Raw genomic sequence first — 228,719 nt, 5'->3', positions numbered from 1 at the left:
CAAGGCGGACGAAGGCTATGTCGGCTTCAACAGCCGCGCGCGCGAGGGGATGGTCGCCGCGCCGCTGTACGGCAGCGTGCTGCACGACCCCACCGCGCGTGACCCGCGCGCCTATGTGCTGGTGCCCGAGCAGCAGCGCGACCTGCCGACCACCATCACCTTCCTCAACACGCTGCTGAAGAACGGCGTCGACGTCGAGCGCGCGGCGCAGCCCTTCACCGCGGGGGGCAAAAGCTACCCCGCCGGCGCCTATGTGGTGCGCACCGCGCAGGCGTACCGGCCGCACGTGCTCGACATGTTCGAGCCGCAGGACCATCCGCACGATGCGGAATATCCCGGCGGGCCGCCCAAGGCGCCGTACGACATTACCGGCTATACCCTGGCCTATCAGATGGGGGTCGGCTTCGACCGCGTGCTGGACGGGGTGCCCGGCGCGCTCACGCGCGTCACCGCGGAGCAGCTCGCGCCGCCGCCCGGGCGCGTGATCGGCAGCGGCGCGGCCGGCTGGCTGATCGGGCATGAGAGCAACAACGGCTTCATCCTGACCAACCGCCTGCTCAAGGCGGGGGTGGCGGTGCGCTGGCTCGCCGGCGAGCAGCGCGTCGCCGGCCGGACGCTGGCCGCGGGCGCGCTGTTCGTCCCGGCCTCGCCGCAGGCGCGCGCGATCATCACCGCGGCCGCGCCGCTGGGTGTCGACGCCTATGCCATCGGCAAGGCACCGGCGGGCACAGGCGTGCAGCTTCGGCCGGTGCGCGTCGGGCTGGTCGATCGCTACGGCGGGATCATGCCGGCGGGTTGGACTCGCTGGCTGCTCGAGCAATATGAGTTCCCGTTCGAGGTGGTGTACCCGGGCCAGCTCGACGCCGGCGACCTGAAGCAGCGCTTCGACGTGCTGCTGTTCGCCGACGGCACCGTTCCGGTATCGCGCGGCGGCGCCTATCCCGGTGGCTATCGCTTCGATCTGCCCAAGCCCGAGGCGATCCCGGAGGCCTATCGCGGCCGGCTCGGCGAGGTCTCGCGCGCGAAGACGCTGCCTGCCGTCGCCGCCTTCGCGCGCGCGGGCGGCACCGTCATCACCGTCGGCAGCGCCAACGCGCTGGCGACGATGCTGAGCCCTGCGATCCAGCCGGCGCTGGTCACCCGCAAGCCGGACGGCAGCGCCGCGGCGCTCGACAAGAAGGACTTCTACATTCCCGGTGCCTTGGTGCGCGCCAGCGTCGATCCGCGCCAGCCGCTCGCTTTCGGCATGACGCCGCAGGTCGACATGTTCTTCGACGAGAGCCAGCCCTTCATCCCGGCGGCGGGCGCCACCCGGGTCGCCTGGTTCGATGCGGCGCGGCCGCTGCGCAGCGGCTGGGCGGTGGGGCAGGAGCGGCTGCGCGGCACCGTGGCGGTCGCCGATGTCGACCTCGGGCGCGGCAAGCTGTTCGCGATGGGTCCGGAGGTGACCCAGCGCGCGCAGCCCTATGCCACCTTCAAGCTGCTGTTCAACGGCATCCTCTACGGCCCCGCCATCGCGGCGAGCCGTTGAGGCGCTCCGCAGTTTGATTGCGTCCGTAAACGATAGACGAGGAACTTTTTTGCGTCGCAGCGTGAGGTAGGGAAACAACGCTGCGTCTTTCCCGATGAAGCCGCTCAACGAGGCGGCGCGCATCAGGGAAAGACAGAGCATGACACAGCGCCATCTCCGCCGCACTCTCCTGGCCAGCGGCGTGTGCCCCTGGGCGCTGGTCGCCGCCGCGGCGAGCGCCCAGGTCGCGGTGCCGACCGCGGAGAACCCGCCTGCCGCGGCGGCCGAGGCGATCGCCGCGGCGCAGGACCCGACCGAGCCCCCGCCGCCGTCCGACGAGGTGATCGTCACCGGCTCGCGTATCGCGCGCCCCGACTATGTCGCCAATTCGCCGATCGTCTCGCTCTCCACCGACACGATCGAGAACAGCGGCCGCGTCACGGTGGAGAGCGCCCTGACGCAGATGCCGCAGTTCAGCGGCGCGTTTGGGCAGGGCAACGGCGGCAGCACCTCGACCGGGCTCAACGGCGGCCAGGCCTATGCGTCGCTGCGCGGGCTCGGCTCGAAGCGCACGCTGCTGCTGCTCGACGGGCGCCGCATCCAGCCGTCCAACCCCGACGGTTCGGTCGACCTCAACATCATTCCAGAGGCGCTGATCGAGAACATCGAGGTGATCACGGGCGGCGCCTCGACCACCTATGGCTCCGACGCGACCGCTGGCGTCGTCAACTTCCGCCTGCGCCGCAACTTCAAGGGGCTGGAGCTGAGCGGCCAGACCGGGGTGAGCGATTATGGCGACGGCAACACCTATCGCCTGACCGGTACGCTCGGCTCCAAGTTCGCCGACGACCGCGGCTCGGCGGTGCTGTCGGTCGACTACACCAAGCGCAAGGCGGCGATCCAGTCGAAGCGCGACTATTACGTCTTCCGCCAGTCGACGCCGGGACTGGCGACGATCCCGCAGGGCAATACCGTGTTCGGCGCCAACACGCCGACGCTGGCCGCGGTCAACGCCGTGTTCGGCGGCTATGGCACGCCCGCGCTGACCAGCAGCAACGCGCGCTACAACGGGCAGATCGGATTCAACACCGACGGCTCGTTGTTCTCGACCCAGGGCGTGCCGGTCTACAACTTCCGCGACCCACAGACCGACGAGGCCTATATCGTCGACAGCGGCCCGGGCGCGCAGCAGATCAACTTCGGCTACAACGGCGGCACGCTCCAGCCCGATCTCGATCGTTGGTCGATCTTCGGCAAGGTGGACTATGCGCTGAGCGACAGCGTCCGCGCCTTCGTCCAGGCGACCTACACCACCTATACGTCGCTGGGCATCAGCAACCCGACATTGGCCTCGAACGTGTACGGGCTCAGCGTGCCGGTGACGAACCCGTTCATTACGCCCGCCTTCGCCTCGATCCTGGCGTCGCGCGCCAACCCTAATGCGCCGTTCACCTTCTACAAGGCGCTCAGTGTGCTCGGTCCGCGCTACCAGAGCTATTCCTACGACGTGTGGCAGGTCACCGCCGGCCTGTCGGGCAAGCTGGGCGTCGGCAACTGGACCTGGGACGTCTACGGCTCGACCAGCGAGGCCAAGTTCCAGAACGAGCAGACCGGCGGCGCCAGCGCGAGCGCGCTCAACCGCCTGCTCACCTCGCCGACCGGCGGCACCGAGCTGTGCGAGGGCGGGTTCAACCCGTTCGGCAACCAGATCCCGTCGCAAGCCTGCGTCGACTATATCTCGCGCCGCACGCTCAACACCAACTCGCTGCGCCAGCGCACGGTCGAGGGCAACATGCAGGGCAGCCTGTTCACGCTGCCCGCCGGCGACGTGCGGCTCGCGGTCGGCGCCGACTATCGTTACAACGGCTACGGCTTCCTGCCCGACTCTGCGCTGGCGCAGCCCGACGGCACCAGCGACATCCTCGGCTACAGCGTGCTGCGCCCCGCGAGCGGGACGGTGGAGACCGGCGAGGCCTATGCCGAGCTGCTGGTGCCGCTGCTGCACGACCTACCGCTGATCCGCGAGCTCGAGCTCGACCTCGGCTATCGCTACTCCAACTACAGCTCGGTCGGCGGGGTCCACGCCTACAAGGCGGACGTGACGTGGAAGGTGTTCGAGCCGCTGCGGCTGCGCGGCGGCTACAACCGCGCGATCCGCGCGCCCAGCGTGGGCGAGCTGTTCGCGCCGGTGTCGACCGGCTCGGTCGGGATCGGCACCGCCACCGCCAGCACCACCAACGGCGACCCGTGTGACACCCGCTCGTCCTACCGGCGCGGCAGCGATGCCGCAGCGGTGCGGTCGCTGTGCCTCGCGCAGGGCGTGCCGACGTCGATCATCGACACCTATCAGCTCGGCACCGCGCAGGTGTTCGCGCTGACCGGCGGCAACCCCGACCTGGAGGAGGAGACCGCGGACACCTATTCCGCCGGCGCGGTGCTCCAGTCGCCTTTCTCGGGTGCGTTCAGCAACCTGTCGCTGTCGGTCGACTTCTACAAGATCAAGATCAAGGACGCGGTGGGGCCGCTGTCGATCTCGCAGGCGTTCCAATTCTGCTTCAACTCGGGCGGCAACAATCCCGGCTTCGATCCGAGCAACTATTATTGCTCGCTGATCACGCGCAACACCGCGTCGGGCGTGCCGCTCAACCCGACCCAGCCGCTGCTCAACCTCGGCACGTTCAACGTCCAGGGCGTCGACGTGCAGTTCGACTGGCGTATCCCGCTCGACCAGCTCGGCCTGGGTGACTCGGGCAGCATCGCGCTCAACAGCGCGGTGAGCTATCTCGACAAGTTCACCATCCAGGCGCTGCCCGGCGCGCCGACCTACGATTATGCCGGCTCGACCGGGGTCGGCGTGGAGACCACCGCGGGGCTGGCGCACCCGCGCTGGAAGGCGATCACCTCGCTGACCTACTCGCTGCAGCAGGCGAGCATCGGCCTGCGCTGGCGCTACATCGACGGCATGATCAACTCGGCGAAGGTGGTGAACCCGACCAGCACGACGCGCGGCGTCGCCAGCTACAACGTGTTCGACCTCAACGCCCGCTTCGAGGCGGGCGAGCGCGCCGAGTTCCGGCTCGGTGTCACCAACCTGCTCAACCGCAAGCCGCCGCAGGTAGGCGACACCGAGGGCAATTACGACGCCCAGAACTACGACGTGATCGGCCGCTACTTCTTCATCGGCGCGACGACCAGATTCTGATCAGGGGAGCAGCATCCATGACCATCAAGACCTTCACGCTCGCACTCGCGCTGTCGGCCGGCGCCGCGGCACCCGCCGACGCGCAGCAGCTCGCCGCCGCCGATACCGGGCAGATCCTCGCCACGGTCACACGCGACGCGCCGGCACTGTCCGAGACCGCGCTACAGATCTGGAAATATGCCGAGGTCGGCTACCAGGAGGCGCAGAGCTCCGCGCTGCTGCAGCAGCGACTTACCGCGGCGGGCTTCACGGTGACGCCGGGGGTCGCCGGCGAGCCGACCGCCTTCGTCGCCTCGTTCAAGAACGGCGCCGGCCCGGTGATCGGGGTGCTGGCGGAATATGACGCGCTGCCCGGGCTGTCGCAGGCCGCGTCGCCGACGCGTGCCTCGCTCGGCGGCGAGGCGGGGCACGGCTGCGGGCACAATCTGTTCGGTGCCGCCTCCAGCTATGCCGCGATCGCGGTGAAGGAGTGGATGGTCAGGAACAAGATTGCGGGCGAGCTGCGCGTCTACGGGACGCCGGCGGAGGAGGGAGGATCGGGCAAGGTCTACATGGTGCGCGATGGCCTGTTCCGCGACGTCGACACGGTGCTGCACTGGCACCCCGGCAACACCAACTCGGCGGCGCAGGGCCCGTCGATGGCGAATATCTCGGGCAAGTTCCGCTTCCACGGCCGCTCGGCGCACGCCGCGGGCAACCCAGACAAGGGCCGTTCCGCGCTCGACGGCGTCGAGGCGATGGACGCGATGGTCAACCTCATGCGCGAGCACATCCCCGATCGCACGCGCATCCACTATGTCATCACCAAGGGCGGCAAGGCCCCCAACGTGGTGCCCGACGAGGCCGAGGTCTATTATTACGTCCGCCACGTCGATCCCGCAGTGGTGAAGGCGGTCTGGGCATGGGTCAGGCAGGCCGCCGACGGCGCCGCGATGGGCACGCAGACCAAGGTCGACGTCGAGGTGACCGGCGGCGTCTACTCGCTCCTGCCCAACGCCGCGCTGATGGCGGTGATGAACCGCTCGCTCCACGCCGCCGGGGCGATCAGCTGGACGCCGGAGGAGACCGCCTTCGCGCAACAAATCCAGACGACGCTGGCGCCGGGCGCGCCGCCGCTAGCGAGCGTCGGCCAGATCCAGCCAGCGACGATCGTCGACGACGCACTCGGCGGCTCGACCGACGTGTCCGACGTGAGCTGGGTGACGCCGACGGTGGGCCTGTCCACCGCCACCTTCGTCCCCGGCTCGGCGGGGCACAGCTGGCAGAACGCCGCCGCGGCGGGCAGCAGCATCGGCGTCAAAGGGGCGGTGCTGGCAGCCAAGACGCTCGCACTCGCCGCCGCCGACCTCTACCGCAACCCCGCCACGATCGCGGCGGCGAAGAAGGAGTTCGCCGGGCGGCGCGGCGCCGGGTTCGAGTACAAAGCGATGCTGGGCGATCGCAAACCGCCGCTCGACTATCGCAAGACCGCGGAGGAGTGAGCGCCGCTCCCCGCCCCGCGCCTGGGGCGGGGACGCCACCCGATCAGCGCGGCGCGAGCTCGATCCAGTCAGCGTCGCGCGCGCTCACCCGCGCCACGCCATAGGCCTCGAGCGCGGCGACCAGCGCCGGCGCGCCGTCGCGCGTGCGGAGGGAGCCGCTGAACGGGTGCGCCGCCAGCGCAGGGTCGCGGATGACGATCCGCCGCGCGTCGTAGCGCGCGAGCTGCGCCGCCACCGCGGCAAGTGGGACGGCGGAGAAGGTGAGCCTGCCGCGCTGCCAATCGGTCGCCGCGGCCGCGCCGTTCGCGGCGAGAGCGATCACCGCGCCGCGTGCCCTCAGCACCTGGCCCGGCGCGAGCACCCGCGCGCCCGCCGGAGTCTGCACCCGCACCGATCCCTCGGTGAGCGCCACCACCATCTCGTCGGCGCGATGCTCCACCGCGAAATGGGTGCCGAGCGCGGTCACACTGCTCGCGCCGCTGGCGACGACGAAGGGATGCGCCGGGTCCCGAGCCACCGCGAACAGCGCGCGCCCCGCGACAAGATCGACGCGCCGCGTCGTGCCACGCGGGTAGACCAGAGCGACAGAGGCGGCGTCGAGCGTCACCCGAGTGCCGTCGGCCAGCCGTACCGTCCTGAGCTCGCCGATGCCGGTGGCGAGACGCGTCGCGGGTGCGGCCGCGCCGGGGTGTGGGGCTGGACGCGGCGCGATCAGCAGCGCGGTCGCACCCAGGCCGATCGTCCCCGCGATCGCGGCAGCAGCGGCGAACGGCATCCAGCGCCGCGCGGGCGACGGCGGCCGGCGCAGTGCCGCGTCGCGCAGCGCGGCAAACGCGGGATTATCGCGCAGCGCGTCGATCGCGGCATCGGCGCGCTCGATCTTGCGCCATGCCGACGCATGCGCCGGGTCCGCGTCACGCCATCCGCGCAGCGTAGCGCGTGCGGCGTCGTCCGCGTCGTCGGCTCGCAGACGCGCGTAGCGCGCGGCCGCCTCGTCCGCGGGGTCGTTGCCGGCGCCGCGCGCCATCAGTCTATCGCCGCGGCCAGGGCGCGGATCGCCTTCATGATGTGCTTCTCCACCGCGCTCACCGATATTCCCATGTGTCGGGCGATGGCCGCGTAGCTCATCTCCTCGAAGCGGTGAAGCACGAAAGCCTGCCGGGTCCGTTCCGGCAGCTCGCCTACCGCCGCGATCAGCCGGGACCAGCGTTCCTTGCCGAGTAGGACGCGCTCGGGCGAGCGTCCCTCAACCGGATGGTCATTTTCCTCGAGCGTGACATGTTGTCCGCGCTGGCGCACCTTGTCGCGGCGCGCGCGGTCGGTCAGCACGCTCTGCGCCACCTGGAAGACATAGCCTTCCATGTTGGCGATCTCTCGATCTCCCTCGCGGACGTGCATTCGTATCGCCACGTCCTGCATCAGGTCGTCGACGTCCTCGGGTCGCGCGCGCTTCATCAGAAAGCGGCGCACCGCCGGCAGCAGCGGCGCGACCAGCTCGTCGACCGCGGCGGTCCTTGCCCGTTTGGCATAAACGCCCAGCACCGATCCTCGCCCCCTGACGATCGTGACCCAAGCCTGTCGTGCATCCCCTGTTGTGATGCGGAGACGACCATGTTGTAACCTGTTCGTCAAGAACGCAGATGCCGCGCGAAGCGGCACGCCGGTCGGCAGGTGAACGGGAGGTGTAACGGGCGCCGCGGGCGCGGAGGGAAGCAATGGGGGCGACGCGTAGCGCGACAGACGGCACGGTCGCGGTAGTGCTCGCTATCGCGCTGGGCGCCGTGTGCGCGTCGCCGGCGCGCGGCGAAGGGCCGGCACGTGCGCCGGCGATCCCCGCTGGCAGCACCGAACGGGCGCTCGCCGCGCTCGCGGCGCAAGGCGACGAGCAGATTCTGTTCGATCCTAGACTGGTGCAAGGACGGCGATCGCCGGCGGTGCCGCCCGGCATGCCGCTGCCGCTCGCGCTCGAGCGCGCGCTCGCCGGAACCGGACTGAGCCTGCGTCGCGTCGGACCCGGCGTGCTCGTGGTCGTGCCGGACGCGGCGCCGGCGCCCGTCGCGGCGACCGGCCCAGACGTGGTGGTCACCGCGCTGCGTCGCCCTACGCTGCTGAGCGGCACCAACGCGAGCCTCGTGCTGGTGTCCGCCGAGACGATCGCGGCGCGCCGGCTCACCGACCAGCAGGCGCTCGCCAGAGTGCTGCCCGAGCTGGCGGTTACCCCAACCGGGCCGCTCCAGCGCCGCCTCGCGATCCGCGGGGTGAGCGGCACCGGTGAGGGGACCGTCGGCGTCTACATCGGCGAGACGCCGGTGAGCGCGCCCGGCGGCACCGGCGCGGACCCGGCGGCGATGGCGCCCGACATCGACCTCGTCGACGTCGAGCGGGTCGAGCTGCTGAAGGGGCCGCAGGGAACGCTGTACGGGGCCTCGTCGATGGGCGGGACGCTGCGCACGCTGTTCCGGCGCCCCGAGGCGGACTCGGTCACCGCAGAGGTCGCGGTCGAGGGTGGGATCACCGCGCGCGGCGCCCCCACCAGCGCCGCGAGCGCGATCCTCAATGTCCCGCTGGTGCAGGATCGGCTCGCCGCCCGCGGCGTCATCGCACGGCGGCGCAGCGGCGGCGTGATCGACAACCCACGGCTCGGCTATGTCGACGGCGACGCGGTGACTCGAGAGAGCGAGCGCTTGACGCTCACCTGGACCCCCGCGCATGACATCCGCCTCGACCTGATCGCGCTCGCCCAGCGTCAGCGCATCGACGACGCTGGGGCTTGGCGGGCGGCGGACGGCCGCGACCGCGCCGCTGTCGCGACCCGGCCGCGCAGCCGCTCGGCGCTGTCGCTCGTTTCGGGTACGCTGCAATGGTCGCCGCGCAGCCTGCGCGTGACCGCCACTGTCTCGCGTTATCGCTGGACGATCGTGCGCGAGCTCGACTTCAGCGAGGTCATCGAGCGGCAGCGCTATGATCCCGCCGCCTGCGCCCGGGTCACGGCGGCGGGGGACGGTATCGGGTGCGACCCGGTGGTGCTCGCCGCCTATGTTGACGCGCGCTCGCCCGCGTTGCTGCACCAGCCAATGACGGTGCGCAGCACCAGCGGCGAGTTGCGCGTGTCGGACGGCGGGGCAGGGTCTTGGCGCTGGACGCTCGGCGTCTTTGCGGAGCATCGCAGGGAGAGCGTCGACAGCTTTACCCTACGCGCCAACGCTGCGACGGGGGGCGTGCTGCGGCCGTTCGACGTCACCGGCCTGCGCTCGCTCGAGTCCAGCCTCGATCAGCAAGCGGTCTTCGCCGAGGTCGAGCGTGACCTCACTGACGCGCTCACCCTGGTCTCTGGCGCGCGGCTGTTCCGCTACGTGCGAGCGGGCGACGGCGCGGTGCCTGTGGCCAACCTGCTGACCGGAACGGGCGGGATCGCGTCGGGAGCGCGCTATCGCAGCGCCGCCGGCGGCAGCAACCTCAAGGCCGCGCTCAACTGGCGGATCGGCTCGGACACGCTGGCGCGGCTCGTGGTGTCGGAGGGCTTCCGGCCCGGCGGCGTCAACATCACGCCCGAACTGAGCGCGGACGAGCGCGTGTACCAGGCCGACCACCTTTGGAACTACGAGCTCGGAGTGCGCTCGCAGCGTCTCGGCACCGAGCTGGCCGCCTTTCATATCGACTGGGACGACACGATCGTCGCCGCCAACAGCGTCAACGGCGCCTTCCTCTACAACACCAATCTGGTGAGCGTCGACATAAACGGCATCGAGGCGCTGGCGAGCCGCTCCGCGGGGCCGGCGCGGTTCACGGCGGCGCTCGCCTGGGTCGACGCGCGGCTCGCCGCCGATACGTTGCTGGGTACCAGCGAGGGCATTGGACATCGCGGCGACCGGATGCCGAACATGCCCGCGATGACGATCATGCTGAGCGGTGAGACGCGTCTGTCACGCATATCGCCGACGCTCGCGATCGGCGCTGCCGTCGCCGCCGCGAGTTCGTCGCGATCAACCTTCAACGCGACGAGCCCCTATCACGAGCGCACGCCTTCGCGCGTCACCGTGGACCTGTTCGCGCGATGGTCGTCATGTGCTTGGTCGCTGCGGGTTGGAATTGACAACGCGTTTGACGCAGACGCCATTACCCGCATCAAGTCGAGCGCCTTCGGCGAGCGGCAGGTCTATACCAGTCGGCCTCGTACGGCATCGTTGACTATCGCACGCTCCCTTTGAACGACCATCACGCGACGATCGGCGCGGGCGGTGCGGGCCGGCCTCTCGCGGCAGAATATAAGCGATCCTCTGACGCTCGGATGTGGGCTGGCGCTCCTGAGTGACCGGTAAAGGGTCCTCGAAACGACGAAGAAGAGGCTGCAAGCGCCTAACATCGGGCATTTCCTGCCGATTGGCAGGGGCACTGTGGACGCCAAGCCTTTGAAGAAATATCCTATTGGGCTTCGTCAGTGTCGTCGTCACAACCGGACTACTTGGTTCTAAGCTCGCCCGAGCGAGGCAAAGTTGGTAGACCAACGCTCCATCGACTGGTTCGGGGCGGATCCCGAACGGGCATCCGCAAACCCGTCGATAGGTCGTTCGGCCAAGTGCGCGGGAGCCCCGCCTTGTTGAACGCCGAGATGAACGGATAATCAGAGTTGATTGGTCGGCAGGTGACCCTAAGTAATCGGTGATGGGTCCTCGGCACGAGAGGGCAGGGGGCCGCAAGCGCCCAATGTCATACGCTCAAGGTAGCTCCGACCGGGAGCGTTGGCGACTCGCCGCGAGACGGGTTAGCTGTCACGCCGACGCAGCGTCTTATCTACGAGCCAGAAGTGAAGGCGCTGAACCACGAGGAAAAGAAGCCCGGTGCCGATGAGCCCCGGCAGCACCATACCCTCCTGGCCCGGCCGGGGCTGCAGGTTCATCGCTGGCGCAGCATTGATCGCCAGAACGCCGATCGCCAACGCCGGAATGAATGCGAGAGCCAGCACCCGAGGACTCGCGATGGCGATGTTCAGCAGGTAACCTGGGCCAGCCATGGGATCGGCTTCAGCATCATCGCGGCGAGCGCGACGGAGGAACTCCAGCCGATCGCCGCAGGCATACGAGTCCAAGCTGCGGCGATCTAATGGCAGTTCCGGAACACGTATGAACGAACGTATGGCCCGCCCCGTTTGCAAGCTGGATTTCTGGATGATCTGATCAGTCTGCGTCAACGTTTGGGGTCTCATGGGCGAGCCCACGGCCAAGATGGACATCCGCACGCTCAGAGCCCAAAATTGACCTAGGCATCAGGGCGGCTTGAACGGTTGACGGTTTCGATCAGGCCTCCGTTCGCGCCTCGCCAACCGTCGCGGTCGTTGTCCCGCCTTCACTTCATCGGGATGCTTTACCGACCGACTTAGACTGACCAGCCGTCAGATATGTCACAGGTACATCCATGCGGTATCAATGCGACAAGCCACTGGGCGCCATAGCTGAACGCTGGAGAGGCGGCGACGCGGCGGATGAAAAAGCGTCAGCTATATGCCAGCTATATGGTCTTTCCCGGAATCGATCTCGCATTGCTACGATCGGTGCGCCTAATCGGCGATCCTTGAAGGTACCGTCACGTGATGGTGCCCCTTCAAGGGGTGACAAGAATGAAGTTCGTCTTCGCGGCCTCGCTCGCTGCCGTGCTCGGCATGCCGCTCGCCGCGCATGCGCAGTCGACGGTCGAGGACAAGACCGAGCCGACCGAAACTGCAGCGCCTGCGTCACCGATCACGGTCAGCGGTTCTGCCTCGATCGCGTCCGACTACCGCTTCCGCGGCGTGTCGCAGTCCGATCAGGAGATGGCGGTGCAGGGCGGCATCACCGTGTCGCACGAGAGCGGGCTGTATGTCGGTACCTGGGCGTCGAACCTGGCGGGCTGGGGCACGTTCGGCGGCGCCAACATGGAGCTCGACCTGATCGGCGGCTACAAGGCGAAGCTCGCCGACAACGCCACGCTCGACCTCGGGCTGACCTGGTACATGTACCCGGGCGGCGCGGACAAGACCGACTTCGCCGAGCCCTTTGTCAAGCTGAGCGGCACCGCCGGCGCGGCGACGCTGACCGCGGGCGCGGCCTATGCGCCGAAGCAGCAGGCGATCGGGCGCTGGTACCGCACCGGCGCCGACGCCGCGGCGGGCGTCTATACGGACCCCGGCGCCAAGGACGACAACCTCTACCTGTGGGGCGACGGCGCGCTGGCGCTCGCGGGCACGCCGCTCACGGCCAAGGCACACATCGGCCATAGCTGGGGGCAGGACGGTCTCGGCCCCAACGCCACCGCGGTGGCGCCGACCGGGGCGTACTGGGACTGGTCGCTCGGGGCGGACGCCACGTACAAGAACCTGACCTTCAACGTGAGCTACATCGATACCGACATCTCGGATCGTGAGGCGAGCTACCTGCGGCCGAGCTTCAGCAAGGGCCAGGACGGCACCGGCACCATCGCCGGCAGCACCGTCGTGGTCTCGCTGACCGCCGCCTTCTGATCGGGAGAATCCGATGGGCCTGCTCTGGATCGCGATCATCGTCGGCCTGTTCGCGCTGACGCTCGCCTATGTCCGCCTGTGTGACCATGCGTGAGGGGATGACGCGATGACGCTCGACCTCTGGCTGGCGGCGCTGACCGCGCTCGGCCTCCTCGTCTACCTCGTGGCGGTGCTGATCCGCCCCGAACGCTTCTGAAGGAGGCGGTTCCATGACACTCCAGGGCTGGTTCCTGATCCTCCTGTTCGTCGGCATCCTGCTGGCGCTCACCAAGCCGATCGGGCTGTGGCTCCACGCGCTGTACGAGGGGCGGCGCACGCCGCTCCACGTCGTGCTCGGCCCGGTCGAGCGCGGCTTCTACCGGCTTGCCGGGGTCGACCCGACGGCCGAGCAGGGGTGGCGCCGCTATGCGCTGCACATGCTGCTGTTCAACGTCGCGCTGCTGGTCTTCACCTACGCGGTTCTCAGGCTGCAAGGCGTGCTGCCGGGCAACCCGCAGGGCCTCGCCGGCCTCTCGCCCGATCTCGCCTTCAACACCGCGGTGAGTTTCACCACCAACACCAATTGGCAGAGCTACGGCGGCGAGGCGACGATGTCGAACCTCAGCCAGATGCTGGGGCTGACGATCCACAACTTCCTGTCGGCCGCGACCGGCATCGCGCTCGCCTTCGCGCTGTTCCGCGGCTTCGCGCGGCGCGAGGCGAAGGCCATCGGCAACTTCTGGGCCGACGTGACCCGAGTCACGCTCTACCTGCTGCTGCCGATCTGTGTTCTCTACACCCTCTTCCTGATCGCCAGCGGCGTGCCGCAGACGCTCGCCGGCGTCGTCGACGTCCAGACGCTCGAGGGCGCTCGCCAGTCGATCCTGCTCGGTCCGGTGGCCTCGCAGGAGGCGATCAAGATGCTCGGCACCAACGGGGGCGGCTTCTTCAACGCCAACTCGGCACACCCGTTCGAGAACCCGACCGCGTTGACCAACCTGGTCGAGATGCTGTCGATCTTCCTGATCGGCTTCGGGCTGACCTGGACCTTCGGCAAGGCGGTGGGCAACACGCGCCAGGGCTGGGCGATCCTGGCGGCGATGGTGATCCTGTTCCTCGCCGGCGTGACGGTGACCTACTGGCAGGAGGCCGCGGGCAACCCGGTGCTCCATCAGCTCGGCGTCGCGGGCGGCAACATGGAGGGCAAGGAGGTGCGCTTCGGCATCGCCGCCTCCGCGCTCTTCTCGGTCGTCACCACCGCGGCGTCGTGCGGCGCGGTCAACAGCATGCACGACAGCTTCACCGCGCTGGGCGGGATGATCCCGCTGTTCAACATCCAGCTCGGCGAGGTGGTGATCGGCGGCGTCGGCGCTGGCATCTACGGCTTCCTGCTGTTCGCGATCCTCGCGGTGTTCGTCGCCGGGCTGATGGTGGGGCGCACGCCCGAATATGTCGGCAAGAAGATCGAGAGCCGCGAGGTGAAGCTCGCGGTGCTGGCGATCGCGGTGCTGCCGCTCGTGATCCTCGGCTTCTCCTCGCTGTCGGCGGTGCTGCAGCAAGGGTTGGCGGGCCCGCTCAACAAGGGGCCGCACGGCTTCTCGGAGATCCTCTACGCCTTCACCAGCGCGGTCGGGAACAACGGCTCGGCCTTCGCGGGTCTCACCGCCAACACGCCCTATTACAACGGGCTGCTCGGTGTCGCGATGTGGGTCGGCCGCTTCTTCATCATCGTGCCGATGCTCGCCATCGCGGGCAGCCTCGCCGCCAAGAAGTACACGCCGGAGAGCGCGGGCTCGTTCCCGACCACCGGCGGCCTGTGGGTCGGCCTGCTCGTCGGGATCGTGCTGATCCTGGGCGGCCTCACCTTCCTGCCGAGCCTCGCGCTCGGTCCGATCGCCGATCATCTCGCGATGATCCGCGGCCAGCTGTTCTAACGGGGGCCATCATGGCGAAGACCCAGACCAAGAGCCTGTTCACGGCCGACCTCGTCGTGCCCGCGATCAAGGCAAGCTTCCTCAAGCTCAATCCCAGGGAGCTGGTCCGCAATCCGGTCATGTTCGTGACCGCGTGCGTGGCGACGCTGCTGACGATCACGATCAACATGGGTGGGGACGGGCTGACGCTCGCCTTCAAGGCGCAGCTGGTGGTGTGGCTGTGGCTGACGGTGCTGTTCGGCACCTTCGCCGAGGCGCTGGCGGAGGGGCGCGGCAAGGCGCAAGCGGCGAGCCTGCGCGCCACCAAGGCCGAGCTCACCGCCAAGCGGCTCAAGGGTGACGGCCGCCAGTATGAGAGCGTCGCTGCCAGCCAGCTCAAGGTCGGCGACGTGGTGCTGGTCGAGACGGGCGACCTGATCCCCTCGGACGGTGACGTCGTCTCCGGCGTCGCCTCGGTCAACGAGGCCGCGATCACGGGCGAGAGCGCGCCGGTGATCCGCGAGGCCGGCGGCGACCGCTCGGCGGTGACCGCGGGTACGCGCGTCATCTCCGACGAGATCCGCGTGAAGGTCACGGTGGAGCCAGGCAAGGGCTTCCTCGACCGCATGATCGCGCTGGTCGAGGGTGCCGAGCGGCAGAAGACGCCGAACGAGGTGGCGCTGACCGTGCTGCTCGTCGGGCTGACGATCATCTTCCTGATCGCGGTCGCGACCATCCCGGGCTTCGCCGCCTACACCGGCGGCAGCATCCCGGTGGCGATCCTCGCCGCGCTGCTGATCACGCTGATCCCGACGACGATCGCGGCGCTGCTCTCGGCGATCGGCATCGCGGGCATGGACCGGCTGGTGCGCTTCAACGTGCTCGCCAAGTCGGGTCGCGCGGTCGAGGCGGCGGGCGACGTCGACGTGCTGCTGCTCGACAAGACCGGCACGATCACGATCGGCGACCGCCAGGCGAGCGAGTTCCGCTCGGTCGGCGGCGTGAGTGATGCCGAGCTCGCCGAGGCGGCGCTGCTCGCCAGCCTCGCCGACGAGACCCCGGAGGGCCGCTCGATCGTGGTGCTCGCGCGCGACAAGTTCGACTTGCAGCGGCCGATGCCGCAGGGCGCCGAGATCATCCCCTTCACCGCCCAGACGCGCGTCTCTGGCATCAAGACCGGCGACACGCTGATCCAGAAGGGCGCGGTCGACTCGATCCTCAAGGCGAATGCCGGAGCAGGCGAGACCGCCGCCGCGACCGAGCTGCGCCGCATCACCGACGAGATCGCGCGTGCGGGTGGTACACCGCTCGCGGTCGCGAAGAACGGGCGCCTGCTCGGCGCGATCTTCCTCAAGGACGTGGTCAAGGCCGGGATCCGCGAGCGCTTCGGCGAGCTGCGCACCATGGGCATCCGCACCGTGATGATCACCGGCGACAACCCGCTCACCGCCGCGGCGATCGCGGCCGAGGCCGGCGTCGACGACTTCCTCGCGCAGGCGACGCCCGAGGACAAATTGGCGCTGATCCGCCAGGAGCAGACCGGCGGCAAGCTCGTGGCGATGTGCGGTGACGGCACCAACGACGCGCCCGCGCTGGCGCAGGCCGACGTCGGCGTGGCGATGAACACCGGCACGCAGGCGGCGCGCGAGGCGGGCAACATGGTCGATCTCGACAGCGACCCGACCAAGCTGATCGAGGTGGTCGGGCTCGGCAAGCAGCTGCTGATGACGCGCGGCGCGCTCACCACCTTCTCGGTGGCGAACGACGTGGCGAAATATTTCGCAATCATCCCGGCGATGTTCGTCGCGCTCTATCCCGGCCTCGGCGTGCTCAACGTGATGGGGCTGGCGACGCCGCAGTCGGCGATCCTCAGCGCGATCATCTTCAACGCGCTCATCATCCCGCTGCTGGTGCCGCTGGCACTCAAGGGCGTGGCCTATCGGCCGATGGCGGCGGGGCCGCTGCTGGCGCGCAACCTGGCGGTCTACGGCCTCGGCGGCCTGCTCGCCCCGTTCGTCGGCATCAAGCTGATCGACCTCGTCGTCGGTGGCCTCGGCCTCGCCTAAGGAGATAGAAGATGGGCAAGGATTTCTCTTCCGCACTGCGTCCGGCGATCGTCATGACCGTCCTGTTCGCAGCCCTCCTTGGTATCGCTTACCCGCTCGCCATGACGGGCTTGGGACAAGCGATCTTCCCGAGCCAGGCTAACGGCAGCCTGGTGCGCGACGCGCAAGGGAAGGTGGTCGGCTCGACCGTCGTGGGCCAGGCGTTCACGGGCGACCGCTATTTCCAGACCCGTCCCTCGGCCGCCGGCAAGGGCTATGACGGCCTGTCCTCCTCGGGCTCCAACCTCGGCCCCGCGAGCCAGGCGCTCGTCGACCGGGTAAAGGCTGATGTCGCGAAGCGGCGCGGCGAGGGCATCTCGGGCCCGCTCCCGGCCGATCTGGTGACCGCGAGCGGCTCCGGCCTCGACCCCGATCTGTCACCCGCGAGCGCGCTGGCGCAGGCGCCGCGGATCGCGCGGGTGCGCGGCGTCGCGGTCGAGCAGGTGCGCAATCTCGTCGCCAAGCTGTCCGAGGGCTCCGTTCTCGGTGAGGAGCATGTCAACGTGCTCGCGCTCAATCAGGCACTCGGCGCGCTGCCGCGCACCGCGGCAGCGGACACGCCGACGCGCTGATGCCAGCCGGAACGGGCGAGCGACCGGATCCCGAGGCCTCCTGCGCCAGGTAGCGCAGGAGGGCAGGTGACGGCTCACGACTATCCGCGGCGCCGCGCACCGCGTCACCGGCCCGGGAGCAAGAAAAGCACGGATTGCTGCTGCCCTGAGCAGGCCAGCGCGCCTTCCGGTCGGAAGGTGCTGCTGAAGCGAGCGACGCGTATGATGCCGTTTGCGGCTTCGTCGAAGATGAAGGGCGGGTAGGCGATCACGGCCCGCGGCGCGATCGTCCGTCCGTCCGGAGTGATGTCGAACGAGGTGCGTACCCAGCCCTCGAAGCCAAGCCGCTGTGCCTCCTGGGGAAAGTCACTGGCGCTGCCACTCATGCGCTGTACCGCAGGCTGAAGGCCAACGGTCGCACATTGCTCGGCAGTGAGCCCGGTACGATCGAATACGGCACGGGCGCCAGCGACATCGCCCTTCGCGGCAAGGACATTAGCCTCCTCGAGCAGTGCCGCGATCTTCAATGGATGGCGTGGTGGCAACGCCGGGTCGCCGCTCACCGCTGCCACGAGAACGGCCGCGTCTGCAGGCGGCCCTTTGCGGTACGCGGGTTGGGCGATCAGCAATCGCAGCGTTGCCGCCGACAGCGGATCGCCAGATACGTCAGGCCGCGCCAGAATGGTCCGCATCCGCGTCCGCCACGACTCGCTATCTTCGTCGACCTTCTCGGGCGCCACCATCTCGACATAGGTGCGCACCGCGACCGGTGGCGAGAGCGATGCCACAGCCGTTCGCACGATGGCGTGGAGGGCGGGTCGCTCTTGTTTGTCCAGCACGGGATTGTCGCTCAGCGCCAGCGCGGCCTGCGCCTGGGCTACGGCATCGTTCCTGGTGTGAGCCGCGGCGAGCGCCGCGCGTTGCGTGGCGAGCGCCAACGCGGCGGGCTGCTCGGCCCATGGTGGGGTCGGCGCACCTTTCTCGATCAGCCATGCCTCGAACGCATCCTTGAGGGGGCGTGTCACGCCAGGCGCACCATCCGCCTTGACGCAGCGCAACTCGACCCGCGTGGTGTAGCGGAACAGCGCGGGGATCTTCGCCACGTCCTCCGCACGCCACGACCAGTCCGTTACCGCGCGAGCGAATGCCAGGGCCTTTGCGCGATTACCGTTGGTGTAGACTGGGGCGACGCCGGCGACGTGCCCGTCGCGCTCCAGCGAGAATTCGACGATCGCTTCGTCCTCCGGGACCAGCCCACCTTCGCCGCACGCCGGCGGATCCATCGAGGCGGCTCTGGTGAACGGTGTGTCCCGCATCCGCCCAGCGCCGGTATAGGCGAGGTATAGTCGCGCATTGTCACGGTCGTTGTTCTTCAGCGCCGCGATCGCCAGGTCCGAGCGTGTCGCAATATCGTCGGCGCTGACACGGCCGGTCAGCCCGCCCTGCTTGCTCAGGCTGTTCTTGAGCTCGGTATAAGCCTCCTTCGCGCGTCCCTCGTTCAACAGGACGCGTGCGTGCACGGTCTGCACCGCCGCCAGATCCTTCTTGCTGAGAGCCGGCTCAGCGAGCACCAGTGTGCGCGCCTCTTCGGCCGCGGCCAGCGCGCGGCCGTCGTGATCGAACATCGTCACCAATGCCAGGCGCAACAGTGCCGGGACTCGCGCTCCCCCCTTCAGCGGATCGGCCGCGGCGCGGTATTCCTTCGCTGCCTCATCATAGTCGAAGGTGCGCTCGGCCAAGCGTGCGAGCGTCATGTGCGCCTCATAGACGTCACCGGAAAACTCGATGCCCTTCTCAGCAAGCACAGGCAGCCCCCGCGCGATCGCTGCCTTGCCTTCCTCCACCTGCCCGAGATCAACCAGGCAGCGCCCGTTGCGCACGTCGATCGTGGCAGCGAGTAGAGGGTTGCGGCTTCTCGCCATCGTAGCGAACATCTTGGCGGCCTCTGCGCAGCGGCCCTCCGCCACAGCCTGGCTCGCTGCATCGAAGCGCGCCTGTGCGCTCTGGGGAGCAGGTGCGGGCGCTTGCGCGGCTGCTGCCGCTTGACCCGCCAACACCAGCGCGAGCAATGATACGGGCATGACCCCTCCCTTAGTTGCGGCAGAGACATCACGGCGCGACGGCGCTGTCGAGGGAAGAAGCGCATGTTGGCGTGCGATGAGGCGCAGAGTCATCACCGTTCTGACATGCTTTGGCGTGCCGGCAGCCGCCGCCGAACAGCCCGTCCGCTACCCGGCGGGCAGCGTGCTCTTGCTCGTCGCTCCCTGGTGCGCCCCTTGTCACGCTGAGATCTCGCGGCTCGATGCGATCGCGCAGGCGGCCAAACCTCGGGCGGTGCGTGTGTTCATGGTAGAGGACGGACCACGTGCCCGGGCGATGTGGCGCGATGTTCCGGCGGTCTACCGCTGGACGCCGCCAGCCGGTGAAGAACGTCGCTACCGTAGCGATGCGATGTCACGCGCGGCGGGCCTGCCGTTCGGGTTTGTGACTGATGCAAGTGGCCGGGTGTGTGCTGCGAGAGGCGGCGGCATGGATGCTGAGCGGGTCGCCCTTCTCATCGCCGATTGTGGGAAGTCCTAGCCTCGCTTGACCGGGCGGAGCTGCGCTTCGGGTGTATCTCCCGTTCTAATAGGGAAGGCGCCCTAAGCACCTGGGCTTGCGGTCGCGCGTGCTCTCACACGACACGGGCGGTGGAAGCTGAAATGGATGTCCCGCTTCCCGATTGGCGGGTGCTCGCCGACCTTCTTCCTGTGCACCGTTCAAGATCGGGCTGCATCTAACCCGCTCGTTATTTCAATTCGTCGCCCCCGGTGATTTCGGCGGTAGAGCCACCGTCTGCCCGGTCGCGGCGGAGCGGCGCGCGGCATCCAGGATCCGCGCCACGACCAGCGCGTTGTCGAGCGAGGACGGGTCCGTCTCGGTCACGTCGGTGCGCCCGCGGACGACCGCGGCCAGGAAGGCGAACGGGTCGGCGAACGCGGGCGCGGGCGTCGCGAGCGTCCGATCGGCCGACTCGCCGCGGCGCCGCAGCAACAGCGTCTTTCCGTCGGGCGTCGACAGCACGCCCGTCTCGCCGAACAGCTCGATGTCCTTGCGGTGGTCTGGCCAGTTCCACGACGCCTGCAGGACGGCGGTGGCGTTCGGATAGGTCAGCACGATCGTCGCCTCGTCGTCGACCCGCGCGTAGACCGGGTCGCGCTTGAGCCGCTGGGTCACCGCGGTGACGCGGGTCGGCGCCTTGCCCTGCATCAGCCAGGTCATCAGGTTGGCGCCATAGCAGCCGAAATCAACGATCGCGCCGCCGCCGTTGGCGTTCGGATCGACCAACCAGGAGAGGAACTCGGGCTGTACGCCGATCTCCTTCGGGCCGAAATGACCGTCGCGGAACACCACCTTGCGGATCGCTCCGACGTTGCCTGCCACGAGCGCGCGACCCAGCGCTGTTCGGCTCGGATACCAACTGGTCTCGTAATTGGTGAGCAGCTGGATATGGTGTCGCCGCGCCAGGGCCGCCATGGCGGCGGCTTCCGCCGCGTCGAAGCTCAGCGGCTTCTCGACCATGACGTGGATCCGCCGCGGCGCCGCCGCCTCGACCACGGCGCGGTGCTCCGCGACCGCCCCGAAGGCCAGCACCGCCTCGGGTCGTACCTGGTCCAGCATCGGCGCGAGCCGGTCGTGCACGAGCGCGGGGTCGAGGTGATAATCGCGGACGTAGCGCGCGGCGACGGCGCGATCGGGCTCGTAGATGCCGACGATCTCGACATCGCCGATCGCGCGCCGACCGAGAAGTCCGCCGACATGGCCGTGGGTCAGGCGCGCGATCGCGACGCGGACCGGTCGATCCGTCCGCTGCGGCGCGGTCGCGGCCGTCGCGGCGAACATGATCATCAGAAGAGCGATCAGCCGGTACATCTCACCTCCAGCGGACCGTGCTTTCCGGCCCGTCCACCTCTGGTCCGACGTGCGACCGGGGCGAGGCGCAGGGTCAGACCACCACCTTGCCGCATCCGAGCCGCTGCCGCGCCCCTCTTATCGCGCCGCGCCAACGAGCGCGACGCGGGATCGACGCCATCAAGGATCGAGCGATGCCAGATAGGCCGCGAGGTTCACGATGTCCGCGTCGGAGAGCCGCGCGACCACCGGCTTCATCGCCACCGCGTTCTTGCCGTCGCGCGTGCCGCTTTTGAAATCATACAGCTGGCGGGCCATAGCGGTCGGCGATCGGCCGGCGATGCCGGGGAATTCGGCGCCCGAACCCCTCATGCCGTCACCATGGCACGAGGCGCAGGGCAAGGTCCTGCCCCCTCCGCCGCTCGTCGCGAGTGCCTTGCCTTTCTTGATGCTGCCCGCTGGTACATAGGCGATGAAGCCGGACGACGGATCGCGCAACGAGGTGCGCTCAAAATCCTGCGGCACCTCGATGATCCGGGTTCCGATCGGCTCGGTGGCGCCGCTCGGGTCAACCTTCTGTATCGCGTGCGCCGCCGGGCGGGTGACGGGCACGACGTCGCCCTCGATCAGGCGGAGCCTCTTCACAGGCTTGATCGAGTGGAAATATTCGGAGGCTTGTCGCGCATCGTCGAGCGGCAGTGCCTTCGCGATCTCGATCATCTTGGCGAGCGGCGCACCGTTGATCGACGCGTGCCGATGGTCGTCCCTCATGTCGGCGAGCTGTTGCAGCATGTAGTCGACGGGCAGACCGCGCAGATCGCTCGTGTCCGGCTTACCGCCGCCATCGATGAGATGACATTGTCCGCAGGCGTTGTAGGCACCCGCTCTCCCGCTGATCACGGGCGGTGGCGGGGTCGGATGACGCTCCGGAAACCAGTCGATCGTGGCGCGCTGCCCGTTGATCTGAGTGAAGGTGAAGGCCTGCTTGCTCCCGGGGACGTGGAACAACTTGCCCTCTTCCTTCTCGTCGTCCGGGATGCCGCGCGGATACGGCCATGCGGGGAAGTCCGTTCGTGCCAGCGCCGGCGGGGGATCGAACGTCGCTTTCTCGGCCGCGAACGCCTGGTAAGCGCGGCACGCGACGAAGCCGGAGGCGAGAACCGCCACGACCGCACCGTTCAGCAGAGCGGATCTGAACGAGAACATGGTGTTTCGCCTTCGCTGTGTGAGCGCCCGTCGAGCGCTGGAGCCGTGGGATCGCGACCCGATGCCGCAGACTAGCGCCCTCGTCCGAGCGCGCCTAGCCGCCGCGTCCGCGTCCTCATCTACGCTGCGTTTCTCAGTCGGCGATCAACGATCGCGACTGTTCAGCGGGGTTCAATCGTCGATCCTGGTGTCAGAGGGCCGTGAGAGCGTCCGCTCACCGCGGGGCTGGACGATACGCCGCGGATCATGGGCGGCACCCGGCGCGTCCATGTCCGCGCGCGCGCCGGCGCCGCGTCCGCGCCGTTCACGCTAGTGCCGAGCTACCCCGACCTGCCGATGGGAAAGGTCTATACCGCGACGCGCCAGACCGACACGCCGATGGTCTTCGCCCGCCGCATCGGCAGAGGGCGGGTGATCCATTTCCCTCTGTTGTTGGACGTCTATCACCTGCAGATCTCGGAGGTAGACGTGACGCGCTCGATCGAGCGGTTGCTGCCGCGGATCGGCCGCATCCAGATCGCCGGCAACCCGGGCCGACACGAGCCCGGCACGGGCGAGACCGACTATGCCGGGCTGCTGCCGCCCATCGGCTCGCTCGGTTACGCCGGCTGGATTGGCTGCGAATATGTTCCCGCGGCGGGCACGCTCGCCGGTCTGGGCTGGGCGCAGCCCTATCTCGACTCGGCGGCGGCGCAGGGGGGATGACGCGGGGCTGCTGCTGGTCGAGGCTGCGCACGGGTTGATGGCATAGCGTCGCGGATCCGCCTACGCTGAGTGCACGGTGACGCGTCGCCGAGAAGGGCCGACTAGGGGAGCGACGATGCGGGCGGGCAGGCGAGGGAAAGCGGCAGTCGTGCTCGCGGGCGCGCTGTTTCTGGGAAGCGCGGCGACGCCGCGGCGCGACGATGCACGGCCGCCGGCCGCGGCGGACTGGCCCTATTACCACGGCGATCCCGCCGCGACGCATTATTCCGCGCTGGACCAGATCACCGTGCGCAACGTCGCTCGCCTGACGAAGGCGTGGGAATATGACAGCGGCGACGCGTTCGGCGAGGGCGGGTCGCAATCCGACATGCAGGCCAACCCGCTCGTCGTCGACGGCCGCATGTACATCGTCACGCCCAAGGGGCGGCTGGTGGCGCTGAATGCCGCGACCGGGCGCGAGCTCTGGGCCTATGACCCGGCGCCCGCGCCGGTCGCGACACGCCAGCGCCTGCGCGGCGTCTCGTTTTGGCGGGACCGAGACCAGCGCCGCATCCTGTTCACCTTCGGGCACGCGTTGATCTCGGTCGACGCACGGACCGGCCGCCCCGACGCGCGCTTCGGCCACGGCGGTCGCGTTGATCTCCGCGAGGGGTTCGGCCGGCCGCTCGCGCAACTGACCGTCAACAACGTCACGCCCGGGGCGGTGTTCGAGGACCTGATCATCATGGGCTCGACCGGCCATACGCCGGGTGACGTCCGCGCCTTCGACGTGCGCACCGGCGCGATCCGCTGGACCTTCCACACCATCCCGCACAGCGGCGAGCCCGGCGCCGAGACCTGGCCGCATGACGCCTGGAAGACCGAGATCGGCGCCAACGTCTGGGCCGGGCTAACCGTCGACGTCGCGCGCGGCCTGGTGTTCCTGCCCGTCGCCTCGAGCGGGATGGGCGACCGCGACTTCTACGGCCCGACGCGCGCGGGCGCCAATCTCTACGCCAACAGCCTGGTCGCCCTGGACGCGCGCACGGGTCGACGGCGCTGGCACTTCCAGAGCGTCCACCACGACCTGTGGGATCGCGACTTTCCGGCGCAGCCAACGCTGGTGACGGTGCACGGCGTGCCCGCGATCGCGCAGACCACCAAGTCCGGGCTGGTCTATGTCTTCGACCGACGCGACGGCCGCCCGCTCTATCCGATCGAGGAGCGACCGGTGCCCGCCAGCGACATGCCCGGCGAGCAGGCGTGGCCGACCCAGCCGATGCCGACCGGGATCGCGCCGTTCGCGCGTCAGCGGCTCACACCCGACATCGTGACGCGGCGGACGCCGGCCGCGCATGCCGCGGTGACGGCCCAACTCGCCAGGTTGCGCAACCGTGGCCCGTTCGATCCGCCCAGCCTTCAGGGCACGGTGCTGCTGCCCGGCATGGACGGCGGCGCCGAGTGGGGCGGGGCGGCCTATGATCCCGACAGCGGCCTGCTCTACGTCAACGCCAACGAGATGGCCTGGACGCTGCGGCTGAAGCCGCGTCCGGTACGCACGGCGGGCAGCTCGGGCGCGGCACTGTACGCCAACCGTTGCGCGGCCTGTCACGGCGCCGACCGCGCGGGCGATCCGCCGCAGGTGCCCGGCTTGCGCGACGTCGGCGCGCGGCTGAGCGCGGCGCAGCTCGGGCGCCAGATCACGCAGGGCGGGGGGCGCATGCCCGGCTTCGCGGGCACGCTGTCGCCGGCGCAGGTGGCGACGCTGGTGCGCGACCTGCGCGGTGACCGGGAGAGTGCCGCGCCGCGCGGCAACGAGAGCGACGCCACGCCCGCGGCGGCGCCGGTCTTCGACGAGCCCTATGTGTTCGACGGCTATCATCGCCTGCTCGACCCCGACGGTTATCCCGCGCTGACGCCGCCCTGGGGCACCTTGTCCGCCCTCGACGTCAACACCGGCCGATGGGTGTGGCGCGTGCCTCTCGGCCGCTATCCCGAGCTCGGCCCGGCAGAGACGGGGAGCGAGAACTATGGAGGCGCAGTCGTCACCCGCGGCGGGGTGCTGTTCATCGCCGCTACCGTCTACGATCGTCGCTTCCGCGCCTATGACAAGCGCAGCGGCCGGTTGTTGTGGTCGACCGAGCTTCCCGCCGCAGGGCTCGCGACGCCCGCCACCTATGCGGTCGACGGCCGGCAATATGTCGCGATCGCGGCGGGCGGCGGCAAGGATCGCGGTCGGCGCCCGGGCGGCTCGGTGATCGCCTTCGCGCTGCCGCGGTAACAGTGACGCGAGCCTCGCCGCGGATTCACGGGAGCGGGCCGACCGCCGTCACGCCAGAGATTCCCATGTCAGTGCCGCGCCGACCACGATCATCAGCACGTAGATGGCCGTGAAGAAGCGCTCCGGTGCGATGCGGCGAACCAATGCCACGCCGGCGACCGTGGCAGCGAGCGCCACGGGAAGGAGCAGGAAGGACGTCAAGAGGTTTGCCCGCGTGAACTGGCCAAGCGCGAGGTACGCCGGCACCTTGATCCAGTTGACTGCGGCGAAGAAGATCGCGGTCGTGCCCACCAGGCGCTCGCGCGGCAGATCACGGGGAAGCACCCAGAGTTGGAAGGGCGGCTGGCCCGCGTGCGCGATCTGGCTGGTGAAGCCCGCGGCCACGCCGAAGAGCGTGCCGAGCCACTCGGGCCAACGCGCGATCTGGCGGGGACGCGGGCGCCGCGCCATCCAGAGCCGGTAGAGGCCGAAGAGGATCGAGATCACGCCGACCGCGGCCATCACCGCCTTCGGCGACACGCTCGCGGCGAAGCCATATCCCAGCGCGATGCCGACCATCGCGCCGGGCAGCATCCAGCCGATGAGGCGCCAATCGACGCTGCGCCGAAACGCCCACACGCCGACGACGTCCTGCGCGATAAGAAGCGGCAGCGTGATCGCCGCGGCCCGAACCGGATCGATCACCAGCGCGAGCAGCGGGAGCGATAGAGCCCCCATGCCCGCGAAACCGCCCTTGGCGAGTCCGAGCAGGATGATGGCGGGTATGGCCAGGGCATAGAAGTGCCAGTCGGTGATCATGCCGTGCCGTTATCCGGTTCGGCTGGTCTCGCCCACAGGCAAGCTCGATGAGGTGAGCGCTGCCGAGCCGCTTGCTCGGTGAACCGCCGCGCCCGATGCTCGCTTTCGATGCAGCCGCGCGCCCGGCCCGCCTCATCCTCCTGTCGCGCCATCGGGTTGTCCGCGCTGTCCCGCTCTGTTGCGAGAACCCTGGGTGGCATCTTCCTTGATGCGCGAGAGCTTCATCGGCGGCGCACCCTCGATCATGGTGCAGCTCTGGAAATCACGGTCGAACTCGACCGTGACACCGAGTGACTCCGAGCGGAAGCGTGACGGCGAGACGGCGATCAGCCGCTCCGCCCGCGCGCCGCCGACGAGGCGCGCGAACAAGCCTTCCGGTCGAGCCTCCAGAACGACCTTCAGGTCGCCGCCTTCGAAACGACTGGCGACCCGGGAGAGCTCGGCCGGCGACAACGTCTTCTCCTCGGCCTCGGGGGCGGCGATCTCCGGCCAGCCATAGTCGGTGGCGACCGCGCGGACGATCTCGCCGATCAAGCAACGCCCGTCACCACCGTTGGTCAGAACGACGATGTCGTCGCCGCTTTCCCGATAGGCGAAGGTTGGGTCACATAGGTGGAGCGGCCTCGGCCCTCTCAGACAAACTTTGTCACTCCTGAGCTAATCGTGAGCCGTACGCCGAATGTAGATGTTCGATCGCGTCATAATCGGGTGCGCGCTGAGGAAGGCAAGCTGATGACGGTACGAGGACTCTCTGTGTGGGTCGCGGTGGCGGGCGGTCTCCTGGCTACCCTCGTCGCGGTCGAACGACCGCATTGGTTCGGGCTTGAGGCGGCGGCGTCGGGCATCGACGGTCGCGCACCGCGGGTAGCGACCGAAGAGACCGGCAGGACGGCGCCGTGGAAAATTGACCGGCAGCGTTCGCTCACGCATTGAAGCGCGCATCGTGCGCAAGGTGTGAGCGACGCATGTCGACGCCGTCGCGCGCCACCTGTGCTCGGGCCGCTCGTCCTGTCTCAGCAGCCAGCCTGATCCGCTTCCGTCGATCTCTGTCAGTAAGGTTCGTGTAAGCGCGCCGCGTCAGGAGGGTCCTGACCACCGCGCCGGCCCCGCCGAGCCCCGGACCCGACCGCCGAGAGCGGCACGTCGGCACGCGGCGTGAGACGCCGAGACAGAGTTCACGTGATTCGTCCCCTTATCGTGGCGGCCCTGACGGTCGCGGTGCTGGCCGTCGCCGGCCTGGCACTGCGCGAGATCCTCGCGGGCATCGACTGGGACGAGGTACGGGCGGTGCTGCACGCGATGCCCGCGCCGGCGCTCGCCGCGGCACTGGCGTTGAGCGCAGCCAGCTATATCGTGCTGACCGGCTATGACGTGCTGTCGCTGCGCCTGCTCGGCCGACGCGTCCCCTATCCGATCGCCGCCATTGCTTCGTTCACCAGCTACATTTTTAGCCACAATCTCGGCTTCGCAGTGCTGACCGGCGGGAGTGCGCGGTACCGCATCTATCGACGGCACGGGCTGTCCGCCGCCGAGGTCGGGCAGATCATGGTCACCGCGGGCGTCACCTTCTGGCTCGGCGCGCTCCTGCTGCTCGGTGTCATGCTGCTGATCGTGCCGACGGTCCCGGCGGTCGCCGGCTGGGTTCCGTCTTCCGCGGTACAGCGCCTGGCGGCGGTGCTGATCCTCGCGCTGCTCGGCGGCTATGTCCTGCTGCTCGCGCGGCGCGGCGCCCCGCTGCGGGTGTTCGGCTGGCAGCTCCCGCTACCCGGCTGGCGCGTGGCGCTGCTCCAGCTCGCGCTCGGCGTGACGGACCTGCTGATCGCGTCGGGCGCGCTGTTCGTGCTGCTGCCCACCTCGGGCATGGAGCTCTATCCGTCGGTACTGGTGAGTTATCTGATCGCGATCATCGCGAGCCTGGTCGTCCACGCTCCCGGCGGGCTCGGCGTGTTCGAGGCGATCATGTTGGTGGCGCTGCCGCAGGTCGATCGCGCCGCGCTGCTCGCCGCGCTGCTGATCTTCCGCCTCGTCTATTATCTCATCCCGCTCGCGATCGGCTTGCTGCTGTTCCTCAGCCTGGAGGCCGCGGCGCTGCGCCGCCCGCGCGCGCGTCGGCCCGAGAATCCGGAAAGGACAGATTTCACATGATCACCGCCGACGGCGCGCGTTGGTTGGAGGCCGCCTTTCTCGGCCTGGTGCAAGGACTGACCGAGTTCCTGCCGGTCTCGTCCAGCGCGCACGTGCGCATCGCCGGCGCGCTGCTACCTTCGGGCAATGACCCCGGCGCGGCTTTCACCGCGATCACGCAGATCGGTACCGAAGCCGCCGTGCTGCTCTATTTTCGCCGGGACATCGGGCGGATCGCGGCGGCGTGGTGCGGCGCGCTGGCACGACCGCGTACGTCCTTGTCGCCCGACGCGCGGCTCGGCTGGCTGATCCTGCTCGGCACGCTGCCGATCGCGCTGCTCGGGCTCGCGCTCAAGCATCAGATCGAGGGCAACCTGCGCGACCTGTACGTGACCGCGACCATGCTCATCGGCTTCGGGCTGGTGCTCGGACTGGCCGACCGCCTGGGCGCGCGCCGCCGGTCGCTCGAGCGGCTCGGCTGGCGCCACGGCCTGTTGCTCGGGCTCGCCCAGGCGCTCGCCCTGGTGCCCGGGGTGTCGCGCTCGGGCGGCACCATCAGCGCGGCGCTGCTGCTGGGCTACACGCGCGAAGCGGCGGCGCGCTATTCGTTCCTGCTCGCGATCCCGGCGGTGCTCGCCTCGGGCGTGTTCGAGCTGGCCGATAGCTGGGGTAAGGCGAACCCGATCGGCGCCGAGCCGACGCTGCTCGCCACCGTCATCGCGTTCATCGTCGGCTATGGCGTGATCGTCGCGTTCCTCCGCCTGATCCGTACCCGCAGCTTCCTGCCCTTCGTCATGTACCGGCTCGCCGCTGGGGCGACCGTGCTGGCGCTGCTGACGAGCGGCATTATCGCGGCGCGCTGAGGCGGCAGAGCGCCCCGGTCGTCAGCGAGCGCGATCTAGGTTAAAGCGCCGGGATGACAGCCCGCCACATCAATCCCCGCGTCTTCTGGGGCGCGTCCGCGATCATCGTCGCGCTGCTCCTCACCACCATCGCGGTGCCGGGCAGTGCCGATCACGCCTTCAAGGCCGCGCAGGCCTGAGCGATCGACACGTTCGGCTGGTTTTACATCGCCGCGGTGGCGTTCTTCCTCGTCGTCGTCCTCCTGCTCGGTTTCGGTCCCGCGGGCAGGCTGAAGCTCGGCCCCGACGATGCCGAGCCCGACTTCCCCTATGTGTCCTGGCTGGCGATGCTGTTTGCCGCGGGCATGGGGATCGGCCTGATGTATTTCGCGGTCGCCGAGCCGATCCAGCATTACATCTCGCCGCCCGAGGCCGAGAGCGGGACGATCGGCGCCGCGCGCGAGGCGATGGCGATCACCTTCCACCATTACGGCGTCCACGCCTGGGCGATCTACGCGCTGGTTGGTCTCAGCCTGGCCTATTTCTCCTATCGCAAGGACCTGCCGCTGACGCTCCGGTCAGGGCTGTCGCCGCTGCTGGGCAGGCGTATCGACGGGCCGCTCGGCGATGCGATCGACATCTTCGCGGTGTGCGGCACGGTGTTCGGCGTCGCTACCTCGCTCGGCTTCGGCGTCTCGCAGATGACCGCCGGGCTGGCCTACAATTACGGCGTGCCCGACGGGACGACCACCAAGCTCGCGGTGATCGTGCTGGTCATGGGCGCGGCGACGCTGTCGGTGCTGAGCGGTGCGGACCGCGGCATCCGCCGCTTGTCCGAGCTGAACCTCACCGTCGCCGTGCTGCTGATGCTGTTCGTGCTGGCGCTCGGGCCGACGCTGTTCCTGCTACGCGCGCTGGTGCAGAACTTCGGGCTCTACCTCGACCATCTCGTGATACGTACCTTCACGCTCTACGCCTATGAGCCGCGCGCGTGGATGGCTGACTGGACGCTGTTCTACTGGGCGTGGTGGATCGCCTGGTCTCCGTTCGTCGGCATGTTCATCGCGCGCATCTCGCGGGGGCGCACGATCCGCGAGTTCGTCATCGGCGTGCTGTTCGTGCCGACCGCCTTCACCTTCCTGTGGATGACGGTCTTCGGCAACACCGCGATCGCGCTCGACCTCGGCGTCGCGCACGGCGGGATCGCGCAAGCGGTCCAGGCCGATCTCTCGACCGCGTTGTTCAAGTTCCTGGAGTATCTGCCCGCGGCGGGGGTCACCTCGACGCTGGCGATCGCGCTGGTGGCGGTCTGCTTCGTCACCTCGGCGGACTCGGGCGCGCTGGTGATCGACACGCTCGCCTCGGGCGGGGCGGAGGACACGCCGCGCTGGCAGCGGATCTACTGGTGCGTGCTGCTGGGCGTGACCGCGGCGCTGCTGCTGCTCGCCGGCGGCCTCGGCGCGCTCCAGGCGGCGACGCTGCTCGCGGCGCTGCCGTTCTGCTTCATCATGCTGATGCTGGCGGTCGGGCTGATCCGGCAGACCAACGCCGATCTCGCCGGCATCACGCTCTCCGACGAGGCGCCGGCGGTCGGCGAGCGGCTCAAGCGGCTGCTGGTGCCGGCCCGCCGCGATGACATCCTGCGGCAGCTGCGCGACACCGGCGAACCCGCGCTCCGATCGGTGTACGAGGCGCTGCGGGAGGAAGGCTGGAGCGACAGCGAGCTCGTGCTGACGGACGACGCGATCGCCTTGTCGGTCGGTGCCGACACCCAACGCGCGTTCAGCTATCGCCTGACGCCCCGGTCACGGCCGCTCGCCGCCTACACCGCGCTGGAGGCGTCGGAGGCGCGCCGCAGCGTGGCGTGGTTCCTCGCCGCGCAGAGCAGCGTGGGCACGCGTGCGCGCGACCTCACCGACCCCACCGTCGAGCAGGTCAAGGCGGACGTGGTCGCTCAGCTCGAGCGATGGCGGCTCGGCTAGCCGGCTCCTCGGCGCGTGCGCGGATCCCGCACGTCACAGCGAGCGGACGAGGCGGATGCCCGCGCGCGGGTGCCAAGTATCGCCCGTCTCGCGCCGCGCCCCCAGCCCGGCCTGCACCTCGAGCCGCGGCGATAGCGCCTGGTGCAGCTGCGGCATCACCAGCGTCGACCGCTCGCGACCCGCGCGCACGTTGACCTCGACCCCGATCGTGGTGTCGTCCCCCGCGGCATAGAAGCTGGTGTGGTTGACCAGCAATGCCCGCTCGGCCGCGCCCGCGGCGCTGACGTCGCCGATGCCGACCATGCTGAGCGTGCTCACGCGCGCGCCGAAGCGATAGCCGATGACGTAGAGCAGCGAGCTCTCCCAGCGGCGGTGCGCGCGGTTCCACAGGCCGAGATACTGGACGCCGTGGATGCCGCGGCCGCCGTCGAGCAGGCTGAAGGTGCCCTGCAGGCCCAGCTTCAGGTCGGTGAGGCGGCGGTTCTCGAACGGCAGCTCCAGCTCCACCGCGAACCCGTCGGCGACCGCTAGCTCCACCTCCGGCGCCCATTCCACGACCGGCGACGGACCGGACAGGTCGCGCTGCGCCAGCGTGTTGACCTCGAGCTCGCCGCGTTTGGCGCCGAGCGGACGGACGAGATCGAACACCATCGGCTCGGCGATATCGGGTGCCTCCTGCGCCGCCGCCGGAGCGCAGGCGAGCAGGGGCGCGGTGAGCGCGACGGCGCGCCTCATCGGCCAGACCCGTGATCGGCGAGCAGCTCGTGATAGGCGTCCCACACCATCGCACTGGCGCGCTCCCAGCTCCAGCCGGCGCTCGCGGCGCGAACGCGGCGGCCGAGCAGGCGCCGCCGATCGGGGAACATCGTCAGCCGCGCCAACGCCTCGGTCGCGCCGGCGAGATCGCCGCGGCGATAGTAGAGGCCGTTGTCGCCGAGCAGCGCGCGCGCGCTCGCCACGTCGACGCTGACGGTCGGCAGCCCGGCCGCCATCGCCTCCAGCGTGACGTTGCCGAACGCCTCGGTGACGCTGGGGTTGAAGAAGATGTCGGCGCTCGCCACCGCGCGGCCGAGTTCGGCGCCCGCGAGGTGACCGGTCATCACCGCCTGCGGCAGCCGGCGGCGCAGGGCAGCCAGCTCGGGTCCGTCGCCGACCACGAGCGGCTGCACCGCGACTCCGGCAGTCGCCAGCGCCTCGATCACGTCGGCGTAATCGGCCACGCCCTTCTCGCGCACCAGCCGCCCGAAGAAGAGGATCGCGCAGGTATCGTCGGCGATGCCGCGCGCGCGGCGCCAGCCGAGATCGCGCCGCGCCGGATCGAACTGCGCGCGATCGACGCCGCGGCTCCACAACCGCGCGCGCTCGCCCGCGCCCGCGGCAACGAACTCCGCCAGGATCGGCAGCGTGGGCACCAGCACCCGGTCGCAGCGCGCGTAGAAGCGCTCAAGATGACGCTCCAGCAGCGGCCGGATCAGACCGGCGCCGTAGAAAGCGGCATAGCTCTCGAAGCGCGTGTGCAGGCTGGCAATTAGCGGCAGGCGCTCGGCCCGCGCGAAGCGCTGCGCGGCGGCGCCGGTCCAGTCGGGGGCGGAGACGTGGATCAGGTCGGGCGCGAAGCGGCGCAGGTCGGCGCGGACGCCGCGCGGCAGGCCGAGCCCGAGCCGATACTCGCCGCGTCCCGGCAGGCTCACAGAAGGCACCGAGACGAGCGTCCCGGCGGGCGCGAAGGCGGGTTCGCGCGCGGTCGGGGAATAGACCCGCACGCGCGCGCCGCGGTGCTCCAGGTCACCGACCAGGCGGTTGAGCGCGCGGTTGGCACCGTCGCGAACATAATTGTAATTGCCCGAGAACAGCGCGATCCGTGGCGGACGCGTCGGAGCAGGCGCGGGGACAGGAGCGGGGGCGCGGTCGCGCACCCGGGTGACGATGGTGGCCATGATTGATCTCTTCGGTTGCGGCGCGGATGCTGCGTCGCTCCGGCGCGGGCTAGGCCGGACGGCTTACGCCAGCCTTACGGCGGGTCGCCGGGGCCGTGCATGCGGCTGCTGATCGTCGAGGATCATGACGAGCTGGTCGCGCTGCTGCGCCGGCTGCTGGCGGAGGCGGGGTTCGCGAGCGACCATGCCGGCAGCGCCGAGGACGCGCTGCTGATGCTGGAACTCGGCAGCTATGCCGCGGTGGTGCTCGACGTCGGCCTGCCCGACGGTGACGGCCGCGAGGTGGCGCGGCAGCTGCGCGCGCGCGGCGACACAACACCCGTGATCCTGCTCACCGCGCGCGGCAGCGTCGAGGATCGCGTCGCCGGGCTGGCGGCGGGGGGCGACGACTACCTGGTCAAGCCGTTCGCGCCCGAGGAGCTGGTCGCGCGCGTCCAGGCGCTGCTGCGGCGCAGTGGGCTGGTGGCCGATCGTCCGATCGCGTGCGGCAATCTGCGCTTCGATCCCGCCACCCGGGAGGTGCGCGTCGCCGGTCGGCCGGCGGTCCTGTTCGCGCGCGAGCTCGCCCTGTTCGAGCTGCTGATCCAGCGGCGTGAGCGCGTCGTCGCCAAGGCGCAGATCGAGGCGCAGCTGTTCGGCATGGAGGAGACGCTCGGCTCCAACGCGCTGGAGGTGTGCGTCCATCGGCTGCGCCGCCGCCTCGCCGAGGCGGGCGCCAGCGCGCAGATCGTGACCGTGCGCGGCGTCGGCTACATGCTGGCCGAGACGGGGGGGTGAGACGTCCACGGCCCTCGCTGTTAGCGCGCATCCTGTGGTGGCACGCCGCGGCGGTGCTGCTCACCGCACTGGCGGCATCGGCGAGCGTGTACCTGTTCCTCAACGCCACCGCCGACCGCTTCGAGCGGCAGACGTTGCGGTCGGAGGCGCTGGCGGTGCGCGACCAGCTCGCGGCACGCGCGGGAGGCGCGCCGGCGCCGGCGAGCCCGGGCGACCGTGCGCGACTGGAAGCGGCGGGTCTGGGCTATGCGGTGCTCGACGCACGCGGCACGGTGGTGTTGGACCGGCTGCCCGCGGCGCTGCGCCCCGCGCTCCGGATCGCGCGCGGGGACGGCGAACGCTATCTGACGCGGCGCTCGCGGCGCGCCTTCTACGCCGCGCTGAGCGTGCCCGTGACGCTCGGCGGAGAGCGGCACTGGATCGTCGCGGTGCAGAACCTCGACCATCCCGCCAACGTCGTCGACGACGTGATCCAGCAGTTCCTCGCCCATGCCGCGCTGGTGGTGCTGCCGCTGCTGGTGCTGCTGCTCGGCGTGGACGCACTGATCGTCCGAAGCGCGCTGCGCCCGGTCCGTCGCGCCTCGGCACTGGTGCGCACGGTCGGGCCGGCGCGGCCCGACGTGCGGCTCGCCGCGGCCGATCTGCCCGCCGAGGTGCGTCCGCTCGCCGAAGCGATCAATGACGCGCTCGATCGCCTGACGGAGAGCCTGGACACGCAGCGCGCGTTCACCGCGGACGCCGCGCACGAGCTGCGCACGCCGATCACGCTCGCGCGGATCCGCGCCGAGCAGGTGAGCGATCCCGCGCTCGGCGCCGCGCTCAAGCGCGACCTCGACGCTCTGGGACAGATCGTCGCGCAGCTCTTGGAGATCGCGGAGCTCGACTCGCTCGCCCTGGTGCCACACGCACCGGTCGACCTCGCCGCCCTGGCCGAGCAGACGGTCGCGGCGATCGCGCCGCTGGCGTACCGGCGCGGTTACGCGATCGCGCTCGACCGGCCGGCAGCTCCCGTCATGGTCGCCGGGCATGCCGGCTTCCTCGCGCGCGCGCTGGGTGCGCTCGTGGAGAATGCGGTTCAGCACACGCCGTCGGGCACGAGCGTCACGGTTGAGGTGACCTCGGCGGGTGACGTCAGCGTCACCGATGACGGACCCGGGATCGCGTCTCATCAGCAGGATGCCGTCTTCCAGCGCTTCTGGCGGCGCGAGCGCGGGGCGGGTGGTGGCGCCGGCCTCGGCCTCGCCATCGTGGCGCGGGTCGCGAGTATCCATTGCGGCCACGTCGAGCTGGTGTCCCGCCCCGGGCGCACGCGCTTCCGCTTCGCGATGCCCCGCATGACCGAAGAGGGGCCGGGTCGCTTCGTCCCGCCGAGGGACATTCGATAGAAGCAGCGGGACGGGTGAGGCAGAACGAGGGCGCCGCCCGCTGCACATCGAGCCGACGGACGTCGCCGCGTAAGGTTCAGGTAAGCTGGTCTTCGTAGACCGCATCGCGGCAAGCGCCCTGTCGCGCCAGCCTGGTCGCTCGCCGACGGTTCGATCCAGTAGCGGGAGTGAGCCACCGCGGGGAACGGATCGCTACTGTCTCGCGGGCCACCGGGGAGCGGTGAAGCGGGATGCGCGCCGGAAGAAGAGACGGCGCAATCGGGGGAATGATCGATGCCGAGTTACAGACTGGAGCACAGGGTCAACGATCGCGTCATGGCCTCGGTCCGGTTCGCGCGGGCGAGTGATGACGGCGCACGTCTCGCTGTGATCCTTGCGGCCAGCCGCATCGGTCTGTTCACGGATCAGGCAACCGATCAGGTACTGACCTTGTCAAGCGAAGGCGGTGCGGAGGTGTTCGCCATGACCAACGAGTCGATGACGCCGGCCCTGCTGCAACTTCACGGATGAGGGCCGGCACTCGCATGGTCCGCTATCGCGTCTCCGGGACCCGACGGCAAGGCGTAGCGCCGAGATGAGGAGGCGACACGGGCGCCCGCCCGGTGCGGCGCCGCGGCTGGTCCCACGGGACAGGACCAGCCGCGTCGTCAGTCACGCCAGCGTGCGAACGCTGGGCTCCCGATCCCAGTAGCGCTTCTTCGCCGCCTCGACGAAGCCGGCCAGGTCGGTGACACCGTCGTCAGGCTCGACACCTGCCTTGTCGAGCAGCGGCTTGGCGGCGGCGTTGTAGCCGATCGCTTTCAGGTGACCGAACGCGTCCATCACCCATTGTACCGCCGCGCCTTCCTTGAGCAGCTTGGTGCAGGCAGCCTCCGCCAGGATCACCGCGCACGCGTCCACCGTCACGGAGGGCTGGCCGAACAGTTGCGCGTCCGCGGTGATGGCGGAGCCGTCGGCGAGCGGCACCTTGCCGACCTTGGGCGCGATCGTCATGGGCGTGCCGCCGGCTTGCTTCACCGCAGTCTTCACCGCGTCGAGCTCGCCCGCGTCCGTGCCGTCGGCGATCAGGATGCCGACGGTGCGACCCTCCAGCGTGTGCTTCTCGAGTGGGCCGCGGATGATGCGAAGCGCCGGTGAAGGATCCATGTCGAGCACCGGCGCGGCCGTCTTCGACGCCGGCGGCAGGTCCATCGCGAGACCGTCGGCGACGCGGCTGGCCAGACTCTCGTCGACATTGCGGAGATTGGCCATCACCGCCACGCGGATATGCTCGAGGCTGACCTTGCTCAGCTCGAACACCAGTGCCGAGGCGATATGCGCCTGCTCGGCCGGATCCATCGAGCGGAAGAACAAGCGCGCCTGGCTGTAATGGTCGGCGAAGCTCTCCGGGCGGACGCGCAGCTTCGGGCCTTCTTCCTGCGACGGGAAGGTGATGTACCCGCCGGTCGGATCCTCGCGCGCGCCGGCTTCCTCTCCCGCGCGGGCGAGGCTGTTGGGCTCGTAGTTGGCGCGGCCTTTCGGCACCGCCATCTGCATGTGGCCATCGCGCTGCTGGTTCATGAAAGGGCAGCCCGCCGCGGCCGCGCGGCCCTTGGCAGCGTTGATCGGCAGCTGGTGGAAGTTGACCGAACCGAGACGCGACAGCTGCGTGTCGGTGTAGCTGAAGAGCCTTCCCTGCAGCAGCGGATCGTTGGAAAAGCCGATGCCGGGAACGACATGGCTCGGGACGAACGCGGCCTGCTCGGTCTCGGCGAAGAAATTGTCCGGATAGCGGTCGAGTACCATCCTGCCGACGATCGTGACGGGCAGGACCTCTTCCGGGATGATCTTGGTCGCGTCGAGCACGTCGTACGGCTGGCTGTTGGCGAACTCCTCGTCGAACAGCTGCACGCCCAGCTCCCAGGTCGGAAAGTCGCCGCGATCGATGCTCTCGAAGAGGTTGCGGCGCTGGAAGTCGGGATCGGCGCCGGCGATCTTCACCGTCTCGTCCCAGATGGTCGAGGCGAGGCCCGCCTTGGGCTTCCAGTGGAACTTGACGAAGGTGCTTTTCCCTTCCTTGTTGATGAAGCGGAAGGTGTGAACGCCGAACCCCTCCATGTTGGCGAAGGTACGCGGCAGCGTTCTGTCGGACATCGCCCACATGATCATGTGGGTCGACTCAGGCATCAGGCTGATGAAGTCCCAGAAGGTGTCATGCGCGGTCGCCGCCTGCGGGTAGCCGCGATCGGCTTCCATCTTCGCAGCATGGATCAGGTCGGGGAACTTGATCGCGTCCTGGATGAAGAAGACGGGGATATTGTTGCCGACGAGATCCCAGTTGCCCTGGCGCGTGTAGAACTTCACCGCGAAGCCTCGGACGTCCCGCGGCGTATCGACCGATCCGGCGCCGCCCGCGACCGTGGAGAAGCGCGTGAACACCTCGGTGCGCTGCCCCTCCTTCTGGAACAGGTCGGCGACGGTGATGTCGGCCAGGCTCTTCGTGCACTCGAAATAGCCGTGCGCGGCAGAACCGCGCGCGTGGACGATGCGCTCGGGGATGCGCTCGTGATCGAAATGATTGATCTTCTCGCGATAGATCTCGTCTTCCAGCAGCACCGGTCCGCGCGGGCCGGCCTTCAGCTGGTTCTGGTTGTCGGCGATCGGCGTCCCGTGATTGGTGGTGAGGACGGGATGCGCATCGTCGGCGACCTGATGCGTTTCACCGCCCGCGCCGGTGTTGCGTGAGAATGTCTCGGCCATTGTTAGCTCCTTGGGACTCAAGCGAGCGAACGGATCAGCGCGAACGTCGGGTACATGTATAATCTAAATCAACACGATCTCTGGCGGAAGCACCTTCCCGGCGAGATGCCAGGCGGCCGGCGCGTGGTCGGCCCCTGCGTCGTGGTTCAGATGGCGATCTCTCCCTCGTCGCCGCCGTCCCAGTAGCGGATCCGGTCCGCTCGGACGACGATCATGACGACGCCCGGGGTATCGATGCCCTCCGCAAAATAGCGGTCGACGTCCTTGGTCCAATGCGCCTCAAACTGCGCCTTGTCCTCGATCAGCGTGGCCTGTCCCTCGACGGCGACGAACAGCGGCGGACCGCCGAGCATTCCGGCAGCGCCGGTGTAGCTCAGCGTCACCGCGGGGTGAGCGCGGATGTCGGAGACCTTTCGCGAGTCGTCGTAGGCGAAGAAGTAGCTGTCGCCCTGGTACTCCACGTCGCCGTTATTGCTCATCGGCCGCGCGGTGAGCGCGCCCGCGGCGGACCGCGTGGCCAGCATGGCGAAATCCAGCTTCGCCATCTTTCGTGACAGCTCATCTAACGTCAGTTCGGCCATGTGCCCCCCGCGATCGGCGATGCACGTCGGCGACCGCCGCCAACTCACTTATCCGCCTCGACCGTCTCAACAAAGCGCGGGCTCGCTGGTTCATCGATCCCGGCTATTCGGCTGACCATGCGACCGCTTCTCAACGGTGGACGTGTCGGCGCCTGTCCCAGTCCGGGACCGCGGCGCCACTATCATTGCCGGGGTGGTGAGCTAAGCGGGGAATGTGTCTGAACATGTCCGTTATCTCGCCGCGCGTCGGCCGTCCGTGGACGGCGAGGAGCAATGGGGTCTCTATCTGCCCAGCGAGGAACGCTGGATCGATATCGTCTTCCGTTCCAAGCGCGAGGCGGAGCGGCTCATCGACGAGATGCGCCAGTAAGGGAGCTCATCTGGCTTGCCGTCGTCGCGGCCAGCCAAGGCGTTGGAACGACGCGAGCCACGCGCCGTTCGGCGGAGATGACGATAACCCACATCAGGCGCCGCGATTGAGCGGCGTGATCCCGTCGCACCGCCGAGGCGTGCTCAGCGCCGCCCGCGATACCAAGATGGCCCGATCCGCCCACGCCTATGTCCGCGGCAACACCGAGCGCTTCTACGAGTGGCTGGCGGCCGCACCGATCCGCCTTCCCGAGGGGCCGCCGGTGTGGATCTGCGGCGATTGCCATCTCGGCAACCTCGGTGCGGTCTCCGACGGCGGTGAGGGATTGGACGTCCATATCCGTGATCTGGATCAGGCGGTCATCGGTAATCCGACGCATGACCTGATCCGCCTCGGCCTGTCGCTCGCCACCGCCGCGCGCGGTTCTGACCTGCCCGGTCTGGCGACGATGCAGATCCTCGACGCGATGCTGGCCGGCTATGTCGCCGGGGTCGTCGATCCGGTCGCGGGCCAAGCCGGGGTGGAGCCCGATGCGGTGAAGAGCGTGCGGCGACGCGCCGCGCGCCGGCGCTGGAAGCATCTCGCGCGCGAACGCCTGGAAGGCGGCGAGCCGCGCCTGCCGCGCGGGGACAAGTTCTGGCCGCTCACCGACCGCGAGCGCGCGGCGCTCGACGAGCTCGTCTCCCGCCCCGACGTGTGCGACATGGTGCTCTCGCTCGACCCGGGCAATCGCCGACGCCGCGTCCGGCTCGTCGATGCCGCTTATTGGATGAAGGGGTGCAGTTCGCTGGGGCTGAGGCGCTATGCGGTGCTCGTCGCGCTCGATCGTACGCGGCGGCGCTCGCGCTACGCCTTGGTCGACATCAAGGAAGCGGTGACGTCGGTCGCGCCGACCATGCACGCCGCCGCGATGCCCGCCGATCCGGCCGAACGCGTGCGTCGCGCCGCCTGCGCCTTGTCTCCCCTCCTGGGCTCGCGCATGCTGCCGGTGACCATGATCGACGGCTCCTTCTTCATCCGCGAGCTCGCGCCGCAGGACCTGAAGATCGAGGTGGATCAGTTCTCCCGCGGGGAGGCGGTGCGAGCGGCGCGCTATCTCGCCTGCGTCGTCGGCGTGGCGCACAGCCGGCAGATGGACGCGAGCAGTCGCGCGATGTGGGGTGAGCGGCTGCTCGCCGACACGACCGGCACCAACGGCACGCCGACGTGGCTGTGGCGCAGCGTCGTGGCGCTCGCCGGTCAGCATGAGAGCGGCTATCTCGAACATTGCCGTACGGTCGCGCTGCGTCGGACGGCAGCGTAGGATGACCGTCGAGGTGGAACGCCGCGTGGTGATCAGGTCTCGCGAGGGACGATGCGTGTCCCGCGGAAGGTCGGCGGGGCGCGCGTCGCGTCGGCAGCTTTCGATTGGATGCGCCGAACCGCTTGGCTACAGGCTGGCGACCCGGTGCAGGTAGATCGAGCGATGGCCAGACGTTCCAAACATGATCCCTACGATCATCTTCCGCGGGAGGATGAGGGCGCGTCCGCGCCGGTGCCGTGCTGGCTCTGTGGACGGCCGACCGGCAAGACGATCGTGTGGCATCATCCCGTGCCGAAGAGCCGCGGCGGCCGCGACGTCGTGCCGATGCATCCGATCTGCCAGCAGACCCTGATCACGAACTTCACGAATTCCGAACTGCAGCGGCACGGCATGGACGTGAGCGGTCTGCTCGATCATCCGAACGTGCGCAAATTCGTCGACTGGGTGGCGAAGAAGGAACCGGATTTCACCGCGACCATCACGAAGAAGCAGCGCTGACAGTCGGCCCGTGATCGGCGGGTGCTGCTTGTCCTGGCACTCGCCCGCCGCGGTGACGCCCGAGCGCTTCCGGCCTGTCGACGATGTCGACGGGCGCGCGGGTCAGCTGGTGTTGCGCAGCAGGCGTATGAGGGCCGCGGCTATAACGGCATGTCCCGCCGCGGTCGGGTGCCACGACGCTCCCGTGTCAGAGTGCCCGACGGCATAGGGCTCGGCCGAGCAGGAATCGTGGCCGCGCGAGAGCGCGCCGGCGCGCAGCAGCGTCGCGCGCTCGCGCCGCGCGACCGCCGCGGTGACGCGCGCGAGATGGCGGACGGTCGCGCGCGCCCGCGCCAGCCCCGCCGCGTCATAGGGGATGGAGGCGCAGGGCCGCGCCGGCAGCATGTCGAGATAGTCGACGAACACGAGCCGGGCGCGCGGTGCGCGGCGGCGCACCTGGCGCGCGATCTCGGCGAGGTTGCGCCCCAGTCGCGTCCATTCCGCCGCGGTCGGGGCGGGCGGCGGGCCGCAATGCGAGGCCGCACCGTCGCGCGCTGGCGTGCACTCGGCGCGGGCGAGGTCGCTGACGAGATGCACATCATTGCCCCCGATCGTCACCGTCACCAGCCGGGTCGCGGCGGTGAGATGGTCGATCTGCGCCGGCAGTTCGTCCCAGGCGCGGAGCAGATGCTCGGTGGTGGCGCCGCCGCAGCTCGCGTCGACGAGGTCGAGGTGAAGCCGCGCCGCGACCAGCCGCGGGTAATTGTTGACCGTCTGGCCGCAGCGCATCGGCGCGGCGGGCGCCGGTGCACCGATCCGCGCGCCCGCCGCATAGGAGCTGCCGAGCGCCACGTAGGTCGAGCCGGATGGCAGCGCCGCAGGGGACGCCGGCGCCGCGGCGAGCGCGAGCAGCGCGACGGCGCCGCGCATCAGTACAGCATCGCCCAGTCGGCCGGGCGCCACGCCGACACGGCCTCCACCTGCACCAGCGCGGCGGTGTCGATCAGCTCGGCCCGGCGGCTCGCGAACTGGACGAGCCCGGCGGCGTTGCGCCGGCGCCGCCACATGCGATCGGCGTAGCCGCGCATCGCGTCGAGGTCTCGGCGGTCGCGGGTCGCGTCGGCGAGCAGCAGCAGATTCTTGAAATAGATCGCGTTGAAGGGCGGGGGCTGGTCATCGACCTGGCCGGTCGCGACGAGCTGCGCGCGGCTCGCCGCGGCGATGCGGCGCGCCTCGGCGAGATAGCGCGCCTCGCCGGTGGCGCGCCACAGCAGCACGTTGACCCCGACCGGCACGCCCTGATTGTAGCTCCACACGCGTGGCTCGATCGTGCCGTCGCGCTTGATATGGTCGGCGTAGAGGCCGTCGCGGCGCTGCAAGGTCGCGTTGGTCCAGCGATAATAGCGCAGCGCGTCGTCGAGATAGGAGCGATCGCGCGTGATCATGTACAACCGAACGCCGAGCTCGGCCGCGGGCATGTTCGACACGGTATTGCGGTCGCCGTTGTCGCTTTTCTGCGTCCACATCACCCCGCCGGGCGAGGGCAGTCCCTTCTCCTCGGACCAGCCCGAGCGGATCAGCGCGAAGATCGCGCGCGCGCGGCGCAGCGACTCGGCGTCGCGGCGGAAGAGATGGTGCTGCACCTCGGCGAGCCCGACCCACATGTTGTCGTCGTAATAGAGGTCGTCGCCGTGGCCCAGTGGGGCGACCACCTTGGCGAGATGGCCCGCGACGCCGGTGGTCGAGACCGTCGACCAGTAACGCTGCTGCGCCGCGCGCACCTGGGCGAGCGCGGGCGCGAAGCGGCGCCCCGCGGCACCCGGCATCATCGCTAGGTCGAGCAGCGCGACATGCGCCTGCGAGAAGGGCCATTCGGTCGAGTAACGCTCGTCGCCCGCGCGCGGCGGGTGGTACTCGCGGTAGAGCCCAGTGCCGTCGCCCACCGCGAATGCCTTCTCGAGCGCCGCGTGCCAGGCGAGCGCGCGCGCGGCGGGGTCGGGCGCGGTCGCCGCCGTCCCCCGCGCGCCGGCGAGCGCCAGCGCACCGCCGACGAAGGCGCGGCGCGTCGGAAGCGCCGCCATCAGAAGCGGAACCGCGCGCCGAGCGCGAAGACGCGGCTCTCGTAGCGGACGTCGCGCGGGTAGCTCGCGTTGGCCAGCCCCGGCACCGCGCGCAGCGCGCGATAGGGCGAGCCGGTGATGTTGCTGACGTCGAAGGTCAGCGTCACCGCCTCGATCGCGGCGACCGAGAGCGAGAAGTCGAGCCGCTCGATCGGCCGGTTGAACTCGGCGCCGATCAGCTGCCCGGCAGGGTCGGTGGCGAAGAAGTTGGTCACGCGCGAGCGCCAGTTATAGGCCAATCGCGCCGACACCGGCCCCTTCTCGTAGATGCCCACCGCGTTGTAGCTCCACTTCGACACGCCGGGAATGTCGCTGTCCTGTCCGGCCTCGCCCAGCGACACGGGCAGCGCCTGCGACGCGTCGATATAGGTGGCGTTGAGCTGGGTGCCGAAGCCGCTCAGCACGCCCGGCAGGAAGTCGAAGAAGGTCTGGAACGCCACCTCGGCGCCCTGCAACCGGCCCTTGCCGCCGTTCTCGGGGCGGTTGACCGTCACGAGCGTGGGATAGCCGAGGTCGACCTGGCTGTTGAGGTTGGTGATGAAGCCCTGCACGTCGCGGCGGAAGATCGCGCCGGTCAGCGAGCCGGTCTTGGAGAAATACCATTCCAGCGAGGCGTCATAGTTGGTCGACAAGATCGGTTGCAGGTTGATGTTGCCGCTGTTGCCGGTGATCGGCGTCACGCCGGGGCTGCCGATCGTCACCGCCGGATTGAGCTGGTTGTATTCGGGCCGGGTGCGGGTCTCGGTCGCGGAGAGGCGGAGCTGGAGCTGATCGGTGAACTTGGCGCGGAACGAGGCGCTGGGTAGCACGTCAACGTAGTTCTGCCGCGAGGTGGTGGTCCGAAGCTCCCCGTCGACCAGCGCGTTGCCGGTCAGCTGCGCCTTGGTGTTGACGATCCGGGCACCGACCACGCCGTCCACCGGTACGCCGCCGACGTCGAAGCCGTAGTGGAACTGCCCGTAGAAGGCGTAGGATTTCTCCAGCGCGTCGAGCCGCTCGTTCTGGACGTAAGCGGGGATGTCGGAGTTCCACAGCGCGCGCTCGGCTTGCGCGTTGGCGGTGCCGATCTGGTCGAGGCCATTACGAGCGAGGTCGCGCAGCGCCTCGATATTGTCGACGATCCCCGAACGGGTCGGCGCATACCACTGGCTGAGCCCGGGTGCCTGGCCGCCACGGAAGCCGCGGTCGATCGGCGTGCCGGTGTCCCCGCCGGGGATGTCGGAAAGGCGCAGGCCGAGCGGGCGCAGCGTGGCATAGCGGCCGCCGCTCTGCAGCCGCGCGTCGCGGTCGGTCAGGCGGAAGCCGACGTCGAGCTGGGTGATCACGGGCAGCTCGGTGTCGAGCTTGAGGTCGACGCGCCACTGGATGCCCTTGCCGGTCGCCAGCGAGCGGCGGTCGTAGATGCCGCGTAGAATATAGCTGTTGGGGTCGTTGGCGGCGAAGCCGGGCAGGCCAAACTGGGCGCCACCGTCCTGCCCGCCGATATCGAAGACGAGGTTGGCGGACTGCGCGGTCGCGGGCGCGAAGTCGACGTTATAGTCGGTATATTCGGCCTTGGAGTCGGTATAGGCGAAGTCGGTCGTCAGCGTCGCGCGGCCGGTCTTCCACGAACCGCCGATCGCGCCCTGATAGGCGTTGGTGCGTCCCGCGCGCGTGCTGCGCGAGAAGTCGATGCCGCGGTCGTTGGCGAAATCGGGCGTGACGGTGACGCTCTCGAGCGTGCCGGGCTCTGCGGCGTTGCGCACGATGTTGGTCAGCGCCGGGTTGTTGTTGACGAGGTCGAAGCCGGCGAAATCGTTGGCGACGTCGGTCCGCGCGCCCTGGAACAGCCCGTCGACGTAGAATTCGAGGTTGGGGGCGGGGCGCCACTGGATCGTGCCGTTGACCGACGGCCGCCAGCGCTTGCCGCGGTCGTAATAGACGCCGGCGCTCTCGGGCAGCACGAAGTCGCGCGGGCCGTCGACCGGCTGGTTCGCGCCCGGGCTGACGATGTTGCCGTTGATGTAGCGCGACGAGGTCAGGTAGTGGAGCTGGGTGTAGGACACGTTGACCAGCGCGCCCAGCTCGCCGATCGACGTGTCCCAGCGGTCGGTCACGAGCACGTTGAAATTTGGGTCGTACTTGCGTGCCTGGTCGCCGTAGGTGCCGCGCACCGCGCCCGCGATCTGGAAGCCGTCGAAGTCGAACGGACGGCGCGAGCGCACGTTGATCAGGCCGGCGATGCCGCCCTCGATCAGGTCGGCGCTGGTGGTCTTGTACACCTCCAGCCCGGCGAGCGCGCCGGCGGGGAAGTCCTGCAGCGCGACGTTGCGCAGCTCGGCGGTGAACATCTCGCGGCCGTTGTAGGTGGTGGTCAGGTTGGGCAGGCCGCGGACCTGGACGCCGCCGGCCTCGTCGCTGCTGCGATTGACCTGCACGCCGGTGATCCGCGCCAGCGCCTCGGAGGCGTTGTTGTCGGGCAGCTTGCCGATGTCCTCGGCGACCACCGCGTCGACGATCTGGTCGGAGTCGCGCTTGAGCGCCTGCGCGGTCTGGAGGCTGCGGCGCAGCCCGGTGACGACGATGTCGCCCGAGCCCGGCGCCGCGGCGACCGCGCCGTCCGCCGCGGCCGGCGGTCCGGCCTCGGCGGGCGCCTGACCCTGTGGCGCGGCGGGCGGCGCGTCCTGCGCGACGGCCGCGGCGGGCCATAGCGAGGCGGCGGCGAGCGCGAGCGCGGACGTCCGCGCGAGCTGGTTCAACTGGATCATGGTCACTCTCCCCTGCGTTCTTGTCGTCGCTGTCGTCCTACTGGTCGGTCGGGCGCACCCAGGCGCGCATCACCGCGGAGGCCCCGCCCGGCGGCCCGAGCGAGCGCAGCCGGTAGCGGCCGAGCGCCGCCGGGATGACGAAGGTCTCGGCATAATGGACCTCGAAGGGCGCGAAGGCGCCGTCGGGGCTCTCCACCATCGCCGCCGTGCCGGCGACGAGGTTGAGGACATTGAGCGTGCCCGCGGTGTCGAGCTCGACGCTCGTCTCGAACCAGGCGCGCTCGGTCTCGATGAACTCGAGCGGGTGCAGACCGGTGCGCTCGCGGCGCCAGTCGCTCCCGCTGGCGACGGGCGTGACCTGGTTGACCAGCTCGGTGCGCGTCACCGTCTCGCGGCGGGTCCAGTCGATGTTGGCGAGGCCGTGCTCGAGGTGGATCGGGCGCGGGCGGCCGTCGAGCCCGAGACGGTCCCAGTCCCACATTTTGAAGGTGAAGATGTACGGCGTGGCGCTGATCTCGAGCACCATCGCGTCGCGTCCGGAACAGTGGATCGTGCCGGCGGGGATCAGGAAATGGTCGTGCGCGCGCGCGGGCAGGCGGTTGACCAGCGCGTCGACGTCGGGCGCTGGCCCGCCCGCCTGTGCCGCGCTCAGCGCTTCGCCGAGGGCGGCGGGCTCGGCCGCATCGGTGAGCCCGAGATAGACGCACGCGTCGGCGCCGGCGTCGAGCAGATAATAGCTCTCGTCCTGGGTGTAGGGCAGGCCGAAGGCGGCGCGCGCGTAGTCGGCGCGCGGGTGGACCTGGAGCGAGAGGTTGCCCCCCTCCATCGTGTCGAGCAGGTCGAAGCGGATCGGGAACTCGGCCCCGAAGCGCGCGACGATGTCGCCGCCGAGCAGCGCGTCGGGACGGAGCCGCACGAGGTCGAGCGCGGGGAGCTCGAATGCCTCCTCACCGAAGCCGAGCAGCAGGCTGTTCTCCTCGGGCACGCAGTCGAAGCACCAGGCGTAGTTGGGCGGGCCGTCGGGCAGGTCGAAGGTGCGCCGCATCCACTGCCCGCCCCACGGCCCGGCGTCGAAGAAGGGGACGACGCGGAACGGGCGCGCGGCGACCGCGTCGAGCGCGCGATGGTAGGTGTCGCCAGCGATCATCCGCGGCACCGGCCCGTTCGCCTCCACCACGAAGTCGGCCTTGGGCAACAGCGCGTACTTGATGGCGTCGCCGACGCGCCAGTCGACGAAGAAGGCGCGGCGGTAGAGCGCCGCCGCGCGCGCGGGGCGGTCGCTTCCCCCGAGGTTGGCGATCTCGCCGCGGCGCTGGCGCTGCTGGAGCTCCCAACGTGCCATGGCGACATAGACCAGCCGGTCGCGCGCGCGCAGCACGGTCGCGGCGCCCGGGCCGACGACGATCGTGCGACGGCCCGGCACACGTCCCGCACGCCACGCCGCGACCTTGGCCGCGTCGAGGAAGTCGGCGATGCCGATCGCGGGGAAGCGCGCGAAGACCGGGTCGTCGCCGAGCAACGCGTCGATCTCGCCGTCGAGCACCGCGGGATCGCGGAACAGCGCGGCGGTGTCGACCACCTCCGCCTCGGGCCACGCCTCGCGTAGCGCCGCGACGATCGCCGGCACCGGCGCGCCGGGATAGCATTCGACGCAGAGGTCGCGTGCCGCGGCGAGCTGCGGCAGGATCGCGTCCCACCCGACCAAACAGGCATCCGCCGCGTCGTCGACACGGACGACGGGCCGCTTGTCATAGTTGGTCACGATGGCTCTCCCACAGCGGCGTGGCGCCGAGCAGCGCGGCGTCGGCGCCGAGCGCGCCGCGCAGCACCAGCGGCGGCTCGCCCAGGCACCAGGCGTGGCGCCGCACATGCGCCTGGATGAAGGGCACCACCTCCGCCGCCGCGGCGACCCCGCCGGTGACCAGCACGCGCGTCGCGTCATAGGCGTGGACCAGGTTGAGCGCGGCGGCCGACCAGGCGGCGAGGCAGGCGGTGCGCACCGTAGTCGCGCCGTCGTCGCCGGCGCGCGCGAGGTCGAACACCGCCTTGAGGTCGGGCGCGGCGAGGTCGTGGAGCGCGCCGCGCCGCGGCAGCGCCGCGATCAGCCGCGGCAGCGCCCAGCTCGACGCCAGCGCCTCAGCGCAGCCGATGTTGCCGCACAGGCACGCCGGCCCGTCGATCGCGACGGTGAGATGGCCGCCGAGCACCGAGGCATGCCCGCTGCGCCCGCGCACCACCGTGCCCCGCATCAGCGCGGCCGAGCCGATCCCGGTGCCGAGGCTGAGCAGCACCGCGTCATCGGCGTCGCGCAGCGCGCCGAACCGATGCTCGCCGAGCAGCGCCATGCGCCCGTCGACCTCGAGCAGCAGCGGAAGGCCGAGCCGCACGCGTGCCCAGCCGGCGAAGTCGAAGCCGACCGCGTCCTCGAACTTACCCGCGGGAGTCGACACGACGCGGCCCGAACGCGGGTCGACCAGGCCGGGGAAGGCGACCGACACGCCGCCGGCGGGTTCACCCCGGTGCAGCGCCGTCAGATGTGCCTCGAGCACCGGCAGCACCGCTGCCAGCGAGGTCGGCGCGGCCAATTTCATCTCGCGCCGCCCCTCTACCGTGCCGCCGCGCACGCGCGCGCAGGCGATGTGCGAGCCGCCGACGTCGACCGCGAGATAGGCGGTCACCGTGCCGACTCCACCGTGCCGCGCATCTGCCGCTCGATCTGCTCGAGCGACGCGCCGCGGGTCTCGGGGAACCAGCGGAACACCAGCACGCACTGCGCCGCCATGCACGCGGCGAAGAACAGGAACGGCGCGGCCGGCGACGCGGCGGCGGCGACGGGGAAGATCGCCGCGACCAGCGCGTCGAACAGCCAGATCGTGCCCGCGCCCAGCGCCTGGCCCGCGGCGCGCGCGTGCGCCGGGAAGATCTCGCTGAGATAGACCCAGATCACCGCGCCCTGCGAGGTGGCGAAGGCGGCGATGAAGCCGACGAGCACCGCCAGCATCAGCGCGCGCGGCAGGAGGCCGAGCATGATCGCGGTCGCGGCGAGAAGCAGCACCGCCATCGCGGCGCCACCGGCGAGGAGGAGCGGGCGGCGGCCGAGCCGGTCGATCAGCGCCATGCCGACGAGCGTGAAGATAAGGTTGGCCGCGCCCACCGCGATCGCCTGCAGGTCCGCTGAGACCTGGCGGAACCCGGCCGCCGCGAAGATGTCGTTGAGGTAATAGAGGATGGCGTTGATGCCGGTGAGCTGGTTGAGCGCGCCCAGCACGATCGCGAGGATCATCGGCCGCGGCGCCTCGCGCCACAGCGACGCCAACGACGCCGCGCGCGCCGGCGGGGCAGGGGGCATGTCGACCGTGACGTCACCGTGGAGCAGCAGCGCCGCCGCCGCGGCCTCGTCGCGTCGGCCGCGGAGCATCAGCCAGCGCGGGCTGTCGGGCACCGCGACGAGCAGCAACTGGAACAGCGCGGCGGGCAGCGCGGTCAGGCCGAGCTTCCACCGCCACGTCGCTGCGGCGTCCGCGAGTAGCGCACCGACCGCGGCGTTGCTGGCGTAGGCGAGCAGGATGCCGGTGACGATGCTGACCTGGAAGCTGCCGACGATCGCCCCGCGGCGCGCGGGCGGCGCCACCTCGGCGAGATAGACTGGGGCGAGCACCGACGAGGCGCCGATCGCGACCCCGGCCATGACGCGGAACAGGAGCAGCGCGCCCCAGTCCCACGCCAGCGCGCAGCCGAAGCCGGAGACGAGGTAGAGCGCCGCGGCGAGCCGCAGACCCGCGCGCGCGCCGCGGCGGTCACCGTACACGCCGGCCAGTGCGGCGCCGACCATCGTGCCCAGCAGCGCGGACGACACTGTCGCACCCAGCGCGGCGGGCGAGAGGCCGAACTGCGCGCGCAAGGCGCCGGTCACGCCGGCGATCACCGCGGTGTCGAAACCGAAGAGCAGCCCGGAGAGCGAGACCGCGAAGGCGGTGAACAACAGGCGCGTGCGCGACGCTGCACTGCCCATGGCACGCTCCTCCCGACCGGAGGCGACACGAGGCCATCGCGCCACCCTCTCCCTCCTGCCTCGCCGTGTCGCGCTTTGTGTCACGCCCGCGATAGGCGCGCCGCGATCGGGGCAGTTGTCCTCCTTTCCCGCGAACCAGCGCGAACGTCAATTAAAAAAGAAAGTAGGTGTAAGTTTGGAGCAGTGCAGCAGTTGTGCGTGATGCTTGCGGCGTTTACCTGTGAAAGACCGCTACCCTCGCACCCGCTCGGAGACCCTTGTTGCCCCTGCCACCTCATGCGACGGGAGCGAGCGGGACGGCTCAGCGGACGCTGCACGGCACCAACCCGGCGCGCGCGGGCGAGCGCAACGAGCGGCTCGTGCTCGAGGCAATTCTGCGCGCGGGGGAGTCGACGCGCCTCCAGCTCGCGGAGCAGACCGGCCTGTCGCCAGCGGCGATCGCGAACATCACCCAGCGGCTGACTGACCGCGGCTTCGTGTTCGAAAAGGGCCGGCGCACCGGCGTGCGCGGCATGCCCGCGATCCGCTTCGCGGTGAACCCCGACGGCTGCTTCAGCTACGGCGTCAACATCGACCGCGATCATGTCACGCTCGTCGCGCTCGATCTCACCGGCGCGGTGCGCGCGCGCTACACGCAGGAGATCGACTTCGCCGCGCCGCGCGCGGTCGCCGCTTTCATCGGCGACGCCATCGCCACCTTACTGGCCGAGGGCCTGATCGAGCGCGACCGCGTGCTCGGCATGGGTGTCGCACTACCGGGGGGGCTGGGACACGTCGACCTGCCCGGTCTGCCGCGCGCCTATGCCGAGTGGGACAGCGTCGACCTGCCCGCGCTGCTCGGGCCGCTCGGGACGTGGCCCGTGGTCACGGAGAATGACGCGGCCGCGGCGGCGATCGGCGAGGCGCGTTTCGGCAGCGGGCTGGCGCACCGCAGCTTCTTCTACGTCCTGCTCTCCGCAGGACTAGGCGGCGGGCTGGTCGTCGCCGGCAACTATCACCATGGCGCCACCGGGCGCGCCGGGCGCATCGGCTTCCTGACCGATCGCGCCGGCGCGCCGCTCCAGTCGATCGTCTCGCTCTCGGCGCTCAAGACCGATCTCGCCGCGCACGGCCTCGCGCCGATCGCGCCCGCCGAGCTGGCGAGCGCCGATGCCGCCGCGAGCGCGGTGATCCGCGGCTGGATCGAGCGCGCCGCCGCGGCGCTGGCGGGGCCGATCGCGACGATCAGCTGCCTGATCGATCCCGGCGCCATCGTGATCGGCGGACGGCTGCCGGTGCCGCTGATCGATGAACTCACCGCCGCGATCGGGCGGCACCGCGACGCGGTGGACGATCCGGTGGTGCCCGCCGCGCCCGTGCTGACCGCACAGCTCGCCGCCGACGCGCCCGCGATCGGCGCGGCGATCCTGCCCTTCAACGACCTCGTCTTCCTGTCGGCGGACGACTGAGCCGCGTGCGCCTCAGAACCGCTCCGCGAGCAGACGCGGGTAGCGCGCGGCGACCGCCCCGATCATCTGGCCGAACATGCCGTTCACCCAAGCAAACCAGGCGCGGGTGAAGCGCGCCGGATCGTCCTTGTGGAAGGACTCGTGCATGAAGCCGGTACCGGCGTGGGTTGCCTTGAGCGTGCGCAAGCAGTCGCGCACCACTCCCTCGTCGCGCGTCACCATCGCGCGCGCGATGATCGCCATCGGCCACACCTTGTCGAGCCCCATGTGCGGGCTGCCGATGCCGCTCGCGGCGCTGCCCTGCACGAAGAACGGATTGCGCGGACTCCACGCCAGTTCGGCGGTGCGCTGGTAGAGCGGGTCGTCGACCGACGCCGCCTCGATCAGCGGCAGGCCGTACAGGCTGGGAATGCCCGCGTCGTCGGCGAACAGCCAGTTGCCGAACCCGTCCACCTCATAGGCCCAGACCTGCCCGCCGCGCCCGTCGGGCACGATCGCGTGCTTGCGAAGCGCCGCCTCGACCTCGTTCGCCAGCGCCTCTGCCTCGCGCGCGGCGTCGGCGTCGTCGCGCGCCTCGCGGTGGACGCGCGCGACCTGGCGCAGGCTCGACACCGCGAACAAATTGGCGGGGACGAGGAAGGGGTAGACACAGGCGTCGTCGGAGGGGCGGAAGGCCGAGTGGATCAGGCCGACCTTGTTCGAGGGCGGGCCATAGCCGTCGAGCATCAGGCTGTCGGTCGGGATCTTGGTGAGCCGCTGGTAGCGGTACGGGCCCGGCGCCTCCTTGCGCTGCTGCACCCGCAGCGTCTCGACGATCAACGCGGCCGAGCGGCGCCACAGGTCGTCGAACGGCGTCCGGTCACGCGTCGTCGCCCAGAAATCGTGCGCGAGCCGCATCGGGTAGCAGAGCGAGTCGATCTCCCATTTGCGCTGTGCCACGCCGGGCCGCATCTCGGTGTCGTCGAGCGTGGCCGAGTCGAGGTTTGAGCGCGCGCCAGGGTCGCGGACGAAGGCGTTGGCATAAGGGTCGATCAGGATGCAGCGTGCCTGGCGCTGGATCAGCCCGTGCAGCATCTCGCGCAGGGGCCGGTCGTCCCGGGCGAGAGGTAGATAGGGTTCGACCTGCACCGCGCTGTCGCGCAGCCACATCGCGTCGATGTCGCCGGTGATCACGAAGGTGTCGGACTTTCCGTCGATCGTGCCGGTGAAGACGGTGGTGTCGAGCGTGTTGGGATAGCAATTCTCGAACATCCAGGCGAGTTCGGGGTCGGCGATCCGCGCCTTGAGGCGGCTGAGCTCGCGTTCCACCGCGGCGCTCACGAAGCGCCGCTTCGCCAGCGGTGGGCGCTGGCTGACGAAACTGGCCGGGGCCGCGGCCGCGGGTGCGCCGATCGTCAGCGCGGCGGCGGCGCCCATCACGGCGCGTCGCGTCGGGTGCATGTCTCTCTCCTGGTCTGCCCCGGTGCTGCCGGTAATCAAGGACGATGTGACACGCGGACGGAGGTGCAGCAATCAAAAAGAAAGTAGGTGGAAGATTGAGCTGCGACTATGCTAGCCAGGCGGATGAGAGGCGCGCGCCGAAGTAGTGCGGGCCGGCAGGCGAGGAGGATCGAGTATGGAAGGTCGACACGGCGCCGGAACGGGCGCGACGCTGGGCCTCGACCGACGCACTCTGCTGGCCGCGCCGGCCGCGCTCGCCGCCGCCCGCCCCGCCTGGGCCGCGACGCCGGCGCGACCGTCGAAGCGACCGCCGCTATCCGAGCGTCGGTTCCACAGCGCCGCGGTGGAGCATGAGATCGTGCGCGTGAAGCGGCGGATCGCCGACCCGAAGCTCGCTTGGATGTTCGAGAATTGCTACCCGAACACGCTCGACACGACGGTGTTGTCAGTCACCGACGACGACGCCTTCGTCATCACCGGCGATATCCCGTGCCTGTGGCTGCGCGACTCCTCGGCACAGCTGCGCCCCTATCTCCACCTCGCCGCCGGCGACCCGGCGCTGACCAGGCTGTTCCGCGGGTTGATTGCGCGGCAGGCGCGCTGCGTGCTGATCGATCCTTATGCCAACGCTTTCCTGCAGGATCCGAGCGGGCGCACCGACCTGGACTCGTCGCAGCACGACCAGACGGAGATGAAGCCGGGCGTGGCGGAGCGGAAGTGGGAGGTGGACTCGCTCTGCTACGTCCTGCGGCTCGCCTCGAGCTATTGGCGCGCGACCAGGGACCGCGCGCCCTTCACCGCGGAATGGGCGCAGTCGGCGCGCGCGATCGTCCGCACCTTCCGCGAGCAGCAGCGCCGCGACGGGGCCGGCCCGTACCGCTTCCAGCGCAGCAGCGTGCAGCCGACCGAAACGCAGCTGTGGAGCGTCGGCAATCCCACGCGGAAGGTCGGCCTGATCCACTCGAGCTTCCGTCCGTCCGACGACGCGACGATCCTGCCGTTCCTCATCCCGGCCAACATCTTCGCCGCGCGCACGCTGCGTGAGCTCGCGGTGGTCGCGACCGAGGCGCGCGGCGACGCCGCGCTCGCCACCGACGCCGCCGCGCTGGCGGCGGAGATCGAGGCCGCGCTTGCCGAGCACGGCCGCATGCGACTGGCGGACGGGAGTGAGGTGTGGGCGTTCGAGGTCGACGGCTTCGGCAACGCGCTGTTCATGGACGATTGCTGCGAACTCTCACTCTCCGGCCTGGCGTTTCTCGGCTGCGCCGCGCCCGACGATCCGCTGTGGCGCCGCACCGAGGCGGCGGCGTGGAGCGAGCGCAACCCCTGGTTCGTTCGCGGTCGCGCCGGGGAGGGGCTGGGCGGGCCGCACGCCGGCTTCGACCTGATCTGGCCGATGGCGACGCTGGTGCGCGCCGCCTCGAGCCGCGACGACGCGCTGGTCCGCGCCTGCCTCAGGTCGGTGCGCGACACCGATGCCGACACCGGCTTCGTCCACGAGACCTTCCACAAGGACGATCCCGCGCGCTTCACTCGGCCGTGGTTCGCCTGGGCTAACGGGCTGCTGGGCGAACTGATCGTGACCCTGGCACGCGACAGGCCGCAGACGCTGCGCCAGCGACTCTGAGGTGATGGCCGGATCACGCCGACCATCGGCAGCACGGCCGCTCCGCTTGCCAGATTAGCGTGAGTAGCGGGGCGAGCCAGGCTCGCGTCAGACGATCGCTGACGTGATCAGCATGACCAACGGCCCGCTAGCACGCGGGTCGTCTCTGGCCGAGTCTCACTGCTTCAACCAATCCGCTGTGATGTCGCCCCGATGCCCTTCCGGCGCCAGTGCGGCGCGAAGCGCTTCCAGCAGGGGCGGCAACGCCTGCGTGAAGGCATAGGGCGGATTGATGATGAACAGGCCGGCGCCGTTGTAGATGCCGGGTGCATCGGCATCGTACAACCAATGCTCGATCGACAGGAACTTCGCGATGTCGAGCCGCCGCAAGGCGTCCTTCCATCGCTGATGCGTCACGCGATCCTTCAGAGGATACCAGATCACCGTCACGCCATGCGCCCATTTGCGGTGCGCCGCGGCCAGGGTGGTAGTGATGCGGGCGCGTTCGTCGGTCTGCTCATACGGTGGATCGACCACTACCACCCCGCGACCGGTGCGGGTCGGCAGCAGCGCCAGCCACAGCTCGTAGGCGTCGCGCTCATGCACGGCAGCGGGCGTGCCGCGCATCGCGGCGCGCAGGGCGCGCGCGTCCTCGGGATGCTTCTCGTTGACGATCAGCACGTCCTGCGGGCGCAGCAACTGCGCGAGGACCTGCGGTGAGCCGGGATAGAGACGCGGCTCCGCCCCGGCATTCACTGCCCGTACGGCAGCGCGGTAGCTGTCCAACAAAGGATTGGCGTCGGCGAGGGCCCGCAGCACGCCGTGCGCGGCCTCGCCCGTGCGCTGGGCCTGTGCGCCGCCGAGATCGTAGAGCCCGCAGCCGGCGTGCGTGTCGATCAGGGTCAGCGCGCCGTCTTTCTGCTGCAAGGCTCGAACCAGCGCGATCAGCAGGCTGTGCTTCACGACATCGGCGCTGTTGCCGGCATGGAAGGAGTGGCGATAATTCATCTTCGATCTGAGCCTTGCTGACCTGCCCTTGCACGAGCCGCCGCTCTCGTGACGCGCTTTGCCCTCATGCAGACCGGCCGCTGCCGGGCGCGCTCGGTTCTGCCAGCGCCTCGTATGCGCCCGGCGCGATCCCGACGAGCGACCAGTCGCCGATCGACCAGCGGACCAGCCTCAGCGTGGGCAGCCCGACCGCGGCGGTCATGCGGCGTACCTGCCGGTTGCGCCCTTCGCGGATGGTGAGCCTCAGCCAGCTGTCGGGGATCAGCGCGCGGCGGCGGATCGGCGGATCGCGCGGCCACAGGTCCGGTGCATCGATGCGATCGACCTCGGCGGGAAGTGTCATGCCATCCTTGAGTCTGACGCCCTGCCGCAGGCGCGCCAGCGCCGGTTCCTGCGGATCGCCTTCGACCTGGACAAGATAGGTCTTGGGCATCTTGAAGCGTGGATCGGCGATGCGTGCCTGTAGCCGGCCGTCATCGCAGAGCAACAGCAGGCCCTCACTGTCGCGATCGAGCCTCCCGGCGGGATAGACCCCTTTCACGTCGATGAAGTCCGATAGCGTCGCGCGAGCCGTCGGCGATCCGCGGTCGGTGAACTGGGAGAGGACCCCGAACGGTTTGTTGAACAGCAGCAGCCGGCTCATCCGGCGGCCTTATCGCTCGGCCGGGGCGATGTCTCCTGGCGCGTGCACGGGCGCGGCGAGCGCGACAGACCAGGCAAGCCGCCACGGCCGACCCTTATTCGTCCTGATGCGCCCCCGCCTGTCGTGTCACGCGATCACAACCGTCCGCGCACCCCGAAGAAGAAGGCGCGGCCCGAATATTCGTAGAAGTTGGGGACATTGCGCAGGTCGTTGAAGCGCTTCACCGCCTGGCCGAGCAGGTTCGAGCCCTGCGCATAGACGGTGAGGTGGCTGCTCAGGTCATAGGACAGAGTCGCCGAGACCTCGTGGTATGGATCCTCCTTCACCGGCAGATAGGCGAGATTGCCCGACTGCGCGTAGGTGAAGCGCGACTGGAAGCTGTACGACACCTGCGCGCCGATCCCGTGGTTCTCGTAAAACAATTTGCCGTTGGCGGAGAAGGGGATGGCGCCGGGCAGGTCGGTGGTGACGTCGCCCGACGTGGCGCGCGAGCGGTTGTAGGTGAGGTTCGCCTGCACGCCGAAGCCGTTGTCGAGGAAATACTGGCCGCCGACCTCCACGCCGTAGACGTCGGCGCTGTCGCCGTTGCGCACCTGGTATTCGACGAAGTCGAAATTTTGCTGCTGGTTGGCGGGCTGCGCGGTCGGCGTGACCACCACGTCGACCGGCACGGTCGAGACGAAATTGGTGATATGCTTGTAGAAGGCCGCCGCGGTCAGGGCGAGGCGGTTGGACGGATAATATTCGAGCGACAGGTCGAGCTGGTTGGCCTCGGTCGGCTTCAGGTTCGGATTGCCCGCGTCATAGATGATATAGGTGCCCGACTGCGCCGAAGTGGCGTCCTTGGCGGGGGACAGCTCGGCGAAGGTCGGGCGCGAGATCGCCTGCGACGCCGCGAGCCGCACGCGCAGCCCGTCCGCGAGATCATAGGCGAAGTTCGCCGCGGGCAGCAGCCGCAGATAGTCGCCGCCGCCCGTGATCGGCTCGACCTCGTTGAAGGCGACCGCATTGTCCTGCGTGCCGGCGCGCGGGATGATCGTCGCGATCGAGGCGCCGTAGCCCACCGACGACACCTTGGTGGCGACCAGTCGCCCGCCGATGTCGGCGCGCCAGCGCTCGCCGGCGAGGTTGAACTGGACGTAGCCCGCCCAGGTGCGCTCGCGGATGCGGTAGGAGGCGGGCAGGTCGTCCTGGATGATCTGGGTCGAATAGCCGGCGGGATAGGGCGACAGCGCGCAGCCGTCGACCGTCGCGCCGCTCGCATCGAGGCAGCTGTTGGGGTTGAGCACCGCCGGGTTGTTGTCTGCGCGGGGCAAGGCCGCCAGATAGGTGTCGATGTCGAAATTGGGGAAGTTGCGCGGGAAGTTGCCCGGCAGCTTGCTCAAGATGTTGCCCTGTCCCGGGCGCACCACGTCGGCGCCGATCTGCCCGAAGGTGAAGGGGTAGCCGCAATAGTTGCACGAGGTGGTGTACTGATTGTCGACCGTGGTGACGTTCTTGCGACGATCGGTCCAGGCGGCGCCGAAGCTGATCGCCTTGAACGCGCCATTGTCGACGCGATACTCGCCGTCCATCTTGCCGCTCTTGATTTCGTCCGAGATGTCCTGGCCCTGGATGCCGATATAGTGCGCGCGATAGTCGTCGTTGGTGGCTTGGTCGATCGTGCGCCCGCCCGGTAGCGTGATCGCGAGATCGGGCAGGCCGTTGTCACGCGTTGCGAAGGTCGCCGAGGCACCGGGGACGCCCGCGACGACGAAGCGGTTGCGCCCGCCGGTATTGTTGGTCGCCTTGCCGTAATAGCCGTCGAAGGCGAGCTTGAGCTGGTCGACCGGACGCCAGTCGATGTGGCCGCCGATCTGATAGGTCTGGCTCTGCCGCGGCTCGTCGGTGGTCAGCACCTCGGAGACGAGGTCGTTGATCGCGAAGCCGGTGACCACGTTGTTGCGATCGACCGAGATCGACGCCGGGTCCCAGCGCGGCGCGCCGTCGTCGCCGAGCGGGTTGAGATAGTTGGACGAGCGGTAATTGTGTTGGGTGACGTCGAAATGGCTGTAAACGCCGTCGATGGTCAGCTCGAAGCGGCTCGACGGCTTCCACTGGAACGCGCCCGCCGCGCCGATCCGCTCGCGCTCGCCGGTGACATAGCCGACGCTGTAGTAATCCGGCCAGATATAGGCCGGGCCGGCGGTGTTCGGGTCGACCTTGCCGTCGCGGTTGAAGTCGATGCCATAGCCCGCCTCCGTTCCGTCGGTGATCGAATATTCGCCGAGGTTGTCGGTGCGGAACTTGTACTTGTTGTAGCTGGCGCCGACCAGAAGCCCCATCGTGTCGTCGGCGAAGGTGGTGCTGACGACGCCGCTGGCCTTGTAGCCGCCCTTGTCGACCAGGTCGTTATACTGGCCCTCGAGCGCGGCGGAGGCGTGGAAGCCGGGGCGGTCGAGCGGTCGCGCGGTACGCAGGTCGACGTTGCCGCCGATGCTGCCCTCCAGCTCGGACGCACGTACCGCCTTCTTCACCTCGGCGCCCGAGATGATCTCGGACGGCAGCACGTCGAACTGGAACGAGCGGTCGGTGCCGTCGGTCGGCAGGATGCGGCCGTTGAGCGTGGTGATGGCGAAATTGGAGCCGAGCCCGCGCACGGTGATGTCGCGTCCCTCGCCGCGGCCGTCGCGTCCGACCGTCACGCCCGGGATGTTGGCGAGCGCCTCGGCGACGTTGCGATTGGGAAACTTGCCGAGCTCCTCGGAGGAGATGGCGTCGACGATCGTGTCGGCGTTGCGCTTGGCCTGGATCGAGCGGAGCAGGCTGCCGCGGACGCCGCGCACGACGATGTCGCCGCCGGTCGTCACCGGGCCGTCGGGCTGGCCAGTCTCGCCGGGCTGCTGCGACGGGTCGGACAGCACCGCCTGCGGGTCGGGCGAGGCGGTGGAGGACTGCTGCGTGCCGTCGACCGGGGCGGTGGCGTCCTGCGCCGCAGCCTGGCTGGCGATGAGCAGGGCGGCCAGGCTCGCGCCGGCCAGGATCTTGCCACGCCCGTGCTGCAGCTGCGTCATCGCCACTCTCCCTCTTCGCCGCACCCGATGCGAAACGTTGCGACTTGCTATCGTGAGCGTAGCAATACTGTCAAATAGAAAAGAAACGAAACCTAGCGGGAGCATTGTAGCCGCCGGTCACGGCTGGTAAGCCGGTGCGCGAACGGGAGGATGCGATGTCCACGGTACGGGACACCAGCGGCAGACGGCAGCAGATCAGCGCGATGGTGCGCGAGCGCGGCAGCGTGCAGGTGGCGCCGCTCGCCGAGCGCTTCGGCGTGTCGATGCAGACGATCCGCAAGGACCTGCACTTCCTCGCGAAACGCGGTGTGGCCGAGCGTTCCTACGGCGGCGCGATCGTCGCCGACGCGGTCAACGTGATCGCCGAACCCGCGGTGGAAGCGAAACGCGCGGCGCACGTCGACGAGAAAGCGCGGATCGGCGCGATGGCGGCGGCGATGGTGCGGCCGGGCGAGTCGGTGGTGCTCGACTCGGGCACGACGACGCTCCAGATCGCGCACCATCTGCCCGACGATGAGGAGATCACCGTCCTCACCAACGACCTCGACATCCTCTGCGCGCTGGCGCGCAAGGAGCGGATCCGCGTCGTGATGCTGGGCGGCGCGCTGCGCCGGCGCAATCGCGCCTTCTACGGCGCGCAGACCGAGGCCGCGCTGGACGACCTGCACGTCGACAAGCTCTTCCTCGGCGTCGACGGCTTCGACCTCGAGCGCGGCATTACCACGCACTACGAGCCCGAGGCGATGCTCAACCGCAAGATGGTGCGGGCGGCACAGCAGGTGATCGCGGTGACCGACCAGTCCAAGTTCGGCCGCGTCTGTCTCCACCGCATCCTCAACGTCGCCGAGATCGACGACCTCGTCACCGACGCCAGCGCCCCCGAGGGATTGCAGGCCGCGGCCGAGCGGCTGGGGTTCCGCCTGCACGTGGCGTGAAGGGGGGCGTCTCCGCGGACGCGGAGATAGCGGTGGTGAGCGCGCCCGTGTTCCTGCACACGCAGGAACCAGGGGGCAGGTGCGGTGTCGCGCGTGACTCTGGGCTCCTGCGTGCGCAGGAGCACGGGGATTTCGAGCGAGCCGCTCCCTTTCCCTTTCCTCCGTCATCCCGGACTTGTTCCGGGATCCACGGTGCCGCGTGTTCCATGCCCCGTTGCTCTCGCGGACGGCTGGATCCCGGACCAAGTCCGGGATGACGGGTTGTGCGTGTGGGGGGAGTGGCGGGGGGCACAAGCCTCAGCCGCGCCACCTTACCCACCACCTCACCTCGCCAGATGGAAGAACCGTCGCGCATTGCCCCAGTAGATCTTGTCGATCACAGCGCGGGGCAGGTTGAGCCCCTTGGCGTCGGCGCCGATGGCGTCGACGCGCTGCGGCAGCGGCGTCGCGAGATAGCGCCAGTCGGCGCGCCAGACGCGGTCGGCCTCCTTCGGGAAGTCGCTGGTGGCGGGCGGGTTCTGCGCGCGCGCGGCGGGATCGGGTGGGCTGTCGGTGAGGTCGGTGCCGTAGAGGATGCGGTCCTGGTACTTGATGAAGAAGGCGCGCACCTTCGCGAGATCGGCGTTCGACTGGACCTGCAGGTTGGACAGGCGCGCGGCGAGGTCGACCACGGTGTTGGGGTAGCGGTCGAAGAAGCGCGCCAGCTCGTCGACGCTCCACTCCAGGCTGGCCATGTGCGCGCCGTCGAACGCCAGCTTCGGGTGGCGCGCGACGAAGCGGTCGCGCGCTGCCATCAGTGCCTCGTAGCTCGGCTCCTCCGGGTGGAGGTACATGTAATATTCGGGGTGCGCCTTGAAATATTCGCGGTCGTTGTCGGTCGTCATCTGGTCGAGCGGCAGCCAGCAGTTCTTGGGCTCGGCCTGGTGCGCGATCAGCGGGATGCCGCGCTGCTCGAGATGCGCCATCACGCCGTCGAGCCGCGGATCGTCGAGGAAGACGCGTTTGCCGCTCGCGTCCTTGGCGACCATCCCGATGTTCTTCCACACCTTCACCGCGATCGCGCCGCGCGCGAAGGCCTGATCGAGCTGCGCGATCGTGCGCTCGGTCCAGCCCGGCGTACCGAAGCCCGCCATCGAGAAGGTGGTGGCGTAGCGGAAATGCGCCGGGTCGGCGGCGCGCATCGTGCGCGCGATCGCGGCCTGGCGCGCGAGCGGGGGAAAGTCGGGATAGTCGACGTTGATCGACAGCACATCGAAGCGGTCGCGCTTGGCGAGGGCGAGGAAGCTCGAATCCTCGACATTGGCATGAAAATGCGAGTCGAACTTGGCGACGCGCGCGAAGTCGGCCTCGGTGTAATGCGCCACGGGCGTCGCCGCGCTCGCCATCAGCAGGACCGCGATCAGGCTCATCGTCTCTCTCCCACTCGCGCGTAACGAAAGAAAACGCGCCTTGATGTTGCGGTTTTTGTTTGCGCGTCCGTCCGCGTTGGTGCAAGCTCTTTCTCACCGGCCATCGAGCCGCACAGGAGAGAGTCAGCGATGCCGTTCACCTCCGTCACGCGTCGATCCATGCTCGGTCGCCTGCTCGTCGGGGGCGCGGCGGTGGCGCTGCCCGATCTCGGCAGCGCGGTCTGGGCGGCCGCGCCCGCGGGGGTGCGGCTGAGCGACGGCACGCTGACGATCGACTATGATCGCGCCATGCGCGCCACGGTCGCGCATCGCGGCCAGGTGATCACGCCGCGCGCGCAGCCCGAGGCGCTGTTCCTCGCCGGCGCCGCGCCGCTCGGCAGTTTCCTGCTGCTCGACCATCGCGAGGAGGCTGCGGCGGGGCCGCACGGCAGGGGGCGGCGCCACGTGCTGCGCGCCACCGCGGGCGGGCAGGTCGAGCAGACCGTGGCGGTGACCTTCCTCGACGCTTTTCCCGGCCTCGCGCTCTACGAGGTGAGCTACCGCAACACCGGCGTGGCGCCGCTGGCGATCGCCGGCTGGCGCGTCGCGACGCACGACCTCACCGCGCACGCCGACGGTGCCTGGACCTTCGCGGGGGCCTCCTATCCCGACCGGCGCGACTGGGTGCAGAAGGTCGCGCCGGGGTTCGAGCAGCGCAACTTCATGGGGATGAACGCCTCCGACTATGGCGGCGGAACGCCCGTGGCGGTGGTGTGGCGCCGCGACGTCGGGCTGGCGGTCGGCCATCTCGAGACCAGCCCGCGCCAGGTCGCGCTGCCGGTCGCCGCGCAGCCCGGCGCGACTCGATTGGGACTGAGCGGCGATCAGCCCGCGCTGCTCGCGCCGGGCGCGACGCTGACGCTGCCGACCGCTTTCCTGATGGCGCACGCCGGCGATCATTTTCGCCCGCTCGACGCCTATCGCCGGCTGATGGCCGAGCGCGGGGTCGAGGCGCCCCCGATCCCCGAGTCGAGCTACGGGCCGATCTGGTGCGCCTGGGGCTATGAGCGCGACTTCACGCTCGACCAGGTCTATGGCACTTTGCCAAAAGCCAAGGCACTCGGCTTCGAATGGGCGGTGCTCGACGACGGCTGGCAGACCGCGGAGGGCGACTGGAAGCTCAACCCCGCCAAATTCCCGCGCGGCGACGCCGACATGCGCGCCTTCACCGATCGCATCAAGGCGGACGGCATGCGCCCGCGGCTGTGGCTCGCGCCGCTCGCGGTCGACCCCGGCACCGACCTGCTGCGCGACCATCCCGACATGCTGCTGCTCGACCGTGACGGCTCGGCGCAGAACGTCAGCTTCTGGAACGCCTTCACGCTCTGCCCGGCGTATCAGCCGACGGTCGATTATTTCCGCGCGCTGGTGCGCCGCATCGTCACCGACTGGGGCTATGACGGGCTCAAGCTCGACGGCCAGCATCTCAACGGCGTCGCGCCCTGCTACAATCCCGCGCACCGCCACGCGCATCCCGAAGAGTCGAGCGAGAAGCTGCAGGACTTCTGGAAGGCGATCCACGACGAGGCGGTCGCCGCTAATCCTGAGGCGGTGCTCGAGTTGTGCCCGTGCGGCGATAGCTTCGCCTTCCACAATCTGCCCGCGACCAACAACACGCCCGCCTCGGACCCGCTGTCGTCCTGGCAGATCCGGCTGAAGGGCAAGACCTTCAAGGCGCTGATGGGTCCGTCCGCGCCTTACTCAGGCGACCATGTCGAGCTGAGCGACGGCGGCGACGACTTCGCCTCCGCCTATGGCATCGGCGCGATCCCCTCGACCAAGTTCACCTGGCCGCGCGACACGCCCAAGCCGATGGAGAAGCTGCCCCCGGGCGGGTTCGTCCTCACGCCCGAGAAGGAAGCGCTTTGGGGCAAGTGGGTCGCGCTGTACCGCGAGCACATGCTGCCCAAGGGGGAGTATCTCGGCGGGCTGTATGACATCGGCTTCGACAAGCCCGAGGCGCACGCGATCGCGAAGGACGGTGCGCTCCACTACGCCTTCTACGCTGATCGCTGGTCCGGACCGATCGCTCTGCGCGGGCTGGGTGAGGGCAGCTACGCGCTGGTGGACGGCTTCAGCGGCCGCTCGCTCGGCACCGCCTCGCGCGCCAAGCCGACGCTCGACGCGACGTTCGAGCGCGCGCTGCTGGTGCGCGCCACCCCGATCGCGCGGGGCGCGGCATGAGCGGGGCGGCGCCGGCGGGGCGCGGCTGGCTCGTCAACGCGCTCGTCACGGTGGTGCTATGGGGCGTGTGGGGGGCCTTCTCGGGCCTGTCGCCGCAGCGCGGCTTTCCCGAGACATTGGTCTATGTCGTCTGGGCGCTGACGATGGTGCCGCCCGCGCTGGTGGTGCTGAGGCAGGCGGGGTGGCGGCTCGACCGCTCGCCGCGCGCGATCGGCTATGGGCTGGCTGTGGGGCTGCTCGGCGCGGGCGGGCAGATGCTGCTGTTCTACGCGGTGGCGCGCGGGCCGGCCTATCTGATCTTCCCGATCATCTCGCTGTCGCCGGTGGTGACGATCGCGATGTCCTTCCTGCTGATGGGCGAGCGCACCGGCAGACTGGGGGCGCTGGGCATCCTGCTCGCGCTGCTGGCGCTGCCCACCTTCGACTTCGCGCCCGGCACGGGCGGGACGGGGGCCTCGGCGGCGTGGCTGCTGCCCGCGGTGGCGGTGATGCTGTGCTGGGGCGTGCAGGCCTATTTCATGAAGGCGGCCAATCACGTCACCTCGGCGGAGAGCATCTTCGTCTACATGACGCTGTCAGGGCTCGCGCTCGCCCCGGTGGCCTGGGCGATGACCGATACCGGCCGCGCGATCAATTGGGGGCTCGACGGGCCCGGGCTGGCCGCGGCGATCCAGCTGCTCAACGCGATCGGTGCGCTGACGCTGGTGTTCGCCTTTCGCTACGGCAAGGCGATCATCGTCGCGCCGCTCGCCAACGCAGGGGCGCCGCTCGCCACCGCGCTGATCTCGCTCGCGGTGCTCCATGTCGTGCCGGGGCCGCTCAAGACGCTGGGGATCGTGCTCGCGCTCACCGCCTCGCTGCTGCTCGCGATCGAGCCCGATGCGGCCGATCCGGAGGGCGAACCCGCAGCCGCGACTATTTAGTTTCGCTAAGTTTCGCTTTCTTGTGTTCTGCTGCGTCCGGCGTTATGTCGGCCGCGTAAAGGGAGACGCACGTGCACTTACTTCTCGACCTGGTGAACCGGCATAAGGCGGGGGAGCGCATCGGCGTGACCTCGGTCTGCTCGGCGCACCCGCTGGTGATCGAGGCGGCGCTGCGCCACGCGCTGGCGAACGGCGCGCCGTTCGCGCTGGTGGAGGCGACCTCCAACCAGGTGAACCAGGACGGCGGCTATACCGGCATGGTCCCCGCCGACTTCCGCGCCTTCGTCGAGCGCATCGCGGCGCGAGTCGCCTATCCGCTCGAGCGGCTGGTGCTCGGCGGCGACCATCTCGGACCGAACGCCTGGACGGCGCTGCCTGAGGCCGAGGCGATGGCCAAGGCCGAGACGATGGTCGCCGACTATGTCCGCGCCGGCTTCGCCAAGATCCACCTCGACTGTTCGATGAGCTGCGCCGACGATCCCGTGCCGCTGCCCGAGCGGACGATCGCCGAGCGCGCTGCGCGCCTGTGCCGCGCCGCCGAGGACGCCTTTTCCGGCGATCCCGCGGCGGCCCCGGTCTATGTCATCGGTACCGAGGTGCCCGTGCCCGGCGGCGCCGCCGAGGACCTCGACGAGCTGGCGGTGACCGATCCCGAAGCGGCGATCGCCACCGTCGACATGCATCGCGAGCTGTTCCGTGCTTCCGGACTCGCCGAAGCCTGGGAGCGCGTCATCGCCACCGTGGTGCAGCCCGGCGTCGAGTTCGACCATGACAAGGTGGTCGACTATCGCCCCGAGCGCGCGGTCGCGTTGAGCCGCGCGATCGAGCCGGTGCGGCATCTGGTCTACGAGGCGCACTCGACCGACTATCAGACGCCGCAGGCACTCGCCGCGCTGGTGCGCGACCATTTCGCGATCCTCAAGGTGGGCCCCGGCGTTACCTTCGCGTTGCGCGAGGCGCTCTGGGCGCTCGACGCGATCGACCGCGAGACGGTCGCCGAGGGCGCGCGCGCGAACCTGCGCGCCGTCACGCTCGAGCGGCTGCGCGCCGAGCCGAAGAACTGGGCGAAATACTACCACGCCACCGGCCCCGCGCTCGACCTGCAGCTGCAGTACAGCCTGTCGGACCGAATCCGCTATTACTGGCCCGACGCGACGATCGCGGCGGCGCAGGAGCGGCTGTTCGCCAACCTGCGCGAGACCCCGCCGCCGCTGCCGCTGCTCAGCCAATATCTGCCCGCGGCCTATGCCGCGGTGCGCGCCGGCCGCGCCGGTCTCGACCCCGCCGAGCTCGTGATGGCGCAGGTCGGCGCCACGCTCGACGCCTATCACGGAGCCTGTTTTCCCCATGACTGACACGCTGATCGCCGCCCCCGCCGCGGAGCCCGGCGACTCCTCCTGGACGCGCCGCGAGATCGCGCAACAGCCCGCGACGCTGCGCGCCACCCAGAAGCTGCTGAGCGAGGCGCGCGGCGAGATCGAGGCGTTCCTCGCGCCGCTGCTCGCGCGTCCAGAGCTGCGTATTGTGCTGACCGGCGCGGGCACTTCGGCCTTCATCGGCGAGTGCCTCGCGCCGTGGTTGTCGCGCGCGCTCGGTCGCGCGGTCGAGGCGATCGCCACCACCGACATCGTCGGCGCGCCCGAGCTGTACCTGCGCGGCGATGTGCCGACGCTGCTGGTCTCGTTCGGCCGCTCCGGCAGCAGCCCCGAGAGCGTCGCCGCGGTCGAGCTGGTCGACCGCCGCGTCGCCGAGGCGCACCACCTGATCGTGACCTGCAATGCCGAGGGCGAACTGGCGCGCCGCGGCGGCGCGCGCGCGCACGTCATCGTGCTGCCCGAGGCAACGCACGACCGCAGCTTCGCCATGACGTCGAGCTTTACCGCGATGACGCTCGCGGCGCTGTCCGCGCTCGGCGGCATCGCCGCGATGGACGCGCGGATCGGTGCCATCGCTGCGGGCGTGCAGGACATGCTGGCGCGCGCCGAGCCGGTCGCCGCGGCGCTCGCCGCGCGCGGGTTCGACCGCGTCGTCTATCTCGGCAGCGGCGTGTTCACCGGGCTGGCGCGCGAGGCCGCGCTCAAGCTGATGGAGCTGAGCGACGGCGCGGTCGTCACCGCCTTCGACAGCGCGCTGGGCTTCCGCCACGGCCCCAAGACGATCATCACCGACCGCACGCTGGCGGTGGTATTCGTCGCCAACGACCCGCTGACGCGTCGCTACGACCTCGACATCGTCGCCGAGCTGCGCGGCGACGCGCGCGCGGGCGAGGTCGCGGTCATCTCGGCGCGGGCGGACGAGGGCGCCACGATCGCGCTCGCCGGGATGGACGACGCGCCGGACGCCGACCTGCTCTTCCCCTATATCGTGCCGGCGCAATTGTTCGCGCTCCACGTCTCGCTCGCGCTCGGGCTCACGCCCGACCAGCCCAACGCGAGTGGCACCGTCAACCGCGTGGTGCAGGGCGTGCGGATCCACGCCGACGAGGCATGAGCGGGCGCCTCTACCTCGGCGTCGACGGCGGCGGGACCAAGACCGAGTTCGTCTGCATCGACACCGCGGGCACGGTGATCGCGAGCGCGGTGACGGGCACGACCTACCATCTCGAGGTCGGCGAGGCGGAAGCGGTGCGGCGCATCGCCGAGGGGGTGAGCGCGATCTGCACCCAGATCGGCGCCGCGCCCGCGCACCTCGACCACGTCTTCCTCGGGCTGCCCGCCTATGGCGAGGACAGCGCGGTCGACCCGCGGCTCGACGCCGGGGTGCGCGAGCTGCTCGGCCACGCGCGCTTCCGCTGCGACAACGACATGGTGTGCGGCTGGGCGGGATCGCTGGCGTGCGCGGACGGGATTAACGTCGTCGCGGGCACCGGCTCGATCGCCTATGGCGAGCGCGGCGGCCGCGGCGCGCGCGCGGGCGGCTGGGGCGAGCTGTTCGGCGACGAGGGTTCGGCCTATTGGATCGCGCGCACCGGACTCACCGCTTTCTCCCGGATGAGTGACGGTCGCTTGCCCATCGGGCCGCTGCACGCGCTGCTGCGCGAGGCGCTCGTGCTCGACGATGACCTGGCGCTGTGCGAGCGCGTGATGGGCGCGCGCGGCATGGCCCGCGGCGAGATCGCGGCGCTGGCGACGCTCGTGTCGCGCGCCGCCGACGCAGGCGACGCCGTGGCGCGCGCGATCCTGGGGGAGGCCGCGGCCGAGCTGGTGCTGCTCGCGACCGCGCTGCGCGCGCGGCTCGGCTTCGATCCGGGCGAGCGCGTGCCGGTGTCCTGGTCGGGCGGCGTGCTCGCCAACGTGCCCGCGGTGCGCGACGCGTTCACAAGGGGACTGGAGGCGGCGGGCTGCGCGCCGGTCGAGCCGCTCCACGCGCCCGGCTATGGTGCGGCGCTCTACGCCCGCCACCTTGCCGCGTCGAGGTAAGCGATTGGGTTCCTCGTCTGATCCGCTGCTGTGCTCCTGCGCGTGCGGGAGCCTGGTGCCACTGGCGCCGCCGGCCATGACGCTGGGCTCCGGCGTCCGCCGGAGCACGGCGAAGCGGGTGGTTCGTCGTCTCCGGCCCTTTCCCGTGCAGCGGCGAGATCTATGATGTGGCGAACAGCGAGGTCCCGTCCGATGCGCCTGCCTACCTTGTCCCTCGCCACGCTCGCGCTCGTGCTCGCCGGCCCCGCCGCGGCGGCGCCCGACCCGCTCGCGCCGACCGGTCGCTGGTCGGCGCCCGAGCATGCCGCGGCGCGCACCCCACCGATGGGGTGGAGCTCGTGGAACGCCTTTCGCACCGAGGTGGACGAGGAGAAAGTGCTCGGCGCCGCGCAGAAGCTGGTCGACAGCGGGCTGGCCAAGCTCGGCTATCGCTACGTCAACGTCGACGACGGCTGGTGGCTCAAGCGCCGCACCGCCGACGGGCGGCTGATGATCCGCACGCGCATCTTCCCCTCCGCCGCGGTCGCCGGCGGCAACAGCAGCTTCCGTCCCTTCACCGACCGGCTTCACGCGATGGGGCTCAAGGCGGGGCTGTACAGCGACATCGGGCGCAATGCCTGCTCGCAGGCCTATGACCTCCACTCGCCCAATCTGCCCGAGGGCACGACGGCGGAGCGCGAGGTCGGGCTCTACGGCCACGTCGACCAGGACGTGGCACTCTACTTCCGCGACTGGGGCTTCGACTATCTCAAGGTCGACGCCTGCGGGATCAACGTCTACGCACCCGGCGCGCCGGTGGTGGTGCAGAACGGCTATCGCGCCTTCCCGCCGCTGATCGACCAGGCCTCGATCAACCGCACCGACGTGGCGCAGGTCCGCTCGCTCTATGCCGCGGTCGCGGCCGCGATCGCGCGCTACCGCCCCGACGGCGACTCGATCCTCGCCTTGTGCACCTGGGGCAGCGCCGACGTGCGCCGCTGGGGCAAGGAGGTGGGCCAGATGTGGCGCACCAGCCAGGACATCACGCCGCACTGGACGCGCATGCTCCACTCGTTCGACAGCGCGTCGACCCGCGCGCTCTACGCCAAGCCCGGCGCGTGGAACGATCCCGACATGCTGTTCATCGGGCAGGGCGACTTCGACGCGCAGCACCTCACCGAGGCGCGCACGCACTTCGCGCTCTGGGCGATCATCAACGCGCCCTTGTTCATCGGCTATGACCTGCGCCAGGCGCCCGACAGCCTCATGAGGATCTGGGGCAATGCCGACATCGTGCGCGTCAACCAGGACCCGGGCGGCCACCAGGGCGTGATCGCCTACGCCTCGGACGACGTGCAGACGATCGTGAAGACATTGAGCAACGGCCACAAGGCGGTCGTGCTGCTCAACCGCGGGCTGGCGCCGGCCGAGATGAACCTCACCGCGGCGCAGCTCAAGCTCGCGCCCGACGCGCCGATAACGCTGCACGACCTATGGAGCGGTCGAACGCTGGCGCCCTTCACCGGCGAGACCACGTTCACGCTGGCGCCGCGCGAGAGCCGCGTCTTCGAGGTGAGCGGCACGCGACGGCTGCGAGACGGCATGTACCTGTCGGAGGTGCCCGGTGACGTGAACGTCGCGGTCGACGGCGTGGTCGCGCCCGAGCCCGACCCCATGGTGCATCGCATGATGGGGCAGTGGAGCGGCACGCGCGACACCGGCGAGCGCCCGACCTACGCCGGCTGGGGCGGCGCGCAGGCCGACGCCACGCCCTATGACCAGACGCTCCAGGTCGCGGGGCGCAGCTACGACACCGGCATCGGCGTGCTGGCGCAATCGCGGCTCGAGGTGCGCACGCGCGGCGCCGCGCGGTTCGAGGCGCTCGTCGGCGTCGACGATTCCACCCGCGACACGCGCGACGCCGCGGAGTTCCTCGTCTACGGCGACGGCCGGCTGCTCGCGCGCTCGGGCGCGATGCGCTTCGGCGAGGCCGCGCGCCCGCTGCGCGCCGAGCTGCGCGGCGTTCGGGTGATCGAATTGGTCACGCGCAAGGTCGGGGACGCGACCGATCTGCCGCTCGTCACGACATGGGCGGAGGCCGCGTTGCGCGGCGGCGGGGAAGGGCTTGCGTCGCGTCGCTAGAGAAGCCGCTGCGGGGCCGCCGCGGGCCGCCGCCTTGCCGTGGACAGGGCCGATCGAGAAACCGAGCGCCGCACGTTTGTTGCGCGGACGCACCCGTCGTCGCCGCCTTTCATCTATATTCGGGTGGTTTCGCTTCTTTTCTAATTGACTGTGATGTTGCGCTCGCGATAGCACAGCGAAAGAAAGCGCGCTGACCTTTACGTGCGATCGGCTGAACGAGGCGGAGGACCCAACGTCCTGAGCCGGGAATGTCCGATGAGTGTCTGAGTAGGCGAGGCGACTCTCGCGCGATCGAGTGATGCCAGCGACGGTCGCGGGCGCAGCGAGCAGCGGCGTCGGCATGACGACAACGATGCGAAACGAAACAGGGGGCTAACATGAAGAGCTGTGCGTACCGCCGACTGCGTCGAACCCTCCTGATCGGCAGCGCGATCGTCTCGGCCGGCACAAGCGCGCAGGCGCAGACGATCGGCGCCAACGCCCCCACCGATGGTGCCGAGATCGCGCCATCGGACGCGGAAGGTGCCGACGTCGTCGTCACCGGTCTGCGCGCCGGCATCGAGCGTTCGCTCGCCGACAAGCGCCGCTCGATCTCGGTCGTCGACGTGATCTCGGCGCAGGACATCGGCAAGTTCCCCGACAACAACCTGGCGGAATCGCTCCAGCGCGTGCCCGGCATCACGATCGACCGTTCGGTCAACGGCGAGGGGCAGACGATCAACCTGCGCGGCCTCGGTCCGCAGTTCACGCGCAGCGAGATCAACGGCGGCACCGCGCTCAACGGCTTCGACTTCAGCGTCCTCGCGCCCGAGTTGTTCGCCAAGGTGACGGTCGAGAAGTCGCCGACCGCCAGCACCGTCGAGGGCGGGCTCGCCGGCACGATCCTGCAGGAGACGCCCAAGCCCTTCGACATACCCGGGCTTCGCGTCACCGCGACCGGCGGGGTCACGATCGGGCAGAAGGGCAAGGCGATGCCGCGCCTGTTCGGGCTGGTCAGCCAGAACTGGGACGACCGCTACGGCATCACCGTCGCCGCGGCCTATTCGAAGACCGACTTCCGCACCAACGAGGTCGACTTCGGCCCCTGGGTGCCGTTCCGCAACATCGCCTCCGCCGACGTGCTCGCCACCGCGCCGGCGACGCTGCTCGACGCCGCCACGCCCCGCACCACGGCCTTCTACAGTTACCAGCAGAAGCGCGAGAATCTCGGCGTCACTGTCGCCGGGCAGGCGCGCCCGACCGAGCGGCTCGAGCTGACCGCCGACTTCCTCTACGCGCGGCGCAAGGGGACGCAGATCGACGATCGCCCCGACGCGCCGATCGAGGGGACCAGCTTCTTCGCCGACGGCACCAGCGCGCCGGGCAATCAGGCGCCGACCGACTATGTCGTCGAGAACGGCGCGGTCACCCAAGCGACCTTCCGCAACATCCAGAACCGCGTCGGCTACAGCTACCAGCCGCAGGAGAACAAGGTCTATCAGGGCACGCTGCGCGCCAAATGGGAGGCGGCCGACCATCTGACGATCACGCCGGGCTTCAGCTACGCGCACCAGCGTTCCAGCAACGAGCTCGACCTCTATTCCTTCGCCGCCTACGGCGCCGACGTGACCTATCGCGTCGACGGCGACGTGCCGCAATTCTCCTCGACCGCCACCGACTTCAGCAGCAACCCCGATCGCTTCGGCTACAACGTCTTCATCTTCAACCGCGCGGTGAACACGATCGACGAATATGTCGGTCGCGTCGACGCGACCCGCGAGTTCGAGGGGGTGCCCGGCCTAACCAGCATCCAGGCCGGCGCGCGCTACACCCACCGCACCTCGCGCCAGCAGGCGCGCAACGTCGGGCTGTACAATGGCGCCGAGCTGCTCGGCGCGAGCCCGCTCGGCCTCGGTGCGTTCGCCGCCACGCTGCCGTTCAGCGTGCGCAACGCGACCACGCCCGATCGCATCCTCTCGGTCGATCGCGCGAAGCTGATCCAGACGATCTACCCGGGGCTCGACCCGTTCACCTCGGACCAGTTCGCGACCGATCCTCAGGGTGACCAGCTCAACTCCTTCCAGGTGGTGGAGCAGACCTACGGCGGTTACCTCCAGGGCAACTTCACCATGGGTGCGCTTTCCGTCAACGCCGGGCTGCGCGTGATCGTGACGGACACGTCGTCGGACGGCTTCGGTCTGATCGGCACCGAGCTGACCCCGAGTAACGTCGACGCGCGCTACACCAACTTCCTGCCGGCGATCAACGCGCGCTGGGAAGTCGCGCCCAACATGCTGATCCGCGGCACCTACTCGCGCGCGATGACCCGCCCGACGCTCGATCAGCTGAGCCCCGCGACGACGATCAACTCGGGGCCGCGCACCGGCAACCGCGGCAATCCCAATCTCCGCCCCTATCTCGCCGACCAGGAAGATCTCGGCTTCGAGTGGTATTTCCACCCGGGTGCGCTCTTGACTCTCAACGGCTTCGCCAAGCAGATCGGTTCGCTGATCTCGCAGACGACCGTCTCGGAGCTGGCCAGCTTCCCCGATCAGGAGACCGGCCTGCCGACCAGCGGCATCATCGCCTTCACTCAGCCGACCAACGGTGACAGTGCGACGATCCACGGGCTCGAAGCGGGGCTTCAGTCGCCGTTCTTCTTCCTGCCCGGCGCGCTGAGCTACTTCGGCACGATCCTCAACTTCACCTATGCCGACAGCAAGGCCAGCGTGCGCAGCGCCGACGGCGTGTCGCGCACCACGCCGCTGCCGGGCCTGTCGAAGAAGAGCGCCAATGCGGTGCTCTATTATGATCATGCCGGGATCGACGCGCGGCTCGCCTATGCCTGGCGCAGCGCCTATCTGCGCGACGACAACGTGGGGCGGCAGTTCGGCGCCGAGCGATACGTCCGCGAATACGGGCAGCTCGATCTGTCGGTGAACGCCTTCGTCACGCGCAACGTCCAGCTCGGCTTCAACGTCAACAACCTGCTGGATACGCAGCGCAAGGAGTATATCCTGATCGGCAGCGGTGCGGAGCTGCCCGCCAGCTTCCTCGAACAGGAGCGCCGCTTCGTCCTGACCGCCCGCCTGATCATGTGAGCGTGACGACGGGCCGGCGCGGTATCGCGCGCGCCGGCCCGTCGACCCGGGTCACTGCCGCGACGTGAACTGCGCCTTGACCCGCTCGGCGCCTTCCATCACGCGCAGCACGTTGCCGCCGGCCAGCTTGGCGACGTCCGCGTCGGACCAGCCGCGGCGCATCATCTCGGCGAGCAGCGCGGGATAGGTCGACACGTCGCCGAGTCCCTGCGGCAAGGTCGCGCCAACGCCGTCGAAATCCGAGCCGAGCCCGACGTGATCGACACCCGCGACCTTGGCGACATGGGCGATATGATCCGCCACCTGCGACAGCGTCACCGCCGGGGCTGGATGCGCTCGTAGCCAGGCGGCGTAATCCGCCGCCGCCTTGTCCGGCTGGCCGATGTCGAGACCGTTGTACGGCGGCGAGTTGAGCCGCGCCTTCTCGGCCAGCGAGTCGGCGGACCAGCGGCGGTAGGCGTCGGCGACATAGCCAGGCGCATAGTCGACCATCACCACGCCGCCGTTGCGCGCCACCAGCCGCAGCACGTCGTCCGACACGTTGCGCGGGTGGTCGTTCAGCGCGCGCGCCCCCGAGTGCGAGAAGATCACCGGCGCGCGCGTCACCGCCAGCGCGTCGCGCATCACCTTCTCGCTGACATGCGACAGGTCGACCAGCATGCCGAGCCGGTTGAGCTCGAGCACCACCTTTCGCCCGAAGTCGGTAAGGCCGTCATGGCGCGGATCGTCGGTGGCGGAGTCGGCCCAGTCGATCGTGCGCGAGTGGGTGAGGGTGAGATAGCCCGCGCCCAGTGCGGCATAGGCGCGCAGCACCGAGAGGCTGCCGTCGATCTGGCCGCCGCCTTCCACGCCGATGAGGCAGGCGATCAGCCCCGCGGCGTGCGCGCGCCGCACGTCGGCGGCGGTGCGTGTCAACGCGAACGTGTCGGGGTAGCGGTCGGCGAGCGAGCGGACGAGATCGATCTGCTCGAGCGTCTGCTCCACCTGCTCCTTGCCGGGCAGGTCGGGCGACACCCACACCGACCAGAACTGCCCGCCGACCAGCCCTCGCCGCAGCCGCGCGATGTCGGTGTTGTAGGCGGGGTCGCTCGCGCCGAGGTCACGCAGGTCCATCGTCCAGCGCTTCTCGCCCTCGCGCTCGCGCAGCGCCTCGGGCCAGTCGTTGTGGCCGTCGATCAGCGGCGTTGCCTTGAGCACGCGCGCCACGCGGGCGGTATAGTCCTGCGCGGCGGCGGGCGTGGCGGCGAGCAGCGCCGCGGCGGCGAGCAGAGCGGCCCTCATCGGGCGCCTCCGCGGCGGCGCGGCGACGCGGGCGGGTCGTTCTCATTCTCGGCGCCCGCGCCGCGCTGGCCGTGGTGGAGAGTCAGCAGCGATTCCATCAGTTCCTCCTCGGCGCTCGACATCACCGCCAGCACCTCGGCCTCCTCGCAGCCCGTCGCGGCGAGATAGGCATGTCCCATGCTCGAGTCGATGTAGATCGCCTGACCGGGCTCGAGCGTGACCGGATCGTAGAATTCGGTCTGCACTTCCACCCGCCCGCTCAGCACGTAGAGGAACTCCTCGCCCGAATGACGCACCAGCTCGCCGAACTGCTCGGCCGAGCGGGCGCGGATCTTGGTGACGACCGGGATCATGCGCTTCCGCCGCAGCTCGGTGCAGAGGTAGTAATAGTCGTAGTTGGGCGTCTCCACGCGCACCGAATGCGCGACGTCGCCGAGGCTGCGTCGCGCGGTGACGGGCTGCGCCGCCTCCTCGCTCTCCTCGGCGAACAGGTCGGTCATGCGCATGCCGAGCCGCCGGGCGAGGGCCTGCAACTTGTCATAGGTCAGCGTCAGCCGATCGTGCTCGATCTTGGAGAGGGTCGAGACCGGAATGCCGGACTTGGCGCTCATCTCCTTGAGCGTCCAGCCCTCGCGCGCGCGGAGCCCCTTGAGGAGCGCGCCCAGGGTCGGGGGCGATGTCGGCAAAGCGCGTCCTCCATGAGCCATTGACGAGGCGCCTAAACAGGATAACCTTGTCCTGATCAGGATGATACCTGAGGATAACGACAAGCGGAGGCGGCGGCAATGGGGACGGGACGGATGCTCGCGTGGGTGTCGGCGGCGCTCGGCGCGGCGGCGATCGCGGCGTTGGCGCCAGCGCAGGCGCCGGTGAAGCCGGGCGCGCCGACGGTGGCGCAGCCGGCCGCGCCCGCGGCACCGGTCACACCCACGGTCGGTCGCGCGCTCACCGGCGAGGACGTCACCGCCTGGCTCGACGGCTACATGCCGTATGCGCTGCACAGTGGCGACATCGCGGGCGCGGTGGTGACGGTGGTGCGCGACGGCCAGGTGATCGCGGCGCGCGGCTACGGCTATGCCGACGTCGCGAAGCGCCGTCCGGTCGATCCGAACCTCACCCTCTTCCGCCCTGGCTCAGTATCCAAGCTCGTCACCTGGACCGCGGTGATGCAGCAGGTCGAAGCCGGGAAGCTCGACCTCGACGCCGACGTCAACCGCTACCTCGATTTCGCCATCCCCGCCTTTCACGGGCAACCGATCACGCTGCGCCAGATCATGACGCACACCGCCGGGTTCGAGGAGGCGAACAAGAAGCTGATCACCTATGACGCGCGCGACGTCGAGCCGATCGGCGCCTATCTCAAGCGCCACGTCCCCGCGCGCGTCTACGCGCCGGGCACGACCCCGGCCTACTCCAACTGGGCGACGACGCTGGCGGGCTATATCGTCGAGCGGGTCAGCGGCGTGCCGTTCGACGACTATGTCGAGCAGCGCATCTTCCGCCCGCTCGACATGCGCACGGCGAGCTTCCGTCAGCCGCTGCCGCCGCGGCTGCGCGGGCTGATGGCCGAGGGCTATCCGCTCGGCTCGGGCGATCCCAAGCCGTTCGAGATCGTCGTGCCCGGTCCGGCGGGGTCGCTCTCCGCCTCGGGGCTCGACATGGCCAAGTTCATGATCGCGCACCTCGACGGCGGGCGCGGCGTGCTGCGTCCGGAGACCGCGGCGCTGATGCACGACAGCCCGCTCGCCAAGGTGAACCCGCGATCGCTGATCCCGCCGCTCAACCGCATGGAGCTCGGCTTCTTCGAGACCAACATCAACGGTCGCCGCGTGATCGCGCACCTGGGCGACACGAATCAGATGCACACCTCGCTTCACCTCTTCCTGGCGGAGCGCACCGGGCTGTACGTTTCGTTCAACTCGGCCGGGCGCGACGGCGCGGCGCATGTCGCGCGCGGGCAACTGTTCCAGGACTTCGCCGACCGCTACTTCCCCGCCGCGACTCTGCCCGCCGGGCGCGTCGACACGGCCACCGCGCGCCGGCACGCCGCGGCGCTCGCCGGCCACTGGCAGGTGAGCCGCTCGTCCTTCACCAACTTCGTCGACATCGCCAACCTGTTCGGCCAGGCCGAGGTGGGCGCCGACGCGCAGGGCCGGCTCGTCATTCCCTCGGTCAAGGGCGCCAACGGCGTGCCGGTCACCTGGGTCGAGGTCGCGCCGTACGTCTGGCGCGATCCCGCCGGACACGACCGGCTCGCGGCGCAGCTGGTCGACGGGCAGCCGGTGCGCTGGAGCTTCGACCTCGTCTCGCCCTTCATGGTGTGGGACCGCGTGCCCGCCTACCGCGACGCCGCTTGGCTGCTGCCTGCGCTCTACGCCAGCCTCGTCGTACTACTGCTGACCGCGCTGTTCTGGCCCGCGAACTGGTACCTGCGGCGCCGCTACCAGGCTGCCGCACCGCTCGCCGGGGTGTCGCTGCGCGCGGCGCGCGCTGCGCGGGTGATGGCGCTGGCGGTGCTGCTGGTTCTGGGCGGCTGGTTCTGGTTGATCTCGGTGCTGTTCGGCGACAGCGCGCCGGGCGACGCCTCGGTGACGTTCCTCCAGATCGCCAGCATCGTCGTGTTCGTCGGCGCGGTCGGAATCGCGGGCTGGAACGCGGTCGTGACGCTCCGCGGCGGCCGGCCGTGGACGCGCAAGCTGTGGGCGGTGCTGCTGCTGGTCGCCACGTTGGTGGTGCTGTGGGTCGCGGCGGCCTTCCACCTGCTCGCGCTGACGGTGTTCTACTGATGCTGCGGCTCGCCACCGAGACCGCGACGCTGCGGCTGGCACAGCCCTTCCGCATCTCAGGCTATGTCTTCGAGACTGCCGAGGTGCTGGTCGTCACGCTCGACGACGGCACCCACCAGGGGCGCGGCGAGGGCGCCGGCGCCTATTATCTCGGCGACGATGTCGCGAAGATGCTGGCCGACGTGGAGGCGGCGCGCGCCGCGATCGAGGCGGGGCCGACGCGCGAGCAGCTGCGCGCGCTGATGCCCGCGGGCGGCGCGCGCAACGCCGTCGACGCCGCTTTGTGGGACCTGGAGGCGCGACGCAGCGGCACGGCGGTGTGGCAGCTCGCCGGGCTGAGCGAGCCGCCGCGCCCGATCGTCACCACCTTCACCGTCAGCGCCGACACGCCCGCGGCGATGGCGGCGGTGGCGCGCGGCTACGCACGGGCGCGCTCGATCAAGGTGAAGCTGACCGGCGAGCTGGACCTCGACCTCGCGCGCGTCGCCGCGATCCGTGCGGCGCGCCCCGACGTGTGGCTCGGCGTCGACGGTAACCAGGGCTTCGCGCGCGCCGAACTCAACGCGCTGGTCGCTGGCCTGCTGCCGCACCGCGTGTCGCTGCTGGAGCAGCCGCTCGCCCGCGGCGCCGAGGCGGCGCTCGACGGCTACCGCTCCGCCATCGCGATCGCGGGCGACGAGAGCCTGCTGACGCTCGCCGACGTCGCCGGCGCGGTCGGGCGCTTCGACGTGGTCAACATCAAGCTCGACAAGTGCGGCGGGCTCACCGAGGGGCTGCTGATGGCCGCCGCGGCGCGCCGGCTCGGGCTGGGCGTGATGGTGGGGACGATGATTGGCACCAGTCTCGCCACCGCGCCCGGCTTCGTGCTGGGCCAGCTCGCCGACCTGGTCGACCTCGACGGCCCGACCTTCCTCGCCGAGGATCGTGCGCCGGGCGTGCGCTACGACGACGGCCTGCTCTACGCCGGCGCGGAGGTATGGGGCGGGTGAGCGCCGCCGCACCGCCCGCGCCAACCTGGTTCGGTCAGCCGCGCGGGCTGACGGTGCTGTTTCTCACCAACATGTGGGAGCAATTCTCCTACTATGGGATGCGCGCGCTCCTGGTCTATTACATGACCAAGCAGCTGATGCTGGGGCAGGCGCAGGCCTCGCTGATCTACGGCGCCTACACCGCCTGCGCCTATTTCACGCCGATCCTGGGTGGGGTGATCGCCGACCGGCTGCTCGGCAAGAGGCGCGCCATCGTGCTGGGCGGCGCGATCATGGCGCTGGGCCATTTCATGATGGCGTTCGAGCCGCTCTTCTACGTCGCGCTGGTGACGATCGCGCTCGGCAACGGGCTGTTCCTGCCGAGCCTGCCGAGCCAGATCGACGATCTCTACGCCCCCGGCGACCCGCGCGTCGGCTGGGCGTACAACGTCTATTATGTCGGCGTGAACATCGGCGGCTTCCTCGCGCCGCTGCTGTGCGGGACGCTGGGTGAGCTGTACGGCTGGCATTACGGCTTCGGCGCCGCCGGGGTCGGCATGGTGGCGGGGCTGGGCATCTACCTATGGGGGCAACGCTACCTGCCCGCGACGGCGCGCGCCGCGCCGGTGCGCCACGCCGCGCCGCGCGGCCGCTTCACGCGCGAGGTGGCGCTGCTGCTGGTCGCGGTGGCGCTGTGCGTCACCATCTTTCGCGCCGCCTATGAGCAGGTCGGCAACACCGTGGCGCTCTGGGCGGACAGCGGGGTCGATCGCCGCGCCGGCGCCGCGATCGTGCCGATGACCTGGTTCCAGTCGCTCAACCCGCTGTTCGTGATGGCGTTGACCCCGCCGCTGCTGGCGCGGTGGCGGCAGCGCGCCGAGCGCGGCCGCGCGGAGCGGCCGGTGCGGCGTATGGCGGTGGGTGCGCTGATCGTGGCGGGCGCGTATCTCCTGCTCGCCGGGCTGGCGGCGCGCGGAGGCGCCTCGCACTGGCTGTGGCTCGCGCTGTTCTTCGCGCTGCTCACCGTGGGCGAGCTGCACATCCTGCCGACCGGTCTGGGGCTGTTCGCGCGGCTCGCCCCCGCGGGGCTGGGCGCGACCACCGTGGCGGCCTGGTACCTCGCCACCTTCGCGGGCAGCCTCGCCGCCGGGCTGGTCGGCACCGCCTGGACCGCGCTGGGCCACGGCGCCTTCTTCCTGCTGCTCGCCGGTCTGGCCGCGTTCGCCGCGGTGCTGCTGGCGGCGATCGACCCGGCATCAATCCAAGTGATCAGAACGGGCGAGCGGAGCTAATTTGCGATTGACTATTCTCCAATCAGGACATTAGCATCCTAATTGGCAACATCGAGGGGGAAGCGATGGGGAACATACGTCGTAGCGCGTCGGTCGCGAGCGCGCTGGCGCTCTTCCTCGGCGGGGCAGCGGCGGCGCAGCAGGCGTCACCAGACGCCGCGCCGCCCGAGCGTGAGGCCGCGCAGGTCGGCGACATCATCGTCACCGCGCAGAAGCGCGAGCAGCTCCTGTCGGACGTGCCCCAGTCGATGTCGGTGCTGGGCGGCGAGGCGCTGGAGCAGCGCCAGGCGCGCACCATCGCCGACTATGCCGCGCTGGTACCCGGCCTGTCGTTCGAGTCGGGCAATCCCGGCCAGACCCGCGTCGTGCTGCGCGGCATCAACGCCGGTGGCGCCAGCCCGACGGTCGCGGTCTATCTCGACGACACGCCGTTCGGCTCGAGCACCGGCCAGACCAACGGCGCGACCTTGGCGGGCGACTTCGACACGTTCGACATCGAGCGGCTGGAAGTGCTGCGCGGGCCGCAGGGCACGCTCTACGGCGCCAACTCGCTGGGTGGCGTGGTCAAATATGTGACCGTCGCCCCCAAGCTGGGCAAGTGGGAGGCGCGCGGGCAGGGCGGCGCCGAGACGGTGCGCGACGGCGGCACGGGCTATTACGGCAACGCGCTGGTCAACGTGCCGCTCGGCGACGCGGTGGCGCTGCGCGCGAGCGGCTTCTACCGTCGCAGCGCGGGCTATATCGACGCGATCGGTATCGCCGACGAGGACGTCAACCGCGCGCGCAGCTACGGCGGCCGCGCCTCGCTGCTGCTCAAGCCGAGCGACCGGTTGTCGCTGCGGCTCACCGCGGTGTTGCAGAACATCGAGGTCGACTCGCGCAACGCCTTCGACGCCGATGCGGCGACGCTGCGCCCGATCACCGCCGACCCGTTCACCGGCGCGAGCACCGGCGGGCGCGAGGTGCGCTACCAGCTCTTCCCCGACCGCAACGAGGTGAGCTACCGCCTCTACACCGGCACGCTCGACTATGACCTAGGCTTCGCCAGCTTCACCTCGGTCACCAGCTACAGCCGCCAGGTCGCGACCGACCGGAGCGATGTGTCGTACAACGATCTCGGCGGGATCACCCTGGCGCAATATGCGTCCTCCGCGATCTACGGCCTCGTGCCCGACGCTTACGGCATCTACTATCCCAACCGTTCGACGCAGAAAAAATTTACCCAGGAGCTGCGGCTCGCCTCCAACGGCTCCGCCACGCTCGAGTGGCTGGTCGGAGGCTATTACACGCGCGAGCCGGGGCAGCTGTACCAGCGCTATTACCCGTTCGACACCGCGACCGGCCGCCCGGTCACCCCGGTGCCGGAGATCCCCGGCTTCAACGGCCTGGTCCTCGCGCAGCTGGACTCGACCTACAAGGAGTTCGCCGGCTTCGGCAGCGCGACGCTGCACTTCAGCGACACGTTCGACCTCACCGCGGGCGGCCGCTACAGCCACAACGACCAGCGCACCACGCAGACGCTCGACGGCGCGCTGTTCGGCGGTCCGTCGCAGAGCCGCGCGACCTCCAAGGAGGGCGTGTTCACCTGGTCGGTGTCGCCGCGCTACGCGTTCGCGCCACACAGCGAGGTCTACGCACGCGTCGCCAAGGGCTATCGCCCCGGCGGCCCCAACGTGGTGCCGCCTGGCGCCGGCCCCGACTATCCGCTCCAGACCGACGCCGACACGCTGATGAGCTACGAGGCCGGCATCCGCGCCGAGACCGCCGACCGGACCTTCGGCATCGACCTGTCGGGCTATTATCTCGATTGGGACAAGACGCTGATCGTCGCGACCTTCCAGACCGACGCCGGGCCGATCTCGGCCGACGCAAACGGCGAGGGCGCGCGCAGCTACGGCGTCGAGGCGACTGCGACGCTGCGCCCGACGCGCGGCTTCACCGTCACCACTACCGTCGCCTACAACAACACGCGGCTGCGCGGCGACACCTCGAACGGCGGGCGCGACGGCGACCAGCTGCCGTTCGCCCCGACCTGGAACGCCAACGTCTCGGCTGAATATAGCTGGGACTGGGACGGCGCGCGGCCCTATGTCGGCGCCGATGTGTCGACGGTGAGCGACCGGCTCGGGAATTTCGACGCGGCCTATCGCGACCTGTTCGGTCGCCGAATCACCTTCGACGGCTATACCACCGCCAGCCTGCGCGCCGGCGTGTCGCTGGGGCGGTTCGACCTGTCGGTCTACGCGCGCAACATCGGTGACTCGCGCGGGCTGATCTCGGCCGGGACCTATCCGACCCGCCCCAACGGCGCGATCGAGGTGAGCCCGATCCAGCCGCGCACGATCGGCGCGACGCTGGGCGTCGGGTTCTGATCGTGCGCGACGCTCCCGCCTCTCCCCCACGCGCGGTGCATGCACTGGCGGCGCCCTACCTGCTGTTCCTCGGCGACGCGACCGAGCCGGGCTTTGCCAAGACCGCGCTCGGGCTGCGCGACTGGGCGGCGGACAAATGCCTCGCCGAGCATGCGCTGCCCGCCGCGACCGTCTCCACCGGTTTGCCGCGGATGATCCCCGCGGCCGCCGCGGTGGCGGGGGCGCGCTCGATGGTGATCGGCGTCGCCAACCAGGGCGGCGTGATCCCGGCGGCGTGGATGCCCGAGCTGCTCGCCGCGGTGGAGGCGGGGCTCGACCTGGTCGCCGGGCTCCACACCCGGCTCGGCGACCTCCCCGCGCTGCGCGAGGCGGCGGCGCGCGCGGGCACGCGGCTGGTCGACGTGCGCGAGCCGCCCGCCGCGCTGCCGATCGCGACCGGCGCCAAGCGCGCCGGGCGACGGCTGCTGACGGTCGGCACCGACTGCGCGCTCGGCAAGAAATATACCGCGCTGGCGATCGCGCGCGGGCTCCAGGCGCGCGGGCAGGACGCGACCTTCCGTGCCAGCGGGCAGACCGGCATCATGATCGCGGGCGAGGGGATCGCGATCGACGCGGTCGTTGCCGACTTCGCCGCCGGCGCCGCCGAGCTGCTCAGCCCCGAGGCGCCGCCGACCCATCTCGACGTGATCGAGGGGCAGGGCTCGCTGTTCCACCCCTCCTACGCCGCGGTGTCGCTGGCGCTGCTCCACGGCAGTCAGCCCGATCTCTTCGTCGTCTGCCACCAGCCGACGCGCGCGCAGATCCTCGGCACGCCGGGCTACCATGTGCCGTCGATCGAGGCGGTGATCGAGCAGACGGTCGCGGTCGGGCGGCTGACCAACCCCGCGATCCGCTGTGCCGGCGTCAGCCTCAATACCGCGGGCATGACCGAGGCCGAGGCGGCGGCGGAGATCGCGCACACGGCCGAGCGGCTCGGCCTACCGACGGCCGACCCGATCCGCGGCGGCGACGCCTTCGAGCGGCTGCTCGACGCGTGCGCGGCCTGAGCCCCGCCGCGGCCGACCGCTTCCGGCGGTTCGTGCTGCCCGGGCTCGCGTTCAAGGCGGTGGTGATCGGGGGCGGCTATGCCACCGGGCGCGAGCTCGCCGAGTTCTTCCTGCCTGCGGGCGCCTGGGGCGGGGTGCTGGCGATGGCGCTGGCGACGCTGATCTGGGGTGTCGTCGCCGCCGCTACCTTCCGGCTCGCGCACGCGGTCGGCGCGCGCGACTATCGCACCTTTTTCCAAGCGCTGCTGGGGCGCTATTGGGTCTTGTTCGAGGGCGCCTACGCGCTGTTCGTCGTGGTCGTGCTCGCGGTGTTCGGCGCCGCGGCGGGGGAGATCGGCGCGGCGACGCTGGGGCTGCCTGCGCTGGCGGGGACGCTGGCGCTGCTCGCGGGCATCACCGCCTGCGTCGCCTGGGGCAACGCGGGCGTCGAACGCGTCTTCCTCTGGGTCTCGGTGCTGCTCTACGCCACCTACGCGTTGTTCCTGCTGCTCGCGCTGACGGGCGTGGGCGGGCGGATCGCTGACGCCTTCGCCGCGGCGGGGCCGCCCGCACCGGGCTGGGCGCTCGGCGGGCTGACCTATGCGGGCTACAATATCGTCGGCGCGGTGATCGTGCTGCCGGTGACGCGCCACTTCCGCTCGGGCCGCGACGCGGTGATCGCGGGTGCGCTGGCGGCGCCACTCGCGATGCTGCCCGCGCTGCTGTTCTTCGTCACCATGGCGGCCTTCCTCCCTGAGATCACGGGGGCGGTGCTGCCGTCCGACTATATCCTGACGCGGCTCGGCCACCCGCTGTTTCACCTCGGCTTCCAGCTGATGATCTTCGCCGCGCTGCTGGAGAGCGGCACCGGCGCCGTTCATGCGGTGAACGAGCGCGTCGCGCGTGCGCGTGGCCGCGCGGCGCTGTCGCCGCCGGCGCGCGCGCTGCTCGCACTGGCGCTGCTCGCGCCGTGCATGCTGCTCGCCGAGCGTGTCGGCTTGGTCGGACTGATCGCGGGCGGCTACCGGTTGCTCGCCGCGCTGCTGATCCTGATCTACGTCGTGCCGCTGCTGCTGCTCACCATCGTGGGGCGCGGCGGATCGGCCCAGCCGGAGCCGACCGCATGAGATACGCCGCACCCGTGCTGCTCGCCGCGCTGGTCGCCGCGCCCGCGTCCGCCGCGCCGCCGAAAGGCTTCGACGCGCGCGTCGAACAGGTGATGCGCGGCTCGGGCACGCCGGGCATGGCGGTGGCGATCGTCGAGGACGGCACGGTCACGCTCGCCAGGGGCTATGGCGTGCGGCGGCAGGGTGCGCCCGAGCGGGTCGACGCGAACACCACCTTCCTGATTGGCTCCACCGCCAAGGCGATGACCGTCGCCGCGATCGCGACCCTGGTCGATGCGGGCAAGCTCGGCTGGGACGACCGGGTGGTCGACCATCTCCCCAGCTTCCAGATGTACGATGCCTGGGTCACGCGCGAGATGACGGTGCGCGACCTGCTGGTGCACCGCAGCGGGCTCGGTCTCGGTGCGGGCGACCTGCTGTACGTGCCGCGCGGCAGCTATTCGCGCGCCGAGATCGTGCGGCGGCTGCGCTATATCGCGCCCGCGACCAGCTTCCGCAGCGGCTATGCCTATGACAACGTCCTCTACACCGTCGCCGGGCAGCTGATCGAAGCGGTGAGCGGGCAGACGTGGGAGGATTATGTCCGCGCGCACGTGCTCGCCCCCGCCGGCATGGCGGGCGCGACCGGGGAGCTGGCGACCTTCTGGGCGCTGCCCAACCGCGCGCTGCCGCACGCGCGCTTCGGCGGCACGGTGCGCGGCACCGGCACGATGCGCGGGCTCGACGAGCACGACCAGCTGCCCCAGGCTGCCGCCCCCGCCGGGCTGATCGCGGCGAGCGCCACCGACATGGCGCGCTGGCTCCAGGTGCAGCTAGGCGGCGGGGCCGCGGCGGATGGCACGCGCGTCTTCTCCGCCGCGGCGGGGCGCGAGATGTGGGCGCCGGTGACGCCGATCCCGATTACCCCGCTGCCCGAGCCGGTCGCGGGGACCACGCCGACCTTCGACGGCTATGCGCTCGGCTGGGAGGTGCGCGACTATCGCGGCGAGCGGATCGTGTGGCACGCCGGCGGGCTGTTCGGCATGACCTCGGTGGTGGTGATGATCCCCGCGCGCCACGTCGGCTTCGCGATCGAGCTCAACAGCGAGGAAGCCGCGCCGCGGCATGGTCTGATGTGGGAGCTGATCGACCATTATCTCGGGGCGAAGCGGCAGGACTGGCCGGCGCGCTTCACGCAGTATCGCGCGCAGCGGATCGCCGCGGCCGAGGCGGCGGTGCGCGCCGAGGCGGCCACGCCCGCCAAGGTGGGACCGTCGCTGCCGCTGGCGCGCTACGTGGGCCGCTACGCCGACCGCTGGTACGGCGCGATCGAGATCGGCGGCGATGCCGCCGGGCTCTCGGTGCGCTTCGTGCCGACGCCGCGCATGGCGGGGCGACTCGAACATTATCAGTATGATACCTTCGTCGCGCGCTTCGACGATCCCGCGATCGAGCCGGCCTATCTGACCTTCGCGCTCGACGCAGCAGGCAAGGTGGCGCGCGTCACGGCCCGGCCGGTGTCGCCGATCGCCGACTTCAGCTTCGACTTTGCCGACCTGCTGTTCGAGCCCGAGCCGGCGAGGTGAGAGGATGACGATGAAGACGCTTATACTGGCGCTCCTCCCCGCGCTGCTCGTCGCCGCGACGCCGGCCGCGCGCCCGCCCGTCGCGCCGCCCGCGGCCCCCGGCACCGAGACGCCGCCGGCGCCTGCCACGCCCGCGAGCGCGCCCCAGCTCACCGAAGCCGACGTCGGCGCCTGGCTCGACGGCTATATGCCCGCCGCGCTCCAGGCCGGGAAGATCGCGGGCGCGCAGGTGGCGGTCGTCAAGGACGGCGCGATCCTGTTCGAGAAGGGCTATGGCTACGCCGACGTCGCCGCCAAGACGCCGATGGACCCGCGCCGCTCGCTGATGCGGATCGGCTCGACCTCCAAGCTGCTGACCTGGACCGCGGTGATGCAGCTGGTGGAGGCGGGCAGGCTCGATCTCAACGCCGACGTCAACCGCTACCTCGACTTTCGCATCACCCCGCCGGGGCGCGCGGTAACGATCAACGACCTGATGCAGCACCGCGGCGGCTTCGAGGAGGGGCTCAAGGACCTGCTCGCCAGCGACCCCAAGCTGCTCAAGACCACCGAGCGCTACCTGAAGGAGAACACGCGCCCGTTCCTGTTCAGGCCGGGCGAGGCGCCGGCCTATTCCAACTATGGCGTCGCGCTCGCCGGCTATATCGTCCAGCGCGTCTCGGGCGAGCCGTTCGAGGCCTATGTCGCGCGCCACATCACCGGCCCGCTGGGCATGGCGCACACCACCTTCGTCCAGCCGCTGCCGCCCGCGCTCGTGCCGCTCGCGGCCAAGGGATACGACACCAGCGACGGGCCCCCGCACGCCTATGAGCTGGTCGGCACCGCGCCAGCGGGCAGCGTCGCCTCCACCGCGGACGACATGGCGCGCTTCATGCTCGCGCATCTCGGCGGCGGCAGCTACGGCGGCGCGCGGATCCTGCGCCCGGAGACGGTCGCGTTCATGCACCGCCCGCCGGCGCCGCCCGCCGCTGGCTTCGACACGATGGCGCACGGCTTCTTCTGGATGCAGCGCAACGGCACGACCGTGATCGGCCACGGCGGGGACACGATCGTCTTCCATACCGACCTCGCGCTGCTGCCCGAGAAGAATGTCGGCTTGTTCATGAGCTTCAGCAGCCGCGGCGAGCGCGACGCGGTGTACGGCGTGCGCGAGCGGCTGTTCGACCTGTTCATGGACCGCTACTTCCCCGCACGCCCCGCGCCGCTGCCGCTCGCGATCGCGAGCGCCGCGGCGGACGCGCGCGCGCTGGCGGGGCACTACGAGAGCTCGCGGCGAGTCGAGACCGGCTTCATCAGCCTGTTCTACCTGCTCCAGCAGGACGTGGTCAGCGCCAACGACGACGGCACGATCAGCGTCTCCTCGATCGAGGGAAAGCGGTTCCGCGAGATCGCGCCGGGGCTGTGGCGCGCGGTCGACGGCACGCGGCTGCTGCGCGTGACCGAGCTGCGTGGGCGGCGCACCATCGTCGACAGCCAGAACCCGGTAGGCGTACTCCAGGCGGTGCCGGCGGCGCGGAACTCGACGATGTTCCAAACGGTCGCGGGCCTGTCGCTGCTGGTGCTGCTGCTCACGGTGGTCGCCTGGCCGGCGGGCTGGTGGATCCGGCGCCGCTACGCCGCGCCGCGGGTGGCGACCGGGCGCGCTGCGCGCGCGCGGCTGCTGGTGCGCGTCGCCGCCGTGGCCGACCTCGCCTATGTCGCGGGCTGGTACACCGTCGTCGCGCCGATCCTGAGCCAGCAGGTCGACGCCTACAATGCCACCCTCGACGGCACGATCCGGCTGCTCCAGGTGGCCGCCTTGATCCCGATCGCGGCGGCGCTGATCGGACTGTGGAACCTGGTGGAGGCGTTCCGCGGACCGTTCGGCTGGGGCGTGCGGCTGCGCGCCGTGCTGGTCGCGCTGGCGTTCCTTGGGCTGCTGTGGGTCGCCACGATGGCGCACCTGATCGGCTGGAGCCTCAACTACTGAGCGTGGCACTCTCCACCAGCACCAGCGCGCGCATCTTGGCGAGGAGCAGCTCGGCGACGCCGTCCTCCAGCCCGCTCACCGCGACGCCGATGCGATACGTGTCGCCGTCGCGCTCGACCGACGCCGCGTCGAACGCGATCGAGCGGAGCGCGAGCAGGTTGAGCACGCGCAGCGGCAGGTCGGGCGAAGCCTCGCCGGCGACGAGGAAGCGGACGGTCATGCGGGAATGCCTCGGTCGGATCGTTGGCGCACAGCATGGCAGCGGCGCGCCGGAAAAGGTCTCCTCATCCGCGCCGTTGCCGTTACGCTGGGGCATGTTCATCCCGCCACCGTCCGGATCGCGGCACAAATGACCCAACTTGATGATTATGAGCGGCGCATCTTGCGCGAGTTGCAGCGCGACGGGCAGCAGACCGTCGCCGAGCTCGCCGCCAAGGTCGGCCTGTCCGCCTCGCCGTGCTGGCGCCGCATTGACCGGCTGGAACGCGAAGGCGTGATCCGCGGCCGGGTCGCGCTGGTGGACCGTCGCAAGGTCGGGCTCAGCGCGCATATCTTCGCGCAGGTGCGGCTCAACGCGCACGGCCGCGCCAACCTCGACGAGTTCGCCGCGGCGATCCGCGGCTTCCCCGAGGTGCTCGACGCTTACGTGCTGATGGGCACGACCGACTTCATGCTGCGTATCGTCGCGCGCGACATCGACGCCTACGAGCGCTTCTTCTTCGACAAGCTGAGTCGGCTGCCGGGCGTGCAGGAGATCACCTCCACCGTCGCTTTGTCCGAGATCAAGTCCACGTCCGAGCTGCCAATCTGACCCGCTTGCCCCGAGGAGCCGCCATGAAGCGCCTGATTACGCTCGCTGCCTTGTTGCTCGCGCCGCTGCCGCTGGCGGGAGCGGCGTCGCCGCCGCGCTACGACGTCGTGATCCGCGGCGGGACGATCTACGATGGCTCGGGCGGCGCCCCCTTCGTCGGCGATGTTGCCGTCGCGGGGGACCGGATCGCGCTCGTCGCGGCGCACGTCGCGGCGCGCGGCGCAACGGAGCTGGACGCGCGCGGCAAGGCGGTGTCACCCGGCTTTGTCAACATGCTCGCGCACCCCGAGGAGAGCCTGCTCGTCGACGGCCGCGCGCTGTCCGATCTGGCGCAGGGCGTCACGCTGGAGGTGATGGGCGAGTTCTCGATGGGACCGCTCAGCGCGACGATGCAGCGCGACATGATCAAGGAACAGGGCGACGTCCGCTACCCCGTGACCTGGACGACGCTCGGCGGCTATCTCGACGTGCTGTCGCGGCGCGCGATCGCGCCCAACGTCGCGTCGTTCGTCGGCGCGGGCACGGTGCGCGAGGCGGTGCTGGGGGCCGACGACGTCCAGCCGACCGCGGCGCAGCTCGAGCGGATGCGCGGGCTGGTGCGCGCGGCGATGGAGCAGGGCGCGCTCGGGCTGACCGACATGCTGATCTACACGCCCGCCACCTTCGCCCAGACGCCCGAGCTGATCGCGCTGGCAAAGGTGTCGGCGGCGTGCGGCGGCATCTACACCGTGCATATGCGCAGCGAGGGTGATCGGCTGGAGGAAGGCGTCGCGGAGACGATCGCGATCGCCGAGGCCTCGGGCGCGCCCGCCGAGATCTACCATTTTAAACAGGCCGGGCGCGACAATTGGGGCAAGATCGACCGCGTCATCGCCGCGATCGAGGTGGCGCGCGCCCGCGGCGTGCGCGTCTCCGCCAACATGTACACCTATACCGCCGGCGCGACCGGGCTCGACGCCGCGATGCCGCCCTGGGTGCAGGCGGGCGGCCTCGACGCGTGGATCGCGCGGCTGAAGGATCCGGGGACGCGGGCGAAGGTCGCCGCCGCGATGCGCGACCCGCACCCGAAGGACTGGGAGAATCTGCTCGCCGGCGCGGGGGCGGAGGGCACGCTGCTGCTCGGTTTCAAGAACCCGAAGCTGAAGCCGCTCGCGGGGAAGACGCTGGCCGCGGTGGCGCGCGAGCGTGGCCGCTCGCCCGAGGAGACCGCGATGGACCTCGTGGTGGAGGACGGCTCGCGCGTCGGCATCGCCTATTTCCTGATGAGCGAGGACAATGTCCGCAAGGCGATCCGCCAGCCGTGGATGAGCTTCGGCTCGGACGAGGCCGCGCCAGCGCCCGAGGGCGTGTTTCTGCGCACCAAGGATCATCCGCGTGCCTACGGCAATTTCGCACGGCTGCTCGGCCATTACGTCCGTGACACGCATGACCTGACGCTGGCCGAGGCGGTGCGGCGGCTGACCAGCCTGCCCGCCGACCATCTCGCGATCGCCGACCGTGGCCGGCTGCGTGCCGGGCAGTTCGCCGACGTCGTGGTGTTCGACCCCGCGACGATCGCCGATCACGCTACCTATGAGCAGCCGGCGCGATTGGCGACGGGTGTCAGCACCGTCCTGGTCAACGGTCGGTTCGCGCTGCGCGATGGTCGACCGACCGGCGCCCACACCGGGCGCGTGGTGCGAGGCCGCGCCTATCGGGGCGGGGCAGGCGGGGGATGCCGTGCCGCGGCGGCGGACTGGCGGTGGTATTGAGTCCGCGTCGGCGCGGGGTGTTCACGAAGCGAGCATTCCATGCCGTTCGGTGCCGGCCCGACGGGGATCATCGACGTTCTTGGCGACGCATGGGCATCGCGTCGATCGTCTCCTCGAGGACCGCCGCGGGGATCGGATGTGTCTGGCGAAGCTTGGTGCCACCGTCCTTGCCGATCAGGAGGGCCGAGAAGCCGTTTGCCGGAAGGCGAAAGCGCTTTCGCAAGGTTGACGCTGACTCACTTGCGCCTGTCACCTGGTCGCCCGCGATCTCGACCACGGCCAGATCGCGCTCCGCCGCCGCGTCTCTCCACTGCGAGATGATCCGTCGCTGCTGCTGAAGCGATGCATCCTGCCCGCCGGGCGCGGCGACGAGCAGCACGCGCTTCTCCCACCTCATCGCCGCGATGCTGGAGGGGGCCGCTGCTGCCAGCGACAAGGCGATGAGCAGGTTGGTCGCCATCATGTGACCGCAACGCGTTGCCGCGCAGGACGTTTCGCCGACCCGGCCATGACCGCGCCCGTCGCGTTCTACGCGTCGCGGCGCAAGACTAGGACTTCTTCGCCTTGCCGCCCTTCTTGCCCAACTCCGCCTGCGCGGCGGACGATTTGCGCGGGTTCTTCTCGCCGTCCTTCGCCGCCTTGGCGTTGGCCTTCTGCGCCGTGGCGCTGCCCTTGCCCTGACTCTCCGTCATGATCGCGCTCCGCTAAGACCGACCTCAAACGGGACTGATGAGGGTTCGTTGCGCCCGACCGCGGTGGCTTCACCCGGCACGCGCGCGCTTCGCCAGCATGACACGCCGCCGCCTGACCAGCTCTGCCAGCTCGCCCTCGACGAAACTGCACGGGCGGCATGGGCGATTGGGCAGCGATATGCGGATGTTGCGGGGATTGAGGCGGGTCTCCACGATGCGATCGACGATGCGGTCGAGCCGCCCCTCGTCGACGATGACCCTGAAGCCGTCGCTGCCCATGACCGACGCCACCGCATGCTCGTCCCAGATCGTGCTCAACGAACCCTCTCTCATGCCCGATACGTTCCCATGCCGCGCTCGCGGCCCCAGACGACCGCGCCGCTGCGGCGGGTGGCGCCGGTCTTCTCGTAGATCCGGGCGACATGATTGCGCACCGTGTTGCGCGTGATCGCCAGCCGCTCGGCGATGGCGGCGTCATCCAGATCGTCGCAGATCAGGTCGAGCACCTGGCGCTCGCGCGCGGTCAGGTCGGCGGGCGCCAGCTGCGCGGTCGGTCGGCGCAGCGTGGCGAGCTTGTCGAGGATCGAGCGGCTGAGCCAGCGCGTGTCCTTGAGCACCTCGTCGATCGCGCCGGCGAGCTCCGCCTCGCTGCGGCGGCGCTCGGTGACGTCCTGATACACCCAGATCACGCGCGTCGTGCCGCCGCCGTTGATCCGCTCCGCCGCGACGCTGCACCGCAGCTCGCTGCCGTCGCGGGCGACAAAGCCGGCGTCCCCGGCATGCACAGCACCGTGCTCTCCGACTTCGCGCTCCATCGCCGCGCGCGCCTCGTCGTCCTGCCACCAGCCGAGCGCAGCGACCGGCACGCCGGCCTCGGGCTCGACCGCGATGCCCGACAGCGCGTGAAAGGCGGCGTTGCTGCGAAGCACGCGGTGCGCCTCGTCGGCGATCACCATCGCGACCGGTGCCATGTCGAAGACCGCCTCGAGGTTCCGCTCGCTCATCGCCAACGATCGCTCGGCCTCGCGGCGCGGCTGCAGGTCGGCGAAGGTGAGCAGCAACACGTCCTCGTCGGTCACGTCGATCGGCTGGCCCGCGAAGATAACGAGGCGGCGGCTGCCGTCGGCGCAGAGCAGCTCCGCTTCGGTCTGCGGGATCACCTGGCCCGCGTCGATCATGCCGCGCACCTCGGCGCGGCTCGGCAGGCCGCCGAGCAGTCCGAGACCGAACAGCGAGCGGTCGACCAGTTGCTCGCGGGTAAAGCCGGTCAGCGCGAGGAAGCCGGGGTTGACGTTGGCGACCCTCAGGTCGCGCTGTCGCACGATCAGCGCCGGCGCGGGATTGGCGCTGAACATGGCGCGGAAGCGCGCCTCGGCATCGAAGCGCTTGGACACGTCGCACAGCACGATCGCGAGATAGTCGGGTTCCCCGCCATCAACGTCCATGACGACGTCGCGCACCTGATGGACCCAGCGCGCCTCGTCGCATCCCGCCGGCGCGACCTCGACGATCAGGTCGGGCATCGACTCGCCCGCCAGCACGCGAAAGAGCGGGTATTCGCGATGTTTGAGCTGCCGATGCTCGGTGTCCCACATGATGAAACGCCGCGCATAATCCTCGGCGGTGGCGCCGAGCTCTCCCAGCTCGGTCACCCCGTGCATCGCCAGCGCGGCGGCGTTCGCGGTGAGCAGCGTCCCGCTGGGGTCCAGCAGGATCACGCCATCGAGCAGCTGAGCGATCAGCTGCTCGAGGTGGCGGAGCGTCGGCGAGGCGGAGAGAGGAGCGGCGCTCGGCATCCGCCATCAACCGTGCCACCCCCGTACCGTTCCCAGCGCAACACCAGCCGCACTAGTGCACCCGCACTAGGGTGCCGGCCGGCAGGCGCGACGCTTGCTGAACTTGTCGTCGGCGCCTCCCGTTGATGCGGCACCAACCCACTAACGGAGTGATCGTCATGGGCCTCATCATACTTCTCGTCGTCGGCGGCGTGATCGGCTGGCTGGCCAGCGTGATCATGCGGACCGACGGACAGCAGGGCATCTTCCTCAACGTCGTGGTCGGCATCGTCGGCGCGGTGCTCGCCGGCTTCATCGTCACCCCGCTGATCGGCGGCGCGCCGATCACCAGCGGCGTGCTCAGCATCCAGTCGGTGCTGGTCTCGCTGCTCGGTGCGATCGTGCTGCTCGGCATCGTCAACCTCTTTCGCCGCGGCTCGGTGCGCTGAGGCGGGCGGCGGGGACGATGCCGCGCATCGCCTCGGCCATCTTCGACACGCAGGCGGACGCGCATCACGCCGTGTCCGACCTGCGTGGCGTCGGCGTTGGCGACCGCGATCTGTCCGTGATGATGCGGCGTGTGGTGGCGGAAAACACCGGTCGCTCGGGCGCAAGCGCCGCTGAGGACAGCGCCGGGGTGCTGCGCGCGATCCTCGGAGGTGGCGCCCTCGGCGCGGGTGTCGGTGTGGCGACGCTCGCGATCCCCGGTGTCGGCCCCCTGGTGGCGGCCGGCGCGGTCGCCGCCTCGGCGGTACCGGGCGCGATGGCGTTCGGCGCCGCGACGGGCGCGCTGGCGACGACGCTCGCGGAGCTGCTGGCGCCGCATGGCGTCGCCGCAGAGGAGGCCGCCTACTACGATCGTTTCCTGGCGCGCGGCGGCGTGCTGCTCTGGGTCGGTAATGGCGCGACGGTCCAAGTCGAGGCGATCGTCGACATCCTGTACCGCAACGGAGGCCACGACGTTCGGCGGCCCGGCAACGCGCTGCTGGAGTGATCATTCGGTGCCCTGGCGCGAGCGCGATGCGGTGAGCAGCCGCGCGCGACGAACCCAGCAAGGAACATCGTGACGATGAAGGAATGCCAGATCGAGGGCACGATGGCGTTCGCGCAACGCTCGGCGGTAGAGGCCGCGCTGCGCGACAATCGCTGCAATCTCTCGCACGCCGCGCGTCAGCTGCGCGTCGGGCGGACCACTTTGTACCGGCTGATCAAGCGCTTCGAGATAGAGGTGGAGATCATGCCGCGCACGCAGCTCCCGCGGCTCCGCGCCGCGACTCAGGCTCCGACGAGCGTGCGTCTGGTAGACGGCGTCTGGTATCTCGTGCGCGCGGACGGCGAGCGCGCCTAGCGCCACGGCCACTCGATCAGCAACATCGTGACCTCGCCGCGCTCCATCGGCGCGAGATGCCGGCGCCGAGTGCGCCGGGTCGCGCGAGATCGATCACCTGAGGCCCCGAGCTGGCCGTCGGAAACCACTGCCGGCGGCAGGAGGAGCGTGATTGGATCGGCGGTATCGATCGCCCCTCCCACGCGGACCGACGGAGGGCAGGCGTCAGCCGACCAGCGGGAAGGCCAGCGCCAGCATGCCGACGATCGTCATCAGCGTGCAGACCGCGGCGGCGGGGACCAGCGTGAAGCGTTGGTGGTCGGCCAGTTCCACCCCCGCGAGGCTCACCAGCAGATAGGTCGAGGGCACCAGCGGGCTGAGCAGGTGAACCGGCTGGCCCATCAGCGAGGCGCGCGCGATGGCCATCGGCGCGACGCCGTAATGCGCGCCGGCCTCGGCGAGGATCGGCAGCATGCCGAAGTAGAACGCGTCGTTCGAGATGAAGAAGGTGAAGGGCAGGCTGAGCGCCGCGGTGATCGGCGCCATATAGGGCCCCAGCCCGGGCGGGATCACGCCGACCACCTCCTTGCTCATCGCCTCGACCATCCGGGTGCCCGAGAGGATACCGGTGAAGATGCCGGCGGCGAAGATCAGTGACACGACCGACAGCACGTTGCCCGCGTGCGCGGCGATGCGCTCCTTCTGCTCGGCCACCTGCGGGTAGTTGACGATCATCGCCGCCGCGAAGGCCAGCATCATCAGCACCGACAGCGGCAGCACGCCCGAGACGAGCCCGGCGAGCAGCGTCACCGTCAGCGCGGCGTTGAACCAGCGCAGCCGTGGCCGGCGCGCCTCCGGGAACTGCGACACCGCCATGCCGGTGAAGCTGGTCGGCGCCTCGGCGTGGAGCTGCCCGATGCGGCGGCGCTCCTTGCGGCCGAAATAGATCGCCAGCGCGACCAGCCCGGCCAGCCCCGCGATCATCCCCGGGATCAGCGGCACGAACAGCGTCGCGGGGTCGAGTTTGAGCGCGCTCGCCGCGCGCGCGGTCGGACCGCCCCAGGGCGTCAGGTTCATGATGCCGCTGGTCGTCATCAGCAGGCAGCACAGGTACAGCCGGTTCATGTCGTAGCGCTTGTACAGCGGCAGCAGCGCGGCGATCGTGATGATGTAGGTGGTCGAGCCGTCGCCATCGAGGCTCACCATCGCGCACAGGGCGACCGTGCCGACCAGGATCTTGAGCGGATCGCCGTGCACCAGCCGCAGCAGCTGGTTGACCAACGGATCGAACAGGCCGGTGTCGGTCATGGTCGAGAAGAACAGGATCGCGAACAGCAGCATCACGCCGGTGGGGGCGAGATTCTTGATGCCGTCGATCATCATCTCCCCCAGTCCCGCGGCGAACCCGGCGAGCAGCGCGAAGGTGGTGGGAACGACGATCAGCGCGACCAGCGGGGTCATTCGTTTGGTCATGATCAGCGTCATGAACGTGGCCACCATCAGGAAGCCGAGCAGGGCGAGGTTCATCGCGGGAAATCCTGTGTGCGGAGGCGAACAGAAGGTGACGCTGGCGAGCACGCTGACGGTCTCGCGGTCGTCGGCGCGGGTGACCGCGCCGGCGCGGGTGTCGGTGTCCAGTGGATCGCGTTGACCTGGATGGGGCAAATCTGTTGAGGGACCAATTGGCGCCCGGCGTCGCGGCCCGGCCGCGGCCACCGGTCGCCAGATCTTTATAGTCGAACTTCTCGTAGCGCGCGGTCAGCTCGGGCGCGGCGACTCCGCTCCCCGCCGCGCTGCCGCCGCTCGCCGACACGTTCGACCCAACGCCCATGCCGCCTGAGGCGGGCACCGCGGGCATGCGCCGCTTCACCGCCGACGCCGAGCGGCAGGCGCGCACGTGGCGACCGCGAGGTGGACGGCGTCTCGTCGTCGGTCCACGGCCCCGACCTGACGGAGGACATCGCCGATCGGGGGAAGCGATCCGGCACCCGTGGCAGCCGGGGCTCAAACCCCGGCGCGCAGGTCATGCCTCGGGCTGCTCGCCGAACGAGAGCGCCTCGGCCGAGCCGACCTTGGCTTCACCCGCGAAGAGCTGGTCGAGTCGCTCGCGCACCTCGCGGCGATACTCCTGCTGGCCGCGGCGGCGCGGCCCCGCGACCGAGACCTCGTCGGCGATCGCGTCCTTGATCCGGGTGAGCGCGGCTTCCGGCAGCACGCCCGCGGCGCGCAGCTCGACGCAGAGCTGTACCAGCCCGACCGCTGTGGCCTGCGCGCGCAGGCCGACATTGACCACGTCGAAATGCAGCCGCTTCTGCTTGTCTATCGATGACATTCGATCTCTCCTCTCCGGGAGGTCGAACGCGCGAGCGGCCGCCTCCGCTGCGTGCGTCCGGCGCGAAGGCGAGGGCGGAGGAGCCTGGCCCCTTTCCCGCGCTGCCGCGTTGGCGGCACGAAGGAGAACGGCGTGTGTCGAGCAAGGTCCTGATCACCGGCGCGAGCGTCGCCGCAGATGAAGCGCCAGCCAGCCCGCGGTCACCGCGATGACGGGCCGGCTGCTCGGCGACCTTGACACGTCCGCGCCCGACCGCTCGCTCTCTCCGGCGTCGCGCGCCAAGGACATGCCGCGGGCGTCGGAACTGACCGACGCCGCGGCGAGCACGGGGGGCTGGTCGCCCGTCGCCGCGCTGGGGCTCGTCGGGCTGGTGCTCGGGGCGAGCGCGCTGGTGGGTCGCCGCAACGCGCCCGACCGCACGCACCCGACGATCCGGCGCTGGTATCAGCGGCTCGACAAGCCCGACATCACGCCGCCGGACGCGGTGTTCGGCGCAGTCTGGCCGGCGCTTGAGGTCGGGCTCGCAGTCGGCGGTTATCGGCTGCTGCGCCGGCCCTCGAGCGCGCGTCGTGACGTTGCGGTCGCGCTATGGCTGGGCAACAGCGCGATGATCGGCGGCTGGAGCGAGCTGTTCTTCCGCCGCAAGCGGCTCGGCGCCAGCGCCGCCGCGTCGGGCGCGATGCTGGCCTCGGGCGCGGCGCTCGTGGCCACCGCGGCGCGGGTCGACCGGACGGCCGCGGTCACCGCGATGCCCTATGTCGGCTGGCTCGGCTTCGCCACGCTGCTGGCCGAGCGGATCCGCCGCGATAACCCGGCGCGCGGCCGATGAGCCGGGTCACCGTCTGGCACGACGGCGCGTGCCCTTTGTGTCAGCGCGAGATCGCCCTGATGCGTCGGCTCGACCGGCGTGGGCGGATCGACTTCATCGACGCCACGGTGGAGACCTGCCCGCTCGACCGTGCCGCGATGCTCGCGCGCTTCCACGCACGCGAGGAGGGCGGCCCGATCGTCGCGGGCGCGGCGGCGTTCGCAGCGATGTGGCGCGCGATCCCGCTGCTGCGCCCGCTCGGTGTGGCGGCGCGAAGCCCGGCAGTGCTGGCGCTGCTGGAGCGGGTCTACCTCCGCTTCCTGCGGGGTCGCCCGCGGCTGCAGCGCTGGGCCGGGCGGGGCGCCGCATGAGGCCGGTGCGCGAACCGGCGGAGCTTGGGCAGGAGAGCGTATGGGACTATCCGCGGCCCGCAGTGGCGGAGCAGAGCGGTCGTCACGTCCGCATCCTTCACCGCGGCGTGACGGTGGCCGACACGCGCGCCGCAATCCGCACGCTGGAGACCAGCCATCCGCCGAGCTGGTACCTGCCGCCCGACGACGTCGCGCGCGAGCTGTTGCGGCCGTCGGCGCGGCGCTCTTTCTGCGAGTGGAAGGGCGAGGCCGTCTACTGGCATCTCGCGGTCGGCGACACGCTGCTGCGCGACGTCGCGTGGAGCTACCCCGACCCGACGCGCGGCTTCGCGTCGTTGCGCGATCACCTCGCCTTCTACGCTGCGCCGCTGGACCGGTGCACCGTTGACGGCGAGATCGTGCTGCCGCAGCCGGGCGGCTTCTACGGCGGCTGGATCACCCCCGACGTGGTGGGCCCGTTCAAGGGCGTGCCCGGCAGCATGGGCTGGTAGCGGGCGCCGGGCCCTGCTGCCGGGCCCTGCCGCCGGGCGCGCGATCAGGAGCCGCCGGCGGCGCGCTGCTGTGCGGCCCGCTCGGTGAGCGTCTTCAGCGTCTCGTCGAAGCGCCCCTCGCGCTCGGCCTGGCGGAGGAACTGCACCTCGTCGACTAGGATCTCGCGCGGCGTCGGCTGCTGCGCGAACTGCGCGGCGACCGCGTCGGCGAACGCCTCCAGCGGCATATAGCTTGGGCGGTTGGCCTGGCCCGGCGTCAGGTCGGTCTGCACGCCCGGCGGCGCCAGCTCGATCACCTCGACCTTGCCCGCCAGCTGCGTGCGCAGCGACACCGTATAGGAATGGATCGCTGCCTTGGTCGCCGAATAGGTCGGCGCCGCCACCAGCGGGACGAACGCAAGGCCCGAGGTGACGGTGACGATCGCGGCGTCGGCTTGCGCGCTGAGGTGATCGACCAAGGCGTTGGTCAGGCGGATCGGGCCGAGCAGGTTGATCGCCACCGTCGCCTCGGCGTCGGCGAGGTCGCGGCGCCCGGTCAGGTCCTCGAACTTCATGATCCCGGCGTTGTTGAACAGCACGTTGAGCGCGGGGAAGTCGGCGACGATCTGGCGCGCGAAGGCGTCGACCGCGGCGGGATCCTCGACGTCGAGCGTGACGGTGTGGATCCGCTCGCGACCGGCCGCGGCCTGCTCCAGCGCCTCGCGCCGGCGTCCGGCGATGATGACGGTGTCGCCGCGGTCGTGAAAACGATGCGCGAGCGCCTCGCCGATGCCGCTGCCGCCGCCCGTCATCAGGATCGTGTTGCCGCTGGTCTTCATGGTCGCTTCGCTCCGGATCGCAGGGTATTGATCCGCCGCTCAATGATCGGCGCGGCGGATCGTTCACCGCCGGCTTCCGCGCTCACCGCGCGGCCGGCTGATCGCGCCAGAGCCAGCGCAGCGCCTCGGGCAGCAGCGCGCCGCCGTCCGCGTCCGAATGACCGCCCGCGGTCCATTGGTAGCGCACGTCGTAGCGCGGACCGGGCCGGTGCTGCTCCTCGGCAAGAGCGTTGGCCCAGGCCAGCGCCTTGACCATCTGCTGGTTGGCGAGGAACCAGTTGCCGTGCTCGTTGTCGAGATCGGCGCTGCCGTCCTGGAAGAAGACGCGGATCGGGCGGATCGCCGACTTGCGGATCAGCCCGGGATAGAGGTCGCCGCCGAGCGCCACCGGCGCGCCGTCGCTGCCGAGCCGCAGGCCGATCGAGGTGTAGCTGCCGATGAAGCTGAGGACGTTGCCGAACGCTTCCGGGTGTCGCCACGCCACCGTCCAGGAGGCGATCGCGCCGCTCGACGTGCCGCCGATCGCGCGGCGGCGCGGATCATCGGCGAACCGCCAGCGCCGCGCCACCGCCGGCAGCAGCTCGTCCAGCGTCATGCGCGCGTAATCGTCCGAGAGCGAGTCGTACTCCTCGACGCGGTGGTCGGGGTTCTGCATGCCGAGGTCGGTCGGGTAGGTGGCGGCGCGATGTCCCGGCGTGACGAAGACGCCGAGCGTCGGCGGCAGCGTGCCGTCGCGGATCAAGGCGTCGAGCACTGCCGGCACCCTGAGCGAACCGGTCGGGTTGGTCGCGCGCTGCCCGTCCTGGAACAGCAGCAGGTTGGGGGGCTTCGTCCGGTCATAATGCAGGGGGACATAGACCCAATATCGTCGCACCGTGCCCGGGTAGACGCGCGAGTGAAGCTCGAACGGGCCTTCCAGCCGAAACGCCGTTGCCGCGGATCGGGCGTCGGCGGCGGGTGTGGCGCCCGCGCTCCCGACGCTCGCGAGTGCCAGTGTCGCCGTGAACAGGATCGTGCGCATCTCTCTCCCTCTTCGGCGCTAGCCTAGCAGCGCGGGCGACGGAAGAAAGCGATCCGCCGGATCAGAGTACGATCTCGCACCGCTCCGTCACGCTGCGCAGCCCGGCATCGAGTACCTCCATGACCGCCAGCGCCTCGTTCGGCGGCACGGGGTTCGGCCCTTCGCCGCGGATCGCCGCCGCCAGCGCCGACCAGAACAGGCGATAGTCGCCGCGCCGATTGGGCACGCGAGTCGCCGCGGCGCCCGGCTCGCCGGGCGTAAGCAAGCCGTCGAGCGGATCATGGCCCCACTCGGCGCCGCCCGGCCGTTGTCCGGCGAGCGTCGCTGCCTCTTGCGGGTCAAGTCCGTGCTTGACCCAGCTGCCGCGCGTGCCGTGGACCGCGAGGCGCAGGCCGTGGTCGGCGGCGAGCTTGCTCGAGTGCAGCGTCACGCGCTTGTCGGGGTAGCGCAGCGTCGCGTGAAAATAGTCCGGCGCAGGTGCGCCGCGGCGCAACGTGGCGATATCGGCGGTGACCGCGCTCGGGCGGCCGAACAGCAGCAGCGCCTGATCGACCAGATGAGGCCCGAGGTCGAGCCATGAGCCGCCCGCGCGCGCCTCCTTCCAGGTCGCCGCGGGCGCCGGTCGCCAGCGGTCGAAGCGGCTCTCATAGCTCACCACGTCGCCCAGCGTGCCGTCCTCGATCAGCCCGCGCAGCGTGAGGAAGTCGGCATCCCAGCGTCGGTTGTGGAAGACGGTGAGCAGCCGCCCCGCGCGCTCGACCGCCGCGATCAGCCCGCGCGCCTCGGTCAGCGAGGTGGCGAACGGCTTGTCGACCAGCACGTGCTTGCCGGCCGCCAGCGCGGCCTCGGCATGCGCGACGTGGAGATGGTCCGGGCTGGAGACGACGACCAGCGTGACCGACTCGTCGTCGAGCAGCCCCGCCACGTCGGGCAGCACTGGCGCGGCGGACCAGTCGGCGTGGACCTTGGCGGGATCGCGCGAGACGATGCCGCGCAATTCCAGCCCCGGCGTGGTCGCGATATAGGGGGCGTGGAAGGCGCGGCCGCCGAGGCCGTAGCCGATCAGTCCGACCCCGATCCTGTCCGTCATGTGCGTCGCTCCCCCGCGGCGAGCGTAGGCTTCTGTTGCGGCGACGATCAAGCCGGCCGAACCCGCAGCAGCGCGACGCCGAAGCCGATGAAGATCGTGCCGGTGAGCCGGTCAAACGAGCGGCGGATTGCCGGACGGTTGAGGTATCGCGCCAGCGATCGCCCGCCGAGCGCATAGGCCGCGTACCAGCCTGCCTCGACCATCGCGAAGCTGAGCACCAGCAGGAGGAACTGCGGCGGCTTGGCGCGCGCCGGATCGATGAATTGCGGCAGGAAGGCCGCGGCGAACAGGATGAGCTTGGGGTTGCTGATGCCGATCGCGAAGCCGCCGCGAAACAACGCCGCACGCGATGCCCGCGCCACCAACTCGCCCGCCCCGACATCGAGCGGCGCTGCCTCGGCGCGCCACGCCCTGATCCCGAGATAGACGAGATAAGCGGCGCCGGCATAGCGCAGCACCGCGAAGGCGCCGGGCACCGCGAGCAGCAGCGTGGAGAGCCCCGCGGCCGAGGCCGCGAGCACCGACACGACCGCGGCAAGACAGCCCGCCATCGCCGCGACGCTGCGCCGCAATCCCAGCTGCACCGAGCGGGACATGACGTGGAGCATGTTGGGCCCCGGCGTTCCCGAGAGCAGGAACACCGACCCGACGAACAGCCACCAGGTGTGAAGCGCCATCCCTCGCGGTCCTCCGTCGCGCGACCGGCGCCGCTCCTAGTGCGCGATCGAGCTTGGGTCGAGGCGAGTCAGGCGGTCACTTATCGGCCGTCGCCCGGTCACGCTTCAGGCGTGGCCGACCGTCACGTTGGCGTCGATCGCGTTCGGCTGCCGCTGGCTCGCGATCGTTGCGGCGCGATGCGCCTGCGAGGCGGAGAGGCCGCCGCGCTCCATCTTCAGCCGCACATCGCTCTCGATCTCACCCGAGAGGAAGAAGGGGTAGAGCGAGCGCTCGCTGACGCCACCGGCCGCGCGCGTATATTCGGCAACCTGCGCACGGATCTGCGCCACTTCGAGATGCATCAGCTGCGACGGCGCGCCGACCCCTTCATTCTCCTTCAGCCCGCCGACGCGATCGAAGCCGAGCATCGCCTCGTAGAAGCGGCGGTGGCGCGGGTTCACCTCGATGAACAGGTCAGTGCAATCGTAGCGGCACTCGCCGTAGATGAAGATGAAGTGGAAGAAGGCGGCGAGGATCGCCTTCGACTGCACCGACGACTCGAACGCGAACTTGGTCAGCTCACACAGCTGCGCGCCGGGCACGCGGCGATAGGTGTTGAGCTCGTTGCGGAAGGTGTGATCGATCTCCATCCCGGCGGACGAGTCCACCCCGAGAGTGAGCGTGCCGACCAACTCGCCGTCGATGAAGGCGGTGAAGGTCGAGTGGGTCGCGCCCGTCGGGATGCTGTGCGACTCACCATAGCCGCGCCAGCCGTAGCGCTTGTTGAGCAGTGATCGTGCTGCAGCGCGATCGGCCTCACCGGCGGCGACCTTGATCACCAGCGCGTGATTCTGGCCGTCATTGCCGGCGATCATGGTCGAGAAGTGGAACGCTTGGCGGAGTGGAGCCAGCGTGTTCTCCAGCAGATTAGCAGATGAGCCGTCGATGTGTCGGCCCAGGTCAAGGGAGCGTGGTGGCATACATCACCTTTGGATCGAGGAACCGGTTGGGCAGTTGAATATTGGACATGCGCTCTCATCGCCGCGGACGCGATGATCGCCGCAGACACACTATCCCGCTCGATATCCAGCAGCGATTGCCAGATGCCGTACGTACATCACTGACAGGCTAATCCTCTCAGCCGCCGCCAGGACAGGCGCGCGACTGATCCGCATCAGAACTAGATTGGACCCCTGGTTTTATCGTTCGTGTTTCATCAGCACGTTGAGCGAGTTCGTTACGGCGTTCTCGCTAGAGCAGATTTAGTTAACAGGTCCTAGTCGGTCCGAGGCGGCGAAAGATGAGTCGTGCGATTTCTCGGATGGACGCTGCGGGCGGCCACGCGGAAGTTCCGCAACGCAACGTTTTTTTGTTGCAACGCAAATGCCCCGAATGGGAGCAGCTATCGTTAATTTTTTGTTCATCCTTCCAGAGCGGCTGTGTCATATCGCGGCCAGGCAGATGAAATCAGGCCGACTCGAATCAAAGGGAGTTCCTATGAAAAGCCTCGTTGCCATCACCATGGCGGCCGCCGCTGCGCTAGGCGCCGTCTCGGCCGAAGCAGCCACCTATCCGGTCGGCTCGCCCAACTTCCAGGCGACCGCCGGCCCGAACGGCACCTTCTCGGGCGCGTTCCGGGTCGAGGGCCTCAAGTCGGGTACCTTCACCGACACCTTCACCTTCACCCTGCCGACCAACGGTCTGGGCAGCGGCACGGTGACCACCAGCGTCACCGACCTCTTCTCGGCCAACGATCTCGATTTCACCTCGGTGACGATCAATGACATCGCCGCGCAGATCACGAAGACCGCCGGCGGCGCGTTCGAGGTCGCCTTCATCAACAACGTGCCGATCGTGGCCGGCCAGCTGAACAAGCTCGTCGTCACCGGCCTGTCGCGCGGCAACGGCGCGTACGGCGGTCAGGCGACCTTCACCCCGGTCAACTCGGCGGTGCCCGAGCCGGCGACCTGGGCGATGATGATCATGGGCTTCGGCGTGGTCGGCTATGCGATGCGTCGCCGTCGCACCGCGGTGCGCTTCAGCCAGGCGATCTGATCCACGTCGGCGGGGCGACCGCCGATCCTGGAGCAAGGGAGGACGGCGCCCCGCGGCGCCGTCCTCCTTCTCGTTTAAGGGCCGCTCAGCGGGTGACGCTGCCCGCCTCGAGCAGGTCGCCGAGTGCGGACGAGGTGCCGAGCCGCAGCACGTAGCGGCCGCGCGGCGTCACCCAGGCGTGCTGCGCCTTGTTCCACACGCTCATCGGATGATGGCTCGCCGCCGGATCGACGGCGATCGTCACGCGCCGCGATTCGCCGGGCGCGAGTGTGACCCGCTCGAAGCCGACCAACCGACGCGGCGGCTGGCGCGCGCCCACCGTGTTGGCGCCGGGCGGCAGCGACAGATAGGCCTGCATCACCTCGGTCCCGGCTCGCGCGCCGATGTTGCGTACCGTGACGCTCGCGCGCAGCACCTTGTCCTCGCCGGCGGGCTCGAGCCGAGGCGTGTCGCTGGCGAAGCGGGTGTATGACAGGCCGTGGCCGAACGGGAAGGCGACGCACGGTGTCGGGCCGCAGTGCGAATCATACCAGCGGTAGCCGATCTCCAGCCCCTCGCTGTAGGTCACCGTCTGTGTCTTGCCGTCGCCCGCGGGGATGCCGGGAAATTGCGCCGGCGCGATCGAGTCGAGGAAGCCGCGTCCGGCGATCGGGAAGGTGACCGGCAGGCGCCCGGTCGGTTCGGCGCGGCCGAGCAGCAGATCGGCGACGATGTTGCCGTCCTCCTGGCCGGGGAACCACACCTCGAGGATCGACGGGCCGGCCGCGCCGAGCAGCGCCGGATCCAGCGCGACGCTGGCATTGTCCTTGAGCACCAGCACGGTCTTGGCCGGCATCGCCGCCGCGGTGGTGGAGCGCGCCGCCAGGATCGCGGCGAGCATCGCGACCGTCCCACTCGAGGCCGCGGGGTTCGCGGGCTCGCCATCGGCGGTGGCGATCGCGCTCGGCTTGGCGACGTACCAGTCGAGCGACAGGCCGGCCGCGGCGGGCTGGGCGAGTTCGTGGCCGTCCTTGCGCGTGAAGCTGGCCCGGTCGGCGCCCTCCTCGGCGTTGGTGCCCGCCATCACCACTACCGCGTCGGCCGCGGCGATCCGCGTGAGCGCGGCGTCGAACGCCCCCACTTTGCCGTCGATCGTGGCGGTGCGGTTGGCGTCGTCGACCAGGATCAGGCTGACCGCCGCGTCGGCGCGGCCGGCCGCGCGCAGCCCGGCGCGCAGGCCGTCGATCGGCGTGACCGTATAAGCGGGTACCACGTCCGAGCTGCCGCCGCCGGCGCCCATCGGCTTGCCGAGGATCGCGCCGCCCGCGATGGCCTGCTGCGCATAGGGTTGGCTCGCCTTGCCGACCAGCGCGATCGTGCGTGCGGTCCGCGCCAGCGGGAGCGCGCCGTTGTTCTGGAGTAGCACCGCGGCGCGCGCGCCGATCGAGCGCGCGGCCCGTCCGCCGGCGGCATAGTCGATCGGCGACTGGCGCAGCGCACGATCGAAGATCCCGGCCTTGAACATCTGGGTGTAGCGGCGCTCCAGCGCGCGATCGATCTGAGCCGGCGCGATCGCGTTCTCGGCGAGCGCGGCAGTGAGCTTGTCGGGCGCCCAGTGGATCGGCGTCGGCATCTCGTGGTCGAGCCCCGCGTCCAGCGCCGGAGCGGTGCTCTTCTGCGCGAAGAAGTCGGTCTGGACATAGCCGTTGAAGCCCCAGTCCTCGCGCAGCACCCCCGTCAACATCGGCTTGTTGGCGCACGCCTGCAGACCGTTGAGGGAATTGTACGAGCACATGACCGCGGCGACCTTGGCGTCCTTCACGCTCATCTCGAACGGGATTAGGTACAGCTCGCGCAGCACCTGCTCGTCGACGGTCTCCTGGATCGTCATGCGGTTCGTCTCCTGCTCGTTGGCGACGAAATGCTTGGCCATGGCGATGATGTTGCCGGCCTGGACCGCACGGATCTCGGCCACCGCCATGGTGCCGGCGAGATAAGGGTCCTCCCCGAAATACTCGAAGTTGCGCCCCAGGATCGGCAGCCGCGCCAGGTTCATCCCCGGCGCCTCGAAGACGTGGAGCGCGAGGTCGTTCATCTCGCGCGCGATCACCGCGCCGAAATCGGCGGCGACCCGCGGGTCGAACGAGGCGGCGACCGCCATGCCGGAGGGCAGGGCGGTCGCCTTGGCCGAGCTGGGGTCGCTGTAGGCGCGGAACATCGAGCGCCGATCCGAGCTCATCGAGTCGCGCCCCGCGAGCGAGACGCAGTCGTTCTGGCCGACGCCGACCGGACCGTTGGTGATGCGGAAGGTGGGGATCGCCAGGGCGGCGATGCCGTCGACGTGCCGCGCCCCGAAGCAATTGGGCAACTCGGGCAGTACCGAAGGCTTGCTGCCGGTGAGCTGCTGCATCTTCTGCGGGAGCGTCATCGCGCCGACCAGCGCGCGCGCACGCTCACGCGCGACCGACTCGCGCGCCTCATCCGATCGCGCTGCGCGCTGCTGCTCGACCAGGGCGGGCGCCATCCAGGCGAGCGGCGCCGGCGCCTGCGCCGCGAGCGGCCCGGCCAGCGTCGACGAGACCAGCAGCGCCCATGCGCCGCGACGAGACCATGCCGCCATCCTCACCCTCCCTGTCATAGCCGGCTATGCCGGTCGGGATTGGCCTTACCAGATGTCAGGGAAGTTGCCCAGCGATCGCTGCGCCTCGGCGCTCACAGGTGGAAGCGCAGCGTGCCGCCGACCGTGCGCGGGTCGCTCGGGCTGCCGAGGATAAGGCCCGAGTTGCCGGCCTGAACCGTCAGGTTCTGGATGTAGCGGCGTCGAACAGGTTGCGCGCCCAGACGATCAGCTCCAACCCGCTTGCGGAGCGGTAGTCGAGGTTGGCGTTGGTCAGGTTGTAGCCGCGGATGTAGGTAAAGAGTGGCAGGCTAGGGTCGCCATTATAGCCTCTGCGTGACGCGGTATCGACGTGGAGCGTGAGCGCACCCGCGCCGACAGGCCGGACATAGTCGAGCCCGCGCCTTTAGGGCGCTATATACGACCGTATATAATGCGGATGACGGCACATCCGTGCTCGGTCCAGGTCGCGCGGCGCCGTGCCCGCTTGACCCGGGCCGCGCGCGATGATCGAAGGCGAGGCATGAGCGAGCTGCCACCCAACCGGAACGATGACGCCGGCACCCGCGCCGAGAAGCGCGCGGTTGAGGCGGCGGCGATCCGTCGCCGCTGGATTACCTTGGGCGAGGTGCTCGCGCTAGTGGCGGTGCTGATCTCGGCGCTGACCCTGTGGAGCAATTGGAGCGACCGGCGCGACGACAAGGTCGCCAAGGCCGAGGAGTCGACGCGCGCCTCCTCGCGCGCGACCACGCTGACGCTGGTGGCGTCGGCGGCGTCGAAGGACCGCCTCACGCTGCGACCGGCCGCGGACGCGCAGTCGGTGCAGAGCCAGACCCTGCTGTTCCCGTCCGCGCTCGGACTCGACCCGGTCGAGACCACGGGCGAGCCGCGGATCGAGGGCGACTGGTTCGAGGGCGCGCTGAAGAAGGCGCGCGCCGCGGCGCACCGGCCCGACGACAGTCGCGGGGACGAGCAGATGCCGGTGGCGATCGTCACGCGCTACCTCGTGGACGGCGCACCGCACGAGGACGTCGCGCTCTACGACATCGGCTATTCGATCAGCGGCCATCTGTTCAGCGGCCACAGCATCAGCCTCCGCGGGCTCTCGCTGGTGACACGCGTGCCGCGTGCCAGCGCGCAGGCGCGACTCGACGCGCGCTGGGCGAAGCTGCTGCCGCCGCGCTGACCGGGCGGTAAAGGGCCGGCGATGGCGCCGTGCTCCTGCGCACGCAGGAGCCCAAGGTCACACGCGCTTCGCTTCGCTAGTCCGGCCTCCTGCGTGCGCGGGAGCGTGACGCTGCGCGAGTGACCGACAGGGTGAGCGTCGCCGCGCCGGAACGTCGGCGGCGAGCCGACCCATTACGGCGAGCCGATCCGTTCCCCGTATGTCCTACACCGCGTCGGCTGAGGTACGATGCTGTGGTCAGCGCGGGGGCGGCAGCATGGGGCGCTATATTCTCAAGAGAGGGTGAGATAGCGCTAGCAAGTGGGCGGAAGCGGCTTATTCGCATCTTCGAACTCCCGAGAAGAATGCGGAGCACGCGGCCCGCCCTGCTCTTGATATCTCAGCGCGGCGGCACGTCATTCTGCGAGATCGGCACCACCTTGATCTCCACGCGACGGTTGGCGGCGCGGCCCTGCTCGGTGTCGTTGGTCTCGATCGGCTGGGTCTCGCCGAAGCCGCGCGTCGCGATCCGCGCCGCCTGCACGCCGTGGCTCGACAGATAGTCCGCCACCGACGTCGCGCGCCGCTCCGACAGGTCCTGGTTATACGAATCGCTGCCGGTCGAGTCGGTGTGACCGTACACGTCGATATAGGTCTGCGGGTAATCCGCCAGCACGCTCGCCACCTTGTCGAGCGTGCCGCGGAACTGCGGCTGCACGTTCGCCGAATTGTACGCGAAGTTGATCCCCGACGGGATGTTCAGCAGCAGGTCGTCGCCCTGGCGCGTCACCTGCACGTCGGTGCCGCGGGTGCGCTCGCGCATCTCGCGCTCCTGCTTGTCCATATACGCGCCCACGCCCGCGCCTGCGATACCGCCGAGACCGGCGCCGATGATCTTCTCGGTCCGGTCGCGCCGCCCGCCGACGAGGTCGCCGAGCAGATAGCCGCCGAGCGCGCCGCCCAGACCGCCGATCGCGGTCTTCGACATGCGCCGCTCGCCCGTCTCGGGATCGGTGGTGCAGGCCGCGACCGACACCAGCGACAGCGCGGACGCGGCGGCGACCAGCTTGGACGACAGCTTCATGGACTTCCCTTTCCCCAGATCAATGCCGGACAACCCGACGTGCGCGACCATTGTTCCTCCCGCGCTGAATGCGCGATGACGGAGCGAAGCGCCACTTTGCGGATTGTCGCGCGCACGCTTTGCCGCCAAGAGAGACAGCACGAACATGCTACCGCCGTTCCCCTGGATCGACGTCGTCATCATCCTGGCGCTGGTCGCGCTCAACGGCGTGTTCGCGATGAGCGAGCTGGCGATCGTGTCCGCGCGCAAGGCGCGGTTGGAGGCGATGGCGCGCAGCGGCCGGCGCGGCGCCGCCACCGCGATCGAGCTCGCCGCCGACCCCGGCAAGTTCCTCTCCACCGTTCAGATCGGCATCACGCTGATCGGCATCATCGCGGGTGCCTATTCGGGCGCGAGCCTGGGCACGCCCACCGCGGCGCGGCTCGAGGCGTTGGGGCTCAGCCATGCCGCGGCCGAGCGCCTCGGCTATATCCTGGTGATCGGGCTCACCACTTATGCGTCGCTGATCGTCGGCGAGCTCGTCCCCAAGCAGTTCGCGCTGCGCAAGCCCGAGACCGTGGCGGCGCTGATCGCGCTGCCGATGGCATATCTGGCGCGCTTCACCAAGCCCCTGGTGTGGATGCTCGATTCAACCAGCGCGCTGGCCTTCCGCCTGCTTGGGCTGACGCGCGAGAACGAGGATCAGGTCACCGCGGAGGAGCTTCACCTGATCGTCGCCGAGGCGAGCAAGTCGGGTGTGATCGAGGAGCATGAGCGCTCGATCATCTCGGGCGTGGTGCGGCTCGCCGATCGTCCGGTGCGCGAGGTCATGACGCCGCGCACCGAGGTGGAGTGGATCGACGTCTCGCTCGACGACGCCGCGATCCGCGCCAAGCTGCTCGACGTCGCTCACAGCCGGCTGCCGGTGGCGGAGGGCTCGATCGACTCGGTGATCGGCGTGGTGCAGGCGCGCGACGTCGCGATGGCGCTGTTCCGCGGCGAGACGCTCGACGTGGCGCGGCTGATGCGACGTGCGCCGGTGGTGGTCGACCAGATCGACGCGATGGACGCGCTCGACGCGCTGCGCCGCGCAGAGGTGCCGATGGCGCTGATCCACGACGAATACGGGCATTTCGAGGGGATCGTGACCCCGGCCGACCTGCTCGCGGCGATCGCGGGCGAGTTCGCCTCGGATGCAGACCCCGGCGAGACGCCCAACGTGGTCGAGCGCGACGACGGCTCGCTGCTGGTGGCGGGAACGATGGCCGCGGACGCGCTGGCGGAGCGGCTCGGCATCGATCTGCCCGAGGACCGCGACTACGCCACAGTGGCCGGGCTGGCGCTGGCGGCGTTCCGCAAACTGCCCGCCGAGGGCGAGAGCTTCGAGGAACAGGGCTGGAAGTTCGAGGTGGTCGACCTCGACGGACGCCGCATCGACAAGCTGCTCGTCAGCGAGGCGTGACGTCGGCGCAGTTACGAAGCGTGCGCGCGTTGCTGCTCCACGCAGCACCTCACAGCCGATAACGCGCACTCGCCAGTACCGTTCGCCCCTGATCGCGGTAGCAGAAGCTCGCGGCGCAGGTGACCGGCTCCGCGCCCAGCAGGTTGGTGGCGTTGAGTTGCAACCGCAGTGGCGTGCGCGACGGCACGTCATAATGGACCACCGCGTCGGCGAAGGTGCGCGCGCGATTGCGGATCACATTGGCATCATCGCCCCAACTCGGTCCCAGGAAGCGCATACCCGCGCCGAGTCCGAAACCCCCGCCAGTCGGCGCATAGTCCGCCCAGAGCGAGCCGCTGTTCCGCGGCGTCGCCGACAGATGGTTGCCGGTCGTGCCCGCCGCGCCGCGCCGGATCCGCATGTCGGTGAGCGCATAGGCCGCGGTGAGGTCGAGCCCTGCGGTCAGGCGCGCGGAGGCCTCCAGCTCCGCGCCGCGGGAGCGTAGATCGAGCTGAACCTGGCGGTTGATCCCGGTCGAGGCGTCGAAGACGACGCCGTCGCGCTGGCGGATATCGAACGCGGCGGCGCTGAGCAGCACGCCGGTGCGCGGCGTCCACTTGACGCCGCCTTCATATTGCCGCGCGCTGGTGGGCCGTGCCGGCGTGCCGTCGAGCAGCAGGCCGACGTTCGGCTCGAACGAGGTCGACCAGTTGAGGTAGGGTGTCACACCCTCCGCCACGCGCAGTGTCGCGCCGACACGACCGCTCAGCCGACGGTCGTCGCGGTCGATCGCCGGCGCGTCCGGCACATCCGTGCGCGCGTCGAACCAGTCGTGGCGGACGCCGGCGGTGAGCCCGAGCGCGCCCGCCTCGACCTGCTCTTGCGCGTAGACGCCGAGCTGGGAGAAGCGTTGGCGCGTGGTCGGCACCAGCGGCGGTCGAGCCAGATAGGTGTCGCTCAGCGGCTCGGTGCCGAAGCCTTCGGCGCTGCGGTAGCGAACGTCATTATAGTCGAGCCCGATCAGCAGCCGATGGCGCACCGCGCCGGAGGTCAGCTCGGCGCGCAACTGATCGTCGAGGTTGACGCTCTTGGTCCAGTCCGCCGCGCGCGCGCCGAGGCGGATGACCGGCGCCGTCGGGTCGATGACGTAGGAATAGGCCATGTCGACCGTGACGTCCTGCACGCGCATGTTCTGGTGCAGCGACACCGAGTCGCCCAGGCGATGTTCGAGCGCGTAGCCCGCACGCCACTGGCGATGGGTCAGGTCGTTGAAGCGCGGGTCGCTCAGCGGGATCCGGGTCACGCCGCCGGCGTCGTTGTAGAAGGCCGCGCTCGCCCCCGTGCGCGACCACATATATTCGCCGAGCACGGTGAGATCGGTAGCGTCGCCGAGCCGCGCGGTGGCGGCAGGCGCGAGGAAGTAGCGGTCGTCCTCGAAACCGGCCAGCGACGTGCCGCTGTCGCGCGCCACGCCGGTGACCCGCAGCGCGACACTGTCGCCGAGTGGCCCGGAGACATCGGCGTTGAGCTGGTAGCGGTCGTAGCTGCCCACCATGCCCTGCACCTCGGCGAAGCGGTCGGCACGCGGCCGTTTGCTGGTGACCTCGACCAGCCCGCCCGCGCCGCTGGCACCGTACAGCACCGAGGCGGGTCCGCGCACCACCGCCAGGCGCTCGATGCCATAAGGTTCGTTGCGCCATAGTCCGAGCGGACTGTTGAGCTGACGCATTCCGTCGCGGAACACGCCGGTGTAGGTCGCCTGGAAGCCGCGGATGAAGAAGGCGTCGAAGCGCGGGTCGAAACCGTAGCTGCCGGTGTTCACCCCGGGGATGTAGGCGAGCGCCTCGTTGAGCGTGCGCGACGCGCGATCCTCGAGCCGTCGGCGGTCGAGCAGCGTCACGGACTGCGGTATGTCGACGAGCGGCGTGGCGGTCTTGGTCGCTGTGGCGGTGATGCCAGTGACGATGACGTCGTCGGCCGTCACGTCCTGCGCGGGCGCGGTGAGTGGCGCGAAGCCGACGCCCGCGATGACGGCGGCGAACAATCGTTGGTACATGCGCGATCCCTTTTCGGGAACGCCCTAGACCAAGTTGCGATTGAGTCGCAACAGCGAACGGCTAAGTCACGCTATGCACACCACTTCGGCGAAGTGACTCACTTCAGCCGACGCTCAGCACCTCGATCGCTTCCTCGCGGCCGTTGAAGGCAACGGTGTCACCCTCACTCGCTCCCAGCAGCGCGCGCGCGAGCGGTGCCGAGAGGGCAAGCAGCCCCGCGGCTGGATTGGCCTCGTCGTCGCCGACGATCGTCACCCGCCGCTCGCGCCCAGCGAGCGTGAAGGTCACAGCGGTGCCGAAACCCACCACGCCGTCGGCGCGCGCGGCCGTCTCGATCGCGGTGGCGCGCCGCGTCTTCCAGTAACGGAGATCGCGTGTGACCGCCTTGCGCGCCTCCTCGTCCTCGGCCGCGGCCAGCGCGTGCTCCAGCTCGGCGACGCGCTCATCGATCAGCGCGCGTCCGCGCGCGGTGACGAGGTTCGGGCCGGGCGGGATCGGCAGCTCGAAGCGCGGCTCGAGATGCTCGTCGTCGCTCTCGCGGCGAAACGCGACGCTCATCCCAGCTTCCCGAACTGCGCCTCATAGCCGGCGCGATCGCCCTGCGCGAGCAGACGCGCCTGCTCGCGCCAGCGATCACGCTCCATCCGCCCGGTGAAGACGCCGAGCTGCGCGTCGAGCTGCGCCGCCTCGGCGTCGTCAAGCCAGGCGAGCTGGTCGACGCGCGTGATGCCGAGCTCGCCCAACCGCGTCGCGATCTTGGGCCCGAGGCCCTTGAGCAGCGTGATCGGCTGCGCCCCCGGGCCTTCGTCCGCCACCGTCGTCGGCGCATCCGCCGCTGTGCTGGCGGGAGAGGCGTCGAGCGGCGCGGCGGCAACGATCGGCTCATCCCCGAGCGAAGGCTCAAGCGGTGCCGCGTCGGTGGTCGTCGTCCGGACCGGCATAGCGCTTGGGGCGGGCGGCGCCGCCCGTTCCGGCACCGCGTCGTGCCGGTCCTCGCTCGCGCTGTCGTTCCCGCGCATGATCGGCGGCACGCCGTCGGCGGTGTTGGTCACCTCGACGCCGTCGGCGCGCAGCTCCTCGATCCGCTGCTGCTCCTCCGCCTCGGCGGCGCGGCGCCGGGCCTTGAGCCGCGCGCCCCAGATCATCGCGATGACGGTGAGCACCGCCAGCAGGGCGACCAACGCGAGCGCGACCGTGACGAGCACCTGATCCTGCGAGATCGGTTCCAGGGCGAAGCTGGAAGAGTTCATCGGCGGGTCCTAGTGTCGGGCAACATCAGCGGATCAACCATCGGCGCGCGCCTTCGCTCCGATGTCGCGGCGGAAGAAGCCCGTAGGGAAGTCGATCGCGTCCACCGCGCGATAGGCGGCATCGCGCGCCGCAGCGACGTCCGCGCCGGTCGCCGTCACCGCGAGCACGCGGCCGCCGCTCGCCACCAGCATCTCGCCGTCCTGCCGCGTGCCCGCCTGGAACACGGTCGCGCCGGTCGCCTCGGCGGCGTCGATCCCGTCGATCGCGCCGCCGGTGCGCGGTTCGCCGGGATAACCCTCGGCCGCCATCACCACCGTCAGCGCGGCGTCGTCGGCGAAGGCGGGAGCAGGGAGGTCGGCGAGCCGCCCCTCGGCCACCGCGAGCAACACCTCGACGAGGTCGCCCGCGAAGCGCGCCATCAGCACCTGGCACTCGGGATCGCCGAAGCGGACGTTATACTCGATCAGCTTGGGGCCGTCCGCGGTCAGCATCAGCCCGGCGTAGAGCACGCCGACGTAAGGCGTGCCCGCGGCAGCGAGCGCGTCGATCGTGGGGCGCACGATCTCGCCCAGCGCCTGCTCCTCCAGCTCGGGGGTGAGCACCAGCGCGGGGCTGTAGGCGCCCATCCCGCCGGTATTGGGTCCGGTGTCGCCCTCGCCGACGCGTTTGTGGTCCTGCGCCGAGCCGAAGGACGCGGTGGAGGTGCCGTCGCTCAGCACGAACAGGCTCGCCTCCGGCCCCTCCAGCCGCTCCTCGATCACGGCCTCGACCGGCCCCTGCGCGTAGAGGTCGCGGATCGCTGCCTCGGCCTCGGCGCGCGACATCGCGACCACCACGCCCTTGCCCGCGGCGAGCCCGTCGGCCTTGATCACGCAGGTCTCGCCGAAATCGTCGAGACAGGCGAGTGCGCCGTCGCGCGTCGTCACCTTGAAATAGCGCGCCGTCGCGATGCCGACGCGCGCGCACAGGTCCTTGGTAAAGCCCTTCGACCCCTCCAGCTTCGCCGCCTCGCGCCCGGGGCCGAACACCGGCACGCCGATCGCGCGGATGTTGTCGGCGAGCCCGCGCACCAGCGGCACTTCCGGCCCGACGACGACCAGTCCGATCTGGTGGCGTCGGACGAAGTCGATCACCGCGCGGTGATCGTCGACGTCCAGGTCCGCGATCGTGGCGTGCTGCGCGATGCCGGGGTTGCCCGGCGTGGCGAAGAGCGTATCGAGACGGGGAGATTGCGCCAGTTTCCACGCGAGTGCGTGCTCGCGTCCCCCCGATCCCACCAGCAGGATGTTCATGGCCGACCCCCTTTACGATACTCAGGCGGGGCGGCTGGTAGCCGAGGCCACGCCCGGCGACAATGCGATGGCGGTCAGCGTCAGCGAGCTGTCGGGGCGGCTCAAGCGCATGGTCGAGGGCGAGTTCGGCCATGTCCGGCTGCGCGGCGAGATCTCGGGCTACAAGCGGGCGACCTCCGGCCACGCCTATCTGTGCCTCAAGGACGATGCCGCGGTGATCGACGGCGTGATGTGGAAGGGCAGCGCCGCCGGGCTCGCCTTCCGGCCCGAGGACGGGATCGAGGTGGTCGCGACCGGGCGGCTGACGACCTATCCGGGGCGCTCGAAATATCAGATCGTGATCGAGCGGATGGAGCTGGCCGGCGCGGGCGCGCTGATGGCGCTGCTGGAAAAGCTGCGCCTCAAGCTGGCGGGGGAGGGGCTGTTCGACCGCGAGCGCAAGCAGGGGCTGCCGTTCATGCCGCGCACGATCGGCGTCGTCACCTCGCCGACCGGCGCGGTGATCCGCGACATCCTCCACCGGCTCGAGGACCGCTGCCCCACGCACGTGATCGTCTGGCCGGTGAAGGTACAGGGCGCCGGTGCGGCGGAGGAGGTGGCGGCGGCCGTACGCGGGTTCGACGCGCTGCCGGCTGACGGCCCGGTGCGCCGACCCGAGCTGGTGATCGTCGCGCGCGGCGGCGGCTCCATCGAGGACCTATGGGCCTTCAACGAGGAGGTCGTGGTGCGCGCCGTCGCTGCCTGCTCGATCCCGATCATCTCCGCGGTCGGGCACGAGACCGACACGACCCTCTGCGACCATGCCGCCGACCTGCGCGCGCCGACGCCCACCGCGGCGGCGGAGATCGCGGTGCCCGTGCTGGCCGAGCTGCGACTGTCGCTCGACGCGATGCGCCAGCGCATCGAGCGATGCGCGCGCCGCTATGTCGAGCGCGGGCGCGAGCGGCTCGACGCGCTCGCGCGGGTGATGCCGACGCGCGACCGGCTGCTCGGGCCGCAGCGCCAGCGGCTCGACGAGCTGGGCGCGCGGCTCGACCGCGGGCTGGAGCGGCGCGTGACGCGCGCGCGCGGCGAGCTCGACCGCACCGCCGGCGCGATCCGGCCCGCCGCGCTGGAACGGCGGCTGGAGGCGGGGCGGGCGCGGCTCGCCGATCTGGGCCGGCTGGTCGAGAGCCTCAACCCCGACAAGCTGCTGGATCGCGGCTATGTACGGGTAGAGGCCGCGGCCGGCGGCACGGTGACGAGCGCGGACGCGGCGCGCGCCGTAGGGGCGCTGCTGCTCCACTTCCGCGACGGCGCGGTGCCGGCGGAGGTGGGGGAGGGGGCGCCGCGCGAGCCCCGACCCGCCAAGGTTGAGCCGAAGCCGCCGCGCGCCTATTCTGAGAAGCCCGACCAGCCGCGCCTGTTCTGAGAGTTTGCCGATGCTGATGAGCCACACCGACCGACCTGCCAAGCTCCACTATCTCGCCAACGGCTTCCGCGTGCTGGTGCCGGGCGACCATGTCGTGTGCGCGGTGTCGGGTGCGCGTATCCCGCTCGAGGACCTGCGCTATTGGGACGCGGCGACGCAGCGCCCCTTCGCCAGCGCGGCGATCGCGACCGAGGCGCTGGCGCCGCGGTGAGCGGACGGCCGATGGCGGTGATGCTGGCGAGCGCGGCGGCGCTGGTCGGCTGCGTGCCGGCGCCCGCGACCGCGCCGCTCCCTGTCGCGGCCCGGCCGGTGGCGACCGCGCGGGACGAGCCGGCGCCGCGGCTGACGCTGCCCCCGCCGCCAGAACTGGTCTCACCTGTCCTGCTAGGGCTCCCGCCGGCGATCGCGCAGGGCGGCGTCGCGCTCGGCACCGCGCCAGTGGGGACGACGCGGCTGACGCTCGACGGTGCGCCCGTGGTGCTCGCTTCCGACGGTCGGTTCCTGATCGCGGCCGACCGGGATGCGACCGGCACGCTGACATTGACCGCGGCGCTGACCGGCGCGCGCACGCTCACCGCGACGCTGCCGGTGACTCCGCGCGCGTGGCGGCTCGAGCGGCTCGACCGCGTCGCCAAGGTGCCCGTGCCCGACGCCGATTTCGCGCGCCGCCGCCCCGCCGAGCTGCGCCAGATCGCCGCCGCCCGCGCGGTCGGTGCGAACTCGGACGGCTGGCGCCAGCGCTTTCGCTGGCCGGTGACGGGACGGATCTCGGGGCTGTTCGGCGCGCAACGGATATATCGCGGCGAGCCCGGCAGCTATCACGGCGGCGTCGACGTCGCGCGCGGCGAGGGCACGCCGGTGGTCGCCCCGGCCGACGGCGTGGTCACGCTCGTCGCCGACCCGCCGTTCACGCTGGAGGGGCGACTGCTGATCCTCGACCATGGCGCCGGGCTGACCAGCGCCTTCCTCCACCTGTCGCGGATCGACGTGCGGGTCGGGCAGCAGGTGCGCCAGGGCGAGCCGATCGGGTTGGTCGGCCGCACCGGCCGCGCCTCCGGGCCGCACCTGCATTGGGCGATGACGTGGCGCGGCGCGCGGATCGATCCGCAGCCGGTCGCGGGGGCGATGCCCGCCGGCTAGCTCAGCGCAGCCGCAGCGCGCGATAGCTGCGGCCGTCGACGTTGAGGAAGAAGGCGCCCATCGTGCCCTTGCGAATCCGCACCTTGGCGCCCGCCTTGGGCGGGAAGGGCATGGCGTCCGTGGTCTGCCACACCGGGTTACCCTCATCCGCGAGCGTGATCTCGCCGCGGCCGTTGGCGCCGGGGCGCGCGCTGCGGACCGTGGTGTTGATCTCGCTGAACGTCTCGCGCTGATCGGTCTCGCCGCGGTCGGCGCCGCCGCCGAGCAGACCGAGATCGGGCAGGTTGAGCCCGAACACGGAGCGCCGCGCCCGCCGAACGTCGGCGCGATCGACGATCCGCACGTCATTCTGTTTGACCGCCTGCTCGAGCGCGGCGCTCGCCTTGTCATAACAGGCGAGCCGCTCGCCCGCTTCCGTGATCGCGCGGCAGGCCGCCAAGCCGTCGAGGACGCGCTGTGCGCCGCCGCTCGACTGCGCTCTCACCGGCGCCGCCGCGAGAACAGCCATGGTGGCGGCTGCCGTCCAAAGTGGCCGCATCGTCACACTTCTCCCCTGTCACCGACCTGCCAGGGCCGGTAGCACACCATTCTTCATCTGTGTCATTGAAGTTACACTCTTTCAAAAACGCCATCGAACAGGCGCGCCATGTTGCTGTGCAGCGTGGCTTCACGGTAGCCAACGGCATCCCGGGCGGCCGCGCCGTCCCGGAGCACATTCTGTGAATGCCGGAAAACCGGCCACAAAAGGGGACTGAACTCTATGCTGAACGCCTATCGTTCGCGCCTGCTCACCTCGACGCTGCTGGTCGGCGCCGCGGTGATCGCCGCCCCGGCGACCGCGCAGACCGCCGATCCCGCCAGCCAGCCGAAGACGGGCGTGCAGAGCACCGACCCCAATGCGCCGGCCGCCGGCATCTCGAGCCAGGACTCCGCCCCGCCCGCCGGCGAGACCAGCTCGGGCGACATCGTCGTCACCGGCACGCTGATCCGCAACCCGAACCTGGTCTCGTCCAGCCCGGTCTCTGTTATCGGTGCGGAGGAGATTCAGCTGCGTCAGCGTAACACCGCGGAAGAGCTGCTGCGCGATCTACCCGGCGTGGCGCCTTCGATCGGTTCATCGGTCAACAACGGTAACGGCGGTTCGGCCTTCGTCGACCTTCGCGGCCTCGGCAATTTCCGCAACGTCGTGCTGCTGGATGGTGCGCGCATCACCCCGTCCAGCACGGTTGGCCGCGTTGACCTTAACAACATTCCGCTTGCGCTGATCGAGCGGACCGACGTGCTGACCGGCGGCGCGGCTACCACTTACGGCGCGGACGCCGTGTCGGGCGTGGTCAACTTCATCACGCGGTCGGACTTCTCCGGCATGGAAGCGAACGTCTCGCAGGGCATCACCGAGCAAGGTGATGGTGCCGCGTTCCGCGCCGACCTGACGCTGGGTGCCAACTTCGACGACGGTCGCGGCAACGCGGTGGTGTCGTTCGGTTATCAGGACGTCGACCCGGTTTACCAGGGCGCGCGCGACTTCTCGCGCAACAATTACACCTCGACCTCGGGCGGTCGCGGCGGTTCGGGTACCACGGTTCCGGGCCGCTTCACGCTGGGCAGCGCCTATAACACGATCCAACCCGACACCGGCACGTTGCGCCCGTACGTTGGATCGCGCGACGGATTCAACTTTAACCCGTACAACGTGTTCCAGACGCCCTTCAAGCGCTACAACATCTACGGCGCCGGCCATTACGAGCTCTCCGACAAGATCGAGGTCTACGGCCGCGGCATGTTCTCGAAGAACACCGTGAGCACGATCATCGCGCCGTCGGGTGTGTTCGGGCAGCTGCTGACGATTCCAGTCAGCAACCCGTATCTGCCCGCCGCCGCGCGCGCGCAGTTCTGCGCCAACAACGACTTCGACCCCAACACCGCAGGCATTCAGACGCTCACCGCGGCGCAGTGCGCGGCGGCCGCCGCGGCGACCTCGCCGAGCGACCCCAATTTCCGCACCTTCACCACCACCGCGGGACGTCGTTTCACCGAGGTCGGCCCGCGTATCTCCGACTATGTCACGACGATGTTCGACTATCGCGCGGGCATCAAGCTGGGCATCACCAACTCGATCTCGCTCGACCTCTCTGGCGCCTATGGTGAGTCGGAGAACCGTCAGACGCAGTCGGGCTATGTCCTGATCTCGCGCCTGCGCTCGGCGGTGTACGCGACCAACACGGCGACCTGCCTCGGCTCGTCGCCGGCGGTGCTCAACCCCAACCCGGCACTGCCGCCGCTCGCGAACGCAGGCGCCGGCACCAACGCGGGCACGGGCTGCGTCCCCGTCAACATCTTCGGCGCTGATGGCTCGATCTCGCCCAACCAGATTCCATATTTGACCGCGGCGGCGACCACCTCGCAGAACACCTCGCTGGCGCAGGCCCGCGCGCTGCTCAGCGGCGATGTCGGTGCCTCGCTCCCGTGGGCGTCGGAGCCGATCGGCTTCGCCGTGGGTGCGGAGTATCGGAAGTATACAGCGCAGCAGTTCGCCGACGAGCTGTCGCAGACCGCGGGTGAGCTCGGCGGCGCTGGTGGCGCGGTGCCCAATTATCGCGGCAGCTATGACGTCAAGGAAGGCTACGCCGAGCTGATCGCACCGCTCGTCAGCGACAAGCCGTTCTTCCACAGCCTGACGATCGAGGGCGGCGTGCGCTACTCGAGCTACAAGGTCGAGGCGCCCGGCAATCCGAGCTACGACACGTGGACGTACAAGGGCGGCGGCAGCTGGGAGCCGACCGATGGCCTCAAGGTCCGCGGCAACTATCAGCGTGCTGTCCGCGCGCCGAACATCGCCGAGCTCTTCTCGCCGCTCAACACTGGCCTGACCTCGCTCGCGGTGGACCCGTGCCGCGGCGCTAATCCGGTGAACAACGCGGCGCTGCAGGCAGTCTGCCTGGCGCAGGGTGCTCCGGCGGCATCGATCGGCGGTATAGCTAACCCGACCGCGGGCCAGGCCAACTCGACCACAGCCGGTTCCACCACGCTGCGGCCGGAGACCTCGGACAGCTACACTATCGGTGCGGTGTTCCAGCCGAACTTCTTGCCCGGCTTCACGATCTCGGTCGATTATTACAACATCTCGATCCGGAACGCGATCTCGCAGCCGGTCCCGGGAGATCTCGTCACGGGCTGCTTCGGCGACAACAGCGGTTCGGCGGCGAACGTCAACAACCCGATCTGCGGCCTTTTCCGCCGCAATCCGGTGACGGGCGCGCTCGACGGCGATCCCGCGAGCACCCAGGGCCTGCTGTTCCCCGCGACCAACTCGGGCAAGATCCTGACGGACGGCATCGATCTCGGCGTCAACTATCGCCGCGATCTCGGCTTCGCGAAGCTGAACCTCTCGTTCAATGGCAACTGGACCAACCGGTCCAAGTTCCAGTCGCTGGTGGAGGGCTCGACGGTGCCGGCGGGCAACCCGATTGGCGCCGGTCTGGCGCTGCCGACCACTGTGTATCGCGAGTGCGTCGGCTTCTACAGCGGCAACTGCGGTTCGCCGGGTTCGGCGGGTCCGAGCTCGGCGGCGGGCTCGATCCAGCCGGAGTTCACCTGGAACCAGCGCACCACTGTCAGCGTCGGTGACGTCGACCTGTCGCTGCTGTGGCGCCACCTGGACGGCGTCGAAGTCGAGCCGGGTGTCACCACCTTCGAGGGCACGATCGCCTCAGGCGCACTGGCGGGCCGCGAGGTCAACTTCGGTAAAATCCCGGCGTACAACTACTTCGACCTTTCGACCCGCTTCGGCGTCAGCGACAATTTTGACCTGACGGTCACCGTGACCAACCTGTTCGACAAGCAGCCGCCGATCGTCGGTGGTACGGTGGGTGCGACGTCCTTCAACAGCGGCAACACCTATCCGTCGACCTACGACGCGCTGGGCCGCCGCTTCGCGGTGGGCGCGCGCATCAAGTTCTGATCGCGACTCATTGACGAGACGTTTGGGGGTGGGCTTCGGCCCGCCCCTTTTCGTATCTGGTCGCGGCGCCCTTGCGCGGCCACGTGCCGCCGCGCACATCGCGCCGGATGGATCCGGTGGTCACCCGCTTCGCGCCCTCGCCGACGGGATGGCTGCATCTCGGCCACGCCTATTCGGCGATCCGGGCGCACGATCACGCGCGGGCGCGCGGCGGACGCTTCCTGCTCCGCATCGAGGACATCGACGGCACCCGCAGCCGTCCCGAGCATGTCGCCGCGATCCTCGCCGATCTCGCCTGGCTCGGGCTGACGTGGGACGGGGAGGTGGCCCACCAGTCGCGGCGGCTGGATCGCTACGCCGCCGCGCTGGAGCGGCTGCGCGCGATGGGGCTGCTGTATCCCTGTTTCTGCACTAGAGCCGAGATCGCCGAGGCGATGGGCGCGCCCCACGGCGCGACACCGCTCTATCCGGGCACCTGCCGCGCTATCCCCACGCCCGACCTGTCGCGCCCGCATGCCTGGCGGCTCGACATGGCCGCGGCGGTCGCACGCGCCGGTGCGCTGGAGTGGAGCGACGCCGGTCGCGTGGTTCAGGCCGACCCGCTGGCGCAGGGGGACGTGGTGCTCGCGCGCAAGGACGCGCCCGCCAGCTACCATCTCGCGGTCACCGTCGACGACGCCGCGCAGGGTGTCACCGATGTCGTGCGCGGCGTCGACCTGTTCGCGGCGACGCACGTCCACCGCCTGCTCCAGGCGCTGCTCGAGCTGCCGGTGCCGCGCTGGCACCATCACGCGCTGCTGACCGGCGCGGATGGCGAGCGGCTCGCCAAGCGCCACGGGGCGCCAGCGCTCGCGGTGCTGCGCGAGCGTGGCGAGGACGGGCGCGCGCTGGCCGAGCGGTTGCGCGCGGGCGACTTCCCAAAGCCCTCCGCAATCCCTACCTTCGACACATGAACACCTTCCTCGTGATCCTGCTGGTGGCGGCGATGATCGCCACCGTGGTCGCTCTGGTGCGCGGCATCGTCTCCTTCCTCCAGGAAGCGTCCGCCGACGCGCGCGGCGAAAGCGGCGGCCCGACGGCGGCGCAGCTCAAGAGCAACCGCATGATGCAGCAGCGCATCCTGTTCCAGGCGCTGGCGGTGCTGGTCGTCGTCGTGCTGCTCTTCGCGGCTGGCCGCACCTGATCCGGTAAGGTGGTCAAGCTAAATCGCATCTACACCCGCACCGGCGACGCGGGCACGACCGGGCTGGTCGACGGCAGCCGCGTGCGCAAGGACGACGCGCGCATGGCCGCGATCGGCGACGTCGACGAGGCCAACAGCGCGATCGGCGTCGCCGCCGAGACGCTCGCCGACGTCGGTCATGTCGCGGCGCTGCGTCGCGTTCAGAACGATCTGTTTGACCTGGGCGCCGACCTCGCCACGCCGGGCGACGACTTCACGCCGTCCGAGATGGTGCTGCGGGTGGTGCCGGCACAGGTGGAGCGGCTCGAGCACGAGATCGACTCGCTCAACGCCGATCTGCCGCCGCTGACCAGCTTCGTGCTCCCGGGCGGGGCGGCCGCGGCGCTCCATCTCGCGCGCGCGATCGTGCGCCGGGCCGAGCGCAGTGCCGTCGCGCTGTCGCCGCACGCCAACCCCGCCGCTGTCATGTATCTGAACCGCTTGTCCGATTTCCTGTTCGTCCTGTGCCGCGCCGTGAACAAAACGGCGGGTGGCGACGTTTTGTGGGTCGCGGGGGCCAATCGTTAACCTAGGATAAGGCGCCGGCGAGCGTCGCGCGGGCGTGGGGTCGGGCGCGGCGGGTTGGGAGACGATCCGATGGCAGCGCTGCCTGATCTGAAGACCGGCGAGTCGTCGCTGGGCGACCGCTACCGCGGTGTCCGTGCGCTGAGCGAGGCACTGGTGGCGCCGCTCTCGGACGCCGACGCGACCGGCCAGTCGATGGACGATGCCAGCCCGGCCAAATGGCACCTCGCGCATACCACCTGGTTCTTCGAGACGTTCGTGCTGCGCGACCATGTCGCCGGCTATCAGCGCCACGACGAGCGCTTCCCCTTTCTGTTCAACAGCTATTACGAGGCCGAGGGACGCCGCCACGCGCGCGCGCGGCGCGGCATGATCACGCGCCCGACGCTCGACGAGGTGCGCGGCTATCGCGCGACGGTCGACGCCGCCCTGATCGACGCGCTCCCCAGCCTGCCGGAGGCGGCGCGCGAGCTGGTCGTGCTCGGCTGTCACCATGAGGAGCAGCATCAGGAACTGCTCGTCACCGACATGCTCCATCTCTTCGGCGAGAACCCGCTCGAGCCCGCGATCTGGTCGGCGGCGCGCAAGGTGCCGGTGGCGATGCCGGGCCCGATCGGCTGGATCGAGCGCGGCGAGAGCGTCGTCGAGGTCGGCCATGCCGGCGAGGGGTTCGCCTTCGACTGCGAGGGGCCGCGACATCGCGCTTTGCTCGCGCCGCATGCGCTCGCCGATCGCACGGTGACCAACGGCGAGTGGGCCGCCTTCATCGCCGACGGCGGGTATGCGACGCCGCGCTGGTGGCTCGCCGACGGCTGGGCCTGGGTGCAGCGCGAGGGCGTCGGCGCGCCGCTCTACTGGGAACAGCGCGACGGCGTGTGGACCCGCTTCGGTCTCGACGGTCGCCGCGCGATCGACCCCGCCGCGCCGGTCACGCACGTCAGCTTCTACGAGGCCGACGCCTATGCCAGCTGGGCGGGGGCGCGGCTGCCGACCGAGTTCGAGTGGGAGGCCGCGGCCGCTGGCCATGACCCCGCCGGCGGCAACCAGCTCGATCGCGCCGGCGCGGTCGAGCCGCGCCCTGCGAGCGACGGTCCTGCCTTCTTCGGCGACGTGTGGGAGTGGACCGGCTCGGCCTATCGCCCGTACCCCGGCTTCCGCCCGGTCGAGGGCGCGGTCGGCGAGTATAATGGCAAGTTCATGAGCGGGCAGTTCGTCCTGCGCGGCGGCAGCTGCGCCACGCCGCGCGGCCATGCGCGCGCCAGCTACCGCAACTTCTTCTACCCCCATCAGCGCTGGCAATTCACCGGCGTTCGTCTCGCGAAGGACCTCTGACATGCTCAAGCCCGAGATCGACGACGGCCAGGCCAGCCTCGCCGATCCCCAGTTCCGCGCCGACGTGCTCGCCGGGCTCACACGCCGCCCGCGTGCGATCCCCGCGCGCTGGTTCTACGATCATCGTGGCTCGCAGCTGTTCGAGCAGATCACCGAGCTGCCCGAATATTACCCGACCCGCACCGAGACGGCGCTGCTCCACGACCTCTGCCCAGAGCTGCGCCAGCTCGCCGGACGGGGGCGTGCGGTGGTCGAGTTCGGCTCGGGCTCGTCGACCAAGACGCCGGTGGTGCTGCGCTGCGTCGAGCCCGCCGCTTATGTGCCGATCGACATCTCGGGCGACTTCCTGCGCGAGTCGGCACAGGCGCTGGCGCAGGCCTGCCCCGGTCTACCGGTGCTGCCGTTCGAGGGCGATTTCACGCGCCCGCTGACGTTGCCCGCGCAGGTCGCCGATCTGCCCAAGCTCGGCTTCTTCCCGGGCTCGACCATCGGCAATCTGATCCCGCTCGCCGCGGTCGACCTGCTGCGCGCCATGCGCGCCTCGCTGGGCGAGGGGGCGATGCTGCTGATCGGCATGGACCGGATCAAGCGGCCCGACGTTCTGCTACCCGCCTATGACGACGCGCAGGGCGTCACCGCGGCGTTCAACCTCAACCTGCTCGAGCGGATCAACCGCGAGCTTGAGGGGACGATCCCGCTCGACGCTTTCCGCCATGGCGCGGTGTGGAACGACGATCGCGCGCGCGTGGAGATGCACCTGGAGGCGCGTCGTGACGTGTCGTTCGAGGTGGACGGGCGCGCGTTCGACATCGCCGAGGGCGAGACGATTCACACCGAGAACAGCCACAAGTACGGCGAGCGCGACGCGCGAATCCTGCTCCGCAGCGGCGGCTGGACCCCGGTGCGCGAATGGACCGACGACAAGGACCTGTTCGCGGTGATCCTCGCCGAGGCGCAGCCCGAGCGGCCCGCGCCCTGACGCAGAGCATCGCGGGACGCTGATACGAGAACGGCCCCGGCATCGCTGCCGGGGCCGTTCGCATTGATGAGGTGGCTTTCGCGGCGTCCAAGGAGATCTTGCTCCTGCGTCCGCAGGAGCACGGCGCTCACTCAGTCGCGGTCGCCGGTCAGGAAGGCCGGGGCGAACGCGGGCGCATCGCCCTCGTCGCCGCCTTCCTTGGCGCCGCCCTCGGCGCGCTCGCGGCGCGGGCCACGGCCCTCGCGGCGCGGACCGCGGTCACCGCCGCGATCGCCGCCACGGTCACCGCCGCGACCACCGTCGCGCCCGCCGCCCTCGCGGCGCGGGCCGCGATCGCTGCGCTCGCCGCGCGGCTCGCGCGCGGGACGGGTGTCCTCCAGCTCAGCGCCGGTCTCCTGGTCGACGACGCGCATCGACAGGCGGACCTTGCCGCGCGGGTCGATCTCGAGGACCTTGACCTTCACTTCCTGGCCCTCGGTGACGACGTCACCCGGCTTCTCGACGCGCTCGTTCTTCATCTCGGAGACGTGGACGAGACCGTCCTTGCCGCCCATGAAGTTCACGAAGGCGCCGAAGTCGACGATGTTGACGACCTTGCCGTTGTAGATCTTGCCGACCTCGGCTTCCTCGACGATGCCCTTGATCCAGTTCATCGCCGCCTCGATCTGCGCGCCGTCCGACGAGCTGATCTTGATCACGCCCTCGTCGTCGATGTCGACCTTGGCGCCGGTGGTGGCGACGATCTCGCGGATCACCTTGCCGCCGGTGCCGATCACGTCGCGGATCTTCGACTTGTCGATCTGCATCGTCTCGATCCGCGGCGCGTGCGCCGACAGCTCGGTGCGGGTCTCACCCAGCGCCTTGTTCATCTCGGCGAGGATGTGCGCGCGGCCGTCCTTGGCCTGCGCCAGCGCGACCTTCATGATCTCCTCGGTGATACCGGCGATCTTGATGTCCATCTGAAGGCTGGTGATGCCCTCGGACGTGCCCGCCACCTTGAAGTCCATGTCGCCGAGGTGATCCTCGTCGCCGAGGATGTCGCTGAGGACCGCGAAGTCCTTGCCCTCGAGGATGAGGCCCATCGCGATGCCCGAGACCGGACGCTTGAGCGGCACGCCCGCGTCCATCAGCGCCAGGCTGCCACCGCATACCGTCGCCATCGACGACGAGCCGTTGCTCTCCGTGATGTCGCTGGTGACGCGGATCGTATAGGGGAACTCCTCCTTGGTCGGCAGCACCGGGTGCAGCGCGCGCCACGCCAGCTTGCCATGGCCGATCTCGCGACGACCCGGCGCGCCGAAGCGGCCCACTTCACCGACCGAATAGGGCGGGAAGTTATAATGCAGCATGAAATGCTGGTACGACAGGCCGTTGAGCCCGTCGATCATCTGCTCGGCGTCGCGTGTGCCCAGCGTCGTGGTGGCGATCGTCTGGGTCTCGCCGCGGGTGAACAGCGCCGAGCCGTGCGCGCGCGGCAGGAAGTGGACCTCCGCGGCGATCGGGCGCACCGTCTTGGTGTCGCGCCCGTCGATGCGGCGGCCGCTCTTGAGGATCGCGCCGCGGACGATATCGGCCTCGAGCTTCTTCACCAGTTTCAGCGTGCCCAGATACTGCGCCGGGTCGCTCTCCTTGAGGTCGGCGAAGGCCTCGCGCGCCTTGGTGCGCGCGGCGTTGAGCGCGTTCTGACGCGCCTGCTTGTCGGTCAGCTTGTAGGCCGCCTCGACGTCCTTGCCGATCGCCTTCTTCAGCTTGGCCATGGTCGCCGACTTGTCGTCGACCGGAGCGAGCTCCCACGGGTCCTTGGCCGACTGCTCGGCGAGGTCGATGATCGCGTTGATCACCTGCTGCGACGCCTTGTGCGCGAACATGACCGCGCCCAGCATCACCTCTTCCGACAGCTCCTTGGCCTCGGACTCGACCATCATCACCGCGTCGTGCGTGGCGGCGACGACCAGGTCGAGCTCGCCCTCGGCGACCTCGCCGTCGGTCGGGTTAAGCTGATACTCGCCGTCCTTGTAGCCGACGCGCGCGCAGCCGATCGGGCCCATGAAGGGCACGCCCGAGATCGTCAGCGCCGCCGAGGCCGCCACCATCGCGACGATGTCGGGCTCGTTCTCGCCGTCATACGAGAGCACCTGCGCGATGCAGTTGATCTCGTTGTAGAAGCCTTCGGGGAACAGCGGGCGGATCGGGCGGTCGATGAGGCGGCTGATCAGCGTCTCGCGCTCGGTCGCGCCGCGCTCGCGCTTGAAGAAGCCGCCGGGGATGCGGCCGCTGGCGGAGAATTTCTCCTGATAGTGGACGGTGAGCGGGAAGAAGTCCTGCCCCTCCTTGACCGTCTTGGCAGCGGTCACCGCGCACAGCACGACCGTCTCGCCGAGCGTCGCGATCACGGCGCCGTCGGCCTGACGCGCGACGCGGCCGGTCTCCAGGGTCAGCGTCTTGCCGCCCCACTGGATTTCCACCTTCTTGGTATCGAACATATCATTTCCTTCACTCCCCGGTGCGGATCACCGAGGGGCCTGCGAGTGGGCCAGTAGCGGCCCAGGGAAGGGCGGACCTTATTGTCCGTCCTCCCGCGCCGGCTCCAGCGGACCGGCCGGGCGCTCCCGCGCCCCTGCTTGCTGGATCCCGGATCGAAGTCCGGGATGACAAAAGGGGCGGACCTTGCGGGCCGCCCCTTTGTGTCACTTGCGAAGACCGAGCTTCGCGATGAGGGCGACGTAGCGGTCGCCGTCCTTCTTGCGGAGATAGTCGAGCAGCGAGCGCCGCTTGTTGACCATCATCAGCAGGCCGCGGCGGGAGTGGTTGTCCTTGGCGTGGCCCTTGAAGTGCTCGGTCAGATTCTTGATCCGCTCGGTCAGGATCGCGACCTGGACCTCGACCGACCCGGTGTCGCCATCGGCGCGGGCGTGATCCTTGATGACTTCCTGGCGGCGTTCAGCGGTGATCGTCATTTATCTTCCTAGCGACATCGGTACGTTACAGGTTGAAGCCACGGACGACGCGGGCGAGCCCGCTTTCCACCTCGACCAGCGCGACAGGTGTCTCACCCAGCAGCGCGAAAGCCTGGCCGTCGTCGGCGGCGATCCCGGCCAGCACTCGCCCCTGACGGAGCGCCCCTGCCTGGTCGGGAGTGAGCGAGAGAGCCGGGATGTCGTCCAGCCCCGCGCCCAGCGGCAGAAGGGAGTGTTCAAGACCGCGCGCCTTAGCGAGTTCGTCGAGTTTGTCCAGCGATATCGCCTCGGCGAGCGTGAACGGGCCGGCCTTGGTGCGGCGCAGATAGGTGACGTGGCCGACCGTGCCGAGCGCCAGCGCGATGTCGCGGGCGAGGCTGCGGATGTAGGTGCCTTTGGAGACGTAGGCGGTGAGGGTGACGTGGTCGAGCCGGATAAGATACTCCCCGGCACGGGGAGGGGGACCGCTCGCCGAAGGCGAGGGGTGGAGGGGGCTCGCCGCCAGCGAGTCGCTCGTGGCCGCCCCCCCTCCACCATCGCTACGCGATGATCCCCCTCCCCGTGCGGGGAAGGATTTGCATACCGCCAGCCCATGCACCGTCACGCCGCGCGTCGCGAGCACCACCTCCTCGCCCGCGCGCGCCAGGTCATAGGCGCGCGCGCCGTCCACCTTGAGCGCCGAATAGGCCGGCGGCACCTGCGCGATCGGCCCGGTGAAGCGCGGCAGCACCGCCTCCAGCCCCGCCAGCGTCGGCCGCACGTCGCTCGTCGCGATCACCTTCCCCTCGGCGTCGAGCGTGTCGGTCTGCTCGCCGAAGCGGATCGTGAAGTCATAGACCTTGTCGCCGTCGAGCATCCGCCCGGCGAGTTTGGTCGCCTCGCCGATCGCGATCGGCAGCACGCCGGTGGCGAGCGGGTCGAGCGTGCCGCCGTGCCCTACCTTAAGCTTGGGCGCGCCCGCGGTGCGCAGCGCCCGCTTCACCGCGGCGACGCCCTGCGTCGACCCCAGCCCGAGCGGCTTGTCGAGGATCAGCCAGCCGTGCACGCGCTCAACCCGCGATCGACTGGGCGAGGCCGAGATACCATTCGGTCAGCGCCTGCGCCGGCGGCGCCACCAGCCGCTGGACGATGTTGGCGCCGGGCACGATCGACGGCAGCACCAGCAGCAGCAGGATGAACAGCAGCAGGCCATATCTCGCGAGCTGGTCCCAGCGCTGCGCCAACCGCTCGGGCAGCAGCCCGGCGACGACGTGCCCACCGTCGAACGGCGGCAGCGGGATCAGGTTGAAGATGGCGAGAAAGACGTTGATCATCACGAAGTTGAGCAGGTTCGCCGCGACGAAGGCGGTGAGGCTGCCGGGCTGGATGCCATAGAGGCTGGGGGTGAGCGCGCCGAGCAGCACCGCGCCGACCAGCGCGAGCACGAGGTTCGACCCCGGCCCGGCGAGCGCCACCAGCATCATGTCGCGACGCGGGTGGGGCAGGCGGCGGGCGTCGACCGGGACCGGCTTGGCCCAGCCGAACACTGGCGCCTTGGCCAGCGCGAGCAGCAGCGGCAGGATCACGGTGCCGACCGGATCGACGTGGCGCAGCGGGTTGAGCGACAGCCGGCGCTGCTCGGCGGCGGTGGGGTCGCCGAGCGCGCGCGCGGCCAGCCCGTGGCTCACCTCATGGAAGACGATCGCGAGCACCAGCGGGATGATCCACACTGCCGCCCGCCAGATGATGCCGGTGGGGTCCATGACGCGCGAGATAGGCGAGGGCGCGCGCTTCGGCTAGGTGGCGGGCGCGTCGACGAGCAACGGCCGCGCTCGCCGGGCGGCGATCACCCGCGCGGCCCTTAACTGCGCCGCCGGCACCACGAGCGCCAGGATCCCGACGACCAGCGCGTCGAGCGCGAGCAGGCCCCATTGCGTAGCGGTCGTCTGGCCCACCGCCCATAGGTTGAGACGGCCGTGCAGCTGCGCGAGCGGCAGTCGCGCCGCGAGCATCAGCAGCAGCGCCCAGGGATAGAGCCACCGGGTCGCTTGCGCGGAGGCGACCGGCCCGACTCCGCCCGACCCCGCGGCGGCGTTGGCGAACCAGAGGAACAATGCCGGCTCGGCGAGCTGCAGCGCCAAGCCGGTCGTCACCCGGAGCGGCAGTACCGCTCCCGCCCCGACGCCCAGCGCGGCCGCGATCGCGGGGGCGTGGATGATGATCGCGGCGGGAATGAGCTCAAGCGCCATGACCCACAGATAGTGCCGGCGCATCGCCTCCGCGGCGGGACGGAGCGGCGCCTCGCCCGCGAGCAGCCGGCGCGTCGCGGCGAAGGCGACGAGGCTGAGCGCGATCATCTTGGGCCAGCCGAGTGCGAGCCGCAGCGGATGATCTGCCGCGGCGGCGTGGACCGCGCGATCGGGCGAGAAGAATCCGACCCGCAACTCGACCGCGTGCTGCGCGAGCTCCAGCCCGACCATCACCGCGACCAGCAGCGGCAGCGCGCGCACCAGCCGCGCGGCGTCGCGGAACGCGCCGCCCCAGGTGCGCAGGAACAGCGCGATCATCGGACATCTCCTTCGTCATCGAACACGAGGATGTCGCCGGGCTGGCAGTCGAGCGCGTGACAGATCGCCTCCAAGGTGGAGAAGCGGATCGCCTTGGCCTTGCCAGTCTTGAGGATCGACAGGTTCGCCAACGTGATTTCCACCGACTGCGAGAGGCCGGTCAGCGTCATGCCGCGCGCCTGCAGGATCGCGTCGAGGTTGACCAGGATCGGCATCAGATCGTCATCGCCAGATCGTCGCGCATCGCCGCACCGGCTCGGAAGACGCGCGCGAGCACGAACATCATTAGCCCTGCAACCCAGCCGGTGAAGCCGGGCACCCAGGTGGCGTGGTCGACGCCGAGCCGATCGAAGCCCAGCACGAACATGCCGTCGGCCAGGTCGAGCACCTGCAGCAGCAGCAGTGCCCAGCCGATCCGCTGGAGCCGGGCGGCATTGGCGGCGACGAACGGGTCACCGGCGCGCACGCTCGACAGGATGGCGCCGAGCGCCACCAGGATCTGGCGCACCGCAACGCAGCCGATCAGTCCCAGCGCCGCCATGGTGCGGAGCATCGCGACGGTCAGGGCGATGTCGTGGCCGGGATATTTGGCGAGGAGATGCGCGCCGATCGCGTCGGCGAAGGCGAAGGAGAGCGCCACGGCGACGACGAAGCCGGCGGCGGCGAGGCTGTTCACCCATCCCGCGACGCGGACCACGCCGCTGGCGACGATCAGGACACGATCCCTCATCTGACACTCTCCTTATTGATTATCGATGTTATCGATATTCAATAAGGCGTCAAGCCTCCGGCGATGGTCGGTCGGTCTCGCGCGCGATGACCTCGACGCCTTTGAGAGGGTGTTGGCGATAGTGCGCCAGCCGCGTCTCGAGCGTGCCGAGGTGGATCTCCAGCTTGTGGCCGTCGGGATCGAGGAAATAGGTCGACGCGCCCTCGCTGCGATCAGTCTTCCAGATCACGCACTCCGCCGTCAGGCGCGCGCTAAGCGCCGCATAGTCCGCCTCTGCCACGCTGAAGGCGAGGTGGGTGTAGTCGGGGTGTGGTGCCGTGCGCGCGGCGTCGTCGTGGAGCAGGCACAGCCACAGCGTGCCCGCCTCGACATAGGCGCCGTGCGCCCAGCGCGCACGCACGGTGCACCCCAGCACGTCGCGGTAGAAGGCGAGCGAGCGCGCCACGTCGCTCACCGCCAGCGTGACATGGTTGATGCCGCTCACCCGCAGGATCGGCTCAGCGCTCACCCCTCTGCCAATGCCGCGCTGAAATGGCGCCGGCACAGCGCGACATAGCGATCGTTGCCGCCGATCTCGGTCTGGCGCCCCGCGGTGACCGGGCGTCCGCCGGCGTCGACGCGCAGGTTCATCGTCGCCTTGCGCCCGCACGCGCACACCGATTTGATCTCCTCCAGCGAGTCCGCGAGCGCGAGCAGCCGCGCCGAGCCCGCAAAGAGCTGGCCGAGGAAGTCGGTGCGCAGGCCATAGGCGAGCACGGGGACGTCCTCGACGTCGGCGAGCCAGGCGAGCTGGTCGACCTGTGAGGCGGTGAGGAACTGCGCCTCGTCCACCAGCACGCACGCCAGCGGCGCGCGCGCGTGCTCGGCCGCGACCACCGCGGCGAGGTCGGTCGCGGCGTCGAACATCGTGGCGGGCGCGGTGAGGCCGATCCGCGAGGTGATCGTGCCCGCGGCGAAGCGATCGTCCACCGCGGCGGTGAACAGCATCGTGCGCATGCCGCGCTCGCGGTAGTTGAAGTCGGCCTGGAGCAGGTTGGTCGACTTCCCCGCGTTCATGCTGGCATAGTAGAAATACAGCTTGGCCATCAGGCGAGCGTCTCGATCGCGAGCGGGGCCTCGGTGCCGGCGTGCCGGGCGAGACGGCGGTCGAAGGTGACGAAGCGTGTGGCTTCCGCCGGTACGACGAGGTGGATCATGTCGGCGAAATCGCGCCCGAACGATATCGCCCGATGGCCCAGCGTACGCCGTCCTCGTGCTCGAGCGTCACCGTCGTGGTCTCCGCGATTTGCTCGAAGAGGGTGGCGGTGGTGTTGCGCCGCATCGCGTAGCGTCGTCCGCGCAAGACCCACTCGGTCTCCAGCAAACCGTCGTGGTGATGATGACAGGCTTGTCGAAGATAGGATCGGCGGCCGCGGCCTGTACCGGATCGTCGCGCGTGATCCATCGCAGCACCACGTTCGTGTCGACCGCGGTGGTCACCAGCGCTCGGCTCGACGAGCGGCCTCCTCGGCGATCGCCTCGTCCATCTCCTCGAGCGTGACGGGCGGACCCTGATGCTGGTAGATCTCCTTGAAGCGCGCCGCCGTCTCTGATGGCGTCAGCGTCTTGACCCGACGGCGCGGCCGCAGCAGTACACCGTCGCCGGCGTCGACGACCTCGAGGTCAAGCCCCGGGGCCCAGCCCTTCAGGTCACGGATCGCCTTGGGGACGACGACCTGGCCCTTGTCCGAAAGTCGCGTGATCGCGTTCATGCCGGTAAGATGCGTCTTACCGGCGGGAGCGTCAATCGTCCTCGCCCTCGGCGGGCAGGTCGCGCGCCACCTCGGGGCGACGCAGCAGCGAGTCGATGTGACTGCCCTCGTCGAAGCTCTCGTCTGCCAGGAACTTGAGCTTGGCGGCGTATTTCGTGCGCACGCGATGCGCCACCTCGCGCTGGAGATAGGCGGTGTTGGTGCGCAGCGCCTTGAGCACCGCTTCCTCGTCGCGCCCGAGCAGTGGCTTCACGAACACGGTGGCGTGGCGCAGATCGGGCGACATCCGCACCTCGGTGATGCTGACCATGTGCGAGGCCAGCGTGTCGTCGTGGACGTCGCCGCGCTGGAGGATCTCCGACAGCACGTGACGCACCTGCTCGCCGACGCGCAGCGTGCGGACCGAGCGTTCGCCGCTCTGCTCATTCATCGTCATTACCGTCGACAGGGGTGAAGAAGGTCAGGCGGTTGTGCGACGGATCGTGCACGCCGATCTCCAGCGCGCCCCATGGCATCCGCTGCGGCTCGCCCGGACGCGCATTCTTGAACCCGCGCCCGCGCAGCGTCGAGGCATAGGCCAGGACATCGTCGCACGCGATCCGCACCGAAGCACCCGGCGCGCCGTCGCCGTAATGTTCCGACAAGTGCAGCGTACAATCCCCGGACTTGACGCTCATGTAGAGCGGCATCCCCGGCTCGAACCGATGCTCGAACACCAATTCGAAGCCGAGGAAATCCAGATAGAACGCCCGCGTCCGCGCCGCATCGAAGCTGCGCAAGACGGGGGTGACCGTACCGAGCGTCGTCATCCCTTACAGCGTGCGCTCGCGCAGCTCGACCTCGTACGTCTCGAGATAGTCGCCGGCCTTGATGTCGACGAAGTTCTGCGAGAACGTGACACCGCACTCCAGGCCCGCGCGCACCTCGGCGACGTCGTCCTTGAAGCGGCGCAGCGACGCGATCTCACCCTGGTAGATGATGACGTCGTTGCGCGTGATGCGCGCCTTGAGCGCCTTGCGAATGACACCCTCGGTGACGAGCAGACCCGCCGCCTTGCCGTGCTTGCCCGCGGAGAAGACCTCGCGGATTTCGGCGCGGCCGACCACCGTCTCGAACGCCTCGGGCCCGAGCTCGCCCGCCATGCCGGCGCGGATCTCGTCGATAAGGTCGTAGATGACGTCATAGTACTTGAGCGCCACCTTCTGCCGCTCGGCGATCTCGCGCGCCTTGGCATTGGCGCGGACGTGGAAGCCGATGATCGGCGCCCCCGACGCACCCGCCAGCGTCACGTCGCTCTCGGTGATCCCGCCGACGCCCGAGTGCAGCACCCGCGCCTTGATGAGGTCGGTCGAGATCTTGTTGATCGACGCGACGATCGCCTCGACCGTGCCCTGCGTATCGGCCTTCACCACGAGCGGATATTCGATCGCGGCGTTGGCGCGCAGCGCCGAGAACATGTTCTCGAGGCTGGTCGGCGCCGCGGTGGTGCGCTTCTGGAGCAGCACGCTCTGGCGGTATTCGGCTACCTCACGCGCGCGCGCCTCGTTCTCGACCACCTGGAGCTGGTCGCCGGCCGACGGCGTGCCCGACAGGCCGAGCACCTCCACCGGCATCGACGGCCCCGCCTGCTTGAGCTGACGCCCCTTGTCGTCGACCAGCGCGCGGACTTTGCCGCTCTCCGCGCCGACGACGAAGACGTCGCCGACCTTGAGCGTGCCGCGCGTGACCAGCACCGTCGCGACCGGCCCGCGACCCTTGTCGAGCTTCGCCTCGATCACGCTGCCCTCGGCGGCGCGATCGGGGTTGGCGGTGAGATCGAGCAGCTCGGCCTGGAGCTGGATCTTGTCGATCAGCTCGTCGAGGCCGGTCTTCTTGAGCGCGGACACCTCAACGTCCTGCGTCTCGCCGCCCATCATCTCGACTTGGACGTCATGCTCGAGCAGACGCTCGCGCACGCGCTGCGGGTTGGCGTCGTGCTTGTCGATCTTGTTGATCGCCACGATCATCGGCTTGCCTGCCGCCTTGGTGTGGTTGATCGCCTCGATCGTCTGCGGCATCAGCCCGTCGTCGGCGGCGACCACCAGCACCACGATGTCGGTCACGTCCGCGCCGCGCGCGCGCATCGCAGTGAAGGCCTCGTGGCCCGGCGTGTCGAGGAAGGTGATCTTCGACTTGTCCTTCAGCGTCACCTGATAGGCGCCGATATGCTGCGTGATGCCACCCGACTCGCCCTTGGCGACGTCGGTGCCGCGCAGCGCGTCGAGCAGGCTGGTCTTGCCGTGATCGACGTGGCCCATGATCGTGACAACGGGGGGACGCGGCTGGAGCTGGTCCGCCGAATCCTCGGTGGTGTCGAGCGCGAGATCGACGTCCGAGTCGGAGACGCGCACGATATTGTGGCCGAACTCGGTCACCAGCAGCTCGGCGGTGTCCTGGTCGATCGTCTGCGTCATCGTGACGGGCATGCCCATCTTGAACAGCGTCTTGACCAGATCGGCGCCGCGCTCCGCCATGCGGTTGGCGAGCTCCTGCACCGTGATCGCCTCGGGCACCTGAACGTCGCGGACCTGCTTGGCCTGCGGCTCGCGCGGGCCGGAGAAGCCGCGCTTCTCCTTCTCGCGCGCGCGCTTCAGCGCGGCGAGGCTGCGCGCGCGCGCGCCGTCCTCGTTGAGCGCGCGCGTGACGGTCAGCTTGCCGCCGCGGCGCTCGTCACCCTTGCGGTCGCGCTGCTGCGGCCGCGCCGGCGCGGCGTTGCGCGGGGTCGCCTGGCCGCTCGGCAGGCTGCGCGACGCGCCGCCCGCGGTCCCGCCGCCGCTCGCCGCCGGGGCGGCGCTGGCGGTCGGTGCAGGGGCTGGCTTCGGCTCGGGCTTGGGCTGCGGCTTGGGGATCTCGGGGCGTGCGACCGGCGAGAAGCGGCGCGGCGCCGGCATCGCCGGGTCGCGGCCCAGCTCGAGCACCGGCGGCGGGGCCGGCGGTGCTGCCGGGGTCGGCGTCGGGGCGGGCGCTGGCGTCGGGCGCACGGCGACGACCGGCTCGGCCGGGGCGCTCGGCGCCTCCGCGACCGGGGCGGGGGTCGGCTCCGGCGCCGGGGTCGGTTCCGGGGTTGGTTCCGGCGCGGGGGTCGGCGCAGGCGCCTCGGCGGCGGCACGCGCCTCGGCCTCGGCGCGCGCGCGCTCCTCGGCGCGACGACGCTCGTCCTCTACCGCGCGCTGGCGCTCGCCCTCTTCGCGGCGACGCGCTTCCTCCAACGCGTGCATGCGCTGGTCCTCGGCCTCGCGCAGCAAGCGCGCCTGACGCTCCTGCGCGGTCTCGTTGGAGACCGGCGGGCGCGGCGCGGGGCGCGCCGGGGCAGGCGCCGGAGTGGCGGCGATCGGCTCGGGCGTCGGCGCCTGCGTCGGCTCGGGCGTGCCCTGCGGACCGAGCACGCGGCGACGCTTCACCTCGACCACCACCGTATTGCTACGGCCGTGGCTGAAGCTCTGCTTCACCTTGCCGGTCTCGACCGTGCGCTTCAGCCCCAGCGGCGCGCGCATCCCGAGTTTCGGCTTGTCGTTGTCGGTCTCGCTCACTCAAATTCCTCGTGCAATCTCACGGCCGAAGCGGGCCCGGCGGTGCCGGGCGCCGATGCGCCTTGCGCGGCCGTAGCGCAAGGTGCGGAGGTCAGTTCAGGGCCGATAAAGTGCAGCCAGCGGTCGAGCGCTTCGCCCAATCGTCCGGCCGCGGTGCGGTCTATGACGCCGATGTGTACCACATTCTCGCGGCCCAGCGCCAACGACAATATGGGGCGCTCGACCGGCAACGCCAAGCCCTTGAGGTCACTTCCTTCGCGATCGCTGCCGACGCGCCACGCCTGGGCTAGCTTGCGGCGCCCGTCCTCGCGCGCGTCGGCGGCGTGGTACAGCGCGTGCAGCTTTCCCGAGCGCGCGGCGGTCTCGATCCGCTCGGCGCCGGTCGCGATCGTGCCGGCACGCGCCTCGAGCCCGAGTCGGTCGAGCGCGTTCCGCTCCAGCGCGGCGGCGATCAGGTCGGGCAGATCGTCGGGGACGGTCAGCTCGCCGGTCTTGAACGCGCGCGCGAGGGCGCCGCGCAGCTTGCCCTTGGCGATCGCCTGTTCGAGTTCGGGACGCGCGACGCCGACCCACGCGCCGCGCCCGGGCGCCTTGGCGCGCACGTCGGGCAGCACGCGCCCGTCCGGGGCAAGCGCGAGGCGGACGAGCCGCGCCGGATCGGCACGCTCGCGCGTGAGGATGCAGGAGCGGACGGGTTCGCTCATGCGCGCGCCTCCTTTATAATGAAGAGGGAGGCCCATCGATGCGCGAACGCGTGCCCTGCGTGTACCTGCTGGCGAGCGCGCGTCATGGCACTCTGTACGTCGGCGTGACGGCGGCGTTGGCGGCGCGGGTCGCGCAGCATCTTTGCGGAAACGCTGACAGCTTCACCAAGCGATACGAAGTGACGCGGCTCGTCTGGTATGAGACGGCCGAGATGATGGTCGACGCGATCGCCGCCGAGAAGCGCATCAAACGATGGCCACGTCAGTGGAAGTTCAACCTCATCGAGCGCGACAATCCGCATTGGGATGATCTGGCAGCCGGTCTGGGTTTGCCGCCGCTGCGCGGGTGAGAGTCGGTCAGCCCAACTCGCGCCGTCACCCCGGACTTGTTCCGGGGCCCACTTGTCCGCGTGCGCCTCCGCCGGCGGGCGCGCGGCACGGTAGATCCCGGCACAAGGCCGGGATGACGGGTGAGCCAGCGACTGCGCGAGACCGCCTAGAGTCTCATTGCCCGGGTGCCGCATGCGCGTCTCCCTGGCTGGAAGACGCCGCACCCGCCGCGCCCGCGTCGCGGTCGGCGAGCAATTGCCCGCCCGCGCCGTAATTCTCGGTTGATATTTCCTCGATCACGACCTGCACCGCGGCCGGGTTCTTACCCAGCCGCGTCATCAGCGAGGAGGTGACATCGGCCACGATCCCCGCCTTCTGCTCGCGCGTCGCGCTGCCCGCCAATCGGATCGAGACGAACGGCATCAGGCCTGCGTCTCCTGCTCGGCGCCCGCGTCGCCGGCGCTCTCGGCGTCGGCGCTCTCGCCCGCCGCGCCGTCCTCGTCCTCGAACCAATGCGCGCGCGCGGCCATGATGATCTCATTGCCCTGCTCGTCGCTCAGCCCGTACTCGCCGAGCACGCCGCCGTTGCCGCGACCGTCGTTGCGCGAGTCGCGGCGCGGCGCGTCGTCGTTGCGGCGGCGCGGCTCGGCGCGCTTCTTCTCGACCAGCTCGTCGGTGGCGAGGTCCGCCAGATCGTCGAGCGTCTTGATTCCCGCCTTGCCGAGCGTGACCAGCATCGCCTCGGTCAGATACGGCAGCTCGGCCAGCGCGTCCTCGACGCCCAAGGCCTGGCGCTCCTCGCGCGCGGCCTGCTCGCGGCGGTCGAGTGCCTCCTGCGCGCGGCTCTGCAGCTCCTGCGCGAGATCCTCGTCGAAGCCCTCGATCCCGGCGAGCTCGTCGAGCTCGACATAGGCGACCTCTTCCAGCGCGCCGAAGCCCTCGGCCACCAGCAGCTGCGCCAGCGTCTCGTCGACGTCGAGCTCGTTCTGGAACAGCTCGGAATTCTTCACGAACTCCTGCTGGCGCTTCTCGCTGGCATCGGTCTCGGTGAGGATGTCGATCGCCTTGGCGGTGAGCTGCGAGGCGAGGCGGACGTTCTGGCCGCGGCGGCCGATCGCGAGGCTCAGCTGGTCGTCGGGGACGACCACCTCGATGCGATCCTCTTCCTCGTCGATCACCACGCGCGCGACGTTGGCGGGCTGGAGTGCGTTGACGACGAAGGTGGCGGTGTCGGGCGACCAGGGGATGATGTCGATCTTCTCGCCCTGCATCTCCTGCACCACCGCCTGGACGCGGCTGCCCTTCATGCCGACGCAGGCGCCGACCGGGTCGATGCTGGAATCGTGCGAGATCACGCCGATCTTGGCGCGGCTGCCGGGATCGCGCGCGGCCGCCTTGATCTCGATGATGCCGTCGTAGATCTCGGGCACTTCCTGCGCGAACAGCTTCTTCATGAAGTCGGGGTGGGCGCGGCTGAGGAAGATCTGCGGCCCGCGGTTCTCGCGCACCACCTTCAGGATCAGCGAGCGGATGCGGTCGTTGACGCGCACCACCTCGCGCGGGATCTGCGCGTCGCGGCGGATCACGCCCTCGGCGCGGCCGAGGTCCACGACGATATGGCCGAACTCGACGCGCTTGACGACGCCGGTGATGATCTCGCCGGCGCGGTCCTTGAACTCCTCATACTGGCGCTCGCGCTCGGCGTCGCGCACCTTCTGGAAGATCGTCTGCTTGGCGGCCTGCGCCTGGATGCGGCCGAACTCGATCGGGGGCAGCGGGTCGACCAGATAGTCCCCGACGCTCGCGCCCGGCTGGAGCTTCTGCGCGCCGGTGACGTCGACCTGCTTGTAGATGTCGTCGACCAGCTCGACCACCTCGACGACGCGCCACAGCCGCAGGTCGCCGTTGTTGGGATCGAGCTTGGCGCGGATGTCCATCTCCTGGCCGTAGCGGGTGCGCGCGGCGCGCTGGATCGCGTCCTCCATCGCCTCGATGACGATTGCCTTGTCGATCATCTTCTCCGACGCGACCGAGTTGGCGATCGCGATCAGCTCGGCACGGTTGGCGGTGACCCCGGTGGCCATCAGTTCGATTCCTCTTCTTCGGTATCGGCGTCCGCGTCCGCGGACATGTCCTCTATCTCTTCGTCGGCGCCCTCCATCGAGAGCGGCACGGTCGCGGCGATCAGCCGGTCGGTGAGCACCAGCTTGGCGTCGGCGATCAGCGCGAAGGGTACGCGCGCCAGCTCGTGCGTGCGCGAGTGGCGGATCGCGATCTGGCCGTCGGCGTCGATCCCTTCCAGATCGCCCTTGAACTGTTTCTGCCCGTCGACCGGCTCGGTGAGCACGATGCGCGCCTCATGGCCCGCCCAGTCGGTGAAGTCCTGCCGGCGCGTCAGCGGCCGGTCGATGCCGGGCGACGATACCTCGAGCCGATACGCGCCCTCGATCGGGTCGCGTCCCTCGGCCTCGAGCTGGTCGAGCATGTCGGACAGCCGGCGCGACAGCTCAGCGCAGTCGTCGATGGTGAGCTGGCGCGTGTCGGGGCGCTCGGCCATCACCTGGAGCGTGCGCTCGTCCCCTTTGCCGAACAGCCGCACGCGCACCAGCGCGAAACCGAGCGCCTGCGCCTCGGGTTCGATCAGTCGGTAGAGGGAGTCGTTGTCGCTCAAGTGCACCTGCCGGACATGCGTTGGTTGCCGCCGCGGAGCGAGCCCCGCAGCCCCTTGCACCTCGCGATGTAAGAGAAAGCAACGCGGATATAGCGGCCTCCCCGCGCGGTCGCAAGCGGCAGGGTGGTGTACGGACAAAATCGCGCGCGCCGACAGCGGCCGCGGCGATCGTGTAACTAAATGTGGCCATGTCGCTCGAGGCTTTCAGCGCACGCGCGCGTCCGGCTAGGCAGGGCCAAGGCCGGGCGACGCTGTCCTCCGGCGCAGGGGAGATACGCCATGATCAGCCGTCGCATCGCCACGACACTCGCCGCCGCGCCGCTGGCCTATGCCGCGCCGACCCTCGCCCAGACGACGCCGCCCTTTACGATCACGCCGGTGGCCGACTTCGACTCGCCTTGGGCGATGACCTTCCTGCCGGACGGCCGCATGCTGGTCACCGAGAGGGCTGGACAGCTGCTGCTGGTCGCCGCCGACGGCGCGACGCGGCGTACGGTCGCGACGCTGCCGGTCAGCGCGGCGGGGCAGGGGGGGCTGATGGACGTGGTGCTCGCCCCCGATTTCGCGCGCAGCCACCGCGTCTATCTGAGTTACTCGGCGGCCGGACAAAGCGGCAAGGGCGTGGTGCTCGCGCGCGGCACGCTCGCGGGGGCGGCGGGGGCGGAGCAGCTGTCCGGTGTCGAGACGCTCTACCGCGCCACCCCGCTGGTGGACGGTGACGGCCATTTCTCGGGCCGGATCGCTTTCTCCCCCGACGGCCAGCATCTGTTCTTCACCGCGGGCGAGCGGCAGAAGTTCACGCCTGCGCAGGACAAGCAGGCGGCGCTCGGCAAGGTGCTGCGGCTCACCCCGGACGGCCGGCCTGCGCCCGGCAACCCGCTCGCGGCGCAGGGCTTCCTCCCCGAGGTGTGGAGCTACGGCCACCGCAACCTGCTCGGCCTCGCGTTCGATCGCGCGGGTCGCCTATGGGAGCAGGAGATGGGCCCCAAGGGCGGCGACGAGGTCAACCTGATCCTGCCGGGACGCAACTACGGGTGGCCGAACGCCTCCAACGGCACGCACTATGACGGCCGCGACATCCCCGATCATCGCGCCGGCGACGGTTATGAGGCGCCCAAGGTGTGGTGGAACCCGTCGATCTCGCCCGGCGGGCTGATGATCTACTCGGGCGGCTTGTTCCCGCAGTGGCGCGGCGACGCCTTCATCGGGGGGCTCTCGTCCAAGTCGCTGCTGCGCGTTCACCTCGACGGCACCTCAGCGGGCAAGGGCGACCAGTGGGACATGGGCGCGCGCATCCGCGAGGTGGAGCAGGGGCCGGACGGGGCGATCTGGGTGCTCGAGGACGGCGGCGAGAAGGGGCAGGGACGCTTGCTGAAGCTGACGCCACCGGCGTGAGCGTCGTCGTGCCGGCGCGCTGATCCCTTGACGCTGCACTGCACAATCGCCAGCTGAGCCGGTACAGCATCGCAACCGGGGAAATAACATGGCGACCGCCGTCGCCGACGTGCGCCACGCGCCCGTCGGGCTGATCCATCTGTCGCTCGCGGTCGGCGGCTTCGCGATCGGCACCACCGAGTTCGCGACGATGAGCCTGCTGCCCGACATGGCGCGGAGCCTGCACGTCGACGCGCCCACCGCGGGCCATGTCATCAGCGCCTATGCGCTGGGCGTGGTGGTCGGCGCGCCGACGCTGGCGGTGCTCGGCGCGCGGATGGCGCGCCGCACGCTGCTGATCGCGCTCATGACGCTGTTCGCGGTAGGCAACCTGCTTTCGGCGTTGGCGCCGAGCTACGCGACGATGATGCTGGCGCGCTTCGTGGCGGGGCTGCCGCACGGCGCCTATTTCGGCATCGCGATGCTGGTCGCCGCTTCGCTGGTGGAGCAGCGCAAGCGCACCCAGGCGGTGGCGCGCGTGATGCTCGGGCTGACCGTGGCGACGATCGTGGGCGTGCCGCTCGCCAACTTTATGGGACAGGTGCTCGGCTGGCGGTCGTGCTTCGTGGTCGTGACGGCGCTCGCGGCGTTGACCGCAACGCTGGTCGCTGCCTTTGCGCCCCGCGACCGCGGCGACCCCGCCGCCAGCCCGCTGCGCGAACTCGGTGCGTTGCGCCGTGCGCAGGTCTGGCTCACGCTCGGCATCGGCGCGATCGGCTTTGGCGGCATGTTCGCGGTCTATACCTATCTTGCCGACACGATGGCGGCGGTGACGCAGGTCGGGCCGCGGCTGGTACCGTTCGCGCTGATGAGCTTCGGCGTGGGCATGACGCTGGGCAACATTGTCGTGCCGCGCTTCGCCGATCGCGCGCTGCTGCCCACCGCGGCGGCGGTGCTGGTGTGGGCGCTTGTCGCGCTGCTGCTGTGGCCGCTGGCGGCGCCGCATCTCTGGTCGGTGCTGCTGGCGATGTTCGCGATCGGCGTGAGCGGCGCGCTCGGCAGTGTGCTCCAGACCCGGCTGATGGACGTGGCGGGCGACGCGCAGGCGCTGGCGGCGGCGCTCAATCACTCGGCGTTCAACACCGCCAACGCGCTGGGGCCGTGGCTCGGCGGGATGGTGATCGCGGCGGGCTATGGCTGGACCTCGACGGGCTATGTCGGGGCGGCGCTGGCGGTGTGTGGGCTGGCGGTGCTGGGCGTGTCGGCGGCGGTGGAGCGATCGTCCGCCAGAAGAACACTGGCCCGCGCTTGACGGCGAGCAGCGACGGATCACCTCCCCCCGTCGCACCTGGCCACTAAGCACCGGGAACGACGGCTTGGCGTCAGTGAGCGCCTGTTGTTGGGCCGGCGTCTCAGCCCAGCGCGGTCAGGTGGCGATCAGATCGCCCGCGGTCGCGTCTGACGCCGTTCTCACATCACGATACCCGGTTTCGCCTCCGCGATCGCGGCGAGCACCATCCGCTCCCACACCGCGACATCGCCCGCCGCCGCCATCGCCGGGCTCGGCGCGCGCAGCGTGTGGAGCACCGCGATCGCGTCGTCGCGATAGTCCTTCCATGTCGCCTCGACCTGCGCAGAGGCCGACTCAGACTGGCCGTGTCCGTTGGCGCTGAGATGCTGACCGGCGAGGACGCGCGCGATGCGGTCGACGGCGGGTGAGGTGGCGGTGTCCATGCGAGTTGCTCCTTCTCCTGTGGTGCAAACGTCTTAGCACGGGCGCGGCTCCGACGCGCGGCGACCGTCGCGCGCCGCGAACGCGATTGACTCGGGCGGCGCTTGCCGTAGAGCGGCGACACGTCGATGCCGGGCGACCGGCATGGGCAGGCGCGGGAGAGTGCGGCGGGCCTTGCAGGCCGGTAGCCGCCGCCGAAGGAGCAACCACCCCGGAATCTCTCAGGCAGCAGGGACCGCGCCGGCCTTCATCGACGCTCTGGAAAGCGGCGGCGCATGTCTCGGGCAGGCGCCTCCCACCGAAGGGGTAACCCGCGCGTGCGCGGGGAAAGCTCTCAGGTCCCGTGACAGAGGGGGAAACGGATCAGGCCGGGTGACCGGCGCGATTCGCCCTCGCACGCACGGACATGATGATGAGCGACTCCGTTCCCCCATCGACCGACCTCCCGAGCGACGACGAGCTCGAGCCGATCGAGATCCTCGCCCTCCCGCTCGACTCCTGGCACCGCCAGCGCGGCGCGCGCATGGTCGAGTTCGCCGGCTACCACATGCCCGTCCAGTATGAGGGCATCATGGCCGAGCATCTGTGGACGCGCGAGCATGCCGGGCTGTTCGACGTCAGCCACATGGGCCAGCTCGGCATCACGGGGTCGAACGTCGCCGCCGCGCTCGAGGCGCTGATGCCCGCGGCGATCAGCGACGCGCCGCTCAACAAGGCGCGCTACTCGCTGCTGCTCGACGACCAGGGCGGCGTGCTCGACGACCTGATGCTGACGCCGCAGGCCGAGGACCGCGTCTACATGGTCGTCAACGGCGCGACCAAATACGACGACGTCGCGCACATGATCGAGCGTCTGCCCGACGAGATCACACTCAACCTGATGGAGGAGCATGCGCTGCTCGCGGTGCAGGGGCCGGAGGCGGTCGCCGCGGTGGCGCGGCTGATCCCCGGCGTCGACGCCATGGTGTTCATGCAGGCGGGCGCGTTCGACTGGCAGGGTCACGAGCTGTGGATCAGCCGCTCGGGCTATACCGGCGAGGACGGCGTCGAGATCTCGGTTCCCGCCGAGGCGGCGGTGGCGCTTGCCGACGCGCTGGTGGCGCAGCCCGAGATCAAGCCGATCGGCCTCGGCGCCCGCGACTCGCTGCGGCTCGAGGCGGGGCTGCCGCTGTACGGCCACGACCTCGATCCCACCACCACGCCGGTGATGGCTGACCTCGGCTTCGCGCTGGCCAAGCGCCGCCGCGAGGCCGCCGACTTCCCCGGCGCCGCGCGCGTGCTCGCCGAGCGTGAGGCGGGACCGGCGCTGCGCCGCGTCGGGCTGCTCGTCGAGGGGCGCCAGCCGGTGCGCGAGGGTGCGACCGTGGTCGACGATGGCGGCGCTACCGTCGGCCGCGTCACCAGCGGCGGCTTCGCGCCGACCGTCGGGGCGCCGATCGCCATGGCCTATGTTCCCGCGGCGCTCGCCGCGCCCGGCACCAGCGTGACGCTGTCGCAGCGCGGCAAGCCGCACCGCGCGACCGTCACCGGGATGCCGTTCGTTCCCCACCGTTACTTCCGAGGAGTGAAGTGAGATGAGCCGATATTTCACCGAGGATCACGAGTGGATCGAGGTCGAGGGCCAGACCGGCACGGTCGGCATCAGCGACTATGCGCAGGGCCAGCTCGGCGACATCGTCTTCGTCGAGGCGCCGGACTCGGGTCGTAGCCTGAGCAAGGGCGACGAGGCGGCGGTGGTCGAGAGCGTCAAGGCCGCGTCGGACGTCTATGCGCCCGTGTCGGGCACGGTGACCGAGGGCAATCCCGCGCTCGCCGACGAGCCGTCGCTGGTCAATTCGGATCCCGAGGGCGAGGGCTGGTTCTTCAAGCTGACGCTCAGCGATCCGAGCGAGCTCGAGGCGCTGATGGACGAGACCGCCTACGCCGCCTTCGTCGCTAAATTGTGATGTGACGCCCCTCCCGCGCGGGAGGGGCGGAACCCCTCCCCGAGGGGAGGCGGGAGAGACCAGACCATGCGCTACCTTCCTCTCACTCCGTCCGACCGCGGCGACATGCTCGCGGTGATCGGCGCCTCCTCGATCGACGACCTGTTCGTCGACGTGCCCGAGTCCGCGCGGCTCGACGGCCCCGTGCGCGACCTGCCGCTCCACGCCAGCGAGCTGGCGGTCGAGCGCCACATGACCGCGCTGGCGCGCAGGAACACCGTCGCGGGCGAGGTGCCCTTCTTCCTCGGCGCCGGCGCCTATCGCCACCACGTGCCGGCCTCGGTCGATCATCTGATCCAGCGCGGCGAGTTCCTCACCGCCTACACGCCCTATCAGCCCGAGATCGCGCAGGGCACGCTGCAGATGCTGTTCGAGTTCCAGACGCAGGTCGCGCGCCTGCTCGGGACCGACGTGGCCAACGCCAGCATGTACGACGGCTCGACCGCCTGCTGGGAGGCGATCGGCATGGCGCGGCGGATCACGCGGCGCGGCAAGGCGCTGCTCTCGTCCGGGCTGCACCCGCATTACGTGTCGGTCGCCAAGACCATGGCGCGCTACACCGGCGACCTGCTCGAGACCGGCGCGCCCGCGCTGACCGCGGAGACCGACGTCGACCAGCTGATCGCTGCGATCGACGCGGACACCTCGTGCGTCGTCGTGCAATATCCCGATATCCTCGGTCGCGTCGCGGACCTGACGCCGCTCGCCGAGGCCTGCCAGGCGAACAAGGCGCTGCTGATCGCGGTGGTGACCGAGCCGGTCGCGCTGGGGGCGCTGCGCGCGCCGGGCGAGATGGGCGCGGACATCGTTGTCGGCGAGGGGCAGTCGCTCGGCGTCGGGCTCCAGTTCGGCGGCCCATACGTCGGGCTGTTCGGTTGCAAGGACAAATATGTCCGCCAGATGCCCGGCCGACTGTGCGGCGAGACCGTCGACGCCGACGGGCGCCGCGGCTTCGTGCTGACGCTCTCGACGCGCGAGCAACATATCCGCCGCGAGAAGGCGACCAGCAACATCTGCACCAACTCGGGCCTGTGTGCGCTGGCCTTCTCGATCCACATGACCCTGCTGGGCGAGGCGGGGCTGCGCCGGCTCGCCGGGATCAACCACGCGACCGCGTGCCGCGCCGCCGACCGGCTCGCGCGCGTGCCCGGCGTGCGCGTGATCAACGACGCCTTCTTCAACGAGTTCACGCTCGACCTCGGGCAGGAAGCGCGGCCGGTGGTGCGCACGCTGGCAGAGCGCGGCGTGCTCGCGGGCGTGTCGCTCGGGCGGCTCTACCCGGGCGAGGCGGCGTTGGAGAACGGCCTGGTGGTGGCGGTGACCGAGACGGTGACCGACGAGGATATCGAGGCGCTGGCGACGGCGCTGACGGAGGTGCTGGCATGACGATCAACCAGAGCGGCTGGAAGCCGACCGCGCCCGCGGGCCGCGGCGACGCGGCGGGTGCGACCTTCACCGGCAACAAGGCGCTGATGCTGGAGGAGCCGCTGATCTTCGAGATCGGCGACGACCAGACGACGGGCGTCGATTTCGCCGCGGGTGACGTGGCGGGCTCGCGGCTGGGTGGCCTGACGCGCAAGGACCCGATCGGGCTGCCGGGCCTGTCAGAGCCCGAGACGGTGCGCCACTATACGCGGCTGAGCCGGCAGAATTACGCGATCGATCTCGGCCTCTTCCCGCTCGGCTCGTGCACGATGAAGCACAATCCGCGGCTCAACGAGAAGATGGCGCGGCTGCCGGGCTTCGCCGACGTCCACCCGCTCCAGCCGATCGACACGGTGCAAGGCGCGCTGGAGGTGATCCACCAGCTCGCCCACTGGCTCGTCACGCTCACCGGCATGCACTCGGTGGCGATGAGCCCCAAGGCGGGCGCGCACGGCGAGCTGTGCGGCATCCTTGCGATCAAGGCGGCGCTGAAGAAGCGCGGCGAGGGGCACCGCAAGGTCATCCTGGTGCCCGAGTCGGCGCACGGCACCAACCCCGCGACCGCGGCCTTCGCCGGCTTCAGCGTGGAGGACATCCCCGCCACCGCCGAGGGGCGCGTCGACACCGCGGCGCTCACGGCGCGGCTCGGCCCGGACGTGGCCGGGGTGATGATCACCAACCCCAACACCTGCGGCCTGTTCGAGCGCGACCTCAAGGCGATCTCGGACGCGGTGCATGCCGCGGGCGGTTACGTCTATTGCGACGGGGCCAATTTCAACGCGATCGTCGGGCGGGTGCGACCGGGCGACCTCGGCGTCGACGCGATGCACATCAACCTGCACAAGACCTTCTCCACCCCGCACGGCGGCGGCGGGCCGGGTTCGGGGCCGGTGGTGTTTTCCGAGGCGCTGACGCCGTTCGCACCGCTGCCGTTCGTCGAGCGCGACGGCGACCAGTTCCGCCTCGTCGAGGAGGAGAATGCGGATGAGCATCACGCCGACAGCTTCGGCCGCATGGTCGCCTTCCACGGCCAGATGGGCATGTTCACGCGCGCGCTGACCTACATCCTCAGCCACGGCGCGGACGGGCTGCGCCAGGTCGCCGAGGACGCGGTGCTCAACGCCAATTACGTGCTGCGCCGGCTGGAGGACACGCTCGACGCGCCGTTCGCCGGCTCGGGTCCGTGCATGCACGAGGCGATCTTCTCGGATCGCGGGATGGCGCCGGGTTTCTCCACGATCGACATCGCCAAGGCGCTGATCGACGAAGGCTATCACCCGATGACCATGTACTTCCCGCTGGTCGTCCACGGCGCCATGCTGGTGGAGCCGACCGAGACCGAGAGCAAGGCGGCGCTCGACCAGTTCATCGGCGCGCTGCGCTCGGTGGCGGAGCGCGCCAAGGCGGGCGACGAGTCGCTCAAGACCGCACCGCATTTCGCCCCGCGCGCGCGGCTCGACGAGACGCTGGCGGCGCGCAAGCCGGTGCTGGTGTGGAAGCCGAAGTTGGCGGAGGCGCAGGCGGCGGAGTAGCAGGCAGACCGGCGAGCGTACCCGCGGTCTTTGGCGGCGACGTTGGCGCATGCTGCGCCACGTCGTTGCTACAATGAAGGATGAGGATCTCGATCGATTGGCGGGAGCTGGCGGCGCAAGGGCTTGCCTATCTGCTGGGCTGTCTGTCCTGGGTGACCGCGGCAGAACCCTCCAAGACACTCGATCTGCTCCGACGCGATCTCGCGGCCATGGCGCGCGGAGAGCCGCTGACCTCCGCGAACACCGTCGCGCCTTGGCGTGGGATATGGGCCGCCGCGTCGGGTGCGTGGGACCCGATAGCGCTCATCATCTGCTTCTTACTGGCGCTTCTGCTGGTGGAAGGCGCGCGCAAGCGCAGACGCGATTACCTCTGCTGCGGCGCCTTCGTCGGTCTGACGCTGGCCGGGCCGGCGATGTTCGTGCTCTCGCCGGCAAGCCAAGGGATGTTCCTGTGCGTGCCGGGCGCGGTCGCCGTCGCGATCGCGGCCGTCACATGGCGCCTGATCATCTCTCCGGATCGATCCGGACCGGCGCGTCTCAGGCGCGGGTGACGCCGCTTCTCGTCCGAACCGACGTCGTCGCTCAGCCAATCCCCTGCGCCGTCGCCTGCCGCGTCTCCTCACGGCGGCGGACATGCTCGCGCCACACGATATACAGCCCCGCCGCGACGATCACCGGCGCGCCGACCCAGGTCGCTCGGTCGGGGAGGTGGTCGAACACCAGCCAACCGAGCAACGTCGCCCATAGCAGGGACGTATAATCCATCGGCACGACCGCGGAGACTGGCCCCAAGGTGAGCGAACTCGTCATCGCCACCTGCGCTGCGCCGCCGAACAGGCCGCACGACAGCAGCACAACCCATAGCCACGTTGTGTGCGGTTGCGCCCAGATCGCGTAGGCGATCCCGAGCGGCACCAGCGAGAGCGTCGAGAACCAGAAGACGGTGGTGAGCGGTCTCTCGGTGCGCCCGATCGTGCGCAGCAGGATCGTCACCACCGCGGTCAGCACCGCCGCGAGCAGCCCGCTCAGCGCGCCGTAAAGCGGGATCTCATGGCCGCCGGGCTGCGCCACGATGACGACGCCAGCGAAGCCGACCGCGACCGCCGCCCAGCGGCGCCATCCGGTCGGCTCCTTCAGCACGAGTGCGCCGAGCACGGTCGCGAAGATCGGCATCGAGAAGCCGATCGTCGTCGCCTCGGCGAGCGGCAGCACCGTCAGCGTGTAGAAGGTGAAGGCCATCGAGATGAGCCCCACGGTCGCGCGCGCGAGATGCGCCCCGAACCGTTGCGTCGGCAGCGTCGCGAACCCGGGCCCGACGCCCACCACCGCGGTGACGAGCAGCGCCGCGCCGCACTGACGCCAGAAGAGGATCTCGGCGAGATGCGCGCCGCCCGCCTCAGCCAGCTTGATGCAGGTGTTCATTAGCGCGAACAGCGCCACCGAGGTGAGCCGCAGCGCGACGGCGAGCAGGATGCGATCGGATGCCACGCGCGGCGCCATAGCGGCTTTCGGTGCGCGTTGGTGACGTAAGTGCGACGCCTCGCCGACGGAACGACCTCGGAACGAAGCGATGCCTCGCGAGCTACCGGTATGTTGCTCCACGTCAGGCAGAACACCTATGCTCTCGATGCGTCATATCGGATCCTTCGCCGTGATCGTCACGGTGCCGCTCACGCTCGCGGCGGCGCCGGCGCGCGCCGCCGAGGTGTCGACTCATGTGCTCGATCTGGCGCGCGGGACAGGAGGGAGGGGCGTGCCGGTGAGCCTCGAACGCCGGTCGGCGGCCGGTCGCTGGGAGCGCGTCGGCGAGGCGAACACCGACGCGGACGGGCGCGTGCGGCGGATCGGCGATCCCGCGACGATCGGGGTCGGCATCTACCGACTCACGTTCGACATGGCGCGCTACCCCGACGAAGCGGCCAAGCCGTTCTTCCCCGAGATCACGCTCACCTTCAGCGTGACGGACGCCGCCGCGCACTATCACGTGCCGGTCGCCGTGAGTCCCTATGGCTACTCGACCTATCGCGGCAGCTGAGCCCCGCGACGCGGCGGTTTACGCGCGCCCGGCTTCGCGTGTACGGGCGCGCGATGATCAAGCATGCTCTCCCCGTCACGCGCGAGGCCGACTTCGCCGCCTGGTACCAGTCCGTCATCGCCGAGGCCGATATGGCGGAGGAATCGGGCGTGCGCGGCTGCATGGTGATCCGGCCATGGGGCTATGGCATCTGGGAGCGCATCCAGCGCCTGCTCGACGATCGCATCAAGGCGACCGGGCACGAGAATTGCTATTTCCCCGTCTTCATCCCGCTCTCCTATTTCGAGCAGGAGGCCGCGCACGTCGAGGGCTTCGCCAAGGAGATGGCGGTGGTCACCCACCATCGCCTGATCGCCGACGGCAAGGGCGGGCTGGTGCCCGATCCCGAGGCCAAGCTGGAGGAACCGTTGGTGGTCCGCCCCACCTCGGAAACGGTGATCGGCCACGCCTTCGCGCGCTGGGTGCAGTCGTGGCGCGACCTGCCGGTGCTAATCAACCAATGGGCCAATGTCGTCCGCTGGGAGATGCGCACGCGCATGTTCCTGCGCACCGCCGAGTTCCTGTGGCAGGAGGGGCATACCGCCCACGCCTCGGCAGAGGAGGCGCGCGAGGAGACGCTGCGGATGCTCGAGGTGTACCGCGACTTCGCCGAGAGCGACCTCGCGCTGCCGGTGGTCGCGGGCGAGAAGCCCGAGAATGAGCGCTTCCCCGGCGCGGTGGCGACCTACTCGATCGAGGCGATGATGCAGGACGGCAAGGCGCTCCAGGCGGGCACCTCGCACTTCCTCGGCACCAATTTCGCCAGCGCCCAGAACATCCGCTTTCAGAACAACGCGGGCGAGCTCGAACTCGCCAACACCACCAGCTGGGGCGTGTCGACGCGCACCATCGGCGCGCTGATCATGGTCCACGGCGACGACGACGGGATGCGCGTGCCGCCGCGGGTCGCGCCGTGGCAGGTGGTGATCGTGCCGATGCTGCGCGACACGCCCGAGGACGAGGCGCTGGTCACCTATTGCCGCGAGCTGCAGCAGGCGCTGGCGCGGCAGAGCGCGCTGGGCGAGCCGCTGCGCGCGCTGCTCGATCTCAAGCCGGTGAAGTCGACCACCAAGCGCTGGGGCTGGGTGAAGAAGGGCGCGCCGCTGGTGATCGAGGTGGGCGGGCGCGACATGGCGGCGGGCAATGTCTCGCTGATCCGCCGCGACCGGCTGTACCGTGCCGACGGCAAGCTCGACAGCGTGGCGATGCCGCGCGACGCGCTCGTCGCCGAGGCGCCCGCGTTGCTCGAGGCGATCCAGCAGGCGCTGTACGACGAGGCCGCGGCGCGGCTGCGCGCGGGGATCACCGCGGCGGCCGACTGGGCCGCGGTGGCGGCGCATTTCGCGCCCGAGGCGCGCAACCCGGGCTGGCTCGAGGTGCAATGGGCACGTCCGACCGGCGCCGCGCTCGACGCGGTGGTGGAGAAGCTCAAGGCGCTCAAGCTGACGCTGCGCAACGCCCCGAGCGATCAGGCGCCGGCGGACGGCACCTGCGTCTTCACCGACGCGCCGGCAGTGGAACGCGTGCTGGTCGGCCGCGCCTATTGAGCGCGGCGGCACCGGCGCCGTTTAGAACAGCCCGTCCTCTTCCTCCGACTCCGCGGTGAGCAGCGCCATGCCGGGCAGCAGGAACCCGGCATGGACGTCGCGCTCGGCCGTCATGGTGTAAGTCGCGGCGACCTGGTCGAGCAGCGCGCGCAGCGCCGCGTCGCCCACACCGGGCAGCGTGTCGGCGACACGGACACCCTGCGCGCCAAGCTGCTCGCCGATCGCGGCGACCTCGCTGGCGAGCGCGAGCGGACGCTCCAGCACCGCATTGGCAGCCTGCAGCTCGGCGATGAGCGCGCGCGCCTCGCCTTCGCCGTCGCGAATGCCGCGTTCGCTGGTCACATGGCCGTCGCGGATCACCTCGGCGGCGAGCGCCAGCCGGTGGCCGGTGGCGCCACCGCGCGAGCGATGCGACGCCGCGATCGTCGCGCCGCTCGCGTACATCGCCGCCATCGCGGCGGTGGCGCGGTCCAGCTGTGTCGCGCAGGTCCCCACCTCGACCGCTACCACCGCCACCGCACGCCCCATCACGCCGAAGCGACGACACAGCAGCCGGGTGTTCACCGCCATGTCGCCGACGTCGCGGCGGATCAGGCGCAAGCCGTCGCAGCGCTGTGCCAGGCCATCGAGCGAGTCGGTGGTCAGCCGCACTAGCGCGTCGGTGTCGCGATCGGCGTCGTGCAGCTGCTCGGTCAGGGCGCTCACCGCCGCGACGTCGCGATCGAGCTCGCCCAAGGGGTCGCCGCCGTCGCCCTCGGCCATCGCCGTGATCAGCGTGAGCAGTCGCTCGGTCTCGTCGCCGATCGCGCGCAGCGCCTCGACCAGCTGCGCCGCGCCGGTGGCGAAGTCGGCCGCCAGCGCGTGGGTCTGTGCCGCGGCGAGCGCGCGCAGATGGGCGCCCACGGCGGTGTCGCCGTCGCGCTCGGCGGCGTCGGCGTAGGCCAGGGTCGCCACGACATGCTCGATCCGCTGCCGCGTGCTGTCGCCGACCTGGAGCGCGTTGAGCGCCGAGCCGACCCGCCTCGCCACGGTGCGCGCCGCCGCGGCGAGCTCGGCCGCGCCGTGGCGCAGCGTCTCGCGGTAGCGGTCCAGCGCCGCGGCGTCATGCTCGAGCCGGTCGGGCACCTCGGGCACCACCTTCGCGCCCTCGGCGCGCAGCCGCGTGTAGGCGGCGCTGCCGCGCGTGATCCCGGCGGCGAGCGTGCTCAGCTCGGCGAGGATGTGCGCGATATGCTGCTCGCCCTGCTGCAAGCGGTGCAACATGCCGTCCACGAAATCGACGAACACCGCCTCGCCCGAGGCCGCGATCTTGATGTTGGGGCCGTAGATCTCGAGCAGCCGCAGCGTGTCGCGCATCTCCAGCACGCGCGCGCGGATCACGTCGAGCTGGATCGCGATCGCGCCCAGCTCGGCGTCGCGCTCGGCCTGCGCCGCGGGCAGGGTGGTGAGCCGCTGCGCGACCGCGCGCAGATCGGCGACCGACTCGGTCGCCGCGGCGGCATCGATCGCGTGGGTCACGCCGTCGAGCGCGCCGATCACGCGCTGCACCGCGCCGACCGCGCTCGCGAGCGTACGGCCGACCTCGACGAAATGGCGGTCGAGCTCGGCCGCCAGCGCCGCCAGCACGGCGGCGGGCACCGTCGTTTCGGCCTGCTGTCCGGTGTCCAGCGCTACCATGTGCGGCATCGCGTCACTCCTCCCGGCGCGGGCTCAGGCCGAGGGCACCAGCTTCCGGACGATCTTGAGCAATGCATCGGCCTCGACCGGCTTGGTGAGCCAGCCGGTCGCACCCGCTGCCTTGGCGACGTTGCGCATGTCCTGCGCCGATTCGGTGGTGAGCAGGACGATGGGCGTGAAGCTCAGGCCGGGCAGCTGGCGCGCGACGCGGACCAGGTCGATCCCGCTCAGCGATCCCATGTTCAGATCGGTCAGGATCATCGCCGGCTTGAGTCCGCCGCTGAGCAGCTCGAGCGCCTGCTCGCCGCTCTCGGCCTTGTGCACCGTGAGGCTGGTCTCGCCGAGCATGATCTCGACGCTCATCAGCATCGAGGGGGAATCGTCGACGATCAGGATCGAATCAGACATGGTAGCTCCGTGTGACTCCGTCAGTGGTCGGTGGATGCCGGCGCGGGCGCGGCGGTGAGGAAGGGCAGCAGCGGCGCCAGCGCGGGCGACGGCGTGCCGTGCAGCGGTGGGCGGAACGCGAGCAGCACCTGGACCAGCGCGCTGTGCATGCCGGTGCAGTGCACCAGCGACACGCTGGCCCTGGGTGTCCTGGCGAGGAAGGCGACCAGCTCCAGCGCCTCCTCGACCGTGCAGCGCTGTTCGAAATGCACGCGGGCGCGCGTGTAGCGGATCGGCATCACAGCAGCTCCTTGAGGTCGAGGATGAGCAGGACGCGCCCGTCACCGAGCAGGGTGGTGCCGCAATAGCCAGGCACCGCGGCGAGCAGTCCGTCCATCGGCGTGAGGATGACGTCCATGCCCTCGCGGAAATCGTCGATGACGAGGCCGATCGTCTCGCCCGCGACGCGGCACACCAGCACCGCCTCGCCGCGCTCGCCCGGCGCGCGCGCCGCCTCGCCCGCGCCGAGCCGCTGCGCCATCCGCACCAGCGGCACGATCGCGTCGCGCAGCACGAACACCTCGTCGCGACCGACGCGCCGGATCGCCTCCTGCCGCAACCGCACGGTCTGGACGACAAGGTCCATCGGGATGCCGTAAAGGCTGCCCGCGATGTCGACGACCATCACGCGGGTCACCGCCATGCTGAGTGGCAGCGTCAGCCGCGTGGTGGTGCCTTGGCCGAGCTGCGACTGGACCGAGACGCGTCCGCCCAGCTTGTGCACGGTGCTGAGCACCACGTCCATGCCGACGCCGCGCCCCGACAGATCCGAGACCTCGGCCGCGGTGGAGAAGCCGGGGCGGTAGATCAGGTTGACGGCTTCCTGGTCGGTCAGCCGGTCCGCCGCCTCGCGCGTGACGAGCGCCTTGCTCACCGCGGCATCGCGGATAGCGGTGGGATCGATGCCGCAGCCGTCGTCGCTGACCTCGACGATCACGCTATCGGTGTCCTGGAAGGCGCGCAGCCGCAGCGTCGCCGCGGCCGCCTTGCCCGCGGCGACGCGCGTCTCGGGCAGCTCGATGCCGTGATCGAGCGAGTTGCGCACGACGTGGAGCAGCGGATCGCCGAGCGCCTCGATGATCGTCTTGTCGGCGGCGGTGTCCTGCCCCTCGACGACCAGCTCGACCTGCTTGTCGAGCCGCCGCCCGAGGTCGCGCACCAGCCGCGGGAAGCGGTCGAAGATCTCGGCCACCGGTAGCATGCGCACCTGCATGATCGCGCCCTGCAGCTCCTGCGTCAGCCGATCGATGATCGCATATTGCTCCTTGATCTCGCGCGCCATCTCGCGCGAGCCGTGGATCTCCTCGGCGCGCTTGGCGAGGAACGGCAGCGCGTTCTTGGAGACGACCAGCTCACCGATGAGCGTCATCAGCGTGTCGATCTTGCTCTGGTCGACCCGCAGCGTGCGCGCCGGGGCGGGCGCCTCCGCCATGGCGGCGGGGCGCGGCGGCTCGGGCACGCGCGGCGGCGCCGCGGCGGCCGCGGGCTCGGCGTCGGCGAGCGGGTCGAGCGTGGCGAGAAAGCCGAGCAGCGGCGCGACGTCCTGCGCGGCATGCGCCTCGGCCAGAACCGCCTGCCACAAATCGGCGAGCAGATGATGGCCGAGGCTGCGCAGCGCGTTGCCGATCACCGCCGCGACCGAGCTCAGCCGCGCCGGATCATAGCCGGACTGCGCGAGCAGCCGCAGCTGAGTCGACACCAGGACGCGCACCGGCGAGCTATCGGTCGCGGCGTCCCCCGCGCCGTGCGCGGCGGTCGGCACGGGCGAGACCGGGTCGACCGCATCGGCGCCGGGTAGCAGTCACAGCGCGCACTGGTCGAGTTCATAGGCCATCGCCTCCTCCGCAGCCTCACGCGTCGCCGCGGTCAGCACGGTCAGGCGCAGGTTGCAGTCATAGGGGTCGAAGTCGGGGCCGGGCTGCCACGGCTGTCGCGGCGCGATCGCGAGGCCGATCAGCTCGGGCAGCTGCTGGATCGCCGCCACCGGGTCGCTCCCGGTATAGAAGCAGGCGGCGTCGGGCTCGTAGCGCAGCACGAGGATCGCCTCGCCCGCGGCGTGTCGCGCAGTCGCGGCGGCGAGCGCGGCGGCATCGAAGTCGGCGAGCCAGTCGGTCGGCGCCACCGTCAGTGCCGCGTCGGGTGTGGGTGGCGTCGTGCCGCCTGACGCCGTGCCCAGATGCGCGCGCAGGAGGCCGGCATGGTGCGCGGCGGTGCGCTCAGCGTCGGCCGCGAGCCGACCGTGGCGCGCGAGCTGGTCGATGAAGACGCTGACCTGATCGAAACTGTCGAGCAGCTCGTCCACCACCTGCGAGGTCAACGCGAACTCGCCGGCACGTACCGCGGCGAGCAGGTCCTCGCCGGCATGGACCAGCCGCGTCAGCGCGGCGGCGTCGAACAGCCCGGACGAGGCCTTGAGCGTGTGGACCGCGCGAAACACCTCGTTGATCGCGGCGTCGTCGTCGGGCGCGCGCTCGAGCACGAGCAGCCCGGCCGCGGCCGCCTGGAGCAGCTCGCGCGCCTCCTCGACGAAGCGGGTCAGTAGCAGGTCGCTCACGCCGCCACCCCCGTCATCAGCGCGGCGTAATGACGCAGCGCTGCGGGCGCGGCGGGTTTGATCAAATACAGATTGGCCCCGGCCTCGAGCGCGCGCTCCGCGTCGCTCGTGCCCGCCTCGGTGCTGATCGTGACGATGGGCACTGCCTGCCCGGCGGCGTCGCCGCGCAGCCGCTCGATTAGCGTGTAGCCGTCCATCTTGGGCATGTTGACGTCGACGACGAGCAGGTCGAACGGCTCGACCAGCGCGCGCTCCAGCCCCTCAAGCCCGTTGGCCGCTTCCTCGACGACGAAGCCGGCGGCCTCGAAGACCGAGCGATAATAGAGGCGGTGGTGATCGCGTCGACGATCTTGTCGATGCGGCGGCTGACCTGTTCCAGCGCGGCGATCTGGTCGCGGCTGGCGCGGCCGGCGCTGACCGACTCGGCCACGCCCCGCATCATCGTGTCGATGAGGACCTTGTTCTCCTTGAGCAGATCGGTGATCTGCTCGCCGCGCTCGGCGCCATGATTCGTCTGTTCCGCCGCGGTCTTGGCGTTCTCGGAGAGCCGCTCGATCGCGGCCGAGGACTGCTGCGTCGCCGAGGCGGCCTGCTGCGCGCCGCGGCTGATCTGCTCCAGCGCGGTGGCGACCTGGGTCGAGGCGCGGCTGATCTCCTCCACGGCACTGGAGAGTTCCTCCGCGGCGGACGCCACTTCCTCGGCGCTCTTGCCGATGTTGCTGCTGTTCTTGAGCTCGTCGGCGAGCTGGCCGAGCTCCTGCGCCGCCTGCTCGCTCTGCGCCAGCGCGTTGGACTGCTGGTCGATCGTGTGGCTGGTCTCCTGGCACGCGGCGCTCTGCTCCTCGGCGGCGGCGGCGATCAGCTCGGCGCCCTTCAGCGCCTCGTTGGCGGCCTGGACCGCTTCCTCGGCGTCGCTCGCGATCGTGGTGCAGCCCGTCATGATCGTCGCCATGTCGTCGCGGATCCGGTCGAGCCCGGCGATCACCGCGCCGCCCTTGGCGGCTTCCTCGCGCGCGTTGGTGGCGGAGGTGCCAATGCCCTCGGCGACGACGCGCACGTCCTGCTGCACCTGCGCGATCAGCTCCTGGATGTCGCGCGCGGACTTCTCGCTGGTCTCGGCCAGCGTGCGCACCTCGTCGGCGACCACCGCGAAGCCCTTGCCATGCTGGCCGGCACGCGCCGCCTCGATCGCGGCGTTGAGTGCGAGCAGGTTGGTCTGGTCCGCGATATGCGCCACCGCCTTGACCACGTCGCCGATCGCGAGCGCCTGACGATCGAGCTCCTCGACCAGCTCGACCGAGCTCGCCTGGCGCTCCGCGGCGCGCGACACCGCCTCGAGCGAGGCGCCGACCTCCGCGCCGGTGCGCGCCACCAGCTCGGACAAGGACTGCGTCAGCGTCGCCGAGCCGTTGGCGCGCTGGCGCATGTCGCGCAGCAGGTCGACCGCATTGGTCATCGCCTTCATCGTCTGCTGCGCCGCGGCCGAGGCCTGTTCGGCGCCGACGCTGATCTGCTCGGCGGCGCGGCGCAGCTCTTCCGCCGCGCTCGATGCCTCGGCGATGCCGCTCGACAGCTCGGCGGTGGCGGAGGCGAGCCGCTCCGAACCCTTCTGCTGGCGCGCGAAGGTGCGCGCCTTGCGCTTCTCCGCCTCGGCGGTGAGCCGCACGCTGTTGCTGGAGAGCGCCGAATTACGCGAGCCCCCCTCGTGCGCGCTGCTGCCGGACGTCGCGATGCTACTTTTCTTGGCAAGAGCATGGGGGTGCTCCATTGATCGTTTGAAGCGCCCCATTGTACCGTAGACCGTATATGATCTCTTGTTGTCGAGATCAGTTCGGGCGGCTGTCAAGATAAACTGCTGCAATGATTGTCTTCGCTGTCGGTAAAGGCCTCTTCACCATGAGAATTAATTGCAACCTTTCCCTTGTGCATATTCTACGGGTAAGGTGCTGTTGTTGTACATCTTGTGGGCGGGATGCCTCGATCTGGTTACTGAAGGTCAGCGTGGTCTGATAATGTGTGGCCGCGACCGATTGATATTTCCGAGATCTGTTCTCACGCGAGCGGCCGGCATGCTCGGGCGCGACCATGTCCTGGGCAGGGCGACGGGCGCGTCGGACTAACGGCGACCCCGCTGACGAGCTCTCGCGCTTAGATCGATCGATGATGGGTGGTGAGGCCGCGATGCCTCGGTCTTCGTGCGAGCGACCGTCGCGGGCCTGCCCGGCTCAGGCTATTCACTTCCTTGATTGGGATTGCACGTGCGTTAATGCTCTTTCATAGGCGGAAGAACCCTCGCCCAAAAGGACGCGCTCCGCCGTGCTGACGATCATCTGCGACCGACCGCTGGCGTTGCGCGTCGCCGAGCGCGAGCCCCCGACGCGCGCGAGCGACGCGTTGCTGGTGCGGATCCAGCGCGTCGGCCTGTGCGGCACCGATTACCACATCTATGCCGGCAACCAGCCGTTTCTCAGCTATCCCCGCGTCATGGGGCATGAGCTGGCCGGCGAGGTGGTCGAGGCGCCGCCGGGATCCGCCTTTCGTCCGGGCCAAGCGGTGACGATCAATCCCTATCTCGCCTGCGGCCATTGCGTCGCCTGTCGCGCCGGCAAGCCCAATTGCTGCGCCCACATCGCGGTGCTCGGAGTCCACACCGACGGGGGCATGGCCGAGCTGATCGCGGTGCCCGAAAGCGCCGCGATCGACGCCACCGGGCTCACGTCGGAGCAGGCGGCGATGGTCGAGTTTCTCGCGATCGGCGCGCATGCGGTGGCGCGCGCGCGACTGCGGGTGGGAGGCAGCGTGCTGGTGAAGGGGGCGGGGCCGATCGGCCTCGCCACCGCTCTGTTCGCGCGGCTGGACGGCGCCGCAGTAACGCTGTGCGACTCGCGTGAGCCGCGGCTGGATCGCGCCGCCCGCGACTTCGGCTTCGACTCGCTGGTGCTCGCCGACGATGCGGCGCAGGCGCGCTTCGCGGCGCTGACCGACGGCGATTTCTTCGAGACGGTGTTCGATGCGACGGGCAATCTCGCCGCGATGTGCGACGGGCTTCGCCAGGTCGCGCACGGCGGCAGCTACGTGCTGGTGAGCGTGGTCAAGGGTGACCTGGTCTTCGCGGATCCCGAGTTCCATAAGCGCGAGACGACGCTGATCGCCAGCCGCAACGCGCTCGCCGCCGACTTCGCGCGCGTCATCGCCGCGATCCGCGACGGCACGATCGCTACCGACGCGCTCCACAGCCACAGCGTCGAGGCGGCGGATCTGCCGCGACGACTGCCCGAGCTGATCGACGCGGCCGACACCGTGCTCAAGGCGATCGTCCGCTTCGACTGAGCGTCGCTTACACCCAGGCGAACGCACCCTTGAGGCGGCCCGCGCCGCCGCTCGCGAACGGGGCGCCGTGCGCCATCACCACGCGCTCGGGTTGCAGGGCCACCATCGCGCGGATCGCGGCGCGCATCGGCTCGCCGCCGAGCCGCAGCGCCGCGCGCAGGTAGAGCGGCGTGGTACCCGCGGTGCCGCGGGTCGCGCGAGCGACGAGCGCGGTGACCGCGGGCAGCCGCTCGGGTTCGAGGTTCTGCACCAGATCGGTGAGGATCAGCGTGCGCGTGGCGCGGTGCAGGAACCAGGTCTCGCGGAAGCCGGCACCACCTTCGATCACGCCCTGGTCGATCGCGCTCGCCCAGGCGGGCGGCGCCGCTTCGCCCAGCACCGAGTCGATCCGCAATCCGGCGCGACGCACCTGCGCCCGCTCGGCGAGACCGGGTGCGGCCCACAAGGTCGCGCGCGGGAAGGCGCGCTGCCAGCGCGGCAGATAGGTCCAGTGGGCCACGTTGGGCGCGACCAGATGCTGGATCGGCCCGAGTCCTTCCAACGCCGCGGCCAGCGCCGGCGTGTAGGGCGTGGGCGAGTGGAGCAGCAGTGCGCCATCGTCGAGCCGGACCACCGTCATGCGCACCGGCAGCGTCAGACCGCCGGCGTGGATCGGGCCGCTGTCGACCAGCCAGATATTGTCTGCGAACGGCTTGGGCACGTCGAGCGGCGGATAGGTGGCGGGCGCGGCGGGGCGCCGGCTGGCGTAGAGATAGCCGGCGAGCGCGCCGGCGACGGCGACCGCGGCGAGCGCGGGGCCGGCGGCAGGGAGGGAGCGTCGTGTCATACCGCGGACAACGTCGCGCCCGCCGGGTCGTGCCGCGTCTCGCCGCAGCCGCGGCTCGCCGCGCCGGCTGGTCTTTCCCCGCCGTCAGGACCTATAGGCGCGGCGATGCTGCTCGCCTTGCACCGTGATCATCTCGCCGCGCTCGCCGCACGCGACCGGCTCCGTACGCTCGCACCGCGGCACGGCGTGGACTTCTCCTCGAACGACTATCTCGCGTTGGCCACGGCACCGCGGCTGCGCGCGGCAGCGACCGCCGCGCTGGAGCGCGGTGTCGCGCTCGGCTCCGGCGGGTCGCGGCTGCTGCGCGGCAACGATCCCGAGCATGAGGCGCTGGAGGCGGAGGGCGCGCGCTTCTTCGGCAGCGCCGCGGCGCTGTTCTTCGGCAGCGGTTATGCCGCCAACACCGCGCTGTTCGCGGCGCTGCCCCAGCCGGGGGACCTGCTGGTGTATGACTCGCTCGTCCACGCGAGCGCTCATGACGGGATGCGGCTCGGCCGCGCCGAGACCGTGGCCACGCCGCACAACGACGCGGACGCGGTCGACTCGACGATCGCGGCGTGGCGCGCCCGCGGCGGCACCGGCACGCCCTGGATCGCGGTGGAGAGCCTCTACAGCATGGACGGCGATCGCGCCCCGCTCGCCGACCTCGCCGCGGTCGCCGAGCGCCACGGCGCGATGCTGGTGATCGACGAGGCGCACGCTACCGGCGTGTGGGGCGCGCACGGACGCGGCCTCGCCGATACGCTCGACGGGCGCGAGAACGTCATCACGCTTAAGACCTTCGGCAAGGCCCTCGGCTGCGAAGGCGCGTTGGTGTGTTGTTCACGGCTGGTGCGCGACTTCCTGGTGGCGCGCGCCCGGCCGTTCATCTTCTCGACCGCGCCCGCGCCGCTCGCCGCCGCCGTGGCGCGCGCCGCTCTGGCGATCCTCGCCGACGAGCCCCAGCGGCGCCAGCGCCTACACGCGCTGATCGCGCATGCCGGTGCGCGGCTCGGGCCGCTCGGCGCCACGGTGACGGGTACCCAGGTGATGCCGCTGCTGGTCGGCGACGACCGCGCCGCGCTCGACCTCGCCGCTTCGGTGCAGCGTGCCGGCTTCGACGTGCGCGCGATTCGGCCGCCCACCGTGCCGGCGGGAAGCGCGCGGCTGCGGCTGTCGCTGACGCTCCACGTCGGTGTGGCGGAGATCGACTCGCTCGCCGAGGCAGTGGCCTTTGCGACGCCGGGGGCGCGGCGATGAGCGTGATCGCGGTGACCGGCACCGACACCGACGTGGGCAAGACCGTCTTCGCGGCGGCGCTGACCGTGGCGCTCGACGCGTCCTACTGGAAGCCTGTGCAGGCCGGGCTGGAGGACGGTAGCGACGCGGCCAGTGTCGAGTCGCTCGGCGTCGCGCGCGCGCGGATCGTCCCCGAGGCGTATCGGCTCACCACACCTTGCTCGCCGCACCGCGCCGCCGAGCTCGACGGCGTCGTGATCGACCCCGCGCGGCTGGCGCTGCCCCCGATCGGGGGCGATCTCGTGGTGGAAGGCGCGGGCGGCGCGCTGGTGCCGCTCACGCGCGACTGGCTGTTCGCCGACCAGATCGCGTGCTGGGGTTGCCCCGCCGTGCTGGTGGCGCGCACCTCGCTGGGCACGATCAACCATAGCCTGCTCTCGATCGAGGCGCTGCGCGCCCGCGGCGTACCGCTGCTCGGCGTCGCCTTCATCGGCGACGCGCAGGAGGATAGCGAGGCGACGATCGCGGCGGTTGGGCGCGTGCGCCGACTCGGCCGACTGCCGCGGCTGCCGCGGCTCGATCCGACCGCACTGGCGAGCGCCTTCGCCGACGCTTTCGACGTGGCGGCGTTCCGATGAGCGGCTCGCCGGTCTGGCATCCCTTCACCCAGCACGGCCTGGGCGAGCCGATCCCGCTCGTCGCCCGCGGCGAGGGCGCGGCCCTGTACACGGCCGATGGGCGCCGCGTCATCGACGCGATCTCCTCCTGGTGGGTGACGACGCACGGCCACAACCACCCGCGTATCGTCGCGGCGATCCGTGATCAGGCCGAGCGGCTCGACCAGATCATCTTCGCCGGCTGGACGCACGAGCCCGCCGAGGCGCTGGCGCGCGGGCTGACCGCGATCATGCCGGCCGAGCTGACCCGCGTCTTCTTCTCCGACTCGGGCTCGACCAGCGTCGAGGTCGCGCTCAAGATGGCGCTGGGATACTGGCACGCGCGTGGCGAGCCGCGCGACCGCATCCTGGTGATGGCGCACAGCTATCACGGCGACACGATCGGCGCGATGTCGGTCGGCGCGCGTGGCGTGTTCAACCGTCCCTATACGCCGCTGCTGTTCGACGTCGGCACCGTCCCGTTCCCCGCCGCGGGCGCGGAGCAGGCGACGCTCGATTCGCTGGAGCAGGCGTGCGCGGCCGGCGCGGCGGCGTTCATCGTCGAGCCGCTGGTGCTCGGCGCGGGCGGGATGCTGTTCTACCCGCCCGCGGTGCTCGCCGAGATGAGGGCGATCTGCGCGCGCCACGGCGTGCTCTTCATCGCCGACGAGGTGATGACAGGCTGGGGTCGCACCGGCACGCTGCTGGCGTGCGAGCAGGCCGGCGTGGTGCCCGACATCCTCTGCCTCTCCAAGGGGCTGACCGGCGGCGCGGTGCCGCTGGCGGTGACGATGGCGACCGAGCCGCTGTTCAAGGCGCATCTTAGCGCCGACCGCGCGCGGATGTTTTTCCACTCGTCGAGCTACACCGCCAACCCGATCGCCTGCGCCGCCGCCTGCGCCAATCTCGCGATCTGGCGCGGCGAGCCGGTGCGCGAGCGCGTAGCGGCGCTGGCGGGGGCACAGGCCGAACGCGTGGCCGCGCTCGCCGCCCTGCCGGGGGTGAGCGGTGCGCGCTCGCTCGGCACGATCGCGGCGCTCGAGCTGGGGGAGCGGGCGGGCTATCTGTCCGATCGCGCGCCGCGACTGATGGCCTTCTTCCGCGAGCGCGACGTGCTGCTGCGCCCGCTCGGCGACACGCTCTACGTCATGCCGCCCTATTGCATCGGGGCGGACGATCTTGATCGGGTCTACGCGGTGATGGCAGAGGCGGTAAAGACGTTCGGGTGATGACGGGGCGTGCCGCTACGCCGCCCGGCCAGGCTCGACCCGACATCCATGGTGCCGCGACCGCATCGTTCGGCGATGTAGGCGGCAGGATGGATCTCGGCTCAAGGCCGGGATGACGGAGTGGCACGGCGAACGTGACTAAGAGGGGGCTCTTTCGCCCCTCAGCCGATCCGCTTCGCCAGGAAAAAGCGCGACTCGCCCGGCGGATAGTCGTCGATCGTACCGAACAGCGCGTAGCCGAGCTTCTCGTAGAAGCCGCGCGCCTGGAAGCTGAACGTGTCGAGCCACACGCCGACGCACCCGAGTCGCGCCGCCTCGGCTTCCGCGGCGAGCATCAGCGCGCGTCCCTCGCCGCGGCCGCGCCGCTCCGGCGGGAGCGCGAGATATTGCACGAACAGCCAGCGATAGCTCGCCACGCCCCACAGCCCGCCGACGATCGCCCCGGCCTCGTCGCGCAGCACCAGCGCGATCTCCTCGCGCGGCATCTGCCCCACTGCCGAATCGTTGTGCGCCACCAGCGGCGCAAGGATCGCGGCGCGTACCGCCGCGTCGGGCGCGGCGACTCGCTCGATCACTTCTTGCGCTTAAAATCCACCGCGACGACGTTCGAGCCGTCGCTCGCGCCGCCCGCAGGCGGGCCGTCATTCTCGGCCGGATCGTGCCCGCCCGGGCCGTCGCCCGGCCCTTCCTGCGCCTGGAAGCGCAGCTCGAAGTTCACGGCCGGGTCGTGGAAGCCGGTGATCGCCGAGTACGGGATTACCAGCTTCGACGGCACTTGGTTGAAGCTCAGCCCCACCGAGAAACGCTCCTCGTCGACCGTCAGGTCCCAGAAGCGGTTCTGGAGCACGATCGTCATCTCGTCGGGGAAGCGCTCGACCAGCCGCGCCGGGATATCGACGCCGGGCGCCTGAGTCTTGAAGGTGATATAGAAATGGTGCTGGCCGGGCAGCCCCCCGGTCTCGGCGACCACGCCGAGCACGCGCCCGACGACGGCGCGCAGCGCTTCCTGCACGATCTCGTCATAGGGGATCTGGCTGTCGGGCAGCATGTCGTTCATGCGCTTATGGGTAGCGTGATGGGCCGAGCGGTCAAGGTTGCTTGGACCGCGCAGCGCGTTATGGACCGGCTGCATGCGCACCGCCACGCTCCGCCGCGATACCAGCGAGACCCGTATCAGCGTCTCCGTCGACCTGGACGGCACCGGCCAGTATGACATCCATACCGGCGTCGGCTTCTTCGACCATATGCTGGAGCAGCTCGCGCGCCACTCGCTGATCGACGTCACGCTTCACTGCGACGGCGACCTCCATATCGATCAGCACCACACCGTCGAGGACAGCGCGCTCGCGCTCGGCAGCGCGGTGGCGCAGGCGCTCGGCGACAAGCGCGGCATCCGCCGCTACGCCGATGCGCTGTCGCCGATGGACGAGACGCTGACCCGAGTCGCGCTCGACATCTCGGGGCGGCCGTGGCTGGTGTGGAAGACCGGCTTCACCCAGACCCGGCTGGGCGAGATGGACACCGAGCTGTTCCAGCACTGGTTCCACAGCTTCGCGCAGACCGCCGGGATCACGCTCCACGTCGAGACGCTCTACGGCGACAACAACCACCATATCGCCGAGAGCGCGTTCAAGGGGCTGGCGCGCGCGCTGCGCGAGGCGATCGAGATCGACCCGCGCAAGGTCGGCGTGATCCCCTCGACCAAGGGGACGCTGTGAGTCGCTATCGTGCCGGCGGCGAGCTGAGCCTGATCCTGCTGAGCTACGTGCGCCCGCTCGACGAGCTCGACTCGTTGATGGCGGCGCACGTCGCCTGGCTCGACGCGGGCTTCGCGGAGGGCGCCTTCCTGGTGGCGGGCCGGCGCGAGCCTCGTACCGGCGGGGTCATCGTGGTGCGCGGCCACCGCGCCGCGGCCGAGGCGATCGCCGCGACCGACCCGTTCGTCACCGCCGGCGCGGCGACCGTGGAGGTGGTGCCGTTCCACGCCAGCTTCGCCGCCGACCCGGTCCGCGCGTGGCTGGCATGACGCTGGCGCTGATCGACTATCAGGCGGGCAACCTCCACTCGGTCGCCAATGCGCTGCGCGCCGCGGGGTGCGATGACCTCGTGGTCACCGCCGACCCCGACGCGGTCGCGCGCGCCGATCGGATCGTGCTGCCCGGCGTGGGCGCGTTCGGGGCCTGCGCCGCGGCGCTGCGCGCGGTCGACGGGCTGGTGCCCGCGCTCGAGCAGCGGGTGCTGGCGGAGGGCGCGCCGTTCCTCGGCATCTGCGTCGGGATGCAGCTGCTCGCGACCACGGGCGAGGAGCTCGGCCGCCACGCCGGGCTCGGGTGGATCGACGGGACCGTCCGCCGTATCGACGTCGCGGGCACCGACGCCAAGGTGCCGCACATGGGCTGGAACGACGTGGTGCCGCAGGTCGAGCACGCGCTGATCGTCCCGGGCGAAGCCTATTTCCTCCACAGCTACGCCTTCACCGGCGCGCATGTGGTGGCGACCACCGACCATGCCGGTCCGGTCACCGCCGCGGTGGCGCGCGAGAATGTGGTAGGGGTGCAATTCCATCCCGAGAAGAGCCAGCGCTACGGGCTGGCGCTGCTGGAGCGCTTCCTGGCGTGGCGGCCGTGAGGGGCACGGCGGTGGTGAGTCGGTCGCCCTCTTCCCGTCCGAGGCGCCATCCTGAACTCGTTTCAGGATCCAGGGCTCCACGTGCTCGCCGGCCGCTGGATGGGCGGCACGGTGGATCCCGAACCAAGTCCGGGATGACGGCAGTGAGAGGGGCGACGTGGCGCCCGTCGAACGCCTCCCTCGGCGCGTCCGCCCGCCGCATCACCTCCCAGAGTAGCCCCGCATGACCCTCATCGTCTTTCCCGCGATCGACCTCAAACAGGGCCAAGTGGTCCGCCTCGCCGAGGGCGACATGGCGCGCGCCACGGTCTACGGCGACGATCCCGCGGCGCAGGCGATGCTGTTCGCCGACGCCGGCGCGCAACACCTTCACGTCGTCGACCTCGACGGCGCCTTCGCCGGCGCCAGCGTCAACGGCGACGCGGTGCGCGCGATCGTCGCGCGCTTCCCCGGCCACGTCCAGCTCGGCGGTGGCATCCGCACGCGCGAGAGCGTCGAGCGCTGGTTCGACCTCGGCGTGTCGCGCGTGGTGATCGGCACCGCCGCGCTGGAGGACCCCGAGTTCGTCCGCGGCGCCGCGCGCGATTTTCCCGGCGGCGTGGTGGTCGCGGTGGACGCGCGCGACGGCATGGTCGCGACCAAGGGCTGGGCCGACGTTTCCACCACCAGCGTGGTCGAGCTCGCGCGCCGCTTCGAGGACGCGGGCGTGGCGGCGCTGCTGTTCACCGACGTCGGTCGCGACGGGCTGCTCAAGGGCGCCAACATCGAGGCGACGGTGGACCTCGCGCGCGCGGTCGACATTCCCGTGATCGCGAGCGGCGGCGTGGCCGGTATCGCCGACATCCACGTCCTGGCGCTACACGCGCGCGACGGCGTCGAGGGCGTGATCACCGGGCGGGCGCTGTACGACGGGCGACTCGATTTGGCGGCTGCGCTGAGCGTGGCGGCGGCGGCGTAGCTGCCGGCCCCAGCGTAGGAGCGTCAGAGAACGCGGTCGAGCACCGGCCGTCGCTGCTCGGAGCGCCAGGCCAAGCCGTTCGTCGCACATCGTCGTGCGTGGGGAGCCTGCACCCAGAAACGCTCCGTCTGCTCCAGCTGGCCCTCCCATGTTCGCTGCCGGAACCAGGACCAGCAGGTGATCGTCCGGCGCGCATGCGGCCACTCGGTCGGGAAGGCGCCTCTCGGGTTGGCCAGGATCACCAGCAGCGCACAGAAGCGGCATCGCATCAACCGACACTCCTCGGCCGTTAAAAGGCGATGATGCCGCCGCGCGTGCTTCAAGGAACCTCAACGCTGACCGACGTCGGCGACCGCCCTTGCCCTCGCTTACCCGCTTCGGCATGAGCCCCACGCATGACTGTCCGTGCCCGCGTGATCCCGTGCCTCGACGTCGCCGAGGGACGCGTCGTCAAGGGCGTCAACTTCGTCGACCTGATTGACGCGGGCGACCCGGTCGAGCAGGCGCGCGCCTATGACGCCGCCGGCGCGGACGAGCTCTGCTTCCTCGACATCACCGCCAGCCACGAGGCGCGCGGTACCATCCTCGACGTGGTCCGCCGCACCGCCGCGGTCTGCTTCATGCCGCTCACCGTCGGGGGCGGGGTGCGCAGCGCGGAGGACGCGCGCGCTTTGCTGCTCGCCGGCGCGGATAAGGTCGCGATCAATTCCGCCGCGGTGGCCCGCCCCGAGCTGGTGAGCGACATCGCCGAGCGGTTCGGCAGCCAATGCTGCGTCGCCAGCGTCGACGCGCGTCGCGTCGGCGACGGTTGGGAGGTGTTCACGCACGGCGGGCGCCGCGCCACCGGGATCGACGCGGTGGCGCACGCGCTGCGCCTGGCCGAGCTGGGCGCGGGCGAGCTGCTCGTCACCTCGATGGACCGCGATGGCACGCGCGGCGGCTACGATCTCGCGCTGGTGCGCGCGATCGCCGATCGCACCGAGGTGCCGGTGGTGGCCTCGGGCGGCGTGGGCACGCTCGACGATCTCGTCGCGGGGGTGACCGAGGGCCATGCCTCCGCGGTGCTCGCCGCCTCGATCTTCCACTTCGGCCAGGCCACCGTGGCCGAGGCGCATGCCGCGCTCGCCGCCGCTGGCGTGCCGGTGCGCGCGCATTGAGGCGCACTGCGCGGCGCGCGGCGGGGGCGGCGCTGCTGGCGACGCTGCTCGCCGGCTGCGGCGGCCATTACCGCCCGGTCAGCGACACGCCGGTGCGGCTCGGCCGGCCCTATGTGGTGCGCGGGGTCACCTACACGCCCGCGGTCGACCCCAGCTACGACATGCTCGGCTATGCCAGCTGGTACGGCAGCGAGTCGGGGAACCGCACCGCGCTGGGCGAACGCTTCCGCGCCAAATGGGTCACCGCGGCGCATCCGACGCTGCCACTGCCGAGCTACGTCGAGGTGACCGCGCTCGACACCGGGCGTGTGATCCTGCTGCGAGTCAACGATCGCGGCCCGTTCGCGCGCGACCGGCTGATCGACCTGTCGCGCGGCGCGGCGGAGCGGCTCGGCGTGCGCGCGCGCGGCCATGTCGCGGTGCGCGTCCGCGTGGTCGAGCCGCCCGAGGGCGACCGCGCGCGGCTGCGTCGGGGGAAGGCCGCGGCGCCGCGACCCGATGTCTCTCCCGCGGTCGCCGCCAACCTGCGCGCGCAGCTCGACACCGGCCTGCGCGCGATCGGTCGCTGAGGGCAGCGACCGCCGTGCTCCGGCTTGACCAGCGCCGCCTCCCGCGGCACGCCCGCGACCATGGACCAGCCCGACCCGCTCGATCGGCTCTTCGCGACGGTCGCCTCGCGCCGCGGCGCCGACCCGACCTCCTCCTACACCGCCTCGTTGTTCGCCAAGGGGCGGCCGCGCATCGCGCAGAAGCTCGGCGAGGAAGCGGTCGAGACCGTGATCGCCGCACTGCACGGCGACGAGCGCGCGATCGTTCCCGAGGCGGCGGACCTTCTGTATCACCTCATGGTGCTGCTCGCGGACGCTGGGCTGACGCTCGACGAGGTCCGCGCCGAACTGTCACGGCGCGAGGGCGTGTCCGGGCATGACGAGAAAGCCGCGCGCGGTGGCCCGCTGCCGCTCTCCTTCCGCCCAGAATGAGGATCGCCCGATGACGGTGGACGCTACCCAGCCCTACGACGACGCCAACATCTTCGCCAAGCTGGTACGCGGCGAGATCCCGTCGCGGCGGGTCTATGAGGACGAGCACAGCATCGTCTTCCACGACATCGCCCCTTGGGCGCCGGTCCACCTGCTCGCGGTTCCGAAGGGCCGCTACGTCAGCTGGGACGATTTCTCGGAGAGCGCGAGCGCGGAGGAGATCGTCAGCCTCACCCGCGCGATCGGCCAGGCGGCACGCGAAGCGGGGCTGGTCGAGCGCGGCTATCGCCTGATCGCCAACACCGGGCTCGACAGCCACGCCGAGGTGCCGCACCTCCACGTCCACATCCTCGCCGGTCGCGCGCTCGGCCCGATGCTGGCGCAGCGGGACGGGTGAGGGCGGGGGGCTGGATGTCTGAGGTCGACTGAACGTCATCTGGGCGGTGCGGCACCTCCTCCGCGCGTGAAGCTTCTCGAAGAGGGTGCTTCTATACCCCGCCGTCATCCCGGACTCGGTCCGGGATCCACTCTCCCGCAAGAGCAATGCGCGGTGTATGTGCGGCACGGTGGATCCCGGACCAAGTCCGGGATGACGGATGTGTGTCGGGCATGACGGACGGGCGGCCTTAGTCGCCACCATGGGTTCCGCACGGTCCCTCCGCCGGCCCTTTCATCTCCGCGCAACACTATTGCGCGTCGCCGCACACCCGCTACGCTCCTGTCCAGCAAATTTCCCTTGGGGGCATCGAACCTAATGATCTTCGGGCGCGTCAAACCTCTCGACGCCATCCTCGCCACCGCCGAGCGCAAGTCGCTCCACCGCACGCTTGGCTGGTTCCAGCTGACGCTGTTCGGCATCGGCTGCGTGATCGGCACCGGCATCTTCGTGCTCACCGCGGCGGGCGCGCAGAAGGCCGGCCCCGGGCTGATGCTGGCCTTCGCCATTGCCGGCGCGATCTGCATCGTCGCGGCGCTGTGCTACGCCGAGATCGCGGCGATGATCCCGGTGGCAGGGTCGGCCTATACCTACACCTATTCCACGATGGGCGAGCTGCTCGCCTGGACGGTCGGCTGGGCGCTGATCCTCGAATATGCCGTCGCCGCCAGCGCGGTGGCGGTCGGCTGGTCGGGGTATTTCAGCGGGACGATTCTCAACCAGTTCCTCGGCATCCATCTGCCTGCCTGGCTCTCCGCCGCGCCGCTGGCGCTAGGCGGCGCACCCGGCGGCTTCATCAACCTGCCCGCAGTGGTGATCGCGGGCCTCATCACCTGGCTGCTGATGATCGGCACCACCGAGAGCGCGCGCGTCAACGCGGTGCTAGTGGCGATCAAGGTGGTCGCGCTCACCGCCTTCGTCGCGCTGACGCTGCCGAGCGACTCGTTCAGCACCGCCAAGTTCAATCCCTTCCTTCCCGCGGGCGTGTTCGGCGGCTTCGGCACGGGCGTGGGCGCGGTGGGCGCGGCGGCGACGATCTTCTTCGCCTATGTCGGCTTCGACGCCGTCTCGACCGCGGCGGAGGAGACCAAGAATCCGCAGCGCAACGTGCCGATCGGGCTGATCGGCTCGCTGCTGTTCTGCACCATCTTCTACATCCTGGTCGCCGCCGGCGCGATCGGCACGATCGGGGGCCAGCCGATCATGGGGCCGAACGGCATACCCTTCCCGACCGGCTCGGAGGAACTGGCCCGCCAGTGCGCGCTGCCGCAATATGCCGACATGCTGGTCTGCTCCAACGAGGCGCTCGCGCACGTGCTGCGCGCGATCGGCTGGTCCAAGGTGGGTAACATGCTCGGCATCGCTGCCTTCCTGGCGCTGCCCTCCGTGATCCTGATCCTGATGTTCGGCCAGACGCGCATCTTCTTCGTGATGAGCCGCGACGGGCTGCTGCCGGAGAAGCTCTCGGCGGTGCACCCGAAGTGGAAGACGCCCTATGTCGTCACCGCGATGACCGGGATCGGCGTGGCGTTCGCGGCGGCGTTCCTGCCGGTCGGGCAGCTCGCCGACATCGCCAACGCGGGCACGCTCTACGCCTTCATGATGGTGGCGATCGCGGTCATGATCCTGCGTCGCACCGCGCGCGACCATAAGCGCGACTTCCGCACGCCAGCGCTGTGGCTGGTGGGGCCGATGACGATCGTGGGCTGCGTGTTCCTGTTCTTCAACCTGCCCTCGGCGGCGATGCTGGTGCTGCCGATCTGGGGCGCGGTGGGGCTGGTGATCTACTTCGCCTACAGCCGCCACCACAGCCATGTCGGTCGCGGCATCGTCGACGCCGACGACCTCGCCGACTCGACGCTGCACTGAGCAGTCGCTGGTACGCCGCGGCGCTCTCCCGCGCAGGGAGAGCGCCCGGACGCCATCGGGTCAAACCAGCGGGGGAGGAGTGCGCGTGGTCGTCCCGGCGCGCAGCTCGTCGCGGATCTCACGCAGCAGCGCCACCTCGGCGGGCTCGGCGGCAGGCTCGGCGGTGCCTTCCTTCTTCTCGCGCTCGGCCGCGGCGATCACGCGATTGACGCTGCGCATCAGCAGGAAGACGATGAATGCGAGAATGATGAAGTTGATCACCACGGTGATGAACTCGCCGTAGCCGAACAGCGGCACCCCCGCCGCCTTGAGCTGGGCATAGCTCGTCAGCGAGCCGGCGTAGTTCGCGGGGACAGGCCCCAGCTTGACGAAATAGCTCGAGAAATCGAAGCCGCCGAAGAGCGCGCCGACGATCGGCATGATGATGTCGTCGGTCAGCGACTTGGTGATGGTGGCGAAGGCGCCGCCGATGATCACGCCGACTGCCAGGTCGAGCACATTGCCTCGAGCGATAAACGCCCTGAAATCCTTCAACATGATCGTCTCCCTGCCGCTCCCGGTGCGGACCGATCCAGGTTAAGCGCGGATTGGCGCTTCGCCAAGTCGCGCCGCTGACCTAGAGAGGCGCGTCCCAGACGCCAGCATCGAGCGAGACCCCATGACCAAGCCGCACCGCGACGCCGACGCTCCTGCCGAGACGGCCTGGGCTGGCCGCTACATCGAGGTGAAGACGCAGGGGCAGTGGGAGTATGTGTCGCGCCGCAACGGCATCCAGGCGGCAGTCATCGTCGCGATCGACGACACCGATCGAGTCGTGCTGGTCGAGCAATATCGCGTCCCGCTCGGCCGCCGCTGCCTCGAGCTACCCGCTGGGCTGATCGGCGACGAGACCGTGGGCGAGGCGGTCGCCGCCGGCGCCGCGCGCGAGCTGGAGGAAGAGACCGGCTTTCGTGCGGGGCGGATCGAGGAGCTGGGCTTCTTCTACTCGTCGCCGGGGATGAACAGCGAAGGCTTCACGCTGGTGCGCGCGCACGAGCTGGAGAAGGTCGGGCCGGGCGGCGGCGAGGCCGACGAGGACATCGAGGTGCATCTGGTGCCGCGCGCCGAGCTGACGCGCTTCGTGCTGGCGAAGCGCACCCAGGGCGTGGCGATGGACGTCAAGATGCTGCTGTTGCTGGCGGACGGCCTGCTGGACTGAGGGATCCCGGATCCAGTCCGGCAAGACAGCGGACGTGAAGCGCTCTGTGCGTCACACCTTCAAAGGCGATAGCCCCACGTTCCGGGGAAGATCAGCGGAACCGGCCGAGCCGTAAGCGATTATCTCCGCAATGACCGCTACACCGCGCAAGGTCGGGATCCTGACCTTTCACCGCTGCATCAACTACGGTTCCTACTGGCAGGCACGCTGCCTAACCGAGGGACTGCGCTCGCTGGGCCATGACGCGCGGCTGCTCGATCATCACAGCGATCAGGTCGCACGTGCCGAGTGGCGCTGCTCGTTCCAGCCGACCCTGCCCGAGCGCACGCCTCGCGCCGACCTGCCGGCGTACAAGATCAAGGGCCGCAAGTTCGTCGCGGCGTTCGACCGCCTGCCGCAGTCGCCGCGCTTCCCGCTGCACCGGCCGGACACCAGCGGTTATGACGCGATCGTCGTCGGCAGCGACGAGGTGTGGAACTTCCGCCACCCTTGGTACGGTGGCGCGCCGATCTTCTTCGGCGAGGGGCTGAGCGTGCCGCGGCTGGTCTCCTACGCCGCCAGCTTCGGCAATCATGACGCCGCCGACGGCATCTCGGACGACTGGGCCGCCAAATTGCGGCGTTTCACCGCGGTGTCGGTGCGCGACGCCAACTCGCGCGCGCTCGTGCAGACCGCCCTTGGCGCGACTCCGCCGCTGGTCCTCGATCCGGTGCTCCAGTTCGGCGATCGCGTCCACGCCGCCGCGCCGCCGTCGGGCAAGGGCGGCTACGCCTTGGTCTATGGCCACGGTTTCCCGGAGTGGCTGCAGCGGCAGATGCGCGACTGGAGTCGGCGCAGCGGGGTGCGCCTGGTCAGCATCGGATACCGCAACGACTGGGCCGACGAGCAGGACATCGCCGCCGGTCCGGAGGAGTTCGCGCAGCGCGCCGCGAGCGCCAGCGCGCTCGTGACCAATTTCTTCCACGGTTGCGTCTTCGCGCTCAACAATCGAACGCCGTTCGTCACCGCGCCGTCGCCCTATCGCTTCAACAAGGTGCGCGACCTCGCCGCGGCGCTCGACGCGCGCCGCCACATCGTCTCGCCCGAGCTCGACGCCGCGGACTATGACGCGCTGCTCGGCGCGCCGCCCGCACCGACGGTCTACGAGCGGATCGCGGGGCTGCGTGCCGAGTCACTCGCCTATCTGCGCCACGCGCTTGGCTGAGCCGCTCGCGCCGCGCGACGTGGTGCGCTCGGGGCTGTGCATCGGCTGCGGTGGCTGCGCGGCGGACGCGCCTGAGGGGACGATGGCGTGGGACCGCTACGGCACGTGGAAGCCCGACGGCGCGTTCGCGTCCACGCCGAGTGCCGAGTTCGCGCAACGCTGCCCCTTCTCGCCCGACGCGCGTGACGAGGACCTGATCGCCGCAGAGCGCTTCCCTGCTGCACCGCGCGCCACGCCGCTGCTCGGGCGGCATGAATCGACCTGGGTTGGCCATGTCGCCGAGGGCGAATGGCGCGAGTCCGGCAGCTCGGGCGGCATGGTGAGCTGGGTCGCCGCCGAGCTGCTGCGCACGGGCGCAGTGGACGCGGTGGCGCATGTCGCCCCCGTCGCGTCGCCGCAGGAGGACGGGCGCTACTTCGCTTATCGCCTGTCGCGCGATCCCGGGACGCTGCTGGCCGGCGCGAAGTCGCGCTATTATCCGGTCGAGCTCTCCGCGGCGCTGCGCGAGATTCGTGCCACGCCGGGGCGCTACGCGATCGTCGCGGTGCCGTGCTTCGCCAAGATGATCCAGCTCGAACGCGCGCGCGACCCGGTGCTGCGCGAGCGCGTGCCGCACGTGCTCGGGCTGTTCTGCGGGCATCAGAAGAGCGCCCGGCTGGTCGACAGCTTCGCGTGGCAGCTCGACACGCCGCCGGCACGCGTGCGCGCGGTCGACTATCGCATCAAGGACGCGGGGCGGCCGGCGAATTGGTACCGCGCGCATCTCACGCTCGACGACGGTAGCGCGCGTGCTGAGGACTGGTGGCACCTCGCCGATGGCGACTGGGGCGCGGGCTTTTTCCAGAACAGCGCGTGCGACATGTGCGACGACGTCGTCGCCGAGACCGCCGACGTCGCGTTCGGCGATGCCTGGGTCGAGCCTTACTCGTCCGACGGGCGCGGCACCAACGTGGTGGTGGCGCGCACGCCGCTGGTCGACGGTCTGATCCGCGCCGCGGTGGAGGAGGGGCGGCTGGCGCTGGAGGAAGTCGACGCCGACTTCGTCGAGGCGACGCAGTCGGCGGGATTTCGTCACCGCCGCGAGGGGCTGGCCTATCGGCTCACGTGGCGGCGCTGGCGTGGCGGTGTCGCCAAGCGCAAGCGGGTCGCGCCCGGCGCGCGCGCGCTGCCGCTGCGACGTCGGCTCGTATATCGGACGCGCGCCGGCATCGCGCGCTGGAGTCACCGACTGGCGTGGCTGTCGGCGCGGACCGGGGCGCCGGGGCTCTATCTCCAGTGGGCGCGGCCAGTGCTAGCGTTCTATCGCGCGCTCGCGTGGTCGCACGGGCGGCTCGGCGGCTGGATCGACCGGGTGCTGCCGGACGCGCGACGTCAGTAGGTTCGCGCCCCGCCCTCTCAGAAGAAGCGTAGCCAGCGGCTCGCGCTCCGCCGCTTCATCCCGCCGAACCAGCGCGTCGCCCACCATAGAGGCGGCGCGACAGCGGCGGCGAGCAGCCAGACGTGCCCGATCGCCGGCACCTCGCGCCCGCCGGCGGCGAGGGCAAGCAGGTGCAGCACATAGAGGTGAAGCAGGTAGAAGAACATCGGCGCACTCCCCAGCACCGACAGCCAGCCCGGCGCGCGCCACTTGAAGCCGACCAGCAGCCATGCGCCGATGCCCAGCGTCAACAGCAGGAAGTCGAGCGACGGCGGGTATTTCGTCACGTTGAGGAAGGAGAGCAATGTCAGCTGCGGCGTCGCGCCCGCCTGCCATGGCACCGGCTCGCCGTATCGATTGATCGCGCGCAGCAGCACGAAGCCAAGCAGCAGGATCGTGCCGGTCACCACGAGCGCGCGCCGCCGCCAGGCCGGTGAGGCGTGGAACCACAGGCCGATCGCGTAGCCGAGCGCGATCACGCCGAGCCACGGAAGCACCGGATAGGAGGTGCGCGCGTCAACCCCGCCGCCCAGCGCGATAAAGTCGCGCTGGTGAAGTATCGCCCATAACGGATGCAGCGGGTGGCCTGCGGCGAGCCGCACCGGGTCGAGCAGATTGTGCCCTGCCATCAGCACGATGGCGATCGCGATCAGCGCCCCGCGCGGCAGCCACAGCAGCCCCGCCAACGCGATCATCGACCAGCCGATCGCCCAGATGACCTGAAGATAGATCATCGTCGGCGCGAGCGCGAAGCGCCAGGCGAAGCCGACCAGGGTCAACTCCAGCAGCAGCAGGAACAGCCCGCGCTCAAGCAGGAAGCGCGCGGTCGCCGCGCGCGGTCGAGCCGCGCCGTAGAGCCAGGCCGAGACCCCGGCGAGCGCGATGAAGATCGGCGGGCGGAGGTGCGCGGCGAGCCGAGCCGCGACCAGGCCGGGTGGGGCGACGCGAAGATCCATCGGGTCGCTCACCGGCGCGCTCAGCAAGAAGTACTCGCGCGTGTGGTCCGCCAGCATCAGCAGCATGACGAGTCCGGGCAGCGCATCGATCGAATCGAGCCGGCGGTTCGGCGTGGGACGTGACGGAGCCTGGACGGTGCGGGGAGCGGTCAGCTGAAGCATGGCTGCCGTCCGTGATACACTATCTCGTCACACGCAGCGTTCAGGTTGGTGCTGCACATGTCGGGGTCGCTACGTCGCCGCGCGCGCTCCGCGGCCCACCATCACCGTGGCCGCCGCCCCGAGCAGCATCAGCACGCCGGCGAGCACGAGCACCGCGCGCGCGTCACCGCCGAGCAGGTTGTGGTAGAACAATGGGATCGACAGGCTCTCGATCATCATCGGGATGACAATGAACATGTTGAAGATGCCCATGTACACGCCGTTGCGCTCGGGCGGGATCATGTCGGTGAGCATGACATACGGGTTGCCCATCATCCCGGCCCAGCCGATCCCGATCCCGACCATCGCGACGTACAGCCACGCTTCCTGTCCGATCGCCGGGATCGCCATCATCGCCGCGCCCGAGGCGGCGAGGCAGCAGGCGTGGACCCGTTTGGCGCCGTGGCGCCGCGCGAGCGGCATCAGCGCGATCGCGGCGACGAAGGCGACCGCGTTGTAGAAGGCGCCGAGCTGCCCCACCGTCAACGCGGTGTCACGGAACGCCTGGCTGGTCGCGTCGGCGGTACCGTGGAGCGATCGTGCCAGCGCGAAGGCGATGAACTGCCAGTAAGCGAACATCGCATACCATTGGCAGAGCATCGCCAGTGCGAGCTGCCGCATCGGCCGCGGCATCTCCGCCAGCGCGGTGCGCAGATCGGCGAGGGCCGACCGGAGCGTCAGCGGCTCGGCCTCGAGCCGCGCGCGCTCCTCGACCGGCAGCGGCAGCTCGGGAACGCGCCACACCGACCACATTATCGTCGAGAGCGACAGCACCGCGCCGATCACGAAGGCGATGCGCGTGATGTCGGGGATGCCGTTGGCATCGACCGCGTCCTTGTCGAGCCCGAACCAGACCAGCAGGCTCGGCGCCAGATAGGAGAGCGTCTGCGCCAGGCCGGTGAAGGCCGATTGCGTGAGGAAGCCGGTCGGCCGCTGGTCGGGCGCGAGCCGGTCGCCGACATAGGCGCGATACGGCTCCATCGTGACGTTGTTGGCCGCGTCGAGCACCCACAACAGGCTCGCCGCGATCCATAAGGCGCGGCTGTATGGCATCGCGAACAGGCACAGGCTGCACAGCACCGCACCGACGAGGAAATAGGGGGTCCGGCGGCCGAGCCGCGAGGTGGTGCGGTCGCTCATCGCGCCGATCAGCGGCTGGACGAGCAGACCGGTGACCGGACCGGCGAGCCACAGCAGCGGCAGCGTGGCCTCATCGGCACCCAGGTAGCCGTAGATCGGGGCCATGTTGGCCTGCTGCAGCCCGAAGGAGAATTGCAGGCCGAGGAAACCGAGGTTCATCTCGACGATCCGCGCCAGCGAGAGGCGGGGGCGCGACGTTCCCCGCGCGGTTCCCGTGGCCGGCCTCATCGCTCTTCCTCCAGCCAGACCACACCCCAGCCCGGGACGGTGTCGCAGGTTGCCCCGGTCAACCGATCGCGGTTTGCCGAGGTGAGAGCCACGGGCGCCGCGCCGAAGTTGAGGAATACTCGGTCGCGTCCGCATGCCACGCCGAGCAGCGCCGAGGCGCCCGTCTCGATCAGTGCCGGCGCGCCCGCGGCGCCGCTCGCCACGCGCGCCGCCCGCAGCGCCCCCAGGTCGCCGCTGATGCGCCGCGCCGCCGCGCCGTCGAGCGCCGCCCAGTCCATCTCGGGCCGGTGCAGCCAGCGACCCTCATGCGCGCGCTCCGGGTCGTCCCGATAGCCATAGTCGTTGAGCAGCCCGAGCTCGTCGCCCATGTAGGTCGTCGCCAACCCGCCGCTCGCGATCGCCAGCGCGTTGAGCAGCGCGATGCGCCGGTACGCCGCCTCGCGCTCCGCATCGTCGCGGGCCGATTCCAATCCGGCGAGCGAGGCCATCGTGCCATTGCTGCCGTGGAGCACCGCGCCGTCGCTCTGGAACGGCGCGCCGCGACCCCAGCCGCCGTCCGCGCCCTCGAGAGAATGCGCTGCCGCGGCGAGCCGGCGCTCGGGCGCGGGATCGATCGCGCGCAGGTCGCCCAGGACCGATCCCCAGCCGATATCGTCGTGGCAGCGCGCGTAGCTCAGCCAGTTGGCACCGCGCGGCAGCCCGCCGCTCGCGGCGACGATCGCGGCGGGGAGTGCCGCGGACTGCTCCGCCAGCCCGACCCAGCCCGCCACCATCAGCGAGTTGTTGTAGACGAGGTGGCACTCGGGCTCGAAACCCTGACCCTCGTCGCGGCCGAAATAGGGCGGCACGAAGGCGGTGGGCACGATCGCCTCGGCCTTGAGCAGCGTGGCGGGCGCGGCGATGTCGAGCGCGGCGCGCAGCGCGCGGACGATGTAGTGCGTCTCGGGCAGGTTGCGGCAGTCGCTGCCGGGCTGCTTCCAGAGGAAGGCGATGCTGTCGAGCCGGAATGCCTCCACGCCGCGATTGGCGAGTCGCAGCGCGACGTCCAGGATCGCGAGGAAGACGTGCGGGTTGCGCCAGTTCAGGTCCCATTGGAACGGGTAGAAGGTGGTCCAGACATGGCCCCCCATCGCGGGCACCGCGGTGAAATTGCCCGGCGCCGTGGCGGGGAAGACCTGCGGCAGCGCGGCCTCGCGGGCGCGCGCTTCGGCCGCGTCGAGCACGATGTAGAAGTCGCGGTAGAAGGGGTCGCCCGCCTTCGCCGCTCTTGCCCAGAGATGATCGTCCGCGGTGTGGTTGAGCGCGAGGTCAACGCACAGGCTGATCCGTGCCGCGCGCAGCCGCGCGGTGAGCGCCTCGAGGTCATTGATCGTCCCGAGCCGCGGCTCGACTGCGAGATAGTCGGAGACCGCGAAGCCGCCGTCGCTGTCGCCCTCGCGCGCCTTGAGCAGCGCGAGCAGGTGGAGGTAGCGCACACCGAGTGACTCGAGATGGTCGACCCGCCCGGCCAACCCCGCCACCGTGCCGGCGTAGCGGTCGACGTAAGTGGAGTAGCCCAGCATGTCGGGGCGGACGAACCACTCGGGATCGTTGAGCCGCGCCGCGTCGAGCGAGCGCAGTGCCTCGGGCCGCTCGGCGTGGCGCGCGCGTAGCAGCGCCTCGGTCGCGGCCCATAGTGCGCCCGTGTCACCCTGCGCGCCGTAGAGCCGGTCGAGCTGCCGCCGCAGCCGCGGCGCGATCGCGGCGAGCCGCTCCTCCATCGTCATCCTTCCTGTCACATCGCGCACCATAGACGCGCCGCGCGTCGTCGCCACGCTGGCGCGCGTCAGAAATCGAAGCGCACCGAGGCGGCGATGGTGCGCCCGTTGATCGAGCGCGCGCGCACCAGCCCGTTGGCGGGAATGCTGGCGTCCTCCGCCTCGGTGACGCCCTTCACGTCGAAGATGTTGTTGGCATTCAGGTTGAAGCTGACGTTCTCGGCCGCGCGCACCAGCAGGAAGCCGTTGACCTGGGTGTAGGCCGGCATCTTCAGGTCGTTGATCGGCTGTGTGTAGCTGGAAGTGGTGCCGATCACGTTCGCGCCGAAGCTCACCCGCCCGAAGTCGAACTGCGGCGTCGCCTGATAGACGAACGCGGCCTGGCGCTGCGGGCGGTTGCCGTCGAGCGTCGCGTCGGTGGCGTCGCGCTTGATCTTGGCGTCGGTATAGGTGCCCGCCGCGGTCAGCGAGAAGGGGCCGGCGCGGAAGCGGCCCTCCAGCTCGACGCCGGTCGCCTCATAGTCGCGGCTGGTGAACTGCTGCTGCGACAGCAGGTAATTGGTCTCCTGCGTGCGCGCGTTGAACACGGTGGCGTAGAGCGCCAGCGGCCCGGTCGAGAACTTCAGCCCGCCCTCAGCCTGCTTGACGAAGTCGTACGGCTTGGCACCCGCGACCAGCCCGCCCGTGGTGGTGTCGATCAGCGGGCCGAACAGCAGCCGGTCGGCGTTGACGCGGCCGCCGCGGCTGTAGCGCGCGAACGCCGCCAGCGTGTCGCTCAGCCGATAGTTGATGCCGGCCGAGTAGGAGAGATAGCGGTAGGTATAGTCGACCGGCGAGCGGTTGGCGGGGATGAACGCTACCGCCTGCTCGGCGGAGGAGAGGAAGCCATCGCCGTCGATGTCCTGCGCGCGCGTCGTGGTCGCGCCGGGCAGGTCGCCCGCGATGCTGCCCTCGGCGCTGCCGAAATCGTAGCGCAGCGACCCGTCGACGTTGAGCCGGCCGAGTTCGAACCCGAGCTGCGCGAACGGCGCGTTGGTGGTGTAGCGCATGTCGTAGCTGCGGCGGCAGCAATTGCCGAAGAAGGAGGCGGAGTAGAGCGTGCCGCCCGCGGTGCGCGCGACACCGGTCGAGTCGCGCACGTCGACCAGCACCGAGCGGCCGTCGCCCTGCACGGTCTGGTAGAAGCTGGTCCACAGCCAGTCGGTGACGATGTCCTGGCGCGAGTTGTAGATACCCGCCGCCAGCGTCACCGCGCCGCCGCCGAGATCGACCTTGCCGTTGATGCGCAGGTCGTTGGTGATGTTGTTGAGGCTCTTCAGGTCGACGTCGAACAGCACCACGCTGGCGAGCAGGCCGTTGCCACCGAGCGTCGCCGGGCTGGCGATGCGCTGCCCGGAGAGCGGGCCGCTGGCGTAATAGAGCTGCGCGTTAGGGCCGGCGAGCGCGTTGGCGGCGGTCTGCGCGTCGCCCACCGCGGCGGGGAAGGGCGAGACGAAGTCGCCCGAAATGTCCGAGTAGCGGAACCGCTCGGTGACGTTCCAGCCGTCCGCGATCGCGAACTGGCCCTCGAATCCGACCGACTTGACGTCCGGGTGCATGCCGTCGCCGATGCTCCGGCGCACGGGATTGTTGTCACCGTCGAGCGTCAGCACCGAGCCGATGTAGCGGCTGTGCAGCGTGTCCTGATTGATCGAGAATTCGGGCACGTTGCTATAGCTCGGGTCGCTGCCGCTTCCACTCACGCGCACCGGGTTGGGCAGATAGGCGATGCTGCGATCGTCGAGATACTTGCCATAGAGACGGACATAGCCGCCGTCGAACTCGCGGGTAATGTTGGCCTTGATCTGGCCGCCACGCATCGCGTCATAGCCGACGTCGCGCGGGCCATCGCCGAGCCGGTAGAAGCCGCTCAGCTCGTAGCGCGTGTTGGCGTCGATCCGGCCGCCATAGGCGAAGTCGGCGCGATACTCGCGATAGTCGATGCCGGACGAGAGCTGGAACGAGCCGCCTTCCTGCTCGCCCGTCTTCGAGATGAAGTTGATGATGCCGCCGGGCGAGTTGCTGGCGAAGGTGGAGGCCGAACCGCCGCGCACCGACTCGATGCGCGCGAGCGACAGGTCGTTGCGGATGAAGATATCGGCGTTGCCGAAGATGATGTCGCCGAACTCGAGGACGGGCAGGCCGTCCTCCTGGAGCTGGAGGAACTTGGAACCGCCGGAGGCGACCGGCAGGCCGCGCACCGCGATATTGGCGTTGCCCTCGCCACCAGAGGCCTCGACGCGCACGCCAGGCAGGTTGCGCAGAATCTCGGCGGTGTTGCGCGGCGGGATCTTGCTGGTGAGGTCGGCATCGAGCGAGCTGACCGATACCGAGGTGTCGAGCCGATTGCGCCCCTGCGCGACGCCGGTGACGACGATGTCGTCGGCGAGTGCAGGCGTGTCGGTGGTCTGGTCAGCCATCGTCTCGGCGGCGGGAGCGGCGGTCTGCGCCTGGGCGGCGGCGGCGAGCAACAGCGCCGGCACCCCGGCGAGCAGGCGATAACGCGCGATCATGATATCCTCCCCAGCGGGTAAACGGTCGTCTCCGCGACCGGCTAAGCGGCTGATGCGCTCACCTGCAATCGATTGCAAGATATTTCTGCAAACGATTGCGTTCGGGTTCGGCTGGGGAAGTTCGCTAGGCCGCTAAGTCTGGTAGCGTCGATGCGCGACCGCATCCGCTCAGGTCGAGGCGCGCACCACCAACTCGGGTGCGATCACCGCGTGCTCCGCCGGCTCGCCCGCCACTCGCGCGAGCAGGCGGTCGACCATCAGCGCCGCGCCGCGCGCGAGGTCCTGGCGGATCGTCGTCAGCGGGGGCGAGGTATGGGCGGCGAGCGTAACGTCGTCGTAGCCGATCACCGCCACCTCGCGGGGCACGTCGAGCCCGGCCTCGCTCACCGCGCGGAGCACGCTCATCGCAGCGACGTCCGAGGCCGCGAAGATCGCGTCGGGCAAGGTGCCGACCGCGAGCCGGGTCCGCATCGCCGCATGGACTCGATCGGGGTCCATCGCGGTGGCGAGGACCTCGGCGCGCACCCCGGCGGCGCGCGCGGCCGCGGCGAAGCCGGCCCATCGGTCGGCGAACTCGGGTGGGGCGGGGTCGCCGACGAAGAGCAGCCGGCGACGCCCGCGCTCGAGCAGATGCTCCGCCGCCAGCCGCCCGCCCGCGACATTGTCCGAGCCGATGGCGAGGTGACGCTGCCCCTCGCGGTGGACGCCCCAGGCGACGAGCGGCGCATAGCGGGAGGCGACGCGCTCAATCGTCTCATATTGGTCGGACTGACCGACGAGCAGCAGGCCGTCGACCCGCCCGGCGTCGACCAGCCGGTCGAGCCAGTCGCCGTTCTCGGGCAGCACGCGCGAGAGCAGCACGTCATAGCCGCGGTCGACCAGCAGGTCGGCGATGTAGCCGAGCAGCGAGAGGAAGAAGGGGTCGGTCAAGTGCTGCGTGCGTGCGTGCCCCAGCGGCATCGCCAGCCCGATCGCGCCGGTGCTGCGCAGCCGCAGGTTGCGCGCCATCTGGTTGGGGCGGACGTCGTGCTCGCGCGCCAGCGCTTGGATGCGCGCCTGAGTCGCCTTGCTGACCGACGGGTGGCCCGACAGCGCGCGCGACACGGTGGCGGTCGACACGCCCGCGAGCGCCGCCAGGTCCGCGAGCTTGGTCGGCTTCGGCAACAAACGCAAACCCCCCTGAAATTGCTCGGACATTTAGCCGCGGGCCGCGCCTCGCCGCAACTGCCTCGGGGTCGTAGTCGCCGGTCAGCCCTGCGCGGCGAGTCGGTCGATCTCGCGCTCGACGAAGTCCATCAGCAGCGCCATCACCGCGGGCGGCGTCTCCTGCTTCTTCACCACCCGGCGCTGGAAGATTCCCGCCGACACGACGAGGATCGACTCGGCGAGGCAGCGCAGCGGCTCGGCCGCGCTCGCCTGCGGCACGATCGCGCTCAGTGCCTGGATCAGTCGCTCGCGCAGCCGCTCGTCGACCGAGCGGAAGATGGCGGCCAGGCGCGGATTGCGAGTGGTCTCGGCGATGATCTCCGAGACGAGTCGCTCGTCCGGCATGTCGGCGCAGGTGATGAAGCGCTCGACCCAGAGACGCACCGCGGCGCGATCGGGCACGCAGCCGCCGCAGCACAATTCGTCGCCCCCGAGGAACTCGGCGAGGTCCTGCTCCGCCAGCTCGGCGACGATCGCCTCCTTGTTGGCGAAGTCGCGGTAGATCTGGCCGACCAGCACGCCCGAGCGTTCCGAGATACGTGCCATGCCGGTGGCGTGGAAGCCGTTCTCGGCGAAAAGTTCCCGCGCGGCCTGAACTATTTTTGCGCGCCGCGCGTTGGCCTTGGTGCTGCGATCCCGCGGCTCGGGCACCGCATAACCATCTGACGTCATCTTCTTACCCGTCTTGACGATCTGCTCTCTTCGCAGTAGCAGCATTCGTGAGTGAGTGATCACTCACACACATTCGACGAGAAGTCCATGGCAAAACAGGGGTTGGCGCTCGCGGCGCTGGTGATGGTTCCGCTGGCTGCGTGCAGCGGCGGCGGGAACGAGCAGGGTGCGGCCAAGGGCGGTGCCGAGCAGCAGGGGCAGGCCGGCCCGCCGCAGGTCGGCGTGGTCACGGTGCAGCCCGAATCGGTCACACTGACGACGGTGCTGCCCGGCCGTACCAGCGCGTACGAGACGTCCGAGGTGCGCCCGCAGGTCAACGGCCTCGTCACAGCGCGGCTGTTCACCGAGGGCGATCAAGTCAAGAAGGGGCAGGCGCTCTACCGCGTCGACCCGCAGCCCTATCAGGCGCAGGTCGCCAACGCCCGTGCGGCGCTGGCGCGCGCGCGCGCCGCGATCGCGTCGAGCGCGGCGTTGCAACGTCGCTATGGCGAGCTCGTCAAGATCAACGCCATCGCGCGGCAGGACTTCGAGAATGCGGTGACGTCCGCCGAGCAGGCGCGCGCCGACGTCGCCGCGCAGCAGGCGGCATTGCGGACCGCGCAGATCGATCTGGCGCGCACCACGATCCGCGCACCGATCTCGGGGCGGATCGGGCGCTCGATCGTCACCACCGGCGCGCTCGTCAGCTCGGGCCAGACCACCGCGCTGACGACGATCCAACGGCTCGACCCGATCTACGTCGACGTCAGCCAGTCGAGCGGTGACCTGCTGCGACTGCGCCAGCAGATCGCCGCCGGCGCTCTGTCGCGCGGCGGTGGCGCCGCGCGCGTCCAGCTGCGACTCGAGGACGGCTCGGTCTATTCGATCGAGGGCAAACTCCAGTTCGCCGACGTCAGCGTCGATCCCAACACGGGTACGCAGACGATCCGCGCGCTCTTCCCCAACCCGCGCGGGCTGCTGCTGCCGGGTATGTACGTCCGCGCCGAGCTGGTCGAGGGCACGCAGGCCAACGCCTTGCTGGTGCCGCAGCGCGCTGTGACGCGCGACGAGAAGGGCAATCCGAGCGTGCTGGTCGTCGGCCCCGACGGCAAGCTCCAGCCGCGGGCGCTCACCGCGCCGCGCACGATCGGCGAGAACTGGCTGGTCACCGCCGGCCTCAAGCCGGGTGACAAGGTGGTGGTGGAGGGCGCGATGATGCTGCGCCCCGGCATGCCGGTGAAGGCCGTGCCGTACAATCCGAACGCTGCCCCGGCGCAGCCAGGTGCGGGTCCGGCACAGGGGCAGCAGCCGCAGGGCCAGCAGGCCCAGGGAAAGTAACCTCGCATGTCGCGCTTCTTCATCGACCGGCCCATCTTCGCGTGGGTCATCGCCTTGGCGCTGATGCTGGCGGGGATCATCGCGATCCGCAGCTTGCCGATCGCGCAATTCCCCGAGATCGCGCCCCCCGCGGTCGCGATCACCGCCAACTATCCGGGCGCCGACGCCGAGACGCTCGAGCGCACCACCACCCAGATCGTCGAGCAGCAGCTGCGCGGCATCGACAATCTGCGCTATTTCTCGTCCTCCTCCTCCTCGGCGGGCGTGGTCACGATCACGCTGACCTTCGAGCAGGGTACCGATCCCGACATCGCGCAGGTGCAGGTCCAGAACAAGCTGCAGGCGGCGACCCCGCTGCTGCCGCAGGAGGTCCAGCGCCAGGGTATCCAGGTGACGAAGTCGGCGGCGAGCTTCCTCGCCGTCGTCGGCCTCGTCTCCACCGACGGGTCGCACAGCAACAACGACCTCGCCGACATGGTCGTGTCCAAGTTCCAGGACCCGGTCAGCCGCATCAACGGCGTCGGCGAGCTCCAGGTGTTCGGCTCGCAATATGCGATGCGCATCTGGCTCGATCCACTCAAGCTCAACAATTACGCGCTGACCGTCGCCGACGTCACCGCCGCGGTGCAGGCACAGAACGCGCAGGTCTCCGCCGGCCAGATCGGCGCGCAGCCCGCGCCCAAGGAGCAGATGCTCAACGCGACCGTCTCGGTGCAGTCGCGGCTCCAGACGCCTGAGCAGTTCGGCAACATCCGGCTCAAGACTGGCACCGACGGCTCGGTGGTGCGGCTGCGCGACGTCGCGCGGGTCGAGATCGGCGCCGAGAATTACGGCTTCGACGTGCAGTATAACGGCAAGCCGGCGTCAGGCTTCGGTGTCCGGCTGGCGGCAGGCGCGAACGCGCTCGACACCGTCGACCTGCTCAAGGCGCGTGTCGCCGAGATCGGCAAGACGCTGCCCGCCGACGTGAAGGTGATCTACCCCTACGACATTACGCCGTTCGTGCGGCTGTCGGTGGAGCAGGTGATCCACACGCTGATCGAGGCGGTGGTGCTCGTCTTCCTCGTCATGTTCCTGTTCCTGCAGAACTGGCGCGCGACGCTGATCCCGACGATCGCGGTGCCGGTGGTCCTGCTCGGCACCTTTGCGGTGATGGCGCTGGCGGGCTTCACGATCAACACGCTGACGCTGTTCGGCATGGTGCTGGCGATCGGCCTGCTCGTCGACGACGCGATCGTCGTGGTCGAGAACGTCGAGCGCCTGATCGTCACCGAGCATCTTTCCCCGAAGGAAGCCGCGCGCAAGTCGATGGACGAGATCAGCAGCGCGCTGGTCGGCATCGGCATGGTGCTCTCGGCGGTGTTCCTGCCGATGGCCTTCTTCGGCGGCTCGACCGGCGTGATCTACCGCCAGTTCTCGATCACGATCGTCTCGGCGATGGTGCTCTCGGTGCTCGTCGCGCTGATCCTCACGCCCGCGCTGTGCGCGACGATCCTGAAGCCGCACGATCCCGACAAGCAGGAGGGCAACGGGCCGCTGGCGCGTTTCTTCCGCTGGTTCAATCGCAACTTCGACCGCGCGCAGCATCGCTACGAGGGCGGGGTGAAGAGCACCGCGCGCCACTGGAAGCGCTCGCTGCTGGTCTATCTGCTGATCGTCGCGGGCATGGCGCTCGTCTTCATCCGGCTGCCCTCGGGCTTCCTGCCCGACGAGGACCAGGGCTTCGTGCTCGCGCTGGTGCAGGGCCCGGCGGGCGCGAGCAGTGCGCGCACCGAGAAGGGGCTGGCGCTGACCCGCGACCACTTCCTCAAGCAGGAGGCCAAGAACGTCCAGGGTGTCTTCACCATCAACGGCTTCAGCTTTGCCGGCCAGGGCCAGAACACCGGCCTGGTGTTCGTCAACCTGAAGCCGTGGGAGGATCGCTCGGGCGGCGACAATCGCGCCCAGGCAATCGTCGGGCGCGCGATGGGGTCGTTCTCGCAGTATAAGGACGGGCTGATCTTCGCGCTGATCCCGCCCGCGGTGCAGGAGCTCGGCAACGCCACGGGCTTCGACGTCCAGCTGGTCGATACCGGCGGGGTCGGGCACGAGAAGCTGACGCAGATCCGCAACATGATGCTCGGCATGGCGTCGCAGGACCCGCGGCTGGCGCAGGTACGCCCGCTGAGCCTGGAGGACGCGCCGCAGCTCAAGGTGAAGATCGACGAGGACAAGGCGCGCGCGCTCGGGCTCGACCTCGCCGACGTTAACAGCACCATCGCGACCGCCTGGGGCGGCGGCTATATCAACGACTTCATCGACCGCGGTCGCGTGAAGCGCGTGTACGTCCAGAACGATGGCCCGTACCGCATGGCGCCCGAGGACGTCGGCGAGCTGTACGTCCGCGGTGCGAACGGGCAGATGGCGCCGTTCACCGCCTTCTCGACGCTGGAATGGGCCAACGCGCCCGTCTCGTTGACCCGCTACAACGGGCAGCCGGCGATGCAGCTGCAGGGCTCGCCAGGACCGGGGCAGAGCACCGGTGCCGCGATGGAGGCGTTGCAGGAGATCCACGCCAAGCTGCCCCCGGGCACGACGCTGGAATGGACCGGCCTCTCCTACGAGGAGCGGCTGTCGGGCGGGCAGGCGCCGGCACTCTACGGCCTGTCGCTGCTGATCGTCTTCCTCTGCCTCGCCGCGCTGTACGAGAGCTGGTCGGTGCCGATCTCGGTGCTGCTGGTGGTGCCGCTCGGCATCATCGGCGCGGTGCTCGCGGCGTGGCTGACCGGACTGAACAAGGACATCTACCTCCAGGTCGGCCTGATCACCACGATCGGCGTGTCCGCCAAGAACGCGATCCTGATCGTCGAGTTCGCCGAGGAGCGGATGGCGGAGGGGATGAACTCCTTCGAGGCGGCGGTGGAGGCGGCCAAGCTGCGCCTCCGGCCGATCCTGATGACCAGTCTCGCCTTCGTGTTCGGCGTGATGCCGCTGGCGGTGTCGACCGGCGCGGGCGCGGGCGGCCAGAACGCGATCGGTCGCGCGGTGGTGGGCGGCATGTTGTCCGCGACGGTGCTGGCGATCTTCTTCGTGCCGATGTTCTTCGTCGTCGTGCTGCGGCTGTTCGGGCACAGCGGCCACGCCGCGACGCCCGACCGGACCGAAGACGCCGACCACCGGGCGGACGACGCCGCCCTCGACCATCATCCCGGGGCACCGCGCCCCGAGGGAGCCTGACGTGACTCGTTCCGCGATCCTCACCGCGCTGGCCCTGTCCAGCGCGCTCGCCGGCTGCAACCTGGCGCCTAAGTATGAGCGCCCCGGCGGCGCGGTTCCCGCCGCGCTGCCGCAGGGCGGGGTGTACCCTGCCGCGGCGAGTGACGCCGCCGACGTCAGCCAGATCGGCTGGCGCGACTTCTTCCTCGATCCCCGATTGCGCGGGGTGATCGAGACCGGGCTAGCGAACAACCGCGACCTGCGTGTCGCGGCGGCCAACGTGCTCCAGGCAAGGGCGCAATATCGAGTCCAGCGCGCCGACCTGGTGCCGAGCACGACGATCTCGGGATCGGGCACGTTCACCAACAACATCTTCGGCGCGGCCGGGGCGGCCGGCGCTGCTGCCGGCGCGGGAGCGGGCACGGGAACGGGCACCGGCACTGGGACGGGCACCGGCAGTGGCGTGGGTGGCGGCACCGGCGGCGGGACCGGGGTAGGCGCCGGCGCGGGGGTCGGCAGCACCTCGTCGAACGTCGAGTTCTTCTCGGTCAACGCCGGCTTCTCGGCGTTCGAGCTCGACCTGTTCGGGCGCGTGCGCAACCTCAATCGTGCCGCGCTGGAACAGTATTTCGCCTCGGAAGAGGCGCAGCGCTCCACCCGCATCAGCCTGATCGCCGAGATCGCGACGGCGTGGCTCACGCTCGCCTCGGACCAGGAGCAGCTGAGGCTCAGCCGCGAGACGCTCAAGACCTTCGAGGAGACGGTGCGGCTCACCAGCGCGCAGTTCCGCATCGGGGTCGCCTCCGAGCTGGAAGCGCGTCAGGCCGAGACCAACTATCAGGCCGCGCGCAACGACATCGCCGCGCTCACCACGCGCGTGGCGCAGGACCAGAACGCGCTCAACCTGCTGGTCGGCACCACCGTGCCCGCCGAGCAGCTGCCGACCGGGCTCGACGACACGCCGCTTACGCGCGATGCGCTGCCCGGCGACGTCTCGTCGGAAGTGCTCCTGCGCCGCCCCGACGTGCTCCAGGCCGAGCACCAGCTGATCGCGCAGAACGCCAACATCGGCGCGGCGCGCGCGGCCTTCTTCCCCCGCATCTCGCTGACCGCGACCATCGGGACGATCTCGAGCGCGCTGTCCGGCCTCTTCGGTGGGGGCAGCTTCACCTACACCGGCTCGCCCTCGGTCGGCCTGCCGTTGTTCGACGGCGGCCGCAACGCGGGCAATCTCGACTATGCCAAGGCGTCGCAGCAGGCGGCGGTCGCGACCTACGAGCGCGCGATCCAGACCTCCTTCCGCGAGGTGGCCGACGCGCTGGCGCAGCGCGGCACGATCGGCGAGCAGGTTTCCGCGCAGACCGCCCGGGCCGAAGCCGCCTCGGTCGCGGCGCGACTGTCCGACGCGCGCTACCGCGCGGGCGTGGACTCGTTCCTGACCTCACTCGACGCGCAGCGTACCGCGTATTCGGCGCAGCAGCAGCTGGTGACCACGCGGCTGAGCCGCGCGAGCAATCTGGTGGAGCTGTACCGCTCGCTGGGCGGGGGGCTGCGCTGAGGCGCAAACGTTTGCTTGCCATCGGGGCGTTTCGGCGTACTCTCCTCTCAAATAGATGAGGAGAGGGCGATGCTTTCGAACGAGCGCGCTGGTGACGAGAGCATCGTCATCCTTCAGTCGCTGCTGTGCCTGATGCGCGAGAAGAACCTGCTGTCGCGCGCCGACATCGAGACCTTGTGCGAGCGCGTCGCGGTCCGCGCGGCGCAGGCCGAGCGTGATCCGATGCCATGCTGCGCCGAGGCGACGACCGCGGCGGCGCACGAGATGGCACGGATCGGCAACTACATCGGCCAGCGCTATGGCGGCAAACATCGGCGGCTGTGAGGTGGGCGCTTACGGCGTCAACCGTCGTTCCGGCGCGCTATACTGAATCTGAAATCCTCCCCGGCACGGGGAGGGGGACCGCTCGCGAAGCGAGTGGTGGAGGGGGCTCTCCCTACAGCGCAGCGCTCGCGGAAGCCCCCCTCCACCAGCCTGCGGCTGGTCCCCCTCCCCCGCGAGCGGGGAGGACCGAAGGACGCCACCCCTTGTCACCGCTCCGTTAACCAGCGACACTCCGCATCGTGGCCAGCGTCGACATCCAGGGGCTAGCGAAGCGCTTCGGCGCCAGCGACGTGCTCCGACCCACCGATCTCCACATCGCCGACGGCGAGTTCGTGGTGATCGTCGGCCCCTCGGGTTGCGGCAAGTCGACGCTGCTCCGCCTCATTGCCGGGCTGGAGGAGCCGAGCGCTGGCCGTGTGCTGATCGGCGGCCGCGACGTTACCGACGCCGCGCCGGCCGATCGCGAGCTCGCGATGGTGTTCCAGTCCTACGCGCTCTACGCGCATCTCACCGTCTACGAGAACATCGCCTTCCCGCTGAAGGTCGCGCGGCTCGGCAAGGCTGAGGTGCGCCAACGCGTCGAGGAGGTGGCCGAGGCGCTCGACCTGATGCCGCTGCTCGCGCGCCGGCCCAAGGCGTTGTCCGGCGGGCAGCGCCAGCGCGTCTCGATCGCGCGCGCGATCGTTCGTCGTCCCAAGGTGCTGCTGCTCGACGAGCCGCTCTCCAATCTCGACTCTGCGCTGCGCGTGAAGATGCGGCACGAGTTCGCCCGCCTGCACCAGCAGCTCGGCAGTACGATGATCTATGTCACCCACGACCAGCTCGAGGCGATGACGCTCGCCAACCGCATCGTCGTGATGAGCGCGGGGCGGGTCGAGCAGGTCGCCCCGCCGCTCGCGCTCTACGCCGAGCCCGCGACGCTGGAGGTAGCCGCCGCGATCGGTTCGCCGGGGATGAACCTGCTCGCGGTGACGATCGCCGCGGCCGAGCACGACGGCGCGACGGTGCGGCTGGCCGACGGCGCCGATCTACGAGTCGCGGTCGCGGTCCCGTCCGCCGCGGTCGGCCAAGCAGCGACGCTCGGCGTGCGCCCCGAGAACCTTCACCCCGCCGACGACGGCGCCTTCACCGGCGCGGTCGAGTTGTTCGAGCGGCTCGGCCCGCTCTCCTTCGCGCATCTCGGCACGATCGGCGATCATCCGTCGGTGGTGGCGCAGCTCCCTGGCGACCGGGCCGTGACCTTGGGCGAGCGGCTGCGCTTCGCGGTCGCTCCCGAGGCGGCGCATCTGTTCGACCGCGACGGCCGCGCCTATCCGCGCCCCGCCTTAGCCCTTGATGCTGCCGCCGAGTAGTCCGCTGATATAGTAGCGCTGGAGCGGCACGAAGAGGATCAGCACCGGCAGCGTCGTCACCACCGCCGCCGCCATCATCAGCTCGCCGTCGGCGGCATGTTCGCGCGAGATCGCTGCGACCGCGACCGGCAGCGTGTAGACATGTTGGTCGGCCAGCACGATCAGCGGCCACAGGAAGTCGTTCCAGCTGCCCAGGAACATGAACAGCGCGAGCGTCACCGTGATCGGGGCGAGCAGCGGCAGCACGATCTGCGCGAAGATGCGCCGCTCGCTGGCGCCGTCGAGCCGCGCCGCGTCGAGCATCTCGTCGGGGATCGATAGCGCCGCCTGGCGTACGAACAGGATCGCGAAGATGCCCGCCAGCGAAGGGAGGATCACCCCGGCGTAGCTGTTCACCAGCCCGAGTTCCTTGAAGATCAGGAACAGCGGCAGCATCGCTACTTGCCCCGGCACCACGAGCGCGCCGACCAGCAGCTGGAGCAGTCGCTCGCGACCGCGGAAGCGCAGCTTGGCGAAGGCGTAGCCGGCAGGCACGGTCAGCAGCAGCCCCAGCAGCGTCGACAGTCCCGCCACGGCGAGGCTGTTCCACAGCGCGGGCACGATGCGATAGTCGAACCACGCGCCGTCGATCAGCCGGCGCGCGAGCAGCTCGTGGTAATTCTCCCACGACCAGCGCGACGGCCACAGCCGCGGCGGGAAGCGGCTCGACTCGCCGCGCGGCATGAACGAGACGAGCACCATCCACACCAGCGGGGCGGCGGTGAGCAGCGTCGCCGCCGCGACCGCGGCGTTGGCGGCGATCGCACGCCAGCGGCGGCGGGTCACAGCCACTCGTAGCGCCGCCCGATCCGCGCCTGCGCGAAGGTGAGCGCGAGGATCATCAGGAAGAGAATGAACGCCACCGCCGAGGCCTGTCCGAGGTTCCACCATTTGAAGCCCTCGTCGAACATGAAATATAGCACCGTGGTCGTGCTCTGTGCCGGGCCGCCCAGCGTCATGACATAGGGCTCCGCGAAGATCTGGAGGAAGCCCGCGACGCTCATCACCGCGGCGAGCAGCAAGGTCGGTCCGATCGCGGGCAAGGTGACGTGGCGGAAGCGTGTCCAACGAGAGGCCCCGTCGAGCCGCGCCGCCTCCATCAGGTCGTGCGGCACCGCCGACAGCGCCGCGGTGAAGACGATCATGTTGTAGCCGAAGATCTTCCACGTGACGAATAGCAGGATGGCGGGGATCGAGGCGTGCGGGTCGCCAAGCCAGTCGACCGGCGGCACGCCGATCCAGCCGAGCGCGCGGTTGAGCAGGCCGAAGCGCGTGTTGAGCAGGAAGCGCCACACCACCGCGGTCGCCACCACGCTGGTGACATAAGGCGCGAACAGCAGCACACGCCACAGCGGCTTCCAGCGCACGCTGGCATCGTGGAGAAGCAGCGCTGCCGCCAACGAGGTGCCGATCGCCATGGGAACGCCGAGCAGCGCGAACAGCGCCGTGTTGCCGAGCGCGCGCCAGAACAGCGGCGTGGTCAGCAAGCCGGTGAAGTTGCCGAGCCCGACGAAGCGCAACGCGCCCCAGTCGGCGAGCGCGTAGATCGAGTAATCGGTGACGCTCAGCGCCAGCGCGAGCAAGGTCGGCAGCGCGAAGACGAACAGGATGATCGCGAGCACCGGCAGCACGAAGCCCCAGGCGGTGCGCTCCTGTCGCGTCATGTCAGCCGTCCCGCTTCGACCAGCGCGCGGCGCTTGGCGAGCAGGCGGTCGACGCGATCGTCCATCGCGACGAGCGCCGCGTCGATGCCGAGCTGGCCGCGTACGACCCGCTCGGCGATCAGCTGCACCTCGATGCGGATCCGCTCCCACTCGACGATCATCGGCTCGCGCGTCGGAGCGCGCATCTGCTCGGCGAAGGCGGCGAGCGCGGGTTGGCGCAGCTGCGGGGTAGCCCACGCGGCGGCGCGCGCGGGCAGGGTGCCGATCAGCCGCTGGTAGGTCAGCTCGCTTGCGGGCGAGGTGAGGTGGCGAACCAATGCCCAGGCGGCGGCCGGCCGGCGCGAACGCGCCGACACGCACAGGCTCGCCGCGATCCCGGAGACTCGCCCCGGACCCTGAGGGCCGGGCATGCGCGCGGTGCTCCACAGCGCGGCCGGGATCTCGGCGGCGCGGCGGTGCAGGTCGAGCGTCAGGGTCGGGCCGTACGGATAGACCGCGAAATAGCCCTGCGCGAAGGCGGCGACAGGATCCTGCACCTCGGTCGACAATGCCGGCGGGGCGAGCCGCTCGCGGAACAGCGACACGTAGAAGGCGAGCGCGTCGCGGAAGCGCGGATCGCGGAAGTTGCCGCGCGTGTCGCGCTCGCGCAGCGGGTTGGCGCCGGTCTGACCGGCGAAGGTGAAGAGCGAGTCCCACCAGTTGAGCAGCATCAGGAAGGCATAGTCGTCGGGTGCCCGCGCCTTGAGCCGCTGCCCCATGCGGCGCCACGAATCCCAGTCCTCGGGCGGCGCGGCATAGCCGGCGCGCTCCAGCAGGTCGCGGCGGTAATATTGCACCTGCGGGGCGACAGACCAGGGCACCGCATAGGGCCGACCATCCGGTCCGGTGGCCGCGCTCACGCCCGGGAACAAGCCGGTGAGCAGCGCGGGGTCGGTGACGGGCGCCAGAGCACCGATCAGGGCGAACTCGCCGACCCAGCCGTCCGGCAACATGAACACGTCGGGCAGCGAATCGCCGGCCTGGGCGGTGAGCAGCTTCTCGTGCGCCGCGGTCCAGGGCAGCGTCTGTACCTCGACCGGAACCCCGGTCGCGCGCGTGAAGCCGGGCATGAGCATCGGCGAGTAATCGCCCTCGTAGCTCATCGCCCAGAGGCTGATCGTATCGGGAGAGCGCCGCGCGGCGCAGCCACCCGCCGCGGCCATCGAGAGCGCCGCGACCACCGAGCGCCGGGACCAACCCGCGGCACGCGCGAGCTTCCCCCCGTATGTCACGTCACATCAACACCTTGCGCAAGATCCGGTTGCGCCAGGTTGTTAACAATTAGAAACTTTTTAGAAGGGAAGACGTTGTTGCGGGAAAGAAGAAGCCGGCGTGCAGGGGCCGGCACGATCCGAAGGGGAAACAGGATGCCGTCTCAGCTCTCGTCGCGAGCCCTGTTGCTCGCGGGCGCACTCGCCTGTGTCTCCGCGGTGCCGGCCTGGGCGCAGGCGGCGGCACCCGCCGACGCCGCTCCCGACACATCCGGCACGGGCTCCGACGAGGACATCGTCGTCACCGGGTCGCGCATCGCACGCCCCGACTTCGAGGCGCCCAACCCGATTGTCTCGTTCGACAGCCAGCGCATCCACCAGTCGGGCAACACCAACGTCACCACCTTCCTCCAGCGCGTGCCGGCGTTGACCACCTCGCTCGACAATGCCGACAGCGCCGGCCCGAACCGGCCCGACAACCAGCTGTACGGCGCGGCGGGGCTCAACCTGCTCAGCCTGCGCGGGCTCGGCTCGGCGCGGACGCTCGTGCTGGTCAACGGGCGGCGCCACGTCTCGGGGCAGATCGATAGCGCGGCGGTTGACATCAATTCACTGCCGACCGACCTGATCGAGCGCGTCGACGTGCTCACCGGCGGCGCCTCGGCGGTGTACGGCGCCGACGGCGTGTCGGGCGTGGTCAACTTCATCCTCAAGCGTGACTTCGACGGCGTCGCGGGCCGCACCCAGTTCGGCATCTCGGAGCAGGGCGACGCCGGCAACCGCTTCGCCTCGCTGATGGCGGGCAAGAACTTCGGGGGCGGACGCGGCAACGTCACCGCATATTACGAGTATAACGCCGACGACCCGCTCCAGAACGACGACCGCTCCGTCCTGCGCCGCCGGAACCGACTCTACACGGTGTCGAACCCCGCTTACGCCGGGCCGGGCTCGGGCACCTATCAGCAGGTGCTGGCGGGCGACCTGCGCTATCCCGGCGGCTCGCCCGCGGGCGTGATCGACATCGGCGGCACGCTCTACAACGGCGACGGCTCGCTCTACGATCCCGGGACCGACGCGGGGGGCGGCTTCGCCAGCGGCGGCAGCGCCACCTCGGTCGCTGGCTATGTCGGCGACCTGCTGCCCAAGACCGAGCGCCACGCGGTCAACCTGCTGACCCATTACGATTTCTCGGACGCGTTCCAGCTCAGCCTCGAGGGCAAGTTCGTCCAGTCGACCGCCACCACCTTCGGCGGCTTCACGGGCAATTACACTGGCGATTTCACGCTCGATAACCCTTACCTGCCGATCAATCTGCGCGATGCCGCGCTGGCCAACGCGCAGCGCGTGATCTCGTCCAACCGCAACAACACCGATTTCCCGCGGCTGGGCGAGAGTGATCGCCGGCGCACGTGGCGCGGCGTGATCGCGGCCACCGGCGCGGTGAGCGACCACGCGCGCTACGATGTGTCCTACACCTACGGCCAGACCGACGTGCGGATCACCAAGCTCAACGACCGTTGGGAGGACCGCTATTACGCCGGACTCGACGTGGTGACCGATCCCTCCACCGGTCGCCCGACGTGCCGCTCCAACCTCAACCCCGCCGCGGTGCAGGTGCCCACGGTCAGCTTCACGCCGGGGCCGAACAGCGGCTGTCTCCCGATCAACACCTTCGGGGTCAACGTCACCGATCCGGCGGCACTGGCCTGGGCCACCAACAACAATGTCAGCAGCGCGCGCGTCACCCAGTCGGTCGCGAGCGCGGCGCTGACGGGCGACTTCGGCGCGCTGTTCGCGCTGCCGGGCGGGCCGGTGAAGTTCGCGCTGGGCAGCGAATACCGCCGCGAGACCAGCCGCTTCGATCCCAACAGCTTCCTTACCGGGGAGCAATGGTACCAATATGACGAGGGCAACAAGTTCGACCCGACCTTCGTGATCTCGCCATCGCGCGGCGCCTTCGACGTATGGGAGGTGTTCGGCGAGATCGACGTGCCGCTGCTGCGCGACCGGCCCTTCTTCGAGACGCTCTCGGTCGGGGCGGCGGGCCGCTATTCCGACTATTCCACGATCGGGAGCACCAAGGCCTATCAGTTCAACGGCGTCTGGGCGCCGGTGCGCGACATCAGCTTCCGCGGCAGCTACAGCCAGGCGGTGCGCGCGCCCAACATCGGCGAGCTGTTCGCGCCGGTCGGGCCGGCCACCAACTTCTTCTCCGACCCATGCTACGTCGAGAACCGCAACGCCGGAACGTCGAGCCGTGCGGCCAATTGCGCGACCTTGATCAACGGGCTCGGCGCCGATCCGGCGGCCTTCACCGCGGCGAACAACCCCGACGCCGCGGTGCTGATCAATGGCTCGCGCAGTGGCAACCCGGGGCTGAAGGAGGAGACCGCGCGCACCTGGACCGCGGGCACGGTGCTGCGCCCGCGCTTCCTGCCCGGGCTGACGATCTCGGCCGACTGGTACGACATTCGCCTGGACGACGCGATCAGCATCGCCGACGCCAATACGATTGCGAACCTCTGCGTCGACCAGCCGACGCTCGACAACGTCTATTGCGCCGCGATCCGGCGCCGGCAGGGCACCGGATACATCAACGGCTATACGGTGCAGCCGCAGAACGTGGCGCGCTACGCCACCGCCGGGCTCGACCTCAACATCAGCTACGTGCTGCGCACCGCCTCGGCGGGGACGTTCGACATCCGCTTCGTCGGCAGCTATCTCAACAAGCTCGAGCAGATTGCGACGCCGGGTGCACAGGTCGAGGATCAGGTCGATCAGTTCAACCGCCCCAAGTACAATTTCGTCTTCTCGCCGACCTGGTCGCTGGGCGAGGTGACGCTGAGCTACAACCTGCGCTGGTTCGACGCGACCCGCCGCTTCGCCAAGCTGACCACCGACAACAATCCCGACTACGCCCCCGCCGCGCTGCTGCGCTACAAGGAGCTGTGGCAGCACGACGTGCAGGTGCAGGTCGCGCCGGACGAGGGCGTCGGTTTCTACGTCGGCGTCAACAATCTGGCGAACCAGCGGCCGTCGGTCGACTCGATCGATCAGCCAATCTCATCGCTGGGACGCTACTTCTACGCGGGCGCGAAGGTGCGGTTCGGGGCGTAGGCGCCGCCACGGCGACGACTGCGACCAGTCTCTCGCCCCACTCTTGTCACCCCGGGCCTGACCCGGGATGACGGGAGACAGGATTTTCTCTTTCCGACCCTAGAGATGGCGCTTGCCCAGCTTCCGCGCCAGGGTGCGCCGGTGCATGCCGAGCCGCCGCGCCGCCTCGGAGACGTTGAAGCCGCAGTCCGCCAGCGTCTGGTGAATATGCTCCCACTCGAGCGTGCGCAGCGAGGTGGGATGCGCGACCAGCTCGACCGAGGCGTCACCCTCGCCCGAGGCCTGGAAGGCCGCCTCGATATCGTCCGAGTTGGCCGGCTTGGACAGGTAATTGGTCGCCCCCAGCTTCACCGCCTCCACCGCGGTGGCGATGCTGGCGAAGCCGGTGAGCACCACGATCCGCATCGCCGGATCGATCGCGTGCAGCCGCTCGACGCAGGTCAGCCCGGAGGCGCTGCCGAGCCGCAGGTCGACCACCGCATGGTCCGGCCTCAGCTCCGCCGTGGCGGTGTCGAGCTCCTCCGGGTCGGTGATCGCGCGCACCTGATAGCCGCGTCGCTCGAACGAGCGCGCTAACGTGCGCGCGAACACCGCATCGTCCTCGATGATCAGCAGGCGGCGCGCGCTCATGATGTCTCCTCCGGGATCGAGATTGCGGCGAGGGGCAGCGTCAGCGTCACCTCGCTGCCACCGTGCTCGCGCACGCGCGCCGATACCGTGCCGCCGAGTGTTCGCAGCACGTTGACGGCCAGGAACAGGCCCAGCCCGGCGCCGCGCCGCGCCTTGGTGCTGAGATAGGGCTTGCCCAGCCCCTCGAGGATCGACTGCGGGAAGCCGGCGCCGTCGTCGCGTACCGCCAGCACCAGCCGGTCGCCGTCCCACCAGGCGCACAAGGTGATCGTCCTGGCGCCGGCCTCGACCGCGTTGTCGAGCAGGTTGGTGATCGTCTGCGCCAGCGCCTTGTCCGCGACGATGCGCGGGTCGCTCGTCATCAGATGCTCGTAGGACGCGGTCGGCCCCTTGCTCTCGTTCCACGAGTCGACGATGCCGGCGAGAAAGGTGCGCAGCGTGGTCCGCACCGGCGCGTTGCCGCGCACCTCGCCCGAGGCGAGCAGTACCTGGCTGAGGATGTCCTTGCAGCGAGTCACCTCGGCGCGCATGTCATCGAGGTCGGCGAGCAGCGCGGGCGAGCGCGCGATCGCCGGCTCACGCCGCCAGTCGCCCAGCATCACCGCGATCGAGCTGAGCGGTGTGCCGAGCTCGTGCGCCGCGCCGCTGGCGAGCAGCCCCATGCGGACGATGTGCTCCTCCTCGGCGGCGCGCTGGCGCAAGGCGGCGAGCCGCGCGTCATGCTCGGAGACGTTGCGCACGATGCGGGTGACGAACAGCGCCAGGAGCGTCGCGGTGAGCGTGAAGTTGAACCAGCTCGCCGCGACATAGGGAATCGAGAGCTCGGACGCCCAGAAGTGCGGCAGCGGGAAGGGCGGGGCGGCCCAGGCGAGCCAGGCGAACAGCGTGCTGGTGATCACCACCATCGCCCAGCTCGTCCAGCCGCGCAGCAGCAGCGCCGCGATCACGACCTGGAGCAGGAAGAGCGTGACGAACGGGTTGCTCACCCCGCCGCTGAGATAGAGCTGCGTCGTCAGGCAGGCGACATCGACCAGCAAGGTGGCGAACAGCGCGGCGTTGGTGATCGGGCGGCGCTCGACCACCTGGTTGACCGCGACATTGAGCGCCACCAGCACCGCCAGCGCGCCAAGCATCGGCACCAGTGGCAGGTGAACGCCGACCACGAAATGGACGAGCAGGATCGCGGCGAGCTGCCCCGCCACCGCGAGCCAGCGCAGCAGTGCGAGCAGGCGGACGTTGCGTCCGCCCGGCCCGCCGCGCGCGAGCGGTCCGAGCATGTTGGCGAGGTGAGGCATGGGGTTAGACTAGCGCGTTTCGCATGGGAGCTGAACTTCCTCGGGTAAACACCTGGCGGTGTTCCTGAGGACCCAGGAACCCAGAGGCACGCAGGATGGCGCTCGCTTCACTGAGCTCCAGCGTTCGCAGGAGCACGGGGCCGAGCCGCTCACGCGTCCCGCGGCGCGCGCGCGATCCGGTACGCGAGATAGGCCATCATCGCCGCCAGCGTGAACCAGGTCAGCGCGTAGATCAGGTGCGTGTTGCGGAAGCGGACGACCGTCAGCCCGCCGCGCGGCCAGCCCGTCGTGCCGCTCGCGTCGGCGTCGATGAAATAGGGCGCGACCTTCTCAAGGCGGCGCGCGCGCGCGATCGCCGCCGTGTCACGCGAGTACCAGCGATCAGCGACGGGATCGTTGTCGCGGAGGAAGGCGCCGTCCGGTTCGGTCACCCGCAGCAGCCCGGTGACGCTCGCCTCGCCCGTCGGCGTGCGGATCGCGGCGCGGTCGCCGAGCGGGACGAAGCCGCGGTTGATCAGGATCGTGCCGCCCGGCGTGTCGAGCGGGGCGAGCACCCAATAGCCGCCGCCATAGTCGGTCACCGCCTGAACGAACACCGGGGCCGCGGCGCGCCACCGGCCGGTGGCGCGGACGCGGAGATACGCGCTGTCATCGTCGATCCCCTGCCACTCGGCACGCGGTGGCGCCGCGACCGGGGCGGCGGCGAGGCGGCGCTCCACCCGGTCGATCAGCGCGAGCTTCCACGCGCGCCGTTCGACCTGCCACACGCCCAGCCCGGCGAGGAGGGCGGTGCCGAGCACCGCCAGCGCCAGGAAGACGTGTCGCCGGGTCACATGCCGGCGCTCGACATCTCCGCCTGCATCGACGGCATCATGTTGAGGTTCATGTGATACATCACCCAGAGCGAGCCCGAGATCACGATCACGACGATGATCACGGTGAAGATCAGTGCCATCATCGTCCAGCCCGCCTCCGACTTGGTGTTCATGTGCAGGAAGTAGATCATGTGGACGACGATCTGCACCATCGCGAGCGCCATCACGATGCCCGCGGTGACCCGCGGGTCGGCGATGACGCCGCTCATCACCAGCCCGAAGGCAGGGGCGGTGAGCAGCACCGAGAGCAGGAAGCCGATCCAATAGCCCTTGCGCGAGCCGTGCGCGGCGCCGCCGTGCGGGTCGTCATGCCCGTGCCCGTGCGCGTGGTCGGCGGCATGGCCGTGATGCGTCTCGGCGCCCATCAGCGTAGCACTCCCAGCAGATAGACGAAGGTGAAGACGCCGATCCAGATGACGTCGAGGAAGTGCCAGAACAGCGAGAGGCACTGCAGCCGGCGCAGGTTGGCGTCGACCAGCCCGCGGCGCGACACCTGCACCATCAGCGTCCCCAGCCAGATCAGGCCGAAGGTGACGTGCAGCCCGTGCGTCCCCACCAGGGTGAAGAAGGACGAGAGGAACGCCGAGCGCTGCGGCCCCGCGCCCTCGTGGATCAGGTTGCTGAACTCGTAGAGCTCGATCGCGAGGAAGGCCGCGCCGAACAGTGCGGTGACCGCGAGCCAGCCGAGCACCGCGCCCTGCTTGCGCTCGTCCGCGCTGATCATCGCGAAGCCGTAGGTGATCGACGACAGCAGCAGCATCGTCGTGTTCACCGCCACCAGCGGCAGCTCGAACAGCTCGCGCGCGGTCGGCCCGCCCGCGTAGCTGCCGCCGTACACGCCATAAGCGGCGAACAGCATCGCGAAGATGAGGCAGTCGCTCATCAGGTAGAGCCAGAAGCCCAGCATCGTGCTGTGGCCCGGCGGGTGCTCATGCTCGTCCAGGTCGTAGAAGACCGGGTTCTCCGCGCCGGGCGGGGTCTGCGTCATCGTGCTCATCGGTCTCAGATCCCCGCGCTCTGGAGCGCGCGGGTGCGCACGTCCTCGTTCTTCACGACATCCTCCGCGGGGATGTGGAAGTCGCGGTCATAGTTGAAGGTATGGCCGATCGCGACGGCGAGCAGCGCGACGAAGGCGAGCGCGGCGAGCCACCAAATGTACCAGATCATGGCGACGCCGAAGACTGTCGACAGCCCCGCCAGGATGATCCCCGCGCCCGTGTTCTTGGGCATGTGGATCGCGCGGAAGCCCTCGGTCGGCCGCTCGGCCTTGCGCTGCTTCATGTCGTGCCACGCGTCGAGGTCGTGGATCACCGGCGAAAAGGCGAAGTTATAGGCCGGCGGCGGCGAGGAGGTGGCCCATTCCAGCGTGCGGCCGTTCCACGGATCGCCGGTGAAGTCGCGCAGCTTCTCGCGGTCGCGGATGCTCACGTAGAACTGCATCAGCATCGCACCGATCCCGGCGGCGATGATCAGCGCGCCAATCGCCGCGATCACGAACCAGATCTGCAGGCTGGGGTCGTCGAAGGCGCGCAGGCGACGCGTCACGCCCATCAGGCCCAGCACGTACAGCGGCGTGAACGCGACCCAGAAGCCCACCACCCAGCACCAGAAGCTGATCGTCCCCCAGAACTTGTCCAGCTTGAAGCCGAAGGCCTTGGGCCACCAGTAGTTCACGCCCGCGAACATGCCGAACAGCACGCCACCGATGATCACGTTGTGGAAGTGCGCCACCAGGAAGAGCGAGTTGTGGAACTGGAAGTCGGCCGGGGGAACCGCCAGCATCACGCCGGTCATACCGCCGACCACGAAGGTCAGCATGAAGGCGACCGCCCACATCATCGGCAGCTCGAACCGGATGCGCCCGCGATACATCGTGAACATCCAGTTGAAGATCTTCGCTCCCGTCGGGATCGAGATGATCATCGTCGTGATGCCGAAGAAGCTGTTGACGCTCGCGCCCGAGCCCATCGTGAAGAAATGGTGCAGCCACACCAGGTACGACAGGATGCAAATGACGATCAGCGCGTAGACCATCGACGTATAGCCGAACAGCCGCTTGCCCGAGAAGGTGGAGACCACCTCCGAGAAGACACCGAACGCGGGGAGGATGAGAATGTACACCTCCGGGTGGCCCCAGATCCAGATCATGTTGGTGTACATCATGGGGTTGCCCCCACCGGTGTTGGTGAAGAAGTTGGTGCCGACGTAGCGGTCGAGGCTCAGCATCGCCAGCACCGCGGTCAGCACCGGGAAGGCCGCGACGATCAGCACGTTGGTGACCAGCGCCGACCAGGTGAAGATCGGCATCTGCATCAGGCCCATGCCCGGCGCGCGCATCTTGATGATGGTGGCGAGCAGGTTGACGCCCGAGAGCAAGGTGCCGACGCCCGCGATCTGCAATGCCCAGACGTAGTAATCGACTCCGACATCGGGCGAATAGTCGATCCCCGACAACGGCGCCATCGCCAGCCAGCCGGTGCGCGCGAACTCGCCGACGAAGAGGCTCATCATGACGATGACCGCGCCGCTGACCGTCATCCAGAAGCTGAAATTGTTCAGGAAGGGGAAGCTGACGTCGCGCGCGCCGATCTGCAACGGCACGACGTAGTTCATCAGCCCGGTGACGAACGGCATCGCCACGAAGAAGATCATGATCACGCCGTGCGCGGTGAACACCTGGTCATAATGGTGCGCCGGCAGGAAGCCCTCGTTGCCGCCGAAGGCGATCGCCTGCTGCGCGCGCATCATCAGCGCGTCGGCGAAGCCGCGCAGGAACATGACCAGCGCCAGCACGATGTACATGATGCCGATCTTCTTGTGATCGACGCTGGTGAACCACTCTTTCCAGAGATAGCCCCAGAGCCGGAAATAGGTCAGCGCACCCAGCAGCGCGGCGCCGCCAAGCGCCACCATCGCGAAGGTGCCGATCAGGATCGGCTCGTGGATCGGGAAGCTCTCGATCGAGAGCCGTCCGAAGATCGTCTTGATGAGATCGTCCGACATAGGTCCTCAGGCCTCCTTCGAGGCACGGGCGCGCAGCGGCGCCGGAAGGTGAAGCTCGGTCATGTTGCGGTTGCTGCCGGCGCCGGGATCGTTCTGGCCCGGTGCCTGGCCGTGCGGCGCGCTAAGGTGCGGCGACTCGCCCTTCTCGGACGGGTCGCGGGTCAGCGCGCCCTTGGCCTCGCCGTCACGCGGCGCGCGGTCGTTCACCGCCGGTCCCGCATGCGACATGCCCTGCATGCAGTCGGTGCCCGGCTTGACGCAGATCGCGACGACGCGGCGGAACAGCGTGGGGTCGACGCTGCCGAAGCCGAGCGGCGGGACCTTCTCGGTCGGCTGCTCCAGCCTCAGATAGGAAGCCGTGTCGAGGCGCCAGCGGTTCCGCTTCACGCCCGCGGCCCATTGCTCGAACCGCGCGGGCGCGACCGAGTGGGTCCAGAAGGTCATGTGCGAGAAGCCGGCCCCCGAGTAGTTCCCCGAGCGACCGGCGAACTTGCCGGTACGGTTGAGCACGCCGTGCAGCACCGTCTCCATGCCCGGCATGGTATAGACCATCCCCGCCATCGCCGGCACCCAGAGAGCGTTCATCACGCTGGACGAGGTCATCGTGAACTTGACCGGCCGGTTGACCGGAACGACCAGCTCGTTGACCGTGGCGATGCCCTGCTCGGGGTAGATGAACAGCCATTTCCAGTCGAGCGAGACCACCTGCACCTCGAGCGGACGATCGGTCGCGGCGACGGGCTTGCCCGGCGCGGTGCGCGCGAGCGGACGATAAGGGTCGAGCGTGTGCGTCGCCACCCAGGTCAGCGCGCCGAGCGCGATGATGATCAGCAGCGGCGCCGACCAGATCACCAGCTCGAGGCCGGTCGAATGGTCCCAGTCGGGCTCGTAGGTCGCCTCGGTGTTGGTCTCGCGATAGCGCCACGCGAACACCACCGTCAGCGCCATCACCGGCACGATGATCAGCAGCATCAGCACGACCGACCAGATGATCAGGTTCGACTGCTGCACGGCGACATCGCCGGCGGGGTTCATCACCACGGTGTCGCAGCCGCCGAGCATGGCCAGCGCGCCGAGCGCGAGCAGGCGCGGCGCGAGCGACACCACGCGGCGCGAGGGCGAGGGAGAGGGCAGGGGGATCATGGTCGCGCAGCTAGGCTTTGCTGCGGCGCAGCGGAATAGGACATTTTGTCCCATCCCGGCGTTGTGGCACTTAGGCTAAGGAGCCGCGAGATACGTCCGATCGGGAACATAGAATGGCCACCGCACACTCCGCGCCGCTCGAGCGCGGCGCCCGCAACGTCAACACGCGGGACGACCATCAGGTCCGTCCCGGTGAGATCGCGATCGGCGTGATCATTGGACGAACCTCGGAATTCTTTGACTTCTTCGTCTACGCCATCGCGTCGGTGCTGGTCTTCCCGACGGTGGTGTTCCCGTACATGGAGCGGATCACCGCCACGTTGTGGTCGTTCGCGCTGTTCCCGCTGGCGTTTATCGCGCGCCCGATCGGCACGCAGATCTTCATGTGGGTCGACCGTCGGCATGGCCGCGGCACCAAGCTGACGATGGCGCTGTTCCTGCTCGGCACGTCGACCGTGCTGGTCGCCTTCCTGCCCGGCTATGCCGAGATCGGTGGCTGGTCGGCGATTCTGCTCGCGCTGTTCCGTATTGGTCAGGGTATCGCGCTGGGCGGCGCATGGGATGGGTTGGCCTCGCTGCTCGCGCTCAACGCGCCGGAGAAGCAGCGCGGCTGGTGGGCGATGGTGCCCCAGCTCGGCGCGCCGCTCGGCCTGGTGGTGGCGAGTGCGCTGTTCGCCTTCTTCGTGTCGACGCTGCCGACCGCCGACTTCATTTCCTGGGGCTGGCGCTATCCCTTCTTCGTGGCGTTCGCGCTCAACGTGGTGGCGCTGTTCGCGCGGCTGCGCATCGTCGTCACGCCCGAATATACCGAGCTGTTCAAGAGCCGTGAGCTCACCCCGTCGCCGGTCGGCGCCACGGTGAAGGCGCAGTGGCGCAACATCATCATCGGCGCGTTCGCGCCGCTGGCCAGTTTCGCGCTGTTCCACATGGTGACGGTCTTTCCGCTCTCCTGGGTGAATCTGTTCACCCGCGAGAGCATCGCCAGCTTCCTGCTGATCGAGACGATCGGCGGCGTGGTCGGTCTCGGCGCGATCGTGCTGTCCGGATTGCTCGCCGACCGGATCGGCCGGCGCAGCGTGCTCGGCTACACTGCCGCGGGGATCGCGGCCTATAGCGGCTTCGCGCCGACGCTGCTGAACGGCGGGCGCGCGGGCGAGGTGCTGTTCATGGTCATGGGCTTCCTGCTGCTGGGCCTGTCGTTCGGCCAGTCATCGGGCGCGGTGACGAGCAACTTCCCGAAGCGCGCGCGCTACACCGGCGCGGCGCTGACCTCCGACCTCGCCTGGCTGTTCGGCGCCGGCTTCGCGCCGCTCGCCGCGCTGGCGCTGACCCAGGCGTTCGGGCTGGTTGCGGCGGGGGCGTATCTGCTCTCGGGCGCGCTCGGCACGCTCGCGGCGCTGGGGCTCAACGTGGAACTGGCGCGCCGGCTCGACTGAGCCGCGCCGCGGCCTCGGCGAGCGTCGCGACGATCGCGCGCGGCACCGCTGGGCTGGTGCAGACATAGGTGGGTGAGGGGTGCGGCATCGTCAGCACACCGACGTGAGGCTGTTCGCGCTCGACCAGCGCGGCGGCCCCACGCGCGACCCGGCCGGCGAGTACCACCACCTCCAGCCGCGGCAGCAGGTGGAGCAGAGGCGGGAGAAGCGCGAGGCCCTCGGCAATTTCGCCGCGGTGAAGGGGCCGGTTGCGTTCGCCCTGGGCGTGGACGTTCCACGGCACCGCGTTCCACAGCAGCGTGTCGCGCCGCTCGATCCCCGCCTCGGCGAGGAAGCGCTTGAGGTTGCGCGACGTGCCCGTGGCGTGGTCGCGCGAGACGATCGCCGGCCCATGCGCGCCGGGGGTCTCGAGGAGGAGGAGCAACCGCGCCGCGGCGCCGCCGTCGTTCGGATCGAAGCCGGGCACGTCGCGGCCGCCGGAGGCGAGCTGCGATCGCCAGTGTTCGAGTGGGGTGTGGGCCGCGGGGTCAGAGGACATGACGTGCTTATCTACCGGCCGGCTATGAGCGTCCATCGATGAGCCGGCACAAGCTCAAGCGCCCGACCGTCCGAGAGTGCCTTACGCTGCATAGGGGGCCGCAACGCAGATCCTCCCCGGCACGGGGAGGGGGACCGCGCCCGTAGGGCGTGGTGGAGGGGGATACCCACCCAGCGCAGCGCATGTGGAAGTCCCCCTTCACCAGCCTGCGGCTGGTCCTCCTCCCCCGAGCGGGGAGGAATGCTGCCAACCGCCCCTCACGCCCCGCGCTCAGGCCGCGGCGCGCTCACCCGCGTCATCATTGGCCGCCGGCACGGTGAGCCCGCCGTCCGCCGCCAGCTGGGCGAAGGCGCCGCCGCGCGCGAGCAGCTCGTCGAAGCCGCCCTGCTCGACGATCCGGCCCTGGTCGAGCACCACGATCCGGTCCGCCGCGCGCACGGTGGACAGGCGGTGCGCGATCACGAAGGTGGTACGGCCCTGGCGCAGCCGCTCCAGGCTCTCCTGCAAGCGCGCCTCGGTGGCAACGTCGAGCGCGCTGGTCGCCTCATCGAGCAGCAGGATCGGCGCGTTCTTCAGCAGCGCGCGCGCGATCGCGATGCGCTGACGCTCGCCGCCCGACAGGCCCGCGCCGCGATCACCGACCGGGGTGGCGAAGCCCTGCGGCTTGCGCATGATGAAGTCGTACGCGCCGGCGATCCGCGCCGCGTCCTCGATCTGCTCCATCGTCGCGTCGGGGTTGCCCATCGCGATATTCTCCGCGATCGAGCGGTTGAACAGCCCGGCCTCCTGGAACACCACGCCCGTCGCGGCGCGCAGCGAGGCGAGCGTGACGTCGCGGATGTCCTGCCCGTCGACCAGGATGCGCCCGCTCTCCGGATCATAGGCACGCTGGAACAGGCCCAGCGCGGTCGACTTGCCCGATCCGGTCGGGCCGACGATCGCGACCGTCTGGCCGGGCTCGACCTCGAAGCTGAGGTCGTGCACCGCGCCCGAGCCAGTGGGATAGCGGAACGAGACCTTCTCGAAGGTGACCCGACCCTCGCTCACCGCGAGCGGTCGCGCGTCGGCGGTCTCGCCGATATGGCTCTGCTGATCGAGCACGTCGAAGAACTGCACCAGCGCTGGGAGGCGCTGCGCCTTGTCGACGATGAAGCTGGTGATCGTCTCCAGCCGCGCGATCAGCAGAGTCGCGAAGCCGACGAAGGAGACGACGTCCCCGATCGTGGCGAGTCCGCGCGACACCAGCGCCGCGCCGAAGCCGAAGATCGAGACGATCGCGATCGACGACGCGCCGCGCGTCAGCACCGCCGAGACCGCCCACCAGTTGAGCACCGGATATTGCGCGTGCAGCAGGTCGTGGAGCGAGCGGCGCACGTTGCCCAGCTCGCCGGGCACCGCGAGGAAGCTCTGCAGGACGGTGACGTTGCCGAACAGGTCACCAAGATTACCCGATATGTCGGTGAACCGGTCCTCCACCTGCGCCTGGCCGGTCGAGGTATGGCGCATCACCACGAGGTTGACCGCCGAATAGACGACCATCAGCGCGAGCAGCACCAGCGCGAGCCGCCAGTTGGTGGCGAGCGCGATCGGCAGCAGCACCGCGACGATCGCCAGATTGGTGATCTGGTCGCGCAGCAGCGGCAGCCACAGGTTGAACAGCGCGTCGCAGCCCGAGATCATGATCCGCATCAGCCGGCCCGAGCGCGCCTGGGTATGGAATGACGGCGGCAGCGCGAGCAGATGCTCGACGTAGGAGGACATGGCGGCAAGGCGGCGCCGGTGCGCCATGCGGTCGGCGAGCAGCGAGATGACGACGCTGGCGAGGAACACCGCGACGCTGATCCCGCACCACATCGCGACGTAGCGCATCGGCCCGGCGCCCGACGTGAGGCCGTTGACCGCCTTGCCGAACAGCAGCGGCTCGCTGACCTGAAGCAGCGCGACGAGCAGGCCGGCGCCGATCAACGACCCGGCCTTGACCTTCTCGGGACGCAGCAGCGCGAGCGCGCGGAGGATATACAGGTGCGAGCGCTTCGGCTCGGCGGGCGGAAGTGGGGCGGACATGGGCTGGGCCATGATCGGTCTCGTCGCTGGAGCTGGAAAGGCGTCCCGCCGTCGCCGCTTGCTGATCGTTCGGAACGAGGTCGCTCTACGTTTGCGATGGTTAATTCAACGTGATCAAGCGCCAGAATGAGTTATAACGTCGATGAGGCGAGTTGTTCACGCGGAACCTTGTTGCCGCACGCCGTCCGCTCACGTCGTCATCCCCGCGCAGGCGGGGATCCAGACGCGCGGACGACAGTGAGCCGCGGAGACAGCTCGACATGCGCGACTAGGAAGCGGAACAACAACGCTTAGCGTGAAGCGACGACCGGCCCGCCCCCCGACGAAGGACAACGCGTCTGGATTGCCGCCTTCGCGGGAATGACGGAAGAGAGGAAAACGCGGGGAGGCGTGGCGCGAGCGCGCCGGCCCATCGCCCCCCTCAATGCTCGCGGAACGAGGCCCAGAAGCCGCCCACCAGCGGCTCCACCGCATAGTCGAGCGCGGTGCGCTTGCGCAGCGGGATCAGCACCTGCGCGGGCATGCCGGCGCGCAGCTGAAAGTCCTTGCCGCGAAAGCTCGACAGCAGCCGCAGCTGCGACGGCGGCACCACCACCTCGCCGGTGAAATAGCTGCGCCCGGTCTTCTCGTCGGTGAAGCTGTCGGCCGACAGGCGGGTCAGCTCGCCGGTCAGCTCGGGCAGGTCACGCTCGTGCAGGCTGGGGAACTTCACGAGCGTCTTCTGGCCGACGGTGAGGTCGTCGGCGTCGTCGGGCGAGATATGCGCCTGGATGCGCAGCGGCGTGCGCTCGGGCACCACGTCCATCAGCTTCTGGCCCGGCGCGATCACACCGCCGGGAGTGAACACCGTCAGCCCCACCACGGCGCCGGTCGCGGGCGAGCGGATCTCGGTACGCGCCAGCTGGTCGCGCGCCGCGCTCAGCTTGGGCATCACGTCGCCCAGCTTGGTCTCGACGTCGCGCAGGTCGGCGGCGGTGCGCTCGCTGAAGGTGCGCTCGGCCTCGAGCCGTTCGATCTGGCTCTCGCGGGCGGCCTCGCGCGTCTGTGCGACGCTGGCGGCATATTGACCGCGCTGGCCCTGCAGCTCGGCGCGCATCCGCTCCAGCTCGCGCAGGCGGGTCTGCGAGACGAAGCCCTTGGCGGCCACTGGCCGCAGCGCGTCGAGCTGCGCGTCGAGCAGCCGCAGCTGCTCCTGCGCCGAGACGACCTGCTCGCCATAGCCGCGGCCCTGCTCGCGCGACTGCGCGCCGCGCTGGCCGAGCGCGTCGCGTTGCGCAGCGAGAGTCGCGGTGCGCGCGCGCAGCTCGGTCTGCTGGAGCCGCATCGCCAGCGCGATCTCGGGTTTGTCCTCCTCGGGCATCGACGCGAACTCGACCGGCGTCGCGATCTGCCCCTGGCCGAGCTGCTCGGCCTGGAGCCGCGCGCGCTGCGCCAGCAATCGGATCGCCTGCGAGGCGAGCGCGCGCTCGGTGGCGCGCACCTCCGGCGAGGCGAGCCGGATCAGCAGCTGGCCGCGCCGGACGCGCTCGCCCTCGCGGACGAGGATGGCCTGCACGACACCGCCGTCGCGGTGCTGTACGGTCTGTCGCTGGCCTGAGACCTGAAGCACGCCCTCGGCATAAGCCGCGGCGTCGAGCCGCGCGAAGGCGGCCCAGCCCAGGAACAGCACGAAGAACAGCACCGCGATCACGACCCCGGTGCGGATGTCGCGGCGCGGGTCGGCGGGCAGGTGGACGGTGTCGGTGATCGGCAGGCTGGCCATGTCAGGCGCTCGCGGCGGGAGTGGGGATATCGGCGGCAGGGGCCGGGGCAGGGGCGGCCCCGCCGGCTGGAACGGTGCGCAGCTTGGGCGGTGCGATGCGCTGGAGCACCTCGTCGCGCGGTCCGAAGAGCTCGACCCGGCCGCCGCGCATCAGCAGCAGCTTGTCGACCACGGGCAGGATGCCGAGCTTGTGGCTGACCACCAGGATGGTGTGGCCGGCGCGCTTGTAGTGATCGATGGCGGCGAGCAGCGCGGCGTCGCCCTCGGAGTCGAGGTGGGCGTTGGGTTCGTCGAGCACCAGCAACGCCGGGTCGCCGTACATCGCACGTGCCAGCGCGACTCGCTGCGACTGGCCGGCGGAGAGGCCGCGCCCGCCGGGCTTGAGCTGATGATCGAAGCCGTTCGGCAGCCGCTGCACCAGCTCGCGCGCGCGGGCGCGCTCGGTCGCGGCGATCGCGGCGGCGTCGAGCGCGGCGCTGTCCTCGCCCAGCTCGCCGCGGAAACGTGCGATATTCTCCTTGATCGTGCCCGCGAAGAGCGTTGGCTCCTGCGGCAGGTAGCCGACGTGTGCGGCGAGTCGCTCGGGGTCCCAGTCGCCGAGATCGGCACCGTCGATCCGGACGCGGCCGCGGTCGGGGCGGACCGCGCCGGCGATGATGCGGGCGAGCGTCGACTTGCCCGCGCCGCTCGGCCCGATCATCGCCACCACCTCGCCCGGCGCGATCTGCAGTGTCACGTCGGAGACGATCGTGCCGTCGCGCGTGTCGTTGAGCAGCGTCACGCCCTCCAGCGCGATCGCGCCGCGCGGGGCGGGGAGCTGGGTCGCGGGGACGGCATGCTGGGTCTCGATCAGCAGCTTGTCGAGCCGCCGGTAGCTGCCGAACGCCTGGGCGATCCCCTTCCACCCGCCGATCAGCTGCTCGATCGGTGCGAGCGCGCGCGCGATCAGGAAGGAGGAGGCGAAGATCGCGCCCGCCGAGATCTGGTTGTCGATCGCCAACAGCGCGCCCAGCCCGAGCGCCAGGCTCTGCAAGGCGAGCCGCACGAACTTGGTCGCGGTGAGATAATTGCCGCCGGTGAAGCCCGCCGCGGTCTGCTGTGCCAGCATCGCCTCGCGCAGCCGCAGCTGGCGCGCCACCATCGCGCGGCGCATACCGAGCGCGCGCACCGCCTCGGCGCCGCCGAGCATCGCCTCCTGGCTAGCGTAGCTGTTGGCGGCGGAGACTTGGGCGCGCTCCAGCGCGGTGCGGGTCGCGCGCTCGTTGCGCCACGCCAGCACGGGCAGGATCGTGCCGCCGACCAGCGCCACCGCGCCGATCGCGGGATGCACGAGGAAGCAGACGAAGATGTAGATCGGCGTCCAGGGTGCGTCGAACAGCGCGAGCACGCCGGCGCCGCTCAGCGTCTGGCGCAGCGTGTCGAACTCGCGCAGCGCCTGACGCGCCATCGGCAGATCGGGCCGGCCCAGCGTCGAGTCGAGCAGCGCCGGCGCCAGCGCGGCATCGAGCTGCACGCCGGCGCGTACCAGCAGCCGCGTGCGCACGCGGTCGAGCAGCGACAGCGTCACCAGCGCGAATAGCAGTACCAGCGTCAGGAACAACAGAGTGAGCTGCCCCTGCGTCGGCACCACTCGGTCGTAGACCTGGAGCATGTACAGGGTCGGCGCGATGTAGAGCACGTTGACCAGAGCGCTGAAGCCGAAGGCCGCCGCGACATGGCGGCGGCACAACGCCACGGCGCGGCGCATCGGACTGTCGGCGGCAGGATCGGTCATTCGTCGCGCTCCACGGGATGCGCGCATCATCGCCGATTTTGGTTAATGACGCTATAACTCCGACGTCCTCACCAGGCGTAGCGGAGTGTCCCCACCACTGTCCGGGATGCACCATAGTAACAGCTGTTGTTGAAGAAACAGCTGGCGATATGGCGCGTGTCGAAGAGATTGCTGGCATTGACGCTGAGGCTCAGCCCGTCCCAGCGGCGATCGAGCGCGCCGAAGTCATAGCCGAGCAGCGCATCCGCCAGCACATAGCCGGGTGAGTCGAAGCGCTCGACGATCGTGGCGTTGTCCCGGACATAGCTGGCGGTGCCGTCCGACTCGCCGACGTAGCGCACGCCACCGCCGACCGATACGCCGCCCAGCGCGCCGGCGACCGAGTCGCCGAGGTCCCAGGAGAGGAAGCTCGACGCGCTCCAGCGCGGCACGCCCAGCGGGCGCGTGCCGGTGACGCCGGCGAGCTGGCCGCCGCTACCCATTGCTACGGTGCCGCTGGTGACGAGCGGGTCGGTGTAGCTCCCTGCCACCACGACGGTGACGCCGGGCGCGATCTCGCCGCGACCATCGAGCTCGATGCCGCGCACCTTCACCTCGCCGACCTGGATCTGGAAATTGGGGCGCGACGGATCGGCCACGGGGACGTTCTGGCGGCGCAGGTCGAAGGCGGAGAGCGTGAACAGCGCCTCGGTCCCGCGCGGCTGGAACTTGAGCCCGGCCTCATATTGCCGCCCGGTCACCGGCACGAAGGCAGCGCCCTCGAAGGTGGCGCCGGTTTGCGGCTCGAAGCTCTCGGCATAGCTGGCGAAGGGGGCCACGCCCCACTTGGTCTCGTACAGCGCGCCGAGTCGCGCGGTGAAGGCGGTCTGCGAGGAGCGTGTCACCGCGCCGCTGGTGCGGTTGCGCGTGAGCTGGTCGTACCAGTCCCAGCGCCCGCTCGCGATCAGGTTGAGCTCGCCGAGCGTCATCTGGTCCTGCACATAGGCGCCGGTCTGGTCGATGCGGCGGAAGTTGCGCGTCTGGGTCAGCGCGAAGCTGGGCAGGGTGCCGCCGTAGCGCGGCTGGAACAGGTCGAAGTTGCTGATGCTGGTCGTGGGGTCGCTGGTCTCGCCGGTGAGGAAGCCCTGGTCGTTGCGGCCCTCGTTGTGCGCATAGTCGAGCCCGGCGAGCACGACATGGCGTACCGGCCCGGTGGCGAGCTCGGCGGCGAGCCGATTGTCGAGCGTGATCGTGCGGAAGTGCTCGTCCGATCCGCCGCCGCCGCGCACGATGGTCGCAAAGTCGGTGGCGCGCGCCGCGCCGGTGCCGGCGGTGCGGAACGCCGAGAGGTAGATCTGGCGATAGTGGAGGTCAACGTCATAGTAGCGCGCGTTGGTGGTCCAGGTCAGCGCGTCCGACAGACGGTGGCGGAACAGCAGCGTCGCGGACCTCTGCTCGCGGTCGAAGGCCTCATAGCCGGGCTCGGAGACGTTGAGATCTACCGATAGCGTGCCCAACGGGTTGGGCAAAGCCGAGCCATAGGCCGGGACGCCGCTGTAGGACGAGGCCTCGGGGTCGCGCTGGTAGCTCAGGATCAGGGTCACGCTGGTGCGATCGTCGGGCGCGAAGGTCAGCATCGGGCGCGCGTAATAGCGGCGGTTGCGGGTGTAGCGGAGGAAGCCGTCGCTGCGCTCGGCGCCGGCGATGACGCGGAACTGCCAGCGGCCGTCGCGGTCGAGCGGTTGGTTGAGGTCGATCGCCGAGCGCAGCAGGTCGAAATTGCCGCCGGCCAGCTCGATCCGCCCGCCCGCCTCGGCATAGGGGAGCTTGCTCGTGAGATTGATCAGCCCGCCGGGTGTGCCGCTGCCGTAGAGGACCGAGGCCGGACCCTTGATGACGTCGACCGACTCGACGAGGTGGAAGTCGGTCTGCGGGCTCGAATAGACTCCGCCCTGCTGGCGCATGCCGTCCATGAAGACGCCGGGGGTGAAGCCCCGCAAAAAGAGCTGGTCGTAGCGCGTCGCCACGTTGCCGCGCTGGTTGGGCGCGACGCCCGCGACATAGCCCAGCGCCTGGTTGATCGACAGCGCGTTGCGGCGCGTGAGCTCGTCCTCGTCGATGACGGTGATGGTCTGCGGCAGCGCGATCAGCGGGGTGTCGGTCTTGGCACCGCTACGCCCGTCGCGGCGCTCACGCTCGCCGGTGACGAGGATGTCGTCGCGGTCACTCGGGTCGTCGGCAGGGGCGGGGGCCTCGGCCGGCGCCGGCGACTCGGCGGTGGTGAGGTCGGCGAACGGCCGTGCCGCGGCGGGCGCGGCGGCGAGCGCGATGCCGCCGGCGAGCGTCGACGCGAGTAGCCGGATGGCGCGCTTGTTGTTCATATCGACCTCTTTATTTCGCTATTGCTAGTGACTCGCAAAGGCCGCTATAAGCCATTGAGCGAAGGGGCAAGGGGAAAGGTCGAATGCTGATGCAGCGAGGGCAGATGCCGCGACGCCGGGTGCTGATCCGCCCCGCCGCGCTCGCCATGCTCGCGCGCTGCATCACGGCGCTGCTCGGCGGCTATGCGGCCACCGCGGCGCTGGTGAGCCTCGTGTCGCGGCTGCTGCCCGTGTCGCGCGCCGAGGCGACCGCCTGGGGCATGATCACCAGCTTTCTGGTCTATGCGGTGATCGGCCTGTGGTGTTTTCACGAGCCCAAGCTCGTCCGCGTCGCCGCGCTGATATGGGGCGTCGCCGCGCTCGCGGGCGGCGTGGTCTGGCTGATCGGCGCGCGCGCGTGACCCGGTCGCTGCGGCAGTCGATGGCGTGGATCCACGGTTGGCTCGGCCTGCTCGCCGGCTGGATCCTGTTCGCCATGTTCCTCACCGGCACCGCGAGCTACTTCCGCCCCGAGATCACGCAGTGGATGCAGCCCGAGCAGCCCGCCAATACGGTGAGCGCCGCGGCGGCGGCGCAGTCCGCGGTCCGCTACCTGTCGCGCGTCGGTGCCGGCGACGAGCAATGGTACATCTACCTGCCCGACGACCGCACCGCGGTGACGCGCGTGTTCGCCATTCCCGGTGCGGACGCCAAGCCCGCCAAGCGCCCGCGGCCGCCCGAGCTGGAGCTCGACCCGCGCAGCGGCGAGCCGATCCACGCGCGGGAGACCCGCGGCGGCGAGCACTTCTACCGCTTCCACTTCCAGCTTCAGCTGCCACACCCGTGGGGACGCTGGCTCGCGGGTCTGTGCGCGATGTTCATGCTGGGTGCGATCGTGTCCGGCGTGGTGACGCACAAGCGCATCTTCGCGGACTTCTTCACGCTGCGCTGGCACAAGGGGCAGCGCAGCTGGCTCGACGCGCACAATGTCTCGGCGGTGCTCGCGCTGCCCTATCACGCGATGATCACCTACACCGGCCTGATGACGCTGGTGCTGATGTACATGCCCTGGCCCATCGTCGCCAATTACCGGCAGCCCGCCGACTTCGGCAAAGAGGCCTATGGCTATGTCTTCGACAACAAGGCGAGCGGTCGCGCGGCGCCGCTGGTGGCGGTGGCACCGCTGATCGCGGACGCCGAGCGCCGACTCGGCCAGCATGCGCAGCGCGTCGTGATCCGCTTCCCCGGTGATGCCGCGGCGACGGTGGCGGTGGCGTCGGGCGGGGCGAGCGGTCTCAACGCGCGCGGCGGCACCGTGACCTATTCCGGTGCGACAGGGCGGGTGACGGCGGCGGACATCGGCGCCGGCCCGGCGCTGTCTACCGCCGGGGTGATGCTGGGGCTGCACACCGCGCAGTTCGCCGCGCCGGCGCTGCGCTGGCTGCTGTTCGCGCTCGGGCTGACCGGTGCGGCGATGGTGGGCACCGGGCTGCTGCTGTGGACCGCGGCGCGCCGCCGACCGAACGTCGCGCCATTTTTCGGACTGCGGCTGGTCGAGCGCCTCAACATCGCCGCGATCGCCGCGCTGCCGATCGGCATGGCCAGCTATCTGCTGGCCAACCGGCTGATCCCCGCCGCGGCGGCGGGCCGCGCCGACGCCGAGGTGGCGACGATGTTCTATGCCTGGGGTGGTGCCGCGCTGCTCCAGCTGGCGCGCCCGGCAAAGCGCGCGTGGTGCGAGCTGTTCGCGCTGGGGGCCTTGCTGTTCGGCGCCATCCCCCTCGTCAACGCGGCCACGACCGAGCGCGGCTTCTTCGCCTCGCTGCGGGCCGGGGACGGGCTGTTCGTCGGCTTCGACGTGGCGATGCTGGCGATCGCGGCGCTGCTCGCCGCGGCAGCGTGGAGCGCGGGACGCGAGCGACAGGTGAAGACACGCAGGAAGGTGGGAGAACTGGCGCATGTGTGAGGGTTTCGTGCTGTGTGCGCTAGCGTTCGTGCTGCTCGCGGCGGCGTCGCACCGCTTCCACCGCGACGCGGGCGCGACGTCGCCGGCACAGCGGCGTTGGCTGCGCGGGATCGGCGCCGCACTGATCGTGGTGACGCTGCTGCGCGCCGGCACCGCGATCGACGGCGAGCGCTGGGTGCGACTGCTGGTGTGTGCCTCGCTCGCCGCGGTGGCGGTGGTGCTGACGCTGTCCGTGCGCGCCGCCGCGGTGCTGTACCCGCTGCGGCGGCTGCTGACACGCCGCGTGGCGGCGCCGGCGGGGCGCGAGGTGGAGGCGCTGGTAGCGGCGCAGGGGTGAGTGGGCGCTGACCTTGCCTCTCCGGCTGACGTCATCCTAAACTTGTTTCGGGATTCACCGGTCCGCAAATGCTCACGCCGCTGAGTGCGCGGCATCGTGGATCCTGAAACAAATTCGGGATGACGCAGGAGGGAAGGGAGGGCGCGTGCGCAATCCCGCTTACTCCGCGGCGAGCAGCTCCGCCGCCTGGAGGTCGACGGACACCAGTCGGCTCACGCCGCGCTCCACCATGGTCACTCCGAACAGGCGGTGCATCCGGCTCATCGTCACCGCATTGTGCGTGACGATCAGGTAACGCGTGTCGGTCTCGCGGCTCATCTGCTCGAGCAGGTCGCAGAAGCGTTCGATATTGGCGTCGTCGAGCGGCGCGTCGACCTCGTCGAGCACGCAGATCGGCGCCGGGTTGGTCAGGAACAGCCCGAAGATCAGCGCCACCGCGGTCAGTGCCTGCTCGCCGCCCGACAGCAGGGTGAGCGACTGAAGCCTTTTGCCCGGGGGCTGCGCCATGATCTCGAGCCCCGCCTCGAGCGGATCGTCCGAGTCGACCAGCGCGAGATGGGCCTGACCGCCGTTGAACAAGGTGGTGAACAGCCGCCGGAAATGGCCGTCGACCGCCTCGAAGGCGGCGAGCAGCCGCTGCCGCCCCTCACGGTTGAGCGTGCCGATCGAGCCGCGCAGCCGGTTGACCGCCTGCCCCAGCTCCTCGCGCTCCGCCGCGGTGGCGGCGCCGCTCGTCTCCAGCTCCGCCAGCTCGCGCTCGGCGACGAGGTTGACGGGGCCGAGCCGCTCGCGATCGAGCGTCAGCCGCTCGTGCGCGCTCGACTCGTCCCGCGGCGACCCGACCTCTGCCGAGACGAAGCCGATCTTCTCGGGCAGCACTGGAGCCGGGCATTCAAAGCGCTCGCCCGAGACACGCCCCATCTCGACGCGGCGCAGCTCGTGGTTCTCGGCGCGCGCGGTGGCGCCAGCGCGGGCCTCGCGCGCGGTGGCGAGCGCCTCGGCGGCGCGCGCGTGCGCGGTGTCGGCGTCGCGCAGTGCGGCCTCGGCGGCGCGCTCCTCGGCCTGGGTCGAGTCGGAGGCGGCGCGCGCGGCGCTCACCTCGCTGTCGAGCTTGGCGATCTCGGCGGCGAGCGCGTCGGGGCGCTCGCGCAGCGCGGTCAGCTCGCGTTCCAGTTCGGTCGCGCGCTGGTCCATGTCGGCGATCCGCTTGGCGGCCTCGCCCGCGCGCGTGCGCCAGCCCTGCGCCTCGCTCTTGCCCGCGGCGCGACGCTCGCGCGCCTCGGTCAGCTCGCGCTCGCGCGTGGCGCGATCGGAGCGCGCCAGCGCCACCTTGGCGCGCGCCGCCTCGGCCTCGCCGCGCAGTCGCGCGGTATCGCCCGCCGCGGCGGCGCCGTCGGGCAGCGCGGCGAGCGTGTCGGCGGCGCGCTCCTGCTCGGCGAACGCCTCCGCCGCCTCGGCGGTGACCCGCTCGGCGCGTTGCGCGAGATCGGCGCGCTGACCCGCGAGTCGCTCGATCTGGGCCGCGGCGCGGTCCTCGTCGCGCTGCGCCGCGCGGACGTCGGTCTCGCCCTGAGCGAGCAGCGCGCGCGAGGACTGCGCCGCCGCACGCGCGCGCGCGATGCGCTCGTCGATCTGCGTGCGCCGCTGCGTCGCGCGCTCCACCGCCGCCTCGGCCGCGGGCCGCTCGGCCTCTAGCGCGGCGAGGCGGTTGCGGCGCTCCAGCCGCTCCGCCGCGGCGACGCCGCCGCTGGTGCTGACGTAGCCGTCCCATCGCCGCACGCGCCCCTCGCGGGTCACCAGCCGCTGCCCGGGGCGTAGCGGTTGCGCCGAGTCGGTCTCGACCAGGAACACCTGCGACAGACGGCGCTCCAGCTCTGGCAGCGCGGTGACCCGGGCGGCGAGCGGCAGCGTGCCGATCGGGGCGGCCGGATCGTCTTCGCCGAGCGGCGAGCCGTGCCAGTCGGCCAACGCGGTCTCGAGCTCGTCCCCCAGCGCCGCGGCGAGCGCGCGCTCGAAGCCGGGCTCGGCGCTGACCGAGTCGAGCAGTTTTTCACCCTTCTGGTCCACCGCCCGCGCCAGCGCCGCCGCCTCGCCGTCGAGCGCCGCCAACGCCGCCAAGGCGGTGGCGCGCGTGGCCTCGGCAGGATCGCGCTCTTCACGCGCCTCGGTCTCGCTCGTCTCGGCCCAGTCGAGCGCGGCGCGCGCCTTGGCCACCCGCCCCTGCGCGTCCGTCTGCGCCGCGCGCGCGGCATCGCGCGCCGCTTCCAGCGTAGCCGAATCGTCGAGCGCCTCGATCGCCTCCGCCAGCCGCATCGCCTCGCGCCGCGCCCGCTCGTGGCGCGCGGCGGCGGCCGCGTGCGCGGCGGCGGCGACGCGGCGCTCGGCCGCCTCTGCCGCCTCGGCCGACAGCGCCTGGGCGAGCGCCACCTCGACGTCGCGCGCGTGGCGCTCCGCCTCGGCGAGCGCGGCGTCGAGCGCGGGCAGCGCGGCGCTGCCCTCGGCGACACGGCGGTCGAGCGTCTCGGCCTCGGCGGCGATCCGGTCGAGCGCGGCGGCGGCGTCGTGCGCTAGCGAATCCTCGCGGGCGCGATCCTCGCCGATGCGCCGGCGTGCCGACTCCATCTCTTCCAGCCGACGCTGCGCGCCGTGGCGCTGCTCGCGCGCGCGCGTCAGCTGGTGCGCGAGCTCGCCAGCACGGTCGCGCGCCGCCAGCGCGGCGGCGCGCGCGGCGGCGACCTGCTCGGCGGCGGCGCGCTGCGCGGCCAGCGTCGCCTGCTCCGCCGCGGTGGCGGTGGTGACCTGCGCTGCGGCAGCGTCGGCCTCCTGCTTGGCCGCGGTCGCGGCGGCGGTGGCGTCGCGCCAGCGCGCGAAGATCATCCGCGCCTCGGCCAGCCGGATCTGCTCGGAGAGGAGGCGGTAGCGTTCGGCGGCGCGCGCCTGGCGGCGCAGCGCGGCGATGCGCGTGCCCTGGTCCGCCATCAGCTCGTCGAGCCGTGCCAGATTGGCCTCGGTGGCGCGCAGCCGCGCTTCCGCGTCCTTGCGGCGGACATGGAGCCCGGCGATGCCCGCGGCCTCCTCCAGCATCGCGCGGCGTTCGCCCGGCTTGGCCGCGATCACCGCGCCGATGCGGTTCTGGCTGACCAAGGCAGGAGAGTGCGCACCGGTCGCGGCGTCAGCGAACAGGAGCTGGATGTCCTTGGCGCGGACGTCGCGCCCGTCGAGCCGATAGGCCGAGCCGGCGCCGCGCTCGATCCGGCGGACGATCTCGCGCTCCTGCGCGCCGTCGGGCGCGTCGATCTCGGCGAGCAGCGACACTTCGGCGAAGTCGCGCGGCGGCCGCGTCGCGGTGCCGGCGAAGATCACGTCCTCCATGCCGGCGCCGCGCATCGAGCGGGCGCTGTTCTCGCCCATCGTCCAGCGCAGCGCCTCGAGCAGGTTCGACTTGCCACAGCCGTTGGGGCCGACCACCCCGGTCAGCCCCGGCTCGATGCGCAGGTCGGCCGGGTCGACGAAGCTCTTGAAGCCGGTCAGCCGCAGCCGCTTGATGCGCATCGAGGGTCAGCCCCGCGTCAGGCTCGGGATCAGGCGCCCGCAGACTTGAGCGCGGTCTCGATGGCTTGCCAGGTGACGCTGTTCTCCAGCTTGCGGCCGTTGAGGAAGAAAGTCGGCGTGCCGGTCACGTCCTGCTTCTCGGTGGCGTCCTGCGTCATCTTGGTGAGCGCCTCGATCGCCTTGGGATCGTTGAGGCAGGCGCGCGCCTGCGCCTCGGTGATGCCGCGCTGCTTGACGAACTCGACATAGCCCATCTTGTCCGCCCAGCCGTTCGCGACTTGTGCCGGCGTGGCGTTCTGCGTCGACTGGAGGAACGACTGATCCTGCGCCGCCTTCATCTGCGCGTCGAGGAACTTGGGCTGATCGATATACATCTGCTCGAGGATCGGGAAGAACGGCGCGGCGCCGGCGCAGCGGCCGAGCAGCGAGGCCGCGAAGTCGGGCGGGCCGTGGACCAGGAAGTCCCGGAACTCGTACGAGACCTTGCCGGTCTTGACGTAATTCTCCTCGAGCGGGCGCATGCCCGTTTGGCCGAACGCGCCGCAAGTAGGGCAGGTGCGCGAGCCGTACTCGACCAGCTTGAGCGGCGCATCGGGGTTACCCATGACGAAGCCGCCCTCGGGGGTCTGGCGGACCTGCTGGGTCCAGTCCGAGCCCGCGGGCGCGGCGACCGCCTTGACCGAGCCGGCGGGCGCGCTGGGTGCGCTGCCGTTGCCGTCACCGCCGCTGCCGCAGCCGGCGAGCAGCGCCGCGGCGGCGAAGAGCAGGGGAGATGCGAGACGCTTCATTCGGTCACTCCGTTGATAAGACCGTATAGTTTTCGATTGATCCTCCCCTGCAAGGGGAGGTGGCAGGCCGAAGGACTGACGGGGGGGTGACCCGGCCGGCGAGTGTCGCTGGACTCACCAGCGGCGACACCCCTCCGTCGCGCTGCGCGCGCCACCTCCCCTTGCAGGGGAGGATGGAAGACCGGCCACATCACCGCGCGCCGGCCGCGCGCAACTGCGGCTCGAGCTGCGCCCAGCCGACGTTCTCGATCAGCTTGCCATTGAGCTCGAAGGCGGGCGTGCCCTTCACCTTGCTCGTCGCCTCGGACGCCGCGATGGCGCGCTTCACCTGCGCGTCGCTCGCGAAACAGGCGTCGATCGCCGCGGCGGGCGCACCGGCCTGTTTGGCGATCGCGTCGAGCCCCGCGCCCTGCGCCACCGCCTTGAGCTGGTCGAGCTGGGGCCAGGGCGCGATGCGCGCGCGATTGCCCTCGCTCCACTCCGCGGCGCGCTCGTACCATTCCTCCTGCTTGGCGAAGAACGCCTCGTGCAGCGCGGGGAAAGCGGCCGGCCCGGCGCAGCGCGCCAGCGTCGCGGCGGCAAGGTCGATCCCGTCGTGGATCTGGTTGCGCACCTCGACGCTGGTCGAGCCCGAGCGCACCATCGCGCCGAGCGTCGCGTGCGACTCGGCGGCGAAATGGCCGCAGTGCGGGCAGGTGTAGCTCACGTACTCGACCAGCTTAACCCGCGCCTTGGGGTTGCCGATCAGGTAGCTGCCGGTCGCCACCGGCGTCGCGACCGCGGTCCAGGGGCGCGGCGCGGCGGCGCCCGCGGCGGTGCCGAGCGCGAGCGCGGCGAGGGGCAGCAGGACCGAGCGGAAGCGGGTCATCGTACCTTCGGCAGCGCGGGAGGGTTGGCGGCGACGCCCGAGGCGAGCGCCTCGAGCACCGCCTTGAGCTCGGGATCGGCGATCGTCTTTAGGCTGCCGCCCAGCTCGGGCGCGGGGGCGAGCGACGGCGGCGCGCGGCGCTCGGGGCGCTTGGTCACCTCGCCGTGGCGGATCGCCACCTTGCACACCGCGGCATAGCCGAAGAAGCGGTTGACCCGCTCGATGATCTCGACCGTCAGGTGGCTCATCATCGGTGCGTGCGCACCGCGGACGGTGAGCGTCAGCGTGCCGTCCTGCTTCTTGCCGACCGGGAAGCGGATCGACTCGGGCGTGCTGGCAGCAGCGAGCTTCTCGCCGACGATCTCGGGCCAGCGCGACACGATCGCGGACTGGACGAAGCCGAAGCGCCGGAACGCCGCCCCGCCCACCGCGGGCAGCAGCTCGGCCACCTGGCGCGACCGGTTCTGCCGCTCGGGAGGTTGATCGGAGACGCGAGGGCGCTTGCTCATTCCCGCCCCCATGCCATAGCCGGGGCATGGACGCCAAGCGCGCGATCACTGCCGCCAAGCCCTTGCTTCACTGGTATGACCGCCACCGCCGCGCGCTGCCGTGGCGCTCGCTGCCGGGCGAGACGCCCGATCCCTATCGAGTCTGGCTGAGCGAGGTAATGCTGCAGCAGACGACGGTGGCGACGGTGCGCCCGCGCTTCGCGACGTGGGTCGCGCGCTGGCCGACCTTCGCGGACCTTGCCGCGGCCGACGAGGCGGACGTCATGGCGGCGTGGGCGGGACTTGGCTATTATGCCCGCGCGCGCAACCTGCTCGCCGCGGCGCGCGTGATCGCGGCGGAGCACGGCGGCCGGCTGCCCGACACCGAGGAGGCGTTGCGCGGGCTGCCCGGTTTCGGCGACTATACCGCCGCCGCGGTCGCGGCGATCGCGTTCGGACGTCGCGCGGTGGTCGTGGACGCCAATGTCGAGCGCGTGGTGGCGCGGCTGTTCGCGATCGACGCGCCGCTGCCGGGCGGCCGCCGCGCGATCCGCGCCGCCGCGGCGACGATCACGCCGGAGAACCGCGCCGGCGACTATGCGCAGGCTTTGATGGACCTGGGCTCGGCGGTGTGCACTCCGCGCAAGCCGCGCTGCCTGCTCTGCCCGCTCGCCGACCAGTGCGCCGCCCTCGCGCTCGGCACGCCCGAAGCCTTCCCGGTCAAGAAACCCAAGGCGGCGCGGCCGCACCGCTTCGGCACGATCTTCTGGCTCGAGCGCGACGGCCACGTGCTGCTGGTGCGCCGCCCCGAGAAGGGGCTGCTCGGCGGCATGCGCGCGCTGCCGACCGGCCCGTGGGAGCTGGCGCCGCCGGGGCTGCGCGACGCGCCCGCGGAGGCGGCATGGCGCGTGCTGGAGCGACGAGTCGAGCACGGCTTCACGCATTTCACGCTGGACCTGGACGTGGCCGTCGCCGACACCGAGCGCGCGACCAACCTGGGTGAATGGTGGCCGGTCGCGACACTGGACGAGGCGGGGCTGCCGACCTTGTTCGCGAAGGCGGCAGCGGTGGCGAGGAGCAGACAGGCATGACGGTGTTCCGGTGGTTCGGTACGGCGGCGCTCACCGCGCTGGTGGCGGCGGCTCAGCTCTCGGCGCAGCGGGCGCCGGCGCCCGCCCCGCGGCCGCAGACGGCGCCATCCACGCAGGGGACAAGCGCGCTCCAGGGGCTGCCGGCCGCGCAGATCCTGCCGTCGACCCAGGCGCTGTTCGACGGCTATGTCCGCGACAAGAAGATGCCGGGCATCGTCGGCGCCTTCGGATTGGGCGACCTGCCGACCGTGTTCGTCAGCGCGGGCGCGGTCGCGACCGATCCGGGCGCGCAGCCCGCCGGCCCCGACTCTTTGTGGCGCGTCTACTCGATGACCAAGCCGATCACCGGCATGGCGGCGATGCTGCTGGTGGAGGAGGGCAAGCTGTCGCTCGACGACCCGCTTTCCAACTATTTCCCCGGCTTCGCTAGAATGAAGGTGCTGACCAGTCCGGACACGTCGCTGGCGACGCGCCCCGCGCGCGCGCCGATCACGATTCGCGAGCTGATGACGCACAGCTCGGGGATCGGCTACCAGATCAACGCGCAGGGGCCGCTGCTCAAGGAATATGAGCGGCTCGGCCTCGTCCCCTTCTCGGCGAACGCGCAGACCGAGGCGGTGGCGCGCAAGTCGCGGCCGAGCTCGCTGATCGCCTTCGCCGAGCGGGTGGCGCAGGCGCCGCTCGTCGCCGAGCCGGGGACGGTCTGGCATTATTCGATGGGGCTCGACGTGCTTGCCGCGGTGATCGAGAAGGTCTCCGGGCAGCCGTTCGAGCGCTTCGTCCGCGCGCGCATCCTCGACCCGCTCGGCATGACCTCGACCGACTTCCAGGTCGCACCCGGCAACGTCGCGCGCTTCGCCACCAATTATGCCTTCGCGGGCGACCAGCTGATCCCGCTCGACCTCGCGGCGCGCTCGGTGTTCCTCCAGCCGCCCAGCTTCCCGTACGGCGGCGCGGGGCTGGTGGCGTCGGCGCGCGATTACGACCGCTTCCTCCACATGCTGCAGGACGCGGGCACGCTCGACGGCGTGACGATCATGAAGCCCGAGACCGCGCGGCTGGCGATGTCCAACCTGCTGCCGCCGGGCGTGAGCTATAAGAACAAGGAGGGCGTGGCGCAGGGCTTCGGCGCGGGCGGGGTGGTGTATCTCGCCGACGAGGCCGGCGGCGCGTCGAAGGGCAGCTATGGCTGGGGCGGCGCGGCCGGGACGGTGGCGATCGTCGACCCGGCGCGGCGCTTCAGGGGGACGATCATGGTCAATTACTTCCCGGGCGAGCGCTACCCGCTGGCCAAGGAGACCTTCGCGGCGCTGGCGCGCGACGCGGCGCGGCTCCACCCCGGCGTACCGCGGTGATCGCGACCGGCTTCACCGGCGGCACGCTCGACCGGGCCGACGCGCTGCGCCACGATGCCGACGGTCTCGCCGCCGCGGTGGCGGACCCGACGGCGCGGCTGCTGGTGCTCGAGTCGTTCGAGCCGGTGGTGGGGGAGGGCGGCGCGCTGGCCTGGGCGCCGCTATCGGCCGCGCCGGCGGAGGCGGAGCTGGTGCTGCTCGGGCTCGACGCGGGGGCGCCGCGCTTCGCCGCGATCGTGCCCGGGGCGGGCGCGCCGCCGCCGTTCCGCTCGCCTAGTCTCTTCGGCCTGCTCGACCAGCTGCGCGCGGGCGAGTCGGCGACCTTCGCGGCGGCGCGCTCGCTGCTCGACTGGCACGCGCGGCACCGCTTCTGCGCCAATTGCGGCAGCGCGACCGGGCTGTTCCGCGCCGGCTGGGGGCGACGCTGCCCGGGCTGCTCGGCGGAGCATTTCCCGCGCGTCGACCCGGTCGTGATCATGCTGGCGGAACATGACGGGCGCGCGTTAGTGGGCCGGCAGCCGAGCTGGCCCGCGGGGCGCTACTCCGCGCTGGCGGGCTTCCTCGAGCCGGGCGAGTCGATCGAGGAGGCGGTGGCGCGCGAGATCGCGGAGGAGTCGGGCGTGCGGGTGAAGGACGTCCGCTACGTCGCGAGCCAGCCGTGGCCGTTCCCGTCGCAGCTGATGATCGCCTGCGTCGCGCAGGCGATCGACGACGCGATCACGCTCGACGCCAACGAGCTGGAGGACGCGATGTGGGTCACGCGCGACGAGGTGCGCGCGGCGCTCGCGGGCGAGGGGGGGCGCTTCGTCGCGCCGCCGCCCTACGCGATCGCACACACGCTGCTGCGCGCCTGGTCGGAATAGGGGAACACCGGCTTGGACCGCGCTCCGACAAGGCGGGAGCGCGGCGCCGTCCTCAGTCCGCCACCTTCAATCGCTGCAGCGCGAATGCCTGCCATTCCGCGCCCTGGCGATAGCGCTCGAAGCGGCCCGACTTGCCGCCGTGCCCCGCCTCCATGTTGACTCGGTACACCAGCGGCGCGTCGCCGGTCTTCAACTCGCGCAGCCGTGCGACCCATTTGGTCGGCTCGTAGTATTGCACCTGGCTGTCCCACAGCCCGGTGCTGACGTACATCGCCGGGTAGGCCTTGGCCGCGACATTGTCGTACGGCGAGTAGCTCAGCATGTAATCGTAAAAGGGCTTCTGCGCCGGATCGCCCCATTCGTCATATTCAAACGTGGTCAGCGGGATCGAGGAGTCGAGCATGGTGGTCACCACGTCGACGAACGGCACCTGCGCGATGATCAGCGCATAGTCCTGCGGCGCCATGTTCGCGACCGCACCCATCAGCAGCCCGCCCGCGCTGCCGCCCATCGCCGCCACCCGGCCCGGGGCGGCGTATTTCTGCGCCACCAGATAGCGGGTGACGTCGACGAAGTCGGTGAAGCTGTTCTTCTTGTGCAGCAGATGGCCGTCGTCATACCAGCCGCGCCCCATTTCCTGCCCGCCGCGGATGTGCGCCAAAGCGTAGACCACGCCGCGGTCGAGCATCGCGATCCGTGCCGGGTCGACCGCCGGGTCCATCGAGAGGCCGTAGCTGCCATAGGCATATTGGAACAGCGGAGCGGTGCCGTCGCGCTTGACGCCCTTGCGGTACACCACCGAGACCGGGACCTTGGTGCCGTCGCGCGCGGTCGCCCAGACCCGCTCGGTGACGTAGTTCGACGGGTCATAGCCCGGCACCGGCGCGACCTTGAGCACGCGGCGCTCGCCCGTCTTCGCACTGACCTCGTAGGTGGTCGTCGGCGTCACCAGCGAGGCGTAGGTGTAGCGCACCCAGTCGGTATCGGGCTCCGGATTGACCGCCAGCGCCATCTGATAGGCCGGCTCGTCGGCCTTGACCGGGGCGGAACGGCCGTCGGTCAACAGCCGGATCATGCGGTTACCACCCTCGCGCTGGTCGAGCGCGATGAAGCCGCGGAACGGCTTGAAATCTTCGATGAAGACGCTGTCGCTCGCCGGCGTCAGGTCGCGCCAGGCGGAGACACCGCGGGCGAGATCGCGGTCGGCGACGGTGACGAGCTTGTAGTTGCGGGCGTCGCGGTTGGTGCGGATGATCCAGCGATCCCCCATGTGATCCGCGCCGTAGCGGAACTCGCGCGCGCGGGGCGCCACCAGCGCGAAGCGGGTCGGCGCCGCCGCGGGAGCGCAGCGCTGCTCGTCACTGACCGTGGCAGACACGCCGATGCAGATGAAGCGATCGTCGCTGGTGCGGCTGATCCCCATCTGGAAGGTGTCGTCCTTCTCCTCATAAACGAGGCGGTCCGCGCTCACCGGCGTGCCGAGCACGTGCGCCATCACGCGATAGCCGCGCAGCGTCACCGGGTCCTTGGCGATATAGAAGAGCGTGCGGTTGTCGTCGGCCCAGACGAGATTGGGCTCGACGTTGGTGATCGTGTCCGGCAGCGGCCGTCCGGTGGAAAGGTCCTTGACCTTGAGGACATATTGCCGCCGACCGACCGTATCCTCGGCATAGGCGACGAGCCGGTTGTCCTGGCTGACCGACCAGTCGCTCAGTGCGAAGAAATTATGCCCCTTCGCCATCGCGGGCTGATCGAACAGGACCTCGGCGGGCGCGTCGGGCGCGCCCTTGCGGCGCTCGATGACCGGATAGTCCGCGCCCGGCGTGAAGCGGGTCTGATAATAATAGCCGCGCTCGCGATAGGGGACGCTGCTGTCGTCCTGTTTGATATGGCTGACGGTCTCGGCGTAGAGTCTGTCCTGCAGCGGCTTGAGCGACGCCAGCGTCGCGTCGGCATAGGCGTTCTCCGCGGCCAGATAGGCGAGCATCTCGGGGTTCTTGCGGGTGTCGTCGCGCAACCAGTAATAATCATCCTCGCGTGTCCCATTGGCCGAGGTGACCTGATGCGGCCTCTTCGCGGCGTGCGGCGGCTGCGGTGCGGTCTGCGTCCAGGCGGGCGACGCCGCGTTTGCGGTGAGCGCGGCGCCGGCCAGCAGCAAGGTCTTCATCACGCGTCTGTCCCCACCCATGTTCGTCGCGCCGCACGATAGGAGCGGGCGCGGCGCGCGCAAGGGGGCGGTCAGCCGCGTTTGCGCGCCTGGCGATAGGAACCGAGCACGCGCAGATGCTTGGCATGAAAGCCCAGTTCGGCCATCGCGCGGTCGAAGCCGGGCTCGCCGGGGCGCCCCTCGACGTCGGCGTAGAATTCGGTCGCCGCGAAGCTGCCGCCGCGCTGGTAGCTTTCCAGCTTGGTCATGTTGACGCCATTGGTCGCGAACCCGCCCATCGCCTTGTACAGCGCGGCGGGCACGTTCTTCACCGCGAAGATGAAGGTCGTCATCCACGGCCCCTCGCCCTCGCCCTCGGTCGCCACGCCGTCACGCGCCAGCGTGACGAAGCGAGTCATGTTGTGGTCGGCGTCAGCGATGTCGGTGGCGAGCAGCTCGAGCCCGTAGATCGCCGCGGCGCCCGGCGGGGCGAGCGCGGCGACGCTGGGGTCGCGCAGCTCGGCCACTACCGCGGCGGCGCCGGCGGTGT

200 protein-coding genes, 1 pseudogene and 2 riboswitches (2 of these 203 only partly in view) are annotated in these 228,719 nt (G+C 70.2%); of the genes and pseudogenes, 99 read left to right on the top strand and 102 right to left on the bottom strand.

What is annotated here, in order from left to right; genetic code table 11:
- The 3 genes from FHY02_RS08325 to FHY02_RS08315 all read left to right on the top strand — a co-directional run.
- Nucleotides 1-1,531 carry the 3' portion of a M14 metallopeptidase family protein gene (locus FHY02_RS08325; RefSeq protein WP_183921306.1) on the top strand. The gene continues 1,256 nt to the left of window position 1, outside the view, so the window shows 1,531 of its 2,787 coding nt (coding positions 1,257-2,787); the start codon falls outside the window, past its left edge; its stop codon occupies nt 1,529-1,531.
- Nucleotides 1,532-1,670: 139 nt separating this feature from the next.
- Complete coding sequence (locus tag FHY02_RS08320) at nt 1,671-4,712, top strand: TonB-dependent receptor domain-containing protein (RefSeq protein WP_183921305.1); 3,042 nt, start codon at nt 1,671-1,673, stop codon at nt 4,710-4,712.
- Between the two features lie 17 nt (nt 4,713-4,729).
- Nucleotides 4,730-6,193 carry an amidohydrolase gene (locus FHY02_RS08315; protein WP_183921304.1) on the top strand — a complete coding sequence of 488 codons (1,464 nt, stop codon included), beginning with the start codon at nt 4,730-4,732 and terminating at the stop codon, nt 6,191-6,193.
- Between the two features lie 43 nt (nt 6,194-6,236).
- On the opposite strand, the gene FHY02_RS08310 is transcribed toward FHY02_RS08315, so the two are convergent.
- Nucleotides 6,237-7,220 (bottom strand): FecR family protein, encoded by a 984-nt coding sequence (locus FHY02_RS08310; protein ID WP_183921303.1) that lies wholly within the window; start codon nt 7,218-7,220, stop codon nt 6,237-6,239.
- Entirely contained in the window at nt 7,220-7,852 is a 633-nt protein-coding gene (locus FHY02_RS08305; protein WP_311721277.1) for an RNA polymerase sigma factor, read from the bottom strand. The genes FHY02_RS08310 and FHY02_RS08305 overlap by 1 nt, the downstream gene beginning before the upstream one ends.
- Nucleotides 7,853-7,908: 56 nt before the next feature.
- Between FHY02_RS08305 and FHY02_RS08300 the strand changes: the two genes are divergently transcribed.
- Nucleotides 7,909-10,401 (top strand): TonB-dependent receptor, encoded by a 2,493-nt coding sequence (locus FHY02_RS08300; protein ID WP_183921302.1) that lies wholly within the window; start codon nt 7,909-7,911, stop codon nt 10,399-10,401.
- A 554-nt stretch (nt 10,402-10,955) separates the two neighbouring features.
- Here the strand turns inward: FHY02_RS08300 and FHY02_RS08295 are convergent.
- Entirely contained in the window at nt 10,956-11,381 is a 426-nt protein-coding gene (locus tag FHY02_RS08295; RefSeq protein WP_183921301.1) for a hypothetical protein, read from the bottom strand.
- 426 nt (nt 11,382-11,807) lie between these two features.
- Between FHY02_RS08295 and FHY02_RS08290 the strand changes: the two genes are divergently transcribed.
- The 5 genes from FHY02_RS08290 (at nt 11,808) to kdpC (ending at nt 17,255) form a co-directional block, all read left to right on the top strand.
- Nucleotides 11,808-12,686 (top strand): TorF family putative porin, encoded by an 879-nt coding sequence (locus FHY02_RS08290; RefSeq protein WP_183921300.1) that lies wholly within the window; start codon nt 11,808-11,810, stop codon nt 12,684-12,686.
- A 106-nt stretch (nt 12,687-12,792) separates the two neighbouring features.
- Nucleotides 12,793-12,882, top strand: a complete 90-nt coding sequence (kdpF, locus tag FHY02_RS08285) for a K(+)-transporting ATPase subunit F (protein WP_037531783.1) — start codon at nt 12,793-12,795, stop codon at nt 12,880-12,882.
- Nucleotides 12,883-12,895: 13 nt separating this feature from the next.
- Nucleotides 12,896-14,599 (top strand): potassium-transporting ATPase subunit KdpA, encoded by a 1,704-nt coding sequence (kdpA, locus tag FHY02_RS08280; RefSeq protein WP_183921299.1) that lies wholly within the window; start codon nt 12,896-12,898, stop codon nt 14,597-14,599.
- Between the two features lie 11 nt (nt 14,600-14,610).
- Nucleotides 14,611-16,644: a potassium-transporting ATPase subunit KdpB gene (gene kdpB / locus FHY02_RS08275; protein WP_183921298.1), complete on the top strand. Its 2,034-nt coding sequence runs from the start codon at nt 14,611-14,613 to the stop codon at nt 16,642-16,644.
- An 11-nt stretch (nt 16,645-16,655) separates the two neighbouring features.
- Nucleotides 16,656-17,255 carry a potassium-transporting ATPase subunit KdpC gene (gene kdpC, locus FHY02_RS08270; protein WP_183921297.1) on the top strand — a complete coding sequence of 200 codons (600 nt, stop codon included), beginning with the start codon at nt 16,656-16,658 and terminating at the stop codon, nt 17,253-17,255.
- 104 nt (nt 17,256-17,359) lie between these two features.
- Here the strand turns inward: kdpC and FHY02_RS08265 are convergent, their stop codons facing one another.
- The 3 genes from FHY02_RS08265 to FHY02_RS08255 form a co-directional block, all read right to left on the bottom strand.
- Entirely contained in the window at nt 17,360-19,315 is a 1,956-nt protein-coding gene (locus FHY02_RS08265) for an energy transducer TonB (RefSeq protein ID WP_183921296.1), read from the bottom strand.
- Between the two features lie 712 nt (nt 19,316-20,027).
- Nucleotides 20,028-21,146, bottom strand: coding sequence for a Gfo/Idh/MocA family protein (locus tag FHY02_RS08260; RefSeq protein WP_183921295.1), 1,119 nt, complete (start codon nt 21,144-21,146; stop codon nt 20,028-20,030).
- A 159-nt stretch (nt 21,147-21,305) separates the two neighbouring features.
- The gene (locus FHY02_RS08255; RefSeq protein ID WP_183921294.1) at nt 21,306-22,331 is read right to left on the bottom strand and encodes a c-type cytochrome; all 1,026 of its coding nucleotides are present in this window, start codon (nt 22,329-22,331) and stop codon (nt 21,306-21,308) included.
- 246 nt (nt 22,332-22,577) lie between these two features.
- On the opposite strand from FHY02_RS08255, the gene FHY02_RS08250 reads away from it, so the two are divergent.
- Nucleotides 22,578-23,036: a TIM barrel protein gene (locus tag FHY02_RS08250; RefSeq protein WP_183921293.1), complete on the top strand. Its 459-nt coding sequence runs from the start codon at nt 22,578-22,580 to the stop codon at nt 23,034-23,036.
- 115 nt (nt 23,037-23,151) lie between these two features.
- Nucleotides 23,152-25,296 (top strand): PQQ-binding-like beta-propeller repeat protein, encoded by a 2,145-nt coding sequence (locus FHY02_RS08245; RefSeq protein ID WP_183921292.1) that lies wholly within the window; start codon nt 23,152-23,154, stop codon nt 25,294-25,296.
- A gap of 48 nt (nt 25,297-25,344) precedes the next feature.
- Here the strand turns inward: FHY02_RS08245 and FHY02_RS08240 are convergent, their stop codons facing one another.
- Nucleotides 25,345-26,094, bottom strand: coding sequence for a sulfite exporter TauE/SafE family protein (locus tag FHY02_RS08240; protein ID WP_183921291.1), 750 nt, complete (start codon nt 26,092-26,094; stop codon nt 25,345-25,347).
- A gap of 132 nt (nt 26,095-26,226) precedes the next feature.
- Nucleotides 26,227-26,628, bottom strand: coding sequence for a hypothetical protein (locus FHY02_RS08235; protein ID WP_183921290.1), 402 nt, complete (start codon nt 26,626-26,628; stop codon nt 26,227-26,229).
- Nucleotides 26,629-26,757: 129 nt separating this feature from the next.
- On the opposite strand from FHY02_RS08235, the gene FHY02_RS08230 reads away from it, so the two are divergent.
- The 5 genes from FHY02_RS08230 (at nt 26,758) to FHY02_RS08215 (ending at nt 31,042) form a co-directional block, all read left to right on the top strand.
- Entirely contained in the window at nt 26,758-27,027 is a 270-nt protein-coding gene (locus FHY02_RS08230) for a hypothetical protein (RefSeq protein ID WP_183921289.1), read from the top strand.
- A 246-nt stretch (nt 27,028-27,273) separates the two neighbouring features.
- Complete coding sequence (locus tag FHY02_RS08225; RefSeq protein WP_183921288.1) at nt 27,274-28,239, top strand: lysylphosphatidylglycerol synthase domain-containing protein; 966 nt, start codon at nt 27,274-27,276, stop codon at nt 28,237-28,239.
- Nucleotides 28,236-29,081: an undecaprenyl-diphosphate phosphatase gene (locus FHY02_RS08220; RefSeq protein WP_183921287.1), complete on the top strand. Its 846-nt coding sequence runs from the start codon at nt 28,236-28,238 to the stop codon at nt 29,079-29,081. Before FHY02_RS08225 ends, FHY02_RS08220 begins: the two co-directional genes overlap by 4 nt.
- 53 nt (nt 29,082-29,134) lie before the next feature.
- Nucleotides 29,135-29,260 carry a hypothetical protein gene (locus tag FHY02_RS22940; RefSeq protein WP_260172695.1) on the top strand — a complete coding sequence of 42 codons (126 nt, stop codon included), beginning with the start codon at nt 29,135-29,137 and terminating at the stop codon, nt 29,258-29,260.
- Nucleotides 29,261-29,296: 36 nt separating this feature from the next.
- Nucleotides 29,297-31,042 (top strand): BCCT family transporter, encoded by a 1,746-nt coding sequence (locus FHY02_RS08215; protein ID WP_409322316.1) that lies wholly within the window; start codon nt 29,297-29,299, stop codon nt 31,040-31,042.
- A 33-nt stretch (nt 31,043-31,075) separates the two neighbouring features.
- Here the strand turns inward: FHY02_RS08215 and FHY02_RS08210 are convergent, their stop codons facing one another.
- Nucleotides 31,076-31,777: a hypothetical protein gene (locus FHY02_RS08210; RefSeq protein ID WP_260172694.1), complete on the bottom strand. Its 702-nt coding sequence runs from the start codon at nt 31,775-31,777 to the stop codon at nt 31,076-31,078.
- On the bottom strand, nt 31,774-32,979 hold the full coding sequence (locus FHY02_RS08205) for a glycosyltransferase family 1 protein (protein ID WP_183921286.1): 1,206 nt from the start codon (nt 32,977-32,979) through the stop codon (nt 31,774-31,776). The genes FHY02_RS08210 and FHY02_RS08205 overlap by 4 nt, the downstream gene beginning before the upstream one ends.
- Before the next feature lie 99 nt (nt 32,980-33,078).
- Between FHY02_RS08205 and FHY02_RS08200 the strand changes: the two genes are divergently transcribed.
- From FHY02_RS08200 to FHY02_RS08190, 3 genes are all read left to right on the top strand, one after another.
- Nucleotides 33,079-33,756, top strand: a complete 678-nt coding sequence (locus FHY02_RS08200) for a response regulator transcription factor (protein ID WP_183921285.1) — start codon at nt 33,079-33,081, stop codon at nt 33,754-33,756.
- Nucleotides 33,753-35,141 carry an ATP-binding protein gene (locus tag FHY02_RS23290; protein WP_183921284.1) on the top strand — a complete coding sequence of 463 codons (1,389 nt, stop codon included), beginning with the start codon at nt 33,753-33,755 and terminating at the stop codon, nt 35,139-35,141. The genes FHY02_RS08200 and FHY02_RS23290 overlap by 4 nt, the downstream gene beginning before the upstream one ends.
- 273 nt (nt 35,142-35,414) lie before the next feature.
- Nucleotides 35,415-35,651, top strand: coding sequence for a hypothetical protein (locus tag FHY02_RS08190; protein ID WP_183921283.1), 237 nt, complete (start codon nt 35,415-35,417; stop codon nt 35,649-35,651).
- Nucleotides 35,652-35,792: 141 nt separating this feature from the next.
- On the opposite strand, the gene FHY02_RS08185 is transcribed toward FHY02_RS08190, so the two are convergent.
- Entirely contained in the window at nt 35,793-37,880 is a 2,088-nt protein-coding gene (locus tag FHY02_RS08185) for a catalase (protein WP_183921282.1), read from the bottom strand.
- Between the two features lie 146 nt (nt 37,881-38,026).
- Nucleotides 38,027-38,461 carry a pyridoxamine 5'-phosphate oxidase family protein gene (locus FHY02_RS08180; protein ID WP_183921281.1) on the bottom strand — a complete coding sequence of 145 codons (435 nt, stop codon included), beginning with the start codon at nt 38,459-38,461 and terminating at the stop codon, nt 38,027-38,029.
- A gap of 214 nt (nt 38,462-38,675) precedes the next feature.
- Between FHY02_RS08180 and FHY02_RS22930 the strand changes: the two genes are divergently transcribed.
- The 3 genes from FHY02_RS22930 to FHY02_RS08170 all read left to right on the top strand — a co-directional run bounded on the left by FHY02_RS22930 (nt 38,676) and on the right by FHY02_RS08170 (nt 40,632).
- Nucleotides 38,676-38,831 (top strand): hypothetical protein, encoded by a 156-nt coding sequence (locus tag FHY02_RS22930; protein WP_260158602.1) that lies wholly within the window; start codon nt 38,676-38,678, stop codon nt 38,829-38,831.
- A 139-nt stretch (nt 38,832-38,970) separates the two neighbouring features.
- Nucleotides 38,971-40,134 (top strand): DUF2252 family protein, encoded by a 1,164-nt coding sequence (locus FHY02_RS08175; protein WP_311731796.1) that lies wholly within the window; start codon nt 38,971-38,973, stop codon nt 40,132-40,134.
- Nucleotides 40,135-40,296: 162 nt separating this feature from the next.
- Complete coding sequence (locus FHY02_RS08170) at nt 40,297-40,632, top strand: hypothetical protein (RefSeq protein WP_183921279.1); 336 nt, start codon at nt 40,297-40,299, stop codon at nt 40,630-40,632.
- Nucleotides 40,633-40,734: 102 nt separating this feature from the next.
- Here the strand turns inward: FHY02_RS08170 and FHY02_RS08165 are convergent, their stop codons facing one another.
- From FHY02_RS08165 to FHY02_RS08140, 6 genes are read right to left on the bottom strand one after another with little or no spacing between them, the layout of a single operon-like run.
- Nucleotides 40,735-41,541 (bottom strand): SGNH/GDSL hydrolase family protein, encoded by an 807-nt coding sequence (locus tag FHY02_RS08165; protein WP_183921278.1) that lies wholly within the window; start codon nt 41,539-41,541, stop codon nt 40,735-40,737.
- Nucleotides 41,541-42,692, bottom strand: coding sequence for a glycoside hydrolase family 76 protein (locus tag FHY02_RS08160; RefSeq protein WP_183921277.1), 1,152 nt, complete (start codon nt 42,690-42,692; stop codon nt 41,541-41,543). Before FHY02_RS08160 ends, FHY02_RS08165 begins: the two co-directional genes overlap by 1 nt.
- On the bottom strand, nt 42,692-45,478 hold the full coding sequence (locus tag FHY02_RS08155; protein WP_183921276.1) for a TonB-dependent receptor: 2,787 nt from the start codon (nt 45,476-45,478) through the stop codon (nt 42,692-42,694). Before FHY02_RS08155 ends, FHY02_RS08160 begins: the two co-directional genes overlap by 1 nt.
- Before the next feature lie 37 nt (nt 45,479-45,515).
- Nucleotides 45,516-47,240 (bottom strand): class I mannose-6-phosphate isomerase, encoded by a 1,725-nt coding sequence (locus tag FHY02_RS08150; RefSeq protein ID WP_221198480.1) that lies wholly within the window; start codon nt 47,238-47,240, stop codon nt 45,516-45,518.
- On the bottom strand, nt 47,227-48,156 hold the full coding sequence (locus tag FHY02_RS08145) for an ROK family protein (RefSeq protein ID WP_183921275.1): 930 nt from the start codon (nt 48,154-48,156) through the stop codon (nt 47,227-47,229). The genes FHY02_RS08150 and FHY02_RS08145 overlap by 14 nt, the downstream gene beginning before the upstream one ends.
- A complete protein-coding gene (locus FHY02_RS08140) occupies nt 48,153-49,490 on the bottom strand; it encodes a sugar porter family MFS transporter (RefSeq protein ID WP_183921274.1) in 1,338 nt (445 codons plus the stop codon). Before FHY02_RS08140 ends, FHY02_RS08145 begins: the two co-directional genes overlap by 4 nt.
- 260 nt (nt 49,491-49,750) lie before the next feature.
- Here FHY02_RS08140 and FHY02_RS08135 point away from each other — a divergent pair, with 260 nt between their 5' ends.
- On the top strand, nt 49,751-50,938 hold the full coding sequence (locus tag FHY02_RS08135; protein ID WP_260172690.1) for an ROK family transcriptional regulator: 1,188 nt from the start codon (nt 49,751-49,753) through the stop codon (nt 50,936-50,938).
- A gap of 12 nt (nt 50,939-50,950) precedes the next feature.
- Here FHY02_RS08135 and FHY02_RS08130 read toward each other — a convergent pair whose 3' ends face one another.
- Nucleotides 50,951-52,378, bottom strand: a complete 1,428-nt coding sequence (locus FHY02_RS08130; RefSeq protein ID WP_183921272.1) for a glycoside hydrolase family 125 protein — start codon at nt 52,376-52,378, stop codon at nt 50,951-50,953.
- A gap of 175 nt (nt 52,379-52,553) precedes the next feature.
- Between FHY02_RS08130 and FHY02_RS08125 the strand changes: the two genes are divergently transcribed.
- Nucleotides 52,554-54,005 (top strand): glycoside hydrolase family 125 protein, encoded by a 1,452-nt coding sequence (locus FHY02_RS08125; protein WP_183921271.1) that lies wholly within the window; start codon nt 52,554-52,556, stop codon nt 54,003-54,005.
- Nucleotides 54,006-54,161: 156 nt separating this feature from the next.
- Here FHY02_RS08125 and FHY02_RS08120 read toward each other — a convergent pair whose 3' ends face one another.
- From FHY02_RS08120 to FHY02_RS08110, 3 genes are all read right to left on the bottom strand, one after another.
- A complete protein-coding gene (locus FHY02_RS08120; protein WP_183921270.1) occupies nt 54,162-54,992 on the bottom strand; it encodes a 23S rRNA (adenine(2030)-N(6))-methyltransferase RlmJ in 831 nt (276 codons plus the stop codon).
- Nucleotides 54,993-55,056: 64 nt separating this feature from the next.
- Nucleotides 55,057-55,635 (bottom strand): pseudouridine synthase, encoded by a 579-nt coding sequence (locus FHY02_RS08115; protein ID WP_183921269.1) that lies wholly within the window; start codon nt 55,633-55,635, stop codon nt 55,057-55,059.
- 134 nt (nt 55,636-55,769) lie between these two features.
- A complete protein-coding gene (locus tag FHY02_RS08110; protein ID WP_183921268.1) occupies nt 55,770-58,688 on the bottom strand; it encodes a TonB-dependent receptor in 2,919 nt (972 codons plus the stop codon).
- Nucleotides 58,689-58,843: 155 nt separating this feature from the next.
- Here FHY02_RS08110 and agaR point away from each other — a divergent pair, with 155 nt between their 5' ends.
- Nucleotides 58,844-59,623 carry a transcriptional repressor AgaR gene (gene agaR / locus FHY02_RS08105; RefSeq protein ID WP_183921267.1) on the top strand — a complete coding sequence of 260 codons (780 nt, stop codon included), beginning with the start codon at nt 58,844-58,846 and terminating at the stop codon, nt 59,621-59,623.
- Between the two features lie 323 nt (nt 59,624-59,946).
- Here agaR and FHY02_RS08100 read toward each other — a convergent pair whose 3' ends face one another.
- Nucleotides 59,947-61,032 carry an amidohydrolase family protein gene (locus FHY02_RS08100; protein ID WP_183921266.1) on the bottom strand — a complete coding sequence of 362 codons (1,086 nt, stop codon included), beginning with the start codon at nt 61,030-61,032 and terminating at the stop codon, nt 59,947-59,949.
- 129 nt (nt 61,033-61,161) lie between these two features.
- Here FHY02_RS08100 and FHY02_RS08095 point away from each other — a divergent pair, with 129 nt between their 5' ends.
- The 7 genes from FHY02_RS08095 to FHY02_RS08065 all read left to right on the top strand — a co-directional run bounded on the left by FHY02_RS08095 (nt 61,162) and on the right by FHY02_RS08065 (nt 72,798).
- Nucleotides 61,162-63,255 carry a glycoside hydrolase family 36 protein gene (locus tag FHY02_RS08095; RefSeq protein WP_183921265.1) on the top strand — a complete coding sequence of 698 codons (2,094 nt, stop codon included), beginning with the start codon at nt 61,162-61,164 and terminating at the stop codon, nt 63,253-63,255.
- On the top strand, nt 63,252-64,178 hold the full coding sequence (locus tag FHY02_RS08090; protein WP_183921264.1) for a DMT family transporter: 927 nt from the start codon (nt 63,252-63,254) through the stop codon (nt 64,176-64,178). The genes FHY02_RS08095 and FHY02_RS08090 overlap by 4 nt, the downstream gene beginning before the upstream one ends.
- 71 nt (nt 64,179-64,249) lie before the next feature.
- Nucleotides 64,250-65,533 (top strand): D-tagatose-bisphosphate aldolase, class II, non-catalytic subunit, encoded by a 1,284-nt coding sequence (locus FHY02_RS08085; protein WP_183921263.1) that lies wholly within the window; start codon nt 64,250-64,252, stop codon nt 65,531-65,533.
- Complete coding sequence (locus FHY02_RS08080) at nt 65,526-66,668, top strand: SIS domain-containing protein (RefSeq protein WP_183921262.1); 1,143 nt, start codon at nt 65,526-65,528, stop codon at nt 66,666-66,668. The genes FHY02_RS08085 and FHY02_RS08080 overlap by 8 nt, the downstream gene beginning before the upstream one ends.
- The gene (locus FHY02_RS08075) at nt 66,665-67,597 is read left to right on the top strand and encodes an N-acetylglucosamine kinase (protein ID WP_183921261.1); all 933 of its coding nucleotides are present in this window, start codon (nt 66,665-66,667) and stop codon (nt 67,595-67,597) included. The genes FHY02_RS08080 and FHY02_RS08075 overlap by 4 nt, the downstream gene beginning before the upstream one ends.
- Before the next feature lie 192 nt (nt 67,598-67,789).
- A complete protein-coding gene (locus tag FHY02_RS08070; RefSeq protein ID WP_183921260.1) occupies nt 67,790-69,718 on the top strand; it encodes an NPCBM/NEW2 domain-containing protein in 1,929 nt (642 codons plus the stop codon).
- A gap of 377 nt (nt 69,719-70,095) precedes the next feature.
- On the top strand, nt 70,096-72,798 hold the full coding sequence (locus FHY02_RS08065; RefSeq protein ID WP_183921259.1) for a TonB-dependent receptor: 2,703 nt from the start codon (nt 70,096-70,098) through the stop codon (nt 72,796-72,798).
- 51 nt (nt 72,799-72,849) lie between these two features.
- Here FHY02_RS08065 and FHY02_RS08060 read toward each other — a convergent pair whose 3' ends face one another.
- Together FHY02_RS08060 and FHY02_RS08055 are read right to left on the bottom strand one after the other, a co-directional pair.
- Nucleotides 72,850-74,079: a dipeptidase gene (locus FHY02_RS08060; RefSeq protein WP_183921258.1), complete on the bottom strand. Its 1,230-nt coding sequence runs from the start codon at nt 74,077-74,079 to the stop codon at nt 72,850-72,852.
- Nucleotides 74,076-74,786, bottom strand: a complete 711-nt coding sequence (locus FHY02_RS08055; RefSeq protein WP_183921257.1) for an XRE family transcriptional regulator — start codon at nt 74,784-74,786, stop codon at nt 74,076-74,078. Before FHY02_RS08055 ends, FHY02_RS08060 begins: the two co-directional genes overlap by 4 nt.
- A 93-nt stretch (nt 74,787-74,879) precedes the next feature.
- Here FHY02_RS08055 and FHY02_RS08050 point away from each other — a divergent pair, with 93 nt between their 5' ends.
- From FHY02_RS08050 to FHY02_RS08015, 8 genes are all read left to right on the top strand, one after another.
- Complete coding sequence (locus FHY02_RS08050) at nt 74,880-76,865, top strand: serine hydrolase (protein WP_260172684.1); 1,986 nt, start codon at nt 74,880-74,882, stop codon at nt 76,863-76,865.
- Complete coding sequence (locus tag FHY02_RS08045) at nt 76,865-77,854, top strand: dipeptide epimerase (RefSeq protein ID WP_183921255.1); 990 nt, start codon at nt 76,865-76,867, stop codon at nt 77,852-77,854. Before FHY02_RS08050 ends, FHY02_RS08045 begins: the two co-directional genes overlap by 1 nt.
- Nucleotides 77,842-79,125, top strand: a complete 1,284-nt coding sequence (locus FHY02_RS08040; RefSeq protein WP_183921254.1) for a peptide MFS transporter — start codon at nt 77,842-77,844, stop codon at nt 79,123-79,125. The genes FHY02_RS08045 and FHY02_RS08040 overlap by 13 nt, the downstream gene beginning before the upstream one ends.
- Nucleotides 79,126-79,190: 65 nt before the next feature.
- Nucleotides 79,191-81,497 (top strand): TonB-dependent receptor, encoded by a 2,307-nt coding sequence (locus FHY02_RS08035; RefSeq protein WP_183921253.1) that lies wholly within the window; start codon nt 79,191-79,193, stop codon nt 81,495-81,497.
- Entirely contained in the window at nt 81,494-82,543 is a 1,050-nt protein-coding gene (locus tag FHY02_RS08030; RefSeq protein WP_221198571.1) for a DUF1611 domain-containing protein, read from the top strand. The genes FHY02_RS08035 and FHY02_RS08030 overlap by 4 nt, the downstream gene beginning before the upstream one ends.
- A complete protein-coding gene (locus tag FHY02_RS08025) occupies nt 82,531-83,649 on the top strand; it encodes a hypothetical protein (RefSeq protein WP_311721275.1) in 1,119 nt (372 codons plus the stop codon). The genes FHY02_RS08030 and FHY02_RS08025 overlap by 13 nt, the downstream gene beginning before the upstream one ends.
- On the top strand, nt 83,646-85,214 hold the full coding sequence (locus FHY02_RS08020) for a serine hydrolase (RefSeq protein ID WP_183921252.1): 1,569 nt from the start codon (nt 83,646-83,648) through the stop codon (nt 85,212-85,214). The genes FHY02_RS08025 and FHY02_RS08020 overlap by 4 nt, the downstream gene beginning before the upstream one ends.
- Nucleotides 85,215-85,218: 4 nt before the next feature.
- Nucleotides 85,219-87,183: a serine hydrolase gene (locus FHY02_RS08015; RefSeq protein ID WP_183921251.1), complete on the top strand. Its 1,965-nt coding sequence runs from the start codon at nt 85,219-85,221 to the stop codon at nt 87,181-87,183.
- Here the strand turns inward: FHY02_RS08015 and FHY02_RS08010 are convergent.
- Complete coding sequence (locus FHY02_RS08010; RefSeq protein WP_183921250.1) at nt 87,173-87,403, bottom strand: hypothetical protein; 231 nt, start codon at nt 87,401-87,403, stop codon at nt 87,173-87,175. The two genes, FHY02_RS08015 and FHY02_RS08010, sit on opposite strands and share 11 nt — an antisense overlap.
- Before the next feature lie 129 nt (nt 87,404-87,532).
- Between FHY02_RS08010 and FHY02_RS08005 the strand changes: the two genes are divergently transcribed.
- Both FHY02_RS08005 and FHY02_RS08000 read left to right on the top strand, forming a co-directional pair.
- Complete coding sequence (locus FHY02_RS08005; RefSeq protein WP_183921249.1) at nt 87,533-87,994, top strand: Lrp/AsnC family transcriptional regulator; 462 nt, start codon at nt 87,533-87,535, stop codon at nt 87,992-87,994.
- Between the two features lie 23 nt (nt 87,995-88,017).
- Nucleotides 88,018-89,745, top strand: coding sequence for an amidohydrolase family protein (locus tag FHY02_RS08000; protein WP_183921248.1), 1,728 nt, complete (start codon nt 88,018-88,020; stop codon nt 89,743-89,745).
- 67 nt (nt 89,746-89,812) lie between these two features.
- On the opposite strand, the gene FHY02_RS07995 is transcribed toward FHY02_RS08000, so the two are convergent.
- The 4 genes from FHY02_RS07995 to FHY02_RS07980 form a co-directional block, all read right to left on the bottom strand.
- The gene (locus FHY02_RS07995) at nt 89,813-90,205 is read right to left on the bottom strand and encodes a DUF4174 domain-containing protein (protein WP_260158597.1); all 393 of its coding nucleotides are present in this window, start codon (nt 90,203-90,205) and stop codon (nt 89,813-89,815) included.
- Nucleotides 90,206-90,293: 88 nt separating this feature from the next.
- Nucleotides 90,294-90,437: a hypothetical protein gene (locus FHY02_RS07990; protein WP_183921246.1), complete on the bottom strand. Its 144-nt coding sequence runs from the start codon at nt 90,435-90,437 to the stop codon at nt 90,294-90,296.
- A 69-nt stretch (nt 90,438-90,506) separates the two neighbouring features.
- The gene (locus FHY02_RS07985; RefSeq protein ID WP_183921245.1) at nt 90,507-90,755 is read right to left on the bottom strand and encodes a hypothetical protein; all 249 of its coding nucleotides are present in this window, start codon (nt 90,753-90,755) and stop codon (nt 90,507-90,509) included.
- 11 nt (nt 90,756-90,766) lie between these two features.
- Nucleotides 90,767-92,233: a PAS domain S-box protein gene (locus FHY02_RS07980; RefSeq protein ID WP_183921244.1), complete on the bottom strand. Its 1,467-nt coding sequence runs from the start codon at nt 92,231-92,233 to the stop codon at nt 90,767-90,769.
- A gap of 158 nt (nt 92,234-92,391) precedes the next feature.
- Between FHY02_RS07980 and FHY02_RS07975 the strand changes: the two genes are divergently transcribed.
- The 3 genes from FHY02_RS07975 to FHY02_RS07965 all read left to right on the top strand — a co-directional run bounded on the left by FHY02_RS07975 (nt 92,392) and on the right by FHY02_RS07965 (nt 93,560).
- Complete coding sequence (locus tag FHY02_RS07975) at nt 92,392-92,661, top strand: GlsB/YeaQ/YmgE family stress response membrane protein (RefSeq protein ID WP_183921243.1); 270 nt, start codon at nt 92,392-92,394, stop codon at nt 92,659-92,661.
- A 17-nt stretch (nt 92,662-92,678) separates the two neighbouring features.
- Nucleotides 92,679-93,206, top strand: a complete 528-nt coding sequence (locus tag FHY02_RS07970; protein WP_183921242.1) for a hypothetical protein — start codon at nt 92,679-92,681, stop codon at nt 93,204-93,206.
- Nucleotides 93,207-93,281: 75 nt separating this feature from the next.
- Nucleotides 93,282-93,560 (top strand): helix-turn-helix domain-containing protein, encoded by a 279-nt coding sequence (locus tag FHY02_RS07965; protein WP_260172790.1) that lies wholly within the window; start codon nt 93,282-93,284, stop codon nt 93,558-93,560.
- 204 nt (nt 93,561-93,764) lie between these two features.
- Here FHY02_RS07965 and FHY02_RS07960 read toward each other — a convergent pair whose 3' ends face one another.
- On the bottom strand, nt 93,765-95,066 hold the full coding sequence (locus FHY02_RS07960; protein ID WP_183921240.1) for a CitMHS family transporter: 1,302 nt from the start codon (nt 95,064-95,066) through the stop codon (nt 93,765-93,767).
- A gap of 496 nt (nt 95,067-95,562) precedes the next feature.
- The gene (locus FHY02_RS07955; RefSeq protein ID WP_183921239.1) at nt 95,563-95,871 is read right to left on the bottom strand and encodes a hypothetical protein; all 309 of its coding nucleotides are present in this window, start codon (nt 95,869-95,871) and stop codon (nt 95,563-95,565) included.
- A 208-nt stretch (nt 95,872-96,079) separates the two neighbouring features.
- Here FHY02_RS07955 and FHY02_RS07950 point away from each other — a divergent pair, with 208 nt between their 5' ends.
- The 3 genes from FHY02_RS07950 to FHY02_RS07940 are packed head-to-tail and all read left to right on the top strand — an operon-like array spanning nt 96,080 to nt 97,541.
- Complete coding sequence (locus tag FHY02_RS07950) at nt 96,080-96,700, top strand: TspO/MBR family protein (RefSeq protein WP_260172679.1); 621 nt, start codon at nt 96,080-96,082, stop codon at nt 96,698-96,700.
- Nucleotides 96,697-97,050 (top strand): thiol-disulfide oxidoreductase DCC family protein, encoded by a 354-nt coding sequence (locus FHY02_RS07945; RefSeq protein ID WP_183921238.1) that lies wholly within the window; start codon nt 96,697-96,699, stop codon nt 97,048-97,050. Before FHY02_RS07950 ends, FHY02_RS07945 begins: the two co-directional genes overlap by 4 nt.
- A complete protein-coding gene (locus FHY02_RS07940) occupies nt 97,047-97,541 on the top strand; it encodes a DUF427 domain-containing protein (RefSeq protein ID WP_183921237.1) in 495 nt (164 codons plus the stop codon). Before FHY02_RS07945 ends, FHY02_RS07940 begins: the two co-directional genes overlap by 4 nt.
- A 44-nt stretch (nt 97,542-97,585) precedes the next feature.
- Here the strand turns inward: FHY02_RS07940 and FHY02_RS07935 are convergent, their stop codons facing one another.
- The 5 genes from FHY02_RS07935 to FHY02_RS07915 form a co-directional block, all read right to left on the bottom strand.
- Nucleotides 97,586-98,359, bottom strand: a complete 774-nt coding sequence (locus FHY02_RS07935) for an SDR family oxidoreductase (protein ID WP_183921236.1) — start codon at nt 98,357-98,359, stop codon at nt 97,586-97,588.
- Nucleotides 98,360-98,441: 82 nt separating this feature from the next.
- Nucleotides 98,442-99,380, bottom strand: coding sequence for an esterase family protein (locus FHY02_RS07930; protein WP_183921235.1), 939 nt, complete (start codon nt 99,378-99,380; stop codon nt 98,442-98,444).
- Nucleotides 99,381-99,441: 61 nt separating this feature from the next.
- A complete protein-coding gene (locus tag FHY02_RS07925) occupies nt 99,442-100,470 on the bottom strand; it encodes an oxidoreductase (RefSeq protein WP_183921234.1) in 1,029 nt (342 codons plus the stop codon).
- Nucleotides 100,471-100,517: 47 nt separating this feature from the next.
- Nucleotides 100,518-101,147, bottom strand: coding sequence for a LysE family translocator (locus FHY02_RS07920; protein WP_183921233.1), 630 nt, complete (start codon nt 101,145-101,147; stop codon nt 100,518-100,520).
- Between the two features lie 105 nt (nt 101,148-101,252).
- Entirely contained in the window at nt 101,253-102,002 is a 750-nt protein-coding gene (locus FHY02_RS07915; protein WP_183921232.1) for an N-acyl amino acid synthase FeeM domain-containing protein, read from the bottom strand.
- 622 nt (nt 102,003-102,624) lie between these two features.
- Between FHY02_RS07915 and FHY02_RS07910 the strand changes: the two genes are divergently transcribed.
- Nucleotides 102,625-103,182 (top strand): FxDxF family PEP-CTERM protein, encoded by a 558-nt coding sequence (locus tag FHY02_RS07910; RefSeq protein WP_183921231.1) that lies wholly within the window; start codon nt 102,625-102,627, stop codon nt 103,180-103,182.
- Nucleotides 103,183-103,267: 85 nt separating this feature from the next.
- Here the strand turns inward: FHY02_RS07910 and FHY02_RS07905 are convergent, their stop codons facing one another.
- Entirely contained in the window at nt 103,268-105,781 is a 2,514-nt protein-coding gene (locus FHY02_RS07905) for a beta-glucosidase (RefSeq protein ID WP_221198479.1), read from the bottom strand.
- Nucleotides 105,782-106,301: 520 nt separating this feature from the next.
- Here FHY02_RS07905 and FHY02_RS07900 point away from each other — a divergent pair.
- Nucleotides 106,302-106,964, top strand: a complete 663-nt coding sequence (locus FHY02_RS07900; protein ID WP_183921230.1) for a hypothetical protein — start codon at nt 106,302-106,304, stop codon at nt 106,962-106,964.
- A gap of 379 nt (nt 106,965-107,343) precedes the next feature.
- On the opposite strand, the gene FHY02_RS07895 is transcribed toward FHY02_RS07900, so the two are convergent.
- Entirely contained in the window at nt 107,344-108,027 is a 684-nt protein-coding gene (locus tag FHY02_RS07895; RefSeq protein ID WP_183921229.1) for an OmpA family protein, read from the bottom strand.
- A 145-nt stretch (nt 108,028-108,172) separates the two neighbouring features.
- Here FHY02_RS07895 and FHY02_RS07890 point away from each other — a divergent pair, with 145 nt between their 5' ends.
- Complete coding sequence (locus FHY02_RS07890; protein ID WP_183921228.1) at nt 108,173-109,468, top strand: hemolysin family protein; 1,296 nt, start codon at nt 108,173-108,175, stop codon at nt 109,466-109,468.
- Between the two features lie 49 nt (nt 109,469-109,517).
- Here the strand turns inward: FHY02_RS07890 and FHY02_RS07885 are convergent, their stop codons facing one another.
- The 4 genes from FHY02_RS07885 to purD all read right to left on the bottom strand — a co-directional run bounded on the left by FHY02_RS07885 (nt 109,518) and on the right by purD (nt 114,047).
- On the bottom strand, nt 109,518-111,503 hold the full coding sequence (locus FHY02_RS07885; protein ID WP_183921227.1) for a TonB-dependent siderophore receptor: 1,986 nt from the start codon (nt 111,501-111,503) through the stop codon (nt 109,518-109,520).
- Between the two features lie 103 nt (nt 111,504-111,606).
- On the bottom strand, nt 111,607-112,062 hold the full coding sequence (locus FHY02_RS07880; RefSeq protein WP_183921226.1) for a GreA/GreB family elongation factor: 456 nt from the start codon (nt 112,060-112,062) through the stop codon (nt 111,607-111,609).
- On the bottom strand, nt 112,059-112,754 hold the full coding sequence (locus FHY02_RS07875; protein WP_183921225.1) for a hypothetical protein: 696 nt from the start codon (nt 112,752-112,754) through the stop codon (nt 112,059-112,061). Before FHY02_RS07875 ends, FHY02_RS07880 begins: the two co-directional genes overlap by 4 nt.
- 33 nt (nt 112,755-112,787) lie before the next feature.
- Nucleotides 112,788-114,047 (bottom strand): phosphoribosylamine--glycine ligase, encoded by a 1,260-nt coding sequence (gene purD / locus FHY02_RS07870; protein ID WP_183921224.1) that lies wholly within the window; start codon nt 114,045-114,047, stop codon nt 112,788-112,790.
- On the opposite strand from purD, the gene xseA reads away from it, so the two are divergent.
- Genes xseA through FHY02_RS07855 form a run of 3 tightly spaced genes read left to right on the top strand, consistent with a single transcriptional unit; the run spans nt 114,046 to nt 116,598 of the window.
- Entirely contained in the window at nt 114,046-115,458 is a 1,413-nt protein-coding gene (xseA, locus tag FHY02_RS07865; protein WP_183921223.1) for an exodeoxyribonuclease VII large subunit, read from the top strand. The two genes, purD and xseA, sit on opposite strands and share 2 nt — an antisense overlap.
- 10 nt (nt 115,459-115,468) lie before the next feature.
- Complete coding sequence (locus FHY02_RS07860) at nt 115,469-115,669, top strand: DUF2093 domain-containing protein (RefSeq protein ID WP_183921222.1); 201 nt, start codon at nt 115,469-115,471, stop codon at nt 115,667-115,669.
- Between the two features lie 11 nt (nt 115,670-115,680).
- Complete coding sequence (locus tag FHY02_RS07855) at nt 115,681-116,598, top strand: M23 family metallopeptidase (protein ID WP_260172673.1); 918 nt, start codon at nt 115,681-115,683, stop codon at nt 116,596-116,598.
- Nucleotide 116,599: 1 nt separating this feature from the next.
- Here the strand turns inward: FHY02_RS07855 and FHY02_RS07850 are convergent, their stop codons facing one another.
- Nucleotides 116,600-117,106 carry a hypothetical protein gene (locus FHY02_RS07850; protein ID WP_183921221.1) on the bottom strand — a complete coding sequence of 169 codons (507 nt, stop codon included), beginning with the start codon at nt 117,104-117,106 and terminating at the stop codon, nt 116,600-116,602.
- A 252-nt stretch (nt 117,107-117,358) separates the two neighbouring features.
- On the opposite strand from FHY02_RS07850, the gene FHY02_RS07845 reads away from it, so the two are divergent.
- From FHY02_RS07845 to egtD, 6 genes are all read left to right on the top strand, one after another.
- Nucleotides 117,359-120,559, top strand: coding sequence for a TonB-dependent receptor domain-containing protein (locus FHY02_RS07845; RefSeq protein ID WP_183921220.1), 3,201 nt, complete (start codon nt 117,359-117,361; stop codon nt 120,557-120,559).
- Between the two features lie 107 nt (nt 120,560-120,666).
- The gene (gluQRS, locus tag FHY02_RS07840; protein ID WP_183921219.1) at nt 120,667-121,512 is read left to right on the top strand and encodes a tRNA glutamyl-Q(34) synthetase GluQRS; all 846 of its coding nucleotides are present in this window, start codon (nt 120,667-120,669) and stop codon (nt 121,510-121,512) included.
- Nucleotides 121,509-121,742, top strand: a complete 234-nt coding sequence (locus tag FHY02_RS07835) for a twin transmembrane helix small protein (RefSeq protein ID WP_183921218.1) — start codon at nt 121,509-121,511, stop codon at nt 121,740-121,742. Before gluQRS ends, FHY02_RS07835 begins: the two co-directional genes overlap by 4 nt.
- A 9-nt stretch (nt 121,743-121,751) precedes the next feature.
- Nucleotides 121,752-122,309 carry a cob(I)yrinic acid a,c-diamide adenosyltransferase gene (locus tag FHY02_RS07830; protein WP_183921217.1) on the top strand — a complete coding sequence of 186 codons (558 nt, stop codon included), beginning with the start codon at nt 121,752-121,754 and terminating at the stop codon, nt 122,307-122,309.
- Nucleotides 122,310-122,378: 69 nt separating this feature from the next.
- On the top strand, nt 122,379-123,638 hold the full coding sequence (gene egtB / locus FHY02_RS07825; protein ID WP_183921216.1) for an ergothioneine biosynthesis protein EgtB: 1,260 nt from the start codon (nt 122,379-122,381) through the stop codon (nt 123,636-123,638).
- A gap of 1 nt (nt 123,639) precedes the next feature.
- Nucleotides 123,640-124,617, top strand: a complete 978-nt coding sequence (gene egtD, locus FHY02_RS07820) for an L-histidine N(alpha)-methyltransferase (RefSeq protein ID WP_183921215.1) — start codon at nt 123,640-123,642, stop codon at nt 124,615-124,617.
- 131 nt (nt 124,618-124,748) lie between these two features.
- On the opposite strand, the gene pnp is transcribed toward egtD, so the two are convergent.
- The 15 genes from pnp to FHY02_RS07745 all read right to left on the bottom strand — a co-directional run bounded on the left by pnp (nt 124,749) and on the right by FHY02_RS07745 (nt 136,874).
- Nucleotides 124,749-127,100, bottom strand: a complete 2,352-nt coding sequence (pnp, locus tag FHY02_RS07815) for a polyribonucleotide nucleotidyltransferase (protein WP_183921214.1) — start codon at nt 127,098-127,100, stop codon at nt 124,749-124,751.
- 204 nt (nt 127,101-127,304) lie between these two features.
- Complete coding sequence (rpsO, locus tag FHY02_RS07810) at nt 127,305-127,574, bottom strand: 30S ribosomal protein S15 (RefSeq protein WP_132910206.1); 270 nt, start codon at nt 127,572-127,574, stop codon at nt 127,305-127,307.
- Nucleotides 127,575-127,599: 25 nt separating this feature from the next.
- Nucleotides 127,600-128,619: a tRNA pseudouridine(55) synthase TruB gene (truB, locus tag FHY02_RS07805; RefSeq protein WP_183921213.1), complete on the bottom strand. Its 1,020-nt coding sequence runs from the start codon at nt 128,617-128,619 to the stop codon at nt 127,600-127,602.
- 4 nt (nt 128,620-128,623) lie between these two features.
- The gene (locus tag FHY02_RS07800; protein WP_183921212.1) at nt 128,624-129,316 is read right to left on the bottom strand and encodes a site-2 protease family protein; all 693 of its coding nucleotides are present in this window, start codon (nt 129,314-129,316) and stop codon (nt 128,624-128,626) included.
- A 33-nt stretch (nt 129,317-129,349) separates the two neighbouring features.
- Nucleotides 129,350-130,120: a hypothetical protein gene (locus tag FHY02_RS07795; RefSeq protein ID WP_183921211.1), complete on the bottom strand. Its 771-nt coding sequence runs from the start codon at nt 130,118-130,120 to the stop codon at nt 129,350-129,352.
- Complete coding sequence (locus tag FHY02_RS07790; RefSeq protein ID WP_183921210.1) at nt 130,117-130,335, bottom strand: helix-turn-helix transcriptional regulator; 219 nt, start codon at nt 130,333-130,335, stop codon at nt 130,117-130,119. Before FHY02_RS07790 ends, FHY02_RS07795 begins: the two co-directional genes overlap by 4 nt.
- On the bottom strand, nt 130,335-130,850 hold the full coding sequence (locus FHY02_RS07785; RefSeq protein ID WP_183921209.1) for a DUF2975 domain-containing protein: 516 nt from the start codon (nt 130,848-130,850) through the stop codon (nt 130,335-130,337). Before FHY02_RS07785 ends, FHY02_RS07790 begins: the two co-directional genes overlap by 1 nt.
- A 49-nt stretch (nt 130,851-130,899) precedes the next feature.
- The gene (locus FHY02_RS07780; RefSeq protein WP_183921504.1) at nt 130,900-131,334 is read right to left on the bottom strand and encodes a VOC family protein; all 435 of its coding nucleotides are present in this window, start codon (nt 131,332-131,334) and stop codon (nt 130,900-130,902) included.
- Nucleotides 131,335-131,354: 20 nt separating this feature from the next.
- Entirely contained in the window at nt 131,355-131,936 is a 582-nt protein-coding gene (locus FHY02_RS07775; RefSeq protein WP_183921208.1) for a thymidine kinase, read from the bottom strand.
- 106 nt (nt 131,937-132,042) lie between these two features.
- On the bottom strand, nt 132,043-132,213 hold the full coding sequence (locus FHY02_RS07770; protein WP_183921207.1) for a hypothetical protein: 171 nt from the start codon (nt 132,211-132,213) through the stop codon (nt 132,043-132,045).
- A gap of 112 nt (nt 132,214-132,325) precedes the next feature.
- Nucleotides 132,326-132,601 carry an AbrB/MazE/SpoVT family DNA-binding domain-containing protein gene (locus tag FHY02_RS07765; RefSeq protein ID WP_183921206.1) on the bottom strand — a complete coding sequence of 92 codons (276 nt, stop codon included), beginning with the start codon at nt 132,599-132,601 and terminating at the stop codon, nt 132,326-132,328.
- 31 nt (nt 132,602-132,632) lie between these two features.
- Nucleotides 132,633-133,037 carry a 30S ribosome-binding factor RbfA gene (rbfA, locus tag FHY02_RS07760; protein WP_183921205.1) on the bottom strand — a complete coding sequence of 135 codons (405 nt, stop codon included), beginning with the start codon at nt 133,035-133,037 and terminating at the stop codon, nt 132,633-132,635.
- The gene (locus tag FHY02_RS07755; protein ID WP_183921204.1) at nt 133,024-133,410 is read right to left on the bottom strand and encodes a glyoxalase superfamily protein; all 387 of its coding nucleotides are present in this window, start codon (nt 133,408-133,410) and stop codon (nt 133,024-133,026) included. Before FHY02_RS07755 ends, rbfA begins: the two co-directional genes overlap by 14 nt.
- Before the next feature lie 3 nt (nt 133,411-133,413).
- A complete protein-coding gene (gene infB, locus FHY02_RS07750; protein ID WP_183921203.1) occupies nt 133,414-136,170 on the bottom strand; it encodes a translation initiation factor IF-2 in 2,757 nt (918 codons plus the stop codon).
- Complete coding sequence (locus FHY02_RS07745) at nt 136,167-136,874, bottom strand: DUF448 domain-containing protein (protein WP_183921202.1); 708 nt, start codon at nt 136,872-136,874, stop codon at nt 136,167-136,169. The genes infB and FHY02_RS07745 overlap by 4 nt, the downstream gene beginning before the upstream one ends.
- 38 nt (nt 136,875-136,912) lie before the next feature.
- On the opposite strand from FHY02_RS07745, the gene FHY02_RS07740 reads away from it, so the two are divergent.
- Nucleotides 136,913-137,224, top strand: a complete 312-nt coding sequence (locus FHY02_RS07740; RefSeq protein WP_183921201.1) for a GIY-YIG nuclease family protein — start codon at nt 136,913-136,915, stop codon at nt 137,222-137,224.
- A 154-nt stretch (nt 137,225-137,378) separates the two neighbouring features.
- Here FHY02_RS07740 and FHY02_RS07735 read toward each other — a convergent pair whose 3' ends face one another.
- The 3 genes from FHY02_RS07735 to rimP are packed head-to-tail and all read right to left on the bottom strand — an operon-like array spanning nt 137,379 to nt 139,875.
- A complete protein-coding gene (locus tag FHY02_RS07735; protein WP_183921200.1) occupies nt 137,379-137,627 on the bottom strand; it encodes a 4-oxalocrotonate tautomerase family protein in 249 nt (82 codons plus the stop codon).
- Entirely contained in the window at nt 137,627-139,288 is a 1,662-nt protein-coding gene (gene nusA, locus FHY02_RS07730) for a transcription termination factor NusA (RefSeq protein WP_183921199.1), read from the bottom strand. Before nusA ends, FHY02_RS07735 begins: the two co-directional genes overlap by 1 nt.
- Complete coding sequence (gene rimP / locus FHY02_RS07725) at nt 139,288-139,875, bottom strand: ribosome maturation protein RimP (RefSeq protein WP_183921198.1); 588 nt, start codon at nt 139,873-139,875, stop codon at nt 139,288-139,290. The genes nusA and rimP overlap by 1 nt, the downstream gene beginning before the upstream one ends.
- A gap of 279 nt (nt 139,876-140,154) precedes the next feature.
- Here rimP and FHY02_RS07720 point away from each other — a divergent pair, with 279 nt between their 5' ends.
- Nucleotides 140,155-141,270 (top strand): PQQ-dependent sugar dehydrogenase, encoded by a 1,116-nt coding sequence (locus FHY02_RS07720; protein ID WP_183921197.1) that lies wholly within the window; start codon nt 140,155-140,157, stop codon nt 141,268-141,270.
- A gap of 88 nt (nt 141,271-141,358) precedes the next feature.
- Entirely contained in the window at nt 141,359-142,561 is a 1,203-nt protein-coding gene (locus FHY02_RS07715) for an MFS transporter (protein ID WP_183921196.1), read from the top strand.
- A 158-nt stretch (nt 142,562-142,719) separates the two neighbouring features.
- Here the strand turns inward: FHY02_RS07715 and FHY02_RS07710 are convergent, their stop codons facing one another.
- On the bottom strand, nt 142,720-142,983 hold the full coding sequence (locus FHY02_RS07710) for a hypothetical protein (protein WP_183921195.1): 264 nt from the start codon (nt 142,981-142,983) through the stop codon (nt 142,720-142,722).
- Nucleotides 142,984-143,126: 143 nt separating this feature from the next.
- Nucleotides 143,127-143,229: riboswitch (glycine riboswitch) on the top strand.
- Nucleotides 143,230-143,341: riboswitch (glycine riboswitch) on the top strand. It begins immediately after the preceding riboswitch.
- A gap of 52 nt (nt 143,342-143,393) precedes the next feature.
- Between FHY02_RS07710 and gcvT the strand changes: the two genes are divergently transcribed.
- From gcvT to FHY02_RS07685, 5 genes are all read left to right on the top strand, one after another.
- Complete coding sequence (gcvT, locus tag FHY02_RS07705; protein WP_183921194.1) at nt 143,394-144,554, top strand: glycine cleavage system aminomethyltransferase GcvT; 1,161 nt, start codon at nt 143,394-143,396, stop codon at nt 144,552-144,554.
- A gap of 1 nt (nt 144,555) precedes the next feature.
- Complete coding sequence (gcvH, locus tag FHY02_RS07700; protein WP_183921193.1) at nt 144,556-144,927, top strand: glycine cleavage system protein GcvH; 372 nt, start codon at nt 144,556-144,558, stop codon at nt 144,925-144,927.
- A 66-nt stretch (nt 144,928-144,993) separates the two neighbouring features.
- Complete coding sequence (gene gcvPA / locus FHY02_RS07695; RefSeq protein ID WP_183921192.1) at nt 144,994-146,352, top strand: aminomethyl-transferring glycine dehydrogenase subunit GcvPA; 1,359 nt, start codon at nt 144,994-144,996, stop codon at nt 146,350-146,352.
- Nucleotides 146,349-147,923 (top strand): aminomethyl-transferring glycine dehydrogenase subunit GcvPB, encoded by a 1,575-nt coding sequence (gcvPB, locus tag FHY02_RS07690; RefSeq protein WP_183921191.1) that lies wholly within the window; start codon nt 146,349-146,351, stop codon nt 147,921-147,923. Before gcvPA ends, gcvPB begins: the two co-directional genes overlap by 4 nt.
- Before the next feature lie 80 nt (nt 147,924-148,003).
- Nucleotides 148,004-148,474: a hypothetical protein gene (locus tag FHY02_RS07685; protein WP_183921190.1), complete on the top strand. Its 471-nt coding sequence runs from the start codon at nt 148,004-148,006 to the stop codon at nt 148,472-148,474.
- A 31-nt stretch (nt 148,475-148,505) separates the two neighbouring features.
- On the opposite strand, the gene FHY02_RS07680 is transcribed toward FHY02_RS07685, so the two are convergent.
- A complete protein-coding gene (locus FHY02_RS07680; RefSeq protein ID WP_183921189.1) occupies nt 148,506-149,423 on the bottom strand; it encodes a DMT family transporter in 918 nt (305 codons plus the stop codon).
- A gap of 127 nt (nt 149,424-149,550) precedes the next feature.
- On the opposite strand from FHY02_RS07680, the gene uraH reads away from it, so the two are divergent.
- Nucleotides 149,551-149,958, top strand: a complete 408-nt coding sequence (gene uraH / locus FHY02_RS07675; protein ID WP_183921188.1) for a hydroxyisourate hydrolase — start codon at nt 149,551-149,553, stop codon at nt 149,956-149,958.
- A gap of 53 nt (nt 149,959-150,011) precedes the next feature.
- Complete coding sequence (locus FHY02_RS07670) at nt 150,012-151,544, top strand: aminoacyl--tRNA ligase-related protein (RefSeq protein ID WP_183921187.1); 1,533 nt, start codon at nt 150,012-150,014, stop codon at nt 151,542-151,544.
- Nucleotides 151,545-151,565: 21 nt separating this feature from the next.
- Here FHY02_RS07670 and FHY02_RS07665 read toward each other — a convergent pair whose 3' ends face one another.
- From FHY02_RS07665 to FHY02_RS23415, 7 genes and pseudogenes are all read right to left on the bottom strand, one after another.
- Nucleotides 151,566-153,230: a hypothetical protein gene (locus tag FHY02_RS07665; RefSeq protein WP_183921186.1), complete on the bottom strand. Its 1,665-nt coding sequence runs from the start codon at nt 153,228-153,230 to the stop codon at nt 151,566-151,568.
- A gap of 24 nt (nt 153,231-153,254) precedes the next feature.
- Nucleotides 153,255-153,629 (bottom strand): response regulator, encoded by a 375-nt coding sequence (locus tag FHY02_RS07660; RefSeq protein WP_183921185.1) that lies wholly within the window; start codon nt 153,627-153,629, stop codon nt 153,255-153,257.
- A 20-nt stretch (nt 153,630-153,649) separates the two neighbouring features.
- Nucleotides 153,650-153,907: a hypothetical protein gene (locus tag FHY02_RS07655; RefSeq protein ID WP_183921184.1), complete on the bottom strand. Its 258-nt coding sequence runs from the start codon at nt 153,905-153,907 to the stop codon at nt 153,650-153,652.
- Complete coding sequence (locus FHY02_RS07650) at nt 153,907-155,430, bottom strand: chemotaxis protein CheA (protein ID WP_221189941.1); 1,524 nt, start codon at nt 155,428-155,430, stop codon at nt 153,907-153,909. Before FHY02_RS07650 ends, FHY02_RS07655 begins: the two co-directional genes overlap by 1 nt.
- 39 nt (nt 155,431-155,469) lie before the next feature.
- Nucleotides 155,470-156,222 (bottom strand): Hpt domain-containing protein, encoded by a 753-nt coding sequence (locus FHY02_RS22640; RefSeq protein ID WP_221198478.1) that lies wholly within the window; start codon nt 156,220-156,222, stop codon nt 155,470-155,472.
- Entirely contained in the window at nt 156,219-157,049 is an 831-nt protein-coding gene (locus FHY02_RS22920; protein WP_311731805.1) for a response regulator, read from the bottom strand. Before FHY02_RS22920 ends, FHY02_RS22640 begins: the two co-directional genes overlap by 4 nt.
- Before the next feature lie 26 nt (nt 157,050-157,075).
- Nucleotides 157,076-157,990 (bottom strand): annotated as a pseudogene (locus FHY02_RS23415) (methyl-accepting chemotaxis protein); the annotation flags it as partial.
- Between the two features lie 548 nt (nt 157,991-158,538).
- Here FHY02_RS23415 and FHY02_RS07635 point away from each other — a divergent pair.
- Nucleotides 158,539-159,552 carry a zinc-binding alcohol dehydrogenase family protein gene (locus FHY02_RS07635; protein WP_183921183.1) on the top strand — a complete coding sequence of 338 codons (1,014 nt, stop codon included), beginning with the start codon at nt 158,539-158,541 and terminating at the stop codon, nt 159,550-159,552.
- 7 nt (nt 159,553-159,559) lie between these two features.
- Here FHY02_RS07635 and FHY02_RS07630 read toward each other — a convergent pair whose 3' ends face one another.
- The gene (locus FHY02_RS07630) at nt 159,560-160,378 is read right to left on the bottom strand and encodes a DUF4336 domain-containing protein (RefSeq protein WP_183921182.1); all 819 of its coding nucleotides are present in this window, start codon (nt 160,376-160,378) and stop codon (nt 159,560-159,562) included.
- Nucleotides 160,379-160,483: 105 nt separating this feature from the next.
- Here FHY02_RS07630 and FHY02_RS07625 point away from each other — a divergent pair, with 105 nt between their 5' ends.
- From FHY02_RS07625 to FHY02_RS07615, 3 genes are read left to right on the top strand one after another with little or no spacing between them, the layout of a single operon-like run.
- Nucleotides 160,484-161,617, top strand: a complete 1,134-nt coding sequence (locus tag FHY02_RS07625; protein ID WP_183921181.1) for an 8-amino-7-oxononanoate synthase — start codon at nt 160,484-160,486, stop codon at nt 161,615-161,617.
- Nucleotides 161,614-162,234: a dethiobiotin synthase gene (gene bioD, locus FHY02_RS07620; protein ID WP_183921180.1), complete on the top strand. Its 621-nt coding sequence runs from the start codon at nt 161,614-161,616 to the stop codon at nt 162,232-162,234. The genes FHY02_RS07625 and bioD overlap by 4 nt, the downstream gene beginning before the upstream one ends.
- Complete coding sequence (locus FHY02_RS07615; RefSeq protein ID WP_183921179.1) at nt 162,231-163,481, top strand: adenosylmethionine--8-amino-7-oxononanoate transaminase; 1,251 nt, start codon at nt 162,231-162,233, stop codon at nt 163,479-163,481. Before bioD ends, FHY02_RS07615 begins: the two co-directional genes overlap by 4 nt.
- 161 nt (nt 163,482-163,642) lie before the next feature.
- Here the strand turns inward: FHY02_RS07615 and FHY02_RS07610 are convergent, their stop codons facing one another.
- Together FHY02_RS07610 and FHY02_RS07605 are read right to left on the bottom strand one after the other, a co-directional pair.
- Nucleotides 163,643-164,056: a GNAT family N-acetyltransferase gene (locus FHY02_RS07610; RefSeq protein ID WP_311731793.1), complete on the bottom strand. Its 414-nt coding sequence runs from the start codon at nt 164,054-164,056 to the stop codon at nt 163,643-163,645.
- Nucleotides 164,053-164,538 (bottom strand): SspB family protein, encoded by a 486-nt coding sequence (locus FHY02_RS07605; protein WP_183921178.1) that lies wholly within the window; start codon nt 164,536-164,538, stop codon nt 164,053-164,055. The genes FHY02_RS07610 and FHY02_RS07605 overlap by 4 nt, the downstream gene beginning before the upstream one ends.
- Nucleotides 164,539-164,611: 73 nt before the next feature.
- Here FHY02_RS07605 and hisB point away from each other — a divergent pair, with 73 nt between their 5' ends.
- The 9 genes from hisB (at nt 164,612) to FHY02_RS07560 (ending at nt 171,509) form a co-directional block, all read left to right on the top strand.
- A complete protein-coding gene (gene hisB, locus FHY02_RS07600) occupies nt 164,612-165,199 on the top strand; it encodes an imidazoleglycerol-phosphate dehydratase HisB (RefSeq protein WP_183921177.1) in 588 nt (195 codons plus the stop codon).
- Complete coding sequence (locus FHY02_RS07595) at nt 165,196-165,507, top strand: YciI family protein (RefSeq protein WP_311731792.1); 312 nt, start codon at nt 165,196-165,198, stop codon at nt 165,505-165,507. Before hisB ends, FHY02_RS07595 begins: the two co-directional genes overlap by 4 nt.
- The gene (hisH, locus tag FHY02_RS07590) at nt 165,504-166,109 is read left to right on the top strand and encodes an imidazole glycerol phosphate synthase subunit HisH (RefSeq protein WP_183921176.1); all 606 of its coding nucleotides are present in this window, start codon (nt 165,504-165,506) and stop codon (nt 166,107-166,109) included. The genes FHY02_RS07595 and hisH overlap by 4 nt, the downstream gene beginning before the upstream one ends.
- 223 nt (nt 166,110-166,332) lie before the next feature.
- Nucleotides 166,333-167,067, top strand: a complete 735-nt coding sequence (hisA, locus tag FHY02_RS07585; protein ID WP_183921175.1) for a 1-(5-phosphoribosyl)-5-[(5-phosphoribosylamino)methylideneamino]imidazole-4-carboxamide isomerase — start codon at nt 166,333-166,335, stop codon at nt 167,065-167,067.
- Nucleotides 167,068-167,462: 395 nt separating this feature from the next.
- A complete protein-coding gene (hisF, locus tag FHY02_RS07580; RefSeq protein WP_183921174.1) occupies nt 167,463-168,224 on the top strand; it encodes an imidazole glycerol phosphate synthase subunit HisF in 762 nt (253 codons plus the stop codon).
- Nucleotides 168,221-168,793, top strand: coding sequence for a septal ring lytic transglycosylase RlpA family protein (locus FHY02_RS07575; RefSeq protein WP_183921173.1), 573 nt, complete (start codon nt 168,221-168,223; stop codon nt 168,791-168,793). The genes hisF and FHY02_RS07575 overlap by 4 nt, the downstream gene beginning before the upstream one ends.
- A 60-nt stretch (nt 168,794-168,853) precedes the next feature.
- A complete protein-coding gene (locus tag FHY02_RS07570; protein WP_183921501.1) occupies nt 168,854-169,204 on the top strand; it encodes a phosphoribosyl-ATP diphosphatase in 351 nt (116 codons plus the stop codon).
- Nucleotides 169,205-169,214: 10 nt separating this feature from the next.
- Entirely contained in the window at nt 169,215-169,601 is a 387-nt protein-coding gene (locus FHY02_RS07565; protein WP_183921172.1) for an HIT domain-containing protein, read from the top strand.
- A 357-nt stretch (nt 169,602-169,958) separates the two neighbouring features.
- Nucleotides 169,959-171,509, top strand: coding sequence for an amino acid permease (locus FHY02_RS07560; protein WP_183921171.1), 1,551 nt, complete (start codon nt 169,959-169,961; stop codon nt 171,507-171,509).
- 60 nt (nt 171,510-171,569) lie between these two features.
- Here FHY02_RS07560 and mscL read toward each other — a convergent pair whose 3' ends face one another.
- Nucleotides 171,570-172,046, bottom strand: a complete 477-nt coding sequence (mscL, locus tag FHY02_RS07555; protein WP_183921170.1) for a large conductance mechanosensitive channel protein MscL — start codon at nt 172,044-172,046, stop codon at nt 171,570-171,572.
- A gap of 121 nt (nt 172,047-172,167) precedes the next feature.
- On the opposite strand from mscL, the gene FHY02_RS07550 reads away from it, so the two are divergent.
- The 3 genes from FHY02_RS07550 (at nt 172,168) to FHY02_RS07540 (ending at nt 175,289) form a co-directional block, all read left to right on the top strand.
- On the top strand, nt 172,168-172,707 hold the full coding sequence (locus FHY02_RS07550; RefSeq protein ID WP_183921169.1) for an NUDIX hydrolase: 540 nt from the start codon (nt 172,168-172,170) through the stop codon (nt 172,705-172,707).
- A 130-nt stretch (nt 172,708-172,837) separates the two neighbouring features.
- On the top strand, nt 172,838-173,911 hold the full coding sequence (locus FHY02_RS07545) for a polysaccharide pyruvyl transferase family protein (RefSeq protein ID WP_183921168.1): 1,074 nt from the start codon (nt 172,838-172,840) through the stop codon (nt 173,909-173,911).
- Complete coding sequence (locus FHY02_RS07540) at nt 173,904-175,289, top strand: Coenzyme F420 hydrogenase/dehydrogenase, beta subunit C-terminal domain (RefSeq protein WP_260172671.1); 1,386 nt, start codon at nt 173,904-173,906, stop codon at nt 175,287-175,289. The genes FHY02_RS07545 and FHY02_RS07540 overlap by 8 nt, the downstream gene beginning before the upstream one ends.
- Nucleotides 175,290-175,306: 17 nt before the next feature.
- Here the strand turns inward: FHY02_RS07540 and FHY02_RS07535 are convergent, their stop codons facing one another.
- The 6 genes from FHY02_RS07535 to FHY02_RS07510 form a co-directional block, all read right to left on the bottom strand.
- Entirely contained in the window at nt 175,307-176,446 is a 1,140-nt protein-coding gene (locus FHY02_RS07535; RefSeq protein WP_183921166.1) for a DUF1624 domain-containing protein, read from the bottom strand.
- A gap of 69 nt (nt 176,447-176,515) precedes the next feature.
- Entirely contained in the window at nt 176,516-177,853 is a 1,338-nt protein-coding gene (locus tag FHY02_RS07530; RefSeq protein ID WP_183921165.1) for an MFS transporter, read from the bottom strand.
- The gene (locus FHY02_RS07525) at nt 177,850-179,631 is read right to left on the bottom strand and encodes an alpha-amylase family glycosyl hydrolase (RefSeq protein ID WP_183921164.1); all 1,782 of its coding nucleotides are present in this window, start codon (nt 179,629-179,631) and stop codon (nt 177,850-177,852) included. The genes FHY02_RS07530 and FHY02_RS07525 overlap by 4 nt, the downstream gene beginning before the upstream one ends.
- 47 nt (nt 179,632-179,678) lie before the next feature.
- A complete protein-coding gene (locus FHY02_RS07520) occupies nt 179,679-182,162 on the bottom strand; it encodes a TonB-dependent receptor domain-containing protein (protein WP_183921163.1) in 2,484 nt (827 codons plus the stop codon).
- Nucleotides 182,163-182,330: 168 nt separating this feature from the next.
- Nucleotides 182,331-183,326 (bottom strand): LacI family DNA-binding transcriptional regulator, encoded by a 996-nt coding sequence (locus tag FHY02_RS07515; protein WP_260158593.1) that lies wholly within the window; start codon nt 183,324-183,326, stop codon nt 182,331-182,333.
- Between the two features lie 84 nt (nt 183,327-183,410).
- Entirely contained in the window at nt 183,411-184,085 is a 675-nt protein-coding gene (locus tag FHY02_RS07510) for a TetR/AcrR family transcriptional regulator (protein WP_183921161.1), read from the bottom strand.
- A 42-nt stretch (nt 184,086-184,127) separates the two neighbouring features.
- On the opposite strand from FHY02_RS07510, the gene FHY02_RS07505 reads away from it, so the two are divergent.
- The 5 genes from FHY02_RS07505 to FHY02_RS23285 all read left to right on the top strand — a co-directional run bounded on the left by FHY02_RS07505 (nt 184,128) and on the right by FHY02_RS23285 (nt 191,786).
- On the top strand, nt 184,128-185,357 hold the full coding sequence (locus FHY02_RS07505) for an efflux RND transporter periplasmic adaptor subunit (protein WP_183921160.1): 1,230 nt from the start codon (nt 184,128-184,130) through the stop codon (nt 185,355-185,357).
- 6 nt (nt 185,358-185,363) lie between these two features.
- Nucleotides 185,364-188,573: an efflux RND transporter permease subunit gene (locus tag FHY02_RS07500; RefSeq protein WP_183921159.1), complete on the top strand. Its 3,210-nt coding sequence runs from the start codon at nt 185,364-185,366 to the stop codon at nt 188,571-188,573.
- Between the two features lies 1 nt (nt 188,574).
- Nucleotides 188,575-190,110: an efflux transporter outer membrane subunit gene (locus FHY02_RS07495; protein WP_311721268.1), complete on the top strand. Its 1,536-nt coding sequence runs from the start codon at nt 188,575-188,577 to the stop codon at nt 190,108-190,110.
- Between the two features lie 69 nt (nt 190,111-190,179).
- On the top strand, nt 190,180-190,434 hold the full coding sequence (locus FHY02_RS07490; RefSeq protein ID WP_183921158.1) for a hypothetical protein: 255 nt from the start codon (nt 190,180-190,182) through the stop codon (nt 190,432-190,434).
- A 239-nt stretch (nt 190,435-190,673) separates the two neighbouring features.
- Nucleotides 190,674-191,786 carry an ABC transporter ATP-binding protein gene (locus tag FHY02_RS23285; RefSeq protein ID WP_183921157.1) on the top strand — a complete coding sequence of 371 codons (1,113 nt, stop codon included), beginning with the start codon at nt 190,674-190,676 and terminating at the stop codon, nt 191,784-191,786.
- Here FHY02_RS23285 and FHY02_RS07480 read toward each other — a convergent pair.
- Genes FHY02_RS07480 through FHY02_RS07470 form a run of 3 tightly spaced genes read right to left on the bottom strand, consistent with a single transcriptional unit; the run spans nt 191,760 to nt 194,760 of the window.
- On the bottom strand, nt 191,760-192,611 hold the full coding sequence (locus tag FHY02_RS07480; protein WP_311731790.1) for a carbohydrate ABC transporter permease: 852 nt from the start codon (nt 192,609-192,611) through the stop codon (nt 191,760-191,762). The genes FHY02_RS23285 and FHY02_RS07480 overlap by 27 nt on opposite strands.
- Nucleotides 192,608-193,489, bottom strand: coding sequence for a carbohydrate ABC transporter permease (locus FHY02_RS07475; protein WP_183921156.1), 882 nt, complete (start codon nt 193,487-193,489; stop codon nt 192,608-192,610). Before FHY02_RS07475 ends, FHY02_RS07480 begins: the two co-directional genes overlap by 4 nt.
- Nucleotides 193,486-194,760: an extracellular solute-binding protein gene (locus tag FHY02_RS07470; RefSeq protein ID WP_183921155.1), complete on the bottom strand. Its 1,275-nt coding sequence runs from the start codon at nt 194,758-194,760 to the stop codon at nt 193,486-193,488. The genes FHY02_RS07475 and FHY02_RS07470 overlap by 4 nt, the downstream gene beginning before the upstream one ends.
- Before the next feature lie 135 nt (nt 194,761-194,895).
- On the opposite strand from FHY02_RS07470, the gene FHY02_RS07465 reads away from it, so the two are divergent.
- Complete coding sequence (locus FHY02_RS07465) at nt 194,896-197,856, top strand: TonB-dependent siderophore receptor (RefSeq protein WP_183921154.1); 2,961 nt, start codon at nt 194,896-194,898, stop codon at nt 197,854-197,856.
- A gap of 99 nt (nt 197,857-197,955) precedes the next feature.
- Here FHY02_RS07465 and FHY02_RS07460 read toward each other — a convergent pair whose 3' ends face one another.
- The 7 genes from FHY02_RS07460 to cyoA all read right to left on the bottom strand — a co-directional run bounded on the left by FHY02_RS07460 (nt 197,956) and on the right by cyoA (nt 204,802).
- The gene (locus FHY02_RS07460) at nt 197,956-198,486 is read right to left on the bottom strand and encodes a response regulator transcription factor (RefSeq protein ID WP_183921153.1); all 531 of its coding nucleotides are present in this window, start codon (nt 198,484-198,486) and stop codon (nt 197,956-197,958) included.
- A complete protein-coding gene (locus FHY02_RS07455; protein WP_183921152.1) occupies nt 198,483-199,763 on the bottom strand; it encodes an ATP-binding protein in 1,281 nt (426 codons plus the stop codon). Before FHY02_RS07455 ends, FHY02_RS07460 begins: the two co-directional genes overlap by 4 nt.
- Nucleotides 199,764-199,930: 167 nt before the next feature.
- Complete coding sequence (locus FHY02_RS07450) at nt 199,931-200,614, bottom strand: SURF1 family protein (RefSeq protein ID WP_183921151.1); 684 nt, start codon at nt 200,612-200,614, stop codon at nt 199,931-199,933.
- Nucleotides 200,611-201,021 carry a cytochrome o ubiquinol oxidase subunit IV gene (gene cyoD / locus FHY02_RS07445; protein WP_183921150.1) on the bottom strand — a complete coding sequence of 137 codons (411 nt, stop codon included), beginning with the start codon at nt 201,019-201,021 and terminating at the stop codon, nt 200,611-200,613. Before cyoD ends, FHY02_RS07450 begins: the two co-directional genes overlap by 4 nt.
- Nucleotides 201,021-201,653: a cytochrome o ubiquinol oxidase subunit III gene (cyoC, locus tag FHY02_RS07440; protein ID WP_183921149.1), complete on the bottom strand. Its 633-nt coding sequence runs from the start codon at nt 201,651-201,653 to the stop codon at nt 201,021-201,023. The genes cyoD and cyoC overlap by 1 nt, the downstream gene beginning before the upstream one ends.
- Before the next feature lie 5 nt (nt 201,654-201,658).
- Complete coding sequence (gene cyoB / locus FHY02_RS07435; protein ID WP_183921148.1) at nt 201,659-203,659, bottom strand: cytochrome o ubiquinol oxidase subunit I; 2,001 nt, start codon at nt 203,657-203,659, stop codon at nt 201,659-201,661.
- A gap of 6 nt (nt 203,660-203,665) precedes the next feature.
- The gene (cyoA, locus tag FHY02_RS07430; RefSeq protein ID WP_183921147.1) at nt 203,666-204,802 is read right to left on the bottom strand and encodes a ubiquinol oxidase subunit II; all 1,137 of its coding nucleotides are present in this window, start codon (nt 204,800-204,802) and stop codon (nt 203,666-203,668) included.
- A gap of 113 nt (nt 204,803-204,915) precedes the next feature.
- On the opposite strand from cyoA, the gene FHY02_RS07425 reads away from it, so the two are divergent.
- Nucleotides 204,916-206,238: an MFS transporter gene (locus FHY02_RS07425; protein WP_183921146.1), complete on the top strand. Its 1,323-nt coding sequence runs from the start codon at nt 204,916-204,918 to the stop codon at nt 206,236-206,238.
- On the opposite strand, the gene FHY02_RS07420 is transcribed toward FHY02_RS07425, so the two are convergent.
- The 5 genes from FHY02_RS07420 to FHY02_RS07400 all read right to left on the bottom strand — a co-directional run bounded on the left by FHY02_RS07420 (nt 206,207) and on the right by FHY02_RS07400 (nt 214,736).
- Nucleotides 206,207-206,776 (bottom strand): uracil-DNA glycosylase family protein, encoded by a 570-nt coding sequence (locus tag FHY02_RS07420; RefSeq protein ID WP_260172670.1) that lies wholly within the window; start codon nt 206,774-206,776, stop codon nt 206,207-206,209. The two genes, FHY02_RS07425 and FHY02_RS07420, sit on opposite strands and share 32 nt — an antisense overlap.
- Nucleotides 206,777-207,046: 270 nt before the next feature.
- Entirely contained in the window at nt 207,047-208,840 is a 1,794-nt protein-coding gene (locus tag FHY02_RS07415) for a glucan ABC transporter ATP-binding protein/ permease (RefSeq protein ID WP_183921144.1), read from the bottom strand.
- A 421-nt stretch (nt 208,841-209,261) separates the two neighbouring features.
- Complete coding sequence (locus tag FHY02_RS07410; RefSeq protein ID WP_183921143.1) at nt 209,262-210,602, bottom strand: HlyD family type I secretion periplasmic adaptor subunit; 1,341 nt, start codon at nt 210,600-210,602, stop codon at nt 209,262-209,264.
- Between the two features lies 1 nt (nt 210,603).
- Nucleotides 210,604-212,376 carry a type I secretion system permease/ATPase gene (locus FHY02_RS07405; protein ID WP_260172669.1) on the bottom strand — a complete coding sequence of 591 codons (1,773 nt, stop codon included), beginning with the start codon at nt 212,374-212,376 and terminating at the stop codon, nt 210,604-210,606.
- A 68-nt stretch (nt 212,377-212,444) separates the two neighbouring features.
- A complete protein-coding gene (locus FHY02_RS07400) occupies nt 212,445-214,736 on the bottom strand; it encodes a TonB-dependent siderophore receptor (protein WP_183921142.1) in 2,292 nt (763 codons plus the stop codon).
- Between the two features lie 83 nt (nt 214,737-214,819).
- Between FHY02_RS07400 and FHY02_RS07395 the strand changes: the two genes are divergently transcribed.
- From FHY02_RS07395 to FHY02_RS07385, 3 genes are read left to right on the top strand one after another with little or no spacing between them, the layout of a single operon-like run.
- Nucleotides 214,820-215,137, top strand: a complete 318-nt coding sequence (locus FHY02_RS07395) for an iron transporter (RefSeq protein WP_183921141.1) — start codon at nt 214,820-214,822, stop codon at nt 215,135-215,137.
- Complete coding sequence (locus FHY02_RS07390; RefSeq protein WP_183921140.1) at nt 215,134-216,681, top strand: PepSY domain-containing protein; 1,548 nt, start codon at nt 215,134-215,136, stop codon at nt 216,679-216,681. The genes FHY02_RS07395 and FHY02_RS07390 overlap by 4 nt, the downstream gene beginning before the upstream one ends.
- Nucleotides 216,674-217,018: a DUF3325 family protein gene (locus FHY02_RS07385; RefSeq protein ID WP_183921139.1), complete on the top strand. Its 345-nt coding sequence runs from the start codon at nt 216,674-216,676 to the stop codon at nt 217,016-217,018. Before FHY02_RS07390 ends, FHY02_RS07385 begins: the two co-directional genes overlap by 8 nt.
- 159 nt (nt 217,019-217,177) lie before the next feature.
- Here FHY02_RS07385 and FHY02_RS07380 read toward each other — a convergent pair whose 3' ends face one another.
- The 4 genes from FHY02_RS07380 to FHY02_RS07365 form a co-directional block, all read right to left on the bottom strand.
- Nucleotides 217,178-220,570 (bottom strand): chromosome segregation SMC family protein, encoded by a 3,393-nt coding sequence (locus FHY02_RS07380; protein ID WP_183921138.1) that lies wholly within the window; start codon nt 220,568-220,570, stop codon nt 217,178-217,180.
- 29 nt (nt 220,571-220,599) lie between these two features.
- Nucleotides 220,600-221,358 (bottom strand): thioredoxin domain-containing protein, encoded by a 759-nt coding sequence (locus FHY02_RS07375; protein WP_183921137.1) that lies wholly within the window; start codon nt 221,356-221,358, stop codon nt 220,600-220,602.
- A gap of 190 nt (nt 221,359-221,548) precedes the next feature.
- A complete protein-coding gene (locus tag FHY02_RS07370) occupies nt 221,549-222,226 on the bottom strand; it encodes a thioredoxin domain-containing protein (RefSeq protein WP_183921136.1) in 678 nt (225 codons plus the stop codon).
- On the bottom strand, nt 222,223-222,735 hold the full coding sequence (locus tag FHY02_RS07365) for a DUF721 domain-containing protein (protein ID WP_183921135.1): 513 nt from the start codon (nt 222,733-222,735) through the stop codon (nt 222,223-222,225). The genes FHY02_RS07370 and FHY02_RS07365 overlap by 4 nt, the downstream gene beginning before the upstream one ends.
- 26 nt (nt 222,736-222,761) lie before the next feature.
- On the opposite strand from FHY02_RS07365, the gene mutY reads away from it, so the two are divergent.
- Genes mutY through nudC form a run of 3 tightly spaced genes read left to right on the top strand, consistent with a single transcriptional unit; the run spans nt 222,762 to nt 226,023 of the window.
- Entirely contained in the window at nt 222,762-223,805 is a 1,044-nt protein-coding gene (mutY, locus tag FHY02_RS07360) for an A/G-specific adenine glycosylase (protein ID WP_183921134.1), read from the top strand.
- Nucleotides 223,802-225,160 (top strand): serine hydrolase, encoded by a 1,359-nt coding sequence (locus tag FHY02_RS07355; RefSeq protein ID WP_183921133.1) that lies wholly within the window; start codon nt 223,802-223,804, stop codon nt 225,158-225,160. The genes mutY and FHY02_RS07355 overlap by 4 nt, the downstream gene beginning before the upstream one ends.
- Entirely contained in the window at nt 225,157-226,023 is an 867-nt protein-coding gene (nudC, locus tag FHY02_RS07350; protein WP_183921132.1) for an NAD(+) diphosphatase, read from the top strand. Before FHY02_RS07355 ends, nudC begins: the two co-directional genes overlap by 4 nt.
- Before the next feature lie 52 nt (nt 226,024-226,075).
- Here the strand turns inward: nudC and FHY02_RS07345 are convergent, their stop codons facing one another.
- Both FHY02_RS07345 and FHY02_RS07340 read right to left on the bottom strand, forming a co-directional pair.
- A complete protein-coding gene (locus FHY02_RS07345) occupies nt 226,076-228,190 on the bottom strand; it encodes a S9 family peptidase (protein WP_183921131.1) in 2,115 nt (704 codons plus the stop codon).
- 71 nt (nt 228,191-228,261) lie between these two features.
- Nucleotides 228,262-228,719: the 3' portion of a prephenate dehydratase gene (locus tag FHY02_RS07340; protein ID WP_183921130.1), read on the bottom strand. Its footprint extends 439 nt past the window's final position; the window shows 458 of its 897 coding nt (coding positions 440-897); its start codon lies off the right edge, out of view — the gene reads right to left on this strand; the stop codon is at nt 228,262-228,264.

The organism is Sphingomonas sp. BK069 (assembly GCF_014193405.1).
Classification (GTDB): domain Bacteria; phylum Pseudomonadota; class Alphaproteobacteria; order Sphingomonadales; family Sphingomonadaceae; genus Sphingomonas.
The sequence above is the reverse complement of the archived record's forward strand: the minus strand, read 5'-3'. Positions and strand labels throughout refer to the sequence as shown.

Coding starts and splice junctions, on each gene's coding strand:
- FHY02_RS08320 (WP_183921305.1), top strand. CDS start 1,671: ATGACACAGCGCCATCTCCGCCGCACTCTCCTGGCCAGCGGCGTGTGC.
- FHY02_RS08315 (WP_183921304.1), top strand. CDS start 4,730: ATGACCATCAAGACCTTCACGCTCGCACTCGCGCTGTCGGCCGGCGCC.
- FHY02_RS08310 (WP_183921303.1), bottom strand. CDS start 7,220: ATGGCGCGCGGCGCCGGCAACGACCCCGCGGACGAGGCGGCCGCGCGC.
- FHY02_RS08300 (WP_183921302.1), top strand. CDS start 7,909: ATGGGGGCGACGCGTAGCGCGACAGACGGCACGGTCGCGGTAGTGCTC.
- FHY02_RS08290 (WP_183921300.1), top strand. CDS start 11,808: ATGAAGTTCGTCTTCGCGGCCTCGCTCGCTGCCGTGCTCGGCATGCCG.
- kdpF (WP_037531783.1), top strand. CDS start 12,793: ATGACGCTCGACCTCTGGCTGGCGGCGCTGACCGCGCTCGGCCTCCTC.
- kdpA (WP_183921299.1), top strand. CDS start 12,896: ATGACACTCCAGGGCTGGTTCCTGATCCTCCTGTTCGTCGGCATCCTG.
- kdpB (WP_183921298.1), top strand. CDS start 14,611: ATGGCGAAGACCCAGACCAAGAGCCTGTTCACGGCCGACCTCGTCGTG.
- kdpC (WP_183921297.1), top strand. CDS start 16,656: ATGGGCAAGGATTTCTCTTCCGCACTGCGTCCGGCGATCGTCATGACC.
- FHY02_RS08265 (WP_183921296.1), bottom strand. CDS start 19,315: ATGCCCGTATCATTGCTCGCGCTGGTGTTGGCGGGTCAAGCGGCAGCA.
- FHY02_RS08260 (WP_183921295.1), bottom strand. CDS start 21,146: ATGTACCGGCTGATCGCTCTTCTGATGATCATGTTCGCCGCGACGGCC.
- FHY02_RS08255 (WP_183921294.1), bottom strand. CDS start 22,331: ATGTTCTCGTTCAGATCCGCTCTGCTGAACGGTGCGGTCGTGGCGGTT.
- FHY02_RS08250 (WP_183921293.1), top strand. CDS start 22,578: ATGGGCGGCACCCGGCGCGTCCATGTCCGCGCGCGCGCCGGCGCCGCG.
- FHY02_RS08245 (WP_183921292.1), top strand. CDS start 23,152: ATGCGGGCGGGCAGGCGAGGGAAAGCGGCAGTCGTGCTCGCGGGCGCG.
- FHY02_RS08240 (WP_183921291.1), bottom strand. CDS start 26,094: ATGATCACCGACTGGCACTTCTATGCCCTGGCCATACCCGCCATCATC.
- FHY02_RS08220 (WP_183921287.1), top strand. CDS start 28,236: ATGATCACCGCCGACGGCGCGCGTTGGTTGGAGGCCGCCTTTCTCGGC.
- FHY02_RS22940 (WP_260172695.1), top strand. CDS start 29,135: ATGACAGCCCGCCACATCAATCCCCGCGTCTTCTGGGGCGCGTCCGCG.
- FHY02_RS08210 (WP_260172694.1), bottom strand. CDS start 31,777: ATGAGGCGCGCCGTCGCGCTCACCGCGCCCCTGCTCGCCTGCGCTCCG.
- FHY02_RS08205 (WP_183921286.1), bottom strand. CDS start 32,979: ATGGCCACCATCGTCACCCGGGTGCGCGACCGCGCCCCCGCTCCTGTC.
- FHY02_RS08200 (WP_183921285.1), top strand. CDS start 33,079: ATGCGGCTGCTGATCGTCGAGGATCATGACGAGCTGGTCGCGCTGCTG.
- FHY02_RS08190 (WP_183921283.1), top strand. CDS start 35,415: ATGCCGAGTTACAGACTGGAGCACAGGGTCAACGATCGCGTCATGGCC.
- FHY02_RS08185 (WP_183921282.1), bottom strand. CDS start 37,880: ATGGCCGAGACATTCTCACGCAACACCGGCGCGGGCGGTGAAACGCAT.
- FHY02_RS08180 (WP_183921281.1), bottom strand. CDS start 38,461: ATGGCCGAACTGACGTTAGATGAGCTGTCACGAAAGATGGCGAAGCTG.
- FHY02_RS08170 (WP_183921279.1), top strand. CDS start 40,297: ATGGCCAGACGTTCCAAACATGATCCCTACGATCATCTTCCGCGGGAG.
- FHY02_RS08165 (WP_183921278.1), bottom strand. CDS start 41,541: ATGCGCGGCGCCGTCGCGCTGCTCGCGCTCGCCGCGGCGCCGGCGTCC.
- FHY02_RS08160 (WP_183921277.1), bottom strand. CDS start 42,692: ATGGCGGCGCTTCCGACGCGCCGCGCCTTCGTCGGCGGTGCGCTGGCG.
- FHY02_RS08155 (WP_183921276.1), bottom strand. CDS start 45,478: ATGATCCAGTTGAACCAGCTCGCGCGGACGTCCGCGCTCGCGCTCGCC.
- FHY02_RS08140 (WP_183921274.1), bottom strand. CDS start 49,490: ATGGGCAGTGCAGCGTCGCGCACGCGCCTGTTGTTCACCGCCTTCGCG.
- FHY02_RS08130 (WP_183921272.1), bottom strand. CDS start 52,378: ATGCACCCGACGCGACGCGCCGTGATGGGCGCCGCCGCCGCGCTGACG.
- FHY02_RS08125 (WP_183921271.1), top strand. CDS start 52,554: ATGGAAGGTCGACACGGCGCCGGAACGGGCGCGACGCTGGGCCTCGAC.
- FHY02_RS08120 (WP_183921270.1), bottom strand. CDS start 54,992: ATGAATTATCGCCACTCCTTCCATGCCGGCAACAGCGCCGATGTCGTG.
- FHY02_RS08115 (WP_183921269.1), bottom strand. CDS start 55,635: ATGAGCCGGCTGCTGCTGTTCAACAAACCGTTCGGGGTCCTCTCCCAG.
- FHY02_RS08110 (WP_183921268.1), bottom strand. CDS start 58,688: ATGACGCAGCTGCAGCACGGGCGTGGCAAGATCCTGGCCGGCGCGAGC.
- agaR (WP_183921267.1), top strand. CDS start 58,844: ATGTCCACGGTACGGGACACCAGCGGCAGACGGCAGCAGATCAGCGCG.
- FHY02_RS08100 (WP_183921266.1), bottom strand. CDS start 61,032: ATGAGCCTGATCGCGGTCCTGCTGATGGCGAGCGCGGCGACGCCCGTG.
- FHY02_RS08095 (WP_183921265.1), top strand. CDS start 61,162: ATGCCGTTCACCTCCGTCACGCGTCGATCCATGCTCGGTCGCCTGCTC.
- FHY02_RS08090 (WP_183921264.1), top strand. CDS start 63,252: ATGAGCGGGGCGGCGCCGGCGGGGCGCGGCTGGCTCGTCAACGCGCTC.
- FHY02_RS08080 (WP_183921262.1), top strand. CDS start 65,526: ATGACTGACACGCTGATCGCCGCCCCCGCCGCGGAGCCCGGCGACTCC.
- FHY02_RS08075 (WP_183921261.1), top strand. CDS start 66,665: ATGAGCGGGCGCCTCTACCTCGGCGTCGACGGCGGCGGGACCAAGACC.
- FHY02_RS08070 (WP_183921260.1), top strand. CDS start 67,790: ATGCGCCTGCCTACCTTGTCCCTCGCCACGCTCGCGCTCGTGCTCGCC.
- FHY02_RS08065 (WP_183921259.1), top strand. CDS start 70,096: ATGAAGAGCTGTGCGTACCGCCGACTGCGTCGAACCCTCCTGATCGGC.
- FHY02_RS08060 (WP_183921258.1), bottom strand. CDS start 74,079: ATGAGGGCCGCTCTGCTCGCCGCCGCGGCGCTGCTCGCCGCCACGCCC.
- FHY02_RS08055 (WP_183921257.1), bottom strand. CDS start 74,786: ATGGCTCATGGAGGACGCGCTTTGCCGACATCGCCCCCGACCCTGGGC.
- FHY02_RS08050 (WP_260172684.1), top strand. CDS start 74,880: ATGCTCGCGTGGGTGTCGGCGGCGCTCGGCGCGGCGGCGATCGCGGCG.
- FHY02_RS08045 (WP_183921255.1), top strand. CDS start 76,865: ATGCTGCGGCTCGCCACCGAGACCGCGACGCTGCGGCTGGCACAGCCC.
- FHY02_RS08040 (WP_183921254.1), top strand. CDS start 77,842: ATGGGGCGGGTGAGCGCCGCCGCACCGCCCGCGCCAACCTGGTTCGGT.
- FHY02_RS08035 (WP_183921253.1), top strand. CDS start 79,191: ATGGGGAACATACGTCGTAGCGCGTCGGTCGCGAGCGCGCTGGCGCTC.
- FHY02_RS08020 (WP_183921252.1), top strand. CDS start 83,646: ATGAGATACGCCGCACCCGTGCTGCTCGCCGCGCTGGTCGCCGCGCCC.
- FHY02_RS08015 (WP_183921251.1), top strand. CDS start 85,219: ATGACGATGAAGACGCTTATACTGGCGCTCCTCCCCGCGCTGCTCGTC.
- FHY02_RS08010 (WP_183921250.1), bottom strand. CDS start 87,403: ATGACCGTCCGCTTCCTCGTCGCCGGCGAGGCTTCGCCCGACCTGCCG.
- FHY02_RS08005 (WP_183921249.1), top strand. CDS start 87,533: ATGACCCAACTTGATGATTATGAGCGGCGCATCTTGCGCGAGTTGCAG.
- FHY02_RS08000 (WP_183921248.1), top strand. CDS start 88,018: ATGAAGCGCCTGATTACGCTCGCTGCCTTGTTGCTCGCGCCGCTGCCG.
- FHY02_RS07995 (WP_260158597.1), bottom strand. CDS start 90,205: ATGGCGACCAACCTGCTCATCGCCTTGTCGCTGGCAGCAGCGGCCCCC.
- FHY02_RS07990 (WP_183921246.1), bottom strand. CDS start 90,437: ATGACGGAGAGTCAGGGCAAGGGCAGCGCCACGGCGCAGAAGGCCAAC.
- FHY02_RS07980 (WP_183921244.1), bottom strand. CDS start 92,233: ATGCCGAGCGCCGCTCCTCTCTCCGCCTCGCCGACGCTCCGCCACCTC.
- FHY02_RS07975 (WP_183921243.1), top strand. CDS start 92,392: ATGGGCCTCATCATACTTCTCGTCGTCGGCGGCGTGATCGGCTGGCTG.
- FHY02_RS07970 (WP_183921242.1), top strand. CDS start 92,679: ATGCCGCGCATCGCCTCGGCCATCTTCGACACGCAGGCGGACGCGCAT.
- FHY02_RS07965 (WP_260172790.1), top strand. CDS start 93,282: ATGAAGGAATGCCAGATCGAGGGCACGATGGCGTTCGCGCAACGCTCG.
- FHY02_RS07960 (WP_183921240.1), bottom strand. CDS start 95,066: ATGAACCTCGCCCTGCTCGGCTTCCTGATGGTGGCCACGTTCATGACG.
- FHY02_RS07955 (WP_183921239.1), bottom strand. CDS start 95,871: ATGTCATCGATAGACAAGCAGAAGCGGCTGCATTTCGACGTGGTCAAT.
- FHY02_RS07950 (WP_260172679.1), top strand. CDS start 96,080: ATGACGGGCCGGCTGCTCGGCGACCTTGACACGTCCGCGCCCGACCGC.
- FHY02_RS07945 (WP_183921238.1), top strand. CDS start 96,697: ATGAGCCGGGTCACCGTCTGGCACGACGGCGCGTGCCCTTTGTGTCAG.
- FHY02_RS07940 (WP_183921237.1), top strand. CDS start 97,047: ATGAGGCCGGTGCGCGAACCGGCGGAGCTTGGGCAGGAGAGCGTATGG.
- FHY02_RS07935 (WP_183921236.1), bottom strand. CDS start 98,359: ATGAAGACCAGCGGCAACACGATCCTGATGACGGGCGGCGGCAGCGGC.
- FHY02_RS07930 (WP_183921235.1), bottom strand. CDS start 99,380: ATGCGCACGATCCTGTTCACGGCGACACTGGCACTCGCGAGCGTCGGG.
- FHY02_RS07925 (WP_183921234.1), bottom strand. CDS start 100,470: ATGACGGACAGGATCGGGGTCGGACTGATCGGCTACGGCCTCGGCGGC.
- FHY02_RS07920 (WP_183921233.1), bottom strand. CDS start 101,147: ATGGCGCTTCACACCTGGTGGCTGTTCGTCGGGTCGGTGTTCCTGCTC.
- FHY02_RS07915 (WP_183921232.1), bottom strand. CDS start 102,002: ATGATCGCCGGCAATGACGGCCAGAATCACGCGCTGGTGATCAAGGTC.
- FHY02_RS07910 (WP_183921231.1), top strand. CDS start 102,625: ATGAAAAGCCTCGTTGCCATCACCATGGCGGCCGCCGCTGCGCTAGGC.
- FHY02_RS07905 (WP_221198479.1), bottom strand. CDS start 105,781: ATGGCGGCATGGTCTCGTCGCGGCGCATGGGCGCTGCTGGTCTCGTCG.
- FHY02_RS07900 (WP_183921230.1), top strand. CDS start 106,302: ATGAGCGAGCTGCCACCCAACCGGAACGATGACGCCGGCACCCGCGCC.
- FHY02_RS07895 (WP_183921229.1), bottom strand. CDS start 108,027: ATGAAGCTGTCGTCCAAGCTGGTCGCCGCCGCGTCCGCGCTGTCGCTG.
- FHY02_RS07890 (WP_183921228.1), top strand. CDS start 108,173: ATGCTACCGCCGTTCCCCTGGATCGACGTCGTCATCATCCTGGCGCTG.
- FHY02_RS07885 (WP_183921227.1), bottom strand. CDS start 111,503: ATGTACCAACGATTGTTCGCCGCCGTCATCGCGGGCGTCGGCTTCGCG.
- FHY02_RS07880 (WP_183921226.1), bottom strand. CDS start 112,062: ATGAGCGTCGCGTTTCGCCGCGAGAGCGACGACGAGCATCTCGAGCCG.
- FHY02_RS07875 (WP_183921225.1), bottom strand. CDS start 112,754: ATGAACTCTTCCAGCTTCGCCCTGGAACCGATCTCGCAGGATCAGGTG.
- xseA (WP_183921223.1), top strand. CDS start 114,046: ATGGCCGACCCCCTTTACGATACTCAGGCGGGGCGGCTGGTAGCCGAG.
- purD (WP_183921224.1), bottom strand. CDS start 114,047: ATGAACATCCTGCTGGTGGGATCGGGGGGACGCGAGCACGCACTCGCG.
- FHY02_RS07860 (WP_183921222.1), top strand. CDS start 115,469: ATGCTGATGAGCCACACCGACCGACCTGCCAAGCTCCACTATCTCGCC.
- FHY02_RS07855 (WP_260172673.1), top strand. CDS start 115,681: ATGGCGGTGATGCTGGCGAGCGCGGCGGCGCTGGTCGGCTGCGTGCCG.
- FHY02_RS07850 (WP_183921221.1), bottom strand. CDS start 117,106: ATGGCTGTTCTCGCGGCGGCGCCGGTGAGAGCGCAGTCGAGCGGCGGC.
- FHY02_RS07845 (WP_183921220.1), top strand. CDS start 117,359: ATGCTGAACGCCTATCGTTCGCGCCTGCTCACCTCGACGCTGCTGGTC.
- gluQRS (WP_183921219.1), top strand. CDS start 120,667: ATGGATCCGGTGGTCACCCGCTTCGCGCCCTCGCCGACGGGATGGCTG.
- FHY02_RS07835 (WP_183921218.1), top strand. CDS start 121,509: ATGAACACCTTCCTCGTGATCCTGCTGGTGGCGGCGATGATCGCCACC.
- egtB (WP_183921216.1), top strand. CDS start 122,379: ATGGCAGCGCTGCCTGATCTGAAGACCGGCGAGTCGTCGCTGGGCGAC.
- egtD (WP_183921215.1), top strand. CDS start 123,640: ATGCTCAAGCCCGAGATCGACGACGGCCAGGCCAGCCTCGCCGATCCC.
- pnp (WP_183921214.1), bottom strand. CDS start 127,100: ATGTTCGATACCAAGAAGGTGGAAATCCAGTGGGGCGGCAAGACGCTG.
- rpsO (WP_132910206.1), bottom strand. CDS start 127,574: ATGACGATCACCGCTGAACGCCGCCAGGAAGTCATCAAGGATCACGCC.
- FHY02_RS07800 (WP_183921212.1), bottom strand. CDS start 129,316: ATGGACCCCACCGGCATCATCTGGCGGGCGGCAGTGTGGATCATCCCG.
- FHY02_RS07795 (WP_183921211.1), bottom strand. CDS start 130,120: ATGATCGCGCTGTTCCTGCGCACCTGGGGCGGCGCGTTCCGCGACGCC.
- FHY02_RS07790 (WP_183921210.1), bottom strand. CDS start 130,335: ATGCCGATCCTGGTCAACCTCGACGCGATCCTGCAGGCGCGCGGCATG.
- FHY02_RS07785 (WP_183921209.1), bottom strand. CDS start 130,850: ATGAGGGATCGTGTCCTGATCGTCGCCAGCGGCGTGGTCCGCGTCGCG.
- FHY02_RS07775 (WP_183921208.1), bottom strand. CDS start 131,936: ATGGCCAAGCTGTATTTCTACTATGCCAGCATGAACGCGGGGAAGTCG.
- FHY02_RS07765 (WP_183921206.1), bottom strand. CDS start 132,601: ATGAACGCGATCACGCGACTTTCGGACAAGGGCCAGGTCGTCGTCCCC.
- rbfA (WP_183921205.1), bottom strand. CDS start 133,037: ATGACGATGAATGAGCAGAGCGGCGAACGCTCGGTCCGCACGCTGCGC.
- FHY02_RS07755 (WP_183921204.1), bottom strand. CDS start 133,410: ATGACGACGCTCGGTACGGTCACCCCCGTCTTGCGCAGCTTCGATGCG.
- FHY02_RS07745 (WP_183921202.1), bottom strand. CDS start 136,874: ATGAGCGAACCCGTCCGCTCCTGCATCCTCACGCGCGAGCGTGCCGAT.
- FHY02_RS07740 (WP_183921201.1), top strand. CDS start 136,913: ATGCGCGAACGCGTGCCCTGCGTGTACCTGCTGGCGAGCGCGCGTCAT.
- FHY02_RS07735 (WP_183921200.1), bottom strand. CDS start 137,627: ATGCCGTTCGTCTCGATCCGATTGGCGGGCAGCGCGACGCGCGAGCAG.
- nusA (WP_183921199.1), bottom strand. CDS start 139,288: ATGGCCACCGGGGTCACCGCCAACCGTGCCGAGCTGATCGCGATCGCC.
- FHY02_RS07720 (WP_183921197.1), top strand. CDS start 140,155: ATGATCAGCCGTCGCATCGCCACGACACTCGCCGCCGCGCCGCTGGCC.
- FHY02_RS07715 (WP_183921196.1), top strand. CDS start 141,359: ATGGCGACCGCCGTCGCCGACGTGCGCCACGCGCCCGTCGGGCTGATC.
- FHY02_RS07710 (WP_183921195.1), bottom strand. CDS start 142,983: ATGGACACCGCCACCTCACCCGCCGTCGACCGCATCGCGCGCGTCCTC.
- gcvT (WP_183921194.1), top strand. CDS start 143,394: ATGAGCGACTCCGTTCCCCCATCGACCGACCTCCCGAGCGACGACGAG.
- gcvH (WP_183921193.1), top strand. CDS start 144,556: ATGAGCCGATATTTCACCGAGGATCACGAGTGGATCGAGGTCGAGGGC.
- gcvPA (WP_183921192.1), top strand. CDS start 144,994: ATGCGCTACCTTCCTCTCACTCCGTCCGACCGCGGCGACATGCTCGCG.
- gcvPB (WP_183921191.1), top strand. CDS start 146,349: ATGACGATCAACCAGAGCGGCTGGAAGCCGACCGCGCCCGCGGGCCGC.
- FHY02_RS07685 (WP_183921190.1), top strand. CDS start 148,004: ATGAGGATCTCGATCGATTGGCGGGAGCTGGCGGCGCAAGGGCTTGCC.
- FHY02_RS07680 (WP_183921189.1), bottom strand. CDS start 149,423: ATGGCGCCGCGCGTGGCATCCGATCGCATCCTGCTCGCCGTCGCGCTG.
- uraH (WP_183921188.1), top strand. CDS start 149,551: ATGCGTCATATCGGATCCTTCGCCGTGATCGTCACGGTGCCGCTCACG.
- FHY02_RS07670 (WP_183921187.1), top strand. CDS start 150,012: ATGATCAAGCATGCTCTCCCCGTCACGCGCGAGGCCGACTTCGCCGCC.
- FHY02_RS07665 (WP_183921186.1), bottom strand. CDS start 153,230: ATGCCGCACATGGTAGCGCTGGACACCGGACAGCAGGCCGAAACGACG.
- FHY02_RS07660 (WP_183921185.1), bottom strand. CDS start 153,629: ATGTCTGATTCGATCCTGATCGTCGACGATTCCCCCTCGATGCTGATG.
- FHY02_RS07655 (WP_183921184.1), bottom strand. CDS start 153,907: ATGCCGATCCGCTACACGCGCGCCCGCGTGCATTTCGAACAGCGCTGC.
- FHY02_RS07630 (WP_183921182.1), bottom strand. CDS start 160,378: ATGACACGACGCTCCCTCCCTGCCGCCGGCCCCGCGCTCGCCGCGGTC.
- FHY02_RS07625 (WP_183921181.1), top strand. CDS start 160,484: ATGCTGCTCGCCTTGCACCGTGATCATCTCGCCGCGCTCGCCGCACGC.
- bioD (WP_183921180.1), top strand. CDS start 161,614: ATGAGCGTGATCGCGGTGACCGGCACCGACACCGACGTGGGCAAGACC.
- FHY02_RS07615 (WP_183921179.1), top strand. CDS start 162,231: ATGAGCGGCTCGCCGGTCTGGCATCCCTTCACCCAGCACGGCCTGGGC.
- FHY02_RS07605 (WP_183921178.1), bottom strand. CDS start 164,538: ATGAACGACATGCTGCCCGACAGCCAGATCCCCTATGACGAGATCGTG.
- hisB (WP_183921177.1), top strand. CDS start 164,612: ATGCGCACCGCCACGCTCCGCCGCGATACCAGCGAGACCCGTATCAGC.
- hisH (WP_183921176.1), top strand. CDS start 165,504: ATGACGCTGGCGCTGATCGACTATCAGGCGGGCAACCTCCACTCGGTC.
- hisA (WP_183921175.1), top strand. CDS start 166,333: ATGACCCTCATCGTCTTTCCCGCGATCGACCTCAAACAGGGCCAAGTG.
- hisF (WP_183921174.1), top strand. CDS start 167,463: ATGACTGTCCGTGCCCGCGTGATCCCGTGCCTCGACGTCGCCGAGGGA.
- FHY02_RS07570 (WP_183921501.1), top strand. CDS start 168,854: ATGGACCAGCCCGACCCGCTCGATCGGCTCTTCGCGACGGTCGCCTCG.
- FHY02_RS07565 (WP_183921172.1), top strand. CDS start 169,215: ATGACGGTGGACGCTACCCAGCCCTACGACGACGCCAACATCTTCGCC.
- FHY02_RS07560 (WP_183921171.1), top strand. CDS start 169,959: ATGATCTTCGGGCGCGTCAAACCTCTCGACGCCATCCTCGCCACCGCC.
- mscL (WP_183921170.1), bottom strand. CDS start 172,046: ATGTTGAAGGATTTCAGGGCGTTTATCGCTCGAGGCAATGTGCTCGAC.
- FHY02_RS07550 (WP_183921169.1), top strand. CDS start 172,168: ATGACCAAGCCGCACCGCGACGCCGACGCTCCTGCCGAGACGGCCTGG.
- FHY02_RS07545 (WP_183921168.1), top strand. CDS start 172,838: ATGACCGCTACACCGCGCAAGGTCGGGATCCTGACCTTTCACCGCTGC.
- FHY02_RS07535 (WP_183921166.1), bottom strand. CDS start 176,446: ATGCTTCAGCTGACCGCTCCCCGCACCGTCCAGGCTCCGTCACGTCCC.
- FHY02_RS07530 (WP_183921165.1), bottom strand. CDS start 177,853: ATGAGGCCGGCCACGGGAACCGCGCGGGGAACGTCGCGCCCCCGCCTC.
- FHY02_RS07520 (WP_183921163.1), bottom strand. CDS start 182,162: ATGATCGCGCGTTATCGCCTGCTCGCCGGGGTGCCGGCGCTGTTGCTC.
- FHY02_RS07510 (WP_183921161.1), bottom strand. CDS start 184,085: ATGCTGCTACTGCGAAGAGAGCAGATCGTCAAGACGGGTAAGAAGATG.
- FHY02_RS07505 (WP_183921160.1), top strand. CDS start 184,128: ATGGCAAAACAGGGGTTGGCGCTCGCGGCGCTGGTGATGGTTCCGCTG.
- FHY02_RS07500 (WP_183921159.1), top strand. CDS start 185,364: ATGTCGCGCTTCTTCATCGACCGGCCCATCTTCGCGTGGGTCATCGCC.
- FHY02_RS07490 (WP_183921158.1), top strand. CDS start 190,180: ATGCTTTCGAACGAGCGCGCTGGTGACGAGAGCATCGTCATCCTTCAG.
- FHY02_RS07475 (WP_183921156.1), bottom strand. CDS start 193,489: ATGACGCGACAGGAGCGCACCGCCTGGGGCTTCGTGCTGCCGGTGCTC.
- FHY02_RS07465 (WP_183921154.1), top strand. CDS start 194,896: ATGCCGTCTCAGCTCTCGTCGCGAGCCCTGTTGCTCGCGGGCGCACTC.
- FHY02_RS07460 (WP_183921153.1), bottom strand. CDS start 198,486: ATGAGCGCGCGCCGCCTGCTGATCATCGAGGACGATGCGGTGTTCGCG.
- FHY02_RS07455 (WP_183921152.1), bottom strand. CDS start 199,763: ATGCTCGGACCGCTCGCGCGCGGCGGGCCGGGCGGACGCAACGTCCGC.
- cyoD (WP_183921150.1), bottom strand. CDS start 201,021: ATGGGCGCCGAGACGCATCACGGCCATGCCGCCGACCACGCGCACGGG.
- cyoC (WP_183921149.1), bottom strand. CDS start 201,653: ATGAGCACGATGACGCAGACCCCGCCCGGCGCGGAGAACCCGGTCTTC.
- cyoB (WP_183921148.1), bottom strand. CDS start 203,659: ATGTCGGACGATCTCATCAAGACGATCTTCGGACGGCTCTCGATCGAG.
- cyoA (WP_183921147.1), bottom strand. CDS start 204,802: ATGATCCCCCTGCCCTCTCCCTCGCCCTCGCGCCGCGTGGTGTCGCTC.
- FHY02_RS07425 (WP_183921146.1), top strand. CDS start 204,916: ATGGCCACCGCACACTCCGCGCCGCTCGAGCGCGGCGCCCGCAACGTC.
- FHY02_RS07420 (WP_260172670.1), bottom strand. CDS start 206,776: ATGTCCTCTGACCCCGCGGCCCACACCCCACTCGAACACTGGCGATCG.
- FHY02_RS07415 (WP_183921144.1), bottom strand. CDS start 208,840: ATGTCCGCCCCACTTCCGCCCGCCGAGCCGAAGCGCTCGCACCTGTAT.
- FHY02_RS07410 (WP_183921143.1), bottom strand. CDS start 210,602: ATGGCCAGCCTGCCGATCACCGACACCGTCCACCTGCCCGCCGACCCG.
- FHY02_RS07405 (WP_260172669.1), bottom strand. CDS start 212,376: ATGACCGATCCTGCCGCCGACAGTCCGATGCGCCGCGCCGTGGCGTTG.
- FHY02_RS07400 (WP_183921142.1), bottom strand. CDS start 214,736: ATGAACAACAAGCGCGCCATCCGGCTACTCGCGTCGACGCTCGCCGGC.
- FHY02_RS07395 (WP_183921141.1), top strand. CDS start 214,820: ATGCTGATGCAGCGAGGGCAGATGCCGCGACGCCGGGTGCTGATCCGC.
- FHY02_RS07385 (WP_183921139.1), top strand. CDS start 216,674: ATGTGTGAGGGTTTCGTGCTGTGTGCGCTAGCGTTCGTGCTGCTCGCG.
- FHY02_RS07380 (WP_183921138.1), bottom strand. CDS start 220,570: ATGCGCATCAAGCGGCTGCGGCTGACCGGCTTCAAGAGCTTCGTCGAC.
- FHY02_RS07375 (WP_183921137.1), bottom strand. CDS start 221,358: ATGAAGCGTCTCGCATCTCCCCTGCTCTTCGCCGCCGCGGCGCTGCTC.
- FHY02_RS07370 (WP_183921136.1), bottom strand. CDS start 222,226: ATGACCCGCTTCCGCTCGGTCCTGCTGCCCCTCGCCGCGCTCGCGCTC.
- FHY02_RS07365 (WP_183921135.1), bottom strand. CDS start 222,735: ATGAGCAAGCGCCCTCGCGTCTCCGATCAACCTCCCGAGCGGCAGAAC.
- mutY (WP_183921134.1), top strand. CDS start 222,762: ATGGACGCCAAGCGCGCGATCACTGCCGCCAAGCCCTTGCTTCACTGG.
- FHY02_RS07355 (WP_183921133.1), top strand. CDS start 223,802: ATGACGGTGTTCCGGTGGTTCGGTACGGCGGCGCTCACCGCGCTGGTG.
- FHY02_RS07345 (WP_183921131.1), bottom strand. CDS start 228,190: ATGAAGACCTTGCTGCTGGCCGGCGCCGCGCTCACCGCAAACGCGGCG.